The organism is Pseudoalteromonas rhizosphaerae, assembly GCF_028885455.1.
In the GTDB taxonomy this organism is placed as follows: domain Bacteria; phylum Pseudomonadota; class Gammaproteobacteria; order Enterobacterales; family Alteromonadaceae; genus Pseudoalteromonas; species Pseudoalteromonas rhizosphaerae.
Genome location: NZ_CP118496.1, coordinates 4,151,937 through 4,382,622, shown reverse-complemented (window position 1 = coordinate 4,382,622; position 230,686 = coordinate 4,151,937). Strand labels below are relative to the sequence as shown.

General features: G+C 39.8%; 186 protein-coding genes, 6 tRNA genes and 1 pseudogene (2 of these 193 only partly in view). 127 read left to right on the top strand and 66 right to left on the bottom strand.

What is annotated here, in order from left to right; genetic code table 11:
* Positions 1–390 carry the 5' portion of a YqhA family protein gene (locus PVK79_RS18895; RefSeq protein ID WP_145241820.1) on the bottom strand. The gene continues 84 nt to the left of window position 1, outside the view, so 390 of the gene's 474 nt are visible here — the first part of the coding sequence; it begins with the start codon at positions 388–390; the stop codon falls past the left edge of the window.
* A 270-nt stretch (positions 391–660) separates the two neighbouring features.
* Complete coding sequence (locus PVK79_RS18890) at positions 661–1,809, bottom strand: hypothetical protein (RefSeq protein WP_257323983.1); 1,149 nt, start codon at positions 1,807–1,809, stop codon at positions 661–663.
* A 186-nt stretch (positions 1,810–1,995) separates the two neighbouring features.
* Here PVK79_RS18890 and PVK79_RS18885 point away from each other — a divergent pair, with 186 nt between their 5' ends.
* Complete coding sequence (locus PVK79_RS18885; RefSeq protein WP_145241816.1) at positions 1,996–2,244, top strand: hypothetical protein; 249 nt, start codon at positions 1,996–1,998, stop codon at positions 2,242–2,244.
* A 59-nt stretch (positions 2,245–2,303) separates the two neighbouring features.
* On the opposite strand, the gene PVK79_RS18880 is transcribed toward PVK79_RS18885, so the two are convergent.
* Entirely contained in the window at positions 2,304–4,004 is a 1,701-nt protein-coding gene (locus PVK79_RS18880; RefSeq protein ID WP_257323982.1) for a sensor domain-containing diguanylate cyclase, read from the bottom strand.
* Between the two features lie 230 nt (positions 4,005–4,234).
* On the opposite strand from PVK79_RS18880, the gene PVK79_RS18875 reads away from it, so the two are divergent.
* The gene (locus PVK79_RS18875; RefSeq protein ID WP_182759528.1) at positions 4,235–5,101 is read left to right on the top strand and encodes a delta-class carbonic anhydrase; all 867 of its coding nucleotides are present in this window, start codon (positions 4,235–4,237) and stop codon (positions 5,099–5,101) included.
* Between the two features lie 38 nt (positions 5,102–5,139).
* On the opposite strand, the gene PVK79_RS18870 is transcribed toward PVK79_RS18875, so the two are convergent.
* The 3 genes from PVK79_RS18870 to PVK79_RS18860 form a co-directional block, all read right to left on the bottom strand.
* Positions 5,140–5,817, bottom strand: a complete 678-nt coding sequence (locus PVK79_RS18870) for a response regulator transcription factor (RefSeq protein WP_145241907.1) — start codon at positions 5,815–5,817, stop codon at positions 5,140–5,142.
* A complete protein-coding gene (locus PVK79_RS18865; RefSeq protein WP_257323981.1) occupies positions 5,817–7,373 on the bottom strand; it encodes a HAMP domain-containing sensor histidine kinase in 1,557 nt (518 codons plus the stop codon). The genes PVK79_RS18870 and PVK79_RS18865 overlap by 1 nt, the downstream gene beginning before the upstream one ends.
* A 180-nt stretch (positions 7,374–7,553) precedes the next feature.
* Positions 7,554–8,915: an MFS transporter gene (locus tag PVK79_RS18860; RefSeq protein ID WP_182731126.1), complete on the bottom strand. Its 1,362-nt coding sequence runs from the start codon at positions 8,913–8,915 to the stop codon at positions 7,554–7,556.
* 333 nt (positions 8,916–9,248) lie between these two features.
* Between PVK79_RS18860 and PVK79_RS18855 the strand changes: the two genes are divergently transcribed.
* The 13 genes from PVK79_RS18855 to PVK79_RS18800 all read left to right on the top strand — a co-directional run bounded on the left by PVK79_RS18855 (position 9,249) and on the right by PVK79_RS18800 (position 45,191).
* Complete coding sequence (locus PVK79_RS18855; RefSeq protein WP_257323980.1) at positions 9,249–9,548, top strand: membrane lipoprotein lipid attachment site-containing protein; 300 nt, start codon at positions 9,249–9,251, stop codon at positions 9,546–9,548.
* A 469-nt stretch (positions 9,549–10,017) separates the two neighbouring features.
* Positions 10,018–10,800, top strand: a complete 783-nt coding sequence (locus PVK79_RS18850) for an ISAs1 family transposase (protein ID WP_257326395.1) — start codon at positions 10,018–10,020, stop codon at positions 10,798–10,800.
* A gap of 26 nt (positions 10,801–10,826) precedes the next feature.
* Positions 10,827–11,099, top strand: coding sequence for an ISAs1 family transposase (locus PVK79_RS23605; RefSeq protein WP_425607897.1), 273 nt, complete (start codon positions 10,827–10,829; stop codon positions 11,097–11,099).
* A 958-nt stretch (positions 11,100–12,057) separates the two neighbouring features.
* Positions 12,058–13,359 carry a diaminobutyrate--2-oxoglutarate transaminase gene (gene ectB / locus PVK79_RS18845; protein ID WP_257323979.1) on the top strand — a complete coding sequence of 434 codons (1,302 nt, stop codon included), beginning with the start codon at positions 12,058–12,060 and terminating at the stop codon, positions 13,357–13,359.
* Between the two features lies 1 nt (position 13,360).
* Positions 13,361–14,293: a cupin-like domain-containing protein gene (locus tag PVK79_RS18840; protein ID WP_257323978.1), complete on the top strand. Its 933-nt coding sequence runs from the start codon at positions 13,361–13,363 to the stop codon at positions 14,291–14,293.
* A gap of 28 nt (positions 14,294–14,321) precedes the next feature.
* Positions 14,322–15,194, top strand: a complete 873-nt coding sequence (locus PVK79_RS18835; protein ID WP_257323977.1) for a cupin-like domain-containing protein — start codon at positions 14,322–14,324, stop codon at positions 15,192–15,194.
* Between the two features lie 87 nt (positions 15,195–15,281).
* Positions 15,282–16,556 (top strand): amino acid kinase family protein, encoded by a 1,275-nt coding sequence (locus PVK79_RS18830; protein WP_257323976.1) that lies wholly within the window; start codon positions 15,282–15,284, stop codon positions 16,554–16,556.
* Positions 16,557–16,636: 80 nt separating this feature from the next.
* On the top strand, positions 16,637–18,307 hold the full coding sequence (locus PVK79_RS18825) for a cyclic peptide export ABC transporter (RefSeq protein ID WP_257323975.1): 1,671 nt from the start codon (positions 16,637–16,639) through the stop codon (positions 18,305–18,307).
* A gap of 94 nt (positions 18,308–18,401) precedes the next feature.
* On the top strand, positions 18,402–27,971 hold the full coding sequence (locus PVK79_RS18820; RefSeq protein WP_257323974.1) for a non-ribosomal peptide synthetase: 9,570 nt from the start codon (positions 18,402–18,404) through the stop codon (positions 27,969–27,971).
* Positions 27,972–27,975: 4 nt separating this feature from the next.
* Positions 27,976–41,763: a non-ribosomal peptide synthetase gene (locus tag PVK79_RS18815; protein WP_257323973.1), complete on the top strand. Its 13,788-nt coding sequence runs from the start codon at positions 27,976–27,978 to the stop codon at positions 41,761–41,763.
* Positions 41,764–41,952: 189 nt separating this feature from the next.
* On the top strand, positions 41,953–42,360 hold the full coding sequence (locus PVK79_RS18810; protein ID WP_257323972.1) for a diacylglycerol kinase: 408 nt from the start codon (positions 41,953–41,955) through the stop codon (positions 42,358–42,360).
* 226 nt (positions 42,361–42,586) lie between these two features.
* Positions 42,587–43,300: a phosphatase PAP2 family protein gene (locus tag PVK79_RS18805; RefSeq protein ID WP_274803929.1), complete on the top strand. Its 714-nt coding sequence runs from the start codon at positions 42,587–42,589 to the stop codon at positions 43,298–43,300.
* Between the two features lie 253 nt (positions 43,301–43,553).
* Positions 43,554–45,191: a phosphoethanolamine transferase gene (locus PVK79_RS18800; protein WP_257323970.1), complete on the top strand. Its 1,638-nt coding sequence runs from the start codon at positions 43,554–43,556 to the stop codon at positions 45,189–45,191.
* A 210-nt stretch (positions 45,192–45,401) separates the two neighbouring features.
* On the opposite strand, the gene PVK79_RS18795 is transcribed toward PVK79_RS18800, so the two are convergent.
* Positions 45,402–47,144: a SulP family inorganic anion transporter gene (locus PVK79_RS18795; protein WP_257323969.1), complete on the bottom strand. Its 1,743-nt coding sequence runs from the start codon at positions 47,142–47,144 to the stop codon at positions 45,402–45,404.
* A 272-nt stretch (positions 47,145–47,416) separates the two neighbouring features.
* On the bottom strand, positions 47,417–47,782 hold the full coding sequence (locus tag PVK79_RS18790) for a DUF2237 family protein (RefSeq protein WP_145241802.1): 366 nt from the start codon (positions 47,780–47,782) through the stop codon (positions 47,417–47,419).
* Between the two features lie 455 nt (positions 47,783–48,237).
* On the opposite strand from PVK79_RS18790, the gene PVK79_RS18785 reads away from it, so the two are divergent.
* Entirely contained in the window at positions 48,238–49,905 is a 1,668-nt protein-coding gene (locus PVK79_RS18785; RefSeq protein WP_182731128.1) for a methyl-accepting chemotaxis protein, read from the top strand.
* Between the two features lie 122 nt (positions 49,906–50,027).
* On the opposite strand, the gene dps is transcribed toward PVK79_RS18785, so the two are convergent.
* Complete coding sequence (dps, locus tag PVK79_RS18780) at positions 50,028–50,552, bottom strand: DNA starvation/stationary phase protection protein Dps (protein WP_145241798.1); 525 nt, start codon at positions 50,550–50,552, stop codon at positions 50,028–50,030.
* Positions 50,553–50,889: 337 nt separating this feature from the next.
* Here dps and corA point away from each other — a divergent pair, with 337 nt between their 5' ends.
* Positions 50,890–51,846 carry a magnesium/cobalt transporter CorA gene (gene corA / locus PVK79_RS18775; protein WP_257323968.1) on the top strand — a complete coding sequence of 319 codons (957 nt, stop codon included), beginning with the start codon at positions 50,890–50,892 and terminating at the stop codon, positions 51,844–51,846.
* Between the two features lie 84 nt (positions 51,847–51,930).
* On the opposite strand, the gene PVK79_RS18770 is transcribed toward corA, so the two are convergent.
* The 3 genes from PVK79_RS18770 to PVK79_RS18760 all read right to left on the bottom strand — a co-directional run bounded on the left by PVK79_RS18770 (position 51,931) and on the right by PVK79_RS18760 (position 55,390).
* Positions 51,931–52,350 carry a CBS domain-containing protein gene (locus PVK79_RS18770; protein WP_145240773.1) on the bottom strand — a complete coding sequence of 140 codons (420 nt, stop codon included), beginning with the start codon at positions 52,348–52,350 and terminating at the stop codon, positions 51,931–51,933.
* Between the two features lie 237 nt (positions 52,351–52,587).
* Positions 52,588–54,576: an oleate hydratase gene (locus tag PVK79_RS18765; protein WP_257323967.1), complete on the bottom strand. Its 1,989-nt coding sequence runs from the start codon at positions 54,574–54,576 to the stop codon at positions 52,588–52,590.
* 220 nt (positions 54,577–54,796) lie between these two features.
* Entirely contained in the window at positions 54,797–55,390 is a 594-nt protein-coding gene (locus PVK79_RS18760; RefSeq protein ID WP_257323966.1) for a LysE family translocator, read from the bottom strand.
* Positions 55,391–55,490: 100 nt separating this feature from the next.
* Here PVK79_RS18760 and PVK79_RS18755 point away from each other — a divergent pair, with 100 nt between their 5' ends.
* Entirely contained in the window at positions 55,491–55,940 is a 450-nt protein-coding gene (locus PVK79_RS18755; RefSeq protein ID WP_149981764.1) for an Lrp/AsnC family transcriptional regulator, read from the top strand.
* A gap of 151 nt (positions 55,941–56,091) precedes the next feature.
* Here the strand turns inward: PVK79_RS18755 and gss are convergent, their stop codons facing one another.
* Positions 56,092–57,975, bottom strand: a complete 1,884-nt coding sequence (gss, locus tag PVK79_RS18750) for a bifunctional glutathionylspermidine amidase/synthase (protein WP_145240941.1) — start codon at positions 57,973–57,975, stop codon at positions 56,092–56,094.
* Between the two features lie 232 nt (positions 57,976–58,207).
* Here gss and PVK79_RS18745 point away from each other — a divergent pair, with 232 nt between their 5' ends.
* The 4 genes from PVK79_RS18745 to PVK79_RS18730 all read left to right on the top strand — a co-directional run bounded on the left by PVK79_RS18745 (position 58,208) and on the right by PVK79_RS18730 (position 63,292).
* Entirely contained in the window at positions 58,208–59,182 is a 975-nt protein-coding gene (locus PVK79_RS18745) for a hypothetical protein (protein ID WP_182735717.1), read from the top strand.
* A gap of 121 nt (positions 59,183–59,303) precedes the next feature.
* Positions 59,304–61,322, top strand: a complete 2,019-nt coding sequence (locus PVK79_RS18740; protein ID WP_182757962.1) for a TonB-dependent receptor plug domain-containing protein — start codon at positions 59,304–59,306, stop codon at positions 61,320–61,322.
* A 387-nt stretch (positions 61,323–61,709) separates the two neighbouring features.
* On the top strand, positions 61,710–62,756 hold the full coding sequence (locus PVK79_RS18735; RefSeq protein ID WP_257323965.1) for a catalase family peroxidase: 1,047 nt from the start codon (positions 61,710–61,712) through the stop codon (positions 62,754–62,756).
* Positions 62,756–63,292: a cytochrome b gene (locus PVK79_RS18730; protein ID WP_257323964.1), complete on the top strand. Its 537-nt coding sequence runs from the start codon at positions 62,756–62,758 to the stop codon at positions 63,290–63,292. Before PVK79_RS18735 ends, PVK79_RS18730 begins: the two co-directional genes overlap by 1 nt.
* A 71-nt stretch (positions 63,293–63,363) precedes the next feature.
* On the opposite strand, the gene PVK79_RS18725 is transcribed toward PVK79_RS18730, so the two are convergent.
* Positions 63,364–64,143 carry a DUF2189 domain-containing protein gene (locus tag PVK79_RS18725; RefSeq protein WP_145240784.1) on the bottom strand — a complete coding sequence of 260 codons (780 nt, stop codon included), beginning with the start codon at positions 64,141–64,143 and terminating at the stop codon, positions 63,364–63,366.
* A gap of 200 nt (positions 64,144–64,343) precedes the next feature.
* Here PVK79_RS18725 and PVK79_RS18720 point away from each other — a divergent pair, with 200 nt between their 5' ends.
* The 4 genes from PVK79_RS18720 (at position 64,344) to PVK79_RS18705 (ending at position 66,844) form a co-directional block, all read left to right on the top strand.
* A complete protein-coding gene (locus tag PVK79_RS18720; RefSeq protein ID WP_145240786.1) occupies positions 64,344–64,724 on the top strand; it encodes a BlaI/MecI/CopY family transcriptional regulator in 381 nt (126 codons plus the stop codon).
* A gap of 26 nt (positions 64,725–64,750) precedes the next feature.
* A complete protein-coding gene (locus tag PVK79_RS18715; RefSeq protein WP_257323963.1) occupies positions 64,751–65,470 on the top strand; it encodes a M56 family metallopeptidase in 720 nt (239 codons plus the stop codon).
* Entirely contained in the window at positions 65,446–66,294 is an 849-nt protein-coding gene (locus PVK79_RS18710; protein WP_257323962.1) for an ankyrin repeat domain-containing protein, read from the top strand. The genes PVK79_RS18715 and PVK79_RS18710 overlap by 25 nt, the downstream gene beginning before the upstream one ends.
* 223 nt (positions 66,295–66,517) lie before the next feature.
* The gene (locus PVK79_RS18705) at positions 66,518–66,844 is read left to right on the top strand and encodes a hypothetical protein (protein ID WP_257323961.1); all 327 of its coding nucleotides are present in this window, start codon (positions 66,518–66,520) and stop codon (positions 66,842–66,844) included.
* Here the strand turns inward: PVK79_RS18705 and PVK79_RS18700 are convergent.
* Together PVK79_RS18700 and PVK79_RS18695 are read right to left on the bottom strand one after the other, a co-directional pair.
* Complete coding sequence (locus PVK79_RS18700) at positions 66,810–67,694, bottom strand: IS4 family transposase (RefSeq protein WP_257323960.1); 885 nt, start codon at positions 67,692–67,694, stop codon at positions 66,810–66,812. The two genes, PVK79_RS18705 and PVK79_RS18700, sit on opposite strands and share 35 nt — an antisense overlap.
* A complete protein-coding gene (locus PVK79_RS18695) occupies positions 67,681–68,058 on the bottom strand; it encodes a hypothetical protein (RefSeq protein ID WP_257323944.1) in 378 nt (125 codons plus the stop codon). The genes PVK79_RS18700 and PVK79_RS18695 overlap by 14 nt, the downstream gene beginning before the upstream one ends.
* Before the next feature lie 549 nt (positions 68,059–68,607).
* On the opposite strand from PVK79_RS18695, the gene PVK79_RS18690 reads away from it, so the two are divergent.
* Positions 68,608–70,962: a TonB-dependent receptor gene (locus tag PVK79_RS18690; protein WP_257323959.1), complete on the top strand. Its 2,355-nt coding sequence runs from the start codon at positions 68,608–68,610 to the stop codon at positions 70,960–70,962.
* Between the two features lie 339 nt (positions 70,963–71,301).
* Positions 71,302–73,707, top strand: a complete 2,406-nt coding sequence (locus tag PVK79_RS18685; RefSeq protein WP_257323958.1) for a TonB-dependent receptor — start codon at positions 71,302–71,304, stop codon at positions 73,705–73,707.
* A gap of 79 nt (positions 73,708–73,786) precedes the next feature.
* Here the strand turns inward: PVK79_RS18685 and PVK79_RS18680 are convergent, their stop codons facing one another.
* The 5 genes from PVK79_RS18680 to PVK79_RS18660 form a co-directional block, all read right to left on the bottom strand.
* Positions 73,787–74,104, bottom strand: a complete 318-nt coding sequence (locus PVK79_RS18680) for a hypothetical protein (protein ID WP_010553716.1) — start codon at positions 74,102–74,104, stop codon at positions 73,787–73,789.
* A 105-nt stretch (positions 74,105–74,209) separates the two neighbouring features.
* The gene (locus PVK79_RS18675) at positions 74,210–75,064 is read right to left on the bottom strand and encodes a nuclear transport factor 2-like protein (RefSeq protein WP_257323957.1); all 855 of its coding nucleotides are present in this window, start codon (positions 75,062–75,064) and stop codon (positions 74,210–74,212) included.
* Positions 75,061–76,164 carry a nuclear transport factor 2 family protein gene (locus PVK79_RS18670; RefSeq protein ID WP_165725249.1) on the bottom strand — a complete coding sequence of 368 codons (1,104 nt, stop codon included), beginning with the start codon at positions 76,162–76,164 and terminating at the stop codon, positions 75,061–75,063. The genes PVK79_RS18675 and PVK79_RS18670 overlap by 4 nt, the downstream gene beginning before the upstream one ends.
* A gap of 9 nt (positions 76,165–76,173) precedes the next feature.
* On the bottom strand, positions 76,174–77,139 hold the full coding sequence (locus tag PVK79_RS18665) for a nuclear transport factor 2 family protein (RefSeq protein WP_257323956.1): 966 nt from the start codon (positions 77,137–77,139) through the stop codon (positions 76,174–76,176).
* A 10-nt stretch (positions 77,140–77,149) separates the two neighbouring features.
* A complete protein-coding gene (locus PVK79_RS18660; RefSeq protein ID WP_257323955.1) occupies positions 77,150–78,760 on the bottom strand; it encodes a sodium:solute symporter family transporter in 1,611 nt (536 codons plus the stop codon).
* 238 nt (positions 78,761–78,998) lie between these two features.
* Here PVK79_RS18660 and PVK79_RS18655 point away from each other — a divergent pair, with 238 nt between their 5' ends.
* A complete protein-coding gene (locus PVK79_RS18655; RefSeq protein WP_257323954.1) occupies positions 78,999–80,012 on the top strand; it encodes an ester cyclase in 1,014 nt (337 codons plus the stop codon).
* A 63-nt stretch (positions 80,013–80,075) separates the two neighbouring features.
* Here PVK79_RS18655 and PVK79_RS18650 read toward each other — a convergent pair whose 3' ends face one another.
* Genes PVK79_RS18650 through hisD form a run of 5 tightly spaced genes read right to left on the bottom strand, consistent with a single transcriptional unit; the run spans position 80,076 to position 84,864 of the window.
* Positions 80,076–81,098 carry an ester cyclase gene (locus PVK79_RS18650; RefSeq protein ID WP_257323953.1) on the bottom strand — a complete coding sequence of 341 codons (1,023 nt, stop codon included), beginning with the start codon at positions 81,096–81,098 and terminating at the stop codon, positions 80,076–80,078.
* On the bottom strand, positions 81,095–81,865 hold the full coding sequence (locus tag PVK79_RS18645; RefSeq protein ID WP_257323952.1) for an HpcH/HpaI aldolase family protein: 771 nt from the start codon (positions 81,863–81,865) through the stop codon (positions 81,095–81,097). Before PVK79_RS18645 ends, PVK79_RS18650 begins: the two co-directional genes overlap by 4 nt.
* Positions 81,862–82,563, bottom strand: coding sequence for an alpha/beta fold hydrolase (locus PVK79_RS18640; RefSeq protein WP_257323951.1), 702 nt, complete (start codon positions 82,561–82,563; stop codon positions 81,862–81,864). The genes PVK79_RS18645 and PVK79_RS18640 overlap by 4 nt, the downstream gene beginning before the upstream one ends.
* Before the next feature lie 14 nt (positions 82,564–82,577).
* Complete coding sequence (locus tag PVK79_RS18635; RefSeq protein ID WP_257323950.1) at positions 82,578–83,585, bottom strand: LacI family DNA-binding transcriptional regulator; 1,008 nt, start codon at positions 83,583–83,585, stop codon at positions 82,578–82,580.
* 4 nt (positions 83,586–83,589) lie between these two features.
* The gene (hisD, locus tag PVK79_RS18630) at positions 83,590–84,864 is read right to left on the bottom strand and encodes a histidinol dehydrogenase (RefSeq protein WP_257323949.1); all 1,275 of its coding nucleotides are present in this window, start codon (positions 84,862–84,864) and stop codon (positions 83,590–83,592) included.
* 129 nt (positions 84,865–84,993) lie between these two features.
* Between hisD and PVK79_RS18625 the strand changes: the two genes are divergently transcribed.
* Together PVK79_RS18625 and PVK79_RS18620 are read left to right on the top strand one after the other, a co-directional pair.
* Positions 84,994–85,734, top strand: coding sequence for an SDR family NAD(P)-dependent oxidoreductase (locus PVK79_RS18625; RefSeq protein WP_257323948.1), 741 nt, complete (start codon positions 84,994–84,996; stop codon positions 85,732–85,734).
* An 18-nt stretch (positions 85,735–85,752) separates the two neighbouring features.
* Positions 85,753–86,751 (top strand): cupin domain-containing protein, encoded by a 999-nt coding sequence (locus tag PVK79_RS18620; RefSeq protein ID WP_257323947.1) that lies wholly within the window; start codon positions 85,753–85,755, stop codon positions 86,749–86,751.
* A gap of 206 nt (positions 86,752–86,957) precedes the next feature.
* Here the strand turns inward: PVK79_RS18620 and PVK79_RS18615 are convergent, their stop codons facing one another.
* The 3 genes from PVK79_RS18615 to PVK79_RS18605 are packed head-to-tail and all read right to left on the bottom strand — an operon-like array spanning position 86,958 to position 88,781.
* Positions 86,958–87,488 carry an HD domain-containing protein gene (locus PVK79_RS18615; RefSeq protein WP_257323946.1) on the bottom strand — a complete coding sequence of 177 codons (531 nt, stop codon included), beginning with the start codon at positions 87,486–87,488 and terminating at the stop codon, positions 86,958–86,960.
* 44 nt (positions 87,489–87,532) lie between these two features.
* Positions 87,533–88,417 (bottom strand): IS4 family transposase, encoded by an 885-nt coding sequence (locus PVK79_RS18610; protein ID WP_257323945.1) that lies wholly within the window; start codon positions 88,415–88,417, stop codon positions 87,533–87,535.
* Complete coding sequence (locus PVK79_RS18605; protein WP_257323944.1) at positions 88,404–88,781, bottom strand: hypothetical protein; 378 nt, start codon at positions 88,779–88,781, stop codon at positions 88,404–88,406. The genes PVK79_RS18610 and PVK79_RS18605 overlap by 14 nt, the downstream gene beginning before the upstream one ends.
* A 95-nt stretch (positions 88,782–88,876) precedes the next feature.
* Here PVK79_RS18605 and PVK79_RS18600 point away from each other — a divergent pair, with 95 nt between their 5' ends.
* The 4 genes from PVK79_RS18600 to PVK79_RS18585 all read left to right on the top strand — a co-directional run bounded on the left by PVK79_RS18600 (position 88,877) and on the right by PVK79_RS18585 (position 93,859).
* Positions 88,877–90,016: an MBOAT family O-acyltransferase gene (locus tag PVK79_RS18600; RefSeq protein WP_257323943.1), complete on the top strand. Its 1,140-nt coding sequence runs from the start codon at positions 88,877–88,879 to the stop codon at positions 90,014–90,016.
* A 19-nt stretch (positions 90,017–90,035) separates the two neighbouring features.
* Complete coding sequence (locus PVK79_RS18595; RefSeq protein ID WP_257323942.1) at positions 90,036–91,211, top strand: hypothetical protein; 1,176 nt, start codon at positions 90,036–90,038, stop codon at positions 91,209–91,211.
* A gap of 222 nt (positions 91,212–91,433) precedes the next feature.
* Positions 91,434–92,339 carry an ABC transporter ATP-binding protein gene (locus tag PVK79_RS18590; RefSeq protein ID WP_145240794.1) on the top strand — a complete coding sequence of 302 codons (906 nt, stop codon included), beginning with the start codon at positions 91,434–91,436 and terminating at the stop codon, positions 92,337–92,339.
* Positions 92,339–93,859 (top strand): hypothetical protein, encoded by a 1,521-nt coding sequence (locus PVK79_RS18585; protein ID WP_257326353.1) that lies wholly within the window; start codon positions 92,339–92,341, stop codon positions 93,857–93,859. The genes PVK79_RS18590 and PVK79_RS18585 overlap by 1 nt, the downstream gene beginning before the upstream one ends.
* A 100-nt stretch (positions 93,860–93,959) precedes the next feature.
* Here the strand turns inward: PVK79_RS18585 and PVK79_RS18580 are convergent, their stop codons facing one another.
* The 4 genes from PVK79_RS18580 to PVK79_RS18565 are packed head-to-tail and all read right to left on the bottom strand — an operon-like array spanning position 93,960 to position 96,988.
* A complete protein-coding gene (locus tag PVK79_RS18580) occupies positions 93,960–96,110 on the bottom strand; it encodes an exonuclease domain-containing protein (RefSeq protein WP_257326352.1) in 2,151 nt (716 codons plus the stop codon).
* Positions 96,111–96,163: 53 nt separating this feature from the next.
* A complete protein-coding gene (locus tag PVK79_RS18575; RefSeq protein ID WP_182718001.1) occupies positions 96,164–96,532 on the bottom strand; it encodes a TM2 domain-containing protein in 369 nt (122 codons plus the stop codon).
* 14 nt (positions 96,533–96,546) lie between these two features.
* Positions 96,547–96,759, bottom strand: a complete 213-nt coding sequence (yidD, locus tag PVK79_RS18570; protein WP_220491300.1) for a membrane protein insertion efficiency factor YidD — start codon at positions 96,757–96,759, stop codon at positions 96,547–96,549.
* Between the two features lie 4 nt (positions 96,760–96,763).
* The gene (locus PVK79_RS18565) at positions 96,764–96,988 is read right to left on the bottom strand and encodes a DUF4177 domain-containing protein (RefSeq protein ID WP_145240804.1); all 225 of its coding nucleotides are present in this window, start codon (positions 96,986–96,988) and stop codon (positions 96,764–96,766) included.
* A 297-nt stretch (positions 96,989–97,285) separates the two neighbouring features.
* Here PVK79_RS18565 and betI point away from each other — a divergent pair, with 297 nt between their 5' ends.
* The 5 genes from betI to PVK79_RS18540 all read left to right on the top strand — a co-directional run bounded on the left by betI (position 97,286) and on the right by PVK79_RS18540 (position 103,104).
* Complete coding sequence (gene betI / locus PVK79_RS18560; RefSeq protein WP_145240806.1) at positions 97,286–97,876, top strand: transcriptional regulator BetI; 591 nt, start codon at positions 97,286–97,288, stop codon at positions 97,874–97,876.
* Between the two features lies 1 nt (position 97,877).
* Complete coding sequence (gene betB, locus PVK79_RS18555; RefSeq protein WP_145240808.1) at positions 97,878–99,341, top strand: betaine-aldehyde dehydrogenase; 1,464 nt, start codon at positions 97,878–97,880, stop codon at positions 99,339–99,341.
* On the top strand, positions 99,341–101,011 hold the full coding sequence (gene betA, locus PVK79_RS18550) for a choline dehydrogenase (protein WP_257326350.1): 1,671 nt from the start codon (positions 99,341–99,343) through the stop codon (positions 101,009–101,011). Before betB ends, betA begins: the two co-directional genes overlap by 1 nt.
* Before the next feature lie 135 nt (positions 101,012–101,146).
* Positions 101,147–102,364 (top strand): BCCT family transporter, encoded by a 1,218-nt coding sequence (locus PVK79_RS18545; RefSeq protein ID WP_145240812.1) that lies wholly within the window; start codon positions 101,147–101,149, stop codon positions 102,362–102,364.
* A gap of 32 nt (positions 102,365–102,396) precedes the next feature.
* Positions 102,397–103,104, top strand: coding sequence for a TorF family putative porin (locus PVK79_RS18540; RefSeq protein ID WP_145240814.1), 708 nt, complete (start codon positions 102,397–102,399; stop codon positions 103,102–103,104).
* Positions 103,105–103,304: 200 nt separating this feature from the next.
* Here the strand turns inward: PVK79_RS18540 and fldB are convergent, their stop codons facing one another.
* A complete protein-coding gene (fldB, locus tag PVK79_RS18535; RefSeq protein ID WP_149981789.1) occupies positions 103,305–103,826 on the bottom strand; it encodes a flavodoxin FldB in 522 nt (173 codons plus the stop codon).
* Positions 103,827–103,906: 80 nt separating this feature from the next.
* Between fldB and xerD the strand changes: the two genes are divergently transcribed.
* The 12 genes from xerD (at position 103,907) to PVK79_RS18475 (ending at position 113,240) form a co-directional block, all read left to right on the top strand.
* Positions 103,907–104,860, top strand: a complete 954-nt coding sequence (gene xerD, locus PVK79_RS18530) for a site-specific tyrosine recombinase XerD (RefSeq protein WP_220491296.1) — start codon at positions 103,907–103,909, stop codon at positions 104,858–104,860.
* Positions 104,861–104,924: 64 nt separating this feature from the next.
* Complete coding sequence (dsbC, locus tag PVK79_RS18525) at positions 104,925–105,653, top strand: bifunctional protein-disulfide isomerase/oxidoreductase DsbC (protein ID WP_145240834.1); 729 nt, start codon at positions 104,925–104,927, stop codon at positions 105,651–105,653.
* Between the two features lie 75 nt (positions 105,654–105,728).
* Positions 105,729–107,450 carry a single-stranded-DNA-specific exonuclease RecJ gene (gene recJ, locus PVK79_RS18520; RefSeq protein ID WP_257326343.1) on the top strand — a complete coding sequence of 574 codons (1,722 nt, stop codon included), beginning with the start codon at positions 105,729–105,731 and terminating at the stop codon, positions 107,448–107,450.
* A gap of 154 nt (positions 107,451–107,604) precedes the next feature.
* A protein-coding gene (gene prfB, locus PVK79_RS18515) for a peptide chain release factor 2 (protein WP_257326342.1) occupies positions 107,605–108,703 on the top strand; the annotation gives its coding sequence in 2 pieces (ribosomal slippage) (positions 107,605–107,679 and positions 107,681–108,703; 1,098 coding nt in all).
* 26 nt (positions 108,704–108,729) lie between these two features.
* Positions 108,730–110,265 (top strand): lysine--tRNA ligase, encoded by a 1,536-nt coding sequence (lysS, locus tag PVK79_RS18510; RefSeq protein ID WP_182718004.1) that lies wholly within the window; start codon positions 108,730–108,732, stop codon positions 110,263–110,265.
* A 274-nt stretch (positions 110,266–110,539) separates the two neighbouring features.
* On the top strand, positions 110,540–110,722 hold the full coding sequence (locus PVK79_RS18505; RefSeq protein ID WP_145240843.1) for a hypothetical protein: 183 nt from the start codon (positions 110,540–110,542) through the stop codon (positions 110,720–110,722).
* Between the two features lie 129 nt (positions 110,723–110,851).
* Positions 110,852–110,944: transfer RNA gene (locus PVK79_RS18500), tRNA-Ser, on the top strand.
* Between the two features lie 37 nt (positions 110,945–110,981).
* Positions 110,982–111,058: transfer RNA gene (locus PVK79_RS18495), tRNA-Arg, on the top strand.
* Between the two features lie 45 nt (positions 111,059–111,103).
* Positions 111,104–111,180: transfer RNA gene (locus PVK79_RS18490), tRNA-Arg, on the top strand.
* A gap of 80 nt (positions 111,181–111,260) precedes the next feature.
* Positions 111,261–111,337: transfer RNA gene (locus tag PVK79_RS18485), tRNA-Arg, on the top strand.
* A 134-nt stretch (positions 111,338–111,471) separates the two neighbouring features.
* Positions 111,472–111,548: transfer RNA gene (locus PVK79_RS18480), tRNA-Arg, on the top strand.
* Between the two features lie 324 nt (positions 111,549–111,872).
* Positions 111,873–113,240 (top strand): alkaline phosphatase PhoX, encoded by a 1,368-nt coding sequence (locus PVK79_RS18475; RefSeq protein WP_257326341.1) that lies wholly within the window; start codon positions 111,873–111,875, stop codon positions 113,238–113,240.
* Between the two features lie 158 nt (positions 113,241–113,398).
* Here PVK79_RS18475 and PVK79_RS18470 read toward each other — a convergent pair whose 3' ends face one another.
* Positions 113,399–115,414 carry a TonB-dependent receptor gene (locus tag PVK79_RS18470; protein WP_182777884.1) on the bottom strand — a complete coding sequence of 672 codons (2,016 nt, stop codon included), beginning with the start codon at positions 115,412–115,414 and terminating at the stop codon, positions 113,399–113,401.
* Positions 115,415–115,562: 148 nt separating this feature from the next.
* Between PVK79_RS18470 and PVK79_RS18465 the strand changes: the two genes are divergently transcribed.
* From PVK79_RS18465 to PVK79_RS18425, 9 genes are all read left to right on the top strand, one after another.
* Positions 115,563–116,900, top strand: a complete 1,338-nt coding sequence (locus tag PVK79_RS18465; RefSeq protein ID WP_257326340.1) for a hypothetical protein — start codon at positions 115,563–115,565, stop codon at positions 116,898–116,900.
* 53 nt (positions 116,901–116,953) lie between these two features.
* Positions 116,954–118,336, top strand: coding sequence for an NlpC/P60 family protein (locus tag PVK79_RS18460; protein WP_182759512.1), 1,383 nt, complete (start codon positions 116,954–116,956; stop codon positions 118,334–118,336).
* Positions 118,337–118,346: 10 nt separating this feature from the next.
* A complete protein-coding gene (locus PVK79_RS18455; protein ID WP_182759511.1) occupies positions 118,347–119,459 on the top strand; it encodes a dipeptide epimerase in 1,113 nt (370 codons plus the stop codon).
* Positions 119,456–120,220, top strand: a complete 765-nt coding sequence (locus PVK79_RS18450; protein ID WP_182759510.1) for a L,D-transpeptidase family protein — start codon at positions 119,456–119,458, stop codon at positions 120,218–120,220. Before PVK79_RS18455 ends, PVK79_RS18450 begins: the two co-directional genes overlap by 4 nt.
* Positions 120,221–120,336: 116 nt before the next feature.
* Positions 120,337–121,923: a sodium:solute symporter gene (locus PVK79_RS18445; protein WP_145240857.1), complete on the top strand. Its 1,587-nt coding sequence runs from the start codon at positions 120,337–120,339 to the stop codon at positions 121,921–121,923.
* Positions 121,924–121,925: 2 nt separating this feature from the next.
* On the top strand, positions 121,926–122,831 hold the full coding sequence (locus tag PVK79_RS18440; RefSeq protein ID WP_257326334.1) for a glucosamine kinase nucleotide-binding domain-containing protein: 906 nt from the start codon (positions 121,926–121,928) through the stop codon (positions 122,829–122,831).
* Positions 122,828–123,763, top strand: coding sequence for an N-acetylmuramic acid 6-phosphate etherase (gene murQ / locus PVK79_RS18435; protein ID WP_145240861.1), 936 nt, complete (start codon positions 122,828–122,830; stop codon positions 123,761–123,763). The genes PVK79_RS18440 and murQ overlap by 4 nt, the downstream gene beginning before the upstream one ends.
* On the top strand, positions 123,764–124,954 hold the full coding sequence (locus PVK79_RS18430) for an exo-beta-N-acetylmuramidase NamZ family protein (protein WP_257326333.1): 1,191 nt from the start codon (positions 123,764–123,766) through the stop codon (positions 124,952–124,954). It abuts the gene before it with no gap.
* Positions 124,955–125,062: 108 nt separating this feature from the next.
* A complete protein-coding gene (locus PVK79_RS18425) occupies positions 125,063–125,587 on the top strand; it encodes a hypothetical protein (protein ID WP_182735262.1) in 525 nt (174 codons plus the stop codon).
* A gap of 94 nt (positions 125,588–125,681) precedes the next feature.
* Here PVK79_RS18425 and PVK79_RS18420 read toward each other — a convergent pair whose 3' ends face one another.
* A complete protein-coding gene (locus PVK79_RS18420; protein ID WP_257326332.1) occupies positions 125,682–128,723 on the bottom strand; it encodes a TonB-dependent receptor in 3,042 nt (1,013 codons plus the stop codon).
* Between the two features lie 511 nt (positions 128,724–129,234).
* Positions 129,235–130,080: a MurR/RpiR family transcriptional regulator gene (locus PVK79_RS18415; RefSeq protein ID WP_145240869.1), complete on the bottom strand. Its 846-nt coding sequence runs from the start codon at positions 130,078–130,080 to the stop codon at positions 129,235–129,237.
* 480 nt (positions 130,081–130,560) lie between these two features.
* Here PVK79_RS18415 and pbp4b point away from each other — a divergent pair, with 480 nt between their 5' ends.
* Positions 130,561–133,008 carry a penicillin binding protein PBP4B gene (gene pbp4b, locus PVK79_RS18410; RefSeq protein WP_257326331.1) on the top strand — a complete coding sequence of 816 codons (2,448 nt, stop codon included), beginning with the start codon at positions 130,561–130,563 and terminating at the stop codon, positions 133,006–133,008.
* A gap of 150 nt (positions 133,009–133,158) precedes the next feature.
* The gene (locus PVK79_RS18405) at positions 133,159–134,535 is read left to right on the top strand and encodes a Na+/H+ antiporter NhaC family protein (RefSeq protein WP_182731162.1); all 1,377 of its coding nucleotides are present in this window, start codon (positions 133,159–133,161) and stop codon (positions 134,533–134,535) included.
* Positions 134,536–134,630: 95 nt separating this feature from the next.
* On the opposite strand, the gene PVK79_RS18400 is transcribed toward PVK79_RS18405, so the two are convergent.
* Positions 134,631–135,176: a helix-turn-helix domain-containing protein gene (locus PVK79_RS18400; protein WP_257326330.1), complete on the bottom strand. Its 546-nt coding sequence runs from the start codon at positions 135,174–135,176 to the stop codon at positions 134,631–134,633.
* Positions 135,177–135,347: 171 nt separating this feature from the next.
* Positions 135,348–135,797 carry a carboxymuconolactone decarboxylase family protein gene (locus PVK79_RS18395; RefSeq protein WP_257326328.1) on the bottom strand — a complete coding sequence of 150 codons (450 nt, stop codon included), beginning with the start codon at positions 135,795–135,797 and terminating at the stop codon, positions 135,348–135,350.
* A gap of 492 nt (positions 135,798–136,289) precedes the next feature.
* Here PVK79_RS18395 and PVK79_RS18390 point away from each other — a divergent pair, with 492 nt between their 5' ends.
* Both PVK79_RS18390 and PVK79_RS23630 read left to right on the top strand, forming a co-directional pair.
* A complete protein-coding gene (locus PVK79_RS18390) occupies positions 136,290–137,039 on the top strand; it encodes an RICIN domain-containing protein (RefSeq protein WP_257326327.1) in 750 nt (249 codons plus the stop codon).
* Positions 136,997–137,788 (top strand): annotated as a pseudogene (locus tag PVK79_RS23630) (pectate lyase family protein). The gene PVK79_RS18390 and the pseudogene PVK79_RS23630 overlap by 43 nt, the downstream one beginning before the upstream one ends.
* Before the next feature lie 482 nt (positions 137,789–138,270).
* Here the strand turns inward: PVK79_RS23630 and PVK79_RS18375 are convergent.
* From PVK79_RS18375 to PVK79_RS18360, 4 genes are all read right to left on the bottom strand, one after another.
* Entirely contained in the window at positions 138,271–138,624 is a 354-nt protein-coding gene (locus tag PVK79_RS18375) for a cupredoxin domain-containing protein (RefSeq protein ID WP_182731166.1), read from the bottom strand.
* 22 nt (positions 138,625–138,646) lie between these two features.
* Positions 138,647–140,890 (bottom strand): heavy metal translocating P-type ATPase, encoded by a 2,244-nt coding sequence (locus PVK79_RS18370; protein WP_257326323.1) that lies wholly within the window; start codon positions 140,888–140,890, stop codon positions 138,647–138,649.
* Positions 140,887–141,324: a MerR family transcriptional regulator gene (locus PVK79_RS18365; RefSeq protein ID WP_257326321.1), complete on the bottom strand. Its 438-nt coding sequence runs from the start codon at positions 141,322–141,324 to the stop codon at positions 140,887–140,889. The genes PVK79_RS18370 and PVK79_RS18365 overlap by 4 nt, the downstream gene beginning before the upstream one ends.
* A gap of 1,690 nt (positions 141,325–143,014) precedes the next feature.
* On the bottom strand, positions 143,015–144,286 hold the full coding sequence (locus PVK79_RS18360) for an IS4 family transposase (protein ID WP_182732681.1): 1,272 nt from the start codon (positions 144,284–144,286) through the stop codon (positions 143,015–143,017).
* A 339-nt stretch (positions 144,287–144,625) separates the two neighbouring features.
* On the opposite strand from PVK79_RS18360, the gene PVK79_RS18355 reads away from it, so the two are divergent.
* Positions 144,626–145,405, top strand: coding sequence for a hypothetical protein (locus tag PVK79_RS18355; protein ID WP_257326320.1), 780 nt, complete (start codon positions 144,626–144,628; stop codon positions 145,403–145,405).
* Between the two features lie 152 nt (positions 145,406–145,557).
* Here the strand turns inward: PVK79_RS18355 and PVK79_RS18350 are convergent, their stop codons facing one another.
* Genes PVK79_RS18350 through PVK79_RS18340 form a run of 3 tightly spaced genes read right to left on the bottom strand, consistent with a single transcriptional unit; the run spans position 145,558 to position 147,387 of the window.
* Positions 145,558–146,184, bottom strand: a complete 627-nt coding sequence (locus PVK79_RS18350) for a hypothetical protein (RefSeq protein ID WP_257326319.1) — start codon at positions 146,182–146,184, stop codon at positions 145,558–145,560.
* The gene (locus PVK79_RS18345; protein ID WP_149981704.1) at positions 146,171–146,722 is read right to left on the bottom strand and encodes an RNA polymerase sigma factor; all 552 of its coding nucleotides are present in this window, start codon (positions 146,720–146,722) and stop codon (positions 146,171–146,173) included. The genes PVK79_RS18350 and PVK79_RS18345 overlap by 14 nt, the downstream gene beginning before the upstream one ends.
* 26 nt (positions 146,723–146,748) lie before the next feature.
* A complete protein-coding gene (locus tag PVK79_RS18340) occupies positions 146,749–147,387 on the bottom strand; it encodes an energy transducer TonB (RefSeq protein WP_257326318.1) in 639 nt (212 codons plus the stop codon).
* A gap of 152 nt (positions 147,388–147,539) precedes the next feature.
* Here PVK79_RS18340 and PVK79_RS18335 point away from each other — a divergent pair, with 152 nt between their 5' ends.
* From PVK79_RS18335 to PVK79_RS18320, 4 genes are all read left to right on the top strand, one after another.
* On the top strand, positions 147,540–148,046 hold the full coding sequence (locus PVK79_RS18335) for a DUF3087 domain-containing protein (RefSeq protein WP_182718023.1): 507 nt from the start codon (positions 147,540–147,542) through the stop codon (positions 148,044–148,046).
* Positions 148,047–148,115: 69 nt separating this feature from the next.
* A complete protein-coding gene (locus tag PVK79_RS18330) occupies positions 148,116–148,634 on the top strand; it encodes a hypothetical protein (RefSeq protein ID WP_145240892.1) in 519 nt (172 codons plus the stop codon).
* A 306-nt stretch (positions 148,635–148,940) separates the two neighbouring features.
* Complete coding sequence (locus PVK79_RS18325; protein WP_145240894.1) at positions 148,941–149,156, top strand: TIGR02450 family Trp-rich protein; 216 nt, start codon at positions 148,941–148,943, stop codon at positions 149,154–149,156.
* Positions 149,157–149,228: 72 nt separating this feature from the next.
* The gene (locus PVK79_RS18320; protein ID WP_145240896.1) at positions 149,229–149,681 is read left to right on the top strand and encodes a low molecular weight protein-tyrosine-phosphatase; all 453 of its coding nucleotides are present in this window, start codon (positions 149,229–149,231) and stop codon (positions 149,679–149,681) included.
* 74 nt (positions 149,682–149,755) lie between these two features.
* Here the strand turns inward: PVK79_RS18320 and PVK79_RS18315 are convergent, their stop codons facing one another.
* Positions 149,756–150,838 carry an energy transducer TonB gene (locus PVK79_RS18315; RefSeq protein WP_257326316.1) on the bottom strand — a complete coding sequence of 361 codons (1,083 nt, stop codon included), beginning with the start codon at positions 150,836–150,838 and terminating at the stop codon, positions 149,756–149,758.
* 256 nt (positions 150,839–151,094) lie between these two features.
* On the opposite strand from PVK79_RS18315, the gene PVK79_RS18310 reads away from it, so the two are divergent.
* From PVK79_RS18310 to csrA, 5 genes are all read left to right on the top strand, one after another.
* Entirely contained in the window at positions 151,095–151,718 is a 624-nt protein-coding gene (locus PVK79_RS18310) for a GTP cyclohydrolase II (RefSeq protein WP_145240900.1), read from the top strand.
* A gap of 78 nt (positions 151,719–151,796) precedes the next feature.
* A complete protein-coding gene (locus PVK79_RS18305; RefSeq protein ID WP_145240902.1) occupies positions 151,797–152,585 on the top strand; it encodes a BPSS1780 family membrane protein in 789 nt (262 codons plus the stop codon).
* Between the two features lie 11 nt (positions 152,586–152,596).
* Entirely contained in the window at positions 152,597–153,049 is a 453-nt protein-coding gene (locus PVK79_RS18300) for a regulatory protein RecX (RefSeq protein ID WP_182718042.1), read from the top strand.
* Between the two features lie 19 nt (positions 153,050–153,068).
* Complete coding sequence (gene alaS, locus PVK79_RS18295) at positions 153,069–155,669, top strand: alanine--tRNA ligase (RefSeq protein ID WP_145240904.1); 2,601 nt, start codon at positions 153,069–153,071, stop codon at positions 155,667–155,669.
* A gap of 689 nt (positions 155,670–156,358) precedes the next feature.
* Positions 156,359–156,550 carry a carbon storage regulator CsrA gene (csrA, locus tag PVK79_RS18290; protein WP_004587515.1) on the top strand — a complete coding sequence of 64 codons (192 nt, stop codon included), beginning with the start codon at positions 156,359–156,361 and terminating at the stop codon, positions 156,548–156,550.
* A gap of 26 nt (positions 156,551–156,576) precedes the next feature.
* Here csrA and PVK79_RS18285 read toward each other — a convergent pair whose 3' ends face one another.
* The gene (locus PVK79_RS18285) at positions 156,577–157,044 is read right to left on the bottom strand and encodes a YcxB family protein (protein ID WP_257326313.1); all 468 of its coding nucleotides are present in this window, start codon (positions 157,042–157,044) and stop codon (positions 156,577–156,579) included.
* Between the two features lie 127 nt (positions 157,045–157,171).
* Here PVK79_RS18285 and PVK79_RS18280 point away from each other — a divergent pair, with 127 nt between their 5' ends.
* A complete protein-coding gene (locus PVK79_RS18280; protein ID WP_257326312.1) occupies positions 157,172–158,101 on the top strand; it encodes a hypothetical protein in 930 nt (309 codons plus the stop codon).
* Here the strand turns inward: PVK79_RS18280 and barA are convergent.
* Positions 158,098–160,863: a two-component sensor histidine kinase BarA gene (gene barA, locus PVK79_RS18275; protein WP_257326311.1), complete on the bottom strand. Its 2,766-nt coding sequence runs from the start codon at positions 160,861–160,863 to the stop codon at positions 158,098–158,100. The two genes, PVK79_RS18280 and barA, sit on opposite strands and share 4 nt — an antisense overlap.
* A 98-nt stretch (positions 160,864–160,961) precedes the next feature.
* Between barA and rlmD the strand changes: the two genes are divergently transcribed.
* The 7 genes from rlmD (at position 160,962) to PVK79_RS18240 (ending at position 170,314) form a co-directional block, all read left to right on the top strand.
* Positions 160,962–162,287 carry a 23S rRNA (uracil(1939)-C(5))-methyltransferase RlmD gene (gene rlmD / locus PVK79_RS18270; RefSeq protein WP_145240912.1) on the top strand — a complete coding sequence of 442 codons (1,326 nt, stop codon included), beginning with the start codon at positions 160,962–160,964 and terminating at the stop codon, positions 162,285–162,287.
* An 8-nt stretch (positions 162,288–162,295) separates the two neighbouring features.
* Positions 162,296–164,452, top strand: coding sequence for a GTP diphosphokinase (relA, locus tag PVK79_RS18265; RefSeq protein ID WP_182731179.1), 2,157 nt, complete (start codon positions 162,296–162,298; stop codon positions 164,450–164,452).
* Between the two features lie 8 nt (positions 164,453–164,460).
* Positions 164,461–165,273: a nucleoside triphosphate pyrophosphohydrolase gene (gene mazG, locus PVK79_RS18260; RefSeq protein ID WP_182735246.1), complete on the top strand. Its 813-nt coding sequence runs from the start codon at positions 164,461–164,463 to the stop codon at positions 165,271–165,273.
* Positions 165,274–165,411: 138 nt separating this feature from the next.
* On the top strand, positions 165,412–167,046 hold the full coding sequence (gene pyrG / locus PVK79_RS18255; RefSeq protein ID WP_145240916.1) for a CTP synthase: 1,635 nt from the start codon (positions 165,412–165,414) through the stop codon (positions 167,044–167,046).
* A gap of 111 nt (positions 167,047–167,157) precedes the next feature.
* A complete protein-coding gene (eno, locus tag PVK79_RS18250) occupies positions 167,158–168,456 on the top strand; it encodes a phosphopyruvate hydratase (protein ID WP_145240917.1) in 1,299 nt (432 codons plus the stop codon).
* 243 nt (positions 168,457–168,699) lie between these two features.
* Positions 168,700–169,374, top strand: a complete 675-nt coding sequence (locus tag PVK79_RS18245) for a hypothetical protein (protein ID WP_257326310.1) — start codon at positions 168,700–168,702, stop codon at positions 169,372–169,374.
* A gap of 55 nt (positions 169,375–169,429) precedes the next feature.
* Complete coding sequence (locus PVK79_RS18240; protein ID WP_257326309.1) at positions 169,430–170,314, top strand: hypothetical protein; 885 nt, start codon at positions 169,430–169,432, stop codon at positions 170,312–170,314.
* 4 nt (positions 170,315–170,318) lie between these two features.
* Here the strand turns inward: PVK79_RS18240 and mutH are convergent, their stop codons facing one another.
* Positions 170,319–170,990 (bottom strand): DNA mismatch repair endonuclease MutH, encoded by a 672-nt coding sequence (mutH, locus tag PVK79_RS18235; RefSeq protein ID WP_145240919.1) that lies wholly within the window; start codon positions 170,988–170,990, stop codon positions 170,319–170,321.
* Between the two features lie 427 nt (positions 170,991–171,417).
* Here mutH and rppH point away from each other — a divergent pair, with 427 nt between their 5' ends.
* The 20 genes from rppH to PVK79_RS18135 all read left to right on the top strand — a co-directional run bounded on the left by rppH (position 171,418) and on the right by PVK79_RS18135 (position 190,610).
* On the top strand, positions 171,418–171,939 hold the full coding sequence (rppH, locus tag PVK79_RS18230) for an RNA pyrophosphohydrolase (protein WP_145240920.1): 522 nt from the start codon (positions 171,418–171,420) through the stop codon (positions 171,937–171,939).
* A 17-nt stretch (positions 171,940–171,956) separates the two neighbouring features.
* Positions 171,957–174,230 (top strand): phosphoenolpyruvate--protein phosphotransferase, encoded by a 2,274-nt coding sequence (gene ptsP, locus PVK79_RS18225; RefSeq protein WP_145240921.1) that lies wholly within the window; start codon positions 171,957–171,959, stop codon positions 174,228–174,230.
* A gap of 81 nt (positions 174,231–174,311) precedes the next feature.
* On the top strand, positions 174,312–175,121 hold the full coding sequence (locus tag PVK79_RS18220; protein WP_257326308.1) for a sulfite exporter TauE/SafE family protein: 810 nt from the start codon (positions 174,312–174,314) through the stop codon (positions 175,119–175,121).
* A 12-nt stretch (positions 175,122–175,133) separates the two neighbouring features.
* Positions 175,134–175,937 carry a prolipoprotein diacylglyceryl transferase gene (lgt, locus tag PVK79_RS18215; protein ID WP_145240923.1) on the top strand — a complete coding sequence of 268 codons (804 nt, stop codon included), beginning with the start codon at positions 175,134–175,136 and terminating at the stop codon, positions 175,935–175,937.
* A 15-nt stretch (positions 175,938–175,952) separates the two neighbouring features.
* Positions 175,953–176,804: a thymidylate synthase gene (locus PVK79_RS18210; protein WP_257326306.1), complete on the top strand. Its 852-nt coding sequence runs from the start codon at positions 175,953–175,955 to the stop codon at positions 176,802–176,804.
* Positions 176,805–176,839: 35 nt separating this feature from the next.
* Positions 176,840–177,718, top strand: a complete 879-nt coding sequence (gene galU, locus PVK79_RS18205; RefSeq protein WP_257326305.1) for a UTP--glucose-1-phosphate uridylyltransferase GalU — start codon at positions 176,840–176,842, stop codon at positions 177,716–177,718.
* A 122-nt stretch (positions 177,719–177,840) separates the two neighbouring features.
* Entirely contained in the window at positions 177,841–178,473 is a 633-nt protein-coding gene (locus PVK79_RS18200) for an SPOR domain-containing protein (protein WP_257326304.1), read from the top strand.
* A 119-nt stretch (positions 178,474–178,592) separates the two neighbouring features.
* The gene (locus PVK79_RS18195) at positions 178,593–179,186 is read left to right on the top strand and encodes a DUF4402 domain-containing protein (protein WP_145240927.1); all 594 of its coding nucleotides are present in this window, start codon (positions 178,593–178,595) and stop codon (positions 179,184–179,186) included.
* Positions 179,187–179,196: 10 nt separating this feature from the next.
* A complete protein-coding gene (locus PVK79_RS18190; protein ID WP_182731181.1) occupies positions 179,197–179,667 on the top strand; it encodes a DUF4402 domain-containing protein in 471 nt (156 codons plus the stop codon).
* 8 nt (positions 179,668–179,675) lie between these two features.
* A complete protein-coding gene (locus PVK79_RS18185) occupies positions 179,676–180,470 on the top strand; it encodes a fimbrial biogenesis chaperone (protein WP_257326303.1) in 795 nt (264 codons plus the stop codon).
* Between the two features lie 25 nt (positions 180,471–180,495).
* Complete coding sequence (locus tag PVK79_RS18180) at positions 180,496–183,441, top strand: hypothetical protein (RefSeq protein ID WP_257326302.1); 2,946 nt, start codon at positions 180,496–180,498, stop codon at positions 183,439–183,441.
* 10 nt (positions 183,442–183,451) lie between these two features.
* Positions 183,452–184,117, top strand: coding sequence for an SPOR domain-containing protein (locus PVK79_RS18175; protein ID WP_257326301.1), 666 nt, complete (start codon positions 183,452–183,454; stop codon positions 184,115–184,117).
* Positions 184,118–184,168: 51 nt separating this feature from the next.
* The gene (locus PVK79_RS18170) at positions 184,169–184,762 is read left to right on the top strand and encodes a FlgO family outer membrane protein (protein WP_257326300.1); all 594 of its coding nucleotides are present in this window, start codon (positions 184,169–184,171) and stop codon (positions 184,760–184,762) included.
* A gap of 12 nt (positions 184,763–184,774) precedes the next feature.
* Positions 184,775–185,455, top strand: a complete 681-nt coding sequence (locus PVK79_RS18165) for a FlgO family outer membrane protein (RefSeq protein ID WP_182735240.1) — start codon at positions 184,775–184,777, stop codon at positions 185,453–185,455.
* Between the two features lie 8 nt (positions 185,456–185,463).
* Positions 185,464–186,123 (top strand): FlgO family outer membrane protein, encoded by a 660-nt coding sequence (locus PVK79_RS18160; protein WP_145240951.1) that lies wholly within the window; start codon positions 185,464–185,466, stop codon positions 186,121–186,123.
* Between the two features lie 126 nt (positions 186,124–186,249).
* Positions 186,250–186,324, top strand: a tRNA-Arg gene (locus PVK79_RS18155).
* Positions 186,325–186,601: 277 nt separating this feature from the next.
* On the top strand, positions 186,602–187,168 hold the full coding sequence (locus tag PVK79_RS18150) for an SLATT domain-containing protein (RefSeq protein ID WP_274804093.1): 567 nt from the start codon (positions 186,602–186,604) through the stop codon (positions 187,166–187,168).
* A gap of 10 nt (positions 187,169–187,178) precedes the next feature.
* A complete protein-coding gene (gene drt3a, locus PVK79_RS18145) occupies positions 187,179–188,426 on the top strand; it encodes an antiviral reverse transcriptase Drt3a (RefSeq protein ID WP_257326298.1) in 1,248 nt (415 codons plus the stop codon).
* A gap of 1 nt (position 188,427) precedes the next feature.
* Positions 188,428–190,389 carry an antiviral reverse transcriptase Drt3b gene (gene drt3b, locus PVK79_RS18140; RefSeq protein WP_257326297.1) on the top strand — a complete coding sequence of 654 codons (1,962 nt, stop codon included), beginning with the start codon at positions 188,428–188,430 and terminating at the stop codon, positions 190,387–190,389.
* Positions 190,390–190,439: 50 nt separating this feature from the next.
* On the top strand, positions 190,440–190,610 hold the full coding sequence (locus tag PVK79_RS18135) for a hypothetical protein (RefSeq protein WP_257326296.1): 171 nt from the start codon (positions 190,440–190,442) through the stop codon (positions 190,608–190,610).
* A gap of 307 nt (positions 190,611–190,917) precedes the next feature.
* Here PVK79_RS18135 and PVK79_RS18130 read toward each other — a convergent pair whose 3' ends face one another.
* Positions 190,918–192,246 (bottom strand): ATP-binding protein, encoded by a 1,329-nt coding sequence (locus PVK79_RS18130; RefSeq protein ID WP_257326295.1) that lies wholly within the window; start codon positions 192,244–192,246, stop codon positions 190,918–190,920.
* 210 nt (positions 192,247–192,456) lie between these two features.
* On the opposite strand from PVK79_RS18130, the gene PVK79_RS18125 reads away from it, so the two are divergent.
* A complete protein-coding gene (locus PVK79_RS18125; RefSeq protein ID WP_257326294.1) occupies positions 192,457–192,801 on the top strand; it encodes a cupin domain-containing protein in 345 nt (114 codons plus the stop codon).
* A 67-nt stretch (positions 192,802–192,868) separates the two neighbouring features.
* On the opposite strand, the gene PVK79_RS18120 is transcribed toward PVK79_RS18125, so the two are convergent.
* Together PVK79_RS18120 and PVK79_RS18115 are read right to left on the bottom strand one after the other, a co-directional pair.
* On the bottom strand, positions 192,869–194,317 hold the full coding sequence (locus PVK79_RS18120; RefSeq protein WP_257326293.1) for a dihydrolipoyl dehydrogenase: 1,449 nt from the start codon (positions 194,315–194,317) through the stop codon (positions 192,869–192,871).
* A 366-nt stretch (positions 194,318–194,683) separates the two neighbouring features.
* Positions 194,684–195,412, bottom strand: coding sequence for a glutathione peroxidase (locus PVK79_RS18115; RefSeq protein ID WP_145239576.1), 729 nt, complete (start codon positions 195,410–195,412; stop codon positions 194,684–194,686).
* A gap of 114 nt (positions 195,413–195,526) precedes the next feature.
* Here PVK79_RS18115 and PVK79_RS18110 point away from each other — a divergent pair, with 114 nt between their 5' ends.
* A complete protein-coding gene (locus PVK79_RS18110) occupies positions 195,527–196,429 on the top strand; it encodes a LysR substrate-binding domain-containing protein (RefSeq protein ID WP_257326289.1) in 903 nt (300 codons plus the stop codon).
* Here the strand turns inward: PVK79_RS18110 and PVK79_RS18105 are convergent.
* On the bottom strand, positions 196,413–197,606 hold the full coding sequence (locus tag PVK79_RS18105; protein ID WP_145239570.1) for a flagellar assembly protein FlgT: 1,194 nt from the start codon (positions 197,604–197,606) through the stop codon (positions 196,413–196,415). The two genes, PVK79_RS18110 and PVK79_RS18105, sit on opposite strands and share 17 nt — an antisense overlap.
* A gap of 162 nt (positions 197,607–197,768) precedes the next feature.
* Between PVK79_RS18105 and PVK79_RS18100 the strand changes: the two genes are divergently transcribed.
* Positions 197,769–198,227, top strand: a complete 459-nt coding sequence (locus PVK79_RS18100; protein WP_145239567.1) for an LPP20 family lipoprotein — start codon at positions 197,769–197,771, stop codon at positions 198,225–198,227.
* Positions 198,228–198,717: 490 nt separating this feature from the next.
* Here the strand turns inward: PVK79_RS18100 and flgN are convergent, their stop codons facing one another.
* From flgN to flgA, 3 genes are all read right to left on the bottom strand, one after another.
* On the bottom strand, positions 198,718–199,149 hold the full coding sequence (gene flgN / locus PVK79_RS18095; protein ID WP_145239564.1) for a flagellar protein FlgN: 432 nt from the start codon (positions 199,147–199,149) through the stop codon (positions 198,718–198,720).
* A complete protein-coding gene (flgM, locus tag PVK79_RS18090; RefSeq protein WP_145239561.1) occupies positions 199,142–199,456 on the bottom strand; it encodes a flagellar biosynthesis anti-sigma factor FlgM in 315 nt (104 codons plus the stop codon). The genes flgN and flgM overlap by 8 nt, the downstream gene beginning before the upstream one ends.
* Positions 199,457–199,534: 78 nt before the next feature.
* Positions 199,535–200,242 carry a flagellar basal body P-ring formation chaperone FlgA gene (flgA, locus tag PVK79_RS18085; protein ID WP_145239558.1) on the bottom strand — a complete coding sequence of 236 codons (708 nt, stop codon included), beginning with the start codon at positions 200,240–200,242 and terminating at the stop codon, positions 199,535–199,537.
* A gap of 141 nt (positions 200,243–200,383) precedes the next feature.
* Here flgA and PVK79_RS18080 point away from each other — a divergent pair, with 141 nt between their 5' ends.
* From PVK79_RS18080 to PVK79_RS17980, 21 genes are all read left to right on the top strand, one after another.
* Positions 200,384–201,316 carry a chemotaxis protein gene (locus tag PVK79_RS18080; protein ID WP_145239555.1) on the top strand — a complete coding sequence of 311 codons (933 nt, stop codon included), beginning with the start codon at positions 200,384–200,386 and terminating at the stop codon, positions 201,314–201,316.
* A 20-nt stretch (positions 201,317–201,336) separates the two neighbouring features.
* Complete coding sequence (locus PVK79_RS18075; protein ID WP_145239552.1) at positions 201,337–202,167, top strand: CheR family methyltransferase; 831 nt, start codon at positions 201,337–201,339, stop codon at positions 202,165–202,167.
* Positions 202,168–202,367: 200 nt separating this feature from the next.
* Positions 202,368–202,778: a flagellar basal body rod protein FlgB gene (gene flgB, locus PVK79_RS18070; RefSeq protein ID WP_145239549.1), complete on the top strand. Its 411-nt coding sequence runs from the start codon at positions 202,368–202,370 to the stop codon at positions 202,776–202,778.
* A gap of 2 nt (positions 202,779–202,780) precedes the next feature.
* Positions 202,781–203,212 carry a flagellar basal body rod protein FlgC gene (flgC, locus tag PVK79_RS18065; protein ID WP_145239546.1) on the top strand — a complete coding sequence of 144 codons (432 nt, stop codon included), beginning with the start codon at positions 202,781–202,783 and terminating at the stop codon, positions 203,210–203,212.
* Between the two features lie 13 nt (positions 203,213–203,225).
* The gene (locus PVK79_RS18060) at positions 203,226–203,906 is read left to right on the top strand and encodes a flagellar hook assembly protein FlgD (protein WP_145239543.1); all 681 of its coding nucleotides are present in this window, start codon (positions 203,226–203,228) and stop codon (positions 203,904–203,906) included.
* 55 nt (positions 203,907–203,961) lie between these two features.
* Positions 203,962–205,329 carry a flagellar hook protein FlgE gene (flgE, locus tag PVK79_RS18055; RefSeq protein ID WP_182732600.1) on the top strand — a complete coding sequence of 456 codons (1,368 nt, stop codon included), beginning with the start codon at positions 203,962–203,964 and terminating at the stop codon, positions 205,327–205,329.
* 159 nt (positions 205,330–205,488) lie between these two features.
* Positions 205,489–206,253 carry a flagellar basal body rod protein FlgF gene (locus tag PVK79_RS18050; RefSeq protein ID WP_145239537.1) on the top strand — a complete coding sequence of 255 codons (765 nt, stop codon included), beginning with the start codon at positions 205,489–205,491 and terminating at the stop codon, positions 206,251–206,253.
* 21 nt (positions 206,254–206,274) lie between these two features.
* Positions 206,275–207,063: a flagellar basal-body rod protein FlgG gene (gene flgG / locus PVK79_RS18045; protein WP_145239534.1), complete on the top strand. Its 789-nt coding sequence runs from the start codon at positions 206,275–206,277 to the stop codon at positions 207,061–207,063.
* Between the two features lie 18 nt (positions 207,064–207,081).
* A complete protein-coding gene (flgH, locus tag PVK79_RS18040; protein WP_145239531.1) occupies positions 207,082–207,765 on the top strand; it encodes a flagellar basal body L-ring protein FlgH in 684 nt (227 codons plus the stop codon).
* Positions 207,766–207,776: 11 nt separating this feature from the next.
* On the top strand, positions 207,777–208,871 hold the full coding sequence (locus PVK79_RS18035) for a flagellar basal body P-ring protein FlgI (protein ID WP_257326287.1): 1,095 nt from the start codon (positions 207,777–207,779) through the stop codon (positions 208,869–208,871).
* Between the two features lie 228 nt (positions 208,872–209,099).
* Positions 209,100–210,068, top strand: a complete 969-nt coding sequence (gene flgJ / locus PVK79_RS18030) for a flagellar assembly peptidoglycan hydrolase FlgJ (protein ID WP_182730994.1) — start codon at positions 209,100–209,102, stop codon at positions 210,066–210,068.
* Position 210,069: 1 nt separating this feature from the next.
* A complete protein-coding gene (flgK, locus tag PVK79_RS18025; RefSeq protein ID WP_145239522.1) occupies positions 210,070–212,076 on the top strand; it encodes a flagellar hook-associated protein FlgK in 2,007 nt (668 codons plus the stop codon).
* A 2-nt stretch (positions 212,077–212,078) separates the two neighbouring features.
* Entirely contained in the window at positions 212,079–213,311 is a 1,233-nt protein-coding gene (gene flgL, locus PVK79_RS18020; protein ID WP_182778326.1) for a flagellar hook-associated protein FlgL, read from the top strand.
* A gap of 337 nt (positions 213,312–213,648) precedes the next feature.
* Positions 213,649–214,611, top strand: coding sequence for a flagellin N-terminal helical domain-containing protein (locus PVK79_RS18015; RefSeq protein ID WP_182730995.1), 963 nt, complete (start codon positions 213,649–213,651; stop codon positions 214,609–214,611).
* A 417-nt stretch (positions 214,612–215,028) separates the two neighbouring features.
* The gene (locus PVK79_RS18010) at positions 215,029–215,997 is read left to right on the top strand and encodes a flagellin N-terminal helical domain-containing protein (RefSeq protein ID WP_182718208.1); all 969 of its coding nucleotides are present in this window, start codon (positions 215,029–215,031) and stop codon (positions 215,995–215,997) included.
* Positions 215,998–216,162: 165 nt separating this feature from the next.
* The gene (locus PVK79_RS18005) at positions 216,163–217,125 is read left to right on the top strand and encodes a flagellin N-terminal helical domain-containing protein (RefSeq protein ID WP_182778324.1); all 963 of its coding nucleotides are present in this window, start codon (positions 216,163–216,165) and stop codon (positions 217,123–217,125) included.
* A gap of 77 nt (positions 217,126–217,202) precedes the next feature.
* Positions 217,203–217,637, top strand: a complete 435-nt coding sequence (locus PVK79_RS18000) for a flagellar protein FlaG (protein ID WP_149981560.1) — start codon at positions 217,203–217,205, stop codon at positions 217,635–217,637.
* Between the two features lie 31 nt (positions 217,638–217,668).
* Positions 217,669–219,075: a flagellar filament capping protein FliD gene (gene fliD, locus PVK79_RS17995; protein ID WP_257326283.1), complete on the top strand. Its 1,407-nt coding sequence runs from the start codon at positions 217,669–217,671 to the stop codon at positions 219,073–219,075.
* A gap of 28 nt (positions 219,076–219,103) precedes the next feature.
* The gene (gene fliS / locus PVK79_RS17990) at positions 219,104–219,532 is read left to right on the top strand and encodes a flagellar export chaperone FliS (RefSeq protein ID WP_149981556.1); all 429 of its coding nucleotides are present in this window, start codon (positions 219,104–219,106) and stop codon (positions 219,530–219,532) included.
* Positions 219,522–219,821 (top strand): hypothetical protein, encoded by a 300-nt coding sequence (locus PVK79_RS17985; RefSeq protein WP_182730998.1) that lies wholly within the window; start codon positions 219,522–219,524, stop codon positions 219,819–219,821. Before fliS ends, PVK79_RS17985 begins: the two co-directional genes overlap by 11 nt.
* A 9-nt stretch (positions 219,822–219,830) precedes the next feature.
* Positions 219,831–221,948 carry a motility associated factor glycosyltransferase family protein gene (locus PVK79_RS17980; protein WP_182730999.1) on the top strand — a complete coding sequence of 706 codons (2,118 nt, stop codon included), beginning with the start codon at positions 219,831–219,833 and terminating at the stop codon, positions 221,946–221,948.
* A gap of 4 nt (positions 221,949–221,952) precedes the next feature.
* Here PVK79_RS17980 and PVK79_RS17975 read toward each other — a convergent pair whose 3' ends face one another.
* The 9 genes in view from PVK79_RS17975 to PVK79_RS17935 are tightly spaced (at most 3 nt apart) and all read right to left on the bottom strand, a layout consistent with a single transcriptional unit that may run on beyond the window.
* Complete coding sequence (locus tag PVK79_RS17975) at positions 221,953–222,651, bottom strand: nucleotidyltransferase family protein (protein WP_182731000.1); 699 nt, start codon at positions 222,649–222,651, stop codon at positions 221,953–221,955.
* Positions 222,648–224,096 (bottom strand): PfkB family carbohydrate kinase, encoded by a 1,449-nt coding sequence (locus PVK79_RS17970; RefSeq protein ID WP_182758299.1) that lies wholly within the window; start codon positions 224,094–224,096, stop codon positions 222,648–222,650. The genes PVK79_RS17975 and PVK79_RS17970 overlap by 4 nt, the downstream gene beginning before the upstream one ends.
* Positions 224,093–225,148 carry an alcohol dehydrogenase catalytic domain-containing protein gene (locus PVK79_RS17965; protein ID WP_145239471.1) on the bottom strand — a complete coding sequence of 352 codons (1,056 nt, stop codon included), beginning with the start codon at positions 225,146–225,148 and terminating at the stop codon, positions 224,093–224,095. The genes PVK79_RS17970 and PVK79_RS17965 overlap by 4 nt, the downstream gene beginning before the upstream one ends.
* Positions 225,149–225,151: 3 nt before the next feature.
* A complete protein-coding gene (locus PVK79_RS17960; RefSeq protein WP_145239468.1) occupies positions 225,152–226,000 on the bottom strand; it encodes an FkbM family methyltransferase in 849 nt (282 codons plus the stop codon).
* Positions 226,000–227,778 (bottom strand): thiamine pyrophosphate-binding protein, encoded by a 1,779-nt coding sequence (locus PVK79_RS17955; RefSeq protein ID WP_257326281.1) that lies wholly within the window; start codon positions 227,776–227,778, stop codon positions 226,000–226,002. The genes PVK79_RS17960 and PVK79_RS17955 overlap by 1 nt, the downstream gene beginning before the upstream one ends.
* Positions 227,779–228,549, bottom strand: a complete 771-nt coding sequence (locus PVK79_RS17950; RefSeq protein ID WP_145239465.1) for an SDR family oxidoreductase — start codon at positions 228,547–228,549, stop codon at positions 227,779–227,781.
* Positions 228,549–229,604, bottom strand: a complete 1,056-nt coding sequence (locus PVK79_RS17945; RefSeq protein WP_076923526.1) for an alpha-ketoacid dehydrogenase subunit beta — start codon at positions 229,602–229,604, stop codon at positions 228,549–228,551. Before PVK79_RS17945 ends, PVK79_RS17950 begins: the two co-directional genes overlap by 1 nt.
* Positions 229,594–230,550 (bottom strand): thiamine pyrophosphate-dependent dehydrogenase E1 component subunit alpha, encoded by a 957-nt coding sequence (locus PVK79_RS17940; RefSeq protein WP_169019240.1) that lies wholly within the window; start codon positions 230,548–230,550, stop codon positions 229,594–229,596. The genes PVK79_RS17945 and PVK79_RS17940 overlap by 11 nt, the downstream gene beginning before the upstream one ends.
* Positions 230,550–230,686: the end of a class I SAM-dependent methyltransferase gene (locus tag PVK79_RS17935; protein WP_257326280.1), read on the bottom strand. Its footprint extends 556 nt past the window's final position; 137 of the gene's 693 nt are visible here — the last part of the coding sequence; its start codon lies beyond the right edge, outside the window; its stop codon occupies positions 230,550–230,552. Before PVK79_RS17935 ends, PVK79_RS17940 begins: the two co-directional genes overlap by 1 nt.

Here is a 230,686-nt window from a genome sequence, read left to right as displayed (position 1 = left end):
GCCAAATTCCACAGCATGTTCTAAAAATAAAATCACTAATACAACTGAGGTAACTTGTACTAAAGTTATTTTTAAATCATGAAAATCTTCTATGTTAAATGCAGCTAAGAACTGGCTCTCATTAGGTTTTGTGGTCGAAATAAATAGACGATATAAACTAATAGCAATTACTTGTAGCGTGATGCCAATTAGCAGTAAGTCAAGAATTTTTAAAAGTTCCACTATTAATTCTTTGCCATCCTTTGCTGAATCAGGGAGGCTCATAATAGTGCTTTTTACTATATGAATAACGATGTTGATACATGAAACGTAAACAAGTAATGATGATATTGCTGCGGTGATGACGGCGATTATAACTAAAAACCGACTGTTTTGAAAAATACGTTCCATGCTACTCAACTTTTGATGATTGTATTATCTATACGAAGGATAGTTTAAATCAGTTTGTTTTTATAGGTATTTTCGCCTTTATAGGGAACAAACGAACATGGGGTGATATCATTGATTTGTTTAATTCAATGTGTAAAAGTGCTGCGGCTAAATGAAATAAGTAATTAGTTTAGAGTATTACCACTTGTAACAGGCGTGACATAGTCCACCCACTTCAGACTTCCCTCTTTAGAGGAGGAAGCCTGAAGTCATATCTTCTTATAAATTGGTTTATAAAGCCACTAAGCTTTGCTCTAACATTGCTTGAATTTGTTTGACTATTTTAGCTTCTGTTTCTGGTTCAAACTGCGCTATGCGCGGTGTATGGATATGCCCAGTAGGAATATCTGAATTGAATTGATCACGCAGGCGAATACTGCGGTACGAAATTTCGTTAGACAGGTAACCGCCACCGCCGCCTTTTACTGCAATCGCACCTTTTAGTTCAGCTAAAATTTTAGGCTCAAAGGCTTTTTCCAGTGTAACAACTTTGTGATTGTCATTTATCGGAAAGGGCCCTTTGGCTTGCTGCATTTGCGTAATGGGCAAACTAAACTGCACAAATTCGCTGCCAGGCAATGGACGATCGTTTAGGTTTGGAATAAGTGGCGCTTTTGCTGTGCCGCCATAGACAATATTTGCGTTGTCGGGGGCGGTTACGCTGCGTCGTTTACCTGGAAAGCGCTCAAGATCAAAGTCTTTACTACCCATGCTAACGGTAACTATCATATCTACGTTGTTCAGTGCGTAATAGGGGGCGAGTAATTCTTCAATAATACCTTGATCAAAGTCTTCATAGCGAACAGGCACCATTACAGTATTTATTTCAGCGCTGATGCCTTGATAAGTAATTACTTGGCCGTCGAGTAATAATGCGGCCACACCGGATGGATTACTTTGATTGATGTTACTATCCAACAAAAATGGGTCAAAGCCTGTTAGTAAAATCTTTTTGGTGGTGTTTTTAGAGTAGGCAAGGTCGGTGCGACCGCGACTGCCATTTTCTAGCATTGTTAACAATGTGCTTTGCTCGGCAGTTGTTAATGCAAATTCAGGTTTTGTTGTACGGATTATTTTACTTGAAAGTAGGCGAGCCCAGTAAAGTGCTCTGTCATCGTAGCTTTTAGTGACGGTAATGTGTTGTTTGGCGTTGAGCCAGAGTTGGGTTGAGTAATCATGTAGTAAGTCAGTTGCCTGTTTAAAGTTTCTTAGGCTTTTCCAGCTTTGTTCAAATAGCGCTATATCCTCAGAAAAGATATCTAAAACTTGTGGCATAGCGGTTGTGGCTTGCTTAATACGTAGCTCTTCAACTGTTGGGTTAGCACTAAAAACAGAGCCGGAAGAGAAGATTAAGCTCGCGGCTAAAAGTCGTTTGATCATGGTTTTCCTATATAAGCTGTTTTAATAGTTTGAATGCAAAGGCTACTATCTGATTTAGAGCGAGTAAGCGCAAATAAATACGTTGATTAGGGCTTTAACTCTCATCTTTAACTTTTAATCAGCCTCTAGAGCCTATTTTCATAAACTGCTATCCTTCACTTATTAAGTTGTAATTGAGTAAACAGCATGATTAATGATAACGATGTAATTGACACCCTCGCAGAGCTAGAGGCTTTTTTGTTATTGATTGATAACGGTGGATTGGGCTTAAAAAATGTAGCCGGTGTGGCACTGGCGACCAATAATACCAATGGTCGCCCGTTTGTAGCAGTACTTGATGATAACCACAAGTTGTTGTTAGGTCGCTGGGTAACACAAGATGTGTTTGAAAACGGTAAAGAGCTTGTTCGTAGTGGGCCTAAAAAGTTACATTAATCTTGCAAAGGCAATTGAAAATCAGCCGTAACCTTTTGTGGTAAAAGTTATTAATAGACTTACTCTTTAATGACAACAACACAATTTCGGCCTTGTTTTTTTGCTTTATAAAGAGCTTGATCGGCCAATGATATACTTTCTTTTATATTGTTAGCCGTTTGCGATACCTGATTGATACCAATACTGACAGTAAAGCGAACTTCTTGGTTATTTTCTGTTTTCACAATACACTTTTCAGCGGTACTGCGAATACGTTGTGCGATAATCTTGGCATTGTCAGCATCACAGTTCAGTAATAATATAAATTCTTCGCCACCAAATCGACATGCAATATCATCTACTTTTTGTTGCTTTGTTAAAATATTTGCAAACTCGATAATAACGCGATCGCCAATATCGTGGCCGTAAGTGTCATTTATGCCTTTAAAAAAGTCGAGATCGGCAATAACTATCGATAGCTCTTTTTTTGCAGTTTTGCTTTTTGCTAGCAATTGCGAACAGGCTTTGTCAAAGTAGCGGCGGTTATATAGTTTGGTTAAAGGGTCGGTATCTGCGAGGCGCTTTAATTCAGATTGTGCTGATTTTATTTTTTCTAATGTTCTGATCCGGTATGACAAAATAAATGCCATCATTAGCGCTTCAAGTACAATACCTATACCCACGCCATGACTATTAATTTGATTTGATTCGGTTATGCCTTTGTAATAAAGCACCGCCAACATATTAAAAATAATAAACATTACATGACCCAAAAAGAAGTACTTAGCGAGGGGGTCTCGCTTTCGCCATAAAGATATCGATACTCCTAAAGTCACAGTCATCATTAGTGCAGCTAAACTGCTCGCAGGTTTTAATGCGCTAACCAAGTCGAATAGACTATAAAAAAATTCGGCTACTAATATAGTTAAAATAATACACAGTGCAATATGCTCTTTGGGGTAGCGCTTTTTGGTTTCAAATATAAGCATCATAAATAGGATTAAAAAACTAGGCATGCTATACAAAGTCGAGTTAAATTGCAGAAGGTCGGCACTAAAAATCCCAAAAAAGTTAGCGCCTAAACCATAGGAAAGTGATACCCAAATGATGCCGGAAATTAAATAAAAGGCATAAACAATGTTTTCAATTTTTCTTGCCGATAAATATAAGAAAAAGTTATAAAGCATTAATGCCAGCATCATTCCCACAAGCAAAGCAATGTAGCTACTACTGCCAACTAATGCGCGTTTTGAGTACTCCTCATCGAAAAGAGCGAGGGCATACCACTGGTGAGAAAAAGTGACGCTTCTAACAAAAATTGTCTTATTTTCACCTGCTGCAAGATGAAATGAAAATATGGCACTACCGCCAAATATATTGGGATGTGGTCCTGGCTTATCTAATTGAATGTTGATTTGTTTTAATAGCTCTCCATTTTTTGTCTCATAAAAATCAACGTCTTGTAGGTGATACGCATCTGAGTTATGCAAAAATAGCCGCAGTTGTTGTGGGGACTCATTGTTAATGATTATTTTAGACCAGGTTATTTTTGCGTTTGGCCCTAAGGTTACTTCACTTTTACTTGGGGTGAATTGTTGCTGTTGTATTTGTTCGAAAGGCATTTCTAGACTTGTATCAATAAAGTAACCCATAGGAAATTGAGTTAAATTAACATTAGCGGTCTTGATATTAACATTAGGTGATTGAAGGCTCTCAGTCTTTGCGTATACACCGCATGAGATAAAAATAAGCAAAAAAAGGTATAAAACACGGTTTACCATACATAAAGTCCCTCTTATGAAAGACTTATTTTTAACTTTAATTGTTTGTTTGTCGAGCAATAAAATAAGCAGCTAGTATATATTTAAAGGGAAGGCTTTAGGCTCTTCAAATACATTGATTATTATTCGCTGGGTTTTAATCTTATTTTAATGTTCCAGTTAAGTCTTTTTTAGATACTTTCAATAACATGGCCTTATTAACTTTATAAAGGGCATAAATAAAAGTGAAAATGATTAAAGCAGCAGTTTTTGTAAAATGTGCATGTGTCATTGGTTTGTCTACATTGGCAGTTACTAGTGCGGTTGTGAGCGCAAAGAATGTTAGTGATAGTATTGTGGCCGAGCAACGTGAAGCACTTGATAAAAACACTCAGGGTAAAGGTTTTGGGCCACAATCACCTCGCGATATAGACCAAAATTATGGTACTAACTTACGTAGCTTTGGGATGGCGCCAAGCCGTAGTGAGCTTAATTTATGCAACATTCATTTTCATAAAAATGCGGAGCATAAAGGCGGGGAGTTTACCACTTATGCTGGCAATGGAGATGGCAAAGGTCATCATACAGGTTACCTTTCTGAGCGCAAATTATCAGCTGCTCAATTACAGCCTGTAAAAAGTAAAATTTGTGCGGCAAAAGGTGAGTCGTTAAAGGTGGGTGATACTCTAGAAGTACACTTTGTTTATTCATCAGCACAAGTTACACCTGGCCCGACATTGGGTGCTTGTTTAGCTCAAAGCACAATGAATCCAGCTCTTAGAGTTGAAGGACAAGTAATCGTGCTAGCCAATGACAAAGATGCTATTAATTTTGCACAGCTTGCAAATGTTGAGCAAGTTAATGGTTATTACCAAGCACCTAATATTCCTACTAATACCGGCATCCCTATTGAGTATTTAGGTTCAACAACGGGCCCTGCATATAATGAAAAAGCATCGCCATTACAAGTTAGTTGGAGTGTTAGACCACACGTTGCCGTAGTCGATATCAACAGCGTTGGTAAGTGGTGTGATGAGAATGTATTTAACGAAGATCATGCCCATGGGGTGCGTAATTTAGTGCAAAACCCTAAGTTGTTATCACCTATTTCTCAGTGATTTAATCCTGTATTTAAAGTGCGAGTAGTCAACTCGCACTATTTTAGATTCATCCTATAACCATTTCCGCGCAACGTTTGAATAGTTAAATTAGGCTCTGTTTCTATTTTTTTTCTTAATCGGCTGACATACACGTCAATAATATTAGTATTGGGTTCGCTGTAAGTTTGCCATACACGACTAAGTATCCGCTCACGAGACAGCACCTTGTCTTGATTTTCTACAAAGTACAGCAGTAACTCAAATTCAATTTTTGTCAGTGCTAATTCTTCACCATTTAGTAATGCAATACGTTGCTGAATGAGTAATGCTAATGAGCCAATATTAAGCGTTGTTTGGTCTTGCTGTTGCGGTGCCGTCATACGGCGTTTTAATGCTAATACACGGGCTAATAGTTCGTCAAAATCAAAAGGTTTGCATAGATAATCATCCGCTCCCATTTCCAATCCTTTGACGCGTTCAGGGACTTCGTCTAAGGCAGTTAGCATTAGCACCATAGGTGGGTTGGGAAGGGCTTTGACCGCTTCCAATATTGATAAACTATCTTGTGAACCAAATAATCTATCGAGTATCACTATTTGCGGTGAGTTTTTTTTAATAAACGGCAGGACTTCATGTAATTCATTGATGCTTGTACATTCATAGCCTTCACTGCGTAATCCCCGTGATAGAAAGTTTAACAGTGGTAGTTCGTCATCTGCGAGAAGAATATTCATCATTTGTGTCCTACCGGTAAAGAGATTGAAAATATAGATCCTTGCCCTTGGGTTGAGGTAACGCTAATACTGCCGTCATGAGCTTCGATAATGGCTTTTGCAATTGGCAACCCAAGCCCAAGCCCTTCACTGTGTTTACTAAAGCGCACAAAGCGCTCAAAAATATTATCGACTTCAGCTGCTGAGATCCCTTCGCCATAATCTTTTATAGCAATAGTGATCAATAAATCTGTTCTATGTAGGCTAATATCAATAGGTTGATCTGACTTTGAATATTTGATCGCGTTATCGCATAAAATAGCCAGTACTTGCTGGATCCGTCGTATATCTATGGTGACCAGTTGCTCATTTAGTTCTGTGCTGGCTTCGAAGGTTATAGCACGACTTGGATTGAGCTTTTGCCATTTAGCAACTTCTGATGCGATCAACGACATGATTTTGGTCGGTATAACTTCGAGATTTATTTGATTCATCTCTGCCCGTGTTAATAGTAATAAATCATCAACTAAGCGGCTTAGGCTTACAGCTTGCTCAAGTATTGATGTGAGGGTTTGGTTAAAGTCATCAACCGATACCGATTGCATTCTTAGTGTAACTTGCGCTTCACCTCTGATAATCGTCAGTGGTGTGCGCAGTTCATGTGATACATCAGCGATAAACTGGCGGCGCCGAGAGTCAGTTTTTGTGAGCAGCAGGTTGGCTTCAGTGAGCTCACTGGTGCGCTGTTTTACTTCAAGTTCTAATTGTTTTCTTGATTTTATTGCGTTTTTTTCGTGTTCTTGCAGGCGCAGTGCAAGCTGGTTTATCGATGTTGCAAGCTCTTCAAACTCATCATCTAGTTTTACTGAGATTGGCTTTTGATAGTGTCCTAACGCAATCGAGTTAGTTGCATTAGCGATTAATATCAGTGGTTGATAAAGTTGATTAAACAGCCAATAGCAGCCATATAATATTAGCGGAATTGAGAGTGCACCTAGGCCAATCGCAAACCATAAAATAGTGGTATTAAGCATCTCAATTTTTGCATTGATCGCCGCCACAACACGTGCCTGACGCGCTACTGCCGAGTTGATTGCCTCTCTAAATTGATCGTCTATGGTTACTTCAAGTAATCGTTTTAGCTGTGCTTGCTGATTTAAAGGCGCTTTGTTATCACTGCTTACTACGGCTCTAAATTCAACAGTTATTTCATTAATGAGCCTTACAAGTTCATCGGTGTCTTCAACGCTGCCTTTAGTGAAGGATAGGCCTAATGCATTGCGTTGCTCAATCTCCAGTTTTTTGATTTGGTTAATTGATTGCTGGATCAGGTTTTGTTTTTTTCGTACATAGGCTTGGTTGGCATTTTGACCAAAAATGATTTCATCGGTTAGCTGTTTAAAAAGTCGGTAAGAGATACTCGATAGCTTTTCATGCTCAACTAATAATGACTGAGCAATATTACTTTGTAGCAGGTTTTCGCGAGTTAAATGAGCGGAAATTGCGGTGCTCAGTAGTGCCAAAAATAAAATAAAAGCAGTTGTCAGGCCAAAATAAAAAAGTTTGCGCTTATACATAGTGGTTTACTGATTTGGGACGTTTGATAAGGGTACATGGAAGGTTTTTGCTACGCAATAGACTCGTAACTAAGTACCGAGTCTAAAGCTTACGTAGATGACGATAGCTGCTAAATAAAGCTAAATAAAAGCAGGTAAATAGAGGCTGTTACCTGCTTTTATTATATCGAAAATGAATCGCTATTTTTTTAGTTCTGCGGTTTCGTCTTGCGTTTGAAAGTCTTTAAACAGGTCTCCCTGCGGATCATCGGTATCAAAGACTGCATTGTTTTCTTCATATTCATCATCAATTTCATCGACCACCAACATTTGCTCGTGGGCAGTCGTTTCTTCTATTCGTGGATCCATGGTCGCAGCCAGAGGCGAGTTGGTAACGTCTGATGTGCCTACAACGTAATCACTCGGCTCCGGTTGTTCTACTTTTTGTTTCGAATTAATGTAAGTGAGTAATAAGTACATTATCACCGTTAATAATGCGATGGAGGCATAAAGGGCTTGGTGACCAAAATAGGTCATAACTTGTGCATTGGCAGTTGAACCAAGTGCTGCACCGGCTCCAAAAACAACTAATAACGCAGATGACACGCCAACGCGCTCTTCATCTTCAACGCGTGAATTAGCTAAGGCTGAGGATAATGGATATAAAGTAAAGGCGAACAACCCAAACATAAAAGTGAGTGCAAAGGCGAGTGTTTGCGTAATAGGTAGCAAAAATAAAGCCAAGCTAACTACACCAATCGCAACCGCATTGGTGCGGATCAACACGCTACGACGTATTTTATCCGACAATATCCCCATTGGCCATTGCGCGATCAGACCTGCAAAAATAGTGGCAGACATAAAAATGGCAATTTCTGACGAATTAAACCCAGATGACTTGGCAAATGTTGGTGCAAGGCCGTAAAAGCTGCCATTTATAATACCCGCAAAGTGAACAGCTGTAAGTGATTGCGGTACTTTTTTAAAGTAGTCAAACAGACTGACTTGAATTGGTTTTAATGGCTTGGGGTGAATCCTACGAGTGATTGAAATAGGAATAATGCCAATTGCCAGCGCCATGCACACTAAAAATAGTGGTGCATAGCCAAGCTCTGGGAATTCGGCTAATGCAAATTGACCTAAAATCATACCCAGATAAGAGGTGATCATATAAAACGAAAACACTCGCCCGCGAGACTCTGGTGCAGCTTGTTCGTTGAGCCAGCTTTCGAGCACCATGTAATTACACATCATACCAAGGCCTACAAATAGCCGCAGGGCTAACCATAAATAAATATTATCGCTAACGCCATGTGCTGCAACGCACGCTAAAACAGCGGCGGTACTGGCTGCAAAGGTTCTAATATGGCCGACCGATTTAATAAGGTGATAACCAAGCTTTGAGCCAAGCAACAAACCCATGTAATAACACGAGGTCATTAACCCAATCCAAAAGGTCGAGATGCCATTTTTCCCTAAATAGAGGGCTAAATAGGTGGTGAGTAAACCGGTGCCAATAATTAAAAATAGATTAGCAAAATATAGTGACGGAAATGATTTCATTTAAATGCAAATAATAAGCTTTGACCAATTGATACTAGAGTAACTAAATGTATTTTCCAAGTAGTAAATGGGTCGTAGGGTCGTTCTACTATTAACTATATTCTGATAAGTATTGAGTACTAAGCATTTATTACTTGGTTTTTTAGCGAATGTTACGGTGACGCTTGTAGTAAAATACACACGTTATGGTTGAGTGTGCAATAAAGTCACTCACCAATCTAATGGATACGCTATTATTATGATTTGTAACAGTTTATTGGTGGGGTGATAGTAAGCGTGAGGTGTTTATTGCTACACTGAATTACCTAATTTAGCGAAGTCTCAATAAAACTGATGAAAAAAATAGTTATCACTTTGTTTATTATGTTGGCACTGAGTGCTTGCAGTAAGCCAATACCCGCAAATAAGTTTGTTTATATAGGTTATTGGCAAGGTCCTGGTATGTATCTAGAAATACTCCCAGATGGAACTTTTGACTATCAACGAGATGGAACTTCTATTTCATCATCTGTTGATGATTTATTTGTTGTTGGTGGAGGTTATCAGCAACGTGGAAAAGTTACCCAAATATGGCACGGTATGACGTTACAAAAAATTGTTGGCAACGCGTTAACTCAGGAGAACGTGTACTAAGAAGTACGATGATATGTTATACATCCGCTTGCATCGAAACTGGTAAGATAGGAGGTGATATTTCATACGATCAAGGAAACACTTGCTAATCTAAAATATGAAGATGCCGGTTATTTTACATTAAGAGCGAATAATGATTGTTTTTTATTTGCAGGTTCTGAAGGCAAAGTAGCAGTTTTAACAATACCAGCAGAATAATGAGTAGGTTGATAGAAGGTGAGTGTTGCACATACTTTGTTGATTGGTTAGTTAATATCAATAATAACGATTTAGGAAAATACATTTTTTTTGGTTTACTTACTGTTATAAAAACAATCACACCTGACATGTGACCAGGGCAAGATCACGAACTTTATCTTGACTTAAAAGTATGATCTTATACTCCTTTTTAAGGTGCCCCCATGCCTGATATTCAACTATTCAACTATTCAACTATTCAACTATTTAACTATTTAAATATTTCGAATCAATTGACGACCCTCGCCAGCAGGGTAAAGTTGTCCATAAACTTTTTGATATCATATTCTTAGCTGTCAGCGCTGTCATATCTGGGTGCCAAGGCTGGGAAGATATTGAAGATTTTGGCCATGATAGATTAGATTGGCTCAGGAAGTACGTTCCTCTTGAGCAAGGTATCCCTCGCCATGACACAATCGCTCGTGTGATGAGTCGCATTGATATGACGCAGTTTCAAGATTCTTTTTCTTCTTGGATGAAAGACTGTTCTAAATTAACTCAGGGCGATGTAGTTGCGATTGATGGTAAGCGATTGAAAGGTTCATTTAATCAGTCAGATAGGCGCGATGTACTTTATATGGTCAGTGCATTTGCGTGCGAAAATGGTGTTGTTTTGGCGCAATGCCCTGTTGATAAAAAGTCGAATGAAATAACAGCGTTACCAGAGCTTCTTGAATTACTGGAGATAAAAGGCTGCTTAGTCACGATTGACGCGATGGGGTGTCAAAAATCAATTGCAGAGACAATAGTGGATAAACAAGCCGATTACCTACTTGCAGTAAAAGCGAACCATAAAGGACTGCTGTCACAAATAGAGAATGCTTTATTACCTGAGGTCACACGACAAGCGTCCGAAGGAGTTTTGTTTAATGAAGCCGATTATCATAAAAACAGAGAAGAATTTAGGTGTTGTGCTGTTAGTCATAACGTAAGTGATTTATCAGAAACGAGCAATTGGAAAGATGCCAAAACAGTGGGAGTTATTGTTTCTTATAGGAAAGAAAAAACAAAGTAAGCAATGAGTTATGCTATAGATACTACATCAGTTCAGCATATTTATCGGCGGAAGAACTCGCAAGATCCGCACGGCAACATTGGCAAATAGAGAATGGATTACATTGGCGTTTAGATGTCGGATTTAAAGAAGATGATTGCCGAATTAGGCGTGAAGGTGCAGCACCTGTATTTGCGGGGCTGAGACACATCGCATTTAATCAGCTAAAAGCAGAAACAAGCTTTAATAAAGGCATGCCCGCAAAACAGAAAAAAGCTATGCGCAGTACGGAATACCTTGAAAAGGTATTGAAATCATAGACTTTTTTCATGCTCTTGCCCTGGGCATGTGACCTGTAAAGATTAAGTATAACCGCCATTTTTTATTTTAAATATAATTGGTGAGGTACTTCTAAAATTCAATAGTAAGACGACTTAATTGCATCATGTTAGTTTTGAACTGGTATCGCGCATTTTTTCGATACCTCTTACTCTGCTAAATAATTTTTCTCGTATAACCTGTATCTGGAATATCTTTTTTGCCATAAATTTTAGCGCCAATTGATTATTATCAAAGTACTAAAATAAGAGGCTGCTTTCGCAATGAAATATTGCCTACATCTTATAAAGTATACTTTCGAGTGCTTTTTTATGTTCGGATTTATTATAAAGTCGACCACTTTAGTACATTACTTTTGATAAGAAGTAGGCACCTTATGACTCGCCTATCATTATAAATCTTGCCATAGTCTAAAGTTTTTTGCGAATTCAATTATACCATATCTTCATGCTGTTTGTTTTTCATATCACAAAGATTAACACGCCGTAGTCGAATGCATTTTTATTCTTTAATTTTTCTAATCGGTCATTTTAAAACGAAACGTCCTATCCATTCGGTTGAGTGAAAAGCCAACAGTCGAGTGCTGATATTTGTTCATTCATCATGTGTCATCTGAATAGATAAAACTATCTGTATATTAATATAAGTTACATAAATCTTGTGTAGTATTTTGTGTAATCTTATTTAGATTTGGGCTTGTTTTTAGATTTTTACAACGAATTAATTGTTGCAAAATGCACACTTATTTTTTGTTTTTTGTTACTTATGTATATGAGTTTTAAGTATATTGTTTTTTTGTTTACAATGCGGGTTGTTTTGTGTACCTTTTATCGGCATTGTGAGTTGGTGTGATTTTTAGTTGGTTTTGACTAGCAAGATTGGCCAGCATGTCTTTTAGAGTTATCAATCGATTAATAGTAAATAAGGATTATGGAAATTATGAAGAATGAAGATGTATTTAAGTCATATGAATCGCAAGCAAGAACATACTGTAGAAGCTTTCCAGCTTCTTACGATGTAGCTCAGGGGAGCTTTATTTATGACTCAGACGGCGTTGAGTATTTGGATATGTTGAGTGGGGCTGGGGCACTAAATTACGGACATAACCATACAGAAATTAAAAATACAGTAATTAATTATATGCAAAGAAATGGTGTTTTAATGAGCCTCGATTTGTATACAGAAGCAAAAAGAGATTTCATTGTTACATTCAACAAATGCATACTGGCACCTCGAAACTTATCATATAAAATTCAGTTTACTAGCCCTACAGGTACAAGTGTTGTTGAATCTGCGGTTAAACTAGCCAGAAAAGTGACAGGAAGACACAATGTTATTTGTTTTACAAATGGCTTTCATGGCATGTCAGGTACGTCTTTAAGCCTCACAGGTAATCGAAGTAAGCGCCAAGCTGTTTCTCCGGGTGGTGTAACAAGACTTCCGTACGATGGATATTTAGGTAAAGATTATGACTCTATCGCCTTTTATCGAAAGTTATTTATGGATAGTAGTTCCGGCGTGGATTTACCAGCGGCAATTATTTTAGAAACCGTTCAGGGGGAGGGCGGAGTGAATGTTGCCAGTATTGAATGGTTACAAGGTATTAGACAGCTAGCAAATGACTTTGGCATCAAACTCATTATTGATGATATTCAAGCTGGAGTAGGTCGAACAGGCACGTTTTTTAGCTTTGAACACGCAAATATTCAACCTGATTTAGTCTGCTTATCCAAATCTATCGGAGGAATTGGTTTTCCAATGGCTATTTTGTTGATTAAGCCAGAAATTGATGTTTGGTCACCGGGAGAAGATAACGGCACTTTTCGAGGCAACAACTTGGCATTTATTGCGTCTACAAAGATGCTTGAACTCTTTTGGCACGATAAAAAATTTGAGCAAGAGTTGTGTGATAAAGAAACAATTGTTCGCAGTGCGTTCGATAAAGTTCTAGTTAGCTGTGACGATTACATTAAAGAGTCTAGAGGGCGAGGGCTTTTTCAAGGGCTTGAGTTTTATGATGAAGTCATTTCGGTAGCTGTAGCGAGAAAGTGCTTTGAAAACAAAATAATCATCGAAACATGTGGTGAGCGAGATCAAGTTCTTAAGTTTATGCCAGCGCTAAATATCCCCTTTCACTTGTTAGAAGAATCGATGGAAAGAATTTGTAAAATCATCGTATCGGTTTGCAATGATTTCAAGTTATGTTCCGCTGACCATGCATTAATACCGGAGGAAGCATAAAATGGAACTTGATGTACTCGATGGGATTAGCGAAGAAGAGTTTGCATCTCAGTATATTAAGAAAAACCGCCCTGCGGTCATAAAGAATATTGATTTTGATTCAGCTAAGTGGGAGCCCAACTTCCTCAAAGGGCTCATTGGAGATTTACCTACTCAGGAATATGATTCACTGTTCGACTTACAGAATTTGTCAACGCTTAGCCACTATATCGACACGTACTTTGGTAAAAAAGGTCCTTTTGAAGCAAACGTCCCCTATGTTCGTTGGTATAACCAGTTGAAGGATGTTGATTACGCTTGGGGCGATAAGGCATTTTCGAGAGTTAGTCCATTTTGGAAAAAGCCAAATTTCTTAAGTGGTAAAAATTTACTAATTCCGGTTGCAAGTGAAGGTGATTACCCTGATCCGACCACTGATCAATTTCCATATCGTGGAATTCTAGTTGCTGCCCGCGGCGCGAGAACGCGACTACATACAGATCCATTTTGTAGCGATGCCGTTGTAAGCCAATTTTACGGTGTGAAAAGTGTCGCTATGTATCATCCAGATCGAGCTAAGGAGCTAAGTTTAATCAACAAGGCAGATAATTCGTTCGGAGGTTATGTAGATGTTCGTGGTGATAATTTAGATGAATTAAGTCATGAACCTGACTTCCATGGGACTCTTGGTCCGGGGGAGCTGCTTTATGTTCCACATGGATGGCTTCATGATGTCATCGTACTTGAAGACTCTGTGTCAATTACATGGAATTTCATTCATGAAAAGGGAGCGCTTGAATATATCGACTATTTAATGGATGACCCTAGTAATGATAGTGAATTTGAAGTTCTGAAGTACTTTTATATGAAAGGTGGAGACACGTTTGAAGATGCATCAGAGATCATCAGAAAATATAACAAGTATTTTAGTCAGATAGAACTGGCATGCGAGTAATAACAAGGCAGAAGTATAGGATTATTATATGTCTATTATGACGTTTCCCAGTTTTGATTCTTCAGAGTTCAGAAGTAAGTGCCTCAGTGCTAATACTGCATTATTTCAAGGTGGTGCAAAAAACTGGCCTGCGATTGAAAAATGGGACCTAAATTATTTTGAAAAAATTTGCCCTGATATACCTGTAGTAACAAAGGTTTTTAGTGAGTCAAAAATCGATGTGAAAAGTGTTTTGATGGGAGAGTACGTTAAAATAATTAAAGATTTCAAAGAGAAAGAAGGTGAAGATACCGATAAAGTTGCGCCATATTGTCATGATGTGCCAATATTTTTATTGGCAAAAGAGCTGCTAGAAGATATTGGTAACTTTCCAAAAGACGTAATGCCTGACTGGTATGCTCAAGATTGGTCTCGTTTTGCACAGTTTTTCATTTCCGCGAAAAATAGTGTTACGCCGTTGCATTTTGATACGTTGCTAACTCATAACTTATTTTTTCAGATAAAAGGAAAAAAAGTATTTACTATTATTCGACCAGAGGATGGAAAGTATTGCTATAGGAAAAAATGGAGATGGTTTGAAGTAGATCCAGAAAATCCAGACTATGAGAAGTTTCCTGACTTCAAAAATGTAAAAGTAGAGCAGGTGGAAGTTAATAGTGGTGATATCTTTTATATGCCCCCAGGAACAATACACCATGTTCGAAGCTTGGAAGATAGTATATCGTTCAATGTCGACTTTCATACGTTAGGTAGTGTTTTGAGAGCATTTTCTTCGGTTTTTAAAGGGATGCCAAAAGAAAATCATTACTATAATTATCAATCTTTTAAGGCGTTATTGTTAAAACCTAAAAATGATAGGTTGTTTAATAAGTATAAGCCTTATCTTAACTATATTTCATAATTTAAAGCTTCTTCATTTTAATTTTTGTTAAGAGGCCTAGTTTGTTGTTTTAATTTTAGTTTTAGCATTCATGTGTAAGGAAATATAATGAAATTAGCTTGTTTGTCAGGTATGAAAACTAGTGTTCATAAATTTGGTGGGTCTAGTTTAAAGGAGCCTGGATCATTTGTCCGTGTTGCTAATATAGTGATAGATAATGTTCGTTCTTATAAAAATAATCTAATAATTGTTTCTGCGGCCGGTAAAAGTACAAATCATCTCATTGAAATCGCAAATAAATCTCCCACAGCCCCATCGTCTGCAGGTATTACTTTAGAAAGTTTATTTAATTATCAAGAGTCATTAATAAATGCGGTTAGCAATAAAGTAAGAAAAGAAGAACTTCAAGTATCTCTGCTTGAAGATGTTAATAAGTTAAAGCATATGATTGAAAGTAGTTGTGATAATGCTTTTGAAATAGCTGATTGGGTGTGCTTTGGGGAGGTGTGGTCGGCACGCTTGCTGGCTGCCGTTTTGAACGATCTCAAAGTTCCGGCTCAGTTTGTAGACGCCAGAGACTTTCTTAGCTTGAACCATAATCAAGTTGATTTTGAACTTAGTATCAATAAATTACGAGATCTTAATCTGGGTAATGAAGTTATAAAAGTTGTCACAGGTTATATTGCTGCGGACGAAAATGGGAAAACGGCGACATTAGGTAGAAATGGAAGTGACTACTCGGCTAGTGTTTGTGCCCGTCTAACTTCAGCCTCCAAACTTGTATTTTGGAGTGATGTCTCTGGTGTATATAGCGCAGATCCGAACGTAATTAGTAGCGCATTCCCCCACTCTGTAATTAGCTGGGAAACAGCAAATCAACTTGCTCATTCAGGCAGTTCTGTGCTTCATCAACGAACATTGGAAGCTATTTATAATATGGACTGTGAGGTTCAGCTTAAAAATAGTATGAGTCCTAATTGCTTAGGGACAAAAATTGTTGCGCAGACCGAAAAGTATACGCCTCTAGTCTCTAGAATAAATAATTTAGGCCTACTCCCCAGTCGGCTATGTTCTGAAATTGATAGTGCTCATATTATCAATGAATTTGAGATCCTTGATGAGAAATACTTTCTAGTCAAATCTGAGTGTATTTCAAAATATGATGAATGTAAGAGTGTAAATCTTTTATTTATTCATGGTGTTAATGAAGAGATTGATAATTTGCTTCTTAATGAAGGTATATCTCCTTATTATATTTGGAAAGTAAAAAATGAAAGCCACTTTGTGATAAGCACCTCTCGTATTGAAGATGAGCAATATCAGTCTTTACATGAGTTTGTGTGTTTAGGGGGACAAAAAGCTGAATATTTATGCACATCGTAAGCTTTCTTTGTCGAAGTGGAAGCGGTTTAATACATTGCGCTTTACTTTTTTTCTAGTTTTAAATTATTTCGTGAGTTTTTATGCTTTTTAAACTTATTTCTGAATATAAAGGTTCTATACTTTTTTCTTCTTTCCTTAGTATGTTAAGTGCTTTGTCTGGCATAGCATTAATAGCGCATATTAATGATTACCTTTCTACTATAAATAATGGTGTTGAAAACTTTAAAGAAGGTCTTTCTTTTATGGTTTTCGGTGTTATTGCATTAGTATTTTTTGGTGTTTTATCTCAGTTTATATTAACAAAATTAAGCGCATCTATTGTTGAGAGACTTCGGGATATAATGGCAAAGCGAGTACTTGCCACCAGCTATGCTAATTTGGAGAAAATAGGGGGGCATAGAGTTTATGCAACAATTACAGGTGACGTTAGAACAATTTCTGATTCACTTTCTATACTCCCTTTGTTTGCGTATAACTTTACAGCTGTCGCCTTGTGTCTTGTCTACATGGGATATTCTTCATGGGAATTGTTTCTTGTTGTTTTTTTCATATTAACGTTTGCTGTACTAGTAGCAAAAATAATATTGAATAAAGGAATAAAGAGTTTTGAAGAGTTAAGGGAATGTGATGATGAACTCTTTTCTAACTTTAAAGCTTTGGTTGAAGGTGGTAAAGAATTAAATATTAATACCAATAGAAAGCGGTTTTTTTATCACAAGATATTGCTTCCAATAGCAGAAAAAATAAAGTTTGCAGATGTAAAAGCGAAAATGTTTTTTGTCTATATCACAAATTGGGCAAATGCAACTTTATTTATTTCAATGGGAGCGGTTGTTTTTGTCAGTCAGTATTTCTTCCCACACGTTACCGTTGAAATGATGGTTAGATTCGTCTTGATCATGATTTATTTAATGGGCCCTTTAAGCTTCTTGGTTGATAGCTTTGAAGAGATTAGTAATGGCATTGTAGCAAATAGGAAGATAGCGAGCCTTAACCTTTCAGAAGACATGGCTGAATTTGATGCAGAAAAAAGAGTCAAAGTGAATGACAATTGGTCTGAATTAACGCTTAAAAATATTACTTTTAAATATAAAAAAAGTGAGTCTTCTGGATTTGAATTTGAAGTTGGCCCCATAAACGCAAGCTTTAAAAGAGGTGAGGTTACATTTATAACGGGGGGAAATGGCAGTGGTAAATCTACCTTTGCTAAGCTGCTAACTGGTTTATATATTCCCGATAATGGAGAAATTACTATTGATGATTCTGTCATAGATTATGTCGATGGTGGTGAGTCATATCGTAAGAACTTTAGCACTATATTTTCTGACTTTTATGTCTTTAAGCAAGCCTTAAACCGTGATGGTGAGCTTGCAAGAGATGAAGAGGTACAATATTACTTAAAGCGTCTTAATTTGGAGGATAAAGTATCAGTTAAAGATGGATGCCTATCGACAACAGACTTATCTCACGGCCAGAAAAAGCGCTTAGCATTAGTTTTATCTTACATAGAAGATTCTCCAATATGTTTATTTGATGAATGGGCAGCCGATCAAGACCCCTATTTTAGACAGTTTTTCTATCAAGAGCTTTTGCCTGAACTAAAGCGTAAAGGAAAGTCCGTAATCGTAATTAGTCACGATGATAGGTATTTTTCATTAGCAGATAAACTCTACAAGTTTGAATCCGGTAAAGCAAAGTTGATTCATGTAAAAAACGAATCAACTGAATGCTTCGAAGAGGCTGTCGTTTAGGTAACGATTAGTATTTAGTTTTATCTATTTTTATCAAGGATAAGCTTGGTATTACTGAGCTTAGAATTTTGAATTAAAAGGCTTTAATATAGTTATGAATATTGATAACGTTTTTTCCCTATCGACCGCTCAAGAAAGTATTTACTTTGACCAAATAATAAAACCTAATAACCCATGTTATAATCTAGGTTGTGTTGTTCGTTTGAAGAAAGCTGATTTTTATCTATTACAGCAAGGATTAAATGAATTAGTAAGTAAGTTCGATATGCTTGGTGCGCGATTATTCTACCAAGAAAAAGAGTTAGTCCAAGGTTTTGGTTATTATGATAGTTTCCCGTTAGAGTTTCATGATTATTCTACTGTTGATAATGCCAAAGAAATAGTTGAGTCTCTCACAAAAGAACAGTTTGATCGGGTCTTTACGTTGGGAGAAGACCGACTAATTGAATCTTGTCTATATCGTATTAGTGAGGATGAACATGTGTGGTGTTTAAGAATGCACCACATCTTAGCAGATGCACTCGGTATTGCATTTTGGGTAGAAAATGTCAGAAAGTTAGCGCTTGGTCAGGAGATCGAAGCATTCAATACAATCGGTTCATTTCGAGATGTTATCGTCGCTGAGCAAACCTATTTAGAATCTGAGAAATATAATCAAGATGCACAGTATTGGCGAGAAAAGTTTCAGATATTACATGAGCCAATGCTCTTACCTAATTTTTCGGACCAAGAAAGAATAGGGACAACACTGAGTCACCGTGTGACTATTGAATTAGATGAATCACTTCGTAATGCTTTGATGACTAGAGCAAAACAGCTAGGTGGAGAGATTAATCAACTAGGCCTTGCTGCGTTGCTAATTTATTTCTCTAAAGTTGCACAACGCAATGACGTTGTTGTTTCTACTCCTATTCACCGCCGTCGTAGTAGAGAGCAACGTAATACGGTTGGTATGTTTACTACCGACCTCCCAGGTTGCTATGAACTAAACGCGAGTCAAACACCTGCTGAGCTTATTAAGGCTATAAGTAAAGAACAGCGTAAGAATATGAGGCATCAAGCCTTCCCGATGCATCATTTGGGGCGAATGTTGAATCTTGTAGCACATGGGCGAGATTTCTTAACTGAGGTTGTTTACAACTATGTCCCATTGGGTTTTGATATCGAAAGTATGTCAACGAATGCGGAGCGAGACCCTCTTCATATTCGCCTGACAGACTACGGTGCTAATTCTTCATTGACACTGGATGTGTATTGTCGAGACGAATATGTTAGTAAGGACGAAGCTTACCAAATAGGGAAGCGCTATATCCATGTTTTAGAGCAACTAGCTAAGCAAGAAGAATCACACTCATTGCAAGATATTGAAGTGATTACTCAGGCTGAACGAGACACGTTGCTTACGGATTTCAATGATACTAGCAGAGAAGAGCTGCTTGAACACAGTTGGCCTGAATTATTTGCAAAGCAAGTTGCAAACACGCCAGACGCTATTGCTGTGCAGCAAGATGGGGACTGTTTAAGTTATCGTGAGTTAGATAACACATCAAATCGTGTAGCCAATGCCTTAAGAATGAAAAATATAGGATCAGGAAATCTTGTTGGGGTACTAGAGCATAGGGGGCTTGATTTCTTAACTATGCTAGTTGGTATTATTAAGTCAGGCGCCGCGTGGATACCTTTTGATCCAAATCACCCTTCACAACGTTGGTTAGATGTTCTGGGTGAAAGTGAACCTGAGATGTTGTTGGTTGGTGACTCTATGATGTTAGAGCACCGAGTTATGAAGCGTAAATGGCGCAAGGAAAAGGTTAATACACTTGCTGAGCTAATACTAGAGTGTGAAAGTGAATCACCTATTGAAGTTTACCCCAGCTTACAAGATTTGGCCTATGTAATTTTTACTTCCGGCTCTACTGGTAAGCCTAAAGGTGTGATGATTGAGCATGCTGGTTTGATTAACAACATGCTAGCTAAATTTAAACCGCTATCATTAACTCATGATGATGTTATTGCACAAACCGCTTCCCAGTGCTTTGATATATCAATTTGGCAAAACTTAACCGCGCTATTATTAGGGGCGCGGGTAAATATCGTCCCAAATGATATTTGTCGTGATCCTAATGCCTTACTTGAATACTTAAACAAGTATGAGGTAACCATCTGGGAACCTGTCCCCTCAATGATAGACGCTGCGCTTGCGTATAAATTACCGCTAACTTCTTTGCGTTGGGTCTTACCTACCGGTGAAGCATTAACAGCACAATTAGTTGAGCGTTGGTTCCAGCGTTATGCTGAAATCCCGCTGATGAATGCTTATGGGCCTGCTGAGTGCGCTGACGATGTGGCTTTTCAGCCGATCCATAGTCCAGTTGAGCGTGTGTTAATTGGTAAGCCTGTTGCAAATGTTCGATTACATATTGTTGATAATCACCTCGCATTACTTCCGATTGGTGCCGTGGGTGAAATTGCTGTGTCAGGGCCTATCGTCGGACGTGGTTACTTGAATCTGCCAGAACAAACGGATGCTACTTTTGTGGCCAACCCTTTTGCTCAAGATGATTTAGATACTCGGCTATATTTGACAGGCGATCTCGCGCGTAGGTTATCCGATGGTAGTCTTGAATATATAGGGCGCAAAGATCATCAATTAAAAATTAGGGGCTATCGTATCGAACCTGGTGAGATTGAAAGTGTACTTCAAAGTCATGAGTCTGTACGTAAAGTTGTTGTTGATGCAAAGCCTGATAAGTTCCAGCAACTGTGTTTAGTGGCTTATATTGTTACTAATAGTGCAGTGGATCTACACAAAGTCAGAGAGTTCCTAAAAGGGAAATTGCCAAATTACATGATACCTCAGGCAATCGTCGAGATAGCACAGCTGCCATTAACTGCCAATGGTAAGGTTGACCGTTCCGCATTACCTGAGCCAATGTTTGAAGAAAAAGGTGAATTTATAGAGCCGAAAACGCAAACAGAAGAAAAATTGGCTCATATATGGATGGAGTTACTTAACCGTGAGCGTGTGAGTACCCATGCTAACTTTTTTGAACTGGGTGGGCATTCTTTATTAGCTTCTCGTTTGGTATCTGTAATTCGTGAGGCTTGGCAGGTTGAACTGTCGATAAAGACTGTGTTTGAAACAGACTCTTTAGCCGATTTAGCAATAACAATTGAACAGGCTAGCCAAAGTGAATTACCAAGAATAGGTAAAGCTCCACATGGTGAAAGTTTACCGCTTTCGTTTGCTCAGCAAAGGCTATGGTTTATTGATCAGGTCGAAGAAAGTGCGACTGAATATAATATGGCCGCAGCATTTCATATTGATGGAGTGTTAAATACAGCCGTACTATCTGATGCATTAAAGCACATAGTTATGCGCCATCATGTACTACATACCGTTTATCTAGAAACGGGTAATGTGATTGAGCAGGTACGTTTATCTGATGTTGATTTTGTGTTGGAACAGCAAGATCTTTCTCTACTTGATACTGAAGCGCAAGAAAATGATTATACAGCACAACTTCGGGCGCAAATCCTTAAGCCGTTTGATTTGAGCTGTGACTTAATGCTCAGAGCTAAACTGCTCAAATTGGCGGACACGCGTTATTACTTAATTCTTACTGTGCACCATATCGCCTCTGATGGATGGTCTAAGAAAGTGTTGATTGATGAGTTGTCAGCATTATATACAGCGTTTATCAAAGATCAAAATGATCCATTAACACAGTTAGAAATTCAATATTCGGACTATGCACATTGGCAACGAGCTTGGTTGGTAAGCGAACGCTTACAATCGGAGCTAAGTTTCTGGAAGAAAGAGCTACAAGGGCTTCCACCAGTGCATACTATACCTTTGGATAAACCTCGCCCAGCGGTACAGAGCCACAACGGTGAAATGCTATCTGCTACTTTGTCACCCGCTACAAGCTTAGCGGTGCAGCAATTTGCAAAAAACAATAACGTTACACTATTTATGTTGTTAAATGCGGCGCTGGCAAGCTTATTGAGTCGCTACAGCAACGAGGAAGATATTGTTGTTGGCACGCCCACAGCAAATCGTGATCAGACGCAAGTAGCGCCGTTGGTTGGCTTCTTTGTTAATACTGTACTGATGCGTTCAGATCTTTCTGGCGATCCTTCTTTTAGTGAGTTGCTAAGTCGTTCTAAAGAATGTGCACTGAATGCTTTTAGCCATAGTCAGCTCCCTTTTGACGCGATTGTAGAGGCGCTTCAACCAACACGTAGCTTGAGTTATAACCCACTATTCCAAGTGATGCTGGCATTGCAGAATAATGAGCAAAGTGAGATCAATCTACCTGAAGCCTGCTTAACTGAAATGCCTATTGATAACGTTCGGTCTCAATTTGATTTAAGCCTTGAAGCACAACAGAATGGCGATTACTTACAGTTCAATTGGACCTGGGCAACAGATCTTTTTGAAAAGCGCAGTATTGAAGCTATGTCGGTGCAATTTAATCGACTACTAGAAAGTGTTATTTCTGAACCAAATCTAAAGATAAGCGACATACCTTTAATCAACGAATGTGAACGCCAGACATTACTAGATAAATGGAATGGCAGCGTGCAAAGCTCTGTGAGCACACAGTGCATTCATGAACGCTTTGAAAGTCAGGCGAATGAGCGCCCTGACGCAATAGCGCTAACGATTGAAAGTGAAGCTATTAGTTATGAGCAACTAAATAAGCGGGCAAACCGACTGGCACATTATTTAATCTCACAAGGTGTGGGTGCAGATATGTTAGTTGGGCTTTGTGTTGAACGCTCAGCAGAAATGATTGTGGGTATACTTGCCATTTTAAAAGCAGGTGGAGCCTACTTACCGTTAGATCCAGCTTACCCTGAAAACCGACTTACTCATATGCTAGAGGATTCAGGTGTAAACATTATTTTGTGTCAGTCTCACTTAGAATCAAAGCTGCCTCTGGAGCAGCAGCTTATTTTACATATTGATGACCAGCAGCGGTTGTTAACTTATCCGGATACGAATCCACAAAATAGCACAACCTTAAATAATTTGGCTTATGTTATCTATACCTCCGGTTCGACAGGAAAACCCAAAGGTGTAATGGTTGAGCATCAGCAGATAAGTCGTTTATTTGAAACCAATGCTGCCGATTTTCGTTTTAATCATACTGATGTTTGGACGTTGTTTCACTCATATGCATTCGATTTTTCGGTATGGGAAATCTGGGGAGCATTGTCATTTGGTGGACGTTTGGTGATTGTGCCACATTGGGTTGCTCGTTCTACACCAGAATTTTATGACTTGTTAGATACAGAAAAAGTAACGGTATTGAACCAAACTCCTACCGCATTTGGTCATTTAATTAATGTCGATTTGGAGCAGTGTAAAGCACTGTCATTACGTTGTGTGATATTTGGAGGTGAAGCGCTCAATTTGAATGCATTAGTTCCTTGGATTGAGCGTCATGGTGATGGGAAACCAGAGTTGGTTAATATGTATGGCATTACAGAGACGACAGTGCATGTTACATATCGTCGTATTTATCGTAGTGATATAGCGTTGCGTGGGAATGCGAGTTTGATCGGCGCGCCTTTAAATGACCTATCAATATATCTTTTAACACCCTCCTTAGACTTAGTACCTGTCGGTGTCCCCGGAGAAATGTATGTTGGGGGGAAAGGTGTTACCCGTGGATATTTGAATCGAAAAACACTGACCAATGAACGTTTTATTGTAAACCCATTTAATGCCTGTGAGCGCTTATATCGCACCGGAGACCTTGCACGCTATCGCACAGATGGAGAATTAGAATATCTTGGGCGATGTGATCAGCAGGTAAAAATAAGAGGTTTCAGAATTGAATTGGGTGAAGTCGAATCATGTTTACTCGGCTTGCCAGAAGTGATTGAAGCGGTAGTGGTTGCTAGAAATGAGCCATTGCAATTAGCAGCATACTTCGTTATGTCCAAAGATGTTTCGTATGATGAGTCGTCGTCTATCATCTTTGTTCGTGATGCATTAAGTGCTCAATTGCCTGAGCATATGGTGCCATCAGCCTTCGTAAAGTTAGAGAAGCTACCAATAACAGCGAACGGTAAAGTTGATAAGAAAGCACTGCCAGAGCCATTTTTTATGGGCCACGATGAGAATAATTATGTTGCACCTAAGAGCGAAATTGAACGAGTTTTGTGTGATGTGTGGCAGGCTGGATTGCAGATTGAAAGTGTGGGTATAACGGATAACTTTTTCCATATTGGTGGGGATTCAATTCGTGCAATATCAATTGTTTCTGCAAGTAAAAAAGCGGGCCTTAACTACTCAATCAGAGACTTATTTGCATACCCAAATATTCATAGTTTGGCAAATGCGATTGAAGAGAAGCGAACTCAGGTGATTGATTCTCAAAGTGTTTCTCCATTCTCATTACTTAATGCAACTGAGAAAAACTGGCTTGATTCTCACCCACAGCGCGCGCGGCTAGTTGATGCGTATCCGCAGTCCACTTTACAACAGGGAATGATAGTACATAACTTGCTTGGTATGGAAACGGGGATGTATAGAGATGTATTTGGTTTTCACCTAAAAGCACGTTGGAACTTAACGTATTTTGAGCAAGCTGTTGCGGCGTTGGTTGCTGAGCACGAATCTTTCCGCACTGTATTTTGTAATACGACAGAGCGCCCTTTGTTACTTGTATTTGAAGAGTTAGCTATACCGTTTGAATATCGAGATTTACGCGAATTAAATCACCAGCAGCAGAAGGACGATATAGCGAGCTGGACCGAGCAAGACAATATTACAGGGTTCGATTTCGACTCTACGCTATGGCGGATTGTTGTGCATCATTTAAAAGATGATGAGTTTTATTATCAAATTATTTTCCATCACTCATTATGGGATGGTTGGAGTGTTGCTAATATTAATACAACGCTCTTTAATTATTACTCGACACTATGCAATGGCGGCTCACTGCCTGAGCCAAGCTCGGTGCTATCTTATAGTCACTTTATTGCCGCAGAGCAAAATGCAATTGAAAGTGCTGGATCAGAGCAATATTGGAAAGAAAAGTTACAAGATGCTCAGCTGCCTTGGTGGGCAACTGCAGAGCAGGAAGGGCAGCGCCTCTTAACTTACAAGTTCTCTTCAACTCATAATGAAAAAATCAAAGCGCTAGCGCACCAGCTAAATGTGCAAGAGAAGAGTGTTCTGTTAGCTGTTCATACAACATTGTTAGCTTTAATTAGTGGTAATTCAGATGTGACGACTTCTGTTGTGGCAAATGGACGCCCAGAAGTTGAAGGCAGTGAACGCGCACTAGGATTATTTTTAAACTCGTTACCTTTACGTGTTAAAGATTTCAAGTTGAGTTGGTGTGAGTTAATACGCCAGCTAAATGGCGAGCTGTTAGACTTGATGGAGCATCGCACATACCCACTTTCTGCTATACAGGATGCTGTAGGTATGGAGTTTTCGGCCTCCTTGTTCAATTACATTGATTTTCATGTTTATAAAAATATGGGAGATGAAATTCAAGTTGTAGCGGTTGATGATTTTGAGATGACAAACTATCTATTTGACGCCAATTATAGCAGAGATCCGCTAACGAACAGCCTAGAAGCCAGTATTAGCTTAGACAGTGGCTGTTTTGATGAGGGGTTTTCCGAGCGCATTCACAATTATATAGACAATATTGTATCGACGCTTGTTGAGCGACCAGAAAGCCAAGTTAATATGCTCGAATACCTAGGCGAGCAGGAGGTGGCGCATTCACTGGTTAATTGGAATAACACATCGGATCCATCTCTTATGTCTGTTAGCTGGCCTGAACTATTTGCAAGGCAGGTTGCAAAAACTCCTGATGCAATTGTTGCAACGTGTAAAGGCCAACACTTAACGTTTGCTGAGCTTAATGATGCTTCTGAAATCATTGCGAAGAACTTATGCCATCATGGTGTTCAAGTTGGCGATATTGTTGGGGTGTTAGACCACCGTGGGCTTGATTATTTAGTGATGATGGTTGCAGTGTTAAAATCAGGGGCAGCTTATCTGCCTTTAGATCCAGAACAGCCGTCCAATCGCTGGCTGCAAATCATAGGTGATAGTCACCCTGCGTTAATCCTGGTGGGTGATAAGCTTCCAAAAGAGGCAAGTTGGTTAAATAGTAACTGGAAAAGTGAGAACGTATATTCTTATTCACAACTAACTACTTCGCAATATGTTGACCAGATAACCTTAAGCTTCCCTAGTTTGAATGACTTAGCCTATATTTTATTTACCTCTGGTTCGACAGGTACACCAAAAGGGGTCATGGTAGAGCATCGTGGTATGGTAAATAATATGCTCTCTAAAGTAGCTCCTCTTTCGCTGACAAAAGCGAGTGTGATAGCACAAACCGCTTCTCAGTGCTTCGACATTTCTGTATGGCAATTCTTAACAGCACCAATAATTGGTGGAAAGCTCAGCATTGTACCAAATGAAATAACGCAGGATCCTCAAGCATTGTTGGATCATTTACGGATTAGCCAAATAACTCACTGGGAGCCAGTTCCCTCAGTGATGAAAGCTGCATTGCATTATAACGTTGAGTTGCCGAGCTTAAAGTGGGTATTGCCAACGGGTGAGGCTTTAACCCCTGTATTGGTGAAGCAGTGGTTTACACAGTACCCCGAAATCCCATTAATGAACGCTTATGGCCCTGCCGAATGTTCAGATGATGTTGCATTCCAACCAATTAGTGGACCTGTAGATCGTGTTCTTATTGGGAAGCCGATTGCTAATGCCCGCTTGCATGTTGTAACACCTGATTTAGCACTTGCACCAATAGGAGTGGTTGGTGAGTTGGCTGTTTCTGGACCTGTTGTAGGTCGAGGGTATATCGGTTTACATGACAAAACGAAGGAAGTTTTTATTGATAATCCATGGCCACAAGACGCTTTTGATTCGAAGATGTATTTGACAGGAGATCTTGTGAAGCGAGATATCGATGGCAGTTTGGAGTACCTTGGCCGAAAAGATTTCCAAATAAAAGTTCGTGGTTATCGAATTGAAACAGGCGAGATAGAGTCGGTGTTAACACGCCATGAATTGGTTAAAGATGCGGTTGTGGTGTCAGCATTGCGCGATGAAGATGATTATCAACTCGTTGCCTATGTCGTTATGGATACTCAGGAGGCACAGGCTGTAATTGGTGTTACCGAGTTAAAAGATTACTTGCGTCAGTATTTACCACATTACATGGTTCCAGCCATCATTATGCAGTTAGACAGCTTTCCTTTATCTACAAATGGCAAGTTAGATCGTAATGCGTTACCTGATCCTGATATAAATAATCAGAGTGAGTATGAAGCGCCGACCACAGACATAGAAAAAGGTCTGGCTGCTGTGTGGGAGCAGTTACTTAAGGGTCGAAAAGTTGGTCGTAATGATAACTTCTTTGATATCGGTGGACACTCTTTACTCGCGACAAGGATGATAAATGAGATTCGAGAGTTGTGGGCTGTAGAACTGCCTCTTAAATCTGTTTTTGAAGCCAGTTCAATCTCAGATATTGCCAGTATGATTGAAAATGCTAAAGAGTTAGAAACACTGAGTGATGATGTTGATTTGGATAATTTATCTGAAGAAGAGTTAGATCGCTATTTGGAAATGCTGTCTGAGCAAGGTGTGGAGGTATAATCATATGAAGACAAGTGAAAATAATTACAACGTAGAACAACGTTCTGCAATTGATGAGAAGCGCGCAAAACTAAAAGCATTAATGGCAGCGAAAAAGTTGAAAGAAAAATCTGCTGCTCCAAAAATGGTTAAATACCATAAGGAAGGTAGCATTATACCGTTGTCTTTCACTCAGCAACGATTATGGAACATTGACCAGATACAAGAAGGCAGCGTTGAGTACAACATGCCAATTGTTTTGCGATTAAAGGGTAACTTAAACCATGATGCATTGACGTGGTGTTTTAACACGATTGTTAATAGACATCATATTTTACGCACCACATACCATGCGCAAGATGGAAAGCCGTATCAAGTCCTTCAAACTGAATATGAGTTTGCTTTGCCCTGTAAAGATTTTTCTAACATGGAACGTGACTCTCAAAAAGATGCGTTAGAGAGCCAAGTTGAACAGGTATTAGGGTTACAGTTTGACCTCTCTGAGGATCTTATGATCCGAGGAGAGCTTATCAAGTTAGATGATGATGTATATGTTTTGATTCTTGTTATGCATCACATTGCATCTGATGGATGGTCGCAAGGGATTATGGTCAATGAGCTTATGGAGTTATACATAGCTTACACTCAAAATAAGGAAGATCCGCTGCCAAGTATCGAGTTGCAATATAGCGATTATGCTTGTTGGCAAAGAGAGTGGCTAACAGGGGAAGCGCTGAAACAGTTGAGCTCTTATTGGACAAACCTTTTGGCGGGTATACCGGCTCTGCATAGTTTACCAACTGATTTTCCTCGCCCTCCTCAGCAAAGCTATCGGGGGAAGCAACTTGATCGAACGCTACCGAAGCCAACATTAGCCGCTTTAAACCAGCTTGCCCGCAAGCATAATACGACTTTGTTTAGCGTGTTAAATGCTGCGTTAAGTTGCCTTATCGCACGTTATAGCGGCGAGACAGATATCGTTATTGGGACACCCGTTGCTAATCGAGATAACGTTGATGTGCAAGCGATGATTGGAAGTTTTATAAATAATATAGTGCTTCGCACCGATGTCTCTGAGCCTCAGTCTTTTGAGCAGTTATTGATACACACTAAGCAGCAATCGCTGGCATCATTTGCTCAACAACATATGCCATTTGATACGTTGGTGGAAAAGTTGCAGCCAGAGCGAAGCCTTAGTTTTCATCCAATATTTCAAATTATGCTAGTGTTGCAAAATAATGATATTGGAGAATTAGCGCTACCAGGCTTAGAGATTGAAGTCGACATGTTAGACGATAATTATGCTCGATTTGACATAACATTAGAAGCCAAAGAGTCGGATCAGGAGCTGACCTTTAATTGGGTATATGCAACTGATCTATTCACTGAAGAAAGTATTTGTCAGCTTGCAGATAGCTTTAATGTCATGTTACAAAGCATCGCTAACCTGCCAGAACAACAAATTCAAAGGTTACCTTTACTAGTGCCATCTGACGAAGAGCTTATTCTAAATCGGTTTAATCATCAGCAACAGCCATTTGAAGATGAGATCTGTATTCATCAGTTATTTGAGCGGCATGTATTACATAATGGTGACGCCATTGCAGTTACCTCGCAGCAGCAAGTATTGACATATAATGAGCTGAACCAAAAGGCGAATCAATTAGCGCATTGTTTAGTGGAGCAAGGCGTTAAGCCAGACACATTAGTAGGTTTATCTTTAAACCGCTCAATCGATATGCTAGTCGGTATTCTGGGTATATTAAAAGCGGGCGGAGCGTATGTCGCTATGGATGCTAAAAATCCCGATGAACGCCTGCAATATATGCTCGATAATAGTGGTGTAGACATCGTTGTTACACAGCAAGAGTTTGCTGCTCGCTTTGCATCACAGCACATCATTGCTATGGATGAAAGTCAAACATTGGCAAGATTAAACGGCTTTGCTGTAACGGCACCTAAGCTGGCGGTTCCCTTAACGTCAACTAATCTTGCGTATGTGATTTATACGTCAGGCTCAACAGGCACGCCTAAAGGGGTTATGTTAGCGCATGTGGGAGCAGTAAACTTAATTCAAAATCAAAAGCCTATGTTTTCTGTTGCCGCAGAAAGTCACGTTCTCCAGTTCGCCTCGCTGGGGTTTGATGCTGCAACATGGGAATGGATGATGGCGTTGTCAAACGGTGCTAGTTTGCATATATGTTCTGACAATATGCGTATAGATACAGAAGCGTTGGCGGATTTCCTATTACAGAAAAAAATTACACATGCGCTTTTGCCGCCCTCTTTACTTGCTCACCTAGATTTTGAACGAGACTATTGTTTTGATGCACTGATCGTCGGTGGAGAAGCCTGTGAACAATCACTTGCTTGGAAATGGGCTGAAAAGTTTCCTTTATACAATGCTTACGGGCCATCCGAAAGTACGGTTTGCGCTTCGATTTGTAAAGTATTACCAAATCAAACCGTAGCGATAGGGTACCCGTTAAATAACTTATCCTTATATGTATTGGATGCAGAAGGGCAAATCTTACCCGCTGGGGTCGTGGGCGAGTTGTACATTTGCGGTGTTGGGTTAGCTAGAGGTTACTTGAATCGAGAGGATTTAACCGCGGAAAACTTTTTCCAACAAGAGCTAGGCTATCAGCGCTCTGAACGAATGTATAAAACGGGTGATTTAGTGCGCTGGTTACCGGATGGCCGCTTAGTATTTATGGGACGGGTCGATGATCAGGTTAAGATCCGTGGTTTTAGAATCGAACTTGGTGAGATAGAAGCCACTTTGACAAAACACCGTGAGGTTAAAGATGCGGTAGTCCTTGCACATACCGAAGAGGGAGATACACAGTTAGTTGCTTGGGTTGTAGTGGATAGCAAAAAGTTAAACGGTAGTATGACTGTTAATGAACTGACTGCTCATGTGAAGCAATATCTACCACATTATATGGTACCAAGTGCATTTGCGTTGATGGATGCATTACCGTTGACGGCCAATGGTAAGGTGGACAAAAAAGCATTACCAAAGCCACAAATAATCGAGTCGAATGAGTTTGAGGTCGCTGAAACCAATACTGAACGTGCGTTAGCCGAGATTTGGTGTGATTTACTTAAAGTCGATTCTGTTGGCAAGCAAAGTAACTTTTTTGCTTTAGGTGGGCACTCATTAATGGCGACTAGGTTGCTCGCATCTTTAAAAGCAACTTGGTCAGTTGACCTTAATATTAAGCTTATTTTTGATGCTCAAACATTGCAAGAGCAAGCTAATAAAATTGATGAAGCACTCGGGGCATCAGAGACTTTAGCAATGCCACCCATTTTACGCGTGCCAGATAATGTTCTCGCACCGCTGTCATACTCTCAACAAAGGTTATGGTTTATAGACCAAATGCAATCTGGCGGCAGTGAATACAATATGCCCGCTGCGATAAGGCTTCAGGGAAGATTGGATGTTGAAGCGCTGGAAAGGGCATTGGTGAGGATCGTTGATCGACATGAAATATTAAAAACAGTCTACTTGGAGCTTGATAACTCAGAACGTGGAGAAGGCGACTTACAGCCGTTCCAAAGTTTATTGCCTAACACTGTTCAGTTTTCAATTGATAAAACGAATTTAATGGCTTTGAATGATGAACAGCAAGTACAGGCTATTTCGCACAAAGGTGCAGAGCAAGCGTCAAAATATTTTGATTTAAAACGCGACTTTATGATCCGTGCTGAATTGTTGATACTTTCTGAGCAAGAGCATGTATTGCTGTTGACTCTCCATCATATTGCTTCGGATGGTTGGTCTGTCGGGCTGCTTATTGATGAATTGTCAAAGCTTTACTGTGCGTTTACATCAGACTTGCCAGATCCACTTGCACAACAACCAATCCAATACCGTGACTATGCACACTGGCAGCGAAATTGGCTGCAAGGTGACGTGCTGCAAACGCATTTGGAATACTGGCGTACGCAGTTGGCTGGGTTACCTCAAGTTCACAGTTTGCCGCTTGACTATCAGCGACCAATGGAACAACGATTTCAAGGAGCTCAACTTAAACAGTTTATAGAGTCAGGCACTCTAGAGCGTTTGCAGGCTTTATCACAGCAAAATAATGCGACTTTATTTATGAGTCTACACGCACTGTTCTCTTACCTTTTAGGTTTGTATAGTGCAGAGCAAGATATCGTAGTGGGAGCACCTGTTGCCAACCGTGATCAATTAGAAACATCGAGCTTAATTGGGTTTTTTGTTAATACTGTTGTATTAAGGCTCGACCTATCTGATAACTCGAGCTTTGAGGTGTTGCTAAAACGTAGCAGGGAAACACTGTTATCTGCATGGGAGCATCAGCAAGTACCATTTGAAGCTCTTGTAGATGAATTACAACCCGAGCGCAGTCTCAGTCATAATCCGTTATTTCAGATAATGCTGTCACTAAATAACATTGAGTTAAAAGAGCTAAGCCTGAATGACGTAGTATTATCACAAGTAGAGATAGAGAGTCATACTGCGCAATTTGATCTTACGCTTGATGCGAGTGAGTCAGAAACCGGTTTAGAGTTGGTTTGGGAATATAATACTGAGTTATTTAAGCAAGAAACGATCACTGCAATGATGCAGTTATTCGCTCAGCTTGTCGACGTTGTAACGACAACACCAGCAATCCCACTGGCATCATTAGAGTTGCTGGCAGAAAGTGATGAGCACTGTCTGCAAAATTGGACTCATACTGAACAAGAAGGTGCGGTAGAGCAAACGCTGCTTGAGATGTTTAATGAGCAGGTGAACGACTGTGCTCATACTACGGCAGTGGTTTCTGGCGGTACGCGTTTAACGTATGCTGAGTTAAATGCCCAGGCGAATCAATTAGCAAATCTTTTAATACAAAGAGGAGTGGGTAACGGAGTATTGGTCGGCTTATGCTTGCCTAGAAATAGCAATCTCATTGTTGCTATTTTAGCGATTATTAAAGCTGGGGGGGCATACTTACCATTGGATCCCGCTTATCCCCCAGCGCGACTAGAACACATGGTGAATGATTCTGGTGTGTGTTTGGTTATCGCTGAGTCAGCGAACGTATCAAGTCTTGCTAATAAAGATCTTGAGTTTGTACTACTTGATGACAACATGATCGTTGAACAATTAGAGATGCAATCATCGACTTTAGCGACGTTGGCGACATCAGAAGCTGCACAAAACTATGTGATCTACACATCTGGCTCTACCGGGATGCCCAAAGGGGTTAGTGTCAGTCGTAAAGCGTCATCAAAGCACATCAGCTCTATTAATAAATACTATCAGGTACAATCCGACGATAAATGTTTATTGTCAGCCTCTGTTAATTTCGATGCAGCTTTTGAGCAAATTTTTGTTCCACTTACACATGGTGCTGAACTGCATGTTCTTGAATTACAAAATATGTCGGCTCAAGCATTCGGTCTTTATTTGCGTGAACATGAAATTACAATTGCTGATTTACCTCTGGCATATTTAAGCCAATACCTGAATTATTTACGCTCTTTAGAGAAGCCTATCAGTGGTAGTAAAAATACTGAAACTCGTGCCTTGAAACTCTTAATTGTTGGTGGAGAGGTTATTCCTAAGGCATTAGTCGAAGATTGCTATCACAGCAATATTTGTCAGCGTTTTATTAATGCCTATGGTCCGACAGAGGCATTAGTTACAAGTACAGTGTGTACAATAACTGAAAATGACTTAGCGGCTTTAACGACGCTTCCTATTGGTCAAGCGTGCGGTGACCGCAAACTGTATGTTGTTAGTACTGAACTAAAGCGTGTTCCAGTTGGTGTGGTTGGCGAGCTGTTAATAGGAGGTGGCTGCTTAGCTGATGGTTATTTAGGCCATGAGTCACTGACAAAAGCGCGTTTTTTTGCTGATCCCTTTAGTCCTGTTCTAGGTGATAAAGTATATAGAACGGGAGATCTGGTTCGATTCAGACGGGACGGTCAGTTAGAGTTTATTGGTCGTGTTGATGAGCAAGTTAAATTGCGAGGCTTCCGTATAGAACTTGGAGAAATTGAAACAGCACTCATTAGGCACCCACAAGTAAGTCAAGCTGTAGTAGTAATAAGAAAGAGTAACTCAGGGGTGGATCAACTTGTCGCTTATCTTGTTACTGAGTGTGAGACTGCGCTTAGCTCTGTCATGTTTAAATGGCTGAGCAATACGCTACCTGAGCATATGGTTCCGTCTATCTATGTTTCACTTGACGAATTACCGTTAACGGCGAGCGATAAAATTGATAGAAGAGCACTGCCAGAAGTTGATCTAGAACAGCTGGTGGAATTTATAGCACCTAATACAGAAACCGAGCAGCAACTATCTCTCATTTGGCAGTCGCTCCTATCGGTCACAGTGGTTGGCTGTGAGAGCAATTTCTTTGCGCTAGGAGGCCATTCGTTGTTGGCTGCAAGGTTAGCTTCTCAGATCCGTGACGTGTGGCAAATTGAGCTTGCAATAAAAACGATATTTGAAGCACAAACCTTAAGACAGCTTGCATTGCAAATTGACGCGATGTTAGCGATGGGTCGTAATAATGAAGCCGTGATGCCCTTGTTGGTAAGGCCGAAAGAGCATAACTTGCCGTTATCCTTTGCCCAACAACGCTTATGGTTTATTGATCAATTAGAAAGTGATAGTTGTGAATACAATATGCCCTCGGCGTTTGAACTTGTTGGTGAGCTAGAAGTTGATGCCCTGATACGTGCAATGAATATAATTATAGAGCGACACGAAGTGCTTCGCACTATTTATGTTGAGCAGGGACGAGATGTAGTTCAAGTTGTGTTAGAAGAAGTATCTCTTGAAATTGACGTTTTTGAGTTGAGTTCTTTGTCTGATAGTGCTCAGAAAAAGAAGGTTGCAGAATATATCAACCAAGAAACAGAGACTCCGTTTAATCTAAGTCAGGATCTCATGTTGCGTGCGAAGCTATTAAAGCTTACTGCGGATAATGGCATGCAACAGAAACATGTGTTACTGGTAACGCAGCATCACATTGCTTCAGATGGCTGGTCTGTAGAACTGATGATTACTGAGTTAAGTACCCTATATAACGCCCTTGTTAATGGTCATGCTAACCCGCTCTCACCACTTCTATATCAATATGGCGACTATACATATTCGCAACGCCGTTGGTTGAAGGATAATCAATTAACTGAGCAGGTAGACTATTGGGTTAACTATTTACACGATTTACCACCGGTGCACAGTTTGCCATTAGACAAGGCTAGGCCGTCAGAACAAAATTACCAAGGGGCACAATTCGATTGTCGATTGGAACGCGATTTATCATTGTCAGTCAAGCGCTTGGCACAAGAAAATAATGCAAGTTTGTTTATGCTGTTAAATGCCGCTTTTTCTGCTTTGTTGAATCGTTACAGTCGTGAGTCTGATATTGTTATCGGCTCCCCTGTCGCCAATCGTGAACAATCTGCGCTAGAGCCAATTATTGGCTTCTTTGTTAATACCTTAGTGATACGTACTGATGTTGATAGCAAACAAAGCTTTGTGTCGCTTTTGGCACAAAGCCGAAAAAATGTGATGAAAGCGTTGTCGCATCAACAGGCACCATTTGAAGCAATTGTTGAGCGATTACAGCCAAGTCGTAGCCTCAGTTATAATCCGTTGTTCCAAATTATGCTGTCGGTTGAAAACAACAGCCGTAATGAGGTCGAACTACAGGGGTTACAGGTAAGCATCTTAGAGCAGGATGAATGTTTATCTCAATTTGATCTCTCTTTAAATGTTGTTGAATCAGACGATGAAATTCAATTCAATTGGGAGTATGCGACAGCGCTGTTCGAGCATGAGAGTATTGTGCGTATGGCAAGGAACTTTACACAATTGCTTGCAGAAATCGTATCCAAGCCAGAAGCGCCACTGTGTGACCTGTCTATTTTGAGTAGTGAAGAGCGTACCCAAATACTGAATGAATTTAACGGCAAGTCAATTGATTATCAAGGCGAGATGTGTATTCATCATCGTTTCGAACAACAAGCTAGCCGTACGCCCAATGAAATTGCAGTAGTGGGAGATGATGATTGTCTTACGTATCTGGAGTTAAACATGAAGGCGAATAAACTTGCACATTACTTACGAGAGCAGGGAGTGTGTGCTGGTCAACTGGTCGGCATATATGCACGTCGGTCGCCTTCGTTTTTAGTCGCAATCATGGCCATTATGAAGGCCGGAGGCGGCTATGTACCGTTAGATACGGTGAATCCATTAGAGCGCATCCGTTACATGTTAAGTGATTCGAGTATCAATGTTCTATTAACGGAACAAACGCTGCTAAATGAACTTGAAGAAAGTGTTGATGGCAAGTTAACACAGCAGGTATGGCTGCTAGAGGGGGAACCGCATAAGTTGGATAATTATGATCATAATAACCCCACTTGGTGCAATACACCCGATGACTTGGCATATATGATTTACACTTCTGGTTCAACTGGGTTACCTAAGGGGGCTTTAGTGCATCATGCTGGTGCAATGAACCATATTCTAGCTGAATTTGACGTGCTCGGGTTTATGGATGAGCAGGGAGAGTTATTACCTCGAAACTTTTTACAAAGTGCGGCTTCTTCTTCTGATGTGTCTGTTTGGCAGTTTTTAGCGCCACTTATGTGTGGTGGTAAGACTGTTATTTTGGACGACATGACGAATACCGAGAAAATGCTTAAGTTGTTACAAAACCATCAAGTTCATCTTATGCAGGCAGCTCCTGTTGTACTGCAATTATTTGTGGATCACCTGAAAAAGTTAACGCCTTCGCAATCCGCGCTAACCCATTTACAGTGGATGATGATTATTGCTGAAGCTGCACCTGTACCTCTTATTAACCAGTGGTTTGATCTTTATCCAGCAATTGCGATAATGAATGGCTATGGTCCAAGTGAAGCGTCAGATGACATTACCGAGTATGTTATTCGTGAGCACTTACCAGCCTCGCTACCTAGTATCCCCATCGGTAAGCCTTTGCCGAATTTAACTATGTATGTTTTAGATAACAACCTCCAATTGCAACCAATGGGAGTGCCGGGTGAGTTATGTGTCTCTGGTGTTGGAGTTGGCCCTGGATATTGGAACAATGCACAACGTACAGCGCAAAGCTTCGTACAAAACCCCTATTTTGAATTAGAAGGCAGTGAAGTACATGGTAACAGGCTCTATCGCACTGGAGACCTTGGCCGGTGGTTACCCAATGGTAATTTAGAGTTTATGGGAAGGATCGATAACCAAGTTAAAGTACGTGGGTTCAGGGTTGAGCTTGGTGAGATTGAAGCTAACTTAGCCAAGCTAGAGCATGTCGGTGAGTGTGCGGTAATTATCCGCAAGGATAAGCTTGGCCAGAACACAATTGCAGCTTATTTAGTTGTAAAAGGAGAAAATACGCTTACAGCAGCTCAGTTACGTAATGCGTTGTCAAAGGTGCTGCCAGATTATATGTTGCCGTCAAGCTTTACTATTCTTGACAAAATGCCGCTAAACGCAGCTGATAAAATAGATCGAAAGGCATTACCAGAGCCTACTATTGCAGGTCAGAGTGAATATCGCGCACCTACCAGTAAAACAGAAATAATGTTGGCCACAATGTGGTCTGAGCTATTGCAGATTGAACAAGTAAGTGCCGATGCTAACTTTTTTGAGTTAGGAGGGCATTCACTGCTTGCAGCACGTCTAGTCTCTCAGATCCGGGAAGTTTGCAAGATTGATATTCCAGTCAGGGCGGTGTTTGAAGCGCAAACATTAATCGCACTTTCTCACACGATTGATCAAGCGACTACGGGGAATACGTCACGAATAGTAGTAACGCAAGAGGAAATAATACCGTTATCTTTTGCACAGCAAAGAATGTGGTTTATTCAGCAGGCTGATCCTGATGGGTGTGAATATAACATGCCTTCAGTTTATCAGCTCAGTGGGTCTGTGGATGTTGATACACTACGCCAAGCACTGTCTTGTATTGTTAGTCGTCACCATGTCTTGCACACATGCTTTGTGTTGCGAGATGGTGAGCCTACTATTGAGCGTAATCTCAATCATGAGTTTTCGTTACCGTTAATCGACCTTGCTGATTATCCTGAGGATGAACAATCAAAGGCTGTTAAAGAGTGGGTGGATAAAGAGTCAGAGACTGCGTTTGATCTGAGCTGTGACATTATGCTGCGTGGTGTGATATTACGTTTAAGCGAAACGCACCACATATTACTTATAACGATGCACCATATTGCCTCGGATGGATGGTCAGAAAATGTTTTACTGTCGGAACTTGCAGAATTATATACAGCAAGGATTGACGGCAAAGAGAGTCAATTAGATGAGCTTGAGATCCAGTATGGCGACTATGCATATTGGCAGAGAAGCTGGTTGCAAGATAATCTACAGCGCGATTTGGATTATTGGCTGGCTCATTTGGCGGACTTACCACAGATCCACAGCTTGCCGCTCGATCATGCGCGTCCAGAAGAGTCTAGTTATCGCGCCGCTCAGTTTACCAGTATATTAAATGTAGATCTCTGTTGTGATTTAAAATCCTTAGCACAGCAAAATAATGCTAGCTTATTCATGGCTCTTAATGCGGTGTTCTCTGCATTATTAAGCCGCTACAGTGGCGAGTCTGATATTGTAATTGGTGCGCCAATTGCAAATCGTGAGCAGTTTGAAGTTGCCCCATTAATTGGCTGTTTTATCAATACACTGGTGCTGCGCACGGATCTTTCTTCTGATCCATGTATGAATGAACTTTTGAGCCAGAGCCGTGAGCTTATTTTAGAAGCATTTGAACATCAGCAATTACCATTTGAAATGCTGGTAGACAAGTTGCAGCCTGCGAGAAGTATCAATTACAATCCGTTGTTCCAAGTTATGTTGTCGTTAGATAACAGCTCAGAAGATACTGTGGAATTACCCGGTTTAGACATTCAAGCACTAGAGCAGACATTCAAAACCGCACAGTTTGATCTCAGCTTAGATATCAGTGAAAGTAATGGTGAACTGACGTTGGTATGGGATTATGCCGTTGATCTGTTTAATGCAACTACAATTGAAAATATGGCAGGGCACTTTAACCAGCTACTTAGTGCACTAGTTAAAAATCCGAATAAGCCTTTAAGCAAAATCTCAATGCTAACGTTAGATGAGCAACGTAACATTCTAAATGAGTTCAATGGCAAGACGGTTAAGTATCTTGGGGAACCTTGCATTCATCAAAGGTTCGAACAGCAGGTAAATGCTCATGCTGATAATATGGCTGTTGTTGGAGATAATACGAGCCTTACTTATTTGGAGTTAAACAAAAAAGCAAACCAGTTGGCGCATTATTTACGCGAGTCTGGGGTTGAGAAAAATACGTTAGTCGGCATATATGCGAAACGCTCACCGGAGTTTCTCATCAGTATCTTGGCGATAATGAAGGCAGGAGGAGCCTACTTACCGCTTGATCCTGTTAACCCACAGGAACGGATTGAGTACATGTTGTTGGATTCGGAGCTAACTCTGTTGATTAGTTCGCAGGAACTCCTAAGCAAGCTTAGTTTGGACGATTCGATAAAGACCTTGGAAATGGATAATGGCTTTGCAGAGTTAGCTAAGTGGAGTGATGAAAACCCCGTATGGTGTAATAATGGTGATGACTTAGCCTATATGATATACACGTCGGGCTCTACTGGGCACCCTAAAGGAGCTTTAGTGCATCATGCTGGTGCATTGAATCACATTGATGCTGAATTTGATGTGCTTGACTTTATGGATGACAGCCAAAAACTGCTAGCAAAAAACTTTTTACAAAGCGCCGCTTCATCTTCGGATATATCAGTGTGGCAATTCCTCGCCCCGTTAATGTGTGGAGGCAAAACGGTTATTCTAGATGATATGAGTAATATGCCGAAGCTATTGAGGCTTTTACAGTCCAATGATGTACATTTGATGCAGGCAGCACCTGTAGTACTTCAATTATTTATTGATTATTTAGAGACCTTGCCTGAGTCTGAACGTGGTCTAAATGAGTTACAGTGGATGATGTCAATTGGTGAAGCCGCAGCGGTACCGTTAGTCAATCATTGGTTGACACTGTACCCAAAAATTCCAGTGATGAATGGTTATGGCCCCAGTGAAGCGTCGGACGATATTACAGAATACGTAATTCGCGAAACGTTGCCGCTATCGACTCCGAGTATACCGATAGGCAGACCTTTACCAAACTTAACCATGTATGTATTGGATAAAGGATTACAGCTTCAGCCGATAGGGGTGCCAGGGGAGTTATGTGTTTCTGGTGTTGGTGTTGGTAAAGGTTACTGGAAAAATCCAGAGCGAACTTCTCACAGCTTTGTGGCAAATCCTTATTCTGAGTATCAAGGTGTTGAAGTACATGGAAATACCCTATACAAGACTGGAGATTTAGGGCGTTGGTTACCAGATGGCACCATTGAGTATATTGGTAGAATAGATAGTCAGGTAAAGGTTAGAGGGTTTAGGGTTGAAATTGGTGAAATTGAAGCCGCGTTAGCTAAAGTGGAAGGGGTCTGTGAATGCGCTGTAATTATCAGACAAGATAAACACGGCAACAATTTTCTAGCTGCTTATATAGTAGACAAAAGTAAGCAGCTTGATGACATGTACTTACGTCACGAGTTAAGACAATCATTGCCAGAGTATATGATACCAGCTAGTTTTACTCTCATGGGTGAAATGCCATTGAACGGTGCGGATAAAATTGATCGTAAAGCTTTACCAGAGCCGACTTTTACATTCTGTGAAGATTTTGTACAGCCTTGCACTCCTACTGAGCGAAAACTTGCAGATATTTGGTGTAATATACTTGGCTTAGAGGAAGTGAGTCGGAATGCAAATTTCTTCAATTGTGGTGGTCACTCGATTATAACCGTAAAGTTACTGACAAAAATTACGCAACAATTTAATCGCAATTTAAGTGTTAGAGATATTTTTGAAGTAGATACACTGGCATCTTTAGCACTGTTAATCGATAGTGAAAATGAAGAAGAAACAGGTGTTAACTCTCTGCTATCTAGATTGCATCAAGGGGAAGCTGATTCGCCAACGGTTTACTTTATTCCTGCGGCGGGGGGGCTCGCTTTGGCATATATGGACATTGCTTCTGCAGCAAATAAAAGGTTTAGTGTTATGGCTTTTGATCATCGAGGAATTCTTTCAGACGCAGAGCCTCACCAATCAATTTCAGAAATGGTAACAGACTTTGTATCTGAGATACGAAAGCAGCAGGCTTCTGGTCCTTACTTTATTGCTGGTCATTCTTCAGGCGGGCAGGTGGCTTATGAGGTTGCTTTAGAGTTGCAAAAACAAGCAGAGAGTGCAGTTTCAATACTTATTGACAGTTATATTCGTCCGATAAATGAAGAAAGTTTGCCAGTCCAAAGTTCCTCTGAACCTACTCTTGAAGAAGAAGAGGAGGCCGCCGCGGAAATTGTCGAAATGTTTTTGAATAGAAGTAGCAAAACCAGTAACTCAGGAACAGAAACTGGCACGGAGCTTCTTGAACGTTTCTTTGAGGACAAGGCACTTACTCACCGTTTCATTGGGGTAAGTAAAATACATGAAACGTTATCTGAAGAGTATTGCCCGACGGGAAGCTCTCGCGATGATGTTATTTTACTATACGCTAATGAAGAAAATGGTGGAATAGAATGTGAGGATAGAGCGCTGTTAACCGCAGCAACGGTTTACTCACGTTCTGTTTCTGGGAACCATAACTCTATGCTGCTAAACCAAGGAGCAATTGATATCGCAAATCATATTACCCAATTTATCTCAGAGGTTGAGTCGTAGCTAATAAGTGATTTTGAGTGTCCAATATAGCATTAGCTAAATTGGGCACTTGATAGTCAAAATCCTTGTGTAAATTATGTGCTTAAAATGATTTTTAGGTAATCTACACATTTTAACAAATTAGGTCTGTTGTGGTGGTTCGTTATTAGTATAATGCCCAACAGAATAAATAGGGACAAGATAGGTCTTATGGACATAAAAATGAAGGCTACGCATACTAATAAACCAAACGGTACGGGTTTAGCGCGAATAATTAAAGCAACACGTTGCTCAGCACAAGGAATGCAAGCTGCTTACAAAGAAGAATCTGCATTTAGGCAAGAAACTTGGCTATTTTTTTTCAGTTTACCTTTATCAATCCTCATAGTTGAAAGTGTCGCACAGTGGGCATTATTGCTTAGTTGTATTCTTTTAGTGTTAGTTATTGAGCTTATCAACTCAGCAATTGAGGCTTTGACTGATAGGGTAGGTTTGGAGTACCACATGTTATCAGGACGTGCAAAAGACATGGCCTCGGCTGCTGTGACACTGACATTAGTGATTTGCTCATTAATATGGATCGCAGCTGCTATTGGATGGTACCAGCGTTTAAATTAAGTATTCATTTTAAGGTTCTTAAGAATAAGTCAAGTTTTTGAGCTAAGAAGTTAAATTAACTTTTGTACCTGAAAAGTCAGGGCACTTTATGTGGTTGTATACTTTTCATAGAAATAATATTTTTAATTATTAAGGATAATTTATGTGCGTAATTCTAAAATTTTTACTGAGGAAAGGTAAACAGATCTCAGCGCTGAGTTTGTTAATTCTTTGGTCAAGTTGTACTTTGGCATATGAAGTGTTGCCGTTTAAAGACAAAGTATTAGATGACTATAAAAACTTTTATCAATTTGATCGTTTTACTCGTATCGCGGGCGTTGGTGCGGTGGCTGGAATCGTAGCTAATAGCTCAATCGATCAGGAGGTTTATGACTGGTATCAAGAAGATATTCGTTCAGATAAAACTGATGACATTTCTAAAATAGTGAAGTATGCAGGGGAGGGGAAGTACCTTTTACCTTTATCATTTTTAGCTAGTCAAGCAATGAACTTTGATTCGGATTCAAAAGTGGGCGCTTGGGGAAGTGATGTTGCTAGAGCATATACTTTAGGGTTACCATTCGTTTGGTCTACCCAGTACCTTACTGGTGCATCTAGACCCATTGAGCTTGATGGATCTGATTGGCGACCTTTTGAAGATAATAATGGTGTGAGTGGTCATGCATTTGTAGGGGCAGTGCCCTTTCTTGCAATCGCAAGAAACACAGATAATGATTACATAAAATACTTTGCTTATTTTGCTTCAGGTCTTGCAGCGTGGTCTAGGGTTAATGATGGAGCTCATTATACATCTCAGTCTATTTTAGGATGGTATTTTGCTTATGAAGTAATGGATGCAGTGCAAAAAACCAACTCTATTGATAATGATAAGCTTAATTACTCTATTCAACCAATTATTGGTGGTGATATAGTCGGAGTGAGTGTTCAATTGACCTGGTAATAATTAGTTTTGTAACCAATAAAAAGAGTGTCTATATAAGTCAGATAAAAAGCAAAGAGTTGTTGATTTTTATCTAATTAAAACCCGTATGCTAATTGATCTGGATAAGGCTTTTTGAATGAAATACATACAGGTCTTTTTTTGGTTTTTAATTAAGTCGGGATGATATCTAAATAGACACTAAAAGGTTTTATTACTTTTTTATTGGTTACCGTATAATTACCTACCATTATGTATGCTACAGGAACTTGTTATGAATTTACCCACGACACTTAACTCTTTTAAGTCTTTGCCATCAAAGACGCTTATTTTAATCATTTCGCTTTATTTTACCCTTATCTTGAATTCGCACATGTTGCTCGAATACAGTCAAAAGATATTAGGTTCAGACGAGCCTGACTATTTTGTGCTTATTACGCTTCCATTTGTAATATTTTTTCTCATGGTTGTGATATTTAGCTTTCTCGTATCAAGATATGTTTCTGTAGTTATTCCTATATTAATTGTTTTTTCAGCAGTAGTTTTTTTCGCTACAAAAGAATATGGAATTGTATTTGATAGTACAATGTTTCAAAACTTCTATGAAACGGATGCATCGGAAGCATCAACATATTTTAATGTTAATTCATTTATATCTGTGATGATTCTAGGTGTAATACCTGCAGTATTATTTTTGTTAATTAAAGTTGAATATAAGCCTTTCTTAGTTGAGTTAAAGGAGCGTTTTTTTGTAATATTGGCTTCTTTGGTTGTTATATTATCTATTATTTTTTCTCTGTATCAAAACTATGCTTCTTTTGTAAGAAATAATGAACAATTTAAACGTTCTGTAATTCCAACATATTATGTCAGTAGTTTAATAAAATTTACAAATAATGAGTTTTTTAGTGAGCCATTAAAGTACATAAGTCTTGGTAATAATGCTGTAAAAAAACTACCTCTGGGTAAAGAAAAGCATAATCTAGTAGTATTTGTTTTGGGTGAAACCGCCAGAGCCGCGAATTTTCAATATAATGGATATGCTAGAAGTACCAATCCGTATTCTTCTCAATATGAAATTGTTCCGTTTCAAAATGTATCATCTTGTGGCACAACAACTGCGGTTTCTGTTCCTTGTATGTTTTCAAATATGGAACGAGAAAATTACTCTCGAAATCAAGCTAAAAATTCTGATAATGTTGTTGATATCTTAAAGAAAGTAGATGTTGATGTTACTTGGATTGAAAATAATTCAGGGTGTAAAGGTGTATGTGAACGGATCAAAACGATTGAAATACCGACAGGCTCAAAGAATGAACATTGTGATGGCTTCTACTGCTTCGATGTTGCGTTGTTGAAAGAGTTAAAAGCAGAACTTAGCATACCATTGCAAAGAGATAAGTTCATTGCGATGCATATGATCGGAAGTCATGGGCCAACTTACTATAGACGTTATCCTGATGAATTTAAGAAATTCACACCAGACTGTCCGAAGAGCGATATTCAAAACTGCAGCAATGAGGAATTAGTAAATACATATGATAATACTATATTGTATACAGATTATATTTTGAGTGAGACTATAAACACATTATTAGCCCTAGATGAACAGTATAATTTATCTATGATTTATGTTTCGGATCATGGGGAGTCTTTGGGAGAAAGTGGTGTTTACTTGCATGGGATACCGTATTCTTTTGCTCCAAGTGAACAAACGAAAGTTCCGATGTTATTTTGGATGAATCAGCGCTTTTCTGAGCAGAATTCATTAAACTTTGAATGCCTAATGGGTGAAGCAAAGGAGTTGACTTATTCACATGATAATATATTTCATAGCATACTTGGTTTGATGAATATTCAAACAAGTGAATATTCTGAAGAGTTAGATCTATTTAGTCGTTGTCGAAACTAGGGCTTGTTGACCAATATTTAGCCATTGATTTAATTGGTTTCTCTGGGCCGTGGCCTGATTTCTCTGAACAGGATAGTTACAGGCTATTTAGTCGTGCCAATATTGAAATGCTACCCATAAGCTATGGCTTATGGGTTGTCGATAGAGATACCTGTATACAAGCAATTGTTAGTAGGTTGAAGAACAGTAACAACAAGACTTAATATTTATTTAGGCTTGTTGTGTACTGGTATCTTTAACTTCTTTAGTTTCGAACAAGTTTACTTCGGCACTTGATTGGCTGACACTGTTTTTTTGTAAGGCAATATAGAGATCTGAATGCACGTAGATGCCTTCTTTACCGGATGTCATACCAGCAATTTCAAACCATGATAGTAATTGCCGCTTTCTGCCAGCAAGTTCTAATCGAATACCACGTTTTTTAAATATCACGTCTAAATCGGCGAGCATGGCCATGACACTTAAATCTAAATGGGTGAAGCAGGGGACTGCGTCGATAATAACGCATTGCGTGTCGTCTTTTTGCCGCGCATATTGTTCTAGCAAACGCCGTTTAAAGTAACCGGCATTAAAGTAAGTTAAAGGAGAATTAAAACGATAAATAAAGACTCCTTGTACTGACTTTGCTTTATCTGTGGCATCAAGGCTCCTAACAACGCCCTTAATATCAACACCTAATATATTGTCGGTAGGGCGCATTACGGTGCGAATAAACTGGAATAACCCCAATAGTACAGCGAGAGTGATGCCTGGTATTACGCCAATAAATAACACTGCGAATAAGGTGGCTAGCGCAAGGTAAAATGCTTGTTTGTCTTTACGCTTTAATAGCCAAATGGCTTTTAAGTCTAATAAATGGATTGAAGCAATAATAAGCACAACACCTAATGCTGCACTGGGAATAAATTCTAGGGGAGCGGTTAAAAATAGGGCGATAACAGCAATAATTCCCGCTGCGATAATCGACACTAATTGCGTTTTACCACCGGAATCATCGTTAACAGCTGTACGAGAGTCTGCACCACTGACAGCAAAACCTTGTGATAAAGCAGATCCAATGTTCGCAATACCTAACGCTCTAAACTCTTTGTCAGCATCTATGTCGTAACCATTTTTAGCTGCAAAACTGCGAGCGGTTAGCATCATACTGACAAAGCTGACTATTGCTAAGTTAAGTGCAGGCACGACAAGTTCACGAATAATACCAATATCATAAATAGGGGTGTTAAACACTGGAAGGCCACCGGTTACAGTGCCAATTGTGTTGATATCAAACTGCTTTAAATTAAAAACCCACACTAATATGGCACCAAATGCGATAGCAAACATAGATGCTGGCCAAGTCGGTTTTAGTCGCTTCATGGCAAAAAAAACACCGAGGGTAAACAGGGCCACTAATAGAGTAGGGATGTGGGTTTGTGATAAATAAGTAGGCACACCTCCTAATCGTTCAAGTAAATATCTGTCATCGAAGGTAAAACCGAATACTTTAGAAAATTGGCTGACAATAATCGTAATTGCAACACCGTTTAATAAGCCCATTAAAATAGGCTTAGATAAGAAGTCTGCTAATACCCCTAATTTAAATCGGCTAGCAATAAAGCACCAAAAGCCGGTCATCGCGGTCATAGTTACAACGAGTTGCCAGTGTTTAACACTGTCTCCAGCTGCAAGTGGTGTCACCACCGCAGCAATAACCGCACATGTTGCAGCATCGGGTCCGACAATCAATTGTTTGGAAGTACCAAACAAGGCATATAAAATCATGGGTAATATGCATGAATATAGCCCAACAGCGGCGTTAACCCCGGTAAGTTGTGCATACGCGATAGCAACAGGTAGAGCAACGGCGGCAACGGATAATGCAGCCCTCACATCATCAGCAAACCACTTTCGTTCATAATGAAGTAAAGTGTTTAAACCCGGCATAAAATCATACAAACGCGACAGCACTAAAGTTTCCTTATTTAATCGTAAGCACACTTGGATAGTAAATTTAATATATTAACAAGTATAGCTCAGGGGTGAGGATTTTTTTAATAAATAGCAGATACTTAGGCTTAGGACTGCTTTTGATTGAGTGTTAAGTCTGATGAAAAAGTTTAAGGTTGAGCGATATTAGCTGGTTGGTGTTATCACATTGCTAATATCATACTAGATGGTGAATAAGATAAAACCAGCGCAATGGCTTTATCTTAGAGTGTGTAAATGCCTATTGGAAACTTTTAACGTGCAGAGTATTGGTGAGCCTTTAATACTTCAAGAGAGACTACTTGTAACGATTTTTCATGGGTGGCCTCAAGTATAACCGGCGGAGCTACGTTTTCAGCAACCGCATGGTGCCAGCGCACGGCACATAAACACCATTTATCACCAGCCTTTAGGCCTGCAAAATCGTACATTGGATTAGGCGTTATCAAGTCATTGCCTTGTGCTTTTGAAAACTGTAAGAATTCTTCAGTCATGATGGCACATACACTGTGGTTACCAAAATCAGATGCAGGGACATAGCAAAACCCTTCTCGAGTGTAGCCTGTATTCCCGCAGCACAAATGCAAGCGCGTACCTAATACATTTAATTGATTGCTCATAAAACTACCTTGTTATAATTTGTATTGTTTTACATTCAGTCTGCTTCAGACTATGTGAAAACGTGGTGGATGAAAAGCTTATATTGATAGATAGCATGGAGATCACAAATAACATAGCCATTAAAAATATTAAACGTCAGTTCATCAAACTAATGGCGAGGCCAAAATCAGTTCAATATTCATTTATAGTTGCTTGCTGTGTAATTATTGTGCAATTGTGTTTTTGTTGGCTTGCAATTTTTACGTTTACTTTACTAGTAAAAATTTATTATGGTAACTTTGCGGCTACTATACGTTTGTCTTATATCCAGAATCTATATATATGTGAATATGGTATTTGAATAGCTTCTGATTTCAAATAAACACTTAATTGTAATTGGCAGTATAATTACAGTTTTTATAAGCTCTCGATGTATCAATACCATGGAGCTTTACATTGTTACACGTGAGGAAAAATGAGTAATCTAAGTCTGAAAAACAAGCTGTTGCTATTAGCTATTTTGCCGCTCACGCTGCTTTTAATTAGTTTAATGGCCAGCTCATATTATTTAGAGTATCAAAATCAGCAGCAAAATTTTGTATCGTTTAAAACAAAATTAATTGCTGACAAAGAAAGTTTATTAGCAACTGAGGTTGAGATAGGCCGCCAAATAATTAATTACGAACTAGCCAAGGGGACTAAAGAAGATGCAAAAAATGCATTGCGAGATCTCACTTTTGGCAAAGATGGTTACTTTTTTATCTATGATACAAAAGGCGTTAGTATTTTCCATGCTCTATTGGGTGATGCAATTGAAGGGCAAAATAAAATAGCCATGACCGATCCCAATGGTAAAAAAATAATTGTTGGATTACTTGAGCAAGCAAGACAAGGTGGCGGTGCTTTTTATTATGATTTTCAAAAGCCTAATACAACGGGGTTAGTTGAAAAAATGGGTTATGCAGCGATGGTTCCTGGTACAGATTGGATGCTAGGAACGGGCGCTTATATGGATGATATTGAAGCTGAGCTAACAAAGTACCAAGCAACAATACAAGCTCATATGAATGAAAAAGTAACGACCCTGTTATTAATTGCATTATTTTGGGTGATGTTGACGGTGTTTTTTGCCTTAATTGCGGCAAACAATATGGTAAAGCCTATCCAAAATATGGTGCAAAACTTAGATGATATAGCAAAAGGCGAAGGTGATCTGACTAAGCGCTTAGAAGTGCATAGTAATGATGAAATTGGTCAATTGGGTAATTCATTTAATGTGTTTGTTAGTAAACTACATAGCATTATCACCAATGTGGCAGATGTAACTCGTGATGTAAAAGATTCATCAAATGATATCAATACACAAACACAGTTAATTGAAAATCAGTTAGTAAACCATAATCATGAAACTGAGCTGGTAGCAACGGCGATCACCGAAATGTCAGCAACATCTCAGGAAGTCGCGCAAAATACCACACAAGTGGCGGTATCAACCCAGTCAGCCACGCAAGATGTTGCCAATGCTCAAAAATGTGTAGATGTTTCTTTAGAAGAAGTTTCAAATTTAATGAGTGAGATTAATCAAGCTGCTGAACAGGTTAATTCATTAAGTGAACAATCTAAAAAAATTAACAGTGTATTAAGTGTTATCGGTGGCATTGCTGAGCAAACTAACTTATTGGCCCTTAATGCGGCTATTGAAGCTGCAAGGGCTGGCGAGCAAGGCCGTGGTTTTGCGGTTGTAGCTGATGAAGTGAGAAGTTTAGCCAGTCGTACACAAGAGAGCACGTTAGAGATTAATGAAATGCTTAATGAGTTACATACGCTAGTCACAGCAGCGGTAAAGGCAATGTTGGCAAGCCAGCAAAGCTGCAATCGCTCAGTTGAGTCATCTCGCGCAATTTCTGAAAGTTTAGGGGCGGTAACCAGCTCGGTTACCACAATTAACGATATGAGCACGCAAATAGCTACAGCTGCCACAGAGCAAAGTAGTGTAACTGAGGAAATTAACCGTAACGTTTTTGCGATTCAAGAAATCGTTAATGAGCTAACACGTTCAATTAAAACAACCTCATCAGTTAGTCATCACTTAGCTGGTCGAGGGGAGAGTTTAGGCAATTTAGTAGGTCAGTTTAAGATCTAATATAAACAAAAAGTGGCGACATTATTGTTGATCAGTAATAAATAAAGATCAGGCTTTAAATAGCCCGATCTTTGACTTTAAATATAAATGAGTCAGTTTAAACTGAACACAAAACCGCTAGATTAGCTGCTGAGTTTGCCCGTTGACGACTCTAAGTGTGCACGCACAAACCATTGAAACTGTTCTAAATCGGCAAGTTGGCTAATTAGCATATCCTCAGATACCGGATCGAGCTCTGATAGCTTGCCAATCGCACTTCGGTGATCGCCATTAATCCCATTATATACTTTATCAAGCGCAACTAAGTGATCTTTTACCAAGCCCTTACCAATTGAGTAATCTTGCCATGAACGACGATCAACTATCGATTTTGGAGTACCAACTGGAACTCCGCCCAACGTAGCGATTCGCTCGGCGATGGTGTCGGTCATTGCTCTGATCACTTCAACCTGAGGGTCGAGCATTTCATGCACGCCAATAAAATTTGGGCCAACTACATTCCAATGAATATGTTTTAGAGTCAATTGTAAATCGATCAGTGCGACCATGCGGTTATCAAGTGTAGCAATGGTATTTTTTGCAGATTCTTCATTCATACCTGGGGCAGTAAATTCAGCGATTTTGTTTGTTTCGTTATTGTTACTCATTATTCCTCCTGATTTATAAGGAATGTTCACAGCGTCTAATAAAGTCTATGAACATGCGTTAGTTTATATAAAGCAATGGTTGTGCCGATAAAAATTATTTTTTAAGTTGCTGATATTTAATGTTTTGTATTTTTTTCAAAGGAGGGGGATGAAAGCTTTCTTTGATATGCCATGAAAAATATGCACTTTTTTGTAAAATCTGCAAAACAAAAGGTGCTGTTACGTGTTAGCGAATTGCTTACTATTAATAATAACTGAGATGCAGGAGTGTATTGTCATTGTTGATTAATCATCACTTACATATACTCAACTCATCTTGTTATTAAAGGAGAAGTGCATGTTGAGATTTTTTTCTATCGAGCAGGGGGTGATCAAAGAGTTAGAGCCTTCATCCGATACCTCTCTTGAAGTATCAATCAGAAATGCACACTGGATTGACACAATCAACCCAACGGAAGATGAGCGAAATACGCTCGCAAAAACGCTCAATATAACTTTTCCTGAGTCAGGGGATGTGCAAGAGATTGAAGCTTCATCGCGATGTTTTATCGACAATGAAGGCTTGCATGTGCATGCATTGTTTATGTCGCCCAATGAAGGACGTTTTAATACGGTAACAGTTGCCTGTTTACTACAGGATAACTGTTTGCTGACCATTCGCGATGACGAGCTGGCTGACTTTCGATTGTTACGCTTAAGAGCACGTAAAGGTCAAGTAATGTGTGATACGCCAAAACAGTTATTGGTTACATTATTCGATCAAAAAGTCGAAAACCATGCTGATATGCTCGAGGATATGCATCATCAGTTAGAGAAGCTCAGTGCATATGTACTAGAAGAAGATGACTCTGATCTAGAAGAAGCGGTTAGTCGTATCGCGCGTTTAGAGGATGCGAATGGGAAAGTGCGTTTGTGTTTAATGGATACGCGGCGCAATATTTCGTTTTTAATACGTCGTTTAGGTGTACAAAATGAGGATCGCGAATCACTACGAGAAATTGTACTTGATATAGATACGCTAATGTCTCACTGTACCTTTTTGTTTGATAAGGTGAACTTTTTGATGGATTCAACACAAGGTTTTATTAACATTGAACAAAATCAAATTATCAAAACCTTCTCTATTGCTTCGGTGGTTTTTTTACCACCTACCGTAGTCGCCAGTGTATATGGGATGAACTTTAATATAATGCCTGAGCTGCAATGGGAATGGGGTTACCCATTTGCAATTGGCATTATGTTGCTATCGGGCTTTGCCCCTTATTTATTTTTTAAACGCAAAGGCTGGCTGTAGTGTGTGCCAATGACTACTTGGCATACACTATTATACGAGTTTATATTCATTTTATACGGATAGCGGTCTTATTATCACCTTGCATTAAGATAATAAAGCGGCCGCTAGGCGCACAAAGTCGGACGAGGTAAGTATACCCACGAGTTTATTTTTTTCAGTGATCACAGGCATGCAACCATGGCGGTTATCAACAAAAAACCGAGCAACATCTTGCAGTGGTTGGGTTGCTAGTACAGTGGCAAAATCGGTTGCCATAATAGTGTGTATTTTCGTTTGTTTTTCCTTTCGTTCAAGTGCGCTAGGACTGTAATTAGCCATAATATTCATCACTTGGGCAATCATGATTTTTTGTGTCAACATACCCACTAGTTCGCCATTGTTATCAATTACCGGAATATGGCGGATATTTTTTTCCTTCATTAGATTATGTGCGTCGTGTAGGGTGTTTTCTGCACTTACGGCAAATGGATCTGATGTCATTAAATCTGCAACTGTTTGGCTCATTTTGGCTCCCGTGAAATCACTAACTAGAACTTTGGTTAAAAGGTTTACTAAAATAGCTACTGGAGATAGATGGATTATCCAGAGCTCATATTATTAATCATTCTAGCCTTATTTTTTCTTATTGCACTTTATCAAGATCAAGGCTTTGGTTTTTTGTATAGGAATAGTTTTTAGCTTGGTCATCAGCTGATTTAGATTAATAGCCACTGGAGATATATTTACTCTCCGAAGCTCAGATTATTTATCTTTATGCGAAAAATTATCCCTTAGTGTACCAACCCAGTTTGAAAATTTATGTATCGCCGAGTTGCCTTTGCCCAGTAGCTCATGCATTTCTGCTTCAAAATGGGTTTGTTCTTTACTACTTGGCTCTGGTAATGGCGGTAAAATATGAGCAAAGTAGGTTTTATCAAGCAGGCGGTGTAATAACCGCTCGCCAATAAAGGGCTTGCCGCTGTTGAGCGTTCTAGCTCCTTTAATTAGGTTACGAATATCATATTGGGTTGGGCTAATGTCGGGCACTTGTTTAGGGATATTAAGTAACTTATATACCCCAATACGTGCTGTACGAATAGAGGCCTCCATCGTGAATATAATATCGTTGTGGGTTTCAACAAATTGACCAATCAAACCTAAGTTTGTACAACCTTCAGGAACTGAGGTGGGTCTGTCACCAGCTGCACGAGTCATAAATTGAGCTGTGATATAAGGCATTAGCGCTGTACGTATCTTGGTATTGGCAATGATTTCATCAAGCTGCTGTTCAATGCCCAAATGGTAGCAAAGCTCCGTAATTATTTCTTCACCGCTACATTGTGGCATTGTTTTAACGATACGATTACCTTGTTTGTCCATTAATAAACCATAGACCCAAAGTACTAACGTATCATCGGGTTGATCTGGAAAATGAGGTTGGCGGTTACACGTTACACTCAATAGCCAGTTAGAGTCTGTAAAAGTAATAATGCCGCCAGTTACCGTGCGACCAGAGTAAGGATCGTTTACTGATAATGTTTTTAGCTTATCTATAAGTGGGGATGGCTTGCAAGTCAGTGTGGCTGACTCCCACATAGACTTATCAATATCGCCATAAAATTTTTCGGGTTTACCAAAAACAGCTGATTTCTTCGCGAGGTTTTTCCATAAATTCCACCCGCTATTTTCGCCGGGATCATGTTTTTCACAGTTCAGTTCGGGCACATTTTGCATGTCGCCATAAGCTGTATGCTCTGTCATTGAACCCGTTAGTGCATAAACTAAATCGTCTGAAGCAACGTTAATATGCTGTGCTTCACCTTTTACAGTGGCATGGATCCCCGTTACGGTTTTTTTATTACCAGTAAATGTTATATCCAGATCGTTTACACGGCTTGCAAATTGAAAATTTACGCCTTTGTCTCGTAATAAATTAGCAAGCGGTTTAATAAAGGTATCGTATTGATTATATTTAGGAAAAAGTAAAACAGACATGTCGGCAAAGCCATCAATAGAATCAAGAAAGCGATGCAAATACAGTTTAGTTTCTAACAAGCTATGACAATTTTTAAAGGCAAACATAGTACGAAATAAAAACCAAAAATTGCTTTGTAAAAAACCTTTGCTGAAATAGTCTTCAATGCTGAGATCGTCAAGCTCTTCTTTGCGCTTGAGCATTAAACGGATCAGCTCCCATTGCTGGGCTTTATTCAGGCCAAAGTCACTTGCATCGAGTATCTCACCGCATTTATTTATTAAACGGGCTTGTGAGTAATTAGCGTCGTTATCATTAATTAAACGGTACTCATCAAGCACAGAATAGCCTTCGGGCAGTTCAACAGCGGGAACGTCTTGAAACAGATCCCACAAGGTGTCGTAATTCCAGTTCATTTCACGGCCACCACGAATAATATAGCCGTCATCAGGGTTACCCGCGCCATCCATTGAACCGCCTTCAATATCCATTTCTTCCAAAATGGTAATATTTTCAGCGCTCATATGGCCATCACGAATAAGATAAAATGCCGCTGCTAGGCCACCAATACCTCCACCAATGATCCAAGCATTACGTTTTTCTATACCGGGTGTAGGCAGCGTTTTATGACGTGCATAAGGAGCAATAAAATCATGAGGGGGCAAGGTATTAAGTGGTTTATTGCTCCAAAAATCAGCCGTTGCGTCAGCTTCATGTTGGAAATTACTTGCTGCGGTTGCAGAAATATTAAACTTCGCTATTGCTTTATTCGTCATTAGCCATCCCTTTTCATGAATATAGATAAGTGTCAGTACTGTTTGCAAGTCTCTCCATAATTGCACGAGGCAAGCATAGTCAAGTTGCAGTAGATCAAAGTTTTAGTTCGCGAGGGGTTTATAAGTTAGCTGCTGGAAATTGATTTGTTATCCGAAATTGAGGTTAACAATGGCAACTTAACCAAGTTGCCATTGTTAAGGCGTTTATTTGTTTTATTACTCACAGCATACTAAAAAGTACCGAGGCGACTAACAATACAGCCATAATAATATTGAATGCTCGTAGGCGCTTGCGATCTTTTAGCCATACTTGTAGCCTTTGTCCGACTAACGTCCATGAGCAGACACAGGGTAAATTAACTATACCGAAAATAAGGCCTACAAGTACCACTGCGCCAATTCCTTTGGATGGGGCATAAACACTTACTGCACTTAATGCCATAGTCCAGGCTTTCGGGTTAACCCATTGAAATAAAGATGCTTGTACAAAAGAAAAAGGTCTAGTATCGCTATTTTTAGCACCGATAGGAGTTTTATTACTGGCAATTTTATAAGCAAGATAAAGCAAATAAGCCATGCAAAGCACTTTTAATAGCTGGTAACTCCATGGAAAAAAGTCAAACAATTGCATGACACCTAAACCAACCAATACGAGCATGATCACAAAGCCAATTGTTACGCCGAGTAAATGTGGCAATGAACGTTTAAAACCAAAGTTAGCGCCTGAGTTCATTAACATCAGGTTGTTAGGACCTGGGGTGATGGAAGATACAAGTGCAAATAATGCTAATGCTGATACCAATTCAATATTCATTTATAGTTGCTCAGTTGATAATGATTGTGCAATTATATTTTGTATGGCTCGCAATTTTTGCGCTTATTAATCTATTATAAATTTACTTTAGCAACTTAATATGAAAAAAGATCGAATTAACGACAGGATATTGCAAGAATTAAAGCGCAGTGGTCGAATTGCCAACGCTGAACTTGCTGATTTGGTTGGTTTATCCCCATCAGCATGCTTGCGCCGTGTACAAGAGTTAGAAAAAGCAGGTGTGATCAAAGGCTACCGAGCAGTTATTAATAATCAAGCGTTTGGACTTGGTTTTGTCGCGTATGTGGGGGTGGGTTTAAATGAGCACTCTACGAAATCACAACGAGCTTTTGAACAAGCACTTGAGTTTATTGATGAAGTTAAAGAGTGCCATAATGTCACAGGAGCATTTGAATATTTACTTAGAGTAGAAACCGCTGATATTAAGTCTTATAAAGCATTCCATGCTGATGTTTTAGGATCAATCCCACAGGTACGAACGATCACTTCGCATGTAGTGATGGACTCACCAAAAGATGAGCGGGCGTAAATGCTAGCGCCAACGGTGCGATGCCACTTTTAATTTTATGCTGAGTCCTTGCTTGGTGGTTTATGTCACTTTATTTACCCAACAAGTAGCAGTAAACAGGCTACTTGTTGGGTTTGATATGCGCTCAAAATTGAGGTTAAAGCACGTTTAATTAAAAGTAACTATCATCGCTGATACGCAGTGCCATACAATCGCTGTGGCCGTTTATAATCATGCTTTTATCAACGCGTACGCCAGCACCAGCGTATTTACCTGCTGCGGTAAAACTACATATTTGCACAAAGTAATCAGCTACTTTAGGAAGGGCAAATAACTGCTGGTATATTTGCTCTTGAGAGGCAAAATGACCCGTTGTTTTTTCTATTACGTGTTGTTGTTCATCAACGAGTTGAATATTTGCACCGCATCGACCAACAATCGGTTTAACGACATAGCCTGTTTGCAATAGTTCATCATTTAAATCAAATGCAGTATTGAGTAAAAACGGATGATTTGGAAATAAACTCCACAGTACTGGCAAAATTGCTTTATTACTGGGTATTAATGTCCACAGCGGCTCAAAAACCATCACATTTTTACGAAGTAATACATCGACCAAACGTGGGGTTTTACCAGATTGCCAGTGCGGCTCAAAATCATCGCTTTGGGATTGATCAGCCTCACACTCTAGTCTTATTTGATCAAGAGCGGTTTCCCATGACCATGTTTTCCAAACGTAACTGAGTTTTTCGCCATCAGCGTCAACAATATTACCCGCTGCGTCCCAGTGTAAATCAGTCAAACCAATGATTACTTTGCACTCAAAACCAGCGGCTTCAATAGCTTCTTTCATAAACAATGCATGGTAATGTTCTTCTGGCTCATCATCTTGCAATATATGGACAAGGCCGTTTACTTCACTTTTTCGCCATGCCCTTACTAAATCTTTAAATAAATCATGGCCGGCATCAATACCCGTTTTAACACCAAAGTGTTTGGCCCATTTACCTTGTACTTTGCCACTTTCCATATAGCACGATGCTGAATCGCAGTTGTATTCATAGACTTTCAAGCCTGCGGGAGTTAATGCAAAATCAAATCGACTGGTGATCAGTTGATTTAAGCGATTATCCCATGATTGGCGAATCTTATTGAGCACCGCATCGGGTAAATTAAACTTTTTTAATAGCTCAGGATGCTGCAGTACATAGTCTGTTGCATGCATAAACAAGCCATGTAATTCATTGGTAGCATGTTCAATAGTTTGTTGAGCGGTTTTTGAAATTGTAAAATAATGATGTTGATCAGCATTAACTGAAGTCAATTTATGCCCTTGCATCATTTCTACGTAGGCTGCTTCATCGTCATTGGCAATGTTAAGCCATGACTTAGTGGCTTGCCCATAATCAGTTGCATATTGGGCTTTTATGGCAAACAGATCAGTGTTTATTTCAGGCGTAGGTTCACTAAATTCGCTGTACTCAGTTTGTGTCATCCAGCCTAAAATAGTGGCGTCACTGTAAGAGCACTCAATCCAGTAGTCACCTTCTTTTGTGACTTTCGCTTTGAGTTCGCGACACCACTGTTGATCTTGCGGCCATAGCTGATGGGCCACGTTTTGTTCAGCAAGACGAATTTTATCCTGATGTACTTCAACCACCACCGCAACATGGCCAGTTTCTTCAAATTCACCGCCTTCTTCCCAAATGAGTAAACTTCCTACCACTGGGTGGTGTTTTGCACCATTACGAAATGCTTGTAAAGGCAACCTGGTTTGATTGTTTATGTCACGCACTGAGCGTAGCTCAAAAATATCGTAAGCCATTGCAACATCATCAAAAATATAGCCATGATTGAGATACATCCAGCGTCGCGCAAATTCAACACATTGCCATTTATAGCCCATGTAAATACCATCGAGGTAACTACGATAGGCGCTACGGTTAGGATAAATTGTTTCGTCAGCTGTATCGTAATCAGACGAATAAACAGCAACATTACCAGGCGCATAACCTAATAATTCACCAAACTGACTGACAGGAACGCGGGATTTAATAGACAAAGTAATTCAAAATTAAGGAGTGATAATTTGCAGACTATAGGAGTGAATAAGGCCGATAGCAAGATAATAAATATAATCTTTCAGGCATTTTATATGTTGCTGCTAGATGCATAGACCAACCGTTATTGCGTATTACAAAGAGCTCATTAATCACTTAATTATCATTTAGTTGATTTACGTCTTTATTGTCCCCATATTAACTAAAAACAGTCATTAAAGGGAAGTTATGCGTCATTATCCATTATATAAAATTGATGAAAAATGTTTACGTCGCTTAGGTCAGGGAGTTTTAAAAACTTATAATTTAAATAAAATTATAGGTTTAGATACTGAAAAAGCAATCGCTAAAGAGTGTGAAGACTTACTTGCGCTGAATGAAGATTGTAATGCAGAGCATTTTGCCGAGCTTCGTCAAAGGCGGGCAATTAGTGACAGCGTGCCAGATGATGATCTATACGCGCAAGTTGTAGAAGCTGATGATGGTAGCTTATTTATAGTCAGTGTTTGTCGTAATGATGATGACGAGACTATGTTTGAAGTGTTTAGTGAGCATCCGTTATCAGAACCATTACTTGCACAGCTGGTCCGCTATATTAGTAAGGTATTTTGCTGGTGTACGCCTAGATATATTTGTGTATGGCCAGCACCAGGATCAATACCAGCCAAACAACTGCTAAGTTTGGCCGGTAGCCGCGCTGTTGATTCATTGTTAGCAGCACAAGATCCTAAACTGACTGTTGATGAATTACTCTGTGCAGATATTGCATTGCAGCCGTTTGAACTTGATAAAGATTGGCCTTGGTATGAGCGTGACTATACTCAGTTTTTAATGCAGCATCCTGAAATGGCAACAATAGTACCAATTAGCGAAAAAGACGATATCAGCGAAGCTATTGCAGCCGGATTGTGCAGCGCGGCGTTTTATAGAGGCAAGCCACTGGGTATGATAATGGCTGAGTCGAGCGATGAGCTAGGGTTTAACGGTTTACTAATCAGTGATATTTTTATTACTGGGCAATTTAGAGGACAGGGCTTTGCATCCCCAATGCAGCGTTTATATTATCAACAGCATATGCAAGGTTTTGAATTTTTCTTTGGTTACATTCATGCTGATAATAAACCTTCGTATAACAATGCACTTAAACAAGGACGAGAGTTGCTGCGCCAAGAAGTGTACCTTCCTGCGCATTTATTTTTATAGTTGTTTTGCTATTAATTTCAAAAAAATTAATCAGCTAGAGTAAAAACTTGGTGTTGTCTTGTGGCAATATAGTGGTAATTAAGCTAGCCTTTTTATGGTTATTAGTTTTATTAAGTATGATATGAAGCCTAAACGTTTGACTCGTTATTTGCCGCTTAATTCATTAGTTATGTGCTTGGCAGCTTTGCCAAGTTTTTCATATAGTAATGAGCAAGATACTAACCTATTTGAGATCCCGCTTGAGAGCTTACTTAACATTGAAGTTGTGAGCCCTTCACAAACCGTAAAAAAGATAAGCCAAGCGCCGAATATTATTAGCTCAGTTAACGCCACTCAAATTGCAAGTATGGGCGCGCGAACGCTATCAGATATATTGAAAATGTTGCCTGGCGTACAAATACTATCGCGGCGAAATGGCCGAGACATGGTGTGGATCCGAGGCATTCCATCAGGTCGAAACAGCAAAGTAATGTTAACTATTGATGGCGTACCTCAGCGGGAAGGTTTAATTGGAGGCTGGTCTCCTGATGAACAGATACAAATAAATAATATTGAGCGAATAGAAGTTATCCGCGGACCAGGATCTGCGTTATATGGTGGTGATGCATATTCAGGTTTGATTTCTATTTTTACGAAAGCAAAAGCGCCTGAACGAACTCTCATCTCAGCAGGGGTTGCCAGTTACGATCGTAAATCAGCTACTATCAATACGGGGAAAGAGTTTGCGGGCGGAACATTTGTTTTGTCAGGGCGACTCTTAGATAGCAAAGGCTATCCTCAACAATATGACCGCAACGGTTTTGCATCAACGCATGATAATAATGTTGATGCTAAAAGTCTGGGAGTGTCTTTACGCAATGAGCAGTGGCAATTTGGTATAAATTATGATGATTACACGACAGAGTATCCTCATTATTCGTCAAATCAATATAAATCTCAACGCTATCAAACACTCAGTGCGCACATCCAAAATAAACTTAGCTTTGATAAATTATCGATAGAAAATCAATTGTATACCTACAAGGTGAAGCGCTACTTTGAACGTACGATTACCGATCTGCAGGGCAATATTGATTTTTATTCTGACTCAGACTTGGATTCCACATCAAATGGTGTGCGCAGTCAGTGGAGTTACGCGTTTAATCCAAATCACCATGCTATTGTGGGGCTGACCTTTCAACAACGTCAAGTTGGTGAATATCATGAGACGATAAAAAAACAAAACGCGGTAGAAGTTAATGAGTATGAATCAAGGGTGATTCGAGATGGTGACTTAACACCATCAAGCCATAATCGGGCTATTTACTTTCAACAAGAATCACTATTTTTTGAGCAACGCTTAGGATTGACGGTTGGTGTGCGGGTTGATGACTACCCTGAGTTCAGCTCAGAAACTTCTCCGCGGATTGCTGTGACTTATCAAGGTAATGAACAGTGGTCTGGTAAATTGATATGGGGAACGGCTTTTCGAGCGCCTACTTTTTTACAGCAATATGAAGTGCGCAGTGACAATAATATATCAGGAAATCCAAATCTAAATCCTGAACAAATAGAGACATTTGAAGGTGAGTGGGTTTATCATTTTTCAGCTAATAATAATATTACTCTGCGCGGGTTTAGCAGTTATTTGAGTGAGTTTATTCAGTCTGTAAATGGTAAGCCTTACGAAAATAGCAGTGAGCAATTACACGTTCCTGGATATGAAGTTGAGTGGAATAATCAATATTATGCAGATTGGTCTCACTTTAACCGCATTAGTACTTCATTTAATTATACCCGAGTTAATTCAGAGCAAGCGTCATTGGCAAAAGATACATTAAATTGGCTGCTGTTTATGGAGGATGAGCAATTTTCATTTTATGCGGGAATTAATTACCTTAGTCGGCGTAACCAAAGCCTAAGCTATCATACCAGTGTAAAAGTGCCAGAAATTGCACAACGAGATAATAAAGGTAGCTACTGGACTTTGGATGCTCACTTGAGTTATCGCCCTAGTAAGCAAAGTGCGTGGCAATGGACTATTGGTGTAAAAAATATGTTTGATAAACAGCATTATAACCCTACCTATGCGCCAGATAGCTACTATGACGTAAGGAAAGAGCCACAAAGTTATGAAATGAGTGTGGCATTGTCATTTTAATAGGATGACCTGCTAGGTTATTTAAAACAGTTAATGCAAAGCGGGTTATCAAGGTGCTTTTTAAATTCAATGTTTGCTGATAGCCATGTTGAAGGCTAACTTGCTTGTATGGTCCTGGGCAACACTTGTCCTGCGCATAGATATAAATATTGACTTCATCCAATATAGAATATTGCAATATCTCTCCTGATTTTTATCTAAATATGCACAGCTTTAGGTCTAAAAATAAATCCTAACAGAGGTAATAGTTAACTTTAGAGCGAAGTTTTTTAATTTGTTGAAATAGTTTTCCTCTTTCGTCGGTCTTTGCATGTGGGCACTAATAATCAATAATCATTTCAAGAGGTCGTGAGTAGGATGACTAAAGTTAAACGCAGTAGGTTGGGTATGCCAGCGATACTTTATCGAGGTAGCTTATTACTAGGGTCGATGGCTGTTTTTGCAATGGCGACACTTTATTTTGCAGGCGCATTTAATCGTGATGCAGTAACAGCACAAAAATTTGTTGATTTGCAGCAAGGTGACACACTACATGCCGGTTTTCGTCGTGCGCATGCTAAGGGTATATGTATAACGGGTAATTTTGAATCAACAGGGGCACTATCTTCTTACTCGGTCGCAGAGGTGTTTAAAAAGGGCAGTACGCCATTTTATGGGCGTTTCTCAATTGCAGGTAATAATCCAACCGCGCCAGATTTAAAAGCACCGGTGCGCAGTCTAGCATTTGCAGTAAACAGTGGCACAGTCGATGAATGGCGTGTTGCTATGAATACGCCTCCTGTAATGGCAGTTGCTACACCTGAGGCATTTTTTCAGCAATTGCAGGCATTATCACCGGATCCTATAACAAAACAACGAGACCCAGAAAAAATAACAGCGTTCTTTAAAGCACATCCAGAAAGTAAAGCATTTAATGATTGGAAAGCTGACTATGTGCCTGCCAATAGTTTTGCCGCTGAACGTTATCACAGTATCAATGCGTTTTATTTACATAATGAGCTAGGTGATAAACAAGCTGTGCGTTGGGTTGCGCGTCCGCACAAAGCGACAAATAATGCTGCGATGCTCGATACGTCATCGGCCAACGCACTTCAACAAGAGTTGGCATCACGTTTAGATCAAAACGCTGTTAAATTTGATTTAATTTTTACCTTAGCGGCGTCTAATGATGATGAGAATAATCCAACCATACCGTGGCCCTCAGATAGACAGACGATAAATGCTGGCACATTATCAATCGTTTCTTGGCACAACCAAGAAAACGCAGCCTGTGGCGACGCAAACTTTGATCCGTTGGTGTTACCGCAGGGCATGAGTGCGACAGCCGATCCGATTTTACGTGCGCGTGGCGCCGCGTATGCGCAGTCATATCGTCGTCGTGCAAAAGAAACATTGTTAGGTGCTAAAGTTAGCGCAACAAACGGAGGTGAATAATGTCAGCAAATAAGGGCTACTCAGCAGGCAGTCGGTTATTACATTGGGTGATGGCGCTGATGTTAATATCGATGCTATTTTTAGGGTTATCAATGGTACAAAGCTTGGCCGTTTGGCAGGTTGAGGCTGTCACCTTACATAAATCTACCGGTATTTTAGCGCTCATTTTAGTTGTGCTGAGATTAATAAATAAAGTGTACAGCTGCACGCCTACTTTACCCACTGAGTTACCTAGGTTGCAGCGGTTTGCAGCTCATATCACTCACTTTGGGCTTTATTGCGCGATGATACTGATGCCGCTATCTGGCTGGTTAATGCAAAATGCGGACGGGCGTGTGGTGCAGTTTTTTGGGTTATTTCAGTTACCTAATTTGTTTGACGCTGATATTAAATACTTTGCATTTTTCCGAGAAATGCATGGCATTGTAGCTTGGTTGTTTTTAGCAATGATTTTTATGCACATCAGTGCCGCGCTTTATCATGGTTTAATCAAACGTGATGGCGTTATGAGCGCAATGCTGACAGGCAAAAAGTAGCTGTAATAAAGCTCACTTAGGTATTCATTCCAAGAAAAAGGCCAGTTTTACTGGCCTTTATGCATTTTAGTTTATTCATAGCTGCGGGCTTTTTTGGTTTTAATTACGGCAATATAGCCGTGCCAGCTGGCATAGCTAAGTAGTGGCATAATAACTATAAAACCAGTAGCACCAGTGACAAAACCAAGGGCTACGAGTATAAAAATACATGCAGACCAAACAATCATCGCTGAAAAGTTGGTTTTAACGGCATTCATTGATGACATAACCGCGGTCATTATATCGACCCGTCTTTCCATCATAATTTGTGGAGTAAATGCTGAAATAGCAAATACAGTAACCAGCAAAATTCCGCCGATAATGGTACCTAAAGTTAAAAAAGCGGAGAGTTCTTCAAATGTAGGATTAGCATGACTGGGGTAAAGTGCATGAACTATCGCTGCCAGACGCATCCATATAATCATTATTACCATCAGTAAAATTGCAAATCCCCATTCACCGACCGGATTTCTGAACATTGATTTTAGAGAATGGCTAAGTGTCGGTGTGTGGCCTTTTTCTAGCTCCCAAGCAACATCATAGAGACCGACCGCAAATACCGGGCCGATCAGAGCAAATGCGACACTGGCTGGTAAAACAACTAAGTAGCTGTCAGTGAACACCGCGAAATAGACAATTGCCAGCGGGATCAGAGTGAAAACAATCCCATAAATCAAGCTTAAAATAGGGGCTCTGGCCATATCTTTAAAGGCCAGTGCCAGCCAATGAAATGCTGCAAAAGTGCTGACCTTATTGCACTCTAAACAGCGCGCAAATTCGGAGTGTTTATCTATTGTGTTTGTTGACGGCATAAGGAGCTTCCTCTAAAGGCTACTCTTAAGGTTTAGAACATGTAGCCATTATTTACAAATTTTAAAGAACTTTTTAGCCTGGATTACGAGTACTAATTACTAAATTATTAAAAACTAATTAATTAGTTGATAGATTGAGTTGGGCACGCTATAGTATTTAAAACTAATTAATTAGTAGAACTTTAAAAAGGTTAAATACGATGGCTAGAAATAAATCAAATCAGCTTACCGATGGTGAGCAAAGTATTATGGAAGTGCTTTGGGAAAGTGGTGAGGCGTCTGTGCGCGATATAACAGATGAACTATCAAAGGAAAAAAAAACCGCTTATACCACAGTACAAACGTTATGTAAGATCCTTGCTGAAAAAGGCTACGCCGACTTTAGAAAAGAAGGAAAAGCGTTTATTTACACACCAAAGATTACTCAAAAAGAAGCGCGGCAAAGTGCATTAACTTCGATGCTGAATAAGTTTTTTGGTGGCTCACCTAAGGTATTGGCACAGCATTTAATGCAAGAGACTGACATTGATCTTGATGATTTAGAAGCATTACAGCGTAAAGTTGACCAAAGTAAAGATTAACAAACCTAGAAAAGGACGTCAGGACAATGATGATTGAATATACCTTATTAACAACGTTAGCATTTCATCACCTTGTTATTGGTTTTATACTTTTATTGGGACTTACGTTGATTAATAAATGTGTTCCATCGGGGGCTGAGTTGAAAAGCTGGTTGTGGATGACGACGTTAATTACCGCAACAGTCATCCCTTTTACCTTGATCACAACCGGGAATGAAAACGAAAATACAGAGATCAATACAACAGCGCAAACCATTGCTTCTCAACAAGATCCTAATGTGTTGAACACAGCTAGTACGGGTATTATTAATGAGCCGAATAACAGCTGGCACTTGCCTAGTGAAATCGTATTTAATTTTTCATTTTTGCTAAGTATAGCCGTATTAATCTGGCTTGCAGGCAGCGTTTGGCGAGTATTTACAGTATTGTCATCATATATTCAAACACGCTATTTGATAAGCTCAACAATTGAAAAAGCGCCACATTTATCTGCCCATATTGATACACAGGTTTATACTTCAACTAAAGTATCCTCTCCTTTAGTTGTAGGGTTTAAACAACCTAAAATTATTCTTCCAAAAAGCCTTACCGAGCAACTCAAGCATGAGCAATTACTGGCGATAGTGCTTCATGAAAACGCGCATATTAAACGCAAAGATAACTGGTTTGGTTTATTTCAAGAAGTCATCGCGATTCTATTTTGGTGGAGCCCGGTGATACCATGCTTAACAAGCAAATTCATGTAGAACGCGAAATAGCCTGTGACTTACGTGCAGTAAATGAAATTAAAAATACTCAACAATATGCGCAATCACTGATTGATTGTGCAAAATTAATGGTAATGCAGCAAAGGAGTGTTCTGGCAATGGGGCTTTTTAGTAAGAAAAAAGAGCTAAATTATCGCATTGGTGCAGTGTTAGAAAATAAGCAATTTAAAAAGCCAAGTATCGCTGTAATTGCTTTGGTGTGTGCAGTGCTCGCTGCTACAACGATTCAAGCAACGCAGGCATTTTCACCCAAAATTAGTATTAAACATACCGTAGCAGATGCCCGACATTATTCACTGTTACCACAATTCGAGAGCACTTTATTAATTAATGCGGTCACGCGTAATGATATTGATGCGATACGTGTGCTGCGAAATGATGGGGTTGATATTAATGTACCAGTGATTGGTGATGGCACTGCGTTAATGATTGCCGTGAAAAAAAATAACAAAATAATGACTCAGGCATTAATTGACTTAGGCGCGGATGTAAATCAGTCATCAAGTGGTGATGGTAACCCGCTGATAGTTGCTGCGATGAATAATAACATTGAATTGGCTACGCTTTTACTTGATAACGGCGCTGATATAAATGCAATTGTACCGCGTGATGAAACGGCCCTTATAAATGCTGCATATTTTGGTTTTTACGATATGAGCCAATTATTAATATCACGGGGCGCTGATGTAAACTTAGCGGTTACTACAGGAGCATCTGATGGTTACCAGCGACGTACCCCCCTTAATCGTGCTCGCACAGAGTCAATTAAAGCGTTACTAATAGCTAATGGAGCACGCCAATGAATCACATATTACTTCACTCGCCCCCCTGAATGCGTTGATCTAACTTGGCTGATGAGCGAATGCAAGTCAGCCTGCGTCAAATTTATTTAAATTACTTCAATTAATTATTGATTGGGTTTCCCCCTACTTTTAGTGGGTCAACCAAACTCGCTCTGAATAAAGGAAAACAGTATGTTTACTCGTTACCAAAGAACAATTATTGAACAAAATATAAGGGGGCAACATGATATTTAATACCCCCATATTCTTTTGGTTTTTTGCCATTTTTATTTTGTTTTACGGTTTTGTTTTTTTAAAACAAAAACCCAAAGTGTATTTGATTTTAGTCGGCAGCTTAGTTTTTTATGGCGCGTGGAATTATAGTTTTATTCCCTTGCTGGTGGGCAGTGGGGTAGCCGATTACTTTATTGCTCAAGCTATATATAAAGCATCAACGCAGCAACGTAAAAAGCAATGGGTTACGTTATCTGTGGTGCTTAATTTAGGGTTATTAGCGGTGTTTCATAGCTTAGTTCTTAAGGAACACAGATCGTGTGACTCCCTATTTTAAAACGGCACATATCATTATTTTTTTCAATGGATTGACGCTTACAATTTACCGCTAGTAGCTCAAGTACACGGTTTATCTTGTGGCTGCACCGTGTTTGCTCTATGCAATCCAAAATATCATCCAACCAAAGATAACTGCACTTGCTCGCTCTAAATGTCGAGAGCGCACACTTAAACATCGTCGCTGCACTATGGCAGATAAAACGCTTGATAAGTGTTTGCAGTATGCTCAGCCAAACCAGTGATTCGGCAATGTGTGGATCTCGTGTGATAAACCCTTTAAGGTTATTCCATGACTTTAGCTCTTTGAAAAGTAACTCAATTTGCCAACGAGTCGCGTATATATCGAGTAACTCATCAAAGTTAAACTGTGTTTCTTTTAAATTGGTAACAAGGAAAACAGGGCGCTTTTCATCGGGTAGATAAATAAGCCTGTACTCGGGTCCATTTTTCTTCCAGCGTACTGTTAACTCAAGTGGCTGACTAGCACGCTTTTTGAGCAAGGTTTTGAGTTTAATATGCTTTTCTTTAAGCTCTACGCCCGCGCAATAAGCAGATGTGACGGTTGGGTTGATGTTTTTATTCGCTCTAACCAAAAAGTAGCCGCCATCTTGGGATACTTGCTCAAAGTAATCTAAGTCAAAATACCCTGCATCAGCAAGTAATAACGTATCTTCAAGTGTGTGACTACCCGGTAAAAAGGCTCGCTCAGTTTCAACATCAGGACGGATATCTATTTCGCAAGGCTGTTCGTTAAATAGGTCATAGGTAACATGCAACTCGATTGCGGCAGGGCTTACAGCAGTAAAGCGACCTGCAAAAACCGGCGCTAATTCATCATGTAGAGCCATCTTGCAATAGCACACGCTGTATTCCTCGTTGGGTAAAAAAGGTTTTATCCAGCGTGTTTACAGTCAATTTAGACATTGCTTGAATAACGAGCTCACGGACTAGCTCCGTCAAGGCTGGTTTTCGGATTTGATTATGAAAAGGTTTATAACTGATTGTGCAATCAGTCTGCGTTGTAAGGTTTTGATGGATATCTGACAAGTTAGCGTCTTGCAAGCAAGATAAGCTTTTGAATACAGCTTTGAGTAAAGAAACAATCGACAAACATCGATGACGGACTTGAAACCCAGAGGTTTTTGCAAGCGCGATTAGGTGCTTTTCTGAGATGAGGGCTTTTAATTGATTTGAAACTTGGTTAATCTGCATGTGAACTCTGTTTTTAGTCATTTTTTTATTGGCGTAACTATTTGATCATTAACAGAGTTCAACTTCAAGTTTTCTTAAGATCCAACCTATGAGCGTCAATTAACTTGGGTTTAAGTTTATAACGCATCACCTTAAACTTAATCGTAATTTGGTTTAGTGTAGTTGCCTGAATAACTTCTCATGCAACAGATGGACTTCGAAGTCTAAATGTTTGGTTTTATACGTATTTGTAATACTTCCTTTCTTTGACCACCTCACCTGGATAGGTCAAACCAGTTTTCAAATTTAAATTTAAATTTATAACCCTATGATTAATAGTTGTTTAAGTTGCTGTTGGTTTTTGTTTTTACATTGAGTGTTATTTAGATGTAAATAGTGTAATAACTTTCATTGCATTCGAATGCAAAAGGCGGTAGTTTTTATAAGTCGAAAAAATAGTCATTTAAATATCGCATTTTTAATAATTATAAATAATAAAAATTCGGTGGTGGGGAATAGCGCCCACAAATACTTAATAAAATTCATTTCAACAGGTGGAGAATTTATCTCATGGCGACGAATGTTTTATGTAAAACACTTATTTTTGCTGCTGTAAATACGGCGTTATTAGGCTCAGCATCTGTATTTTCACAAGAAGCAAAGTTAAACCCTAATAAAGAGTTGGAGGTTATTTCTGTTACCTCTACTAAGCGGGTGAAAAGTATTCAGTCGGTGCCTTTAGCAGTTACTGCGGTGTCGGCTAAAGATTTATTAGAAAATGGCATAACTGATATTTTAAGCCTTGATAGCCTAGCGCCAGGTTTAAAGTCGGGTGTGTCGGGTAGCGATGCTCGCCCCGCCATGCGCGGTGCCAGAACAGAACAAGTAGAGGCAAACGATGTTGCTATTGCGTTTTATTCTAATGGCGTTTATCGCCCTCGCCATGGGCAAGCACTTGCTGGTTTTGTAGATTTAGAGCGGGTAGAGGTTCTGCGTGGGCCGCAAGGTACGTTGTTTGGTCGTAACTCATTTGGTGGAGCAATTGATGTAATAGCTAAAAAACCAGAGCTTGATATTACCGAAGGTGGTATGGCTACAACATTTGGTAATTATGGTCATTTAAGGGGGGAAGGCTTTTTTAATGCCGCTTTAACCGATGATACCGCAGTACGCTTTACTGGGGTGCGAGAAATACGCGACCCATACGTAGAGAATTCATTTAATGAATCAGCAGGCTTAAAAGATGCTGATATGTATTTTTTACGTGGCCAAGTATTTACTGAATTTAACGACGATGTAAATTTAAATGTAAAAGTAGAAACGTGGCAGGACGAGTCAAATGGCGGCGGTGCTTTTGGTTACCATATTTTAGGTGTGCCTATAAACCCTGCGACAGGTAAAACAAGCTTATCGGCACCACTAACTCAGCGCATTGGTCGAGATGATGTGTGTGGCAGTAATTGTGGTCGTTTTGGTGCAGGCCTAGATAATGCAGCAACGCCTGGGCTTGATACTGCCCAAGGTGTATCGTCAGACCCATTTACTCAGCAGTTTGATTATAAGCCATCACGCAATGTGAGCGATGTAAGTATTAGCGCCGAGTTAAACTGGTCTCTTGAGTCGGTTGATTTAAAAGTAATTGCAGCCTCAATGGATTACGAAGAAACACGCCTTACCGATGGTGATTTTTCGACTTATGCAACCACAGTAGATGGTAACGCAATTGAATCTAAAACTAACTCGTTAGAAGTACAAGTTAGCTCTACCTACGAAAGTGATTTTGAATGGGTGGCTGGTATTTACTTATTTTCAGAGGACCTAGATAACGCTTTTTTAAATGCGAGCTACGGAGCTGTGGTTGATAATGTACCCGATACAACGCAGCCTCAAGCACTTCAATATGCACCATGGTTAAACCAAATTCAGTTAGAAACGCGATCAGCGGCGGCTTACTTTCAAGGTAACTACACATTTAGTGATGATACACGCGGTATAGCAGGTATAAGGTACACAAATGATAAACGTGAGTGGGATATCTACGGTCAAAATACCAATAATTTAAGCACGATCGATTTTTCAGAGTCAGAGGTAAAAGATGCAGATGGCGATTGGAGTAAAGTAACGTGGAAAGTTGGTATTGAACACGACTTAACAAACGATCAGCTACTATACGCTACAGTATCTACAGGCTTTTTAGCGGGTAATGCACAGGGCGCTTTTAACGGTGAAAACAGTTACGATGAGCAAACAGTAACGGCTTACGAAGTAGGCTTTAAAAGCATGCTGCTTGATAATTCATTAAGATTTAACGCCTCTTTATATTACAACCAATACGAAGATTTACTTTCTACGCGTTTTCAAAATGTAGGCGGTACGGCGGTATCATTTTTTGGTAATGCGGGCGAAATTGATGCTGCTGGTCTTGAGCTTGAAATTGATTGGCAAGCGAGTGATGCATTGCGCCTAGGTGCACGTGCCGCGTTTACAGATTCTACTTATGGTGACTTTGTTACGCCAAATGTGTTTGAAGAAGGCGGAGAGACTATAAATGGCGTAGATAACTTACTGCAACTTGACGGTAACGAAGTGCAGTTAAGTCCCAAATATAACATTACCCTTTTAGCGAGTTACGAGTTTGATTTAGGTGATAAAGGCCGCATTGTGCCTGCTACCAGTATTCAGTTATCGGATTCGTATACGACCAACGATCTACCGTTTTCGTTTGGTACGCAAGGTAGCTATCAAAAATACGATGCCAGCATTGCATGGTATTCGGCCGATAATGAATGGGCTGTACGCGCATATGTTCAAAATGCAGGTGATGAGCTTATCTTGCTTAGAACTGTGCGCTTTGGTGGTAATGTTGCGGCTGCTGACTACGCTAATCCTCGCACTTATGGTGTAAGGATAGGTTATAACTTTTAAGCCAGTTATCGCTTTTAACTGCTTTATACTCGGTTAGGGTTTAGCTAAAGTTAAATTATTAATAAAATTGGATATTATTTAAAAGGCCAGCAATATTGTATTGCTGGCCTTTTTATTTTATAGATTTCGAAATCATGATTATTTTGATTTTAAATCATTGTTATTTATGTTTTTTAAAAGTTAAGGTTAATTATTTGGCAGAAAGTTGTTGATCTTTTTGACTTCGAAGTCTATTTTGTATCAATGCATTTTCAATTGATACAATTTGTTTACTGTAATAATTGAAAATGTAGAGTTGGGGAGAAGTAGACACGTTTTAAACTCGGGAGAATAATTATAATGAAAGCTAAATTTACACGGACTCTCGTTCATTTTGCTGTAACAACTGCTATTACAGCAACCACAATGAATGCTCACAGCGCCGAAGAAGCAACATCAACACAAACTCAGCAGCAAATTAAAAAACCAGCCATTGAACGCATAGCCGTTACTGCAAACCGTCGCTCACAAGATCTACAGGAAGTATCATCATCAATCACTGCACTAGGGGAGGCTGATATAGCCCGTGCAGGTATTATTGATGTTACGGGTCTTGAGCAGGTTGTACCGGGTTTACGTATGGGGTCATCCGGTGGTGAGGTTCGCCCTGCAATGCGCGGCGCACGCACTAATGAGGTGGGTGTAGCAGGCACCGGTATTGCTGAGCAAATAGTCGGTATATTTCAAGATGGTATTTACGTACCGACTACCTCATCTGGTTTAGGAGCATTGGTGGATGTGCAGCGCATAGAAGTGCTGCGTGGCCCACAAGGTACTCTATACGGACGTAACACCTTTGCTGGCAGTATTAATATAATTACTAATCAACCTGTTTTTGACGATTTACTGGGGAGTATAAAAGTTGAAACAGGGAGTTATAACCGCAGTGCTTACGAGGGTATTATAAATATACCTGTAAGCGATACGCTCGCGACCCGTTTTGTAGTGGCCTCTGATCGTCACGATGGCTATATCAATAACTTAGTGATTCCAGGGCCTTCGGATGATTTACGCGAAAAAAATCAGTTTTATATGCGTAATGTCACTAAGTGGCAACCAAACGATAAGTTTAACGCAACGGTACGTTTTGACTACTCGCGTAAAAACTCAAACTCAGAAGCTATTTGGGGCTATCAGCAAATTGCGGGTTACCAAATAAGCGAAACGTCACCTGGCTCCGGCATATTTGATCCTAACGCTACAATTACAGCTGGGCATATTTATCAGCCAAGTGATACGCAACATGACGACCTTGGTCCATATGATGTTTATCGCAATAGCTTTTCGCTTGATAAACAAGAAAGCTTTTCGACCACAGTAGCACTTGAGTGGTATACCGACTTTGCTGATATTAAGTGGACGACTAACTATTCAACCCTTAACGGCAAGCAATACTACGACAACGACTATAGCGATGGCGGTATTGATTTTGTAGGTGGTTTTGGGCGAGTGGACGACCAAAAAACATTATCGTCTGAGTTACAGTTTGCATCAAATAATAACGACTCTGATTTTTCGTGGATTGGTGGACTTTACTACTTTGATCAAGAAGCAGATTGGAGCTGGTTATCGCATGCAGATACAACAGGTGATGGTGTATCAGACTCTGTCGTTGTGCCTTCGTGGGGGAATCCAGATTATGACCCGCATACAGCTAAATCTATCGCAGCGTATGGGCAGTTACGTTATCAAATTAGTGAAGACTTACGTGTTGTAGGTGGCTTGCGTGTTAACCAAGACGATAAAGCGTTTACTGGTGATGTCATTCCCGATTGGGATGATTCTGCAATGTTATATAAAGCGGCTGCAGAGTACGACATAAACAAAGACATAATGGTGTATGCAAGTGTAGCCACTGGTTACAGAACGGGTGGTGCAAACGATTCGCGCGTGGTAGCACGTGGAGCAGACCCACTTTATGATAACGAAGATGTTATTTCGTACGAAATAGGTATGAAAAGCTACTTGCTAGATGGGGCAATGCGCTTAAATGTGTCGGTATTTATGAATAAGTACGAAGACGTAAAAGCACAGTTGTTTGCAACGTCATGTAACGATACAACAACGGGTGATACTGTTTTAGAATGTGTGTCTGCAGGTACAGCCACAACATTTGAGTATTACGAAAATGGCGGTGACGTAGAGACTAAAGGCCTTGAAGCCGACCTTCAATGGATACCAATTGATAACTTAACGCTTACGGGTACGTTATCGTTATTGGATAGCGAATTTGCTGATGGTTACGCTGTGGGTAACGAGCAACTTCGTCCGTTACTAGCACTTGGTAACCAAGATGGCCGCCAAGATATAAATGATAATTCTAGCCAATTTAGTTTTGAAGGCTGGCGACCTGCAATGGCTCCAGAGTACAGCATGGGGCTTTCGGCGCGTTATGAGTTTAGTTTAGGGGGCGACTCGTACTTAGTGCCGTACATTCAAATGAACTACTTAGACGATTACTACGCGTTTGATACAAACATTCCAGAGGTAAGAGTAGATGCGCATTTAATGGCTGATGCGCGTTTAACCTGGTTTATAAACGACAGCGTACAGGTTGAAGCATACGTTAAGAATATTGGTAACAAAGCCATATTAACGCGTGGTGTGGTGCATTCACAAATTGTTGATGGTTTGCCAGCTAACTCAGTACAAGCAAACTGGAGCAACCCGCGTACGTGGGGCGCGAGCTTAAAATATCAGTTTTAACGTTTCTTAAAATGGCCAAATCGCCATAACTTTCAGCCAGCTAATAAATTTATTAGCTGGCTTTTTTATTTAAAAAAAGCTATCGAATTAGTTCGCACTGAGCATTAGTATCATATTTGGCGAGTATTTTTTTGCATTCATCCAAGGCTCTTGTATTTGCTTTAGATTGTGAGCTGTAACCCTCTGAAAAACCATAAAACTCGCCACCATTTTCGGTTTTCCCTAGTGCGAATGCTTTTCTGCCAGCTCTTGACTCGAATGTGGTTAATGCATTTACCGTCGCTACATTATAAGTACTTGAGTCACACAAAAGCGCGTTGGGTTCTACTTCACATAATGTAGGCGTAGATTGGCAGCCAGTTAAAAGTAAGACGATACCGATACTGAGATACTTCATTTATTGTCCTTAATTATTATAATTTAAGGTTTAATGTACCTAAAAAAGTTAAAATTATAAACAAAAAAAGCGCTCAGTGAGCGCTTGAAGGGAAGTAATAAGTGTTTACAGTGCGAATTGCTGATTTAACGCGAGGGTGTCAAATTGCATTACTTCGCTTGATATTAGAGTGTTAGTAATTGTAATAACGGTGAGTATTTGTTGGCGAACGCGTACGTTTTTAGCATTAAAAGTCCCATCGAGTGTCCAGCAAATTGTTGCTTGGTTTAAGGCACTGTCAAACTGTACGGTTTCTAATTGGGCGTAGCATCTGCTTAGGGTTTGTGAAAGCGCTAAATGGCAATTTAACAGCGCATCTTTTGATTGTGTATCGTTACTGCCAGCAAGAATAACGTCTGCATTTTTAGCATAAACACTTTCAAAATTCGCTAAGTTATTAAGCTGCCAAATTTGCCACCAATTATTTAATGTTTCGGCAGTTTGCGTTGGTAATTCACAAATATCACTGGGCGTTGCATGAAAGGTCGTAGGGTGCAGCTGGTTATCTAAATCGCAAACCATAATAGGGTCGCTTTCAGGTAACTTAGGGATCACCAGCGTATTATTACTTGCCTCACCTGTAAATTCGTTGTTAGCCAATAATAGCGTATCAACAACACATTTTACTGATTTTATGAAGGTATTATTGTGCTTAATTACAAACGAGAGTCTTACTGGTTTTAGTAATTTTTTAGGTTGTAATATCAGCTGTAAAGTCTCAAGTTCCTGGCCTTTACTGTGCGTTTTAGATATTAATTCTGATACGCCATATTGCGCCAAAAAATCAAGCCATAGCGGTTGTGCTTGCAATGACCCCATCGCGGTAAAGTGATGTTGTTGCCAACGGCTACTACGCAACAATTTACCTGAAATAGTTTTAATATCTGCTTTGGTGTATAAATCGATAATTGCGTTGATCATGCATTTACCTCCAATTCTGTTTGGCTATTTAATGCGTGTGACCTAAATAGGTTTGCGAGTAGCGCAACTTCGTCAAAAACGGTGACTTCTTCAATAATCTTTTGATTTTTGATGCGTAAATGTGAGGCGCCCAACACAAAATAAGGAAGATTTTTTAGCTCACTTAATTCACAGCTTTGTGGATTGAAATGCCCCGCAAGTGACCAGCGAATTGCTACATCTGTAGTGCTTTCATCAAAGGGTGTAATTGCTAAGTGGTCGAGGGTTAGTTTGGCATTAGGGCAATTAGCAAAAAATTGTATAAATACGCCATTTATTTGTGCAAGGCCGGTTGCCATTCTGCCACTTGGCCATTGTTGTGTGGCTGTTAGGCTATAAAACTCGTGTATTTTGGCAAATTGCTTTTGGTTAAATAACGTATCTAGCCAGTTATGCGCAAATGCGGCCAGTTCACCGTCTAAAATTGGAGTGCTTGGCGTGCGGTGATCAATTGCTTGTACCCGGGTAAACTCTTCATCAAGCCATTGTATGTGTTTTTCTTTACTTGGTACTTTGGCCATGTGTTTGGCTACATTGATAATATTAAGACCAAGTTGTTTAACTAAAAAGCCGTTGTCGCGTACTAGCCATTCTTTTACTATTTTATTTTCAAAACAAACGCAGTCGGCAATGGTGGTTACTCGGCCTGTTTTATTTGTAGCTGGGCCAAATTCTGAGTTACCGGTATTACTCATCACACTGCTAATTAAGTGTGATGAGTAATAATGCTCGTTGCCATCTTCTGAAAAAATAACATTTTCGCCAATTAGGCTTCTATCTGGGAATGCGGCAATGGTTTTAAGTGTGCCTTGAATAACATCTTCAATATTTTCGCCGTAAGCACCCAGTGTAAAAACAGGACATACATCAGCGTAATAGCGATAACATAAACCAATGTTTTTTTGCTCCCAAATGCGGTGCGTAATACGTAAAATGTAATCAACAATATCAACAAACTCTTCGTCAAACCCGACAAGCGTTTGCTGTTTTTTACTTTGCGGATTTAATACGCTTGATAAAGGCAGCCAGTAAGGTTGGGTAATTGTGTTTTGTGTGCTCATAAATATCTCTTAGTTTGCTGCTGCTATTTTATTTTGCATTTTCTCGAATATATCAATACCCATTCCTTCTAATAAGTGAGGAATATCGATAGCGACCCAGTTCTCTTTTAAAATACCGTTTTCGCAGCGCCAAAAATCCATAACACGCGGAAACAGCTTATTACCCGATGCAGGTAAACCTAGCCAGTCATCCCCAGTATGAGTACCGTACATATGCGGGCAGCCGCCCGTTGCTACAAAATTGTCGTGGCTTACTAAACAGAGTGTTTTATTGATCCCACGATCAGGGAACCCTTTTAAAAATGGAGCTTGGTGGTGTTCTCTAAAACCACTAATGCCTCGGGTTGTTCCTATACCTGCAGGGCCATACCAAATAAAATCTGGGTGCCAGTATTTTTCTAAATTAATGCTGTACAGGTCTTTACCATCGTAGCGGCCAAGCTCTGTAAGCATATCGATTACGAGCTGTTCGTTGGTTTTACTTAGTTCGTCGTTTTTAGCTGTAGCAGGCACACCATCAAGTGTAGTGGGGGGCATTATTAAACCCGGATAACCTAAGCTTGGACGCAATGGATTTACGCCCACTTGGTTCATTACATCGATTAAATCTAAAAAGGTATAAACGTTAATTACTTTATTGTTTTCTATTTGAGCCATTTCGCTATAGCGAATAAAAATACTTTTACCGCTGGCTGGAATACCTAATAACGGTTTTGTAAATGTGCCAGTAAAGTAACCTGTTGCGCATATCCATTGCTCACCTTTGTAGTCGCCCTCAATAGAAATAAAGGGTTTACGCTCTATATCGGGTAATGAGTTTTTAAGCACTCCAAAGTAATTATTAATTACATTTTGTTTAGATGTAATTGGTACAAAAGGGTGGCTTACCTGCCATTGAACGGTATCAGCAAGCAATGCTTGGTTTGGTAATTCTGCAGCGCTGAAGTTTTCAAAAAGTTGTTCTAAAATATTCATTTATTTCACCTTATACAAAATGTTCAAATAACATGAGAAACGCGAAGCTCACTACAAAAAAGCCGAGTAACCAGTAGTTTATTGAGTCAAATTTACCTGGAACTAAATACCAACCATTTTCTTTTTCTGGACGATTTTGCTCTTTAAATACTTTTAGTTGGCCTTTAATGGTGTATTCGTTGTATTCCTCTTGAAAACCATCAAAAGCGATACTTAATGTAATACTAAATACAACACACGTCATGGCACCGATGGCACAATACCAAGGCCATGCTATATCGGTGTAAAGGGCGCATATTGCAACGGTTACAAACGATACTAATGTGCCAATAAGTAGGCCTTTTTCAGTGGTGTGTTTAGAGAAAAATCCTAGTGCAAACATACCTAGCTGAGCACCTACAAAGTATGAGCCTACCTTGGTGAGTATTTCTAAAATGGAGCCTTCACTGTAAAGGTGATACATAATGGCGGGTACAATGATGATGATTGCCCAGCCAAGGGTAAATAAACGTGTTGCAGCTAAATAATGTGCGTCGTTTTTTTCAGGTGCATAATACTTTTTGTAAAAGTCGATAGTGCTAATTGTTGAAAGCGAGTTAAGTGCTGAATCAAGGCTCGACATAGAAGCAGCCATTACTGCTGCCGCTATTATTCCCATTAATCCTGGTAGGCCATAATCGGCTGCAAACTGTAAAATAATTAAGTTGTCGTTTTCAAATGTACGGCCGCCGTAGTAGCTGTAAAACAACACGCCCATAAATATAAAAAACAGATAAATAAAGAATGCAATAAAGCCCATTAGTAAGTACGACTTTTTAGCATCACCAATATTTTTAGCTGCTAGAGTACGTTGCACCATCATTTGGTTAGTACCATAAACGGTGATGTGGTAGAGCGACATAGCCAGCACGCCAGACCAAACGGTGGTGACTTTAGTGAAGTCGAATGAGAAATTAAGAGGATCTAACTTACCTTGTGCTTTTAACTCAGTAAGTGTTGAGCTAAACGAGCCATCCATCGAGGTAATAAGTGCATACATAATAATACCTGCACCAATAAATAAGATCCCTGACTGAATAACATCGGTCCATATTACGGCTGTTATACCTCCAAGCATAGTATATATAAGCGCAATAATAGTGACTAAAAATATGGCGGTAATAACGTTTATATCAACTATAAAGGCAAGTACCAAAGAGGTTGCATAAAGTACGGCGGCTGATCCCATTGTTTGTGAAATAAGCCAAATTGTAGAGATTAAAATCCGCGCTTTTTTACCAAAACGACGCTCTTGGTATTCGTATATTGAGGCGACACCTGCATTGTAAAAAAACGGAAAAAACAAACACACAACAGCCACAATAACGAGTGGGTAGTTTAAGTGTATGGCAATAACAGATAAACCCTCTTTGTAAGACCACGCTGGCGCACCTAAAAATGTAAGCGCACTAATATAGGTTGCCACTACCGATATACCAATAGCCCACCAAGGTGTATTTTTTCGGCCAATATAAAAATCATTAGCAGTACTCACTTTTTTACTTATTACAAACCCAAGTATGAGGTTCGCAATAATGTACCCGACGAGAATACTCCAATTCAATAATCCAAAATCATTCATAATTAATCCTGTTAGATTAGGTATTACGGGCTAATTAGCCTATTTATACTTTTTATTTTGAATCATCATGAATCACTTTGACTTCGAAGTCAATTGTCATTAGTATTATTTTAAATCGATTTACAACTTAATATTTACAGGCTTTTAATTACTCTTTAAATAGAATACATTTTAGCAAGACGTATTTATTTGCGGTTTGAGAGTGTTAATTTGATTGCGTAAACAACAAGGGAACATCATGACAGAAATAATTAATAATAAGCAGTTGGTTCGTCAGTTTCATGCTGCATTAGAAAAAACACAAGGTAATGATTTAAATGCTGTATTTAAAGAATACTTGGCAGATAATTACAGCTTTAAAGGTGTGCATCCGTTTAATGAATTAAATAATGTCAATGATGTAATTGAACATGTGTGGCAGCCTTTATTTCATTCTTTTAAAGCACTTCAACGCCGTGAAGATATTTTTATTGCAGGACAAAGCGAAGCCGATGGCGGCGAGTGGGTAATGAGTATGGGGCACTTTATGGGCCTCTTTGATCGTGACTGGTTAGGTATTGCACCTTCTCATAAATTGGCGACAATTCGCTACGCTGAATTTAACTGTGTTAAAGCCGGTAAAATTATTCAAACTGGTTTTTTTGTCGATATTATTGGGGTGATGCTACAAGTCGGTTTAAACCCATTACCACTCTCTACCGGGCAATATTTTACTTACCCTGGGCCACGTACCCACGATGGAGTTCGTTTAGGTGAAGGGAGCGATGAGCAAAGTACGCGCACAATGAACTTGGTTAATCAGATGATTGATAACCTAACCGCGCTTAATCAAAGCGGTATAAATACCTGCCCACCCGAAGTGTTAGCTAAAACGTGGGATGAGAACATGGTTTGGTATGGCCCTGCGGGTATTGGTGCTACATATACAATTGAGCGTTATCAGCAACAACATATGTATCCGTTTAGAGAAGGGTTAACGGGTAAAGTATTTAATGGCCATATTTGCCGGTTTGCTGAGGATGAATATGCATGCTTTTTTGGTTGGCCAAACTTAACGAATACCGCCATTGGTGGCTTTTTAGGTTTACCTGGAGCGAATACTCCTGCCGATATGCGCGTGGTTGATGTATATCATCGTGAAGGTGATAAGCTAGTTGAAAACTGGGTAATTATTGACTTACCGTATTGGTTAAAACAACAAGGCTTAGATATTTTAAAACGCACACAAAGTATTGCTAATCCGAGGGCGTAGCCTGTTTAAGCTGTAAAAAAGCTCTGTATTACAGAGCTTTTCTTTTATAACGGTTATAAGAGGCTAAGGCGCAAAGTTTAAATAGCGCGCTTTAGTTAGTTCTTTCATACGAGCTAATACATCAACTCCAATTTGATTGTAAACATCAAGCATATCTATCAGCACCCAGTTTTCGCGAATTAAGTTATTTTCGGCTCGCCAAAAGTCGAGACTACGCATGGTTATTTGTTGATTTGCGGGCGCAATACCTAACCAACCATCGTTACTAATAGCCATGCTCATACCAGGCCATGCAGTAAACCCTACGTAGTTTTCATCGGCAAATAAATAGCCTTTACTTGCATCGCCAACCCGGTTGGGTAGGGCATTTAAAAAGGGGATTTGATGCCAATTTCTAAAGCCTTTTATACCGCGTGCAGTGCCTATTGTGCTTGGCCCATACCAGCTACAATGCGGATGCCAAAACTGCTCTAGTTTCATGGCTTCAATGCCACCTTTAGCATAAAATCCAAGGTGCTCACACATATCGCCCACAAGCTTTAAACTTTGCGCAGCTTGTTCGCTATTATAAGGATGGGTGCTTAACCCATCTTGTGTGGCAGGCCCTGGCACATGCCACTCTTTACCTAAGCTCGGAGAAAGTGGCCATACGTTTGCTTGCATCATTACTTCTGGAATATCCCAAATAGTTTGTAATTCCACCACTTTGCTATTTTTTATACGATAAAACTCATGAAAGCGCATACTTACTTGATGCCCTGTGGGTGGAATGCCTAGCCATGGCTTTTCGAATGAGCCGGTATAGTATCCGCAGCAGCCAATCCAATCAGAGTCGTTTATAGAGCTACCTGCCATTACAATAGTATCGCGACGTTCAAGGCCAACAAATGCATTGCTAAGGGGTTTATAAACATCTTCAATGAGTGCATTAGGGTTTGCGAGTGTTTCAAACGGGTAGCAAAGTTGTATTAATGCGTCATTAGTAAATAAGTTTGTAACTTCCTTTTTGAGCAAATTTATATTGAAGTTATAAAGTGCGTTTCTGAAGCTTTTAATTAACTCTTTATTTTTATTATGAATACTCATATTTTTGATTCACTTGTAGCTGATTCAAAGTCTGCACGTAATTGCTTAGCACCACTGAGTAAAAAGCTATGATCAGAGCCTAATAAATAAAAACTTACGCCTAGCGATTGCCAGTGACTTAGCTCACTTAAATTACCAACAAACATGCCACAGCATTTATTATATTTTGCTGCTGCGTTAGCTATTTTAGTAACGGCATCAATAACAGCAGGAGCACTTGGATTGGTTTCACCAAGGGAAATAGTTAAATCCATTCGGCCTATAAAAATACAGTCAATCTCGTCCATTTGGCACAATTCATCGATGTTCTCAAGCGCGTCTGCATCCTCTATTTGGGCAATAATACAGGTAGATGACTTGTTGGTTGCTAAGTTATCGGTTAATGCATGTGTGGTATAGCCTGCAAAGCGGCTTGAACCTGCATAACCTCTACCGTTGTTGCCATAAAAACAGTTTTTAATAATCGATTTTGCTTGCTCTGGCGTTTTAATGTGAGGTAGTACTAGGCCGTTAGCACCGATATCTAAACTGCTAAGTATAGTGGCGTGATCGGTACTACTTACGCGAATCAGGGTCGGCATATTTTTAGTGCGTGCAGCCATAATACAACTGTCTAAATCACCTCGATCAAACGGGGCATGCTCTGCGTCTAAACACAAGACATCGAGATTAGTGTGAGAAAGTACTTCGGTATTATGATAATGGGTACTTTTTATAAATGTGCCTAATAGCAATTGTTGAGCATTTAACTTTTGTTTTAAATTCATTTAATAGACTCCAGCCAATCTAAGAGTAGTGCGTTTAGGGTGTTACTTCTTTCAAGCGGTACGAAATGCCCACAATTACCTAATAAAATAAGATCGCTATTAGGGCAGGCGTTATGCATTGTTTTTTGAATAGTACTAGGACATAAAACGTCATGCTCACCACCAACAAATAGTAATTTTTTATTGGTTTTTTCAATAACGTTTAAGGTATCTTCGCGCGTTGAAAGAGCATTTAATTGTGCACTAAAAGCGTTAAAGCCAAGCTCATTTGCCATTTTTAATACAAGCTTGTTGTGCTCTAAGTTTGGCTGGTGGAAATAATGCGGCATAAAGTCGTGCTTTAGCACATCAGTAGTACTAGTTGCTTGTGCCTGCTTGATTTGCTTTTGCCTAATAAGTGGACGCTCTGGTTTATCTGCCAAACTATTGCTGGAAATTAAACACAGCGACTGTATAAGCTCAGGGTTTGATTTTAAAAGCGCAAGGGCAACAATGCCACCCATTGAAAAACCAATAAAAGGAGCAGACTCTAGGGCTATGGTTTTAGTAAGCTCAGCCATTTGTGCAATGCTTGTTTGCTCTGTAAAGGGAATAACGTGAGGGGTATAACCCGCATTTTGAAGGACAATTATTTGTGCTTCAAACATACGGTGGTTACACATAGTACCAGGTAAAATATAAACAGGATTTTTGGCCACAAAAATTCCTTAATTTAGCGTGTTTTAATAGAGTTCCCTGTAATTAATGAACCGGTAAAAACTCGTGCTTCAGCAGCGGCTTGAGGGTTTTCAATACGTTCCATGAGTATATCTACAGCGGCTTTAGTTAGCTGTTTCATAGGTTGTTGTATTGTGGTTATTTGATAGTTGTACCAAGACGCAGCACTAATACCATCAAACCCTACCACCGACACATCGTCGGGTACGCTTAAGTTTAAGTTTTGTTTGATTTCATCAATTACGCCAATGGCCATTACATCGTTACTGCAAATAATAGCATCGGGTAGGGGGTTTGTTTTTAACCAATCTTCTAATGCACTTCGTGCTGATTTATAACCATAATCACCATAAATAACAGGCGTATTTTGGATACCTAAAATGTGTAAATAATTTTGAGCTATTTCACGACGCTCGTTGGCTACATCAGAGTCATCTGGACCAGCAATAATTAAATACGACTTATGGTTAGATTGGTGTAATAAATCAATTAGCTGTTTAATACCTTTATCGTGATTACAGCAAACTGTGTTTGCATTCGATTCAGGCACATTACGGTTATAAAGCACAATGGGTGTGCTGTGTTTAGCAAATAAATCTAGGCTTTTACTATCAAAGTGAGCCGCTAGAGCAATTACGCCATCAACCTGAAAGGTCCAAATGTTTTCGAGTAATTCATCTAGTTCGTCTGCGTCATCAAGAGTAAAGAGCAGCACTCGTTTATTGTTAAGTGCCAACTCTTTGTTAAGCTCAGAGAGTACCTCAGGGTAATTCAAGTTTGCTCGCGATGATAAAATAACCGCAACCATACCAGACTGTTTAGTGATCAACATGCGAGCAATGGCATTAGGTCTGTAGCCCATTTCATTGGCTGTTGTGATCACCTTTTCTCGCGTTTTTTTAGACACGCTAAATCCGGGTCTAAATACACGTGATACCGCCGATTGTGATACACCCGCTTCGCGGGCTACATCATATGAGGTGACTCGTTTTTGCTTTGACAATGATTTATTTCCTATATCGTCTTACTCGTATGTCTGCTTGTTCTTTGTGGCCAGCGAACCCTTCTGCAGCACATAAGCGTGAACAATACTCACCAACAACAACCGAAGCTTCTTCTGTTACTTGTTGGAAAGTACAAGTTTTTATGAATTTTCCTACCCATAGTCCACCAGTATAACGCGCTGCTTTACCTGTGGGTAGTGTATGGTTCGTGCCAATGCATTTATCACCATAAGAAACGTTAGTTTGTGGTCCTAAAAATAATGCCCCAAAGTTTTGCATGTTGTCTTTAAAGTACTCGATATTATTTGTCATGATTTGCACATGCTCGAATGCAAGGTCGTTAGCCACTTCTATCATTTCTTCATAGGTGTCGCATACAATAACTTCACCATGATCTTTCCATGCTACACCCGCAATATCTGCAGTAGGTAAAATGGTAAGCTGTCTCTCTACTTCAGCCATAGTATCAACTGCTAATTGCTCAGAGTTAGTAAGTAAGATAGCAGGTGAGGTAGGGCCGTGCTCAGCTTGACCTAGTAAATCGGCAGCACACAGTTCGCCATCAACACTGTCATCAGCAATGACTAGAGTCTCGGTAGGGCCTGCAAATAAATCAATACCAACTCGGCCAAATAACTGGCGTTTAGCTTCGGCTACAAAGGCATTACCTGGGCCTACAATCATATCTACGGGGGCAATAGTTTGTGTACCAATTGCCATTGCGGCTACAGCTTGTACACCACCCAGGCAGTAAATTTCATCAGCACCAGCCATGTCCATTGCAACCACTATTTCTGGTGATGGCTTGCCATTAAAAGGCGGAGCCATGGCGATAACACGTTTAACACCGGCTACTTTAGCCGTTAATACACTCATGTGTGCAGAGGCTAGTAGTGGATATTTCCCACCTGGTACGTAACAACCTACGCTGTCCATTGCTATATGTTTATGACCAAGCGTAACGCCAGGTAGCGTTTCTACTTCAACGTCTTTCATTGAGTCGCGTTGAATTTGAGCAAAATTACGGACTTGGCTTTGTGCCCATTTAATATCTTCTATTAATTGATCATCAAGCTGTGCATAGCATGCTTGAATTTCGTCACCAGAAAGCTTGAAAGACTCCGGAGTCCACTTGTCGAATTTTTCAGAATACTCACGAATAGCAGTATCACCTTCGGATTCAACGCGCGCTAAAATGTTTTCTACAATATCTCTTACTGATTGATTTTGTTTTTGTTTTGAGTCAGCAGGCTGACCTTTCTTTAAATGCTTTATCATTGTTTATATCCTTAGTGACTAGTTGTTTTATACACTGTTGATGAGACGTTCTGGTTAAATAATGTCTTGCATCTAGGGTTACTCTAATTAATAATGACTTCGAATGCAATATAGGTTTTAGGTGAACAAATGGGATTTGATAAAACTCTTTTACTTGGTAAAACCATTTTGATAACGGGTGCGGGTAAAGGCATTGGTAAATCGTGCGTACAAAAGTGTGTAGATGCGGGGGCAAATATAATTGCTGTGGCGCGTACAAAACACGATTTGGAGCAGCTCAAGCAATATGCTCCTTCGCAAATAGAAATCTGGCCGCTTGATATAAACAGTGATGCTTTTTATGAGCGTTTACGCGGGCTTGTTAAATTAGACGGTTTACTTAACAACGCAGGTATTAACCGTGTAGCGCCAATGCTTGAGCAAACTGATGAGAATATTGACGATGTTATTTCAATGAATATTCGCAGTGTTTATCGAATAAGCCAAGCGGCATTACCAGCCTTAATTAACTCTGGTGCCGGTGCTGTGGTTAATATGTCATCTCAAATGGGGTTTGTGGGGTCGCCTAATCGTACTTTGTACTGCATGAGTAAACATGCAGTGGAAGGCCTAACAAAGGCGTTAGCTGTTGAACTAGCAACACAAAATGTACGTGTTAATACGGTTGCTCCTACGTTTGTTGAAACCCCAATGACTAGGCCAATGCTTGAAAATCCTGATTTCAAAAAATTTGTTTATGACATGATCCCAATGAAAAAAATTGCCCAAACGGATGATGTAGCAAATGCCTGTGTATTTTTGCTGAGTGAGCTGTCTGCAATGATCACAGGAACGAGTATAAAAATTGATGGCGGCTGGACCGCCCAGTAATTAATTTAGGAGAGAGTAATGAGTTTATTTGAAGATCGCTTAGTAAGATACGATGATTTAATTCCGTGTAAGAACGCCTTTATTGATACGCGATCGCCTGGTAGCGATCAAAAAGAAAACTTCACGATTATAGGTCCTGGTGTTGCAGAGAATCCTAATCAGCATGTGCATATTTCTATACCTCATGGGTTTAATATTGGTGGTGCTCGCCAACCTGCTGGGTGCTTAAACTCGCAGCATAGCCATTTAACAGAAGAAATTTTTGTAGTTCACAGTGGCACATGGGCATTTTATACCGGTGTAGACGGTAAAGATGCTAAGGTAATTTTAAATGAAGGCGATATTATTTCGATACCTTTAGATATTTTTAGAGGGTTTGAAAACGTAGGCAATGGTATTGGCTACTTATATGCTGTGCTTGGCAGTGACGATCCAGGTAGAGTGTTATGGGCTCCTCAAGTTTTTGATATGGCAAAAGAGTTTGGTCTTATTTTGCTAGAAAATGGCAGTTTAGTAGATACAACGCTCAATGAAAAAGCCCCTGATGGGGTTAGCCCAATGGCTGTTACAAGCAACGAACAAATAGCACAGCATCGGATAATAACAGATGAAGAACTTGCGAAAACGGTGGTTAAAGCAAGTGATTTTTATTGGAACAAGCACTCTTACCTAAGCCAATTCGAAGGTGTTTATGAAGCACCGCTAGTTGGTAATTTAAATGCCGATACGCCTATTCAAACACAACTAAATTGGCCACATGGATTTAATATATCAGCGTTAAAACTACAACCAAATGCAAATATAGCAAAGCACGTTCGTTTTGAAGAAGAGGTTATTTTTGTTCATCAAGGTAGCTTAACCATTGATTTAGGCGATGAAGTATTAACGCTTACTCCAGGTGACACTTTTTCAGTACCTATTGAGCATAGCAGAGCTTTTAGTAATCAAGCGCAAGGTGATTGCCTTGTATATGTAACTCGCCGAAATGACTCACCAAAAAACCCGGAGTTTATTTAACTATTTACTCTTTAAATAAATAGTCAGTTATAGTTCAAACTTACGTTAACAAGCTAGCACTAAAGCTGGATTAAATGTTAGCCAAAGTTTGAGCTAATTATTATGTGCTTTATATTTTTAATTCGTAGATTCATTTAAAGAATATTGTTACTCAATTAATGTTAATAGAGCCCGCTATGTTTCTAACAAAATAATATTTTAAAACGTTAACTCATTCTTTTAAGAACTTTATCGCCAACTTTACAAAAATGGTAATAATCAGGAAGCTCTTGAAATTTAGCATGTATAAAAGCTGATTCAGAAGAGCATCGGTCAGCTTGTTGCACAATATGCTCAATTGCATATCTCGCTTTATAGCCAGATGGCTTGGCAGCTAATAAACTGCTTAATAACTCCAGCAATTGCCTATTACGACTGCCTAGCTTCGCTAAAGGTTCAGCTAAGATAGCAAAGTTATAACCTTCGTGTGGTCCTGGTATATAGCGATCGTTGGCTTGATGTAGCATGACAAATATTTTACCAATATCGTGAAATAAGCCAGCTACTAATGCAGCTTGGCATTCAATACTGGAATGATTTAAGTGTTTAGCATTATTAAATGCAATTTCAGCTACCTCTATACTGTGCTCAAACAATCCATGAGTATAAGAGTGATGGTGGTTTAGGCTAGCCGGTGCTTGTATGAATTTTTGTAAAATGCTTTGTTTAGTTAAAATAAAATCAATAAAAGGCTGCAACTCACTGCATGTGACAAAGCTAAGCAGCTTACATAGCTTAGTTCTTAAGGAACATTGATCGCATAACTTCCTATTTTAAAACGGAAAATGTCACTCTCTTTTTCAATGGATTGCCGCTTACAATTTACCGCTAGCAGCTCAAGTACACGGTTTATCTTGTGGCTGCACCGTGTTTGCTCTATGCAATCCAAAATATCATCCAACCAAAGATAACTGCACTTGCTCGCTCTAAATGTCGAGAGCGCACACTTAAACATCGTCGCTGCACTATGGCAGATAAAACGCTTGATAAGTGTTTGCAGTATGCTCAGCCAAACCAGTGATTCGGCAATGTGTGGATCTCGTGTGATAAACCCTTTAAGGTTATTCCATGACTTTAGCTCTTTGAAAAGTAACTCAATTTGCCAACGAGTCGCGTATATATCGAGTAACTCATCAAAGTTAAACTGTGTTTCTTTTAAATTGGTAACAAGGAAAACAGGGCGCTTTTCATCGGGTAGATAAATAAGCCTGTACTCGGGTCCATTTTTCTTCCAGCGTACTGTTAACTCAAGTGGCTGACTAGCACGCTTTTTGAGCAAGGTTTTGAGTTTAATATGCTTTTCTTTAAGCTCTACGCCCGCGCAATAAGCAGATGTGACGGTTGGGTTGATGTTTTTATTCGCTCTAACCAAAAAGTAGCCGCCATCTTGGGATACTTGCTCAAAGTAATCTAAGTCAAAATACCCTGCATCAGCAAGTAATAACGTATCTTCAAGTGTGTGACTACCCGGTAAAAAGGCTCGCTCAGTTTCAACATCAGGACGGATATCTATTTCGCAAGGCTGTTCGTTAAATAGGTCATAGGTAACATGCAACTCGATTGCGGCAGGGCTTACAGCAGTAAAGCGACCTGCAAAAACCGGCGCTAATTCATCATGTAGAGCCATCTTGCAATAGCACACGCTGTATTCCTCGTTGGGTAAAAAAGGTTTTATCCAGCGTGTTTACAGTCAATTTAGACATTGCTTGAATAACGAGCTCACGGACTAGCTCCGTCAAGGCTGGTTTTCGGATTTGATTATGAAAAGGTTTATAACTGATTGTGCAATCAGTCTGCGTTGTAAGGTTTTGATGGATATCTGACAAGTTAGCGTCTTGCAAGCAAGATAAGCTTTTGAATACAGCTTTGAGTAAAGAAACAATCGACAAACATCGATGACGGACTTGAAACCCAGAGGTTTTTGCAAGCGCGATTAGGTGCTTTTCTGAGATGAGGGCTTTTAATTGATTTGAAACTTGGTTAATCTGCATGTGAACTCTGTTTTTAGTCATTTTTTTATTGGCGTAACTATTTGATCATTAACAGAGTTCAACTTCAAGTTTTCTTAAGATCCAACCTATGAGCGGTGTTTAAATATGCTGACTTTGTACTCAATTCTGTGTCTGAGCTGTTATCTACGCTTGGTTACAATGCCTCCATTGAGACATTAGGGTGGGTACTGCCTGTTGGTATTTCTTTTTATACTTTTCAAAGTTTAAGTTACACCATTGATGTTTACCGTGGCGATATGAAACCACGTAAAGGCTTAGTTGAATTTGTTGCTGCTTTATCGTTTTTCCCACAACTGGTTGCAGGCCCAATTCTTCGTGCAAGTCATATTTTGCCACAAATGCACGCCATCGCCTTGCCTAAGTACACTGCTGTAAAACATGGTTTTTTGCTGATCACTGTGGGGCTGATTAAAAAAACTGGTGCAGATATATTGGCTATCCCTGCACAACATGCTTTTGAGGCAAAAGGCCCCATAAGCACACTGGAGCTTTGGACTGGCGTATTGGCATTTGCAGGGCAGATATACGGTGACTTTTCGGGTTATACCGATATGGCAATTGGTATTGCGCTGATACTCGGTTTTAGTATTCCACTTAATTTTAGAGTGCCTTACTTCGCACTTTCTCCGGTTGATTTTTGGCGTCGTTGGCATATTTCACTCTCGACTTGGTTACGAGATTATTTATATATTTCATTAGGCGGGAACAGAAATAATAACCGCACCCGTAATGTGTTTTTAACTATGTTACTGGGTGGTTTATGGCATGGCGCAGCGTGGACTTTTGTTGCTTGGGGCGCATTTCATGGCGCTATTATCACTGCTACGCACTATTTAGCAGGGCTGAAAATATTTGCACGTTTTAATCAATCCAATGCACTGTTTGTAACTTTTATTAAGTGGGCCATCACGTTTTATTTAGTCCTTATAGGTTGGGTGTTTTTTGCAGCCAACGACTTAACTTCTGCCATAGATATTATTACTAATTTACATGTATTTAATTCAACAATAGCAGCTGGAAGCAACGCAATGACTATTTTTGTAATGACCAGTGTGTGGGTATTACTTGTACATATTATGGATTTTTACGTAATAAAGGGCGCTGACAAGCTGGAAAATAAACCCTGGTTATTTTGGCTGTTAATGATGTTAGGGCAAGGGGTATGTTTATTTATCGGGGAGCCAAGCAATGAGTTTATCTATTTCCAATTCTAATCATCAAGGTAGAGTAGCAATGACATCACAAAAATTATATGGAAAGTCGATTCTTGTTATTGGCTTATGCATGGCTTTCGCACTTGTCGGTATTCATCTTATTTTGCATGGGATGGGAGCAAATACTCAAGGCGCAATAGCAAGGGTTACTGAGTCACGTGTAGCTTTGCCACAAATAGTGAAAGAACCAAACGATGTTGTGATGTTTTTTGGCTCATCAATGACGCGTGCCGGATTTTCGCCACGAAAATTTGATGCTGATTTAGCGCAGCGGGGTAAGCAAGTTAAATCATTTAACTTTGGCTTTGGTGGGCTAAACCCGTACTTTCAAGATTTTTTATCACGACGTATTGCGGATGAATTTGTCAAAGAAGATCGCAAAATAAAGCTAACCATGATTGAGTTTAATCCTTTTCAAACCACGCAAACGCGCTGGAGCAGAGCGACCCCAGTTTTAGACTCATTTTTAACTTTACTCGCTAATGATCAGGAGTTAATGGTAATTGCAAAAAATGATCTTACTCGTGGCGTACGATTATTCAATATAAAATATTTGCGCGGCAATATTTCAGCTGAAATGATCACCAGTTTTTTGGGTCGAGAGATGTTTCCACCTAAATCGCATCAAACGTTTAAAGATGATGATGAAACTATTGCGCAGCGTCGCCGCTTAGGACGTTTACTCGGTGAAAAATTTGTAGAAGAATATCCTAATTATAAGGACGCAGAATGGAGCTATGAATGGCAAGGGGGCGGTACAATCCCACAAGAGCGATCAGCAGAAACGTTAGCTATATTTAACGACTATTACCACGTTACGCAAACTGATAACGAAATGAAAAACGATCGCCTTAGTCGTATTCGCAGTGCAGATATAGAGCAGCTTCATTTTCAACCATTATTGGTTACGCATTTTATTAATATTGTAAAAAACTTTCAACGTGTATCTGAGAACGTTGAAGTGATCATGCTGCCAAAAAACAGTAAGTGGATAAAAACAACACCAGAGGCTGAAAAACGTTTAGCAGAAGTAATAGCGCAAATAGAGCAAGCCACTGGTATTAAAATGAAAAACCATCAAAATATACCGCAAATAACCCCGCAAATGTACCGTGATACCACGCATTTATCGCGTTATCGTGGCGATATTGCTTACACAGATTATCTAATAGAGCAGTATCAAAGTTTGTTTTAGTTTTTACTGCGGTTAGACTGAATAAGTTAAATGCATCAGCGGGTGAGAAAAATGACTACACGTTAACTTATCACGTTGATGTTTTTCGCCATTATTTGGTAAGAGTTGTTATTCAATATTGTTTATTTAAAAAGTTTAAAACTTAAGTTGTTGATTATTAATTGTTATTTACATGGCTTAATATTTGCTGAATGAGTGTAACTTAATTAGGAATAGACACTCATGCTATTAGATATTCAATCATTACGTCATCAATATAATAAAAGCAAAGATGCAAAATGCGCAATTAATACATTATCTTTGCAAGTTGAACCTGGGATTTTAGCCTTGTTAGGCCCTAATGGAGCTGGAAAATCTAGTTTGATGAGAATTCTGGCTACCATTACTAAGCCAACACAAGGTGTTATTTTATGGCAAGGCCAAGATATTGTTAAATCACCACAATTGTTACGCAAAGAGCTGGGCTATTTACCTCAATATTTTGGCGTGTATGAACAACTGTCGGGGTTTGAATTTTTGCAATATATGGCAGGGCTTAAAGGGCTTGAAAATGCACATGCCAATAGTGTTATTGATGATTTGCTGAATAAGCTTAATTTAACCCACGCAGCACATCAGCCGCTAAAAGGTTACTCTGGAGGCATGAAACAACGCATTGGCATTGCGCAGGCGTTATTAAATGATCCTAAATTATTGATCATTGACGAGCCGACGGTTGGTCTTGATCCGCATGAACGAGCCAACTTTAGGCAGTTATTGACTGAGCTTGCGGCGGATCGTTGCATTATATTCTCCACGCATATAGTGTCAGATGTTGAATCGATTGCGGACCGCATTGCCATTGTGCGCGGTGGCACACTTATTCAATCAGTAACAGCGAATGTATTACAGCAAAAAGTGGCTGAAAAATGTTGGACATTAACGATTGAACCATCGGATCTGAAACAGATCCAGCATGAGTATATTGTTAGCCACAGCATTCGAAAAGAAGGAAAGCTTGAATTAAACCTTGTTGCGGATCATTGCCCTGATTCTAAAGCCACGGTACGGGCGGCATCACTCGAAGATGCTTACTTGTATTTTACTAGCGAGCAACCAGCACCTCGCAGCGCAGCGAGGATCGGTTAATGAAACAGATTTGGCAATGTATGGTCGCTGACTTTAAACAACGTACACGACAACAAAGTTATATTGTGACCTTGTTGGCTATGTCTGTATTAACGTTATTGTATTTTCCGTCCCCTGATGCGCAGTACCAAACACTAGTGATTAATGGCTACCGCGGCATTTATAACAGCGCGTGGATTGGTGTATGTTTAGCTATGCTAAATGTTATGTTCTTACCAATTATTTGCTTTTACTTGGTTAAAAATGCACTTGAGTTAGACAGGCAATCAAAAACGTGTGAGCTTATTGCAGCAACGTCGATTAGCAAACAGGCTTTTCTATTCGCTAAGTGGTGGGTAAATATACTGATTTTATTTTCAATTGTATTGGCGATGTTGCTCAGTAGTGTGTTGATACAGCTTTATTATGGCGAAAGCTATCAGGTTGATGTGTGGGCACTCGTTTGGCCGCAATTAGTGTTTGTTTTACCTTTGTTATTAGCAATTGCATCAATCGCTATTTTATTTGAGTCGATAACGTGGCTCAAAGGGGGGTTAGGTAATGTGGTATATTTTTTCTTGTGGGTTGGCTCGATAACGCAAAGTATTGAAGGAGTATCAGGCATTGGTGCAGTGCTTGAAAGTTTAGATATAGAGGTTGCTGCGCGTTTTCCAACAGAGCAGGGTGGTACCAATGTTGGCATAACAGCTAGTGAATCTGTAAAAACATTTGTTTGGCATGGGTTTGAGCCAAGTGCTGTGCACTTCCAAGGAATGTTGCCTTTATTGATAGTCAGCTCAATAGCTCTAAGCTTAGCATTTTTATTTTTTGATCGTTTTAGTAATGGCTCAATGAACGAGATTAAAAAGCAATGGCGAATAGTTAGCGTAATTGAAAAAGTCACAGGAATACTCGATAGAATATTTGTTGGCGCAACTAAGTCATTCGCTGTTACACGCTTATTACGATTAGAGTTTAAGTTAATGCTTAAAGGGCAAACAAATCTGTGGCTCATCGGATTGGTCATTTTGAATGTGTGCCAAGTTTTTGTTGATCAGAACCTGTTGCTGAGTCTTTTTTTACCTATGTCATTGTTGTGGTGTGTATTGGTTATATCGCCGTTAGGGCAGCTAGAGAGGCAAACAAATACTATTGAAATTATGGCTTATAGCAAGCAATCACCGCTATTACAAAGTATGGCTAGTTTCAGTGCTGGTTGGGGATTGTTAGCCTTTGCCTGTATAGGCAGTATTGCGCGGTTTGTAGTCATAGCTGAGTGGTTGTTGCTGGTGCAATTGTTTGTGGCTATTTCGTTTATGGTTTCGTTGGCCTATTTTTGCGGTACATTTACGCAGTCAAAACGAATGTTTGAAGTTGTGTTTCTAGTCATTTGGTACATAGGGCCTCTGCAAGGTGGACTATATTTAGACTTTTTAGGGGTGAACAGTCAAGCGAGTTGGGAGGCAGGAATGCCTTATTACTTTTTGGGTATTGCAGTTGGGTTATTAATGCTAACGGTAAGTATTAGACAGACGCGTTGACTTCTATAGCGAGGTACTGGGAGGGTTGCAATCAATACCTTGCTTTTATTTAGCAAAAGCTGGCTTTGGGTCATTTGCGCTAAAAGCTTAAGTTATTAATTTAGTTAAATTTTTTTATAAGCAAAAGTAACTCAGCGGTTGCGCTGGCATCAGCGAGTGCTCGGTGATGGCTTGTCAGGTTTAAGTCAAAATGCGCACTGAGGTTACCTAAAGAGTATGATTTTAAACCAGGAAACGCTTTGCGAGATTCAACCACAGTACATAATTTGGGCATTTTAAAGTGGATACCTGCCATTTCACATTCTTTACGAATAAAGCCGTAATCAAAGTTTACATTGTGAGCCACAAAAATAGTGCCTTTTAGTTTATTAAGTAAAGTCTCAGCTATTTCAGTAAAGCGTGGTGCAGTTGCTACCATTGCGTCATTAATACCGGTTAAAGACACTATAAATTTAGGAATGCGCATTTGCGGGTTGATAAGTGTTGACCAAGTATCAATTACTTTGCCGTGTTGCATTTTAACTATGCCAATTTCGGTGATCCGATTGCCGCCTTTTAAACTACCAGTGGTTTCAATGTCGACCACGCTGTAAATACGATTGGGATCATTAACCCATTTTACGGCCGCAATGTGTACATTGAATCCATTATTTTTGAGGCAATCAATCGTTGTTAGCTGATTACGTCTTAATTTATCACCTGGGGCTTTTACTTCTTCAAAATGGAGTTTATTACCATTTAGCACCATCAAATCAGGGTAACCATCTTTAAGCTGCATAAAGCGCATGGTCATATTCTTTAAGTGACTTTTTAGCGCTGCTAATGAGCTATTTAAAATCAGCACTTCTAATGGTCGTAATAGCTCGCTATGCCAGCGAAACAGCCCATTAGCTTGCTCAAAATAACGGGCGGCACTTTTACAAACGTGTTTTAGTAAATCATCCGGTGTTTGCCAGTTTGCTAGTAGTGCTTCAATTTGTTGGTGTTGGGTATGATAAAAGCAGTCGGTTCTCAATGATTGTGGAAACATATCAAACTCATTGCAAGGTGGGGTGGGAGTATCTATATAAAGCTCGCGCCAAAAAACTAAACCAAAAAGGCTCTGCCAAAGCGTATTTTCGGTATAAAAAACAGTTAACCCTTGTTGAGTGTAGTGTTCTGTAACACCTTGCTCTACATCGTTTCGATAAACTTCGTCAATTTCAATAACACATTGCGTATCGGCGAGCATTGCACTTAAGCGAGAGCGAGTTTGCTTGTTAAATTTACGCATTAAAAAGTCATCAGCAAAATACAGTAAATCATCAGTGAGCGGATCTTCGATGATGGTTTCAAGCTGGATTTTTACCCACTCTTTATTACCTTGGCGGTATTGCTCGCGTATTTGTAATTCAGTTGCTTCAGCGCTATTTTCACAGGCATTTAAAAGTGTAAAACACAGCTCAATATTATATTTTTTTAGTTGTTGGTGAAGTCGTAAAAGGAGCTTGTTTTTAAGGTTGACTGCTAATGTACCTTCGGCCGGTTGATTAATAAGCTCAATAGCTAAAGCTTGATATTCGTCATCACTTTGCGCGCTTTTAAATGCCATGCGATAACGATTTAGCGCGTAGTTAGATTGCGCCTCTTCACGTGTATCAAAGCGAGCTAAACTTACTGTATGGTTTTCTCGTGTGGTTCTTAGGCCCAAATCACGCAGTACAAAGCTATTTTGATGGTTAATATCACCAGTGCTTAAGCGGCCTATGTATAGAAATTCAAAGTATTCATACACAGCAAAGCGGTTATTAATAACAAACTGGTTATAAAGGCAGGTTAAATGTTCCGGCTTAGTAGCAAAAAAATCGCAAGTCTGTGCTACCAGTTGTGCTTTAGTGACGCTTTTTTTAATACTAGGTTGGATATCGAAAGGCGCGAGTAGTGCTAGCAATGCGGGTTTAGTTAGATGTGCGAGTACGTGTTGATAGTCGGTGTAATTTGGATGACTAATGAGCTGTGCTGTTTTTAGCTCTTCGAGTGCCAGTGCAGGGCTGTCTATTTCATTATAATTAAGTGTGGTGATTGCTACGAGTAAAGGTTTACGAGAATAAATGCGTGCCAGCATGCACTGGCCTTGCTCAGTAAGTCGGTTTGCTTTATTAATGAAATCGACGTGTTTTTGCTCTAATAAGTGTCTGCATTGAGTGTCGATAAATGTTATTAGCTCTTTAAAGTGGGCTAAATAATATTTTTCGGGTAATTCTTTTTTCATAACACACACCGTAACTGTATAAAAAAACAGTATCTAGCATTTGCTTTAAGTAATCAAGAGTCGGTTAGTTGTTTTAGAATATCAGCCATAACTTGATTGTTATATTGATGGACGATGCGTTGACTCTTAAAAAGCTGTGGTAATTCAATTAACAAAACGACGATGATTAAAAATACGCCAAAGCTATAAATAGTGAGTATGCCAATTAGCATCAGCGTTAAATTCACCGCACCACGTTGAAATCTACCTAAGTAAAAGTGGTGTAAACCTGCGGCAAAAAACCAATTCAGTACCGCATAAGTATCAGGGTCTTTAACGAGACGCTTTTCTTGCTGGTAAAATAGTTTACGCTGTTCAGGGGACAATGCATTTACTTCTGAACGAAGCTGCTCTTCTTGAGCATTTAGTTGTTCTGATGTCATGGCATTAATAAGCCTCAAGGAAGTGGATCGGATTTTACGGTTACACAGTCGGGGTTATTGCAACGCCGTATTCTTTTTACGCCAATAAACAGACCTTTCACTAGCCCATATTTAGTAATTGCTTGATGAGTAAACTCTGAGCAGGAAGGACTGAAATTACAACTAATATTAAAATGTGCCTTAGCGCCGCCATTTTTTTGATAGCGGCGAATTGCACTAAGCGTCATTGCTTTAAGCACGGTTTCTGCCTAACGTTAAGATCACAGCTTCGCGTGACCAAAATAGCAAAAAACGTTTGCTTTCGATAACCTGAAATACCAGTTGCCAGCCATTTTGTGCTTCATCATTAAGTGTTGCTTCTAGCCTTTTAAGTGGTAACCCGCTCGAACCTAGCAGCAATGTGCCACAGCCACCCTCAACAACATGCAATACTTTATATTCATTAAAATTAGACATCGAGTTTCCTGTAGTTTGTTTTTTTGATAGATAATTCTGTGATTTTAAAAGTGAACCTGAGACTAACCAGATATGATTTTCAACCTAATATAGCTGATTTTTTTCGCATTTACTTAAAAAGCAGCTGTTTTTCGATTTTTTTCGCAACTTTTTTCTAAGCCGATTTATCAACGTTAGGACAGTTACTTAGGGTCACTTAGCTCTCTTCATTTTAGCCTATTCACAGTTTGTCAACCTTGAATTATCAGTTCCATTACTTTAACCTTTATTTTTATTGAACGTTCAATTAATAAAAATATGCCTAAAGTTGGAATGGAACCTGTCCGTCGTCAGCAGTTAATTGACGCTACTATTAGTTCGGTTGCTGAATTTGGCTTACAAGCAACAACCATTAATAGTATCAGTAAAAAAGCAGGATTATCGTCGGGCATTATTAGTCATTATTTTGGTGGTAAGCAGGGCTTGATAGAAGCCACTGTGCGTTATTTATTAACCAATCTAAAACACGAGCTGATCAAACAAGTAACGCCAACAACGACCCCTGAGCAAAGGTTAATGCTGATAATAGAAGCTAACTTTGCCAGATTACAACAGCGCAGCGATACCACTAAAACTTGGTTAAGCTTTTGGGCGCAATCGATGCACGATGTTCAGTTGCATCGCTTACAGAACGTAAATAGCCGACGACTTCTTAGTAATTTAGTCAGCTCATTTAAACAATTGATGGGTGATGATGAAGCCAAACTTGCAGCGCAATTATGTGCGGCAATGATCGATGGCTTATGGTTAAGAGCGGTACTAAGTAAGTCTGATCAAGATCAATTTGCACATTGTGAACAGCTAGCAAAAAACTTTGTATGTTCACTTATCAAACAGTATGGAGCTTAATGTGACAACACCTGTTTATCAAAACTTTATCAATGGTCACTTTTTAAAAAATCAAAGTGGCGAAACATTTGCAGTTAAAAACCCAGCAACAGATGACGTAATTTATTATGTAGAAGTGGCAGATGCGTTTATTCAAAATGCGGCTATTCAAAGTGCTAAACAAGGATTTGCTGCATGGTCAACTATGAGTCCGATTGAACGTAGTCGTATCTTACTAAAAGCGGTTGCATTATTGCGCGAGCGTAATGATTTACTTGCAAAAATAGAAGTGCTAGATACCGGTAAACCATGGCAAGAAGCCGAGTGTGTTGATGTGCAAACTGGCGCTGATGTAATCGAGTATTTTGCAGGGCTAGCACCTGCCCAAGTTGGCCAGCAGCAAATGGTTGGCGAAGATTTTTATTATACCCGTAAAGAGCCGTTAGGGATTTGTGCCGGAATTGGTGCGTGGAACTACCCGCTGCAAATCGCTTGTTGGAAATCCGGCCCAGCTTTGGCTGCCGGAAATGCATTTATTTTTAAACCTTCTGAAGAAACGCCACTTGGCGCAATTAAGCTTGCCGAAATATTCATCGAAGCGGGTGTACCAGCGGGTGTGTTTAACGTGGTGCAAGGTGCAGCAGAAGTCGGCCAGTGGTTAACACAATCAGCTGACATTGAGAAAGTATCGTTTACCGGCGAAGTAGGCACAGGTAAAAAAGTAGTTGCTAGTGCTGCTGGTTCATTAAAAGATGTCACCATGGAACTTGGCGGTAAATCACCACTGCTAGTATTTGATGATGCCGATATTTCACAGGCAGTAAGTGCTGCAATGTTAGGTAATTTTTATACGCAAGGTGAAATTTGCACTAACTGCACCCGTATTTATGTACACAAAAATGTTTATCAGCAATTTATTGATGAGCTTAAAACACGCACTGAAGAAAATATTATAGCGGGCGATCCACTCGATCCTAACGTTAACTTTGGCGCATTAATTTCCAAAAAGCATCAACAATTAGTGATGAGCTATATCGATAAAGGCATCAGCGAAGGTGCAACGTTATTAACAGGTGGTAAAACGCTTAGCCCAGCCTCTGCACCAAACGGTTACTTTGTTGCACCAACGGTATTTATTGATTGCACTGATGATATGACGATCGTCAAAGAAGAAATCTTTGGTCCCGTAATGAGCGTATTAACGTTTGATGACGAAGATGATGTAATTCACCGTGCTAACGATACTCACTTAGGCCTTGCTGCAGGCGTGTTTACCAAAGATATTAAGCGCGCACACCGTGTTATTCATCAGCTGCAAGCAGGCATTTGTTGGATCAACAGCTACGGCAATTCGCCAGCAGAAATGCCTGTGGGCGGTTATAAGCAGTCAGGTATCGGTCGTGAAAATGGTATTGAAACACTTGATCATTACACCCAAACTAAATCGATTTATGTCGGTATGACTAATATAGAGAGCCCATTTTAATGACTGCACTAACGTATGATTACATCATAGTGGGTGCAGGGTCGGCGGGCTGTGTACTGGCTAATCGTTTATCCGAAGATAGCCGCAACCGCGTTTTATTATTAGAGACTGGCGGCAGCGATAAAAGCATTTTTATTAAAATGCCTACCGCGCTATCAATTCCGATGAATTCAGATAAATACGCGTGGCAGTTTCATAGTGAAGCTGAACCGTATCTAGATGATCGTCAAATGCACTGCCCGCGTGGCAAAGTGTTAGGTGGCTCATCATCTATCAATGGCATGGTGTATGTACGTGGCCATGCTAAAGACTTTGATGAATGGCAACAACATGGTGCACAAGGGTGGGATTATCAATCCTGTTTACCGTATTTTCAAAAAGCAGAATCATTCTATTTAGGTAAAAACGACTATCGTGGTGATAGCGGCCCTTTGGGTGTGAACAACGGTAATGAAATGGCGAACCCGCTTTATAAAGCCTTTATCAAAGCGGGCCAGCAAGCCGGATATGCAGCTACTGACGATTATAACGCAGCGCAGCAAGAGGGTTTTGGTCCAATGCACATGACCGTTAAAGACGGTGTGCGCAGCTCTGCAAGTCGTGAATATTTAGACCCAGTGAAGTCACGTAAAAACTTAGTTATTGTTACTGGTGCGTTGGCTGAAAAGGTGTTGCTTGAAGGCAAAAAAGCCGTTGGTGTGCAGTACAAAGTTAATGGCGATATTGTTAAAGCAAAGGCCAGTAAAGACGTTATTTTAAGTGCCGGTCCGATTGGTTCACCGCATTTATTGCAACTTTCGGGTATTGGCGACAGCGAAATACTTAAAGCAGTTGGTATCGAGGTTAAGCACCATTTACCCGGAGTTGGGCAAAACCTGCAAGATCACTTGGAGTTTTATTTCCAGTATAAGTGTAAGCAGCCAATTACCTTAAACGGCAAGCTTGGCCTTATTTCAAAGGGCCTTATTGGCGCGCGTTGGTTATTAAACCGCAGTGGCCTTGGGGCGACTAATCATTTTGAATCTTGTGCATTTATTCGCTCAAAACCGGGGGTTGAGTGGCCTGATATTCAATATCACTTTTTACCTGCGGCAATTCGTTATGACGGTAAAAGTGCTTTTGATGGCCATGGTTTTCAAGTCCATGTAGGGCATAACAAGCCTAAAAGCCGCGGTGCAGTAACGATTAAATCGGCTGATCCAACGGTTGCACCTAAGATCCAATTTAACTATTTACAGCATCAAGATGATATTGAAGGGTTTAGAGCCTGTGTGCGTTTAACGCGTGAAATCATTGAGCAAAGTGCGTTTGATGATTACCGCGATGGCGAAATCCAACCAGGTAAAGAGATCCAAACCGATGAACAAATAGATGCTTTTGTACGTCAGGCAGTTGAGAGTGCTTACCATCCTTCATGTTCATGCAAAATGGGTGAAGATGAACTGGCAGTAGTAAACTCAAACACTCAAGTACATGGCATTGAGGGACTGCATGTGGTGGATTCATCAATCTTCCCAACGGTTCCTAACGGAAATTTAAATGCGCCAACCATTATGGTGGCAGAAAAAGCGGCTGATCTAATTTTAGGTAGGCCACCACTTAGTAAATCGCAAGCAAAGGTTGCTGTTGAATCTCAATGGCAAACTGTGCAGCGTAGTTCGGAGATCTAATAAAGTCACCTGCAGCATACTTTGTGCTGTGGGGCTTGCAGTGGCGCGCATCATAAGTTGTTTGTGGTGCGTTAATGCGAGACTAAAAACACGGAGACATAATGATGTATTTTCATTTATTTTGGGGAGGGAATTATGACCTTATGGCTTAGTGCAGGCATTATTTTCACCCTACTAGCAATTGTTGCAATTTTAGTAAAATGGGGCAATGTAAAGTGTGTTGGCGTCACACCGGTAAGAACATTTACCTTTATCGCCATCTTATTTACATCAGGCTTAGATGTTGGCTTGATCATGTTTCCACTCACTGAGTTTGCAGGTTATGCAGACATAAAAGCAAGCCCAGAGTACGCGTTTGCCAATCCACTAGCTATCGAGTTTGGTTATTGGGGCTTTCTGATCTGGGGATTCTATTTCCTTACGTGCTTTTATTTCTGTGTAATAGAACCTAAAGTGAAATTTTTCGAAATTCCTTGGGTTAAATTAATCAATAACGTAGTTATTATTGGTACTTGTGCCTTCACCGCTTTCTTATTGCTCTCTAACCTACCTTGGTATTTACCTAGTCTTGGTGATGGTGAGTCGATTATTCCGTCATTTTATTTAATTGTATTCGCAGCTATTTGCTTTGCGGTGTATTCAAGCACCGATATTAAATATGTACGTTTTCTAAGTATTTCAACTACCTGGTTATTTATAGCGCTAATTGGTTTTATGTGGTTTGGCGCATTTATGGGCGAAAATGGCCAAGTGTCAGATTTTACAAATAATTTAACGTTAATTGGTAGTTACTTTGGCAATATTAATCAGTTTGTACTGCCACTCAATGATTACCATGAGTTTTATTTATTTTGGTGGTTTGCGTGGAGTATTATGATCGGTCAATTCACATCGCGTTTTGTCGGTGGATTAAAAACCTATCAAGTATTGGGGGCAATGTTAATTTTCCCTTCAATCCCAATCGCAATTTGGTTTGGCGTGCTTTATCAGTATCACGAAGCAGGCATTGATACACAAGGGATCAAAAATATAGCAATGGTATTTGTTGGCGTAGTGTTTGTGATCAACTCGCTTGATTCACTGATCCGTTTATACACCGACAATATGGGTATGACGGTTAAACGTTTAGGTAAATTTAAATATATTGCGCTAAATGTTGTCGCTCTTTCATTATTAACCCTATTATTTAAGCAGAACTTTCTACAAATCCAGTGGGTCGGAGTGTTAGTGATTGGTTTGTTCTTTGCGTGTGCAGCCTATATTGCCTATAGCAAAGTTAAAACTGTGAGTAACATTGATAGTTCGCCGAAAGACAACAAAATTGACTACACAAAAATTGAATCAGCTAGCTAGATATTAGCTTATACAGTAGCGAAGGAATTAACATGACAACACAAAAAACATTATTAGCAGTCGCATTACCGTTTGCACTTTTTTCAACCTCAGTATTGGCTGATTGGTCAGCAACCGTAACCGGCGCATCAGATTATACCTTTAATGGTGTGAGCCAAACGCAAAACGACCCAGCGCTACAAGGTAGCCTTGATTATTCATTTGGCGAGTCAGGCATGTATGCTGGCACGTGGGCGTCAAACGTTGACTTTGGTGACGACACAAATATTGAATGGGATGCTTACTTCGGTCGCTATGCGCAGTTAAATGAAGCGCTCAGTATTGATTACGGCCTTGCGTATTACAGTTACCATGGGCAAAGCAACTCAAGCGATGGTAACTACTTTGAAGCTTACACTAAATTTGGTTACGCAAGTGAGTTAGGGCAAACAGAGCTTAACTTCTGGTATAGCTGGGATTATTTTGGTACCGGCGCAGGTCATGTGATTTCTATGGTTGCACACACCATTGAACTTGCACCTAATCACGCACTGCGTGCCAGCTTTGATATTTCAAATTCACTCGATGGCGATAAGTTCGCATGGGATACCGATGGTAAATCGTATAACCACTATCGTCTTGCTTATCAAACAAGTTTAGCGGGTTTTGATATTGAGGTAGCGGGCGAGAACACCAGCCTAGATATTGATACTGCAGATGAGCGTATTGTATTGTCGATAGGCCGTACATTCTCACTATAATTACAGTGCTAGGCACTACTTTTTACATGCGCGGCATAAAGCCGCGCATTATATCTATAAGTCATAGATGATTCGTTATCATTTGTTACATAGAAAATAAACCATGTATTGATTGATTAATCGGTGAAACATATAAGGCCATTGTTAAACCGTAAATTTAGCTATTCGTTGTTGCGCTTATCAGTGTTACGCAGCGAGATTTATAATGTCTCGCTGTACTCAGTCATGATCTGTTCAACCCAGTTAGCGATACGCTCATCACTGTGTTCGTATTGGCTGTCTTCATCAAGGGCTAAACCAACGAAGTGTTTGCCATCTTCGGTGAGTGCCTTAGAGGCTTCAAACTCATACGTGCTGTCGTTCGGCCACAATCCTAATAAAGTATATTGTTGGCTACTTATTTCATCATGTAACATACCAAGTGCATCTTGAAACCATTGACCATAACCTTGTTGATCGCCCATACCAAATAAAGCGATGGTTTTGCCATTGAGATCAACATCTTTAATGTCGTCCCAAATCGACTCCCAATCTTCTTGTAACTCGCCAAAATCCCATGTGGAGATACCAAAGATGATAAAGTCGTAATTTTCTGCATTTTTTAATGGTTCATCTTTGATGTTATGCAGGCTGACAATGTCTTGACCGATAATATCGCGAATTTTTTCTGCTGCTATTTCTGTATAGCATGTGGTAGAACCATAAAATAAACCAATTTGCATCGTATTTATCACTGTGTATTTGCCTGATATGATAGGCTGAAGTTTACCGTAAGGTATTATTAATTGATACCTTGATAACTATGAGAATAACTGTGACCACGTTACCTGATCATGAGTCATTAGACTCAGCCATTACAGATCACGACGAACTACTCGGTAATAGTGATTATCTTGAATCTTTTTTAGATAACCTCTATTTAGAACAACACGTAAGCGATAACACTTTATCTGCGTATCGCAGCGACTTGGATAAATTTTGCCACTTTTTAAAAGGTCAAGATTTGCTCACCGTGAGTGGCCAAGATATTGAAAGCTATTTAGCGCATCGTGTTGATTTAGGTTTAAAGCCTCGCAGTACGGCGCGCAGTATTAGCGCGTTAAAGCGCTTTTACCAATACTTTGTGCGTGAAAAACACATTACTGATTCGCCAATGGTAAATATTGCTCAGCCTAAAGCGGGCCTATCATTGCCGAAAACGTTGTCAGAAAATGAAGTAGAAGCACTTTTGGCGGCGCCTAATGTTGAAGAGCCGATGGGCTTGCGCGACAAAGCTATGTTAGAGCTATTATATGCAACGGGTTTACGGGTTAGCGAGTTAGTTGGGTTGCGTATTGAACAAATTAATTTGCGCCAAGCGGTGGTGTTTGTTAAAGGTAAAGGTAATAAAGAGCGTTTGGTGCCGCTTGGCGAAGAGGCTATGTATTGGCTCGAGCAATTTTTAAAAGTGGGGCGCGCGCAAATGATCAAACATGCCACCGATTTTGTGTTTCCGTCAAAGCGTGGAGTCGGTATGACTCGACAAACTTTTTGGCATCGTATTAAACACTATGCTATTTTGGCAGCAGTTGAATCGCCTTTATCGCCCCATACGTTGCGCCATGCGTTCGCAACACACTTACTAAATCATGGTGCTGACCTAAGGGTTGTACAGATGATGTTAGGGCATAGTGATTTATCAACCACACAAATTTATACCCATGTAGCTAATGAACGGTTAAAATTGGTACATCAGCAACATCATCCGCGCGCTTAGTGAGAATTTTTTCGTACTTCGGCGGTCTGAGTAGTTAAGAATTATCAGGATATAAGAGAACATTATGAAAAAGTTAGTATTAGCCGGTGCGATATTAGGCACCAGTATAAGTGCGTTTGCCAATGGCGTTGCAGCCATTCCTGATGCCAACGATCCAATCGTGACTAAGTTTGCAGAGCTAGGTGTTACTGTTAAGCAAATTAGCCCAAGCCCAGTGGCCGGTTTAAAAGAGTTGATCACTGATAAAGGCGTGCTGTATGCAAGCGCAGATGGTCAATACTTAATGCAAGGCACCTTGATTGATTTAAATAACCGTAACAATCTAACCGAGCAAGCGCTTAATGGCGTTCGTAAAGAAGGCCTAGCGCAATACGAAGACTCAATGATTGTTTACAAAGCTAAAAATGAGAAACATAGCATAACTGTGTTTACTGATATTAGCTGTGGTTATTGCCGTAAGTTACACCGCGAGCTTGATGATTTACTTGAAGCGGGTATTACCGTTAAGTATTTAGCGTTTCCACGTGGTGGTTTACAAGGCTCAGGCTATGCAGATCTAATGAATGTTTGGTGTGCTAAAGATCAACAAGAAGCAATGACAGCAGCAAAATCGGGCGCTGATACAAAAGTAATGGCCGGTTGTCATGCCCCAGTTGCAGAACATTATCAGCTTGGCCAAAGTTTTGGCATTAGCGGTACACCAGCAATTATTTTAGAAGATGGTACGATGATCCCAGGTTATCAGCCTGCGGCCGCATTAGCTGCTGCGTTAGACGCTAATAAATCGTCATAGTATTATGCTTTTTATAAAAAGGCCGTTAAGGCCTTTTTTTGTCTTTATTCCTTAATCTAAAAGTACCGCGCCTGCATGAAAAAATTAATTGTTGCTCGTGATCATCATGATGATTCACACCTGCCAAGCCATTTGCACCCTGTTATTAAACAAATTTATGCCAGCCGCCAAGTTAATCATGCCGATGAGCTAAATAATAGCGCAGCCACTTTACATGACTTCAAATTATTTAAAGACATAGATAAAGCCAGCGCTTTACTTCAACATGCTCTGCGAGCGCAAAGTAAAGTGCTGATTGTGGGTGATTTTGATGCCGATGGCGCAACCAGCACTGCTACCTTAATGCAAGGCTTAGCGATGTTTGGTTTTGCTCATTTAGACTATTTAGTGCCAGACAGATTCAGCTTAGGCTATGGTTTAAGTCCCGCGTTGGCCGAGCAAATAGTCACTATGGCACCAGATCTAGTGATCACTGTTGATAATGGTATTTCCTGTATTGCTGGCATCGCAATTGTAAAAGCCGCGGGCATTAAAGTGCTGGTTACCGATCATCACTTGCAAGGCGAACAACTACCCAATGCTGACGCTATCGTTAACCCTAATCGCCATGATTGTGAGTTTCCATCAAAATCAATCGCAGGAGTCGGGGTTGCATTTTATTTATTGATTGCGCTTAGAAGTGCATTGCGTGATGTTGGTCATTTTGCGCAGCAACCACCGCCTAACTTAGCCGATCTGCTTGATATTGTAGCGCTAGGTACGGTTGCTGATGTGGTGGCACTGGATGCCAATAATCGCACCTTAGTTTACCAAGGTTTAGCGCGAATTCGTAGCGGCAAAACACGCCCAGGTATTACAGCGCTGATTGAGGTCGCTAATCGTAACGCAGCGCGTTTAAGCGCCAGTGATTTTGGTTTTTCGCTTGCGCCACGCTTAAATGCCGCAGGACGTTTAGATGATATGAGTTTAGGCATAGCTTGCTTACTAGCTACTGATATCAATCAAGCGCGACGCATAGCCGCTGAGCTGGATAGTTTAAACCATGAGCGTCGAGAGATAGAGCAGGGCATGCAACTTGAAGCACAAGCCGTGCTAGATAAGCTCGCTTTTAGCGATGAGCAAACACCTGATGCTATCTGTTTATATCAAGAAGACTGGCATCAAGGTGTGATCGGTATTTTAGCGGGACGTTTAAAAGAGAAATACCACCGCCCAACAGTAATTTTTGCTGGTGGCGACAACGGTGAAATAAAGGGCTCTTGCCGCTCGATTGAAGGCTTGCACATGCGTGACTTGCTTGAGCGCTTAAATACCTTGCATCCACATTTGATCAGTAAATTTGGTGGTCATGCTATGGCGGCCGGTCTGAGCATTAATGAGCAGCACTTTAGTGAGTTTAAACGTGAGTTTGAGCAGGCGGTAAGTGGGCAGTTAAGTGAAGAGCATAAACGCTGTATTATCTTAACCGATGGCGAGCTTGCTGATGACTGCTTTAGCATGGAGTTTGCAAATGTACTCAAACAAGCAGGGCCATGGGGGCAGCAATTTCCAGAACCCGTGTTTGAACACACTTTTGAACTCGTACAGCAGCGCATTGTTGGTGAAAAGCACTTAAAGCTGGTATTAAAACACCGTTCAGGGCGTTTGGTTGATGCTATTGCCTTCGGTATTGATGTGCGCGAGTGGCCTGATACTGAAGCGCGCTTGGTGAAATTGGCCTATCAGCTCGATATCAATGAGTTTAGAGGTAAATTTTCATTACAGTTAATTGTCCGTGAGCTGCAAAAAGTAGCTTAAAAAATATCTATTATCGATGCATAAAGTACTAATAAAACGCACGGTTTTTTGTTAAAATCGGGCGTTCTATTATTTAAAGCGAAATTTAAATAATTATTAGCATAATTTTACCTGGCGATTAGCCGCGTAAACCAGCCATTTTGGAGTAATGTACATGTTTGAAGTGAATCCTGTGATTAATCAAATCAAGGAAATTCGCGAACGTACTGAACTGCTTCGGGGGTACCTTTGACTACGCTCTTAAACAAGAACGTTTAGAAGAAGTTAACGCCGAACTTGAAGATTCAGCCGTATGGAATGAGCCCGAGCGAGCACAAGCACTAGGTCGTGAAAAGTCAGCATTAGAAGCGGTTGTTGAAACTATCGATAATCTAGTAATTGGTACTGACGATGTTGAAGGGTTGCTTGAACTTGCAGTTGAAGCAGAAGATGAAGAGACCTTCAATGAAGCACAAAGCGAACTGACAGATCTAAACGAACAGCTTGAAGGTTTAGAATTTCGTCGCATGTTCTCTGGCGCACATGACGCAAATGATGCTTACCTTGATTTACAATCAGGCTCAGGCGGTACAGAAGCTCAAGACTGGTGTAACATGTTATTACGCATGTATTTACGCTGGGGTGAAGCCAAAGGCTTTAAAGTTGAACTGGTAGAGGCCACTGACGGTGATGTTGCCGGTATTAAAGGCGCAACCGTGCGCTTTGTTGGTGAATACGCGTATGGCTGGTTACGTACAGAAACTGGGGTTCATCGTTTAGTACGTAAAAGCCCATTTGATTCAAGTGGCCGTCGTCATACCTCGTTTGCTTCTGCATTTGTTTATCCAGAAGTTGACGATAATATTGAGATTGATATTAATCCGGCTGATTTACGTATCGACGTATACCGTGCATCAGGCGCGGGTGGTCAGCACGTAAATACCACAGAATCTGCGGTACGTATTACCCACGTACCGACAAATACGGTAGTGCAGTGTCAGAACGAACGCTCTCAACATAAAAATAAAGCACAAGCGATGAAGCAGTTAAAAGCGAAGTTATTTGAGCTTGAGCTACAGCAGCAAAATGCTGAAAAGCAAACCCAAGAAGATGCCAAATCTGACATCGGCTGGGGCAGTCAAATACGTTCATACGTACTTGATGATGCGCGCATTAAAGATTTACGTACCGGCGTTGAAAACCGTAATACCCAATCGGTACTTGACGGCAATTTAGATAAATTTATTGAAGCCAGCTTAAAATCTGGCCTATAACCACCAAGCTAAAAAAGAGCTAAAAAATGACTGATCAAATCCAAGACGAAAATAAGTTAATCGCTGAGCGTCGTGGCAAATTAGACGCTATTCGCGCCAATTGCCCTGCTAACGGTCATCCAAATCAATTCCGTCGTGAGCATTACACGGCAGACTTACAGGCCGAGTTTGGTGATAAGAGTAAAGAAGAATTAGTAGAGCTTAACCACGTTGTGTCTATCGCGGGTCGTATCCTAGCTAAACGCGGACCATTCTTTGTAATTCAAGACATGAAAGGTCGTGTGCAAGCGTATGCATCAAAAGATGTCCAAAAAGATCTGAAAGAAAAATACGGTCAATTAGACACTGGCGATATCATTGGTGTTAAAGGCGCGCTTAATAAATCAGGTAAAGGCGATTTATACGTAGAAATGACAGAGTATCAATTACTGACTAAGTCACTACGTCCACTTCCTGAAAAATTCCATGGCTTATCTGATCAAGAAACTAAATATCGCCAACGTTATGTTGATTTGATCACTAATGAAGCAACCCGTGAAACGTTCCGTATTCGTTCACAAGTAGTTGAAGGTATTCGTCGCTTCTTAGCAGATCGTGACTTTATGGAAGTTGAAACGCCAATGCTACAGGTTATCCCTGGTGGTGCATCTGCGCGTCCATTCGTGACTCATCACAATGCCCTTGATATCGATATGTACTTACGTATTGCACCAGAGCTTTACTTAAAACGTTTAGTGGTAGGTGGTTTTGACCGCGTATTTGAAATTAACCGTAACTTCCGTAACGAAGGGTTATCAACGCGTCACAACCCAGAATTCACTATGATCGAATTCTACCAAGCCTACGCTGATTACATCGACCTGATGAACATCACCGAAGACATGTTGCGTACTGTTGCAACTAACGTATTGGGCAGCCCAATCGTTGTTAATACGACTAAAAACGAGAACGGCGAAGTGGTTGACTCAGTAGAGTATGACTTTGGCCAACCGTTTACCCGTTTAAGTATGGCGGATGCGATTTTAAAATATAATCCTGAGTTTGATGCTGCAGTATTCAATGATCCAGAAAATCACTTTGACGAATTAAAAGCGTACGCAAAGCAAGTGCACGTTAAAATTCCTGAAAATTGTGTTTGGGGCCCAGGTAAGTTCTTATGTGAAATCTTTGAAGAAACAGCAGAGCACATGCTTATTCAACCGACTTTCATCACCGGTTACCCGTGGGAAGTATCACCACTTGCTCGTCGTAACGATGAAAACCCATTTGTTACTGACCGTTTTGAATTCTTTGTTGGTGGCCGTGAGCTTGCAAATGGTTTCTCTGAGCTTAATGATGCACAAGATCAAGCTGAGCGCTTTACTCGCCAAGTGGAAGAAAAAGACGCCGGCGATGATGAAGCAATGCACTACGACGAAGATTACATTCGCGCGCTAGAGTATGGCCTTCCGCCTACGGCAGGTGAGGGGATTGGTATCGACCGTTTAGTGATGCTATTTACTGACTCATCAACAATTAAAGATGTTATCTTGTTCCCGCATATGCGCCCACAAGCTGACTAATGCTATGTTAGATTAAGTTGATATTATAAACGCCGCTTTAATAGCGGCGTTTTTGTGTCTGTAGCGGGTCCCGTCAATGGAAATTATACTGACAATAATAAAATTTTAATTTTAACGTATTGAATTATGTGAAAATAAAAATTAATTATATAAAATCATCAAAATGAACGAGCATTATTTCTAAATTTAGCTAAACTATTGACTGAAAAAACAGCATAAAGCATGGTTTTTTAAACTCACGTCAATCTAAAGGACTTATATAAACGGATTTTATATGAAAGATAATAAACCTGATTCACCCTCTGAAGTACTCAGTATTGAATTACAACGAGAAACCTATTATCGAGCATGTATTGCTGAATTTCAGCAATTAGGCTACCAAGATCAATATCTCGAACAATTAACTGACGAATTAGTGCCTGTTCTCGGTGTATCCGCTGATATTAAAACCTCTTAATTTGATTAACGATTAAACAAAGTTGACTCTTTTTTGGCTGTTATGGGTGTTCTCTAACCATACAGTTACTTTAAACAAGAAAAGTGTTTGACATATTTTCTGAAATCTTTATTATACGCCCCACAAGACGGAGAGGTGGCCGAGTGGCCGAAGGCGCTCCCCTGCTAAGGGAGTATAGGGTTTGTAGCTCTATCGAGGGTTCGAATCCCTCCTTCTCCGCCATTTATTTTATAAATGGTTATCTTGTAAAGTAAAGAATGGGCGCATAGCTCAGCTGGATAGAGTACTCGGCTACGAACCGAGCGGTCGGAGGTTCGAATCCTCCTGCGCCCACCATCCTTTACTTATTAGTAAGAAACTCGAATTAGAGTATAAAAAAGTGGGCGCATAGCTCAGCTGGATAGAGTACTCGGCTACGAACCGAGCGGTCGGAGGTTCGAATCCTCCTGCGCCCACCACTTTTTATTTACTACTGAGAGTTATATTAGTTATTGCATACTAATATGTCAGAGAAGACATTAAAATCAAAATAGAATGTGGGCGCATAGCTCAGCTGGATAGAGTACTCGGCTACGAACCGAGCGGTCGGAGGTTCGAATCCTCCTGCGCCCACCACTTTCTATTAGTGTTAATTTATAAAGAGCCCGACACATGGTCGGTTTTTTTATTTTTAAAATTCGTAATAAGCTTTGTTATTAATTAGCTTAATGCGTCAGTCAAAGTAAGACTTTAAAATCAAAATAGAATGTGGGCGCATAGCTCAGCTGGATAGAGTACTCGGCTACGAACCGAGCGGTCGGAGGTTCGAATCCTCCTGCGCCCACCACTTTCTATTTAAAGGTAACCGACGAGAGTCGGTTTTTTTATGCCTGAAATTTGCCTCATACTTAAAAGTATAAAACCACTAACCGAGTGGTCGAAGGTTCACTCTTTGAAGATACGTCCTGCACCCACCACTTTCTATTACTATTAAAGTTAATAGAAGATAACCGACGAGAGTCGGTTTTTTATGCCTGAAATTTAATATAGCAAGTGTCAATGAGGTTTGCTTAGAGATATGACAATTGTATGAACTTTTTATGGAGGCCGTTTTTATAGGATAATTTCATTTATTATATGCCTGTTATTTTATCTCATTATGAGTTTTACGATGATCTCTAGAAGACAATTTATTATTAGTGCCGGTACACTCGCTTTTATGGGGCTTTCTCGTAGTACTTTTGGCAAAGTACCATTTCTTGACGTGAGTGAGCATTTAAGTGCCTATGGTCCGTTAGTGACTGATCCTAACAAGTTACTCGATTTACCAGCAGGGTTTAGCTATCAAGTTATATCAAAACTGGGTGATAAAATGGATGATGGCTTTACAGTGCCAGATAAAGCCGATGGTATGGGCTGTATTGCCCTTGATGATGAGCGGGTTGCATTAGTCAGAAACCATGAATTAAAACCAACTGATTTAGCAAAAGCAGATGTTAGCTTACAAACGCATAAAACGTCATTTGCTTATGACATTACTGCGCAAGGTGTTGCTTTGCCAGGAGGCACAAGTCATATTATTTATAATTTAAAAACCGGTAAAAAAGAGCAAGAATATTTGTCACTCACTGGCACGATCCGCAATTGTGCAGGTGGTATTACCCCATGGGGTAGTTGGCTTACTTGCGAAGAGACTGTTCTGACTAAAGCGGATGGCTTTAATAAAGATCACGGCTATATTTTTGAGATACCAGCCAACGCTAAAGGACTAGTAAACCCTGAGCCTCTCAAGGCAATGGGGCGGTTTAATCACGAAGCAGCTGCTGTTGATCCAACAACCGGTATTGTTTATCTGACAGAAGATAAAGGCGATAGTTTATTTTATCGTTTTATTCCTAATGAATACGGTAAGTTGAGTAAAGGCGGTAAACTTCAAGCTATGATGATTAAAGCACAGCCACAGTTTGATACTCGTAATTGGGTTACAGGGGTAATGCCTTTACAACACAATATGGCCGTTGAATGGGTTGATTTGGCGCAACCTGAAAGTCCAAAAGACGATTTAAGAATACGCGGCCACAAACAAGGCGCTGCACTTTTCGCTCGTGGTGAAGGGATACATTGGGGTGAAAAAGAACTTTATTTTTGTTGCACTAATGGTGGTCAAAAGCAGCTTGGTCAAGTGATGAAGTATCAACCATCAGCATTTGAAGGAACAGATAAAGAGCATCTAGCTCCAGGACACGTTCAACTATTTGTAGAAAGCACAGATAAGTCGTTATTTAACTTTGGTGATAATCTCACTGTTGCACCTAACGGGCACTTGATCGTTTGTGAAGATCAGTATACCGACGTGGTTGATAACCATTTACGTGGCGTAACACCTAGTGGTGATGTATATAATTTTGCCCGCTTAACAGCGCAAACCGAGTTGGCGGGAGCTTGTTTTTCTGCTGATGGCAACACCTTATTTGTTAATGTGTATTCACCAACAAAAACATTAGCGATCACAGGACCATGGCAGAGTTTTAAAGGCTAACTGGTGATTATTTAATGCTTATATACAAGTGCACTATGGCTATTTAGTAGTGCTAAGTGAGTTAATTTAAAATGCAGCCTTGCTGATCCGCTTCATACCTTAAAGTATAAACCGGATCAGCAAAGTGTTTAGCTCAATTATTAGTAACAATAACCAAACTAAAATAACAGGCTGAAGTTTAGGCGCAGGGTACGCGGCTCAATCGGGTGGAAGTGATGATCTTCAACGCCTTCAATAGGTTCGCCAGCTAAGCGTGACGTGTAAAAGTAGTCAATATCGTGATCCGTACTATCAAATATATTTAATAGCTCAAGGCCCACTTTCCAATGCGTTTGTTGATAACTTACTAAACCATTTACGACTGTAAGCGGCTCTGAGCGTTTATCGCCATCACTGCTGAGTATCCGTTTGCCAATGTGGCGTACGCGCAGTGAAGACTGCCACTGCTGGGTAATATGCCAATTAATGCCAGTACTGGCAACCACAGGCACTGCGCCTTCAATTCGATCGTCATTTGAATCGATATCTAAGCGTGAATGTGTAAATGAGGCCTCGGCGTCTAAACTCAAGGCATCATTAAGCCAATAATACGCACTGAGCTCTAAACCGTAACGTTTTGATGCATCACTGGCTTCAGTGTTACCCGCATCACCCACAAATAATAATTCAGAATCTAAGCTTAGCCACCATAATGCCGCTGATAAATTAAACCGTTGTTGATCAAAGTAGCGTAAACCCAGCTCTGCGCCATTGCTTTGCACCAGTAAATCAACCTTATCAGCAGACTCAAGTGTCACAGGATCTTGTTTAATGGTCGCTCCACGCGCATCATTTGAATGATACGACTGCCCCCAGTTGGCATAACCGGCTAGGTTGTCATTAAACAGGTAATTTAAGCTGGCTTTAAAGCTAACCAAATCATCATCTGCACTGCCTGAATTAATACTGTTATTGCTATCAACATCTGCGTCAAAGTAATCATAACGCACGCCAAATGTTGCTTCGAGTGCTTGGCTTAAATTTACTTGTGATTGCCAATAGGCTGAGTAGCTGGCTTCGTCTACAGCATCTTCACGCACAGTACTTAAGCGTTGGCGCTGCTTGGTATTGTATAAACCAACTTGATCAATATCATCGCGGCGATATTCCACACCAGCTGTATGCTGGATTAGCATATCTGCAAGAGTATCAGCAAATTGATAACTCAGTGCGCCACCACTAATTGTCCGGCTATCGACTTGTTGGAACTGATCGCCATGAATAGGATCATTTAAAAAGTAAGAGAAGTTAGAAAACAAGTCCATGTCGTAGTTGATCACATAGGCATTGGCTTTAATGTGCTGGTCTTGCCAGTTTGCCGATAAACTATAGCGACTAGAGCTGCCGCCTACGGTAGTATCGAGTGAACCTAGCGCACTGATAATACCTTGGTCTACAGCCCGTTGTGGAATTTGATCTGCGGAATTCCAGCTGTTGTCATAAGCCATTGCCGTGACAGATAAATCGCCATCCCATGCTTTACCTACATAGCGTACTAGGGCATTTTTTTTATCTACATCTTCATTGATATCTTGCCAAGGGCCATCATAACCTTGCCACTCACTGGCAATAATTATTTTCCCGTTAGCAATTCCAATCGAGCCTAATGCCATCACGCGTTGGTAATTGTCTTTGCCAATTGTAAAGTCAAGTTGTTGATGTTTTGGATTATCAGCTAGATTAAATTCAGCACTGCCAGCGGTCGAAAAGTCACCTTGAGCGGCGCCATACGCACCTTTTTGATAATCTATAGTCGAAATTGTTTCAGGAATAATAAAGTTAAGGTCGGTGTAGCCTTGACCATGCCCATGGCTGCGCATATTAATTGGCATACCATCAATGCTGGTGGCAAAGTCAGTACCATGATCGAGATTAAAACCGCGAATAAAATATTGATTAGCTTTACCTGAGCCGCTGTGCTGTGTGACGGCCATACCTGGGATAAGTTCTAGCATTTCTGCGCTACGTAACATTGGACGGTTTTCTATTTCACCTTGGCCAATTACGCCACTTGATGCACTAATAGCCTCACCAATAAGTCCCGTGCGGTGTCCGTATATGGTAATTTCTTCAATGTTTGCAAGTACATTGGTAGAGCAAAACAAGCTACCAGATAGAATTAAAAAAGTGCGCATTATCATTTCCTTATAAATAGGTCGAAATGTTTATATTTAATACAATTACGTTTTACGATGTTAATCGGATGCAAATATTTGCTTGCTGTGGAAAATATGTTATTTTCAATAAAATATTCCAAAAATAAAAATCATAAGGAATTTAATTTTGATTGTAATGAAACTGAAAAAAGCGGGGCTGAATGTTTTCAGTGTGAGCTTAGTAACTGGGCTTTTTGGCTGTCAGAGTCAGCCACAGCAAGAGATTGTTGCATCGTTACAAGAGCAACATGAGAAGTTCTATCAACAGGTGATGTTGGCTGCGCCTGTCTTACCGGCTGATTTAACAAATATTCCTATGCAGGCGCATTTAGTTGGTAATCGTGTTGCGCAATCGCACTATAAAACGGCGGCGCAGGTTAATTACAGTCAGTTAGGATGGCAGCAACGCGTGGCAGCAGATTGGCACTATTTTGATATTCCGACATCGCAGGGTAAGTTGTTAGTAATTGATTACCAACAGCAAGGTAACCACCTGGCGTATCGTTATTTAGCAAATGGTACCCAGAATGATTTATATGAGCCATGGAGTTCATCTAAAATTCAAGCTTTTAGCGGTGCAATTGCAAAAGTACGGCAAATAAACCCAGAGCTTGGTGCAGATGCGCTAATAGGTGATAGCAATGTTGCTGATTTGATCACTAGTATTAATAGCTACGAGCATTTTGGCAGCGCTGATGGAAACTCTAATGCAATAGCGAGCTACTTTATTAATGTTGCTGGGCGTGATTATTTAAGTAATTTATTTGCAGATAATTGGCTAAAGCTTAATGATTCTCGCATTATGTTTAAAGGTGCTTATGCTACAGAGATTTTTACTCCTAGCACGATTCGTTGGCAAAGTACTGATAGTGATGTTATTGCTAGCAATATCGCTTATTTTACTGTTAATACCGATGATCCTGCTTATTTAGACTACCGGTGTGATGGCTGTGGTTTAACTGGTAATAAAGCCATGACAACTTTGGCTCAAGCTGAGTGGTTAAAACGTTTAGCAAGCCACACTCGAGAGCCCTTAACTCAGCAGCCTTTACTACAAGCACAAGACATTGATGTGCTATTTAATGGCACCGGCAATACGGATAAAACCGCTAAAGTGGGTGGTATGATGCAAGGGCTCAGTCAAATGATCACTGACTCTTTAGCGCAAGCGCTTGCACCAGACGATACTCGCCCAGCAAAACAAATTTTAGACGAGTTAACGCAGGGGCAATGGCGAGTTTGGCAAAAAATAGGTTGGGGTCCAAGCGAAACACGCTCAACCACAGAAACTGTCATGTTGGCTCATGTTTACTTACCGTTTATTCAAGGTGGACGCGAATTTACCTTAGCGGCACAAAATAGTGTGCCAGGTGCAAGTGAAAAAAACTTAGCCGTGGTTGGCTTAAAAATGCAGGCTAATTTTACGCATGCATTTAAACAGCTACTGATACCGCAAAAGCAATAATAAGTAGCACACAGCACGACTTACCAAGCAAATTGATAATAGGGAACCCACGAATGCGACATACATTTATCGCCCTGAGTATTTCATTAGCAAGTATTATTACCATGGCACCCGTCATTGCGGCGGATAACACGTGGCAATCAGATGTCATCGGGGTCACTCAATCTCAATTAACCCCGCAGCACTGGTTAAGCCAAGTGACAGATAAAACTCTGATGAGTGCAGCGCAAATCGCGGCATTTAATAAACAATTGATTGCTGACAATGAACATATTGTCGATCCACTCGATTTTGCCTCTCAGCTAACTCGTGAGCAGTTAAAGGCATATATACTCAGTATTAGTGTGGTACCAAAAAGCCCGCGTTTTTACCCTAATGGCGTGGCATTAAGTAATAAGCATTTTGCAAAATATCTAGCCAATTTGAATTTAGACGCTGTGACAGATAATAATCAAGTTAGTTATGCCATGGTGGTAAAGCGCTCAGTCCTGCGTACTTTTCCAACGTCGGACCGAGTATTAAATAGTGGCTTAGATAATGACTTAGATCGTTTTCAAGAAAGCGGATTATTCCCTGGTGACACAGTGGCTATATTGCATGAAAGTGCCGATAAGAAATGGTTACTTGTGCGCGCTTATAACTATCTAGCATGGGCGCCCAAAGCTGATATTGCGATATCGAATAAAAGCACACTTCGTGAATTTAAAAATAACGATGACTTTTTATTGATAACTGGCGCAAAAGTAAATACCGCTTACGTGCCTAATGATACCACTACATCGCAAGTGCAATTGGACATGGGCGTTCGTCTGCCTTTAATGCCGGCAGATAAAACCCCTCATTTATTAAATGGCCAAAACACCTACGCTAATTATGTTGTGCAACTGCCAACCCGCGGGGAACAAGGTCAGTTAGTTATTAAGCCTGCCTTGATCAGTCGCAGCAGTGATGTGCATTTAGGGTATTTACCTTACACCCAACAGCATTTAATAAAACAAGGGTTTAAATTTTTAGGCGAACGCTACGGTTGGGGACACGACTATAATGGCCGTGACTGCACTGGTTTTGTTGGCGAAATATATAAATCATTTGGTCTATTAATGCCGCGTAATTCAGGTCAGCAGGGGAAGGGAGAGTATGGAACAAATCACCGTTTTGATAAAACCAGCAATGAAAGCGATAAATTAGCGGTAGTTAATAACATGCAAGTGGGCGATTTAATTTATATACCAGGCCATGTAATGATGTACTTAGGTGAACAAGACGGTCAACCGTATGTGATCCATGATGTTAAAGGGTTGGGTTATAACAAGGCTGATGGTAGTTTTTATTCAAGTTCACTTAATGGGGTATCGGTAACGCCTTTATTGCCACTGCGTTTATCGCAAACTCAGAGCTATTTAGACCGTACTTATAATATTAAGCGTATTCGCTAGGAGTTAAAAAATGAAGATTACGGCGATACGTTTTGCCAAACTTAAAGTGCCATTAGTTACGCCGTTCAAAACAGCGCTGCGTGAAGTGAGCTATATTGAAGACTTAGTGGTGTTAATTGAAACCGATAAAGGCGAAATTGGCTATGGTGCTGCGGCGTCTACGCCAGTAATAACTGGCGATACTCACCAAAGTATCCTTAGCGTTATTAAACAATTTATAGCGCCAAAACTAATTGGTATGGAAATCGAAAACCTCAATCAAATTTGCCAAGTGATCCAATCAAGTGTGGTGGCAAATTACAGCGCTAAAGCCGCACTCGAGCTGGCTGTTTATGACTTGTGGGGTAAATTATATCAAGCGCCGCTGTATAAATTGCTCGGCGGTGGTAGTCAAACATTACGAACTGATATCACTATTAGCGTTGATAATATTGATAAAATGCTCAGTGATTGTGCTGTGGCTGTAGCGCAAGGTTTTGATATTTTAAAAGTAAAAATTGGCAATGATTTACAGCAAGATATCGAACGAGTGAAGGCGATTTATCAAGGTTTTGGCCAGCAAACGCAAATTCGTTTGGATGTAAATCAGGGCTGGAATGCTAAACAAACGGTGTTTGCTTTACGGCAATTAGAAAGCCACAATGTTGAATTAGAACTTGTTGAACAGCCAGTGAAAAGTGATGATTTTAAAGGTTTAAAGTATATTACTGAGCGGGTAAATACGCCGATCATGGCTGACGAAAGTGCCTTTTCGCCCAAGCAAGTAATTCAATTATTAGAGCAAAATGCTGTTGATATTATCAATATCAAAGTCATGAAAACGGGTGGCTTAAGTCGTGCTATTGAAATTGCCAATATTACTGAACAGTATCAAGCTGATTGTATGATCGGTTGCATGTTAGAAGGCAGTATTGCCGTTGCAGGTGCGGCGCATTTAGCGTCTGCAAAAGCCCAGCAGATCAGTAAAATAGACTTAGACGGTCCAGCGCTTGGCCAATATGATCCGGTGCAAGGCGGTGTGGAATTTAATGGCCCAGCGATCACGTTAAGTGATGGTCCTGGCTTGGGGATTAAAAGTATCGACACATTACAACCGATAAACGATGGAATTTGGCCGTTATGAAAAAAATAATAATAACATTAATCACCACAGCAGCCCTCAGCGGCTGTGCAAATAGTGCAAGTACATCAGCAGCTGCAATTGCTGCAGTTATCCCACAGCAAAGCCAACAGTTAGTGGTGGTGGTTGCAGATGATTGGCAAGCCATTGCCGCACAATTGTATCGATTTGAGCGTGTTGCAGGACAATGGCAACAACAAGGCCAAGGTCACAGTGTGGTACTTGGGCGCACCGGTCTTGCGTGGGGTATTGGTTTACACCCAGCTCAAGCGGGCGAACAAAAACAAGAAGGCGATGGTAAAGCTCCCGCTGGTATTTTTGAACTCGGCACCGCGTTTGGTTATTTAGATTCATTAAAAACCAATATGACCTACCAAGGCATGACTGCTGACGACTATTGTGTTGATGTCAAAGGTTCGCCATTTTATAACCAGCTAGTTAATAAGTCAGTGGTAGGAGAGGCTGCTGTCAAAGACTCGTCAGAGTGGATGCGCCGTGATATTTACAGCCAAGATAACCTTTACAAAAAAGGCTTAGTGGTTAAGCACAATAGTCAAAATGTTGATGGTGCAGGCAGTTGTATCTTTATGCATTTATGGCGCGCAGAAAATAAACCAACTGCCGGTTGTACTGCAATGACTGAGCAGAATATGGATACCTTGTTAGCTTGGTTAGATGAACAGAAAAAACCATTGTTAGTGAGCTTACCTAGCGAACAATATCAACAAAAAAAATTGCTTTGGAAGTTACCAGCGATTAAATAATACGTGTACAGCCACGCGATCGCGTGGCTTTACAAAGTAAATAATAAAATTGTTTTCTTTTTATTAATTTAATGGAATAATATATTCCATTGATTGGTTTGAAATTGGGATAATAAATGAGTGCACAATACACCTTGCTAGATTGGCTCGTATTCGCAAGCTACGGAGCAATTTTATTACTCAGTGGTTGGTGGTTTAACCGTAAGCGCGCCAACTCAAGTAAAGACTTCTTTTTAGGCGGTAATAGTATGCCGACCTGGATGGTGGCTATTTCGGTATTAGCTACTTCACAGTCTGCTGCCACTTTTATTGGTGGACCTGATCAGGGTTATCAAGGTGATTTATCGTATTTAGCGACGAACATTGGCGCATTCATAGCTGCATTTATTGTTTCTATTTTTCTGATCCCTAAGTTTTATCAACAAAAAGTGTACACAGTTTATGAACTGCTTGAAAAGCGCATAGGGCCAAAAGCTAAACGCCGCAGCGGCTTAATGTATTTATTTGGCCGAGTGTTTGCCAGTGGCGCACGTCTATATATGGCCGCGATTGCAGTAGCGATGATTTTATACGGTAATATAGCCGCAGAAAGTGTGATTATAGCGACTTTGCTATTAGCACTTGTGGGTTTGTTGTATACCGTATTTGGTGGTATTCGCAGTGTAATTTATTCTGATGTGCTGCAAAGTGTCGTATATGTCAGTGCTGCGATTGCCGTTATCTGGTGTTTGTTGGTACTGATCCCCGCTGATTTTTCAACTATTTTAGCAACCTTAAATGAGCCAACCCCCGGTGCTGATTCAAAGCTGGCAATTTTCAAATTTGATTTAGATTTTGGCCCAAGTGGAGTGTTCAATATGGCGTCGGTATTAACCGGCTTTGTGTTACTTAACATTGCCGCCTTTGGTCTTGATCAAGATATGACACAGCGTCTACTGACGTGTAAGAGTGACAAAGAAGGCAGTAAAGCATTACTACTTTCTATCGTGATGGTTATTCCCGTGATGTTGGTATTTATCTTTATTGGTTTATTACTTTATATCGTTTATCAGCAGCCAGCATTAATGAACAGTGACGGTGCGCAAGTCGTACAAGAATTTAATGGTGAAAAAATCACTATTTTTATGTACTACGTACTTAATGAGGCCCCTGCTGGTGTTAAAGGTTTAGTTAGCGTCGGTATCATTGCCGCGGCCATTTCAACATTAAACTCCGGTTTAAGCTCGATGTCGTCGGTCATTGTACAAGATTTATATCGACCTTATTTAGCAGCTAAAAATAAGCAAGTTGCCGATAACCATTTTGTTAAAGCTGGGCGTATTGGCATGGCGGTTGTGAGCCTATCATTAGCATTAATGGCCATAGTTTGTTATTTCTGGCAGCAATACAGTGATATGCCGCTTCTTAAGTTTGCGCTGAGTGTCATGGTGTTTTCGTACAGTGGTTTACTGGGCGTGTATTTTACAACACTATTTACTAAACGTGGCAGTGAAGGCTCAGTATTGGCGGCGTTAATTGTCGGCTTTATGATCACTTTATTCATGCAACCATACATCATTGATTGGTTATTGCCGGCAGCAGATCGCTTCTATTTAGGCTTTACTTGGCAGTTATGTATTGGTACTGCGTTGTCGACTTTAGTGTGTTGTTTAGGTAAACCTCAACTTGCCCAGCGCGGCCAGTCAGCTGTAGGAGCCCAATAGGCATGAACATTGACTATATACTGGCTATTGATGGCGGGGGCACCAAAACGCTGGCGAAATTAGTGAATTTATATAGCGCTGAAGAATTTACTGCGCAGGCTGGTGCAGCCTCAGTTTATAACGATCTTAATACGGCGCTTACTAGTTTACAGCAAGTGATCACTAGCGTATGTGCACAAAGTGGCGCTAAGCATAGCCAAATTTTGGCGGTAATGGGACTTGCGGGCGGCTCGTCTAAAGTGTTGGCTGAGCGAGTAACTGCAAGCTTACAGCTAGACTGTGATATTAAATTTGCGCAATTGAGTATTGTAAGTGATGCAATCACCTCATTATATGGTGCAAATCTAGGCCAGCCAGTTGCAATGTTAGCGTTAGGAACGGGCGCTGTAGCAGCAAGATTATCCGCTGATGGAGAAACAAAATTAATTGGCGGCTGGGGTTTTTCGGTTGATGATTTTGGCGGTGGTGCGCGCTTAGGGTTAAGTGCTGTGCAATGCTTGTTAGATGAAATAGACCGCTTTGAGCAACCTAAAAGCCTGCTAACGCAACAGCTGAGTGAACAAGTTGGCCGTGAGCGAGAACAAATATCAAGTTGGTTAATGAAGGCCAAAGCGTTAGATTATGCGCGTTTTAGTCCTTTAATCTTTAGTTTAAAAACACAGTGTATAATAGCCGATACGGTGCTTAGTGAGCATGTTCGACAAGTCGAGAGATTGATTGAAAAATGTCGTGGTCAGAGCCAGTTACCAGTCATAATTATTGGCGGTTTAGCGGACGTAACCATTGCATTATTAAATGAAAATACACAACTGAATTTATCTCCCCGTCAAGGGGATTCGTTAGCCGGTGCGGTGATTTTAGCCAGCGACCGCATTAAACAAATTGAATACACAAGGATTACACAATGAGCCCTGAGTCTAATTTTAATCAGCAGCGTGCACTTTTAGAAGAGCTGAACGGGATTGTGTCAGAAGGACAAAACTTAGATACGTTGGATATAGATTTACTCGATAGTCGCGAAATTTTAACCAAAATAAATTTGGAAGATCAAAAAGTTGCCGCTGCTGTAAAGTTAGTGATCCCAGAGATAGCCAAAGCGGTCGATCATATTGTAACGGCATTTAAGCAAGGCGGTCGTTTAATTTATATTGGTGCCGGCACCAGTGGTCGCTTAGGTATTTTAGATGCTGTGGAATGCGCGCCAACTTACAGTGTCAGCGATCAACAAGTAATGGGAATAATTGCGGGTGGCGAAACGGCTTTTAAAAAAGCAGTTGAAGGTGCCGAAGATAGCTTAAAATTAGGCGTAGAAGATCTTAAAGCCGTTAATCTACAGGCTAAAGATGTCGTGGTAGGGATTGCCGCTAGTGGCCGTACACCTTATGTGCGAGCAGCCATTGAGTATGCAAAATCAATAGGATGTATCACCGTTGGAGTAACCTGTAATCCTAACTCCGCGGTAATGAAACTACCTGATATTGGCATTTGCCCGGTAGTTGGCGCTGAAGCGGTAACTGGTTCAACACGTATGAAATCGGGTACTGCACAAAAGTTAGTATTAAATATGCTCAGCACAGCCAGTATGATCCGCACCGGTAAAGTCTATAAAAACTTGATGGTTGATGTGAATGCCAGCAATGAAAAGCTGCATGCTCGTGCGATCCGCATCGTAATGCAAGCAACCGATTGCACTCATCAGCAAGGAGTCGATGCGCTTGCCCAAGCAAAACAAAGTGCTAAATTGGCTATTTTAATCATCTTAACAGGCAAAGATGCCGCCCAAGCTGAGCAAATGTTAACCCAAGCGGATGGTTTTTTACGAAAAGCGGTGGAACTATAAATGTTAATTAGATTATTGGTTATATTACAATGCCTAATTTTGAGCGCATGCGCCCACAACAGCACTGACGATGCAATCTTAACTGATACACCGCAAGTAAGTTTAAGTGTTGGCGCTTTACAATATCAGCAGTACCTACCACAACTTGAGGGCAAACGAGTTGGCTTAGTCGTTAATCAAACTTCACAAGTTAATGACACCCATATAGTCGACTTACTGCGTGATAAAGGCGTGAATGTTACTAAAATATTTGCCCCTGAACATGGTTTTCGTGGCGACCACGATGCCGGCGCGCATGTAAAAAGTACGGTGGATGCAAAGACCGGTATTGATGTGGTGTCTATTTACGGCAGTAATAAAAAGCCAGATACCGCTGTATTAAGCGAATTAGACGTGATTATTTTTGATATTCAAGATGTTGGTGTGCGTTTTTACACTTATATCAGCTCAATGCATTACATGATGGAAGCTGCTGCTGAGAATAACATTGATTTTATTGTACTTGATAGGCCAAACCCGAATATTGCTTATGTTGATGGGCCAGTTTTAGATTTAAAATTTCAGTCTTTCGTTGGCATGCATGAAATTCCTGTATTACATGGTATGACAGTGGGTGAGCTGGCAAAAATGATCAAAGGTGAAGGGTGGATAAATAAAGCTTCGTCACTAAACTTGACGGTTGTGCCTGTGGCGCATTATCGCCGCGATATGACGTATAGTTTACCTGTTCAGCCAAGCCCTAATTTACCAAATGATCAGTCAATTGCGTTGTATCCATCATTATGCTTTTTTGAAGCAACACCAATTACAATTGGCCGTGGTACAGACTTTCCATTTCAAGTGATAGGTTATTCACCGATTGCGTTAGGGGAGTTTAGTTTTACTCCGCGCGCTATTGAGGGAGCATCAATGAACCCTAAATTTAAAGGGATAGAGGTGCAAGGTCTTGATTTACGCGGCAGTACAATCAAAGGACTAGATTTAAGTTTATTTATTACAGCCTACAAAACTTTTACGCAAAACGAGCAAACGTTCTTTGAACGTGCTGGCTTTATGGATAAACTTGCAGGCACTGATAAGCTGCGCTTAGCTATCGAAGCCGGCCAAACAGAGCTGCAAATCAAACAAAGCTGGCAACAAGATCTAGCTCGCTTTAAACAGCAACGCGCAGCATATTTGTTATATCAATAAGACTATTTTCATTTATAAACCTTTAAAACGCAGCTTAGGCTGCGTTTTTTTATTGCGCTTAGAAAAGTTCAACTGTATGTTCTATAAATAAAATTTAAAGGAATAATAATGAAAAAAGACATTTGGTATAAAAAGCCGGAAATGATAGTTGCTTTTTCAGCGTTATTGATAAGCGTTGTTACAACAATAATAGGTATTTACTCAACGATGATTGATCGCTCTTATGCAAGGGCTTCGGTTTGGCCGAGAGTTGAGTTGTATAGGAGTTTTTCACCTAAGGATGAGCTATTTAGTTACGGTATAATGAATAACGGCACAGGTCCGGCAATTATTAAATATGTCAAAGTAATCTATAATGAGAAGCCCATTAAGAAATGGTCTGATTTTATAGCTGCAACGAACTTAGTTCAATCACATATCGGTACACGTATTCTACCAAGTCAAGCGAATTTTAGTGCGGTTTCCATAAAAGATAAGGCTTATTTAACAGAAATTCTTAAAATGGATGAACAGATTGCAATCGAGCTGTGCTATTGCTCTATTTATGACGAATGTTGGCTGGTTGATAGAAGTAATCAACCAATAGAAATAGCACAATGTGAAATTAGCGACGAACAGCGATTTATGCAGTAATACACGTATTTTTGCAATAAAAAAGGCCACAATTGTGGCCTTACCATGGATGGGGAAATAAGCGCCCATTGAGCGCTTACTTTAATCCATAAGATTAAAACTTAAAGTTAACTGATAACTGCAAGCTACGTGGATTGTAGTAGCTACGCGATTCACCAAACTTCTCTTCAAGTACATACGGGTTTTTGTTATAACCTGTTTGGCGATTAAATACATTGAAGAGATCAGCACGAAATTGTAGTTCCATATCACCAGAGAACTTAAAGTTTTGCGTATAGTTTAAGTCAAGTTGCCAATGGCTAGCAGTGCGACGACTACCAGCAGACTCTGCATAGCGGCTAATATGGCTTGTAGGGTAGCCGTATGTTGTTCCATCCCATGCTTCCCATGCTTTACCTGATTGGAATACGAAGTACGCCCCTAAGTTAGCTTCCCAAGGAAGAGTATAGTAACCGTATACTTTCAGTAAGTGCGGCTTATCACCAGAAAGCGTGCCATAACGGTTATCCCATGAATAACGACCACGGCCATCACCATAGTAAGATGAACCAATAAAGTTATTCGCATCATTGCTTGTTGTGGTGTTATCTTGGTCAAAGTTGCCATAGTAGTGACTCCATACATATGAAGCGTTTACGTAGCTATTCTCACCCAAGTATTCGGCTTCAATACTTGCTTCCCAGTATTTGGTTTCGCCGCCATCAACCTCTGCAATTACATAAGACGAACCACCAATTTCGTCACGAATATCAGCTAAGTTAGCTACATATAAGCCTTTATCTGCAATGTGTTGCGGTACACCTTCGGCATCAACACCTGAGTAATCAGTTAGGCGCGCATTGTTTGGCATATCCTCCCAAAAGTGCATGCCTTTACGGTGACGAACATGAGCTCGTAATACTAAGTCAGAACCAACATACTTAGTGGTTCCGATAGTAAATTCGTTAATACGACGTGGTTTCATATCATCTTGGAATACTTTACCAGATGAACCATTTCTAGGTGAAGATGATAAAATATTACCAGCTTCATCTAGTAATAACTCAATTTCGGCACGAGTGTTTCGATCCCATGATGCTGCGCGAGATAATGAACTCGCTTCAGGATTATAAATCGCAAAGTTTGCAAATACGGAATCTTCGTCAGAATAAGTCCATGTTGCACCTAAACGAGGTTGCAGCATATCTTTCCAGTTGGTTTGGTACATTTGGTACTTGTGACCAGGAGCAACTTCATAGCCAGAAATAGTACCAGATTTAGCTTTTAAGCCTTGACCATACCAAGTGTCTTGGCTGACCAATAATCCTAAGTTATAAGTCCAATCACCCAATTCTATAGTATCGTTAATTTCAAAGTTTAGGCTGCGTGTTTCAGAGTTAATGCCTGATACAGGTGAGCCATCTGCAGTTGCTAAACTCATTTGTTGGACTCGAGCACGGTAGATAGCATTTGCAGGGTCAAAACCATCAGTGTTTGCATCAGCATCAACTAAGCCACCAATGTATGCAATTGAACCCCAACCGTTAGAGAGTCTGGTTAGTTGCTCTTCGCCTTCTTCCCATTTTGCACCAAAATGGAGTATGTGGTATGCATCCCCCCAGCTAAGTTCATGTTCTAAACTAACTTCAAAGGAATCACGATAAAAGTTTTGATTGTCATAAGTTGCGTATGCACCAACACCACCACCGCCTTTCATCACTGCGTCTTCAAGATAGCCATAGGTATTAATTAATGCATTTGCGCCAGCATTATATGCGGCGATTTGTGCTTCGCTAAATCCTTCATCTGGGTCATAACTTCTTAAGCTTGGGACAGAGAAATAACCCATTTGAGCTAAGTCATCAATACCAAGTTGGCTTGATAAAGAAGGGATTACACTCAATGGTGTATCAGGTTGTGAGCCTGTTTCTAATTCAAACTTACTATATTGGAACGAAAGTGTGGTTGCTGATCCTAAGATCCATGAACCATCTAAAGTAAAGATATCTTGATCAGCTTTACTGCCGACAGATACAGTGTCCATCTCGTAAGCACCAATCGAATCGCCTTTAACTTCTTTATCTGAGGTACGTTGTGAGATATTTATCAAAATATCATCAGTTGGTGCCCAGGTTAATTTACCAAAGTATTCGTCGCGGATACTCTCATAATCTTTTACTTCGCCATAGGCTGTGTTTTTGTTTGCTTTGGTCTCTTCAGGACGGTAATAAGAGGTATAAAAATATAATGTATCTTCAATCAGTGGACCGCTTAAACTTGCGGTTAACCAGTTTTTATCAAGCTCAAAGCTCTCTTCACCTACTGGCGTTGCAACAAAGGTTTTTGGTTGTATTTTGTATTCTATATTACCGTGAAACTCATCCGTACCAGATTTTGATACTGTGTCAATTGAAAAGCCACCAGAACGGTTAAAGCCAACCGCTTTTGCACCACCTCTGTCCATAGTAACAAAGGCAACATCGTGTGTTGATGGCTCTGAAGCTAAGTTGCCATACATCGGCAATGACACATTAACACCATCGAAGCCATATGAGTTATCAACACCTGATCCACCAGCTGATGGGCCCAACGTTGAATTTGCCGAAAGTTCTATACCAGGGACAAGCTTTAAAAGGTCTCGGTAATCTTGACCTACAGGGACATTATTAATTCCCTCTTCACCTAATGAGTTTGTGAGTGCTGATTTACCTTGTCGAAATAGTTTACTGCCTGTCACTGTAATTACTTCAACATTATCTTTTTTACCGCCAAGAACAACATTAGCACTTGAGGTTTGCTCTAGCAGTACATCAACAGTTATTGTTTGTGTAACGCCGCTGCTGTCTTCAAAGGTCAGCTCATAAGTGCCTGGTTTTAGTTGCGGGAGATCATAACTGCCATCTTCACGGGTTACCACCGTACGCGCTTTTGGCATGACGTTACTACGTGCAATAATGGTAATACCCGCTAGTGGTTGGTTTGCTTGCTCGGTTTTTACCTTACCTTTAATGCTACCGTTTAAATTCGCGAATGCAGGAGCACTTGCTAGCGAGGCAGCTATTATAGCGGTGGTTATTGCAGTTTTTGGCACTCGCAGAGCGCGATGTGTGGCCTGCGCTAACGAGCTTATAGTGAAGGTTGGTACATGTTTTTTCATTGTTTTCCCCGTCCTTATTATAATTAACTTATAGCTCTGAACTTTGTTGATTCCCCAAACAGAGTTATAAACTTTGATCAATTGTTGCTATTCCATTAAACATGCGTTGCTATTAATGGTCAAGAATAAACTCTTCCTTATTTGTGTTGTATCTATAAATAAAATATATAAAAACTGGTTTCGTTATATTTTTTGTCAATATAAGCGTAAGGCTGGGGGAGTGTTTTCGCGATTTTTAGCGCAGTTAATCATATTTAATATATTGAAATGACATGTTTTTGTATTTTTCATTCTAAAGAAGGAGGATTTTTTATTGAGTTGGAACAATACTGTTGGAGTTACAATAATAATTATTGTTTATGAACTAAAAAATTTTGGTTGGCATGGAATAAAGAAATAATTTATAAATTAGCAAACGAGAGATAGGTTATTATTGCACGGCTGTTGTTAAAGTGGTTTTTATAATAAGAAAGGCCACAATAGTGGCCTTAATTCTTTAGGATGTCGTTGGTTAGTGATTTCTAAATTCACCAACAACGTCATTTGAATGCTCTAGTAATTTACGACCTTGACGACTCGATTGCGTTAAAGCGATAAATAGAATATCAATAACAAAGTCTTGCGCAGTACGGGCAAGTATCGATGATAAACGGACTGACTCTTCTTCTGCCACAGAGTAAAGCCTAACATTGGCTTGATCAGCAACAGGGTTACTACCAAATTTAGTGACAGAGATCACGTAACTGTCGTTTTTCTTAGCCTGCTTTACCACTTCAGCAATTTCTCTGGTGACACCCGATTCACTGATCGCAATAACTAAGTCGCCTTTTGCAAAGGTTGATACATAGGCGAGCTGCGCATGACCATCAGGTTCAGCTATTGCTGGCATACCTAACTTTTGCAGCTTATAAGAGAAGTCTTTAGCCACCAGGGCAGAGCCCCCTAAACCACAAATTAAAATTCGTTTAGCTGATTTTAACAAGCTAACAGCTTGTTCAATGGCTAGCGCTTCATTGAGGTTTTTTGTTTCAGTAAGCACAGCAAGTTTACTACTGAGTAGCTTTTCTGCTATTTGCTCTAGTGAATCACTTAAGGTGATTTTACCATGCAGTTTTGGTTCTGATGTTTCATCATTGAGTGCATCAATGACAGCCAGCTTAAATGCTGGAAAGCCTTTGTAGCCCAGTTTTTGCGAAAATTTTACAACGCTTGACTGGCTCACGCCGACAACTTTAGCCAGCTCTACAGACGAAAGATTACGAATAGCATTAGCTGAGTTCAATGTGAAGTCGGCTAGCTTAGCTTCGCTGCTCGATAGGGACTGACGTAAGGCTTTAATTTTTACAAATGTAGACATACTACCCGCTTATTTTTATATTTGGCGTATTTATAGCATTAATCGAAATAAATTTGTACTTATTCTAGGTTCAAATGTAACCATCTTTGTTTTTACTCTTGTTCCTAGGCGTACAAAAAATAAATTATTCCCAATAGCCGCAATTAAGTTTTGGAATATTGTTTAAGAATAATTGGAATAATATAGTTTTAATTATCTAATTTTACAACACCAATAGCACGAACTAACAGATTTATTTGCTAGTCGCTTGGGCACTGTTTTTATGGTGGGATAAAATATCTTTATTTGATTTGCTTGTTGAAATAAATTATTTACAAATCATTTTACTGTGATAGGGTTTGGTTTATACAACTCAAATCGAGTTGTCCAAACTACAATAACAATATGAGAACTGGGTTTATTTAATGTATTGTTTACTAAATACCGCTAATCGTGGTTTTGGGATTGCGCTTATTTACTTTGATCAGCAATGAGAAGGCTATGACGTTTTTATCTTGGTTTAAAAAACTTTGTTTAGTTACAACTACCGCACTTTTGACTAGTTGTGCTTCAACACCTTACGAGTTTACACAATCTGCCAATTACAGTCATCGTGTTAAGTTTTTAGTCATGCATTACACCGCTATTGATTATGAAAAATCGATACGTGCTTTAGTCGATGAAGGTGGTTTAAGTGCTCATTATTTATTACCAGAGTTAAATGATCCTAGCTACCCTGAGGATGAATTAAAAGTAATTCAACTAGTTGATGAACATGATAGGGCGTGGCATGCCGGGACAAGCTTTTGGCAAGGCCGTGAAGATTTAAATGATCAATCAATTGGTATCGAAATTGTTAACGTACCAAGCTGTCACTATCCCGAAGTTAAACCTGATGAGCAAATGGAAAATGACGCCTCAAAACTGTGTATTTTCCCCGATTTTGACGCTAAACAAATAGCGTTATTGATTGAGCTCAGTAAAGGTATTTTAGCCCGTAACCCTGATATTGGCCCAACTCAAGTTGTAGGGCACTCCGATATAGCGCCTACACGAAAAAACGATCCAGGTCCGCGCTTTCCATGGTATCAATTGTACCAAGCTGGTATTGGTGCATGGTATGACAGTGACACGGTTGATAAATATTGGCAGCAATTTAATTTAGTTAAACCATCAATTAGTTTAATGCAAAAAGCGTTACGTGGTTATGGTTATGATGTACACGTGACTAATCAACTTGATCCACAAACCCTTGATACATTAAGTGCCTTTCAAATGCACTTTTTACCTTGGCATGTAAGCGGTAATGCAGATGCGCGCAGCGCTGCGGTATTGTTTGCTTTGATGGAGAAGTACTTTCCGAAAAAAGCAGCTAAGTTAATGTTGCAATATCAACAACAGCAACTTGCCCCAGAACCGATTATTAAGCCTTTAGCAAATGCGCAGGTTGTGTTGCAGGTACCAAATCCTAATCCAAGTTCTCGGGCACTGGTTAATGACCGTGGTACATTTAAAGCTTATAAAGGCCGAGGCGAAATTATCATTGAAAATAACACCGCAACGAGCGCGGATATTTTTATCAATGGTGAAAAAATAAATATTGCTCAGCCACTTATGGCAAATAATAGCTACAAATACAGCTTATCTAAACGGACTCACAACGGCACAAATACGTTCAAGGTTGAAAATGTGCAGCCTGAAGGGGCAAGTTTAACATTACGTTTTCCTTACCCAACATTAGTAACTAAGCCTGTAAAGTCAGTGCAGTTTAATAACGTGGATAAATTGATCAATGAAGAAGTCGCGGCAGGATTTCCCGGTGCCGTACTGGCAGTGATCAAAGATGGTAAGTTAATTAAATTAAGCCACTATGGCGATGCTAAAAAATACCTTGCTGATGGCTCATTATTAGAGCAGCCACAGCAGATGAAAAGCGATACATTATTTGATATTGCCTCTAATTCAAAAATGTTTGCCACAAATTTAGCGTTAATGAAATTAGCCAGTGAAGGTAAAGTTGATGTAGAAAAACCGCTATTTTATTACTTACCTGAGTTTCGTGGTGCGGGCCGTGAGCAGCGGTTAGTCAAAGATTTACTGACCCACAGTGCAGGTTATCCCGCGGTAGTTGATTTTCATCGTAAAGATAATAAGTTTGGTGAGCGATTCTTTTCACAAAATAGCTTACGTACTAAAAACTTATTACTGACAGGCGTGCCATTTGTTGCGGGTCGTAGCGTTAAACATTTATATTCAGATATTGATTACATGTTACTCGGTGTATTAGTGGAGCGACTTTCAGGGCAGTCGCTGGATAATTATGTTGAAGGGCAAATTTTTCAACCGCTTGGTTTAACCCACACCGTTTATAATCCATTGCAAAAGGGCTTTATAAAAAACCAAATAGCTGCCACTGAGTTAATGGGAAACACTCGTGACGGGCGGATCAGCTTTGATAATGTTCGTACCGACGTTTTACAAGGGCAAGTACATGACGAAAAAGCATTTTATGCCTTAGGTGGGGTCGCAGGTCACGCAGGACTTTTTAGTACAGGTCAAGACTTAGCTGTGCTTGCGCAGTTATTGCTGAATCGCGGTGGCTATGGTGATAAGCAAATATTTACCCCGCAAGTATTAGAGCAATTCATTGCCCCGCAAGCCAGCGATGAAAGTTATGGTTTAGGTTGGCGTCGTGCCGGTAACGGTGCTTTACAATGGCATTTTGGCCCGTACGCGAGCCCACAAGCGTATGGTCACACTGGCTGGACGGGCACGGTTACTGTGATTGATCCCGCTTATGACTTGGCGATAATTTTGCTTACCAATGCTCGCCATACCCCGATTGAAGGGAATGAAACAGATTATGAATTTATGGGGAGAAAGTTTGAAACCGGTAAATATGGCTCAATTGTTTCGCTAATTTATGAAGCAATATTAAATAAGCATTGATCTAAATGGCAGTGTTCAGCTTATCGCTAATCGATTTAAGTTGTGTTTATTGACGAACAGATTAAGCTAATGAGTTTGTTCCAGCCTTTATAACAAAGGCCTGATAATAATTAGAGTGAGTCATAGACTCACCACAAAAAAGGTTACAGTATGTCTTGGTATTCAATTTTACCGCCACTAATTGCGATTTTGATCGTATTTTGGCGCAAAGAAGTCATTATGGCGCTACTTGTCGCTGTTGCTTCTTCAGAGTTTTTGCTGGCCTTGCAAGGTAACGGTAATACACTTTTTAATACATTTATAAATACCATAGAGCGCGTGGTGAGCGTAGCAAGTTCGCCAGGTAATAGTCGTATCCTAATTTTTAGTATCTTAATCGGTGCATTACTTGCTTACATACGCGAATCGGGCGGTGTGGCTGCAACAGTAAATGTGTTGATGAACAAAGGTGTGGCAAAGAGCAAACGCCAAGTGGGTTATTTAACCATGTTTTCAGGTATTGCGGTGTTTATAGAATCTAACTTAAGTGTACTGACTGCGGGTATTTTATCGCGGGGTTTATTCGATAAATTTAAAATGAGCCGTGCTCGCTTAGCATACATTATTGATAGTACCAGTGCTCCTGTGTGTATTTTGATTTTACTTAATGGTTGGGGGGCATACATACTTGGCTTGCTTGGTAATTATGAACTGTCAGAGTCGGCAGTCTCGGTGTTATGGGGCAGCATAGGCTATAACTTTTACGCCATCATCACCTTACTCATTGTGTTTTACACAATCTCGTTTGATAAAGTACACGGCCCGCTTAAAAAGGCTGAAGAGCAATTAGAGCACCAAAAAACAGAGCTGCAAGAAGAAGTAACAGGCACTAAAGCACGTTATATGCTGGTTCCTTTACTTACTTTAATAGGTAGCATGGTCGGCTTTATGTATTGGTCAGGTAATGGTGATATTGCCAGCGGCAGTGGCTCTAAGTCGGTATTGTATGCAACTATTTTAGCTTGCGTTGTCGCCTACTTATTAATGGTAAGCTCTCGTCAATTTACTCACCATAAACTGGTTGATATTGGCTTTAAAGGCATGGGTGAGTTATTACCCTTAGTCGCGATTGTATTACTATCATTGACTCTCGGCGCCAGTTTAAAAGATTTAGGTACTGGCACTTTTGTTGCGGGCTTAGTGGGTGATTACTTACCTATTTACTTAGTCGTACCAGTGTTGTTTGTAACCGGTGCGGTGATCTCTTTCACAACAGGCACCTCATGGGGTACATTTGCAATACTTATCCCGATTGGTGTGCCATTAATTCAAGCGCTTGGTTTACCGCCGTCATTAGTGATTGCGGCAATTTTAGGGGGCGGCGTATTTGGCGATCATTGCTCGCCAATATCAGATACCAGTGCGGTGTCGGCAATTGCCTCAGGCTGTGACTTACTTACTCACGTTAAAACGCAAATGCCGTATGCATTATTCGCGGGTGGCTTAACGTTTGTTGCTTACCTAGTTACGAGCATTATTGTGTTGTAAAGAGTTAGCGAGCTTGCGAGAGTAAAGTTAGCTAGTCAGCGAAAAGCCTGCAAATTTGCAGGCTTTTTAGTTATAGTGCAGCAATAAAACAGCAGCTATTGATGGATTAACTTTTTATATTTGGCAGGGGGTATTTGTAAAATAGCGTTGAACTCATTGTTTAGGTGAGATTGATCGGAAAACCCGCACTCAAGGGCGAGTTGTGCCAAGCTTAGCTGTGGGTTTGCTTTTATAAGTTGTCTGACTTGCCTGACTCTGTAATTACGTGCTAGGTGTTTGGCAGTGATGCCACAGGTGTTTTTAACGTAGCGCTCTAATTGCCGCTTACCTTTAGGGGTGTGCTCGTAAGCAGTACTTAGTGGGGTAAGATTGATTATTTTATGGATCAGTTTTTGTGTGTGCTCAATAGCCTGATGGTGTATTTTTGGTGCATTGAGGTGCGCCGACAACAAATCAATAAACGAATCTAAGTTAGCATATTGGTCAAGCGCCTGTGCTAAACCTGCTAAGGTTGCAGGCGCCACAAGCGAATGATTTACCTTTTGTAAATGGGCAAGTCCAGCGGGTTTAAACCGGATCCCACAAAAGACGGAGCCAGCAGTAAACGTTACTTTTTCTGACTGTGTTGATATGGTTTGCATGAAATAGGGGGAATTTAATGGTTTTCCAGCTAAATTAAGACGCCCAGATAGCAAAAATATAACGCCTTTTGCGCCATCGCAGGAGAGCCAACTCTCCCCTGAAGATTGGGCGTTTGCAAACCAAACTGCTTGTACATAATCAGCGATATCGCCCGTTGGGCTGTAAATAGTTTATCGTTCATTAAACTCGACTGTCGATTTAAACATTTTGACTATACGATTCCAACTATTTATAGCATTAATTGCTACGGTGAGGGTAACTAAACTTGGTTGATCAAATAATGCTGAAAGTGTTTGGTAAAAGTCATCATCAATGTTCTGTGACAAAGTCAACTTCTCGCAAAGCGCTAATGCAGCACGTTCTTTATCGTTATAAAGTGGCGCGTCTTGCCACGCATTGAGGGCAATAATGCGGTTAATGCTCTCGCCATACTCCAGTGCTTGTTTGCTATGCATGGCTAAACAATACGCGCATTGGTTTAACTGTGACGCTCTTAGTTTTAGCAGCTCCCAAATTGTCACTCCAAAGGTAGCCTCGACTTTCTGTTTGATCAGTGCTTCTTGATCAATCAAGTAGGTCATTAACTCGGGTTCGATATTAACGTAATTCGCTCTTTTCATAATAGTTCCAAATCGATAAATAACTGCTAGCTAGTTTATTGACGGATAAATAAAAAGAATTGTAAAAAAGCGACTTTGTGATTTGTTTTTAGTGTAGTCGTACTGCGCTAAATACTTGTCATACTATTACACAATAAGAAAGCTGTATAAGTGGCTGATATATTAATTTCACCCTAAAATTAGCGAATTTCAATACTAATTTAGTTCTCAAGCTATAAAAAAGCTCACATCGAATTATGCTGGTTTACTTTAATTTAACAATCGACTTCATTTGTAGTATAAATAGTCCTAATATAAGTGCGCAAACGATAATTGTTAACCGTTTGTACCTAAGTGCAGGATTTGCATTTTACACAACACCATTCAAGGAATGGCATAAATTGGAGCAAAAGAATGAGCGTTATGACAACACTGATACAACGGCACAAGAGTCTATTGTTACTTCTTTTATCTACTTGTAGCTTTGCTACATTGGCATAAAATTGTACAACCATGCCCACCTCTGGTGGGGTTTACTCTTTAATTAACCGTGGCTCTGGCTTGGCATTAGTTGTAAATACGTCTGATACTAGTGGCGCACCGGATGTAATTAGCTATCAATATTGGGGTGGTGCAAACCAGAAGTTTGCTTTCACTAAGGGCAGTGATGGTTACAGGGCTATTCGTTTGCAGCATAATAACCAAGTACTTGATGTACTCAATTCGTCACAGTCTAATGGCGCTAATATTGTGGTGTATGACGATTGGCAAGGGGATAATCAACGCTGGCAGCTGAAGGTGTCTTCATCGGGTGGTTTTAATATTGTAAATAAACTTACGCAAAAGTCATTAACTGTGGCGGGTTCGCAAAACGGTGCCAATGTGTATCAAAAAGATGATGCGGGTGGCAGTTCACAGCGCTGGTATATCAACCCTGTTTCAGGTAGTTGTGGTAGCAGTAGTGGTGGCGGTCAAACAACAGCTGGTTTAATTGGTTTTGCAGCACAACCGGGTAATGATGGCCTTGCAACTACCACCGGCGGCGGTAATGTATCTCCTACTATTGTTACTAGCTGTAGTGCGTTAACAGCCGCATTAAACTCAACATCAACTGCGGTTATTCAAGTTCCTAACAATACAACGATTAACTGCCATACGACAAATAGAACTGTTGCAGCGTGTCCTCTTGATTGTGGCACATGGGGCGATTACGGTAAAACCTGGTATCGCTACCGGTTGGTAACCAAAGTTGTAGTGAATTAGGTAGCAGCTCCAACAACACGGTTAACGTTACACGTAATGACTCTCGTCTTCGTGTTCGCTCAAATAAAACCCTTGAAGGATTGGGGAAAAACTCAAAAATTATCGGCGCAAGCTTAGTGATCAGTAATGATCGTAATATCATCATACGTAATATTTTACTTGAAGATATTAACCCTGCATTAGTTGAAGCGGGGGATGCTATTTCTGTTGATGACAGTAGCCACGTCTGGATTGATCATATGGCGTTTAATAAAATTAGTGACGGTTATATTGATATTGGCAATAGCCAAAATGTCACTTTAAGCTGGAACCGTTTTTATGGTTATAATACGTAAGTGTGTGCTAACAAATATTGGTACACTCATTTATTCAAAAACTCTCAAATAACGGCACATCATAACTTTTGGGATACAGCGGCAGGGCGCAACCCTAAAGTAGACGGCTACAATTCACGCGTTCATATGTTTAATAACTATTGGAAAAACATTACTTATTTTGCAATTAGTGCAGGTAATGGCGCTGAAGTATTAGTAGAAAATAATTACTTTGAAAACAGTGCAAAACCACATTGGAACCAAGGCTCAGGCTACTTTAGCGCGTCAGGAAATGTGTATACTGGCGTATCAGCAACTGATCAGTATCGCGACAATAGCGCTAACATCTGTAACGATATCCAGTTATACCCATACAGTTTAGACAATGCCAATAGCTTAGGCAGTCAAGTTGATGGCGGTACAGGGCCGCAGTAATACACCCAAACCACCTAAAAATACAATAAGCCCTCAATTTAGAGGGCTTATTGTATACTGTTTTAGTTATGAAACATTTAAATTGGGCTTTTAGGTATGCATCAATTCCGAGGTATAAATCGCCGTTTGGGTGGGTGGAAATCCTATGTCCTCTGCCAGCACCATCAAAGAGTTTGCTATGGCTGAATTGTTATCTTCATTCAGTAAAGTGCGACTATTTGCGTGAAATACAATAAACGTAGACAAAGTTGAGGTTAGATCAATTTGATGTAGTGTTTTTTCATAAAAACGTAGGAGCTGCCTTTAGCGGCAAAAGCCTTACTATAATGATAATTGCTATGATCTGTAGGTCGGACTTCAGTCTGAAAAAGCATTATATAATTCAGTTGTGAAGGCATTAAATTATTCAATTTTGAATAAAGTAATGCCTAGATTAGAAAACTCACGTGATGAAGCAAGGTCTCTTTGAGTTTTCTTATACCTCAAGATACCAATAACGTGCCTTTATACATTTGCATTTGGCAATGAAAAGCATATTCACCCACTTTAAGTGCTGGCAGCTCAACAGTGTTATTCTCACCCATAGCGAGCGTTTTACTGATATCGAGTGAAGGAAACACCACCGTTTCGGCGCATGGGGCACTGTCTTGTCGATTAAACGTCAGCGTTACTTTTTTACCAGCAGCCACTTTAATATGGGCAGGGGAATAAACCCCGTTATTAACCACTATGGTTATTTTGTTGTTATTACTTTGCACTTGCTTAGGTTTGTATAGCCAAAACCAGTAAATAATAACCGCAATTAACAACGCGCCGAGTATATTGATCATCAACATAATGCTACTCCTATTTATAAAATTACGATTTACTAGGTTTAAAAAAGCGCAGGCGATTGGCGTTTGTGACCACAGTCAGCGATGACAATGCCATAGCAGCACCTGCAACAACCGGGTTTAGTAATATGCCAAAAAATGGATATAACAGCCCGGCAGCAATTGGAATACCTGCCACATTGTAAATAAATGCACCAAATAAATTTTGCTTAATATTGACTATAGTGGCGCTACTAACCGCAATGGCATCACCAAGACTCTGTAATGAGCCACGCATTAAGGTGATATCAGCGCTCTCAATCGCCACATCTGTGCCAGTGCCAATAGCAAACCCAACATCGGCTTGTGCCAGTGCCGGCGCATCGTTTATACCATCACCCGTCATACCGACTATTTCACCTTTAGCTTGGCGTTTAGTTACTTCACTGGCTTTGTCATCAGGCATTACTTGGGCAATAAAGTCCTTAATACCGACTTTGTTAGCGACGGCTTTGGCGGTAGCTTGATTATCGCCGGTCAGCATAACAACATGGATACCTTTATTTTGTAGACGTTTAATGGCCTCTGCTGAATCGTCCTTTATCGGATCGGCTACCGCTATAATGGCTTGTAGTTGGGTATCAATGGCAAAATACATTGGCGTTTTAGCGGCGCTGGCTAATTGCTCTGCTTGCTCTTTTGCCTCTGCAATACTGATATTGTGTTGGCTCATAAGCGCTTCATTGCCAAACAATAAAGTTTGTCCATCAAATGTGCCTGTCACACCTTGCCCCGTGACGGCGTTAAAATCACTGACTTTTTCAACCGTGATATCTTCATTTTCAGCATAACTTACAATAGCTTGCGCTAAAGGATGCTCAGAGCCGCTTTCAAGACTAGCAGCAAGCTTAAGGATGTGTACTTTATCGCTGTCATTAAAATTAATGATATCGGTAACGGTGGGTTTACCTTCGGTGATCGTGCCAGTCTTATCTAAAATCATGGTGGTTATTTTAGAGGTGGTTTGCAGCGCTTCTCCATTACGGATAAGTATTCCCGATTCAGCGGCTTTACCTATCCCAACCATAATTGACATAGGGGTTGCTAAACCCAGCGCACACGGACAGGCAATGATAAGCACCGTAGTCACAGCCACTACCGCATAAGCAATGCTCGGCTCGGGGCCAAAATTAAGCCAAGCAAGGCCTGCGAGCACCGCAATAATCATTACGATAGGAACAAATACGCCGGATATTACATCGGCTAAACGCCCTATGGAGGGTTTAGAATTTTGTGCACGTTTAACCATATTAATAATAGTGGCAAGTGTGGTTTCACTGCCAATATGGGTGGCTTTAAATAGCAACGTGCCACTTTTATTAATGCTGCCTGCAACAACGGTATCGCTCTCACTTTTGTTGACTGGCATTGGCTCACCCGTGAGCATTGACTCATCCACTGAGCTGCTACCTTCAATGACTTCACCATCCACGGGGATTTTTTCACCGGGGCGCACACGCACAGTCTCGTTTTTTAGTACCTCACTAATAGCTACATCTTGCTCTTTGTTATCACGCACTACACGAGCTGTTTTTGGCTGCAAACCGATTAAGCGTTTTATCGCTTCAGATGTACGGCCACGGGCTTTTACTTCAAAGGCAAGGCCTAGGCTAATTAAACCGATGATCATCGCCGAGGCTTCAAAATAAACATGCCTGGCCACCTCGGGTAATACGCTTGGCGCAATTACTACCACCATAGAATACAACCACGCGGTACCTGTGCCCAACGCAATCAGTGTATCCATATTGGCGGTGTGGTTTTTAAATGACTGCCATGCGCCGTTGTAAAATTGTTTACCCGCAATAGCCATAACCACTAAAGTGACTATACCAACAATAAACCAGCCAATGCGCTGTGTATTGGTGGTGACACTCATATCAAAAATAAGCCCATACAGCATAAGCGGAGCGCCAACGCCTAGTGCCAATACCATATTACGCATTAGCTTTTTATAGTGCGCGTTATCGGCTTTGGCTTTTTCATCTAGCGCGTCTTGCTCCGACTCGCTATTCATTGGCTTAGCCTTGTAGCCAATATTTTCGACTGCTTCAATCAGCTCTGCTGATGGTGCATTGCCTTCAACCTGCACACTGCGATCAGCAAAGTTCATTTCAACACGCTGCGCACCAGATACACTTTTTAGCGCTTTTTCTATTTTTGCAACGCAGCTCCCACAGCTAGCGCCTTCAATCATAAAATTTTGCACTGTGTCTTTGCTATTACTCATTGTGCTTCCTCAGAATTAACTTGCTCGTTAAGGGGATCTACAAAGGTTTCAATTAAACTACATATATCGGCACTTACAGCACCATCGTTTAAGTTTTGCCACTGTTTTACTGCAGCTTGCATACGCGTTCTTAGTTTGAGAGTTTCTTGAAAATGTTGCTCTGTTTCTGCGAGCCGTTTAGTTATTAATTTTCGTGTCAGTGGGCAAGGGCAATTCCCTAGCTCCGACTGAGCAACTATTTGCTGAATATCTTTAATAGAAAAACCGAGTTGTCGCGCACTAATAATAAATTTTAAGCGTTGTTGATCGTCAGCGGTATACACCTGATAGCCATTGCTTTCGCTGCGAATGGGGTTAAGCAACTTTATACGAGTGTAATGGCGCACTGTATCTTGGGTCACCCCCATAGTTTTAGCTAACTGTTTAACATACATAACTTGACTCCATCGTTATTCAATAATGGCATGATAAACGTATGTGCAACACACAGGTCAACCGCTATTTTAAAACTAGGCTGTTTGTTGTTTTGATTTACATATAAAAGTTTTAACGCTTATCAATAGAAGTACTTGAAGGATGCAACAGTAACTATATGGTTAATGTTGAAATATGCATGAGCCAGATATTTCGTAGCTGATTAAATTCACTATAGTTTAGTTTGCCTCACTACGCGACTTTTAAGTACGACACTGTATTTCGCTGCGCGTTGTACTAATGGCTGTTAAAGCACTTTCTAGGGTTGCTGTAATGGCGACGCGCAAGCGCTTATAAGGTGGCTAAACTTTGTGTAGGGGCTGGCTTTAGCCACGAAGGGTTTAACACCAGTGATAGAGTTAACTATCGTAGCAGCTAAGCTTGCTGGCGCGCGTGGTTTGGTTGGCTAAAGTGCAACGATAAAACCAATGGGGGCGTTTAAATTTTAGGTCGTCCTTTAGGGCGAAAAAGTGAATATCACCACCGAGAGCACAGAGGCGCTTCGCTACACAGAGGTTAAATATTGGAAGTAGGAGCTGGCTTTAGCCACGAAGGGTTTAACACCAGTGATAAGTTCACCACCGTAGGCGCTAAGCTTGCTGGCGCGCGTGGTTTGGTTGGCTAAAGTGCAACGATAAAACCAATGGGGGCGTTTAAATTTTAGGTCGTCCTTTAGGGCGAAAAAGTGAATATCACCACCGAGAGCACAGAGGCGCTTCGCTACACAGAGGTTAAATATTGGAAGTAGGAGCTGGCTTTAGCCACCAAGGGTTTAACACCAGTGATAAGTTCATCACCGTAGGCGCTAAGCTTGCTGGCGCGCGTGGTTTGGTTGGCTAAAGTGCAACGATAAAACCAATGGGGGCGTTTAAATTTTAGGTCGCCCTTTAGGGCGAAAAAGTGAATATCACCACCGAGAGCACAGAGGCGCTTCGCTACACAGAGGTTAAATATTGGAAGTAGGAGCTGGCTAAAGTGCAACGATAAAACCAATGGGGGCGTTTAAATTGTAGGTCGCCCTTTAGGGCGAAAAAGTGAATATCACCACCGAGAGCACAGAGGGGCTTCGCTACACAGAGGTTAAATATTGGAAGTAGGAGCTGGCTTTAGCCACGAAGGGTTTAACACCAGTGATAGAGTTAACTATCGTAGCAGCTAAGCTTGCTGGCGCGCGTGGTTTGGTTGGCTAAAGTGCAACGATAAAACCAATGGGGACGTTTAAATTGTAGGTCGCCCTTTAGGGCGAAAAAGTGAATATCACCACCGAGGGCACAGAGGCGCTTTGCTACACAGAGGTTAAATATTGGAAGTAGGAGCTGGCTTTAGCCACGAAGGGTTTAACACCAATGTAAGGGCTAACCACCGTAGGCGCTAAGCTTGCTGGCAGCAACCAAGGGGCGGCTGCCGCCGGTCGCCCCTTGGAACCCCACGGCGCCCCGAGCATCACGCTTAATCCTTCAACGCATAATTGATGTGAACGTAAACGGCGAAGATAGGCCAACTTTCACATCCATGTACGCTCCCCAGTTCGGCCATTCATGGCCTCTCGTTCAAAGCTACGCTTTTCACCCATGGCCTAGTTTCGCGTTATCGGGCATTGCCTACATGGATGTCATAGGTAGGTACTTAAGAAAAATATTAAGTACAGCCTTAAAAATTTGGCTCTACCCCATACTGAAATACTCCTGTTTTTCGATCGCGTTTGGGGTGCGCCCTAGCTGCATTTTTCCTCAGAAAGTCAAATGCTCCATTAACTGCATTTAACAATCCTTTCCTATGCTTCCTAATAATCGCTGTTAATATGCCAATCCACCAACCCCCCGTTGTTTTTGCTACTGTCATTGTAGACATTTCAGTTTTGAATATCTTTTCAATACAGCCAGTTAAAAACCTTTTAAGCGTGGTTACTATTAAACTTACATAAATTAGCGCCTCTTGTAAGGTTGCGTTTGATGTTTGAAAGCCGCGTAAATTATTATAAGACTTACACTCCTTAAAAAGTAATTCAACCTGCCAGCGTAACCTATATAATTTGCCTATTTCAGTCGCTGTAAATTCATCAATAGATAAATTAGTGACTAAAAATGTATATTGTTTTTCTTTTTTTGACCAATACCCAACGACTCTTGTTAGCTTGTTTTTTATGCTAACATTCATATCAATAAGATCATTTTTAGGTAATTCGGGGAGCAACTCACATAACTTTGGGGAATGACTTCCTGTTAATTCCTGTCCATTTTGCTTAAAAGCATTATGTACTCTGACTGCTTTTAATCCCTTCGCTCTTAATACGTAAAATCCTCCTGCTTTATCTAATTCATGAATATAGCTACCTGAATAATATCCTCTATCAGCAAGTAACAACTGTCCTTTCAACTCTTTAAATTTTGGAAGTTCTTCACGTTCAGAGTAACTGTCTGGTGTTATACCTGCTTTTTCAAAGCAACCTTGCGTTAAATTTAAAGTAGCATGCAATTCAATAGCTGCTGGACACGTATTTGAAAATCGCCCAGGAAAAACATCTTTTAAAGAACGATGAAGCATAATAGAGCTACCGTCCTGAATTAAAATATTCTCAAACTTGAACAAATCTTTTTTCGTGTACTTAAGCGCATCATTTATCCAACAATTAAAAACTCTATTTGTTACCTCTCGCATTAGTTCAGCTAGTTCAGGTTTAACTAACTGGTTATGAAAAGGCTTATACTTAATAGACTGCCCTGTTAGCTGATTATAAACTCTTAATATTTCGGATAAATAGATCGTTTTTTTATCCCCAAGCGCAGCAACAAGACTAACAACCATATGAAATGCCGTAATATTTCTTTCTCTTTTAGTAAATGCTACTTGTTTACCAAGTCGGTTCAGTTTTTTTTCACTTAGGATACTTTTTAACTTATTAATAAAAATGTTAGCATTCATTTGAAGCTCTTTTCTTGATTCTGTGGTTTGTGTGGTAACAACCATTTGATCATGAATTGAGCTTCAACTCAATTTCTTAAGATCTTACCTATGACATGGATGTAGGTACTTCGGATTTGTCGGGAACAAAATCCTGCCATGCGCGATATTACTCATCAATTACTTATTTTCAGGGCGTGATGACGGGGGAAGGGTGTTAAACGTGAGATCGCTTTTCGGTCTTGGCAAGATGCAAAGTGCTGCCGCATTGGTTCCCTTTAATCTAGGGATTGAGTTGGGTTTGACCGCGAGAAGCGCCTTAGGTAGGCTATTGATATAAAATCAATTTGAATTGTTAAGATGAAAGATAATAGAAATATAAAAATTATAGATTTAGCTTCTAAAAACTGGGGGGGTGTAACTACGATTACCTTCTTTGTTTACAGTGTTTTTTGTTATTTTTGGACAATTACTTACTTTAATAGTTGGGATGTTTTTGCTTTTGATTATTTATCAAATACTGATATATATAACTTTACTATAGTATCTAGCGGTCTTCCTTTTTCATTAATACTCATTCTGTTGACACTATTAATGTTTAAAGCGACAAAAGATATTTCTTATGTACTAAAAAGAAAGGTGCGTGCCGAGGGTATTATCTATAGTGACAGGCAAAATGAGTGTGAAGAAGAACCCAATCTACTTTTTGTCAATGCTCTATCTATTATGATTTTAGTGTTAGCGGCATACGCTACTTACAATTATCACGTAAAATCTATTTCATCTAAAATTGAGTTAGCTAAATACAAGATTACAATTAAAAATCGACATGATGTTATGTGTGGCCATATTATCAGTAATGTTGGTGAGAATTTAGTTGTATGGGATTTTAGCTCTGATAATATTGTAGCTGTAAGCAAGAGCGCAGTTGAAAGTTATAGTGAGTTGAAATTGGCTTCTCCTCCGTTTGAATACAAATTGGTATACCCCGATGGTACTTTAACACCTCGTAAACATGGCTGGACTTCACCACCCCCAAGAAATATAAGAATAGAAACTGAAGATAGTAAGAAAGCGTTTCAAGAATGGAAAAATAGTTTCCTAAAGCAATGCTCTAGCTCAGGCAGAACAAATAAATAAGACACCTTTTCTTGTTTTATTCTTTGCTGTTCAACCCAGTATAAAAATAGAGTCAAATATCTTGCTACATAATTCTATTTAGCTGAGCATGTACCCTCAGTATTATAGTCATTAATACTGAGAACTTTTACAAAGTATTATGAAGCAAGTGATTATCCCCTGCACATCTTTACCCCATCCCCTGCATGTTTAAGCGCTATGATCTGGCCTTGGCTGTTGTGGGCCATGGCGAGCATGTCGCCTTTCATTATATTGCTCTCTACGGCGTGTTTGGTTTTTAAGTTATTCAATAGCGAATCTTTTATTTGAATGAGTACTTCGCTGTGGCAGCTGGCGATGTACCAGTCGTTATCTACTTTAACTAATTGCCCGTATTCAATATAGCGCTGTTGGTGTAGGCGCAGGTCGGCGGCGAGTTTATCGTCGAGTTGTTGTTTTTGGCTGGTGATCTCACTTGAATAACTGCCCGCATTATCTACTTGGTGTACTTCTATAAAGTGGTAACTGCTTTGCTGTACGGCAAAGGTGTTGTTAAGTGTGTGTTGTTGTTCTATGTTGTTATCTGTGGTGTTAAACATGGTAAAGCCCAGTACTACTAAAGCGCAGGCGAGGCCGGTCATTTGCAGGGGTAATAAAAATCGAGTCGGCTTTTTATTAGCTTTTTGATTCGGCATTTGCGTAAACAATGCCTGTTGTTCTGGCGTCAGTGTGTGGCGTTTTTTACGCTCACTAAAATGCTGGTTAAGTTGCTGCTCAAACTGTTCGTTATGCTTGTTCATGGTAGCCTCCTAATAATGTTTTTAAGTTTTGTTTTGCATAACGTAGCCGCGTTTTTACGGTTTCATGATTGCTTTGGGTGATCTGTTGTATGTCTTCAAGCGAAAAGCCTTCTTGCTGTAAGCTGAGCGCTTCGCGTTGTACAAAGCTTAGTTGCATTAAAGCGTGGTTAAAGGCTTCGTAATCAAAGCTTTGCTGAGTATTAGGTGCTGCAATTGCAGTATCGTCTTCTAATTCTACAAAACGCTGTTGTTTGCGAAACTCATCGATTAACGCATTACGGGCAAGGCGGAACAACCAGGCTTTCGGGTTGTCTTGCGGTTGATAATAATGGCGTTTTTCCATCACTTTTAACCATGTTTGTTGGCTTATATCAAAGGCGAGTTGCTCATTACTTTGCGTGACTAAGTAATGATACAAATCGTTGCCAAACAAGGTAACGAGTTTAGTTAAGTGGCGATTGTCGCCACTTTTTGCGTAGTCAGCCAAGTAGTCGTTACTGGGCTGACTGATAAACCATGACTTTAAGCTTGTAAGCATAGGCAACCTTATCCGTTAATGAGCTTTTATTGCGTTTGGTCTAACTTAAAATCAAGTTGTACGCTTTGCCCCGTTTGCATTTGTGCTACGCCATCAATCACTTTTGGGCGGTATTTCCAGCGTTTTATTGCCCGTAGTGCTTCACGGTCGAAAATGCGTTTTGGTTCTGCGTCAGTAACTTGTGCATCTATTACTTCACCGGTTTGAGATACATTAAAGCTTAATTGTACCCAGCCTTCAATGCCTTCTCGTGCGGCAATGGGCGGGTATTTAGGATTTATACGTACTATGGGGGTCGCATCACCGGTTGGTCGCTGTAAGTTAGCTTTTATATCGCCACCTATTTTATCAATACTTATATCTGGCGTTATTGCGGTTGTTACTATATTAGTATTAGTACTTGGCGGTGTACGCGGCGGCACTTTAGGCGGCGTTTGCATTTTAGGTGGCGGCGGCAAGGTTTGCTTGTGCTGCACTTTAGAATCTTCAGGTGCTTGGAATATTTCTACAATGATGCTGTCATCAATAAAGCTTGGCGCGCGTTGCTCGCCACTAATTAAGTACTGCATAAATGCAAATGCCGCAAAGGTCATGGCTGCACCACCAACAATGGCCGTTGATGTTTTTAAAGCATGATTAGTGTGTGGTAAAGCTACTGTTTGCATAAGCAAATCCTCGATAAGTTAAGTGGTATTCATCACTAAAACGTGCGCTAGATTAAAAAGGGGTGAAATATTTTTAAAAAGTTTCGTGTTTGCTTATGGGCATTGGTTACAATGGCGGCTGTGAATTTTGGTTTTTATTTTATTAGGCAGTTATGCAACTTATTCAAATTGATAAAGCTCGTTATCGTAAGCATTTAAACCGCGTTATTATCGGCTGCGGCTTGGCGTTGGCTATTGGCAGTTTAGCAATCTCACAACTACTAATCGCGTTATTCCCTGATGAAAGTGGCAGTCATTTTCATTGGAATTTAATAGGTGTAGTTATTACTAGCCTAACAATTGGCTGGGCGCTGAATAAATACCGCACGCATGATTATATGACCGAAGTGGTGTATGTGTGGGATCTCAAACAAGCATTGAATAAAATCACCCGTAAAATGGCAAAATTAAAAGCGGCGGGGCGAGAGGGGAATCCTCAAGCATTGTTAGCAATTCATTATAGTTATGCGGGCTCGCGGTTATTATGGCAACTAGACGATAACACTATCACCATGGATGAATTAGCTATTAAGCAAGCTGAGCTTGATAATGTGGCGGCTAAGTTTAATGTGACGTTAAACGTTGATGATTATGATGATGTTATTTTAAAGCAATTTTAGTTGCTTTTTTGTTTCTAGAATGTGTAAAGTAGCATTCGCTTTATAATAAAAAACTTAAAAGGAACTTCAATGACATTAAACAAGCTTTGCCTAGGTGCTTTGCTAACGATTTGTACTTTTTCATCTAATGCAAACGATGTTAATTTTTCAATCGGTGGCGGCTACCCTTACTTTGTTATACCAGAGGTATCATTATCAGCAGCACAAGGTACACAGCGCTGGTATGCTAACTATAAAATAGGCTTAGATGATGGTTTTTCTGTCGGGTTTGAACATGCGCTAACGAGCGATAAAAAGCATGCTTTAGGCTTAGTTGTTGGCGCCATTGGTGCACAAGATGATGGTCGTGAGTGTCCGGATACTGATGATAAAGACATTGGTGAGACATTTGGTAATATTTTTGGCTGTGCGCTATCAGGTATGTTTGATACAGAAACGACCAACGGTGTAGGCGTGAGTTATAGTTACCTTTTTAGTGGTTTAAATGAAGGCGGTTGGCGCGTTCGTTTTGAATTAGGCTACGGTGAAGGCAGCAACAGTAATGAAAAACGCGCTGATGGTGGCGTGAGTATTAGTTACGAATTTTAATAATTGCATTAGCTTATATAGGCTTTAGTGATAAATTAAAGCCTACCTCTACCTTGTAATACATAGTGAGTCATCTGATGTAACTGGTTATTTAATTCCTCTTACTAGCACCGCAAATTCCAACCCTACTTGGTAAATACTACCTGAAAATAGACAACCCACTTGATGGTCGAGCCAGACTTATACCTCTATGCAGCTGTGATTAGTTAGCTGTAAAATCACATTTTATTCAGTTAAATGTAAACGCAGTGGGTGGTGTTTACGTATCACGATGATCAATACGTAATGATGTTAGATAGGAATCATATGAATAAAATTAACCACAGAAAACTATTAAACAGTAAATGGACGGCAGTTTCCCCCGTCAATAAAGAAAAGCATTTTATGATTACGGAAATGGAGTTTGACGAAGAGGGCGTTGTTATCAGCTGTGTTATTGAAGCGGTGATGTCAAAGCGTTCGATGGAAATAAATTGGCATGATTTAAAAGATCAACAGCGCTGGTTACAAGGTTGGAAGTAACCTAGGTATGCAGGTTTTAATTTTATTGGTATCTTATGAATGCATGTTGATGCTAGTGGATGAAATTTAATCATGAAAAAAATACTGATCGTTTGTTTAGGTAATATTTGCCGCTCACCGACTGCGGAGGCGGTGTTAAAGGCTAAAGCATTACAACGTGGATCACAGTTTGAAATTGACTCAGCGGGTACCGCAGGCTACCACATTGGTAATCCTCCCGATAAACGCTCGCAAGCGGCGGCACTTAAACGTGGCTATAGCTTTGAGGGGATACGTTCACGACAAGTCAACGCTCATGACTTTGAGTACTTTGATTTGATCCTCGCTGCAGATAAAGCCAATTTAGCTGATCTAACTGCACTTTGTCCGGCGCATTTGCAGTATAAGCTGTCGTTATTTTTAGCTTATGGAACCTGCGTTGATGAGATCCCCGACCCTTATTATGGTGGCGAAAATGGTTTTGAACAGGTACTTGATTTAATCGAGGATGCCAGTGACAAAATACTCGATACCTTACAAAAATAGCCCAGTCATGCTGGGCTTAAAACGTGTTTATAAACAGTATTACAAACACTGATGTTATTAGTAATTACGTGTATTTATCTGCCAATTTTAAAGTCTAGCTGCACTTGAGCTTTTGCAACCACTGCTTTTCCATCTTCAAACTTAGGGGCATAACGCCACTTTTCCATTGCTTTAATGGCTTCTTGTTCAAATGCTTCACCACCTTCAGATTTAATGATAGTGATATTTTTTACAAAGCCAGCGGTGTTAACGTCAAATTCCATTTGCACTGAACCATCTTGCCTAAACCTTGCTTTACTATCTGGGTAGTTAGGTTCTTGACGATAGAGTGGAGTTTGTTGCTGGTTTTCTTGCCACGGCACCATTTTAGCTATAGCTAAACAATGTTTGGTCGCTTCGTCACTTTTACCTGTTTTTTCATAAAGGTGAACTAATTTAGAGTGAGCACTAAGCTCTGTTTCATGATCGAAGCTAAGCGCATCATCAAATACACTTACAACTCGATTTAAACGCTCAATCGCTTTAGAATATTGTCTTTTACCTTCTGCAAAAGCGGCAACTAAAAAGTCAGCTTTGATCCGCTCTACTGAGTTCTCAGGTAAGTTTTGGCTGTAAAACTCGTCTGCCTCAAGTAGGTAACGTTTGGCTTGGTTGTATTTCTTCCCTTGAAAGCCATACGCTAATCCTTGTGCAGCAGCCAGTTTCATATCTGCTACTAATTTTGGAACTTTTTGGACCGCAGCGATTTCAATAACTTGTTTGTATAAGGCGTCGGCTCTATTTACCGAATCAGTATTGGTTGCCATACCAAGCAATGCATCGATGAGTTCAATGCTACTTGCTGGATGATTAGCCGCTAAAATAGTGTAAGCCTGCTCAAACAAGGTAAAACGTTTTTGTTTGTTTTCTGCAGGGTATTGATGAAGCTCATTAGCATAGTTTATGGCTAAATTTGCAGTGTTATCTGATTTATCTCCATAGATTTGCTTACCTAGCAAATAGGCTTGTTCAGCTTTATCTTCTGCGCCTTTGCCTTGTTGCTGTGCATTAAGGTATTGCTGGTAAACTATTTTAAATTGACTATGTATAGATTCATCGGCGTGACTATAACCAGAATAGGTGATGGCAAGACAAAGTAGTAAAGAGGAGGCTTTCATAATGTTCCTTATTATTATGTTTAATTAAATTATACCAAATAGGTACAACTATGTCATTGATTTAGAGTATCGGGTAAGAATTTTGTTTTTTGGTGGGGTGGAATTGTCGATTTAGCGCAGGGCAATGCTTGAATTGCGAGTAACTGCCTCAATATAGTTATTACTCATTGCGGTGTTGTATTATTTTCAATGCAGTTTGTTTTTGTGATATTATCACGTTTGCATTATCGCATTACTTTTTAATTTTGGATTTGTCGTGGCGCAAGTAAGAGCTAGAGTCCAGCTAAATGTTGGCAAAAACAGTGATATACCCGCAGAAATCGTGTCATTTAGCGATTTAAAAGATGGCCAAGAGCATGTTGCTTTGGTGTTTAATCGTGCTGATAGCGAGCAGTCTGTGCCGCTTATTCGTATGCATTCTGAATGTTTAACCGGTGATGTATTTCATTCATCACGGTGTGATTGTGGTGAACAACTCAACGAATGTATTGAAATGATGCATCAACAAGGTGGTATTTTACTTTATTTACGCCAAGAAGGGCGTGGTATTGGTTTATACAATAAAATTGACGCCTATGTATTGCAATCACAAGGTATGAATACCTATGAAGCAAATAATCATTTGGGCTTTGCTGATGACTTACGTGACTTTTCTGACGCGGTATTAATGCTAGAAGCGATGGGGTTGGCTCATGTAAAGCTGATGACCAATAATCCTAAAAAGCTTAATGCCTTGAAAGATGCAGGTATTGAAGTTGAATCAGTGGTTGGCACGCATGCACACATTAAAGCTGGTTTAGCGGGCAATAAAGCATACTTAGAGACGAAAATTAAGCATGGTGCGCATATGTTAGATATAAAGAAGATTAAAAAACCGTAATTTTAAGCTGTCGTCTATGTAATCCCATCCAACGCCGAGTTATACTCGGCGTGTTTTGTTGTTAATTTAAGAGCAAGTATGTCAATTGAATTACGAGTATTTAAGGCCGATGCAGGGCTGAAATGGTTTAAAGCAGGCTGGCTTATTTTTAAAACTCAGCCTTTTACCTTTATTTTTATGCACTTATTTATAGGTATTATTGGTTTACTATCGCTATTTTTACCTTTCTTACAAATTATAGCAGCCATCGCCACGCCGTTTTTAACTGCGGGGTTTTATCAAGCGGTGATCACCAAACAGCAAGGCGGCAAAATTATGTTGGCCGATATCCTAAAACCGTTTACCGCCAAGGGTAATCGCATGGGGCTGCTACGTTTAGCGCTCTATCAAATGGCGGCCGGTGTATTGATGGCTTTGCTAGCTGGGGGTTTATTTTCCGAAGCGATTGCGATTATGAGTAATCCGAATGTCGATCCTAACATTGCCTTGCAGCAAGTAATTGATAGCATCTCGATGGCAAATGTTGCGCTGTTTTTAATTGCGTTATCGGTGTATTTAACGGCTTTTTCTTATGCGGTGCCGTTGGTTTATTTTAATCAACAAAAACGTATTTTTGAGGTGCTAAAAAGTTCATTTATGGTGTTTTACCACAACATGGCACCATTGAGTGTATATGGGGCAATTATTGCAGGCTTGATGATGCTTTCAATGTTTTTATCATTCTTGCCGCTGTTGGTTTTAATGCCAATTTGCTACATTAGCTTTTTTGTTTCTTATCAAGCTATTTTTATGCCGATCGTACCGCCTGCAGAGGCAGAGCCTGTTGCGCCGCAGCATAATGATCAAAGCGGTCGTTTTGACGCATAATGGCTGAAGAAATGGATGAAGCATTACAAAAGAAGTTAAAAAATTATGTACTTTGGTTACTCGGGCGCCAAGAATATTCGCGTCGAGAGTTAACCCAAAAATTACAGCAAAAAGAGGCGACGCCTGAATTTATCGAAGCTTTATTAGATTGGTGTGAAGAGCACAATTTTATAAATGAGCAGCGTTATGTTGAAGGTTTTGTACGTCGTCACATTGCTAAAAAACATGGCTTAAAACGTATTCAAAGCGAAGCCATGGGCAAAAGGATTGACCGAGCACTGTTAGAAAGTGTGATTGAATCATTCGAAATTGATTGGTTTGGGTTAGCGCAGGATGCGTATTTAAAGAAGTATTCAAATTCACAGGACGACTTCGATCACAAAGAAAAAGCTAAGCGCGTGCGCTACTTAATGTATCGAGGGTTCAGTTACGAACAAATAGATTTTGCAATGCAAGCACAGTAAAAATGGGTGAGACGTTCACATGCAGCACATGACTACCGCACAGATCAGGCAACAGTTTTTAGATTTTTTTGCCTCTAAACAACACCAAATTGTTCCATCAAGCTCGCTTATTCCGGGTAACGATGCGACGTTATTATTTAATAACGCCGGCATGGTGCAATTTAAAGATGTATTTTTAGGCGCCGAAAGCCGCCCTTATAACCGCGCAACTAGCTCACAACGTTGTGTGCGTGCCGGTGGTAAGCATAACGATTTAGAAAATGTAGGCTACACAGCACGCCACCATACATTTTTCGAAATGTTAGGTAACTTCAGCTTTGGTGATTACTTTAAGCAAGACGCGATTAAGTTTGCGTGGGAGTTTTTGACTGACGTTGTAAAACTGCCGAAAGAAAAACTGCTCGTTACTATCTACCATGATGATGAAGAAGCATTTGGTTATTGGGCTAACGAAATTGGTTTGCCTGAAGATCGCATTATTCGTATTGCTACTTCAGATAACTTCTGGTCAATGGGTGATACTGGCCCGTGTGGTCCATGTTCTGAAATTTTTTATGATCATGGCGAACAGATTTGGGGCGGACCTCCTGGCTCACCTGAAGAAGATGGCGACCGTTTCATTGAAATTTGGAATCTGGTATTTATGCAGTATAACCGTCAAAGTGACGGTACGATGGAGCCGCTTCCTAAGCAGTCTGTTGATACAGGTATGGGTCTTGAGCGCATTGCTGCAATTTTACAAGGCGTGCATTCAAACTACGAAATCGATTTATTCCAAGGCTTAATTAAAGCTGCTGCAGAAGTTACCAATGCACAAGATATGGATGATAAATCACTGCGCGTAGTGGCGGATCATATTCGTTCATGTGCGTTTTTAATTTCTGATGGGGTTATGCCATCAAACGAAGGCCGTGGTTATGTACTGCGTCGTATCATTCGTCGTGCAGTTCGCCATGGTAACAAGCTTGGCGCACAAGGTTCGTTCTTCTATAAGTTAGTTGCTGCGCTAATCGAACAAATGGGTCAAGCGTATCCAGAGCTTGCAAAACAGCAAGAAATCATCGAAAAAGTACTGCGCATTGAAGAAGAGCAGTTTGGCAAAACTCTTGAGCGTGGTTTAGCTATTTTAGAAGAAAGCCTGACTGATTTAACTGGCGATGTGATTCCAGGTGAATTGGTATTCAAATTATATGACACCTATGGTTTCCCTGCCGATTTAACCGCAGATGTAGCGCGTGAGCGCTTTATGACGATTGATGAGCAAGGCTTCCAAGAGTGCATGGCTGTACAGCGTAAAACTGCACAACAAGCTGGTAAATTTGGTGCTGACTATAACCAGCAATTAAAGTCTGACAAACACACTGACTTTAAAGGCTATGACGCAACGCACTATAGTGGCACTGTGATTGAAATGTTCGCGCAAGGTGAAGCTGTATCAGTACTTGAAGATGGCCAACAAGGCATTGTGGTACTAGATCGCACACCATTTTACGCTGAATCTGGTGGCCAAGTTGGCGACACCGGCACATTAACGGTAGCTGGCGGTGAGTTTACAGTAACTAATACTACTAAACTTGGTAATGCATTCGCGCATCACGGAACAGTGATGGGCCGTATTGGTGTGAATGATAAAGTTGACGCTAACATTGATGATAAGCGCCGTGATCGTGTTAAAAAGAATCATACAGCGACGCATATTTTACACGAAGCACTACGTCAGTTATTGGGCGATCATGTGTCGCAAAAAGGTTCACTCGTAGACCCTGAACGTTTACGTTTTGACTTCTCGCATTTTGAAGCAGTCACGAAAGCTGAACTACGTGAAATTGAGCGAGTTGTGAATGACGAGATCCGTCGTAACTTTGCACTAAATACTGAGCTGATGGCAATCGATGCCGCCAAAGAAAAAGGCGCAATGGCGTTATTTGGTGAGAAGTACGATGATGAAGTTCGCGTAGTGACTATTGGTGATTACTCTATAGAACTGTGTGGCGGTACTCACGTAAATCGTGCTGGTGATATCGGTTTATTCAAAATAGTTTCTGAGAGCGGTATTGCTGCCGGTGTGCGTCGTATTGAAGCGGTAACGGGTGCTGATGCAATTGCTTATGTAAGTGAGCAAGAGCAGCACCTAAACGACGTAGCGGCTCTTGTTAAAGGCGACAGCGCATCAGTACTTGAAAAAGTAACAGCCTTGCTTGAAAAGTCAAAAGGGCTTGAAAAACAAATAGCACAGCTAAGCGACAAGCTAGCCAGTGCTGCGGGTGCATCATTAATTGATTCAATTGTTGAAATTAACGGTGTTAAATTACTTGTGGCAAACGTTGAAGGCACTGAATCAAAAGCCTTACGCGGCATGGTTGATGACCTTAAAAACAAGATTGGCTCAGGTGTTATTGCACTTGGTGTTGCTGATGGCGACAAAGTAAGCTTAATTGCTGGTGTGACTAAAGACTTAACTGGCAAAGTGAAAGCCGGTGAGCTGGTAAATCACATGGCATCACAAGTTGGTGGTAAAGGCGGCGGTCGTCCTGATATGGCGCAAGCTGGTGGCTCTGAGCCGCAAAACTTAACTGCAGCACTTGATAGCGTAACAGCTTGGTTAACTGAGCGTACTTAAGAGCGTAGTACGTAAAGTTGATTTAACACTTTAGGAGGCTCAATTGAGTCTCTTAAGGTGTTTACTCTAAATCTGCTTTAACAGCTAAGCCACGTCCTAAATTTATAGCTAAAACGGCATACCTTACTAAATACACACTACCGCATTTTTTATTGCCACTGGATTTACCTTAATTACGAAAAAACTCGGAACCATCCCCATAAACTCTCCACAGCGATGATAAAACTAATTTTTATTGAAACTTTTTCTCGATAACTGCGTCCAAATAGTTAAGATTAATCATAACTTTGAAAAAATAGGCTATGCTTATATCGACTACCGTTATAGTGCACAGAAAAGATTTTAGTAACTACTTGAAGTATTAAATGACAACCACCATTATATTAACAGTAAAGAAATTTCTGTTGGTTGCTCAGTTGCTAAAGTCGCCATTGAGGCAGTGAGTATGAAATCATATCCTAGTGTAGTAAGTTTGTTTTTATAGATTAACGTAAACACGTATCAAGATCTGATATTAAAATATTAGTTTGAATAGATGAAACATACTTAGAATTGGCAATAGGCGCATTATAAAGAGTTTTTTTAACAGAAAATGAATCGATTTAGAGTTTTTACTTACTATTAAGGCTTATTTTCTTTAATATACAGACGCGGAATCTTTTAATTTATTGGAATACGGGAGCAAGAGAATGCTAATACTAACTCGTCGAGTAGGTGAAACCCTAATGATTGGTGACGAAGTAACTGTCACTGTACTAGGTGTTAAAGGAAATCAAGTACGTATTGGTGTTAATGCACCTAAAGACGTTTCGGTACACCGTGAAGAAATTTACATGCGTATTCAAGCTGAAAAGTCTAACCCGAATCCGGGCAATGCTTAATCAATTTAATTGATATGAAAGAGCCACTATTTAGTGGCTCTTTTTTTTATGTATTCAATAATCTCATCACTCAGTACGCTGTTTGAAATATACTGCATACCGCGACGGCTTTTCAAAATAATACCGCGAACAGTAAAAATTACTTCATCGATATCTTGCCATGCTAGCTGATAGCTTTTATGTGGGTTTTCGCTTTTAAAACCGCTTTCATCAATAGTTAACGTTGCCTCAGAGCCTGATGCTCGACTAAGCATTTGCCGCGTTACCCACCAAGGCCTGCGATAATAAAAAGCAACACATTCAAGTACTGCGGCCATGATCAAGAAATTTCCTAAATAGTGTTTTTCTAACCAATAAATAGCTGTAAGTCCTAAACTAACCAATAATACTAAAAAAACATATTTCGGCTTTGCTTGTGCGCTGTAAGGCAGAGACTCATCAAAACATTCGTAAAAGTAGGGTTTATCTAATGTATAAGTGGTGCTAAATGACATGATTAACAAATTCAGGATTACTGTGCGGTTATTTTAGCAAGCTTAGTCGCAAAAAGCCGTTCTTTTAACTGTTCATTTTTTTGTTACTATGAGAGCTTAAGATCTATTTGCATGATAGGGGATGGTGATGTTTAGTTTAATTGGTTTGACTTGGGCGCTGTCCAGTAATGCGTTTTTGGTGATGGGGGATATGCCATATACTCCAATTGATGAAATGAATTTAGCGCCAACAGGGGCTTTGGGTAAAAAAATAAAAACGACTGAGCATGCTTTTTTGATCCATGTTGGCGATATGAAATCCGGTTCTGAGCCTTGCAAAAATGAGTTGCTTGAGAAGCATAAACAGTTACTTACCTCTTTAACTACGCAGCCATTTATTTACACCCCCGGTGACAATGAATGGACTGATTGCGACCGAAAAAATTTAATTCCTCGTTATGATGAATTAGAGCGCCTGGTATATTTAAAAACCTTGATGTTTGATGATAAATATCTTGAAAAAGCCAATACCTTAGTTGATTTTCAGCAACAGCCTAGCATGCACGAAAATGCGCGTTGGCGCCTTGCTGATGTAGAGTTTATCACGCTGCATATTGCAGGTACCCACAATGGCCGTCGAGAGGTGTTAAAAAGTGATAAACAACTTGCTTATCAACAAGCTGACACAAGAGACGCCAACAACCTTAACTGGTTAGCGCAAGCAAATCCAACAGCCAAAGGTTATGTGGTTGCTTTTCAAGCAGATATTTACACCCATCAAACAGCACAACCGGCATGCAGTAAAACTCAGCCAGAACAGTGTGATGGTTTTAAAGTGTATCGCGATGCTTTGGCGGAATTTGCAAACACAGTAAAAAAGCCGGTATTAGTGATCCACGGTGATACTGGCCCTTATTGTCAGCAACCATTATCCGAAAATTTAACGCGACTTAATGTACCCGGTGATTTTATGTTTAGTGACATTGCCAAAGTAAGTCTGGTGCAACAAAATACAGATGTAACTTGGCAGATCAGTAGCTTAAAAAGTGGTAAACCACTTAAGCGGATCTGCCGTTAATGTTCGGCTAAGCCGGCATCGGTCATCAGGTTTTCAAGTTCGTCTTGCAGCTCAAAAAGCTCAGGCTCAATATAACTTAAATCACAATCGCCTTTTAACGCGGTTTCCAGTGCTTCAGCGAGTGCTTTGAGCTTGGGTACGCCAGTGTAACAACAAGCACCGTGAAATTTATGAATAATACTTAGCACATGTTCGCAATCTTGGCTGGCGGTTGCTTCTTCAAGTAGTCGCAGGGTTTCTGGCACACTGAGTAACAACATATTAAGCATTTCAAGCGCCAGTTCGTTTTTACCGCCGGCACGTTGCAGTGCTAATGGCCAATCTAGTGATGAGCTAACAAAAGGAGGCTCACTAGCAATCAGGTCATTACGGCTTTTGTCACGTCGCAGCGGTGATTGCGGGCTATGATCACTAATAATCTGTTTCAACATATCTTCATCAATAGGTTTAGTTAAATAGCCTTTAAAACCATCGGTAATAAGTTGCTCTTTTTCGCCCGCTAAGGCATGCGCTGTGACAGCAATAATAGGAGTATCTTCGTTTAAGGATGATTCTAGGATCAGTTTACAGGCGGTAATACCGTCCATAATTGGCATTTGAATATCCATAAAAATAATGTCGTATTTATGGCTTTTGCTCAAACTATAGGCTTGTGAGCCATTATGAGCGGTATCAATAGTTTCAATTTGCTCTTCTAGTAAAGTACAAATTAACTTTAAATTGGCATCATTATCATCAACGACTAATACTTTTAGTGGTAATAATTTCTCGTCATTTTCTTCAATATTATGCACGGGATGATCGAGTCGATAAGGTGCTGCAAGCACTTCACAGAGCTTGCGATGGTTGAGCGGTTTACTTAAACACGCATCTGCACCACAGCCAATATAAGCTTCGCGCATATTGTGCGATACCGAATTAAGCATTAAATACAGATAGTCAGTCGATTCACGGACTGCTTTGATATAGCTTTTTAAGCGTTGCATTTCGTCAACTGCGGCAACATGGCCGATAATACAAATATCGTAATTAAACTCTTTATTTAACTCTTGTAAAAAAGTTTCTTGATCAAAGCACGCTGTGACCTTTGTTTGCCACTCGGTGAGTAAAGATAGCACTGCATGATGGGTATGTTCATGGGGTTCTAGGTATAAAATACGTTTATTTGCGAGAGATTTACTTGGCAAGTCGCTATTATAAATATGGCTTGGTAGTCTAAATACGCCATTAAAAGTAAAGCAGGTACCATTACCCGGCGCTGAGTTTAAAGTAATACGGCCACCCATGGTTTCAACTATGTGCTTGGTAATAATTAAGCCAAGGCCTGTGCCACCAAATTTACGGGTAATGCTTGAATCAGCTTGGCCAAAAGGAGTGAACAAAGCATCTTGTTTATCCATTGGAATGCCAACGCCAGTATCGGTTACTGACACTAACACTGAGGTACGTTCTTCATCAAGTAAACGATGGCCAACATCAATTTTAATTGAGCCTTTTTCAGTAAACTTAATTGCATTACTAATCAAGTTGATCAGGACTTGCTTAAACCTGGTTGGATCACCTGTTATGTTGTCAGGCACTAGTGAGTTGATATAAATCGATAGCTCTAATTGTTTTTCATGCGCACTAGGTGCCAGTAGTGTAAGTACTTCGTTTATTGTGTCTCGTAGTTGAAATTGAATGGACTCAAGTTCCATAGCGCCCGCTTCAAGCTTTGAAAAATCTAAAATATCGCTGATGATAGTCATTAAACTATTGGCTGATAGTTCGATGGTATCGAGGTAATCTTTTTGGTGTTTATTAAGCGGTGTTTTATGTAATTGACGAGTAAAGCCAATGACACCATTGAGTGGTGTGCGTAATTCGTGACTCATTTTCGCTAAAAAGTCCGATTTTACGCGGTTGGCGTCTTGGGCGTCGGTTTTAGCAATACTGAGCTGAATATTCTGTGTTTCGTATAATTCTAACGACTCGCGCAAGTCACTGGTTGCCTGATCGATGTGCTTCTGCATTTCATCTTTTTGCATCACCATAGTATCAGAAATGGTGTTTAGCCCTTGGCGTAATAACTCAAACTCGCCCATCATCGGAGCGGTTAGGCCGGTTTCTCTTTTCCCTTCGATTAATTTGTCAGTAGCCAGTACTAACTTATTTAATGGGGTCATAAACATATGGCTAAGCCTGATGGCTAAAATAGCCGCTAACACTAAGGCTAAAATAATCACGATACCGCTGACTAATAATGCTTGTTGCTGACCAATAATCGCTTGGTCTTTGTTGAGCTGAATCACCACAGTGCCAAGAGATGTTTGAAACGCTGCATTATTCCATTGAGCGTCTGGCGTTGAGTGATTGATGATCGGCGTAAAAAATGTAATTAGGTGATCGCTGGGCAGTACCTTGGTGTTTTTTCCTGCTTGCAAGTATTCATTGTGCAGTAGATCATCAAAGTCACGGTGATAGTTACTGGTTAATACCAGTTCATTATGCTCGTCAAAAATTGCGATGGTTTTAATTGCTGGAGAGTGTTTATTATGCGCATGGCTGATCAAACGGTTTAGTAGCTGTTTATTTTTTGCTAATAATGGCTGCTCAATGGCAATCGACAGTGGCTCTGAGATAGTCGCACCTTGCTGATATAAAATTTCATCAAGCTCAATGTAACGATTTATTGTAAAATAGCCGCCAAGTAGTAATCCGATAATCACTGTGGGAATAAGTGTTAGCGTTAAAACTGAGTCGCGCAAACCAAGTTTAGTCATAAGTGAACGTTGTTATCATTATTAGTTAGTTAAAGAGTATATACTTATAAGCTAGTAATCAATCACCCTCGTAGAATCAATATTTAAGGTGTTGCCCGATGGCGCAGTTTTTCCAAGCAAAAAAGAAAACCCTTTCTGGGCAGTCGTTAACTTTAGCCATTTCAGGAATGGATCATCAAGGTCGGGGGATTGCCAAGCATAATAATAAAGTGTGCTTTGTTAGCGGTGCACTGACAGGTGAAACGGTTAAGGCCAAACTAACCGAAGATAAAGCTCGTTATAGCGCGGCTAAAACGATAAAAGTTGAGCAGGCCAGTGAAGCACGGGTTAAACCGTTTTGCGAACATTATCAACAATGTGGTGGTTGCCAATTACAGCATTTGCGACTTGATCAACAATTAGTTGAAAAGCAAGTGGCGGTGAGCCAGCTGTTTTCAAAGTTTGCCAAGCTTGATGCAATGAACTGGCAAGCCCCGTTATTGAGCGAGCCGACGCACTACCGTCGCAGTGCGCGGTTAGCGGTGATGTTTGATAAAACCGCAAAAAAAATGCGGGTTGGTTATCGCGCGCAAGGTTCTAAACAAATTGTCAGTGTGCAGCAGTGTGCAGTACTGAGTGACGATTTTGCCGCAATTTTTACTGTTTTTGATCAGTTATTAAACCAATATGGCGAACTTCGCAGTGTTAGCCATATACAATTATGCCAAGCAGATGAGCAAAATTTTGTGGTGATCCGCCACACTAAAAGCATCAGTGATAAGCTAAAAGCAACTGTTGAGCAGCAGGGGCTTGACCATCAGTGGCAAATAATATGGCAAGGAGATACTCAGCAAATTAATCACAGCCATTTACCTATGCCGTTTTATAGCTTACCTGAACTTGGACTAAAATTTACGTTTGGGCTGGAAAACTTTATTCAAGTCAATGCGCAGGTAAATCAAGCTATGCTTTCTCAAGCGGTTGACTGGCTGAATTTAAAAGGGGACGAACAGGTACTAGACCTATTTTGTGGGATTGGTAACTTCGCTTTAGCGCTGGCAAACAACGCAAAAAGTGTAATTGGTGTTGAAGGAGTGGCTTCTGCGGTTGCAATGGCGGCGCAAAATGCGCAAACTAACCATATAGCCAATGCTCATTTTCATTGTTTTGATTTAACACAAACAATGCAGCAAGCTCCGTGGTTTAGTAAAGAGTTGAATGTATTAGTACTGGACCCTTCACGTACCGGTGCCTTAGCTATTTTAGAGCAACTGCCTCTGAAGCAATTTAAAACGATTTTATATGTATCTTGCGACCCTGTTACTTTAGCCCGTGACAGCGCAATTATTACGCAAGCTGCATTTTCACTTGAAAAAATAGGGCTAATGAATATGTTTCCACACACGGGGCATATCGAAACGATGGCGTTATTTCAACGGAGGTAGAGCGCATTATGGTAGCTACTCGGCAATCACACCAACACGACAAACCGGGTGATTTTAGCACACGACTTGGTTTACTTAACTTAACGCAAGAAAAGCGCGAACTATTAAGTAAAGCGAATACCCTTTGCGCTGAACTGCATAATCATCAGCAACAAAATATTGCCATGGAAATGGTCGAAATTTTGGTGGAAATGAATCTCGATGCAGACACCCTCGCTACCGCATATATTACGCCGAGTTTTTTGGCTAATCTAATCGACATCGATACAGTAAGCGATGTGATGGGGAGCCATGTGGCAACTCTGCTAACGGGTGTTGCACAAATGGCTACTATTAGCACTTTGGCTCATCAAGGTACTGGCACCGTTCAAGTTGATAATATACGCCGTATGTTATTGGCGATGGTTGAAGATGTGCGCGCTGTGGTTATTAAACTTGCTGAGCAGGTATGTCATTTACGAGAGGTTAAAAACGCCAACGAAGAAGAGCGGGTGATTGCTGCAAAAGAAACCGCTGATATCTTTGCGCCACTTGCTAACCGGTTAGGGATTGGGCAATTAAAGTGGGAGCTGGAAGATCTATCGTTTCGCTATTTGCACCCTGATGTGTATAAAAATATTGCCAAGCAATTGGATGATAAGCGCCTAGGTCGCGAAGCTTATATGGTAGATATGGTTGAGCAAGTTAAAACTAAACTGGCTCAAGCAGGTATTAAAGGCGAGGTATATGGTCGGCCAAAACATATCTACAGTATTTACAAAAAAATGGCGCAAAAGAATTACGAGTTTGACCAGTTATTTGATATTCGCGCCATGCGTATTGTGGTGGATGAATTGCAAGATTGTTACGGTGCGCTGGGGATCGTACACACCAATTGGCGCCATCTAAATAAAGAATTTGATGATTATATTGCCACCCCTAAACAAAATGGTTATCAATCTATTCATACCGTAGTATTTGGCCCAGAAGGCAAAACGGTTGAAATCCAAATTCGTACCCACGCGATGCACCAAGATGCTGAGCTCGGAGTCGCTGCGCACTGGATGTATAAAGAAGGGGCGTTACCTGGGCGTGGTTCTGGGTATGAGCAAAAAATTAGCTGGTTGCGTAAATTATTGCAATGGCAAGAAGAAGTGGTTGATGGCAGCGATTTAGCCGAAGAGCTAAAAAATCAAGTGGTCGAAGATCGGGTGTATATTTTTACCCCCCGTGGCGATATTTTTGATTTACCGCTGGGCGCAACACCATTGGATTTTGCTTATTATATTCACTCAAATGTCGGCCATCGTTGTATTGGTGCAAAAGTATTTGGCAAAATTGTGCCTTTTACCCATCAATTACACACTGGCGATCAGGTTGAAATTTTAACCCAAAAACAACCGAATCCTAGCCGCGATTGGTTAAATCCATCACTGGGATATATTAAATCATCCCGCGCGAGAGCGAAAATACACCACTGGTTTAAACAACTCGATCGCGATAAAAATCTCAGTGCTGGTAAAGAAATTCTAGATAACGAATTGCAAAAGCTCGATTTGACCTACAAAAACTTAGAGCCGGCTATTATTCGCTATAACTTTAAAGAGTTAGATGACTTAATGGTTGCGATTGGCGCCGGCGATGTGCGTTTAAATCAGTTGCTGAATTTTATCACGGATCGCTCTGATGACGAGCCCGTCATCCGCTTTAAGAACCCGACTAAAATCAGCGGTGATAAAAATGGTATCGTGGTTGATGGGGTTGGTAGTTTAATGAGCCATGTGGCTAAATGTTGCCGCCCAGTTCCTGGTGAGTCAATAATCGGTTATATCACGCAAGGGCGTGGCATAGGTGTGCATAGGACTGATTGTGATTCTTTTAATAATCTAAGAACACAACATCCTGAGCGTGTTATTGCGGTTAGTTGGTCAGACGAAATTAACGGCTCTTATGCTCTGTGTATTAAAATTGAAGCAAGTGACAGAGCTGGGCTTATACGTGATATTAGTTCGGTACTGGCCAATGAAAAAGTTAATGTGCTGAATATGAATATGGAAACCGTAGACGACCGCCAATTAGCGTTGTTTACCATGCAAGTGGAAGTACATGATTTATCAAGTACCAATCGATTACTATCAAAATTAGATCAAATCGAAGGCGTGCATGAAGCAAAACGTAGTCATTAGGAATGTAAATGAACCAGACAACTAATACCTCGACGAATACCTTAACTGAGTTATTAGCCATTATGGCTAAATTACGTGATCCAGCAACAGGCTGCCCGTGGGATTTAAAGCAAGACTTTACATCCATCGTACCGCATACCTTAGAAGAAGCATACGAGGTAGCCGATTGCATTGAAAAAGGTGATTTCGATGAGCTTAAAAATGAACTGGGTGATTTACTCTTTCAAGTGATTTTTTATGCGCAATTGGCACAAGAGCAAGGGTTATTTGATTTTAATGATGTAATGGCTGGGCTAAATAATAAGTTAGTGCGTCGCCATCCACATGTATTTGCCGATCAGCAAGGGCTGACTGAACAACAACTCAGTGAGCAGTGGCAAACTATAAAAGCACAGGAGCGGGCAGCAAAAGCTGAACCGCAGAGCAACACATTATGGCAAGATATACCTGCAAATCTGCCTAGTTTGAGTAAAGCCAAAAAAATTCAGCAGCGGGTTGCAGGATTAGGCTTTGATTGGCCTAGTTATCATGGTGCATTAGATAAAGTGGCTGAAGAAGTTGATGAAGTAAAAGAAGCGTTAGCCGTTGATCCATTTTCAGCACACAGCGCAGAAGAAATCGGCGATTTATTGTTTGCTACAGTTAATGTAGCACGGCATATTAAACGTGACCCAGAGCAATTATTACGTAGTGCCAACGATAAGTTTTCAGCGCGATTTGAAAAAGTACAAGCCTATTTATGTGAGCGTGGGCAATCGCTTGATACAGCAACCCTTGCTGAAATGGATGCCGCATGGGATGCGATAAAAAAGCAGCAGTAAATAATGCGAAACGCTGAGTGCGTTTTTTGTGCAGAGAATTACTAACTTTCGCTGGATTGATGGCAGTGCCTTTGCTATAATTTCGCCCCGTCTTGATTCTATATTTTTCCTTTTAATTCCTGATATTCTAGGGTTCGCATGAGTACAAAATTTATCTTCGTTACCGGCGGGGTTGTTTCCTCGTTGGGTAAAGGTATTGCAGCAGCATCGTTGGCAGCTATTTTAGAGGCCCGTGGTTTAAATGTTACCATTTTAAAGCTGGATCCTTATATCAACGTTGACCCAGGCACAATGAGCCCAATTCAACATGGTGAAGTATTTGTCACCGAAGACGGCGCTGAAACCGATCTTGATTTAGGTCACTATGAACGTTTCATCCGTACCAAAATGACAAGCCGTAACAACTTCACACAAGGTCGTGTATATGAAGATGTGCTGCGTCGTGAGCGTCGTGGTGAGTACCTTGGTGCAACAATTCAGGTTATTCCACATATTACCAACGATATTAAGCAACGTGTTTATGACGGTGCTGAAGGCCATGATGTGGCACTCGTTGAAATTGGTGGAACGGTTGGTGATATTGAGTCACAACCATTCTTAGAAGCAATTCGTCAGCTTGGCACAGAGATTGGCCGTGAGCGCGCATTGTTTATTCACTTAACGTTAGTGCCATTCTTAGGCCCTGCGGGTGAAGTGAAAACCAAACCAACACAGCATTCTGTTAAAGAGTTACGCTCGATTGGTATTCAACCAGATATTCTTATCTGTCGTTCAGATCGTAAATTACCAAATAACGAACGTGCAAAGATTGCTCTTTTCACTAACGTTGAAGAAAAAGCGGTTATTTCATTACCAGATGTAGACAGCATTTATAAAATTCCTGCGCTATTAAAATCGCAAGAGCTTGATAACTTTGTATGTCGTCGCTTCCATCTTGATTGCCCTGAAGCTGATTTAGTTGAGTGGGAACAAGTGTTATACCAAGAGTCAAACCCAACGGGTGAAGTGACTATCGGTATGGTTGGTAAATACATTGAACTACCTGATGCCTATAAATCTGTAAACGAAGCACTTAAACATGCAGGTCTTAAAAATCGTTTAACAGTAAACATTCAATATGTTGATTCACAAGATGTTGAAAGTAAAGGTACTGAGTTACTAGCTAACCTTGATGCTATTTTAGTTCCTGGTGGTTTTGGTGGTCGCGGTGTTGAAGGTAAAATTTTAGCGGCAAAATATGCCCGTGAAAATAAAGTACCTTACCTTGGTATCTGTTTAGGTATGCAAGTTGCGCTAATTGAGTATGCACGTAATGTTGCAGGCTTATTAGATGCAAACTCAACCGAGTTTAATGCTAACTCGTCAAGCCCTGTGGTTGGTTTGATCACTGAATGGTTAGATGCGGAAGGCAACATTGAAACACGTAGCGAAAAATCTGATTTAGGTGGCACTATGCGTTTAGGCGCACAAAAATGTCATTTAACACCAGGCTCAAAAGTACGTGAAGTATATGGTAGTGATGAGATTGTTGAACGTCATCGTCATCGTTACGAAGTAAACAATAATTTTGTTGAACAGCTTGAAAAAGCTGGCTTGAGTTTCACTGGTTTATCGGAAGATAAGAAGCTAGTTGAAATCATCGAGAATAAAGATCACCCGTGGTTTATTGCGGCTCAATTCCACCCGGAATTCACCTCAACACCGCGTGATGGTCATCCGCTATTTGAAGGGTTTGTTGCCGCTGCGCATATTCATCAAAAAGCGTCATCGTAATGTGAATAAGCCGTGCACTATGCACGGCTTATTTGTTTTTAAAGCCGACGGCATTAAGGAAAATTAATAAAGTCGGAGTAGACTCACCATTTTGGGAAAAGAGGAATCAAGATGTCAAATATCGTAAAAGTGATCGGTCGCGAAATTATGGATTCGCGTGGTAACCCAACTGTAGAAGCTGATGTTCATTTAGCTGACGGTTCATGGGGCCGCGCTGCTGCACCATCAGGTGCATCAACAGGTACTCGCGAAGCACTAGAATTACGTGATGGTGATAAAGCACGTTACTTAGGTAAAGGTGTATTAAAAGCGGTTGGTTTTATTAATAATGAAATCGCGACAGCCTTAGCTGGCCAAAATGCACTAGAGCAAAGCACTGTTGACCAAGTAATGCTAGATTTAGATGGTACCGAAAATAAAGAAAAACTAGGTGCAAATGCAATCTTAGCAGTGTCATTAGCAACTGCAAAAGCTGCTGCACAATCTAAAAAAGTAGAGCTTTATGAGCACATTGCTGACTTAAACGGTACACCAGGTGTTTATTCTATGCCGTTACCAATGATGAACATCATCAATGGTGGTGAGCATGCTGATAACTCAGTTGATATTCAAGAATTCATGATCCAGCCAGTTGGCGCTGCCAACTTCCGTGAAGCGCTTCGCATGGGTGCAGAAATATTCCACAGCCTTGCCAAAGTACTTAAAGCTGATGGTCATTCAACCGCAGTGGGTGATGAAGGTGGTTTTGCACCAAACCTTGCCTCTAACGAAGCGGCACTTGCAGCAATTAAAGTTGCTGTTGCTAATGCAGGCTACGAGTTAGGCAAAGACATTACTCTAGCACTTGATTGTGCTGCGTCTGAGTTTTACGACAAAGAAGCAAATATCTACGACCTTAAAGGCGAAGGTAAAAAATTCACGTCAGAAGAGTTTAACTACTTCTTAAAAGATCTAACTGAACAGTACCCAATCGTGTCTATCGAAGATGGCCTTGATGAGTCTGATTGGGACGGCTTTGCACACCAAACAAAATTACTTGGCGATAAGATCCAATTAGTTGGTGACGATTTATTCGTTACAAACACTAAGATCTTAAAGCGTGGTATCGACAACGGTATTGCTAACTCAATCTTAATCAAGTTTAACCAAATTGGTTCACTAACTGAAACGTTAGCTGCAATCAAAATGGCTAAAGACGCTGGTTTCACTGCTGTTATTTCTCATCGCTCAGGCGAAACTGAAGATTCAACGATTGCTGATTTAGCAGTGGGTACTGCAGCTGGTCAAATCAAAACAGGTTCATTGAGCCGTTCTGATCGTGTAGCTAAGTACAACCAATTGCTACGTATTGAAGAGCAATTAGGCGCTAAAGCACCTTTTAATGGTCTTAAAGAAGTTAAAGGTCAGTAATTCTTTTATAAGAAGCTGATTTAAACTTTTGAAAAATCCTCGCAAATGCGGGGATTTTTTGTAGTTATAGCTTAGTTAAAAACGATGTAACTCCTCCCAGTATTTTATCTTATACAGTTGCTTATTTAGGTAATTAATCATTGTAATGCCTGTAATTTTTATGTAAATTGCATAAGTTAAATGAACTTCTGCTGAACAATGTCGGCAGCTAAATAAAAATTTCCAGTTGTAAGGAATAATGGAATGAAAAGAATAATAATTATGGTTTTAACCGTCATTTTAGTTGGCTGTGGCACAACTCCTCAACCTACTGTTCAATTAGAAGACAATCACTTTATTAATCAAGAAAGAAAAGTTGGTCTTTACTTTATACGTGGTGATAAAGCGACTACACATATTTACGGCGCAAATTGTTTACTTTGCTATGGCGTTGCCTCGTCTTTGACCAGCTCATTAGATAATCATTTAGAGAGCCTATCGACTGACGATATTGACTCTTTAAAAGGGCTTATTGAAGATGAGTTCAAGCAACGCACAAATTATGTACTTGCTATTGATGATGAAAAGTTGATTGATAAACTACCAAAATTTAAAGGTGAGTTAGGCTTTGCAAAGCAAGATTTTCGTGGTTTAAAAGATAAGTACGATATTGATATTTTGGTGGTGGCTAACATCCAACGCTTTGGTGCATATCGCAGCTTTAGTAGTTATGTACCAAATGGTGATCCGCAAGGTTACATTCAAGGATTGGTTTACACAGTTGATTTAAATACAAACCAATATATCCAGTACAAAAGTGTAGATGAGAAAGTTCAACCTGAAGGTGTGTGGGATGAGCCCGCTGAATTCCCTGGTGTCACTACGGCATATTATCAAGCAATAGAAAACGTTAAGGTATTGATCCGAAAATCAATTTAAATTCTATGAAGCCGTGGTTTATAGATCACGGCTATGCATTTTATAGGGAATGAATATGAGGATATTACTGTTATTAGCGATCAGTTTATTTTTAACTGCATGTAATTCAACTCCAAAGCGTGATGATTATACACAACATGTTAATCGTCAAACTGATGCTATTTCGCAAGATAACTTTACGTTTACTTTTGAAACTAAAGAAAATTTTGATATTCGTGGAGTATATAGTCAAGACTCCACTATCGATGACAAGCCAATAATGTATTCAGGGGCAGCTGGGGTAGCGGGAATGGTGGCACAAATTGCTGCACATGCTGCAACTTCATCTGCTTTTCAAAATAGCAAACTGGCACAACAGCAATTAGAAGCAAATAACGCTGTTGCTGAATTTATAAAGTTAACCGAGGACTTTAAAAATGAAGATTTTATCGATAACTATAAACAGTTTTATGTAAGTACGCCTGAAGCTACAACTGTTTTTATTAAGCCTATTTATTTTGTAAATGAAAAAATGAATCAAGTCACGGTAAAAGCCAAAGTTTGGATAGTCGATAAAAAGAGCAAGAGCCGGAAGCCTGTTTACATTTATAAAAACTTAGTTAGTGTTACTTCTAAAGTTATAACAAATGAACAAAGACAGGTTATATTTTCAGGTGGTTCTGAGCAATTACGAAAGCACTTCTCAGGTTTACTTGGCAATTTAATTGAATTGGCTCAGTCTGAGCTCGCTTTTTCTTTTAAAAATAGCAATGCCAAAGAAGCGTCGCATATCGTTCTCGTTAACGGTAAAAACAAGCTTATTAGAGGGAAAGTTGTAGCCCAAGATTGTCAATATACTACAATTCAAAATACGCGTAAGTGGCTCTTACGTTATGCTAATGAATTACTTAATAATTGGCAGTCATGTGAGCAGAGTGTTCAGAATAGTGTCGCTATCTGAGTAGTTACAGCTGAAATTGCTGCTTCAAAATCTGCCCTGTAAAGCTGGTTTTTAAATAAAAACCACGGGGTAGGGTTTTAATAATTTGCCCGTTTGGACCGATTGCATCGGTGACTATTCTGCTGTTAGCTGCTTTTGGGCGAATTTGCATCGCATCCCCTAAATGCCCTGAGATCTCATCAATACGTCCCAGTGCAATCAACTCCATTTGCTCTTCCCAGTCTCGCTGTAACTGCGCATCTTGCTCAGCGGAGGGTTGCCATAAAAAGCCACTGCCAATGGTCCTATCAAATGGCACAATGTCTCGCTCGCCTAGAATGGGTAGCCACAAGACATGATTGAGTTTTTTACGCACATTACTTTGCTGCCATGTCATACCTGTGACATTTAATAACGGTGTCACAGACACAAAAGTGGTCTCTAATGGTTTGCCTTTATATGAGATTGGTAACGTTTTAAGTTCAATCCCGAGCTCTTCAAAATCAGGGGTTGGTTTGGAACCTGCCGTTGCACCTAATGCATATTCAATCAATTGTCCCGTCCAGCCTTTTTCCTTTAATAAATGCTCAGGTGTTTTAAACTGATAATGACTTGCTAATTGGCCTAATGTCAGCCCTGAAATGTTGCTAACACGTTGCATTAATTCATTGATTGAATGTGGTTTTATCGGTTTCATAGCGAGTTATTTGGTTGTATAAATTCACTACTCATGATAGCAAAAGAGTTTAACCGTGGATATCTTTGCGTTTGGGTGTTTTTTGTTCAGTGATGGTTTGCTGTGTTTTTAGGCAAGGTGAAACTTGCTGACTTTAAGCTTAATGTATTGAATTTAATGGTTTTTAACTGTTAAATTTGCAAAGCCTTTAAGCTGTGTTGAAAACTTGTTGGGATAAATACATAACTATGAACAATGTTATCCACAGAAACTGTGGAAAAGGCAAGTTATTGGATCTGTTATTGTGGATTTGTTTGCAAAATGAGCTGTATAAACTAAAGTTATGCACAAGCTGTGAGTAAGATGCGTAAAACTCTGAATATTGTTTGCCGTATTGCAGGTAATGTGGAACAATCATTAAAAATCGACTTACAAATGAGGCACTAAGGTGATTGATGCCGAAGGTTTTCGTGCCAATGTCGGAATTGTAATTTGCAATAATCAGGGACAGGTCTTTTGGGCCAGACGTTATGGTCAGCATTCTTGGCAGTTTCCTCAAGGTGGTGTTGATAGTGGCGAAACAGCAGAGCAGACCATGTTTCGTGAATTACACGAAGAAGTCGGCTTGCGTCCTGAAGATGTAGAAATTGTCGCAAGTTCAAAACATTGGTTACGTTATAAATTGCCCAAGCGTTTGATCCGCCGAGACTCCAGTCCGGTGTGTATTGGGCAAAAGCAAAAATGGTTTTTATTGAAACTGCGTTGTAAAGACGAAGACGTCAACTTACTAAAAACACATCATCCGGAATTTGATGATTGGCGGTGGGTAAGTTATTGGTATCCGGTAAGGCAAGTTGTATCGTTTAAACGCGATGTTTATCGCCGTGTTATGAAAGAATTCGCACCCTTTGCGATGCCTTTTAATAAACGTGAACAGTCCAAAGATACTTGGCGCCATAAAGGTAAATAATATAAAGGAGCAGTATTATGCTGGCTACACTCAGAGCTATTGCCGAGTCCGTTTCGCAACAAGCGAGTTTGGATAGTGCGCTAGCATGTTTTGTTGAAATGGTGAAAGATGCCATGAAAACTGAGTGCTGCTCCATTTATTTTGCTGATTACAGTCAAGATAATTTTGTATTAATGGCAACCAGAGGGCTTAATCCCGCAGCCGTGGGTAAGTTTAGAATCGGTTTTACCGAAGGTTTAGTTGGCTTAGTAGCACAACGAGAAGAACCTATTAATATTGCCTTTGCCAAGTCTCACCCCCGTTTTAAACTCTCTCCTGAAGTGGACGAAGAAGGCTTCAACGCATTTTTGTCTGTGCCTGTAGTTCATCAAAAAAAAGTACTGGGCGTTATTGTTGTACAACAGAAAATTGCCCGTGTATTTAGTCAAGATGAAGAGTCTTTTTTAATTACGTTATCTGCGCAACTAGCGTCGCAATTAGCCCATGCAGAAATCAAAGAAGTTCTTCGCCAAGATGAGTTTTCTCATCAGACCTCGGTGCTAAAAGGGGTTTCTAGCGCGCCAGGAATTGCGATAGGGCAGGCGTTTGTTATTCTGCCGAAACTTGACTTTAAATCGATAGAATTAAAAAAAGACGATAACTGTATTGAGCAACGCCGCTTATTTACTCAAGCTGTTGCTGCAACCCGCAAAGAATTTAACACCTTGTCGATGACTCTTAGCGATTCCATCCCTAAAGAAGCGTTGGCAGTATTTGAGGTGTATCAGCAACTACTGGATGCAAAAAGTTTAGGGCAGAATGTTGAAGCACAGCTGCAAGAGGGCTGGTGTGCAAAAAGTGCATTGAAAATAGTGATCGAACGATTGATCTCCCAATTCAATGCCATGCAGGATCCTTATATCAAAGAGCGTGCTGTTGATGTTAAAGATATCGGCCTGCGCGTACTGCATCACCTCGTAAATACTGAACACGCAGTAAAAAGTTATCCTAAAGATACAGTACTGATCGCTAATACTTTAACCCCAGCCATGCTTGCAGAAGTGCCTAAAGGCCATTTAGTTGGCGTGGTGAGTGTTAACGGTGCGGCAAATAGTCATGCGTCAATTTTAACCCGTGCCATGGGGATCCCTGCAATTTGGGGTATTGAAGATTTACCGTTATTGCAGTTTGATGGTAAACCAATGATTTTAGATGCATACGCAGGGCGATTATATATTTCGCCTTCGCAAATGCTACAAGATGAGTATTTACAATTACAGCACCAAGAAAGTCTATTAAACGACAAGTTTGTGGCTGAGCAAGAATGCGATGCAGTGACATTAGATGGCGAGCATATTAGCTTGTTGCTCAATGCTGGTTTGGAACTCAATACTGAAAAAGCTAACACCAAAGTCTGTGATGGCGTTGGCTTATACCGAACTGAAGCCTGGTTTATGCAAAAAGGCCAGTTTCCATCACAAATAGAACAAGAGAATTGGTATCGCGAAGTATTAGCCAGTTATCATCCAGAACCTGTAGTGATGCGTACGCTTGATATTGGTGGTGATAAAGCACTTGATTACTTTGATATTACTGAAGAAAACCCATTTTTAGGCTGGCGGGGTATTCGTGTCACATTGGACCACCCAGAGATCTTTTTAGATCAGCTCAAAGCCATGGTTAGAGCAAATATTGGTTTAGGTAATTTAAAAATTATGCTGCCAATGATAAGCGGTACCGAAGAGGTTGATGAATCTTTAGCGTTGTTAGAGCAAGCCTATTTTGAACTGGAAGAAAAATACCCAGAGCAAGCCATTGAACGCCCAGAGATTGGCGTAATGTTAGAAGTCCCTTCAAGTGTATTTATGCTCCCTGAATGGTCTAAAAAAGTAGATTTTTGTTCTGTGGGTAGTAACGATTTGACGCAATACTTACTTGCCGTCGATCGTTCTAATGCGCGTGTTGCTGATTTATTTAATCCCTATCATCCTGCGGTATTAAGAGTACTGCAAAAAGTTGCAAAAGAGTGTCAGCAATATGAAATGTCCTTTAGTTTATGTGGTGAATTAGGTGGCGATCCTGAAGGTGCAATACTGCTGATTGCGATGGGTTATCGACGCTTGAGTATGAACTACTCATCATTAAGTAAAGTTAAATGGGTATTAAGACGTTTAAAAGCCAGCGATATGGAAGCATTACTGGCGGAGTGTTTAGCACAATCTACTGCAAAACAAGTGCTTAGGTTAACGCGTAATTTTATGATTGAGCATCAACTTGGTGAATTATTTTATACCCCAAACCAGGCTTCTTAGTAGCCTAAACGAGTGCTGTAAAGATTCGATATAATCGATTAGTATATGCATATAATAAATTCAATTTTATAAGAGTGTACGATGCATGATTTAGTTATCCTGATTATCAGCTGCGCGCTATTAGGTTGTGTGGTTGGTTTTTTAGCTGGGTTATTAGGCATTGGCGGCGGATTAATTATTGTGCCAGTACTGAGTTCATTATTAGTGCATTTTAATGTTGTTGCGGTTGATCATGTACTGGTTATTGCTATTGCTACCTCGCTTGCCTCTATTTTATTCACTTCAACGTCATCTGCATTAGCGCACCATAAGAATCAAAATGTGCCATGGGAAATTGCGCCTTGGGTTATGTCTGGCGTTGGACTTGGTGCTCTGATCAGTGGTTTTGCCGCGAGTTTAATTCCAGAACAGTTATTACGCATCGTTTTTGCTGTTAGTGTGGTGTTTATTGCTGCTCGTATGGTGTTGTCTGCTCGTAATAAACCTGTCGCGGTCAAACCTATGCCAAGAGGCCCAATTATTGGCGCTATTAGTGCAGTGATGGGCGGATTATCAGGTTTGATTGGTATTGGTGGCGGCGCATTGATTGTGCCGCTACTACATTATTTTTCAGTTGATATTAAAAAAGCCATAGGCTGCGCGGCAGCATGTGGCATTGTGATTGCGTTATTTGGCTCTGTGGGGTATGTCAGCGCTGGTTGGCAAGTAACCGATTTACAACATGGCTTTGCAGGTTTTGTGTATTTACCAGCATTATTAGGTATAGTGATAACTTCGTGGTTTATGGCACCAATTGGAGCCAAAGCAACGCATTATTTACCTGTTTCAACGATAAAAAAAGTGTTCGCGGTGTTACTGGTTATTATCGCGCTTCAAATGGTTTTTAGTTAAGGTTTAATTTTTATGGCTCTTGAATTTCCAGACATCAATCCGATTATTTTCTCTGTCGGTCCTCTCAGCGTACGTTGGTACGGTTTAATGTATTTAATTGGTTTTGCTTTTGCGATGTGGTGGGCAAATAGGCAAGCGGCTAAACCTAACTCGGGGTGGACAAAAGAAGAGGTCAGTGATTTACTGTTCTACGGTATGTTGGGAGTCATTCTGGGTGGTCGGATTGGCTATGTACTGTTTTATCAATTTAGTTATTTTTTAGAAAATCCACTGTATTTATTTAGAATCGATCAAGGTGGTATGTCTTTCCACGGTGGCACTTTAGGGGTGATAACCGCTATTTGTGTGTTTGCCTGGACACGTAAAAAACAGTTACTTGCAGTGGGGGATTTTGTTGCTCCGCTAGTGCCGGTTGGCCTTTTAGCAGGGCGTATTGGTAACTTTATTAACGGCGAATTATGGGGCAGAACTACCGATGTACCATGGGCTATGGTATTCCCAACTGGTGGTCCACTGGCGCGTCACCCATCACAGTTGTATGAGGCATTTTTAGAAGGCCTAGTGCTGTTTATTATTCTGTATGTGTTTACAAAAAAGCCACGTCCAGCGGGCAGCGTAGGCGGATTATTTTTACTAGGCTACGGGGTATTTAGATTTTGCGTTGAGTACGTACGTGAACCCGATGCGCATTTAGGTTTATTTGGCGGCTTTATTTCAATGGGGCAAATATTGTCATTGCCGATGGTCATCGCAGGCCTAGGTTTGATAATATGGGCGTATAAAAAGCCACAGCCAGCTGTTGCCAGCAAAGCTTAATAAAAGAAGTTAACAATGAAACAATATTTAGAATTATGTCAGCGCATCGTTGATGAAGGCGTGTGGGTTGAAAATAAACGTACAGGAACTCGTTGCTTAACGGTTATCAATGCCGAGCTTGAGTATGATGTGGCAAATAATAAGTTCCCAATGATCACTACCCGTAAAAGTTACTGCAAGGCGGCGATAGCTGAATTGTTAGGTTATTTACGTGGTTATAGTAGCGCTGCGCAATTTCGTGACATAGGTTGCATGACTTGGGATGCTAATGCCAATGAAAACCAAGCATGGTTAAATAATCCGAACCGCCAAGGTGAGGATGACATGGGCCGAGTATATGGCGTACAAGCTCGTGATTGGCAACGCCCTGATGGCACTGCGTTAGATCAGTTGAAAAAAGTCATTGATAATTTAAAAAATGGTGTGGATGACAGAGGCGAGATCATCACTTTTTATAATCCGGGTGAATTTGAGTTAGGGTGTTTGCGCCCATGTATGCACACGCATACTTTTTCGCTTCTTGGCGATACGCTTTATTTAACCTCGTATCAGCGTAGTTGTGATGTGCCACTTGGTTTGAACTTCAATCAAATCCAATGTTTTGTATTGCTTGCACTGGTCGCGCAGATCACTGGCCACAAAGCAGGTAAGGCCTACCATAAAATCGTTAATGCCCATATTTATGAGAACCAACTGGAATTAATGCGCGATGTGCAGTTACAGCGTGAGCCATTTGCATCACCTACGTTGACGATTAATCCAAATATTAAATCACTCGAAGATATCGAAACGTGGGTCACCCGTGATGACTTTGAGGTAAATGGCTATCAATGCCACGATGCAATTAAATACCCGTTTTCAGTGTAACAATTAATAAGCATCATAGTTTTAAGGAGAGAATAATGAAAGCAGTGATCCCAGTTGCAGGACTTGGCACCCGTATGTTGCCAGCTACTAAAGCTATTCCAAAAGAGATGTTACCGATTGTAGATAAACCCTTGATTCAATATGTAGTTAATGAAGCGGTTGCTGCGGGTATTAAAGAAATTGTATTAGTGACTCACTCTAGTAAAAACTCTATTGAAAACCATTTTGATACCAGCTTTGAGTTAGAAGCAACGCTAGAGAAGCGGGTTAAGCGTCAGTTACTTGCTGAAGTACATGCTATTTGTCCAAAAGATGTGACAATTATTCACGTTCGCCAAGGTGAAGCAAAAGGGTTAGGGCACGCAATAAACTGCGCTGCGCCGATTATTGGTAACGAACCGTTTGTGGTTATTTTACCAGACGTAATTATTGATGACGTTGAAAGCGATCTTCAAAAAGATAATTTAGCTGAAATGATTACTCGCTTTAATGCAAACGGCGAAAGCCAAATAATGGTTGAGCCTGTGCCTATGCAGGATGTTGATAAGTTTGGTGTGGTCGATTTAGGCGACGTAAAGCTTGAACAAGGGCAAAGCGCAGCGATCCTTAATATGGTTGAAAAACCTCCTGTGCATAGCGCACCATCAAATTTGGCTGTGGTAGGTCGTTATGTGCTAAGTAAAAATATTTGGCCATTACTTGCAAAAACTCCCGCAGGCGCCGGCGACGAAATTCAGTTAACAGACGCAATTGCTATGTTGATGGAAAAAGAATCTGTTGCTGCTTATGCGATAAAAGGGCGTAGTCATGATTGTGGTAGTAAGTTGGGCTATTTAAAAGCTACTATTGAATTTGCACTGCGTCGTGATGAATTTAAAGATGAACTAAGTGATTTTATTAAAACCTTAGTTTAAGCTCATTTATTGAGCCTAACTTATAAAAGTGCCTTAGTGGCACTTTTTTATTGCTTAAAAATCCTGAAACTGGCACTGACTTTGCTTATAATATGGCATTATTTATTTTGTGATGCTAACAGATGATGTGTTTTAAAAAGCAAGCTTGGTATACCACAGTGTTGGTTACAGCAACTGTCTGGCTTAGTGGGTGCAGTAGTATTAATGCTAACCCGGTGGAACAGCAGCCTGCATTAATTTCTGATCAACAAGTCAAAGAGTATGTTCAGCAATGGCACTCGCAACAAGAGAGTATTACTCGTTTAGCTGCGATGGAGGAAGACTTGCAACTATTAATAATGGCACTTTCCTCTCAAACTGATATTGCAGAAAACCCAGCGGTGCTTCGCGAAGATAATGTTACGGTGGCTCATTATGCTGAAAAAATACAGACCCCTGATACTGCTAACTCCTCAAAAACTATCGAAAACCGCCCCCAGCCACTGTATAACAATTCACTGCCAGGCGCGCAACTTGGGCTGTATTTAAAACCGCAAAGAGTGAGAACGCAAATAACAAAGTTACAGCAGCAATATCCACAGGCATTTAGCCAATTAGATTTTGTAATGACTGAGCGTCAAAATAAAGGTGTTACCATGTATGGGTTACGAGTTGGGCCATTTCAAAATTATACTGAGGCCAATCTATTTTGTTCTTTAGCGCAAAGTTTAGGCCAAAAATGCCTGAGTGCTCCGTTTGTTGGTGAGCCACTTTAACTAAGCCAGTTATTTATCTGATTTTTATGTAATTAATCTTAAAGTAATTGTTCTAATTGCCGATAAATCTTATGATAGGGGCTCTTTATGGTAATGCCCCATTTTTATAAGGATTTAATATGAAACGATCTCTTGCTATTATTAGCGCTTTTTCTTTAATTCACTCTTTTCCTACATTAGCGACAAGCGCTGACTTTTCTGCAACAGTTAAAGTACAAAACACTGTTGTTTTAAGTAAGGGGGAAGATCTTAGTTTTGGTACTATACGTGCTGTAGCACAAGCTGATGGCGTCAAATTTGCGACACTGACAATTAACCCCAACCCTAATGCAGCAATTAAAACCACTAAAAATGATGACGGAGATGCTTTAATTTCAGTCATTGAAGAAGGTTCACCTGCTACTTTTACAGTGTCAGATGTAGTACCTAATGCGGCACTTACTATTACTAAACCAGGCACAGGAAGGCTTGAATCTGCATCAAAAGGAGCGGGTGAGCCGCAATTCTCAATTGATGGTTGGAAGTTCTTTATTACTAGTGGACCAAACATAAACACGGCTTATGACGAGACAACGCCAAACTTAATCGCCAGTGAAAAAGGTGAAGTTGAATTTGCTATTGGTGCCACATTGTCTACAGATAACTTAGTAACAACAGTACCTTACAAAGATGTTGAATACACAGGTACTTTCCAAATCGAAGTCGCTTATTAAATCGCTTCTAGTGCGACTTTTACCTTATGCAGTGGCTGTAAGTATTTTAATTTACAGCCCTAACCATTTCGCAAATACCATAGAGCAACAGTCGCTTGATTTTGGCACGTTAGTCATACCAAGTAACAGTAATGTTAGTTCCGTGATAATCAAAGCGAACGGTGACATAAATACTATGGGTAAAATTTATGTACTAGAGAAAGGACGACCTGCTGAGCTATTACTAACCGATTTCCCTGCACATACAGAATTAACTATGCAATTAGTTAATTCTGTAACCTTACAGCACAACGCACAGGGTAGCAGCAGCGCCGATTTTGAAGTACGTCTTAATGGCTTTCCAAAATCTACCATCACTGATGATTTAGGTGAGGCGAAAGTGTTTATAGGCGGCACATTAATAACAAAACCTAGTAGTAAAAGCTATTCCGATGGCGACTACTCCTCAACTACTAACCTAGAAATTTCGATTGACTACTAAGGACTGAGATGTTCAATAAATTAACAGTGATGTGTGTGCTACTAACAGCATTTTTTAGCCAAATGGCCTTGGCAAACTTATTGATTTCACCTACCCGTGTTACTTTTGATGAACGCCAGCGTAGTGCTAAAGTCACGGTGATCAATAATTCTGATGAACAACGTACGTACCGAGTAGTCTGGAGTGAAAAACAAGCTTTACCAGGTGGGGGTTATAATAATTTAGCGCAAGTAACAGCAAACAGTTTATCGCCAATGACACGTCTGTCACCAAAACAAGTGACCTTAGCAGCAGGTGAAAAACAAACCGTTAAAATTGCTATTCGAAAGCCAAAAGGTTTGCAGCAAGGCGAATACCGCTCGCACTTATTATTTCAAGCTCTACCTAACGAAAATAAAGAGCAAAAATCAGGAATACAGATCAACATGATTATGAGCTTTAGTATTCCCGTTGTTTATCGTGAGCAGCCAGAACAACCTAATGTTACGATCACTCAGGCAAAGATTATAAAAAATAGCAATCAAAGCAAGCCACAAATTCAAGTTCAACTGCAACGACATAACAACTTTAGTAGTTATGGAAAACTCAGCGCTTATATAAAAACAGCATCAGGCGAGAATGAGAAAGTAGCTGAAATTAGCAATTTAAGCCTGTATCCAGAAGTTGATACTACCATTGCAACACTGAGCCTATTTAAAGATAAACAGCTGCCAACACAGGGCAGTATTTTCCTCGATTATCAAGGTGCTGAAGAATATAAAGGGGTTGATTTTGCTTCATACACACTCGCTATTGGGAAATAATCTTAAGCGTTATTAAGCGAATAAAGTGATCCGTATATTTACTCTTGGGCTTTTATTTTTAAGCTCAATGAGTTTTGCTAGTGCTGTGCAAACTGCTGATGTGTTGCGCACACTTAAAGCTATTCAAACTAAATTAAATCAACCGCACCCGAAAGTGAGTGCACAGCAGCCCGTTATAGACGAACACAGGCAACCTGCAGCACAGCGCATTGCCGCCGGTGAATTTTTACTCTTTTCGCTGCACTTAAACGGTGAATATCTTGGTGAAGCATTTGCGATAAAAAGCGAACAAGGTGTGTTATTGGGGTTATCGGGTTTAGTCGAAATATTACAACTGGCTATTAATGTTGATATTGCAAATGGCACCGCTTCAGGTTGGTTTATCAATGAAGCAAACTTATTTACACTAAATGCTACTGAACCTAAACAATTAATTTTTAATAATCAGTTTGTTACGCTATCTTCGCAGCAACTACTAATTGATGATGATATTTATATTGATGCAGCCGTTTTACAGCGCGCCTTCTCAGTTGCTATTATTCCTGATTATGCGAATTTGACGCTAGAGCTTACAACGGAGCAATTGTTTCCTGTTGCTGCGCAACAACAAAGGCAAAAGCGTTTGTTTAACAACCAGCGTAAAGGGGATAACCAACCTACACAACCTTGGAAGGCTAGTCCCTATCAGGCGGTTTCAATGCCAGTGGCAGATTTACAGCTAAACTATCGTCGTGATAATGACAGCAGCCGTACAAGTTATTCATTATTAGGCGCTCAAGATTTTGCGTACCTTTCAGCAGAATATTTCTTAGCAGGACGTGAACAAGATTTATTGACTGACTCTCGGCTGACATTCTCTAAACAAGATGTTAATAACAGCTTACTCGGTGTTTTTGCAGCCAGCGAGTTGGAGTTTGGTGATATCACTGCAACGCAAGTAGGTAGTCGTTATAACGGTCAATATGGCCGTGGTTTTAAGTTTTCAAATTATCAGTTAGATCGCAAAATAGATAACAATCGGATTAATCTCACAGGCGCTATCCAGCCTGGTTGGGATGTTGAGCTTTATCGTAATGGCATTTTAATTGAACAACAGTTAAGCCTTGCAGATGGCCGTTATATATTCGATAGTATTGATTTACTGTATGGTGAAAATAACTTTGAGTTGATCTTTTATGGTCCTCAAGGGCAAGTTGAACGCAAAACAGAATATTACTTTATTGACGGTAATCAATTGGCGCAAGGAGAAGCTGCATACGAAATATCAGTATCAGAGCAAGGTAAACAATTACTAGGAAGTGAAAGTAATTCACAACAAAGTGGCTGGTTAGCGGCAGGGCGATACGAACGTGGTTTGACTGATAATATCGCGATTTACACCGGGGCTATGGCGCAAAAGCGTGAGGACGATGAATTTTATCAATTTGCTTTTGGCACTAATATCAACTTGTTTGAAAGACTGTTGATTAATTTAGACTACGAGCAAAATAACCAACAACAAAATGAATTAGAACTCACAGCAAGAACCCAACTGGCCGATCAATCACTGCTGTTTACCGTTACAGATCGCTCGGATCAACAGCAAGACTTGCAAAGTTATCAATTCGATATGTCGGGTGAGTTGATGCAAAATCGTTATGGTCGTCTTAATTATCAAAACAACTTTTTATTGCAGCATTCAAGCTCAGGTCGCGACCTACAACAAGCTTATAATCGTTTTAATTATAGTTACTCAGGCTTCTCTGTGAACAACCTATTGCAATGGCAAAATGTAAATGAGCAAAGCAAAGTATATGGGGCAACCCGTGTGCAAGGACGAATAGGGCGTTTATATAGCCGTTTTGGTTTTGATTATTTATTATCGCCAGACAGTGATATTTTAAGTTACCAAGCTGAATTTAATCGCAGTATTACTGCAAAGTTACAAGCCGAGCTCACACTTAAAAATACCCTAAATGAGAATATCCAATCAGCGGACTTGGGCCTTAATTGGCAAAATGATGATTTTAATTTAAGCAGCACCATTAACTACGACAGTAATGATAATTGGCTTTTTAGTTTATATAGCCGTTTTAGTTTTGGTTATGACGCTGAAAATAACCGCGCCTTTATGTCAAACCGCAGTCTAACCAGTACCGGTAGTCTACTGGTTAAAGTATTTTTAGATCAAAATAACAACGGCATTATGGATCCTGACGAGCAAGGTGTTGCTGGTATAAAAGTAAAAGGGCTGCAAAATTATCGCCAAGCAATAACTGATGAAAATGGCATTGCATTGTTAACCTCAATGCCAGCTAATCGCACCACAGATATTGTGCTCGATAGAGACAGCTTCCCCGATCCGTTTTTTGTGCCTGCCAATGAGGGCTTTTCAATCACGCCAAGATCAGGATTTATTGAATACATGGATTACCCGCTAAATAACGCCAGCGAAATTGAAGGGGTGGTGTATCAGCAGCAAGGGGAGCACACTTATGTGCAGCCTTATGCAAAAATAACCCTATTAGATCAAAACGATAAAGAAGTTGCCAACACCCAAGCGGCTTATGATGGCTATTATTTGTTTACCGACCTACGGCCAGGGCAGTATCGGGCTGTGGTTGACGATAGCTTTAAAGAACGTAAAGCATTAAAAAACACCCAGCAAGTAACAGTTGATTTATCAGCAAAAGGGGATGTGTTGGTTGGGGTTGATTTTACTTTAAAATCACTCGAAGAAGTGTCGGGGACTATTGTTAATGCGGGGAATTTTTCATCGTTAATGATGTTAAAGGCATACTTACGTTTGATAAGCCCGCGCTTAAAATTACAACAGCAAGACGTGTTTTATATTCATGACCAAGAGCAAAGTAAGTACATACTCGCCTTAGCATACGCTAAGCAAGTACAGCCTGAATTTACGGATCTTTGTCAGTCATTAATAAAACAAAGATTGAAGTGTGATATTGAACAACGAACAATACTTCATTAAAGGAATAGCAATGAATATCAAACAATCGTTTAGTGTAATTCAATCAGCCGTATTAATAATGAGTTTAATTATATTATCTGGCTGTACCAGCACGACGGATAGCGCGCAAAAAAGTACCAGCAGCACAGCTGAAACTAATCATGAAACCTATGTGCAGATCACGCAACAAGAGCTACAACAGTTACAAACTAGCTCTACACAGTGGCAAGCAATTAAACCCGATCTTGAACGGTTATTACTGATTGAAAGTGATTTGAATTTATTGATAGCACAGTTAACCGCGATAGCAAATGATGACGAGAACACAGGTAATAAGAGCCATTCATCTGCTGCCTTGGCATCACAGCAAGTACCGTTAGATAGGCCTGCGCAATCTATAGCAACACAGTCAAACATAACTAACAACGCGCTTTTTGCGCTGCAAATTATTGCGGTCACTCAACAATCGCAATTAGCTCCAAGCTGGCAAACAATTCAACAAAAAGTACCAAGTTTATTGTCAGATAAATTTACCACCAATGTCGAAACTGCTCAGGTAAAAGGCATGACTTATTACCGCTTAAAAATCGGGGCATACCAATATCAAAAAAACGCCCAAGCTGATTGTGATAAATTAAAGCTACAACAGCTCAACTGCATGGTGACTCACTACACCGATAACCCAATAAAATTATAAATAGGCATAATACTTGCTTTGTTATTGCCATGTTTAGTGAGGATGGCAATTATGCGCCTTTTGTTATGTTTATTATTGCTGAGTCTAACTGCGTGTAGTTTAACGCAAGAAAAACCGCCAGCACCAAGTACCAATGCCCCAAAAGCAACAATGGCACCTTATACTGTGCATCAGTATGTGAGCGACTTGAGTAGTCAATTGAGCCATGTGCAAGGGCCATTTAAAAGCTCTGCACGGATTGCCGTTACTAGCTTTTACTTAGCCAACGCGCTAGATAGTGAGCTGGCACAAGGGCAGGGCGCTGGGCTGAGTCAGCAAATTCAAGAAAGCTTAATTACTCAGTTTACCCAACTTGGCTATAACACTATTGAATATCGCCTTGAAAAACACCTTAATTTAGCCAGCAACGCAGATGGTATATTAAGTCGCGACATTAGCAAATTACGCCAACGTCAGAATATTGACTTTGTTATCACGGGTACCTTAACACGGCAACAACATGCCTATATAGTTAACGCCCGTATGGTAAATACGCAAGATAGCCGCGTTGTATCTGCCGCCAGTACAGAGATCCCCATAAATGTGATGTGGGGCGATGAAAAAATACAACAGCGCGACGGTTATATTTACCGCAGCGAATACTAATTAGGAGCTCTCATGAAACGCTTAATATTAACTTTATGTTTGCCACTGGGTTTTGGTTGCGCGCAAATGATGGAACCGGGCAAAACAGCACAAACTGATAACTCTGCGCAGTTAGAGGGTGATCAAAGAATGGTTGCTGCTCCTGGGCAAAATAATACATTTTATCAAAACAATATTCCAGTGATGAACGATAGCAGCCAAGTCACAGTCCCAACACGTAAAAATATTAATCATTATGTACGTGGCATAATGCAAGATATGGCTGAAAATTTACAATACGTAAATACCAAAACGCCGCTGGCCGTATCAAGCTTTATTTTTTTAGATGATGATTATAACGACGGCACATTGTTAGGTAATCAAATCGCCGAAAGTTTTATGCACGAGCTACACAGTTTTGGTGTACCGGTGATCGACTTTAAAACCACCGACTACATGCGTGTTACTCCCTCTGGCGACTTTGTATTTAGTCGCGATTATTTAGAGCTAAGTAAAGATCAAAACTTCAACTACGTACTGGCGGGCACTATGGTAAATCACCAAGGTGGTGTATTAGTCAATGCCCGAATTATTGGTTTAACAAGTAAGGCAGTGGTTGGCTCTGCACAAGGGTTTATTCCGCAATCCGTTGTTGATGCACTGGACAGCAGCTATCGCACTGATGGCGTAATGCTAAAACAAGCGAGTAAGTGAGGCCAATGATGAGTAAGCTAATCCACAGCGCTAAATTATTAACCGTAGGGGGTGTGATCAGCATTCTCAGCGCATGCAGTATGACTAATAATACGGCTGAGCCTGTACAAAGTACGACTAGCCGATATGACCTTACTCAAATGCTAAAACAAGTACAAATGAATAGTGCCGAGCCACTTGATAACTCAGCGCAGTTTAGTCCTAACAAACACCATAAAACACTGGTTAATTATGTAGAGCAAATGGCGTTAGACTTAGTCGACACAATGCAAACAGAGCTTGATACCTCGATTGCCGTTACTTCATTTGTAGATTTAGATGCCAGCCTTAATAACAGCAGCCAATTAGGCAACCAGTTATCAGAGAGTTTTATTCATCAACTGCAAAAATTTGGTTATGGTATTGTTGACTTTAAAACCACCGACCAAATAACTATGAACCCACGCGGTGACTTTGTATTTTCACGCGATATAGAGCAGTTAGCGGATCAACGCATCGCCAGTCATGTGTTATCAGGCACCTTGATCTACCGCAGCAACGGTGTTGAAGTAAACGCCCGTATTATTGATATCACCAGCAAACGCGTAGTTGCCAGTAGCAACAAAATACTGCCTTATTACGTACTCAACAACGCCGATATTCACCTACAACGCGCGAGTATTAACTAGCATCGTTATAAAATCCATTTAACTGCTTGATTGTAAATAGGATAAACCGTAATAATTTTGCTATCAGCTATCAGCTATCAGCTATCAGCTATCAGCTATCAGCTATCAGCTATCAGCTATCAGAGTGGCCTCTTAGTTAAATGGATATAACGGCCCCCTCCTAAGGGGCAGTTACAGGTTCGATTCCTGTAGGGGCTACCAATTAAATCAATGGGTTAAAGTTGTTGCTATTTTCTGACGTTTTCTTTTATAGCATATTTTTAGCAGCTCGTTACTTGTTAATTCTATTTAAAATTTTTTAAAAATATCTCTAAATTGATAGTTCTTCCATTTTTATCTATATCTTCAATAAAAACACTTAAACTAAAATTAAAAGTATGTCTTAATGTAGTGATGTTACTGTTACTTACTATATAAAATTTGGGGGAATGTTTTGATTCAGAGGCTTTTTGAAAGTTTTAAGAAAGATACAAAAATAGTGGCTTACGCTAGGTTTAATCAGAGTAAACGACTATCTAGAAAATCTTGGTGGTCATTATTTTCGATATCAGCCATATCTTTTTCCCTTATTTTGATATCAATAGGTGAGAAAATTTTTATGCTTGAAGAGATATCACCATTATTATTTTTTAATGTAACTATGCCAAACTGGGTATTTTCTGTCTTTTGCTCAATTGCAATTTTGGCGTTATCTATTGCAATTTCATCTTCGAAAGTTGAAGTGAAGTATGAAAAAATAACTACGTCTGCAATCAAAATAAACAAAATATCAAGAGAACTTGAGCTTGAGCTTGAGCTTGGCGGCACTGATGTGGCTAGGTATAAATCACTACTCTATGAGTACAATACTAGTTTGATGTCAGATCAGACAAATCATGATGATATTGACTATACAATTGCAAGGCTCTCGTTAAATAAACAAAAATTCATCAAATACTATTATAATTTTTATATAAAACAATATCTTGAGATTTTTCCTTACGCACTTATAACATTTATATCCTTAGGGGCGATTTTTTCAGTGTTAAAGAAAATAATACTGTAAGGCTTTATTTATGTTAAGACAGGATTTTAGTGAGAAGTCTCTACTTAGAGTAACATCGAAGAATGAAATAATTAAGTTTGAACTAGGTCGAGACAAAAAAGAATATCTAGATAATCTAAAGCAGTGTTCAGTAGTTATAAATACCCCCTCATTTACTTTGAAAGATATACACAGGAAGAAAATCAATAATAAAGAAATATTTTATGCTGAAAGTATAGAGGAACATTATTGCATAAAGAAAATATCTTCGGATATGAAACGACTGTATCGAGTTGTTACGCTTAATAGGGACGATATTTCTGAACAAGTGTTGAGAATTTTAGAGACAGGTTCAGCCTTTGGGGTGATTAAAGCAGATGTTAAATCATTCTATGAGTCTATTTCATATAAAAAAATGTTAGATAAGTTAAAACACGATAAATTACTTAGTTCTAAGTCTATTAAATTCTTAAGTGACTTGAATTCAGTAACTAATTATGGTTTGCCGAGAGGTTTAGCTATCAGTCCTGTAATGTCAGAGCTTTATATGAGGGATATTGATTCGAAAATACGAGAGGTTCAGGGTGTATATTACTATGTTAGATATGTTGATGATATTTTCATCTTTACTACTATTGAGTGTGAAAGGGTTTTTCATGAATTGAAATCAATTTTTGAGGGCTATGATTTAACTTTAAATAAAAAAACAGTTAAGTTTAATGTTCCAGTGATTTCTGATTTTCGAATGTTCTTACGTTCGTTTGATTATTTAGGTTATAAATATAGAATAACGGATATTCCTTATATTGGTAAAAGATCAATTTCTGTTTCATTATCAGATGATAAAGTGAGAAAAATAAAAACTAGAATTGTGCACTCAATAATTAGTAGGGGGAAATGTCATAGCAAACTTCTAAATGCTCATCAAAGTAAGCTGCTCTATAATAGAATTAATGTATTGTCTGGGAATTATCCAATATCTGGAAGTAAAAGTAGAAGTGGGGTTTTGAAAGGAGGCATTTATTATAGTAATCGCCTAGTTAATAAAGTTGGCGTTTTCGAAGAGTTTAATGAGTTTTTGAGGAAGTCACTCTATTCAAAATCTAATAACTTCTTTGGTAAGTGTGTATCAAGTATTTCAAATGAAGAAAAGAAAGAGTTGTTAGGTTTATGTTTTAAAAAAGGCTTTGTTGATAGAAAGTATATACATATGACTAATAAAGAAATGAGTGATATAAAAAGGTGTTGGAAACATCAAAATCATAAGAAAAAGAAATAATATGAAGATACCTTTAGAGAAAAGAGATTTTTACAGGGTTATATTGACAGATGTATTGCCATATGAAGTGCCTTTTATACTGACAAATGAAGGTTTTTATAAGAAGTTGAGAGGTGGTGGCTTACAAAAAAATAGATTTATAAAAAGCATATTTTTTAGTGATAATGATGTAACCACAAAGCCTCTTGTATATAGAATTACAAAAGACTCTGAATCTGAAAGAAGTTTGTACCTAATTCACCCTGGTGTTCAAATAAAAGTTTGTTCATTATACAAAGACTATAATCAACTTATTACTCATTTATGTAGTCGCAGTACATTTTCGCTAAGATACCCAGACAAGATAGCCTTTTCTTACTATTGTAAAGAAAAGAAAAGTGACGAAGATCCAGAGGAAAAATTCAAAGATGAAGGGGTTGGTATCGATGGCGAAAAAGAACCTGTATATGCTAGTACCTTTTATGAGTATAAAGATGTAAGTTTCCTTTATAAATTCTATGACTCTTATCAATTTCATAGGATTGAAAAAAAGTTTGATAATTTGTTTAAGTTTGACATTGCAAAATGTTTTGCTTCTATCTCAACTTTTCAATTATCTAGATCTATAAGAGATTTAGAGAGTTATCATAAATCAAAGGGGTATCATAGTTTTGAATTGCGGTTTGAAGAGTTGATGAATATAGCAAACTTTGGGGACTCACATGGAATTGTAGTTGGCCCAGAGTTCGCTAGAATATTTGCAGAAATCTTACTTCAGTCGATTGATGTAAAAATAAAGAAAAGGTTAAAAAAACTAATACCAAGTATTGTTGAAGGTAGTGATTATGTTATTAAAAGGTATGTAGATGATTACTTTCTTTTTTATAATGATGAAGGAACTAGAAAGATTATCTATGATATTGTGTTAGATGAACTTGCTGAGTACAAGTTATTTTGTAATGAATCAAAAAATAAGAAGTCTTCAGTTCCATTTATAACAGGTGTGTCAATAGCAAAGCAGGAATATAAAAAGCAAATTGAGCAATTTTTTAATAAGTTTGATTATATAGATGAAGATAATCAGGTTAAGGGGGTTGTATCCCCAATGAATAGATATAATCGGTTGGCTAATCAAATTATAACAGATATAAAATGTATTGTTTATAATAACGATATTTCTTATTCTAGTATTACTGGTTACTATTTTACATTGGCGAGAATAAAAATTTCTGAAATTGACGAACACATTTCTGATTTTAAGTATAATTTAGAGCAATGTGAGAAAGTGACAAATTTTTTACTTGTCATTATTGAATTGTCTTTTTTTATTCATTCTATGGACTTTAGGGTTAGAAGTACTTATTTGATTTCTCAGATAATAATAATCATAAATCGTATTTCTGAAGTTTTGGGTGAGTCAAATTCTGAGCTGATTAAAAAGAAAATTTACGATGAATCATATCTTGCAATTAAGTCTTCTATAAAGAAAAAAACAATGAAGGATATAGAATGTTTAAACCTCCTAATTGCCATACGTGATATTGATGTCAATTATCGACTGTCTAGAGTTGATTTAGAGGATGTTATAGGTTTAAAAGGTGATGATTTTAATTCTAATTATTTTAGCTTAATGACATGTCTTTTTTATACAGAAAATAAAGTCGAATACCGTCAAACTAGAAATAAAGTTGTGGCTTGTATAATTAAAAAGTTTGAAGACCATTACTTAAATATTGTTAATGATTCGGAGTGTGCACATTTACTTTTCGATTCATTAAAGTGTCCATATCTAACATTAAAAATGAAAAAGGAAATTGCTCAAAAAGCACTTAATTGTTTTGATAATGTTACTGAATCTGAATTAGAAGATTTTATTACAATTGTATCTGAGTCAAATTGGTTTATTGATTGGAGTAAATCGACATCAGAGTCAATAGAAAGGCTTTTGAAGAAAAAAGAGTTGAAATCACCGTATGGGCACTGATATATTTCTTCTGCGCGTACTGTATATACCCCATATTGAGCTTAGGCTCTATGATGGATGTTTTCACACACGATATAACGACAGTACGCGCCCTTTTTTCTTATCCTGTAATTATCAGTACAGTTATTTACAGAACTCCAAGTAAAACCTTTTTTGCGATTCTGGCAAGTGGTGAGCTAAAGGTGATTTTTGGCTTTGTGCTGGTGTTTGATATGGGCTAAAGCTTAGTGAAGAGCTTTAGCTATTTTAAATGTTATATTTAACTGCAATTTTATTTAAGAGTGATAACTTTAGCTCTTGCTAGATAGTGAGGAGCTTTAGCTAATACGTTATAGCTTTAGGTTATGCTTTTTTCTACCTTCCATGAATAGTGCCTAGTGCTAGTACCTTGTAAAAAAAAACGGCTTTACCTGCGAACCACAATCCTTTTACTTTAAGTATGAGTTCACCATCATAATAGCTTTGTAAGCACTCGCCAGTTTCCTCAACGATGTTTGTTGGTGTGTAATTTGATAGGTCTATCTTTTATCAATGCATCAGCCTCAGGTGTTTGCTTACTACATATTCACTGTAGTAGAGCGGGAGGACAATATATTCCTTTTCCAGTGATGATGAGCCTTGCGTGCCTGTGAGTTTAATTGTTTTGATGGGCTGGCATTTATTTATGTACGATTGCAGTGATTTTGCTTTGGTGCGTTTACCACTTTTTACTTCGATAGGCAGTATGTTGCCTTCGTCATCAGAGGTCACAAATTCGATCTCCGCTCTTGCATCACCCCATGAATATGTTGGGTCAATGCCTTGTGCAGCAAGTTCCTGTTGTACAAAGTTTTCGGCCACAAAGCCTTTGTATTCATAGCCTTGTTGTTTTATTTCTTTATACCCAATGTTTAGTATATGATTTAATAAGCCCACATCAAAAAGAAATAGTTTAACGATATTATCTTTTTTATATGCTGCTAGTGGGCTTTTAGGTGTACCATCAATAGGGTGGTTTTTCAGTATCAAGCGGCACTTATTTAACCAAGAAATAGCGCTTTCAAAATCACCATAGCGAGATTTTTTATCGTGCATCCCTTTAAATTTAAAGCGATTAACAGACTCATCCATCACTGACGATAACTGTGCTGGAACATTGTTAAATACAGCCTCAATTAATCCTGCATCTACTTTTCCTGAGTATTTGCCGAAGTCTCGTTGATATCCCAGTACTAAATTTTTATGAATATCTGTTACAGCTTGAACGCGGTCAATGATACTGTGATCAGATAAATCAAACCATGTATTTACAGCTTCAGGCATACCGCCAGTAAAGTAATAATCAGTGAGTTTTGAGAATAATTTGCTATGTGCTGCACTTGAGTTTGTTTGTGCTGCAAATGCCTTAATTAGAGCTGTTTCTTTCGAGGCGATCAGAAATTCGCGAAATGTGAGGGGGCGTAGATTATGTTGTTCCACCTTACCAACCGGAAAGGAGTTTAATAAACCGATATTAGAACCACTGGCAGCAATGTGCATATGCGGTGCTTGTTCAGCAAAGTATTTGAGAGATGTGACTGCTTTAGGGCATTCGCCTATTTCATCAAGGATCAGTAGATCAGTACTAGGGTCAAACGTTTTTCCTGTAAGTAGCTCAATATTAGATAGTACGTCATCGGGTGATAACGAATCAGCAAATGCTTCGCTCATTTGTGGGGATTCTAAAAAATCGATTCGAATCACGTTTGCAAAGGTACTGCCTAATAGAGTTTGTAATAAATAAGTTTTACCTGTTTGGCGAGCGCCATCAATTAATAATGGTTTTCGTGCTGGTTTAGATTTCCAATCTAATAACTTTTCTAAAATTAATCGTTGCATGGCAGGTCTCACATTACTCATTAGATGATTAATTACACTTTATTGCGCGAATAAATGCAAGTTTTTACACTTTTACGCGCGAATAAATGCGATTTTCCACACTTTTATGCGCGAATAAGTGTAGTTGTGTTGTATGAATTAAATTTACTACCAATTTAAACGGTGATGTTTTACCTTGTTGTGTAGTAGCTTTTAAGGGATAGCGAAGATATGGCAATGCCTATTTCAGTCGATAGCGCTGAACATTATAACTGGGGTGATGACTGTGATGGCTGGCATTTAGTGAAAAGTGCAGCATTGAGTGTGATCCAAGAGCGAGTGCCGCCGGGCTGTTGTGAGCAGTCGCATAAGCATGAGTTTGCAGAGCAGTTCTTTTTTGTACTTAATGGGCAGGCGACTTTGGTAGTCGACTCTGTTACCCATATATTAAACCCGCAACAAGGCTTACATGTGCCATCGGGGTGTGTTCATCAATTATGTAATTATGGTGAGGACGATTTGGTTTTTATTGTTACCTCAACGCCGCCAAGTCATGGTGATAGAGTTAACCAATAACCCAGGTGGCCTAGACCTCCTGGATTATTGGTTATATTTTTATCCTAGCAAACTAGCAAACTAGCTTCTAATTCCCTGGGCCACATTCCATACATTGATTAATGATGTCTGGGCCAAATTTAAGCTTGGCGTTTAAATCACGCAGTGCGGTACGTAGGCCTTCTTCTATCACAGGGTGATAAAATGGCATGTCGAGCATTTGTGGTACAGTCATTTTGTTTTGTACAGCCCATGCCAGTAAGTGGGCGATATGCTCAGCCTGTGGGCCAATAAACTCAGCACCTAAAAATAAGCCTGTGCCTTGCTCTGCGTATAAACGCATATGACCTTTATTTTTCAGCATTACGCGGCTGCGGCCTTGGTTTTCAAAGCTGACTTCACCAACTTCAAAACAACCACACTCACCATAACGAGCCGTTATTTGTTTGTACGTTTCACCGACCATAGCAATTTGTGGATCGCTGAAAACGGCTGCAATTGGCGCTCGGCGCAGGCCAATACGTACATCAGGAAAACGGCCTGCATTTTGCCCTGCTATTGTTCCTTGGTCGCTCGCTTCGTGCAGCAGTGGGATCATGTTACTGGCGTCTCCGGCGATAAATATATTGGAGTCGCCACATTGCATTGTGTGTTTATCAGCGATTGGTACGCCACGTTCATCAAGCTCAATGCCGGTGTTTTCAAGACCGAGTTTGTCGGTGTTTGGTACGCGGCCCGTCGCGGCAAGTACGTAATCAAATTGCTCGGTTTGTTTGTTGCCGTTTTTGTCTACATAGGTAAGCTGCGCTTTATCGCCTACTTGTTTCATATCGGATACGTTTGAATCGGTATCTACAAAAAACTCTTCAGCAAATACGGTATTAGCGTAGTCTTTTATAACTGGGTCGGTAATTGGGCCAATCGCGCCACCCACACCAAATAGTTTTACCTTAACACCTAAGCGATGCAACGCTTGGCCAATTTCGAGGCCAATAACACCAGGGCCAAATACAGCAACTGACTCTGGCAAGTCTTGCCAATCGAAAACGTCATCGTTAATGATCAGTCTGTCGCCAAAGTTATTAAATACCCCAGGATAAGCAGGGCGAGAGCCGGTGGCAATTACAAAGCGCTTAGCGGTAATAATTGTATGGTCGTCAATCTGTACGCGATTGGCATCTAAAAATTTTGCGTAGCCTACTATTTTATCATCAGTGGGTAGCTCATCTACGGCTTCTACTACAAAGCCTACGAAGCGGTCACGCTCATTGCGCACACGTGCCATTACTTCAACACCGTTTATGGTTGGTTTTGAGCTGTGTACACCAAAGGCTGGCGCGGCTTCAATTGCATGGGCGGCTTCTGCGGCGGCAATAAGTAATTTACTTGGCATACAACCAACACGCGCACAGGTTGTACCGTATGGGCCTGCTTCAATCATTAATACGTTAGACGTGTGTTGTTTTGCATTGCGGTAAGCGCTTAAACCTGCGGTGCCAGCACCTATTACAACAACGTCTGTGTTTAGTTCTTTCATGGTGATGTCCTCATACCAATTTTATTAAAAAACTGGTTTTAAATTAGTTAATAAAATAGGTATATGCATACCCAAACTACCTCAAGATACAGAATTCAGCGTGTCACAGGGGCTTGTATTAAAACGTTAATTTGCAAAAATGAGTAAGTAACAACTATGAGAGTAAGTTCCTGTGACACGCCCGTTGGGTTGGTTTAAAAGCGATTTATACTGCGTTATTGATTTTAACAATAGAACCACTATTACTCGTAATCAATGCCTTGCCTAAATCGCTTTTAATTCCACCTGATGTTCGCATCTTGAAATAGTTTGGGTATGGATAGGGGCATTACTGCCCCTTATTATTTACTTAAGGTATTTACTTAATTAAGCAAAGTATTTTTCTAAATCGTCAGAGCCACCAATGTGCTTACCGCCGATAAATACTTGTGGCACGGTCTCACGGCCTGAAATAGCTTTTAGGCTAGTCAGTGATGCGCCAGCACCCATAGTGATTTCTTCGTATACTAGGCCTTTCTCTGTTAATAATGCTTTCGCTTTTTTACAGAAAGGGCAGCCAGGTTTAGTGAAAATGCTCACCGGCTCTGGTTTAACTTGTTTCGGGTTGATGTAATCAAGCATAGTGTCTGCATCTGATACTTCAAACGGGTCGCCAGGTAAATCTGGTTCGATGAACATTTTTTCAATTACGCCATCTTTAACCAGCATAGAGTATCTCCAGCTGCGTTTGCCAAAACCTAAATCGTTTTTATCAACTAACATGCCCATGCCGTCAGTGAATTCGCCGTTACCGTCTGGTAATAAGGTAATGTTTTGTGCTTCTTGATGCTCAGCCCATGCATTCATTACAAAGGTATCGTTTACTGATAAACACACAATGTCGTCAACGCCGTTTTGTTTAAGTACACCAGCTAATTCGTTGTAGCGTGGTAAGTGAGTTGATGAACAGGTTGGTGTAAATGCACCGGGTAGTGAAAACACAACCACTGTTTTACCTTTAAAAATGTCATCGGTAGTTACTGATTTCCATTCGTCATTTTGACGTGTTGCAAATGTAACCTGTGGAATTGTTTGACCTTCAATATTCTTTAACATGTTTTTTAGTTCCTCTTGATTTGTTGATAGCCATTATGTCGTGAAAGTTATAATAGCTCCAATCGTTTGTTTATATTAGTATGATAGGTATTACCGATTAATTGTGAGTTTGCAGTGAATTTAAAAGATCTTGAATACGTAAAAGCGATTGCGCACTTTAAGCATTTTCGTAAAGCCGCCGATGCATGTTTTGTCAGTCAACCCACTCTCAGTGGACAGGTTAAAAAACTTGAACAAGAGCTTGGTGTTACTTTATTTGACCGCTCTACTAAGCATGTTACTTTAACGGCTCAAGGTGAACGTTTGTTGACACAGATCAAAGTGATCTTAGAGCAAACCCAAATATTAAAAGAGCTAGCAGCAACGTCATCGTCGCCACTACAAGGTAAAGTAAGAATAGGTATTATTCCAACGATTGCACCGTATTTATTACCCACCTTACTCACCTCGATGAAAGAAGCGTTTGCTGATAGCCAATTTGCTTTTGTTGAGATGCAAACCGCGACTATATTAAGCGCACTGGATAACGGTGAGTTAGATATAGCTATATTAGCAGATGTGCCTGAACTTAAACTTTATCATACAGTTAAATTGTATAAAGAAGACTTTTTGGTCGCTATGTCAGCGCAAAATAGTTTAGCAAAACGCAGTAAAATAGCGTTAGATGAGCTACAAGAGTGCAGTTTATTGATGCTCAGCGATGGTCATTGTTTTAAAGATCAAGCCCAGCAATTTTGTTTTGCCGCTGGGGTTGATGTGTCCAATGAGTACCGAGGTAATAGCTTAGAAACCTTATTAGCATTGGTGGCTATGGATGATGGGGTAACCTTTGTGCCTAAGCTTGCGTGCACAGAGCGTGCAGGTATTAGCTACTTGCCAATCTTCCCAACTCAACAGCGAAGTGTGGTGTTGGCCTGTCGTAAACATTACCCGCATTTAGCGGGCATTGAATTACTTGCTAATTGGCTTATTGAGCACCCAAGCTTACACCAACAATTGACTAAGGCTCTAAATTAGTCAGTTCTACTACATCATTTATTTGAATATTAGGCAGTGGTTGTTGGTCAATACTGACGGCAACCGCACTTTGTTGATATACCTGCTCAACTTGTATTTGATTGAGCGTGGTGATCAGGTGTGGCATTTTATTTCCCGCAGCATCCGTTAAATAGTTATGATGTGCAATATTTAAACGTTGGCCTTTTTCAATACCATGGGCTTTGCCTAAATTAATAATTAGCTTATTGTTTTCTATATGTAGTATTTTACCTTGGGTTTCAAGGCAAGCCATTGCGGCTTGTAAGTCGTAACTAACGGTTTGGTTTATGTCAGCTATATTTTGGCCGTAATCTGAATTCCAAAATTTATCACTAAACACGTCAATAATTGCAGTTTTTTCAAATGGCCAGATAGCTTGACTGCGATAACTTTTTTGCCACATTCGCTCGTAAGTGGTGCCATCAAATAAGGCAAAATCTATTTTATATGAACGTTGGTAGGTTTCGTCCTGCCAAAAAGCATAACTGTTATTGAGTTTATCGCCATTTGAGATATCAACAATTTGACTTAACAATACATACTGAGAATTACTGCGGCTCGATATTTCTTCTAATAGGGCATTACTGTAATCGTATTGTTGATTAAAAAATTCGCCAACGCGGATCGGAAAGTTAAAATAGGCAGTTGGTTTAGCATTCATAGCTGATTGATTTAACGTTTTGTAGAGTGCTTCGCTGGTGGCTTTGTTAATGTCAAATATTTGACCCATCTTCGCTTGTTCGCGATTATTTAATTGTGTTTGGGTGATCGCAACAAATTTAGTAAATTGGTTCGCAGGGCAGTGTTCTTGTTGAGGGAAGATATCTAAGCGCAAAGTAATTGCAAATTGATCGGCTTTACGATCTTCGCTGATCATCTCTATTTTTTGAATTTCGCCATGGCTGTTTATTTTTAGCTGATCTTGAGTTAACACCCCATCTACTAAGGTTTGCATTGAGCTAACGCGTGCCCCTGAGAACACTAAAGCTTGGGTGATAGCATCTTTTATTGCCGCCGATTTTGCCGCACTTATGTCATCATTTTTAATGCTTGCATGGCCGGTTGATTCATACCATTGAGCAACTGTATGGGAGGAAAATAGGCTAATACTCAGCCAACTGCTGGCGATTACTACCATTGATAAAATTCGCTTCATTACCCTGACCCCATGAATATACATTTGCTATTAACAGTGACAGAGCAAGGACTGTACCAATTGTTTTGTAAGGTTGCTTTAAAACCGTCATGGCAGTTAATTATGGCATTGATCGTGCATTGAGTTAGTTATTAATGTCTCTTTTAAAGCGTGAGAAAAGCCATGCGTATTGTGATTTCAATTTGTATATTAGCAAGCTTAGGTCTAGCTGGCTGTAGCAGTATTTTTGATAAACATGTGGAATATAAGTATATTGAGCCAGATAACTACCCAATTCTAAAAGCCGTGGGTTATGCGCCGATCAGTGCGCAACCGGGTGATAACCAATCACAACGCTCATTAATGGCGATTAAAGCATCAAAACTAGAAGCGTATCGTGAGCTTGCAGAGCAAGTATATGGGCAAAAAATTACCGCAGGTACCACAGTGCAAGGCAGTATTGCACAAAACGATCACTTGCAAGGGCAAGTACAAGGGATTATTAAAGGCGCACAAGTAATTAAAACCTATGCCGTAGGTGATACCTATGCCACTGAGTTACAACTTGATATGAAGCGGGTGCATGATTTATACATAGGTGAAATTAAACCACGCGAAGTTAAAAAAGTAACTTATTACTAAAACGCTTGATCTAATAAATTCGTTGTTATTTACGTTAGTAACTAACAAAATACACGCTAAAATATCTCACAGTGAATACTTCAGTGCTATGCTTTATTTAATGTTTTTTATTGAATAAAGCTTGTGGCACGTAAAAAAATAACTCGGTTTTTATTAATATACTTATGGTCGCGTCAGTGAGCGTTTTACACTTTGGCTGCGTGCTTTTGCGAAAGTTTAGTAACTGCCCGTTACTGCATTTTGCGCTATTGTTTATATTAGTTACCAGTGTGGTTTTTGCCGATCGTCTCCCCATCCAGTTTAATGTCTTTTTAGAAAAAATGAACCTGCAATTTGGACCAACGCGCGTAGCGATAGCACGTAATTGGCAAACGATGTTGGTTTAGTCACAGAATCAAACTGGCAATAAAAGTATCTAGCGAAAGGTAGTTATAAATGCAGGGTAGATCAATTAATCAGAAGTAGGCACAGGTGAGGCTCAAAGAAGGGGTTATGCTTTTAAGTTATGGACGATTTTACTGTTACCGTGAACAACACTACCACCTTGGTCATATGTTGTAGAGGTTGGCACACCAATTAAAATGTCTTTTAATTGTTTGACGGTTAATTGTGCATGGTGGGCTGCATGAGCATTAACATCATTTTTCTTTTTACATGACTCTAATAATTTACGCACATCACTAATTAAGTTTGTCACTTCGTCAGATTCAACGTCATTATTTGCAAGTAAGGTTTTGAGCTCTTTGTCTAAAGTTTGAATTTGACTCAAAAAGGCGAGTTTTTGTTTCGCGACATCTTTTAGACCCTCACCACGACGGGAAGCTATAGCGGTTAATTCATCTTCTAAGATATCAGCAAGGGATGTTAAGCAATTTAGCTGCATAACAAGTTTAGAACTGATCAGACTGTTGTGATCAGCCATACACATCAAACTCAAATGCAGCGATATTTTTTGCTAACTTTTCAGCATCAATCTGATATTTACCTTCAGTAATTGCTTTTTTTAGCTCAGCCACTTTGTTGCTATCAAAACCAGAAGACTGCTGTGCTTTGTCTTGCAAAGATTTTAACTGTTGCGCTTGTGGTGTTAAGCTTACTGAATCAGCAGTCGCTTTTGGCGTAGTTGCTTGCGCAGTATTAGCATTATTGTTTTGTAAATCAACTTTTTGCTGTTTTGCATTGGTCAACACATTAGCCTGTTGCTGACCTTTATTTACTTGGCTTACCATGATTTCAACCTATACATTATCCAACACATGCCTTGTTATCGGCAACCATGCTAGAAACTTTAGCATAAATACGAAAGTTTAAATAATTACCTGCACAGACTCAACACCGTCAACACGGGCATTTAAAACTTTCCCTGATTTTGCATTTTTAACTTTTACTTGCTCCCCTAAAGTACCATCTTCTAGGGCTAAACCGGAAGTTTTTATTTTCAATCCTCGAATTATTGCGAAAATAGTGACATTATCCCCTTTGCAGACCATACAGATTTGATTTAAAGCAACAGGGTAACCACTGCGGATATTGCGTTTGCTGCGGCTACCAATCAACAGTTCTTCATCTTGTAAGTACTGTGCTCTTACGAAATGTTTTGGTTTCATAATCAAACGTAAATGATGGGGTTCGATAACTTCACCCCGACTTAAATTTTCAGTGGCTATAATCACAGGGGATAGTTCAATCATACGTACATGAACATATTGACTCCAACCATTTAGGTCATCACATTTTATTTGTACGGTTATTTGGCGATTAAATGGCGGCTCAGTAGGAATATTAAATGCAAGGTCGCTGTTACAGCCACGATCTGGGATCCGGCTATCCAATGTTAAGGCGTTGAGTTCCTTATCATCGGCAGTATTAGGGTCTAGTTGATCATAGACATGAGATACAGCAAGTTCTTGCAATTGTTCTTTGCTATATGTTTGCGCATACAGTGGAGTTACTAGGCATAAGCTAGCAAGAAAATAAAAAACACTGTATCTTCGGCTTTTTTTTAACAAACTCATAATGTTTCGACTATGCTTATGGTTGAAAACAGGGTATAAATATTTAGCGTCAATAAACAGACGCTCCCGTGTAGTTATGTAGCTTTACAGAAAGAAAGCAATTATTGTTCCGTTCTTATTCGCTTTCTTCAGGAGATTGAAATGGCAGGCATTTTAGACTCAGTTAACCAACGCACTCAATTGGTTGGGCAAAACCGTCTTGAATTATTATTATTCAAGCTAAGAGGGCGGCAGCGCTTTGGCATCAATGTGTTTAAAGTGAGAGAAGTACTGCAATGCCCTCCTTTGACAAACATGCCAAAGTCAAATGCGTATATAAGAGGTGTCGCACATATACGCGGGCAAACTATTTCTGTTATCGATTTATCGATGGCCGTGGGTGGTCCTGCGATCGAAAATATTAAAGATAGTTTTATAATCATTGCTGAATATAACCGTTCCGTACAAGGGTTTTTGGTTGGTGGCGTTGAGCGAATTGTTAATATGAATTGGGAAAAAATAATGCCGCCACCGTCAGGGGCTGGCAGATATTCATATTTAACTGCAGTGACAGAAATTGAAAACGAGTTAGTCGAAATTCTTGATGTAGAAAAAATATTAAACGAAATTTGCCCGGTGAATACCGAAGTCAGTGCTGCAATAGCTAATGATGGTGAAATTCAAAAAGACTTAGGTGAGCGCATTGTGTTTATTGCCGATGACTCTGCCGTTGCTCGTAATCAAGTCAAACGTGCATTAGAGCCGTTAGGCGTGCAAACAGAGCTGGCTAAAAATGGTAAAGAAGCATTAATACGCCTTCGTGAGATTGCTGCACTTGATTGTAAGCATGATATTACCGAGCGAGTAGGATTGTTGATTTCTGATGTTGAAATGCCAGAAATGGATGGTTATACCCTAACCGCTGAAATAAAAGCAGATCCAAAGTTAGCCCCCTTACATGTTATTTTACATACATCGCTCAGTGGTGTATTCAATCAAGCGATGATTGAAAAAGTGGGTGCTGATGACTTTATAGCTAAGTTCAATCCGGATGAGTTAGCTACAGCAGTGAAAAAATGGGTTCATTGTGACTAATTTGAAAAGGCGGTGTTACTTTGGAAAATAAGCATTTACAGCAAAGCGAGTACGATCAGTTTCGCTCTTTTTTAGAGCAACAATGTGGCATTGTTCTGGGAGATAATAAGCTTTATTTAGTCAAAAGCAGGCTTGCTCCGCTAATGGTTCGTTTTAATGTTGAATCATTGTCACAATTGGTTAGTAAAACACTGAGTCCGCATGAGCGGCAGTTACGTGCCGCAGTCGTTGATGCTATGACGACCAATGAAACTTTATGGTTTCGGGATCAATACCCGTTTGAACTATTGCAAAGTAAGTTATTTCCGGAACATAAAGAGTTACGTCGTCCGTTGAAAATTTGGTCTGCGGCAAGTTCATCGGGACAAGAGCCATATTCTATTGCTATGTCGGTTGCTGAGTTTCAAGCTAAACAGCCGGGTGTATTAAAAATGGGCGCGCAGATAATCGGCACTGATATTTCTAATACTATGTTAGATATGTGTAAGCATGCAGAATATGACTCCCTTGCTCTAGCTAGAGGGCTGTCGGTAGAGCGCAGGAAAAAGTTCTTTAAAGATAGTGGCAACGGCATGGCGCAAGTAAACGACTCAATAAAAAAATTAGTGAGTTTTAGACATCTTAACTTATTAGATTCATACGCGCTAATGGGCAAGTTTGATATTATTTTTTGCCGCAACGTGCTGATTTATTTCGCACCAGAGGTTAAAGCCAAAATTATTGCTCAGTTTGCTCAAGCACTAAATCCTAAAGGGTATTTATTTTTAGGCGCATCAGAGTCTATGTCAGGGTTAAGTGACGAATTTGACATGGTACGCTGTAATCCAGGTATTATTTATCAAAAGAAATAGCTTACCAGCGTATTTAACGCGCTAAAACACAAGTTACTCAAATCTCATCGGTAGTAAAACCGAATCTTGAATACTATAAAACGATGTGGCTCCACATCGTTTTTCTTTTTAAATCAAATGATTAAACGAACCATAAAACATCAACCTAATTGGCTCAACTTTTGCATTAATCATCTTAAGTCAATTTTTTGGAGATGGTTATGGCTATCAGTTTTGATAAAGCATTTGGGGTTCATCCTCATGCAATGTTGATCCGTTCGCAACGTGCTGAGTTATTAGCAACCAATATCGCTAATGCTGATACGCCGGGCTATAAAGCGAAAGACATCGACTTTGCCTCAGCATTGAAAGCGGCAAAAAGCCACCAACAAGGCGGCAATAACATGGTAACAACTAACCCAAACCACATTGCCGGTGGCAGTCGTTATGTTGGTAATAGTGAAATGTTTCGCTCGCCAAATCAAGCAGATACAGGTGATGGCAACTCGGTTGATATACAAGTGGAACGAAACTTGTATACAAAGAACTCATTAGAGTATCAGGCAAGCCTGCAATTTATGAGTAGTAAAATTAAAGGCCTTAAAAAAGCCCTCGGTAGTCAAGGAGCCTAAGCATGAGTTTATATAACGTTTTTGATATTTCAGGTAGTGGTATGAGTGCGCAAAATGTGCGTTTGAACACAACCGCGAGTAATATTTCAAATGCTAATAGCATTAGCTCAAGCCAAGACAAAACTTACCGGGCGCGCCACCCTGTTTTTGCAGCTGAACTGATGAAAGCATCAGAATCAAGCGGTAATGTTCAGGGGTCGTCTGTTGGCGTTAAAGTGTTAGGTATTGTAGAGAGTAATAAACCATTACAAATTGAATATAACCCTAATCATCCTAGTGCGGATGAAAACGGTTATATCTACAAACCTAACGTTAATGTCGTTGAAGAAATGGCTAATATGATTTCTGCCTCACGCTCTTATCAAACCAATGTGCAAGTTGCTGATGCAGCGAAGCAAATGTTAAGTAAAACACTGTTGCTTGGGCAGCGGTAATTGAGGAAAGATTATGAGTAACGATATCAGCAGCACATCGTCAACTTATTTAGATTCGATTAAGTGGCAAGATAAACAGGTTAGCAGTGATAAGAAAAGTGATGCGTTAACCCAAGAAGATTTCTTCTCATTGTTAACACAGCAACTGTCGTTTCAAGATCCCAGCAAACCAGCTGACAATGATCAAATGATCGCGCAGATGACAAGTTTCACCATGGCTGAAGGTATCTCAAACCTTAATAGTAATTTTCAGTCATTAGCCGCATCGATGACATCTAACTCAGCACTACAAGCATCGACTTTAGTGGGTAAACAAGCATTACTAGAGTCTAATACATTAGACCTAAACGATGTTGGTAGCGCTAAAGGAACCGTGGTTGCAGAAGAGCCTGTAGAAAACTTATTTCTACGAATTGAAGATTCATCTGGTCAGTTGGTGCGTAGTATTGATTTAGGTGCGCAATCAGCGGGCGCTGTCCGTTTCGAGTGGGACGGCATGAATGATAATAAAGAACGTTTACCACCAGGTGAATATAAAATTAAAGCTGAAGGGCAGTTAAATGGTGAGTACACGGCTTTACCTATAGCTACTTTTAAGAATATCGAGAGTGTTAATATTAATGGTGCAAACGGCATTATTATAAACACTAAAGAAGGTGCGGTTAGGCTAGCTGACGTTGCAGAAATCGCGTAAAAATTTTAATTATTAGTTAGCCACAGGCTAAACATTGACAGATTAGAGGTGAATTATGAGCTTCAATATTGCATTAACTGGCATTGCTGCCGCACAAAAAGACTTAGATGTAACAGCAAATAATATTGCTAACGTAAATACGGTAGGCTTTAAAGAGTCACGTGCTGAATTTGCTGATGTATACGCATCTTCGGTATTTAGTTCAGGCAAGACAAAAAATGGTGATGGTGTACAGACAACTATGGTGGCACAACAGTTTCACCAAGGTTCACTAAAGTTCACTCAAAACTCATTAGATTTAGCTATCACAGGTGAAGGTTACTTTGCCATGAGCCAAGATTTAGGGGCACAAGATTTTACTTATTCGCGTGCAGGCGCATTTAAACTTAATAAAGATAACTTTATTGTTGATGCTAAAGGCAATTACTTGCAGGGTTTTCCTGTTGATGAAGCTACAGGTGATACAACATCGGTAAGTTTAAGCACGTCATCAGCGTTACAGATCCCTGATTCATCAGGATCACCGCGAGCTACGACGAATGTTTACTCGTCGTTTAACTTAGACTCGCGTGCAACCTCGCCGTCAATAACTACTTTTGATCCTACAACGAGCGCATCATATAATAGCTCAACATCAACAACAGTATACGACTCGTTAGGTGAGCCGCATGTTTTACAGTTTTTCTTTGTTAAAACAAATTCTACAGTAACGGGTAATGATAATGAGTGGCAAACTTATGCGACCTTAGATGAAAAGCCATTTAGCCCTGCAGGTGTTGAAGAGACTGCTCCTCCTTACACACCATTATCAACCTTTCAGTTTGATTCTAGTGGTAAGCCATTAAACACAGATGGTGTCGCGAATACAGATAACACATTCAATCCATTAGCAATTCCAAGCGGTGCTGGTGCGGCAGTAGGGCTATCTGATTTATTAACAAATGGTGCCAGCTTCCCTGAAAATGTTACTGTTAATTGGCGCGATGAAGCGGCCACTGATAATAAAGTCCCGACTCAATATGCTAGTCGTTTTGAAGTTAAAGCACTTGAGCAAGATGGTGCTACTGTTGGACGTTTAGCCGGTATTGATATTGGTAGTGATGGTAAGATTGTCGCTTCATACAGTAATGGAGATACCTCATTCTTAGGGCAAGTAGCGATGGTGCGCTTTTCTAACTCACAAGGCTTACAACAAGCTGGTGATACAGGTTGGAAAAAAAGTTTGACGTCTGGTGAGCCAATCGCTGGCGAACCAGGTTCTGGTACTTTAGGTTCCATTAACTCTACAGCGCTTGAGCAATCAAACGTGAATTTAACGAATGAACTCGTAGATTTGATCAGTGCACAGCGTAACTTCCAAGCAAACTCACGTGCGCTTGAAGTGAATTCAACACTACAGCAAGCTATTTTGCAGATCCGCTAATCTCGTTCTAATATTTTTTATAATCCGACACCTAGGCTGCTATTTATTAGCAGCCTTTTTTATTTGCGATTGATTATTTTTTGTAACTTATCACGTCAGTTTATTGTGGCACTTATCTTGCATTTGTCATGTTATAGATTTTTAACGTGAGTCGATGTTATGGACAAGATGGTCTACATTGCAGCGTCTGGAGCTAAGCAAAGTTTGCGGGGCCTAGAGCTTAAAGCAAATAATTTAGCAAATGCCAATACCACAGGTTTTAAAGCTGACTTCGCACAAGCGCGTTCGATGCAAGCTTTTGGCGAAGGCCTGCCGACACGTGTATTTACCATGCAAGAGCGGCCTGGTTCCAATATGACTTCCGGCGGTATTGTTGAGACTGGACGTGATCTAGATATTGCTATGAGCGATAAAGGATGGCTTACGGTGCAAGATGCTTCAGGTAATGAGGCATATACAAAAGTCGGTACGTTGAATATCACTCCTGACGGCGCTTTGATCACCAGTCACGGGCGTCAAGTTATTGGCGAAGGTGGACCAATTATTTTGCCATTGCCAGTGGAGAAAATTGAATTTAGTGAAGATGGCTCTATCCAAGTTCGCCCGCAAGGAGCTCCAGCTAACTTTTTAGAAGTTGTTGATCGTTTGAAGGTGATCAAGGCAAATAATTCAGAGCTTGAAAAAGGTAATGATGGCTTATTTCGGCCAAAGCCTGAATTACTGGATAATGATATATGTGGATTTTGTGACATCTCTAATGATGTGAAAGTGATGAGTGGCACTTTGGAAATGTCAAATGTGAATCCGGTACACGAGATGGTAGATATGATAAACCATCAGCGCCAATTTGAATTACAAGTTAAGTTAATGAAAACGGCTGAAGAAATTGACGAACGTCAAACTCAATTGCTGCGTATTGTTTAACTTTATTGAGAGGATATTAATATGAATCCTGCATTGTGGATAAGTAAAACGGGGCTTGATGCCCAACAAACTGACATTTCGGTTATCTCAAATAATTTAGCCAATGCCAGTACCGTTGGTTATAAGAAAAGCCGTGCTGTGTTTGAAGATTTACTTTATCAAAATATTAATCAGCCGGGTGGACGTTCATCACAAGATACTGAAATGCCCTCAGGTTTAATGCTTGGTGCTGGTACCAAAGTGGTTGCTAATCAGAAAAACTTTTCTCAAGGCAATATGCTAACCACAGAAAATTCATTGGATTGGATGATATCAGGGCCCGGTTTTTTTGAAGTTTTACAGCCTGATGGCAATATCGCTTACTCTCGAAATGGTCAATTTACCACGGATGAAGACGGCCGTATTGTTACTGCCGGCGCTGGTTTTCCCGTACAGCCAGAAATGAATGTACCTGATGACGCACAGTCCATTACTGTATCGCAAGATGGAGAGGTATCAGTACGTATCTCAGGGCAGCCAGAGAATGTGGTAATAGGTCAGTTAACGATCAGTGATTTTATCAATCCATCAGGTCTAGAGCCGGTAGGTCAAAACTTATATACCGAAACGGCAGTCAGTGGCGCACCTGTGCAAGGTAACCCTGGTCTAGAAGGATTAGGCACTGTTGTGCAAGGTGCACTTGAAACCTCTAACGTAAATGTAACTGAAGAATTAGTTAACCTGATTGAAACTCAACGGATCTATGAAATGAATTCAAAAGTGATTTCAGCGGTTGATGAAATGATGAGTTATATCAGTCAGCAACTTTAATTAATTCGGAGCAAAGTTATGCGTAATTTATCTATAGTCTTAACGGGTGCATTTATATTGAGTGGTTGTATGACAACTCAAAACCACAGCGTGGTTCAAGATGATCCATACTATGCTCCCATGTATCCAGAGCCTGCCGCAGAGCAAATCGTGCCGACAGGCTCATTGTTTGATAGTAATTTATCAAATGATTTATATTCAGATAAAAAAGCCTTACGTACTGGAGATATTATTACAGTTAAGCTGCAAGAATCGACGCAATCATCAAAAGCAGCTAAAACTGAAACGGATAAACAAAGTGACGCCAGCTTAGACCCTGTCATTGGGTTAGGCGGACTACCGGTTAATATTGGTGGTGATAGTATTCAGTTTGGTGTGGGCAGCGGTGCAAAATTCAAAGGTGATACTAAGTCAAACCAATCTAATAGTTTATTTGGTGATATTTCCGTGAATGTTATGCGTGTATTACCTAATGGTAATTTAGTGATCCGTGGTGAAAAATGGCTGACTTTAAACACCGGCGAAGAATTTATTCGTCTGGAAGGACTTGTGCGCCCACAAGATGTTACTGCAGATAATACTGTGACCTCTAATAGAATCGCGAATGCTCGGATTCAATATTCTGGTAAAGGGCAAATGCAAGAGACTCAAACGGCAGGGTGGTTAACTCGATTCTTCACCAGCTCTCTGTTCCCTTTTTAAAGGATGTTGATATGAATAGCTTGAAAGCGTTGCTGTGTATATGTTTATTAAGTTGGCACTTTAGTGCAAGCGCTGAACGTATTAAAGATGTCTCAATGGTTGAAGGCGTTCGCTCAAACCAGCTGGTTGGTTATGGTCTCGTGGTTGGTTTACCTGGCACCGGTGAGCAAAGTCGTTTTACTGAACAAAGCTTTAAAGCCATGCTAAATAGTTTTGGTATTACCATGGCATCGAATTTAAAACCCAAAATCAAAAATGTAGCTGCGGTTGCTGTGCATGCTGAGTTACCTGCATTTAGGAAGCCAGGGCAGACAATCGATATTACTGTATCGTCAATAGGTAGTGCGGGTAGCTTACGTGGCGGAACATTACTACAAACCTTTCTAAAAGGGATTGATGGGAATACTTATGCTATCGCACAAGGTAGCTTAATTGTTGGTGGATTAGGTGTTGAAGGAGCCGATGGTAGTAAGATCGTAATGAACACGCCTACGGTAGGGCGTATTCCTAATGGCGCAACGGTTGAACGGGCAATTAAAAGTCCTTTTATGCAAGGTGATTACATAACCTTTAATTTAAATCGTCCAGATTTCACTACCGCTAAACGTTTAGAGCAAACTATTAATGAACTTATCGGCCCAGACAGTGCACATGCACTTGATGCCGCTTCAATACGTGTTATTGCACCGCGTGATGCGTCGCAGCGTGTTGCTTATTTATCTACGCTTGAAAATTTAGAGTTTAAACCAGCGGATACTTCGGCAAAAATTATCGTTAATTCACGTACTGGTACCATAGTGATCGGTAAAAATGTAAAGTTACAAGCGGCGGCAATTACCCATGGTGGCTTGACTGTTACGATTGCGGAACAGCAAAATGTATCTCAGCCTAACGCATTAAGTGAAGGGGAAACGGTCGTTACTAATCAAAGTATTATTGATGTTAACGAAGATGATTCTCGAGCCTTTGTGTTCAACCCAGGTGTTAGTCTTGACGATTTAGTACGGGCAATTAACGAAGTCGGCGCAGCGCCCGGTGACTTAATGGCAATACTAGAAGCATTAAAAGAAGCGGGGGCCATCAGCGGTCAACTCGTGGTTATTTAACCATATTGACCCCCTAAGTTTGCGTTAACTCGCATTTAGGGGGGGCTTGACTTGCATAATTAATCAACGCTTTTATACTTTCGCAAACTCGCAAACTCGCAAACTCGCAAACTCGCAAACTCGCAAACTCGCAAACTCGCAAACTCGCAAACTCGCAAACTCGCAAACTCGCATTGGCTCAATTATTGCATTGTTAATAATATTATTAATCACTGTGTCAAATTGCTGATGGATACTAATCATCTCGATAAACAAAACTTCTTTGATTTAGGCAATCTTAATACGTTACGTCAAGATGCCTTAAAAAGTGGTGCCTCGCCTGAAGCATCGAAAGAAGCGCTAAAAAAAGCAGCGGCACAATTTGAATCTATTTTTACGCAGATGCTTCTTAAAAGTATGCGTAAAGCAAATGAAGCGTTTGAAGACGAAGACAGTCCTTTTAATTCCAGTGGTGTAAAGTTTTTTGAAGAAATGCATGATCAACAGTTATCAGTTGATTTATCTTCAAAAGGGTCATTGGGTTTAGCCGATCTCATAGTGCAACAACTTTCTCCTGATGGAAAAAACTTTACCCCTAGTTCAGTGCTGCGTACTGTTGATGATTTTACCAGTGATCAACGTGCAACAGGTACGAATACTGAAAACACGGCTGACACCAAGGCTGTTAATAGCAGCCCATCAACAGCGCAAAAACCTCAGTTTGAAAATGCAGAAGATTTTATTAGTAGTGTTTGGGAGCATGCAAAAACAGCAGCTGAAAAAATTGGTTTGAACCCTGCTGTGATGGTTGCACAAGCAGCTCTTGAGACTGGTTGGGGTAAGCATATTATTAATAAAAGTGATGGCAACAGCAGCTTTAACTTATTCAATATCAAATCAGATAGAAGCTGGCAGGGTGAGAAAGCCAATAAAATGACACTCGAATTTGAGCAAGGTACACCAGTAAAAAGACAAGCCAGCTTTAGAGCATATGATTCGATTAAAGACAGCGTGAATGACTTTGTGCAGTTTTTAACGGAAAACCCACGCTACCAAGAAGCATTACAAAATACCGCAAAACCGGCCGCTTTTTTAGACTCTTTACAAAAAGCCGGTTATGCCACAGACCCCAATTATGCCGAAAAAATTAAGCAAGTACTTAATCGTACAGAACTTAAAACACTGGCGACAACATTGGTTCGCCAAGGAGTAAATTAAGATGTCGTTTAATTTATTAGACATTGCAAATTCAGGCGTTCGCGCTAATTCAGAATTGCTACAAACGACCAGTAAAAACATTGCCAATATAAATACAGTTGGTTATGTACGTGAGCGTACAGAGCATATGACCATGATCGACAATCAAGTTGGTCGTGGTGAAACATATCGATTATTGAATGAATTTGCTCAAAAGCAGCTCAATCGCGATACTTCAAATAAAACCTTTTTTGATCAATTTGTTACAGAAGCAGGCCGGGTTGATAGCTTGTTTTCTCAAGAATCCAATAGCTTATCGAGCAGTATGAATTCGTTATTCAACAATGTGCAGGAAAGCTTAAATCAGCCATCATCAACAGTTGCACGTTCGTTGGTTATGACAGATGCAGAAAATTTGATTGATCAAATGGATCGTTTGTCAGGCATTGTATTTGATCAAAAAAACATCGTGAATGAGCAGTTAGAAATTTTTTCTGATGAAGCGAATACATTGATTCAAAATATTAGCAGTTTGAATAAGCAAATAGCTACGGTAAATGGTACGCGCAATGAGGCAAACTCAAGCACCATGTATAACGAGCGAGACCTTGCTATTCGTAAGTTATCGGAATTAATAGATGTAGAGACTCTTGATGGCCCCAACGGTGAAAAGCTGGTATTTATGGGCACCGGTGAATCACTCGTAATGCAAGACGGCGCATTTAATTTGTTTTCGATGGCGGGTGATCCGGATCCTAATTTTAAAGAATTACGTTTAGATATAAATGGCGGCAAAGCTGTGCCGCTTGATGTTGATGTAAGTAAACTTAAAGGTAAGATTGGTGGGTTACTAGCATTTCGTGATGATATTTTAGTGCCAGCACAAAACCAGCTTGGCCAAATGGGGCTTGCAATTGCTGATGCTTTTAACCAACAAAACCGTTTAGGGATGGACGGCAACGGTGAACTTGGTGGGGACATTTTTACAATTCCAACGGTTGGCGGTTACGCCTATCAAGCTAATACAGGTAACTCAAGCATGACGGCTACCCTAGAGCCTGGTAAAGGCAGTGAAATTCCTGCTAGTGACTTTATTGTTACTTATACCAGTGGTACAACGGTAGAAATACAACCTGTCGATAATAAAGGTGAACCATTAGGCTCTCCCTCAACCGCCAATATAGTTGCTGGCGTTATTGATTCATCGACTATGACCGGTGGGGAATCTTTTGGTTTACAATTAAATGTTACAGGAACCGGTAATGTTGGCGATCAATTTGCTGTAAAACTTAATGCAGAGGCTGCATCGAGTTTAACACTTGCCACCGATAGGCCTGAATCGTTAGCGCTTGCTTCACCAATCCGTACGGCTGATAACATAAACAACACTGGCAATGCCAATATTTCAGTCGGTAGTGTAAGTAGTGTGACTTCAGGTGGTTTTACAACTACGACACCTCCGGATCTTGCTAATGGCGATATCACGATAGTGAAAACTGCTAACCCAGATGAATACACAATATCAGATGGGGTCAATACAAGTACTTTTACAGTCACTCCGCCTGCTGAAAATATGCTTTCACAAGCTGGGAATGGTTTCGAATTATATGGCTTTGACTTTAATATTGAAGGCATACCAGCAACAGGCGATAGTTTTACACTGGAGTTTAATGAAGGTGGTTTTGATGATAACCGCAATGGCTTAATGTTGGCTGGGTTACAAAGTGGTGAGTTAGTTCGACAAAATGTGACCACAACTTCAACTGCAGATAATCATAAAACATTTAATCAAGCCTATGCAGGGTTAGTTACTGATATTGGTGTTGTAACCAATCAAGCGAAGACTAATGGCGCTGCTTTTGAGGCATTAGCTCAACAGTCTGAAGCCTGGTATGAGTCACTCTCGGGAGTAAACCTTGATGAAGAAGCAGCCAATTTATTACGTTTTCAACAATCTTATGCGGCGTCTGCACAAGTGCTATCAACAGCCCGCACAATTTTTGATACTTTACTTAATGCTGCGAGGTAATTATGCGTTTATCTAATAATTTGATGTACCAAAACAGTGTTAATTCGATTTTGAATAATCAGCAAAATGTCAATAAAGCACAAGAGCAAGTTAATACCCAAAAGCGAGTGCTTACAGCTTCAGATGATCCATCGGCAACAGCACGGGCGTTACTGTATACCGATCGTATACAAGCGAATGAGCAATACAGTAAAAATATTACTATGCTGACGAGTCGTTTAAATACCCAAGAAAGTGTACTTGAGAATATTAAAGGTTCGCTTGAAAAAGCACATACATTAGCAATTCAAGCTGGTAATGGTGTTTATACAGATATAGATCGTGAAGGTATTGCTGAAGAGATTAAATCGATACAAAGTAGTGTGCTTGATTTAATGAATGCTAAAACTGAAGATGGGAAGTATATATTTTCAGGCTATCAAGATAATACCCAAACCTATTCGCTTGATTCTTCAACTGGCAAATATGTTTATGGTGGCGACCAAGGCCAGCATAAAATTAAAGTAGCAGAAGGAGTTGAAATTAAATCCAGTGATAATGGGGTTGATACGTTTGAAAAGGTCAATGCACGTTTAGACGTCGCCTCGAATGATGGTGTTGCATCAGGAGGGATCACTAGTGCAAAAGTGTATGTGCGTGAACAAGCTCAGTTTGACTCTTTTCATAAAGCAAATTATAACGCTGATCCTGCTGCCGCAGTCGGAGCAAATACGTTTAATATTATAACGACAGCAGGTACACCTAATACTTATCAGGTTGAACAAGGTGGAAGTGTGATCAGCTCTGGCAGCTTTGAGGGATCACAAATTAAATTTGCAGGGTTGGAAATCGACATTAGCCCCGTGGCAAATGGGCAGGTAGACTTTACTTTAGAAGCACCGCAAAAAGAAAATATTTTAAACACCTTAAGTAATTTGATCGCAGGACTGACTGATCCAACAATTAGCCAAGAAGATTATGAGCAAGTATTGGCAGCGGCCATGATCCAGATCGACAATAGTAAAAATCAGGTCTCTTTAACGCAGGCTGGTTTAGGTGGGCGGTTAAATACAGCTGAAAAAATCACGCAATCTAATAGTGACCTTGATGTAAATAACAAATCTTCTCGTGCAGATTTAATTGAACTCGATATGGCTGAGGCCATTACTGAACTCACGAAGCAAGAAACTGCACTACAAGCCTCGCAGGCAACTTTTGGCCGCTTGGCTAAATTATCACTGTTCGATTACTTATAAGTAAGTAAAGGAGTAAGGCAATATATTGCCTTACTCTCGTATTTCTCCAGCCTTTTAAGATCATCTCCTTACTATTTAACAGCTTAATAATTTCCTGAAGAAAAAGACCTGTACAATAATCTTTTATTCGTTTAATGGAATTCATTAATTAAACAATTTAAAAATTCATTAAATTACAAGAGCTTAAAAAATAAAGTTAAAAAAATTAAAAAAAAGCTAAAGGATTTTTTTGCTAGACCGATAACTTAATTAACCAAGCAAAGCGTTGTAAATAACAACCACTGCTTAATCTAGTAAGTTTGAGAGTAAATGATAAGTTTACTTCTGGAGAGATATCATGGCTTTATATGTAAATACAAATGTTAGCGCGTTAAACGCACAAAGACAATTAAATAATTCTGGTAATGCACTGGATACATCATTCCAACGTTTATCATCAGGTTTTCGTATTAACAGTGCGAAAGATGATGCGGCAGGTTTACAAATTTCTGACCGTTTAACATCACAAATTAACGGTTTGAACCAAGGTAACCGTAACGCGAACGATGGTATTTCACTAGCACAAACAGCTGAGGGTGCATTAGACGAAGTAACATCAATGTTCCAACGTATCAGAACATTATCACAGCAAGCAGCTAACGGCTCAAATACTGATGAAGACCGTTTAGCGGTGCAAGAAGAGATTCGCTCTCTTTCATCAGAAGTGAATCGTGTTGCTGCAGATACAACGTTTGGTGGTCAAAACCTATTAGATGGTTCTTTCTCGGCTAACTTTCAAGTAGGTGCAGATGCCGTTCAGAATATCAGCTTTAGTATGGCATCGGTTGGTGGTACTGCTAACTCTATCGCAGCTAATGGTGGTTTCACCATGTCAGGTATTGCAGGTGTTGCCAGTGCGGTAACCGGCGCTAGTTTAAGTGCGACAGCTGGAACAATCAGCTCGCAAGTAGGTGCATCAGCAGACCAAACAGCATTTTCATCAGTATTTACTGCTGGTGGTATCAGTGTATCTTCACAGGCTAATGCGCAAGCTGTAATGGCTGGTATGGATTCGCTTATAGCGGTTGTTGATAAAAAACGAGCTGAGCTGGGTGCGGTACAAAATCGTTTTCAGTCAACGATTCGTAACCAATCAAATATCTCAGAGAATCTAAGTGCTGCAAAATCACGTATTAAAGATACTGACTTTGCTCAAGAAACTGCAAACTTAACAAAAATGCAGATTCTACAACAGGCTAGCCAAACAATTCTTAGCCAGGCTAATCAACGTCCACAGGCTGCATTAAGTCTTCTAGGATAATTGGTTGGAAATAGTCAATTAATTGACTAAGAATGTAGCGCCTTTGTTTAATGGGGTATTAACAAAGGCGCTGAAACGGATTGATAAAGCGGAGGCGCTTAAAAATCCTGTATTGTTCTAACATTTGTAAGAACATAAATTATTAAGCATAAAATATGCCAATAATTAAAACCTACTCTCAAACTTATCTTCAAAGGGCCTTATAGGCCCTTTTCTCTTTTTTTCTAATTCAATGCAACTCTATCTATAAAGTTGGCCTAAAGATTGCTCAACACTTATTAAGTTTTTAAATTAACCTGCAAAGTGGCAGTTTATTGCCCCGGGCCAATCTTACTTGGCTGCTGTAACTAGTCACTTTGTCAAAACTCCACTCATTTTAGAGTGGCTTTAATTTGACAGATAAGAAGAGAGTTTATTATGGCTTTATTTGTAAATACGAATGTTAGTGCGCTTAATGCGCAAAGACAGCTTGAAAGAACTGGAAACGACTTAGATACTTCCTTTAAACGTTTATCATCTGGTCTGCGTATTAACAGCGCGGCGGATGATGCTGCTGGTTTACAAATATCGGATCGTTTGCAATCGCAAATCTTGGGTTTAAACCAAGGCAACCGTAATGCGAATGACGGTATCTCGCTGGCACAAACGGCTGAAGGTGCGCTTGATGAAATTACTTCTACATTTCAACGTATCCGAACACTTGCTCAGCAATCAGCAAATGGCTCTAATACAGATGAAGATAGGCTCGCTATCCAAGAAGAGATTAGACAGTTATCTGATGAGGTTAACCGAATTGCCACGGACACGACATTCGGTGGTCAAAATTTATTGGATGGCTCTTATTCTGCAAGCTTTCAGGTTGGTGCTGATGCTGTACAGACTATTGGTTTTAGTATGCAGTCTGTTGGCGATACAGCTAATTCTCTTGCTGCTAATGGTGGTTTTACTATATCAGGTGTTGCCGGTGTTGCTTCAGCCGTGGGTGGTAAAGCTCTTTCAACGCTCGCAGCTAATGTAAGCTCAGTTGATGGCGCAACGGCATCAACAACATTAGATTTTTCTTCTGTATTTACAGCTGCAGGTATTAGTGTGTCATCACAAGTAAATGCACAGGCTGTGTTTGCGGGTATGGATTCTCTAATAGCGGTGGTTGATAAAAAACGCGCTGAATTAGGTGCGGTACAAAACCGTTTTCAGTCGACAATACGAAATCAAGCTAATATTTCTGAAAATTTAGCCTCTGCTAAATCAAGAATTAAAGATGCTGATTTTGCAATGGAGACAGCTAACTTAACTAAAAACCAAATTTTACAACAAGCGAGCCAAACAATATTAGGCCAAGCAAATCAAAGGCCTCAGGCTGCATTAAGCTTGTTACAGGGTTAAAATAGTATAACGTTGTTAAAAATTTATAAATAAAGCTAAAGTTTCCGTTTTATCTGACGATAACTGACTTAGAGAACTAAAAATCTAGGACTCTCAGTCTGGAGTAATAACAGGGTAGGGGTATCCCGTTGTTATTCTATTTAAAATGATAAAGCGGAGGCTATTATGGCTTTATATGTAAATACTAATGTGAGTTCATTGAACGCACAGCGCCAGTTGATGAAATCTGGTAACCAGCTCGATACATCATTTCAACGTCTATCATCAGGTTTTCGCATTAATAGTGCAAAAGATGATGCTGCAGGCATGCAAATATCTAACCGTTTAACTAGTCAAATAAATGGTTTGAATCAAGGTAACCGAAATGCTAATGATGGGATCTCACTTGCGCAGACTGCTGAAGGCGCACTTGATGAGACTACGTCAATGTTCCAGCGTATTCGTACTCTTGCTCAACAAGCTTCAAACGGTTCAAATACAGATGAAGATCGTTTAGCAGTACAAGAAGAAATTCGTTCATTATCAGAAGAAGTAAATCGTGTTGCTGCAGATACAACATTTGGTGGTCAAAATCTACTAGATGGTACATTCTCAGCTAACTTCCAAGTTGGTGCTGATGCTGTACAGAATATTAGCTTTAGTATGAAAGATATTGGTGGCACAGCTAACTCTGTTGTAGCTGCCGGCGGCTTTACTATGTCAGGCATTGCCAGTGTTGCTAGTGCTGTAACGGGTGCAAGCTTAAGTGCTACAGCGGGAACAATTAGTTCACAGGTTGGTGCTTCAGCTGATAACACTGCTTTCTCATCAGTGTTTTCAGCGACTGGGATCAGTGTATCTTCTCAGGCAAATGCACAAGCTGTAATGGCAGGTATGGATGCAATGATTGCAGTAGTTGATAAAAAACGTGCCGAACTCGGTGCTGTACAAAATCGTTTTCAATCAACTATTCGTAACCAATCTAACATTTCAGAAAATTTGAGTGCTGCTAAGTCACGTATTAAAGATACTGATTTCGCTGCCGAAACAGCTAATTTGACTAAATCTCAAATATTACAACAAGCAAGCCAATCTATTTTGAGCCAAGCAAACCAGCGTCCACAAGTAGCATTATCGTTACTAGGCTAGACGGTTAATTAGGTCATTATTGAGATATTGTCTCGATAATGACTTATACTTTGTTTGTATTTTGAAGGAGAGCTACTATGGCTGACTTAGGTGGAATAATTAAATCGAGTGAAAACTTCACCGCTAATTCATCTTTTACAAATAAAAATGAGTTAAACGAAGCAAGTAAAAAAGCAACCGTTGAAAAAGCTGGTACAAAAATTGCTGGTAGAGAGCCCGCACTTGTTGATAATAGTCAGCAACTTGATTCTGAGAGTGAAAGAAAAGCACTGATCGACGAAGTGAAAGAAAACTTAGAGAAATTAAATAAATATATTCCTGTGACGGCTACAAATTTAAAATTTGAATTTGATGAGCAGGGTGATCCACCAATAATTAAAGTGTTTGATAAAACAAGCGAAGAAGTTATTCGTGAAATTCCAACTGAAGAGTTTAGAGAAGTTGCTAAAGCTTTAGATGAATTTGCCGATAAACTTACTAATAAAGGTTTGTTACTAAATCAAACCGTATGATATTTTTTGGAACAGATAGTAGGAGAGAAGTATGCCACTTATAACATCCGCAGGTATTGGATCTGGGCTGGATCTCGAAAGTATCATTACAGCATCTGTTGATGCCGAAAATGTTCCAAAAATGAATGCCTTTGCAAAAAAGGACAAGTCGTTAGAAGTTGAATTATCTTCAATCGGAGAGATCAAGTCTGCGTTATCCAAGCTACAAGACACAATAAAAAAGCTAGCAGATCCTGATAGTTTTAATAAACGTATTGCTAATATCACTCAACCAACAAGTGATGACGGTGATCTCGTTTCAGTTACCCCAACAAAAGATATCACTCCAGGCAACTTTAAAATCGAAGTATTAGAAGTTGCTCAAGGCAGTCGCGCGACATCAAAGACAGGTTTTACGGCAACGGATGATGTGGTTACTGCTTCTGGAGGCACCTTGTCATTTGCTGCTGGAGACAAAAGCTTTGACCTAACTCTCGATGCGGGTGCGACATTAGCTGACTTACGTAACGCAATTAATGACTCGGATGATAATTTTGGTGTAACAGCAAATATAATAAATACTGGTACTGAGTCAAAGTTGGTTCTTACTTCGAGTGTGAGTGGCGCTGGTAATGACTTGGTAATTACCAATGACAATGCTGAGCTAGACAATGTATCTACTGATGCTAATGGTGGACCTCCTGATAGCGGTGGTATTGGTATAACAGCTGGAAATGGAGCAAAAAGTGCAGTTATAAAAGTAGATGGCATAACAATAACAAATGACACCAATACCTTTAAAGATGCTGTGCAAGATATGACGATCACTGCTAAACGACAAAGCGTTGATGGAGAGACGGCAAAGTTGGCTGTTAGCTATGACCGTGAGAGCGTTACAACATTAATTGATGAATTTATTGCTAATTATAACAATGCTATAGGGCAGTTAGGTCTGCAATCGAGAGTTGGTAAACCTTTAAATAGCGATGCAACCATTCGTACTTTGAGCTCGCAAATGGTCAATATGCTTTCTACAAATTTAACGGATGCAGGGCCTTTCACAAGTATTTTCGATATTGGCTTGGGTGTTGACAAGAAAGGTTATCTAGAAAAATCAACTTTAGTCCGCAGTTTAAATACGGCAATGGATGAAAATTTTGATGATATCGGAAAGGCTTTTGCTGGTGAAAATGGTGTTGCTAAACAGTTCGAATCTTTTTTAGATAATTACGTAAGTTCAAAAGGCATTTTAAAGCAAAGAGAAGATAATTTAAATACGCAGGTCACTGATTTAGAAGATGATGTACTAAAGCATGAATTTAGAATGACCGAATTAGAAAGTAGGCTTAGAAAGCAATATGCGGGTTTAGATGTGTTACTGGCGCAAATGCAATCAACACAACAGTACTTAGGAGCGCAGCTTGCGAGCTTACCTGGATTTACAAGAAACAAATCATAAATGAATTTTGATTTAAAAGGGTTTTAATATGTATAACGCCAAAGTAAAAAATTATCAGAAAGAAGCACTCAAGACCCGTGTTGCCGGTGCTGATCGCTATGAAATAATTCAAATGTTAATGGCGGGTGCAATTGAAAAAATGGTGATGTCTAAAGTTGCTATTGAAAGAAAACATATGGAAGCGAAGGCCGAACATTTATCTAAAGCGACTGCTATTATTGAAGCCTTAAGGGGCTGTTTAGATTTTAAAGTTGGTGGTGAAGTGACTGATAATTTATATGCACTTTATTCTTATATGATAGATCGCTTAGTTGATGCAACAATAAAAAATGATCCTGCAATTGTTGAAGAAGTATCTAATTTATTAAAAGAAATAAAGTCTGCTTGGGATGCTATTCCTCATGATGTTCGAGAAAAAACACTTAGTGAAAATGGTATAGATGCTAATGTCGGCTAGTTTATTGTCTCAGTTAGTCCCCGATTTGTCTGTAATTAATCAATATTTAGCTGAAGGTGATATAGAGTCAGCTCAAAGCAAGTTACTATTAATTGATAGAACATTGAAAGCACTCTTTGCCTCACCTGAGAACCTCAGCGAAAACGATGTGTTATTTTTATCGGATTTTTCAATCAAATTGAATACTACGGTATTAGAGATAAGCCTCAAAAAACAGCAGGCTGCAAAAGAACTTGGTGTTCATATTAATACGCAAAAAAAAATAAATGTGTATAAAAATATCAAGTAGGTAACCGACATGATAAAGAATATAGATATTAATAACGAGCTTGAGCACATCTCAGAAAAACTTGAAAAAACTATTAAACATCAAGAAAGAGAGGCTATTTTTGCTACAGAAGCAAATGAGCGATTTGAAAAGAATTGGCAATGTTTCACTCATTATTACCCTGAGATTGTAGCAGCTTTATCTAAGCTGCAACTCCGCGATGATTTTTGTATTCATGTCACGCAAAGTGGTCATGGAAATATTATACCTAAAAATGCATTAGCTCCCCTTTATTCTCAAAACCCTCTCGAGCAGAGCCAGGAGCAGGTTAGGCGTCAGATTGAACATCCTGTTTTTAGCTTAACAGATTATACAGGCTACCCAGATAGCAGTTCTGATAAACGTCTTCATACAGAGTATATGGTTAAGCTTGGTCAGTTTATGCGTAAATTGCGCAAGTATGACGAGAAAAAAATAGCCCAATTACCTTGTCACTTCCCATCGGGAATTATTTTTGGAGTGGGATTAGGCTATCACATACCTGAATTATTAAATCATACTGAGTTTGATTATTTATTTATTATTGAGCCAGATATCGAGCAGTTTTATGCAAGCTTATTTTGTATTGATTGGTTTGATGTTATTAAAAAAATTGATGACCAAGGAAACTGCCTTTTCTTTAATCTGGGAGCAGATAAAAACACGTTTATTCAAGATTTAGAAAATGTAGTTGAAGATATAGGAGCATTTTCCGCTGTAAGAAGCTTTTGTTATCAGCATACACCTGGACGTGAAATTAATGAGTTAATAGCCAACTGGGCTGCGGATTATTTTCGTTTTCAAATGGGGCACGGCTTTTTCAATGATGCAATAACTGGGTTTGCACACTCGATAGCTCATATTGAAAGTAATCAGTCTTTTCTTACAAATAAAGCGAGTTTACCTGCTTCGTTATTAGATATACCTGTATTTATAATTGGCAATGGCCCATCTTTAGATGAAGCTGTTGAATATTTGAAAAATAATCAGAATAAAGGGATTGTTGTAGCTGCAGGATCTGCCATTGTTTCTTTAGAGCGATTGGGGATCCAGGCGGACTTTCATGTACTAGTAGAGAGACCTTATGCAAACTACAAAATAGTCGCTGACTCCTTACCGATCGAAGCGTATAAACGAGTTAATTTACTAGCCGTTAATATGGTCCATCCTAAGACAACCGAGCTATATAAGTGGTCAGGGTTAGCATTAAAAGGGAATGAAGGTGGTACTGATTTCATTAATTTTTTATCATTAAAAAATCGCTCTAAAACACTGCCATTAATTCCATATAGTAATCCACTTGTATCTAATACTGCACTCTCGTTATTTTTAAATTTTGGTTTTAAAAATGTGTATTTATTTGGTGTTGATAATGGAAGCTTACCCACAGGTAAACATCATAGTGATCACAGTTTTTATAAAAAAGATAAAGATGATGAAAAAGGAATCAGTTGTGCACCTGTCACGGAAAAAACTTTACCTGGTAATTTAAGTGATAGCTTTGTTTACACTAATGATTTATACAAAGTATCGCATAGCCAAATAGAAAAGCTGTTGGAAATATTTCCTGCAGTTGATGTATTCAATATTGGTAACGGGGCTAAAATTAAAGGCGCTATTTCATTAGCTGCTGATATATTAATTGATCCAGAAAACAGCTTAGATAAGCCTCCTTTGCTGGAGTTAATCAAGACGCGATATTTTGAAAACCTGAATTTGGATAAATTAAACGATGAAGATTACGAAATACAGCGCTTTATTGATATGTGTGACCATCTGTTAGTTATTAGTAACGAGCCTTATACAACAATCAAAGAAGCTGCAGATTTGCTTAAAAGACAGCAACGGTATGTGTATTCATTTAAAAATTCACCATTAGGTCATATTTATCATATGATGAAAGGGTCATTATTATATTATCACTGCCCACTAATTACATTGCTTTATAGTTATGAAAATGAAACGTTTACATTAGAACAATTTGATGAGCTTTTTTTACTTTGGCAAAATTATATTGTTGATATGAGAGACTACTTTGAAGATAACTACAAAAAGCCCTGTGATTTTCTTAATGATGAACAGCTTAAAATTATGAACCAAGGCTCGTAATCTTTTATACCAGTTTTTGGGCACGCTGATAACTCTCGGGCGTGCCTATATCCATATATTCATTATCTACGATCCACCCTTGCATTTTTCCAATCATGTTAGGCACTATGTCTTTGCTTAAATCATAAAATTTATCTTCTTTTAATTCTTTAAAATACCGCTCATAAACAGAATTAGAAAAAACAAAGAGTGCTCCGCTTGCGATATTTCCGGGAGGGTTAGCTACTTTCTCATGAAATTCATGGATGACATTATTGGTGTCCATAACTACAATACCGCATTGACTCGGTTGACATGAAGTAAACAGTAGTAGTGACACATCTACATTGCCCGGTTTAGTGTTATGAACGTGAATTAAGCCTTTTAAATCACTGAGGCAGAAATTATCAGCATGGATCACAATCACTTGTTCATCTTTCCAAAAGTGAGCATTTTTAATTAATGTGCCGCCAGTACCAAGTAATGTACTTTCTTTAACAATGGTTATTTTATTTCTATAGGGCGATTGGCTGATGTAGCTTTCGACCTGCTCAGCTAGATAATGGACGTTAATTAGTATTTCAGATACACCTAAATTATCTAGCTTCTCTAACCAGTAAGATAGAAGAGGGCGTCCGGAGATTGGCACTAAACATTTTGGAATTGTATTAGTCAAAGGTTTTAACCGAGTGCCTAATCCTGCTGCTAGCAATATCGCTTTCATATATTTTTGAATGACTCCAGTACTCGTTGCTGGAGCGTGTTAAAAGACAGTGGCTGATTTCCTAGTGTATCTACTTGGCAAGCGGCTGCAATACTTGCAATATAAAATGCCTGCCACGGTGTCGCACCTGAGCACAAAGCAAGGCTACTGGCAGCTAAGAAGCAATCACCAGCTCCCGCAGGATCAACCGCATTACGGTTAATCGCAGGAAGCATATCATTTTCCCATTGGCCATTTTGATCTGGTAGATGGATAAAAATACCTTCTCCCGCAAGGGTAATAACCAACGACATCGGATTAGCTTTTTCACACAGTTTTTGCGCTAAAATAGGTAGACCATCATCAATGTTATTCAGAGCAACACGGACTTCTTTTTCTGTTGGTGTTATTAGCATCATATCTTTATAACGGGCAATGTCACCAACTTGAGAAGAGGTTTGGCTGTCTGCGACAACACGTACATTGTTTTCTTTGCATAAAGCAATGACTTTATCGACCAGAGTTTGAGGTAATAATCCATAATTAAAATCAGAAAATACCAGTAAATCGAAGTTGTTAATACTACTTTCAAGTTGCATGTATAAATCGGTTTGAATTTCTTTAGAAATTTTATGCTGTCGAACTTGATTGACCCTTAGAAGTGTTTTATTCCCAGCTCTATATCGTGATTTTAATGGTGTAGGGCGACTGCCATCATCGAAAAGTATAGTATCAATATTGTATGCGTTAATATGATTTTTTACGTAATCAGCTTTATCATCTTTGCCAAGTACCGAGAAAAGCGTAACTTGATTAGCTCCTAGCCCTTTTATATGACCTGCTGTAATTGCTGCTCCGCCTAAAAATGTATCCGTTCTATCTGGTGTCATCACTATGGTAGGATCCTCCTGAGATAAGCCTACCGCAGTACCTTGGATATATTCATCGACGATTATTTCGCCAATTACAGCAACACGGTTTTCACTAAATTGAGAAAATACCGTGTTGATTGATTGATAATCAAACTGATGCCTTGTTGCATAACTTTGGCATTTTTTGTAATCAAAGTTATGACCATGGCTTATTGTTCTTGTAATATATTGTTCGGAATTAGATTCGAACTCACCAGAGCCAAAAATAAGCTTTCCTCCGTACATTTCAACAAGAGCATGCTCAGGATTGTGCCTACTTTCAAACTCTTTACCTTTCACGACAATATGAGGCTTGAGGCTCTTTACGGTTTCTGCTGGAGTTAAATCTGATAAAAATGCTTCATTCACACATTCGAGGGATTGAACCATCTCTAGGCGATGTTGTTCGTTTACCCGACTCTTTAACCCCATAGATTTGTCGCTGTTAACAGCAACAATTAGTTTATCACCACACTCTTTTGCAAAACGAAGTAAGCGAATGTGGCCAGGGTGTAAAATGTCAAAGTTTCCTTGAACAAGGACTTGCTTATTCATACTTCAATATTCTCAAAAGTAATGATGGCTCTGGTAATTTCTCTTCGTTCGAGCGCCGATATTGCTTCATTGATTTGATTCAAAGAATAGCGATGGCTTATCAAAGAATTAATAGATATTTCAAGTTTTTGAATAATATCTGCAATCGATTTTAAATCTTTGTCTGGATTACAATTACCTCCCCAAGTTCCAAAAATTTGCTTTCCACAAATTAGTTGATGAGGATCTAACTTTATAAAATCGCCAGTTTTTGGATGTGAGGCAAAATAGCATTTACCGCTGTTATGTATATTATTAAAAGCGAATTCTATGGTTTCACATAGTCCAGCACTCTCAATAGCATAATCAAAGCCGTTAGGGTGTTGCTCTTTGAGTAAAGCTAGGCTTGCTTCTTCATATAAATAAGCTTCATCGGCGCCTAGTTGTAGTGCTAAGTCACATTTAGATTGTTCAATATCTACAACTATGATTTTTTTTGGTCTGAAATGTTTAAGCATTAATAGTGCACTTATGCCTATACCACCTAGTCCGATTAATATCACATTACTATTAGAGTGTGGTTGTATCTGGTTTAGAACCATACCGGCTCCTGTGGGGAGGGCGCAACCGAGTAAAACAGCTAACTCATTTGAAATACCTTCAGGGCAAATGGTTACTCTATTCTCAGATATAACAGAGTACTCTGAAAAAGTCGTAACTGGACCTGCATTGATAATTTGACCCTCTTTGCTAATTAGATGTGTCCCACCGGAATCGATTCCACTGCCTTTTAGCCAACCAAGAACGACACGATTTCCTTGTTTAACCTTGGTAACACTATTGCCAACTGCTATTACTTCACCTACACCTTCATGACCCATTAAGTGGGGCAAATACTTGTCTTCTCCTCTAAGGCCTTTACTCTCCATCAGCTGGCTTCTACACAAGCCAGCCATATGCATTTTCACCAGAACTTGATTATCTTTCAAATACGGTATTTTTAAATCGAGTAGTTGAAGGGGCTGCTCTATATCTATTAATACACCTGCTTTAAAATAAGTTGGAATATTCATATTTTACCAAGGCATCTTATTTTTACTAGAAAGGAAAACACTACCTTCTCTATGACTTAGGGGTAATTCGGCAAGAGAGTTCACTTTTTTCCAATCATTTTTTTGAAGAAAAATATTTAAGCCGACTTGTAAACTGTAGTCGAAAATAGTTTTTGCATTTTTTTCGCCATTAATTTCCATCATAAAATCAATTTTTAAAGCGTCCTCCGAAGAAATTGAAGTTAATACATCTGCTTCTTGACCTTCAATATCAATTTTAATTAAGTCAAATTCTTTAGCTATATTACCTATGTTATTAACTTTAACTTCAAATTTATCTAGCTCTCCATAGGGATTACTTTTTGCGCCGCTCAAATGACTTCCAGTTAAGTTTCCACATACTCGTGTAAATTCAGCTTTGCCATCAAAACTTGCCGCGGCTTCATTTATTGGCTTAATCTTTTTACAATTATTTAATTCTAGGTTTTGTTTTAAAACGCGGAATGTTTCAGGGTCAGCTTCAAAACATGTAACTTGATAATCTAATAAGCTCAGCACTATTGAATGCAGACCGATATTAGCGCCAAGATCTAACACATTCTTATAGTTATTTTTATTTTTCAAGTAAAAGCTTAAAATGATTAGCTCATCAATACCAAACAAATGAGTCGTATTAATATTGCCCATATCGTAATAAGGAAGAGAAAATGTAATATTATCCGTTAATAAAAATGTTGGTGTTGATGTCGTGTTATAAGCGCTGGCAATTACTTTTGATAGTTTTTTGTTAAGAAGCTGGTAATCACTGCTTGATTGTACGTGTGATTGTGTATTCCTAGCTAGCATAACCAGCTCTTGGTGTAAGTTTATCATTATAGATTTTCCTTCAAACTGGGTATAAGCATAGCTTTTTTTTGTTTTATGTAAGCAAGTTCAGGGCTCATATTCTCTAATGGATTGCCATACTTGATAATCGGTTCATATCTAAAGTTTGGGTTAATTACTAATTCGATAAGCTTTGGCCCTTCTTGATCCATGCGAAGGTGTAAACGTTCTACTAATAATTTTAATTGCTCATTATTTTCAACTTTTTCAGAGTCGATCCCATAAGCTTTAGCAACTTCAGAAAAATTTATGTGAGGCAAGCCATTATTACAATCAGCAGAAAAATAATTTGAGTCTAGCCAATCATCTTGGGTTTGTTTTATCATACAATGACCACTATTGTTAAATACAATAATAATGACTGGAAGTTTCAAGTGATTTAACGTTGAAAGTTCTTGGATATTCATTTGCAAACCACCATCGCCAACTATACAAAATACTTCTTTTTCTTTTGCTAGGGCAACACCAATCGATGCAGGTAAAGCATAGCCCATGGGGGTATTATTATATGAAGAAATATACTGCTGGCCTTTTTTCTCTTTACCGTAGACAAGAGTTAAAGGTAAGCAAGTACCTGTATCCACACATATATTTTGGTCATCACAGAAAGCACCACTAAACAACTCAACAGCTAAATATGGGTTTACACCACCGTAATTATATTCAGGTATGTAGTTAAACTCTTGTGTGACATCCGTAATATAATTTAGCCACACATCGTTATTTTTAAATATTTCAATTAAATCTTCACAATGCAGTGAAAAAGCATCTAAAAAAACTTGAACAGATACAGGAAATTGATAGTTGATTACTTTGCCTAATTGGGCAAATTTCTCTATTTCATTATGGTCAATATCCACCATTGCGATTTTAGCTTCACGTGCAAAAGTATCTAATTTTGCTGTGGCTTTTGAATCTAGTCTGCACCCAATAGAAATTATAAAATCACAATTTTGTAAAACGATATTATTCCCACGTAAAGAATGAGTTCCAAAATTCCCTAGATTTAGCTCGTCATCATGATTTGCAATCCCTTTGAGCGGCCAAGTCGATAGAAAGGGGATTTTTAGTTTTGTTGCAAGTGAAATTAACCGTTCTGCTGAGTTATGGCACCCAGCACCAAGAATAAATAAAGGTTTTTTCGCTTGTTTTAATGACACTATGAAGTTATTAAATATGTTTTCTTGAATTACTTTATGGTTTACAGTTGATTGATTAAAAGCTTCAAATGGTATTTTTCTTATATCTAATATCTCTCGCTGAAAGTCATCAGGAATATCTATTAACACAGGCCCTGGCCGGCCACTTAATGCTGCTTTTATAGCTTCAGGTAATACAGTGATAATGTCATTAGGTCTTTTTAATTGTATTGCGTACTTTGTTATTGGCTTTGCCATAGAAACAATATCGGTTTCTTGGAAACCATATTGTCGAACCCCTAATTTATGCGATTGCCTAAATGAAGCTACATTTCCAGTTATATGTAAAGTAGCTACAGAGTCAAAGTAGGAGCTTGCGATACCTGTTAATAAGTTTGTAGCGCCTGGGCCTGATGTGGCTATAGTCACGCCTAGTACATGGTGTGTTTTTGCATAACTATCAGCAGCCATCGCACATGATTGCTCATGTTGCATTGCAATAGCTGAAAGCGAAGGGTGTTTTTCAATTGAGTCAATTAAATGTAAAGCAGCACCGCCTTGCAGAACAAATACATGCTTGATATCTAATTGAGCAAGGTAAGATGCAATATAATCCGTTAGTTTCATTTATGTATGCTCTTTATTGAGTCTACGCAATTTGTAGATATTTGGGTTTTCAAGAGACTCCAAAAAATCCTCATGAAAAATTTCTTTGGATGCAATGCTATAGTTTCGTCCACTAAACTTACTATTTGCATTATCAAGAAGAAAAATTAAGGAGTCGATGACCAGTTGCATAGACACAAAGTCATTTTCCTCATATCTTCTGGCTGTTTCCTTATATGCTTCCGGCACTATTTCTTTTGCGTGGAGTGTTTGTTGGTGAATAGGTGTATCTACCCAGCCAGGACCAACATTTAGAAAGATTAAATCGGGATATTCAGCAGCTAAAACTTCAGTCATTTTTATTAATGCTACTTTCGCATTTATATAAGAGTTGAACTTCGTCGGGGCGCTATTGACGCCTCCGCCAGCAAAGGTCAGGATTTTGCAGTTTGATTTCATTTTTAGAACTGCTGAACTTAACACTTGCACTATAGATAAGTAATTAATTCTATATGCATTTTCCCAATCGTCATAAGAGCAATCTGATAGAGAACCGATTGGCTCGAGTGTGCCATGAACAAAAATTATACTATCATATATTGAAAAGTTCGTTTTATGGCACCAATCGTCAACGTTTTTTTGTGAGCTAAAATCAACTTTTGTTAGTTCAGCAAAATCTAAGTTTGATTTTCGCCCTCGATAAGTACCGTGAATAATCGTATTTTGGCTTAAGCGCTCAGCAAGTGCTTGCCCAATACCACTATTTATTCCTGTAATTAATACTCGATTCATTAAAACGGGCCTTTAAACCAGTTACCAGGAACATCGTGAGGAAATTCTACATCTTCGGTCATAAATATTTCCCTATCAAGGAGTTCAGATACAGCTTTAGTAATCTCAGTTCTGGTTTTGTAGTATTTTTTTGTTAATCCAAAGCTCGTAGGTTCAGGGTAAGAGGGGAGTGCTATTCGTTTTATTGGTTTTTTTAAGGAAGTAAAGCATGCTTCATATATTTTTGCTGAAATTTCACTAGAGACAGAAAATGAGTTATGTCCTATATCAGTGCATATGCAGGTTTGAGTCTTATTGACCGAGTTATAAATAGTTTGCCAATCAATATTTGTCGGTTCAGATACCTCAATTACCTCGCAGTTAACACCTTGTTTTTTTAGGAAGTTGTGGCAGTGTATGGCTTCTAGGAGCATATAGCTATTAGCGATGATAGTGACATCTTCACCTTCTTTGATGACTCTCGTTGTTTGCATGTTTGAGTTGTAATCGACGCACGTTTCTTTGTCGATGTTTTGGTTATGCAGCCATCGATGTTCAAGGAAAATAGTTGGATTATTATCCATTATACTTTGATAAAGTAGCTGTCCTACATTATCAGTTAAGCTTGGAGTAACAACTTTAAGTCCAGGGATATGTGCAAACCATGATTGCAAGCTTTGTTGATGAGTGGGTCCTTGACCCCAACCCCTACCTATGATTAAACGTATTGTTAAAGGTACAGTCATTTGCCCATTAAACATGTAGTGCCACTTAGCGGCATTATTTACAAGTTGGTCCATGGCAAGCAAGAAAAAATCGACTCGTTGATGGGTCATTAATACACGTGTGCCAGTAATAGCTGCGCCAATCCCCACACCCGTCATTGCATTTTCAGATGTTGGCATATCAAAGACACGGTCTGAGCCAAACTTTGATTGTAAGCCTGTAGTTGTACCAAAAATAGCTTTTGGATCATTAATACCTAATCCCATACAAATCATGCTATCGTCTTCAGCCATGGCACAGTGCTGTGCTTGGTTTATTTCTTCAGCGAATGTTGTTGTTTTATTTTGCATAAAGAAACTCTTCGTTTAACTGTGGATTTGGAAAAGGGCTATTTTCAGCAAAAAGAAAAGCATCTTCTATTTCATTTTTTATTTTGATAATCATTTCGTTATGAGTTTTCTCGAAATGTTGATCTGCTGATAGTTCCGCGAATAATAATTTTAACGGATCTTTTTCAAGCCATGTTTTGACTTCACCTGCGGCTCTGTAGTTTAAGTCATCATCAAAATTAGGACCGCAATGCTCTCTGTGACGATATGTATCAAGCTCTAAGAGTGCTGGGGCATTATTCTTTCTAATATATTCAATAGCACTCTCAACGGCATGGGTTAGTGGTATTAAAAGATTTCCATCAGCGTGAAAGCTTTCAACTCCAATTGATTGCGATAAATCCGTAATGCTTCTATTAACTGGCTGGCGAACTTCTAATGGGCTATACACTGAATAGCGGTTATTCTCACATATGAATAATATAGGAAGAGATTTAACTGCTGCAAAATTTAACGACTCGTAAAAAGCGCCTTCTTCCGTTGCACCGTCACCAAAATAACTTACGGTCAAAAAATTGCTATTTTGTAGTTTTTGACTTAGCGCACTGCCAACCGCCAGTGGTATACTATTACCCACAATTGCAGTGCTAGCTATAAAACCGCAATCCAAGTCTGTTAAGTGCATAGAGCCACCTCTGCCACCTGTGCAGCCTGTCGCCTTGCCATATAATTCAGCTATCATTTTCTTTAATGATCCGCCTTTGGCTAGATAGTGGGCATGTGCTCTATGTGAACTGAAAGCCTTATCATCTTTAGATAAAAAATTAGAAACAACAACAGGTACTAGCTCTTGACCTATTGACAGATGTGTCGGGCATCTCATTTCTTGCTCAGGGTAGCGTAAGGCTATCATTTCTTCTATTTTTCGAATTCTTAATGATTCGAAATATGCATCAAGTTTTTTCATTAGGGTATAAACCAATAAAAATCGCCAGTGTAGCCTGTATCTTTGAAAAACTCTTTCCACTGATCAACATGCATCATTGTTTTGGCTGTTAGATTCCAGGCTTCCATGCGTTCTTTTTCTTGTTCATTTCTATATG

Coding starts and splice junctions, on each gene's coding strand:
- PVK79_RS18890 (WP_257323983.1), bottom strand. CDS start 1,809: ATGATCAAACGACTTTTAGCCGCGAGCTTAATCTTCTCTTCCGGCTCT.
- PVK79_RS18885 (WP_145241816.1), top strand. CDS start 1,996: ATGATTAATGATAACGATGTAATTGACACCCTCGCAGAGCTAGAGGCT.
- PVK79_RS18880 (WP_257323982.1), bottom strand. CDS start 4,004: ATGGTAAACCGTGTTTTATACCTTTTTTTGCTTATTTTTATCTCATGC.
- PVK79_RS18875 (WP_182759528.1), top strand. CDS start 4,235: ATGATTAAAGCAGCAGTTTTTGTAAAATGTGCATGTGTCATTGGTTTG.
- PVK79_RS18870 (WP_145241907.1), bottom strand. CDS start 5,817: ATGAATATTCTTCTCGCAGATGACGAACTACCACTGTTAAACTTTCTA.
- PVK79_RS18865 (WP_257323981.1), bottom strand. CDS start 7,373: ATGTATAAGCGCAAACTTTTTTATTTTGGCCTGACAACTGCTTTTATT.
- PVK79_RS18860 (WP_182731126.1), bottom strand. CDS start 8,915: ATGAAATCATTTCCGTCACTATATTTTGCTAATCTATTTTTAATTATT.
- PVK79_RS18855 (WP_257323980.1), top strand. CDS start 9,249: ATGAAAAAAATAGTTATCACTTTGTTTATTATGTTGGCACTGAGTGCT.
- ectB (WP_257323979.1), top strand. CDS start 12,058: ATGAAGAATGAAGATGTATTTAAGTCATATGAATCGCAAGCAAGAACA.
- PVK79_RS18840 (WP_257323978.1), top strand. CDS start 13,361: ATGGAACTTGATGTACTCGATGGGATTAGCGAAGAAGAGTTTGCATCT.
- PVK79_RS18835 (WP_257323977.1), top strand. CDS start 14,322: ATGTCTATTATGACGTTTCCCAGTTTTGATTCTTCAGAGTTCAGAAGT.
- PVK79_RS18830 (WP_257323976.1), top strand. CDS start 15,282: ATGAAATTAGCTTGTTTGTCAGGTATGAAAACTAGTGTTCATAAATTT.
- PVK79_RS18825 (WP_257323975.1), top strand. CDS start 16,637: ATGCTTTTTAAACTTATTTCTGAATATAAAGGTTCTATACTTTTTTCT.
- PVK79_RS18820 (WP_257323974.1), top strand. CDS start 18,402: ATGAATATTGATAACGTTTTTTCCCTATCGACCGCTCAAGAAAGTATT.
- PVK79_RS18815 (WP_257323973.1), top strand. CDS start 27,976: ATGAAGACAAGTGAAAATAATTACAACGTAGAACAACGTTCTGCAATT.
- PVK79_RS18810 (WP_257323972.1), top strand. CDS start 41,953: ATGGACATAAAAATGAAGGCTACGCATACTAATAAACCAAACGGTACG.
- PVK79_RS18800 (WP_257323970.1), top strand. CDS start 43,554: ATGAATTTACCCACGACACTTAACTCTTTTAAGTCTTTGCCATCAAAG.
- PVK79_RS18790 (WP_145241802.1), bottom strand. CDS start 47,782: ATGAGCAATCAATTAAATGTATTAGGTACGCGCTTGCATTTGTGCTGC.
- PVK79_RS18785 (WP_182731128.1), top strand. CDS start 48,238: ATGAGTAATCTAAGTCTGAAAAACAAGCTGTTGCTATTAGCTATTTTG.
- dps (WP_145241798.1), bottom strand. CDS start 50,552: ATGAGTAACAATAACGAAACAAACAAAATCGCTGAATTTACTGCCCCA.
- corA (WP_257323968.1), top strand. CDS start 50,890: ATGTTGAGATTTTTTTCTATCGAGCAGGGGGTGATCAAAGAGTTAGAG.
- PVK79_RS18770 (WP_145240773.1), bottom strand. CDS start 52,350: ATGAGCCAAACAGTTGCAGATTTAATGACATCAGATCCATTTGCCGTA.
- PVK79_RS18765 (WP_257323967.1), bottom strand. CDS start 54,576: ATGACGAATAAAGCAATAGCGAAGTTTAATATTTCTGCAACCGCAGCA.
- PVK79_RS18760 (WP_257323966.1), bottom strand. CDS start 55,390: ATGAATATTGAATTGGTATCAGCATTAGCATTATTTGCACTTGTATCT.
- PVK79_RS18755 (WP_149981764.1), top strand. CDS start 55,491: ATGAAAAAAGATCGAATTAACGACAGGATATTGCAAGAATTAAAGCGC.
- PVK79_RS18745 (WP_182735717.1), top strand. CDS start 58,208: ATGCGTCATTATCCATTATATAAAATTGATGAAAAATGTTTACGTCGC.
- PVK79_RS18740 (WP_182757962.1), top strand. CDS start 59,304: ATGAAGCCTAAACGTTTGACTCGTTATTTGCCGCTTAATTCATTAGTT.
- PVK79_RS18735 (WP_257323965.1), top strand. CDS start 61,710: ATGCCAGCGATACTTTATCGAGGTAGCTTATTACTAGGGTCGATGGCT.
- PVK79_RS18730 (WP_257323964.1), top strand. CDS start 62,756: ATGTCAGCAAATAAGGGCTACTCAGCAGGCAGTCGGTTATTACATTGG.
- PVK79_RS18725 (WP_145240784.1), bottom strand. CDS start 64,143: ATGCCGTCAACAAACACAATAGATAAACACTCCGAATTTGCGCGCTGT.
- PVK79_RS18720 (WP_145240786.1), top strand. CDS start 64,344: ATGGCTAGAAATAAATCAAATCAGCTTACCGATGGTGAGCAAAGTATT.
- PVK79_RS18715 (WP_257323963.1), top strand. CDS start 64,751: ATGATGATTGAATATACCTTATTAACAACGTTAGCATTTCATCACCTT.
- PVK79_RS18710 (WP_257323962.1), top strand. CDS start 65,446: ATGCTTAACAAGCAAATTCATGTAGAACGCGAAATAGCCTGTGACTTA.
- PVK79_RS18705 (WP_257323961.1), top strand. CDS start 66,518: ATGATATTTAATACCCCCATATTCTTTTGGTTTTTTGCCATTTTTATT.
- PVK79_RS18700 (WP_257323960.1), bottom strand. CDS start 67,694: ATGGCTCTACATGATGAATTAGCGCCGGTTTTTGCAGGTCGCTTTACT.
- PVK79_RS18695 (WP_257323944.1), bottom strand. CDS start 68,058: ATGCAGATTAACCAAGTTTCAAATCAATTAAAAGCCCTCATCTCAGAA.
- PVK79_RS18690 (WP_257323959.1), top strand. CDS start 68,608: ATGGCGACGAATGTTTTATGTAAAACACTTATTTTTGCTGCTGTAAAT.
- PVK79_RS18685 (WP_257323958.1), top strand. CDS start 71,302: ATGAAAGCTAAATTTACACGGACTCTCGTTCATTTTGCTGTAACAACT.
- PVK79_RS18680 (WP_010553716.1), bottom strand. CDS start 74,104: ATGAAGTATCTCAGTATCGGTATCGTCTTACTTTTAACTGGCTGCCAA.
- PVK79_RS18675 (WP_257323957.1), bottom strand. CDS start 75,064: ATGATCAACGCAATTATCGATTTATACACCAAAGCAGATATTAAAACT.
- PVK79_RS18670 (WP_165725249.1), bottom strand. CDS start 76,164: ATGAGCACACAAAACACAATTACCCAACCTTACTGGCTGCCTTTATCA.
- PVK79_RS18665 (WP_257323956.1), bottom strand. CDS start 77,139: ATGAATATTTTAGAACAACTTTTTGAAAACTTCAGCGCTGCAGAATTA.
- PVK79_RS18660 (WP_257323955.1), bottom strand. CDS start 78,760: ATGAATGATTTTGGATTATTGAATTGGAGTATTCTCGTCGGGTACATT.
- PVK79_RS18655 (WP_257323954.1), top strand. CDS start 78,999: ATGACAGAAATAATTAATAATAAGCAGTTGGTTCGTCAGTTTCATGCT.
- PVK79_RS18650 (WP_257323953.1), bottom strand. CDS start 81,098: ATGAGTATTCATAATAAAAATAAAGAGTTAATTAAAAGCTTCAGAAAC.
- PVK79_RS18645 (WP_257323952.1), bottom strand. CDS start 81,865: ATGAATTTAAAACAAAAGTTAAATGCTCAACAATTGCTATTAGGCACA.
- hisD (WP_257323949.1), bottom strand. CDS start 84,864: ATGATAAAGCATTTAAAGAAAGGTCAGCCTGCTGACTCAAAACAAAAA.
- PVK79_RS18625 (WP_257323948.1), top strand. CDS start 84,994: ATGGGATTTGATAAAACTCTTTTACTTGGTAAAACCATTTTGATAACG.
- PVK79_RS18620 (WP_257323947.1), top strand. CDS start 85,753: ATGAGTTTATTTGAAGATCGCTTAGTAAGATACGATGATTTAATTCCG.
- PVK79_RS18610 (WP_257323945.1), bottom strand. CDS start 88,417: ATGGCTCTACATGATGAATTAGCGCCGGTTTTTGCAGGTCGCTTTACT.
- PVK79_RS18605 (WP_257323944.1), bottom strand. CDS start 88,781: ATGCAGATTAACCAAGTTTCAAATCAATTAAAAGCCCTCATCTCAGAA.
- PVK79_RS18595 (WP_257323942.1), top strand. CDS start 90,036: ATGACATCACAAAAATTATATGGAAAGTCGATTCTTGTTATTGGCTTA.
- PVK79_RS18590 (WP_145240794.1), top strand. CDS start 91,434: ATGCTATTAGATATTCAATCATTACGTCATCAATATAATAAAAGCAAA.
- PVK79_RS18585 (WP_257326353.1), top strand. CDS start 92,339: ATGAAACAGATTTGGCAATGTATGGTCGCTGACTTTAAACAACGTACA.
- PVK79_RS18580 (WP_257326352.1), bottom strand. CDS start 96,110: ATGAAAAAAGAATTACCCGAAAAATATTATTTAGCCCACTTTAAAGAG.
- PVK79_RS18575 (WP_182718001.1), bottom strand. CDS start 96,532: ATGACATCAGAACAACTAAATGCTCAAGAAGAGCAGCTTCGTTCAGAA.
- yidD (WP_220491300.1), bottom strand. CDS start 96,759: ATGACGCTTAGTGCAATTCGCCGCTATCAAAAAAATGGCGGCGCTAAG.
- PVK79_RS18565 (WP_145240804.1), bottom strand. CDS start 96,988: ATGTCTAATTTTAATGAATATAAAGTATTGCATGTTGTTGAGGGTGGC.
- betI (WP_145240806.1), top strand. CDS start 97,286: ATGCCTAAAGTTGGAATGGAACCTGTCCGTCGTCAGCAGTTAATTGAC.
- betA (WP_257326350.1), top strand. CDS start 99,341: ATGACTGCACTAACGTATGATTACATCATAGTGGGTGCAGGGTCGGCG.
- PVK79_RS18545 (WP_145240812.1), top strand. CDS start 101,147: ATGACCTTATGGCTTAGTGCAGGCATTATTTTCACCCTACTAGCAATT.
- PVK79_RS18540 (WP_145240814.1), top strand. CDS start 102,397: ATGACAACACAAAAAACATTATTAGCAGTCGCATTACCGTTTGCACTT.
- fldB (WP_149981789.1), bottom strand. CDS start 103,826: ATGCAAATTGGTTTATTTTATGGTTCTACCACATGCTATACAGAAATA.
- xerD (WP_220491296.1), top strand. CDS start 103,907: ATGAGAATAACTGTGACCACGTTACCTGATCATGAGTCATTAGACTCA.
- dsbC (WP_145240834.1), top strand. CDS start 104,925: ATGAAAAAGTTAGTATTAGCCGGTGCGATATTAGGCACCAGTATAAGT.
- recJ (WP_257326343.1), top strand. CDS start 105,729: ATGAAAAAATTAATTGTTGCTCGTGATCATCATGATGATTCACACCTG.
- lysS (WP_182718004.1), top strand. CDS start 108,730: ATGACTGATCAAATCCAAGACGAAAATAAGTTAATCGCTGAGCGTCGT.
- PVK79_RS18505 (WP_145240843.1), top strand. CDS start 110,540: ATGAAAGATAATAAACCTGATTCACCCTCTGAAGTACTCAGTATTGAA.
- PVK79_RS18475 (WP_257326341.1), top strand. CDS start 111,873: ATGATCTCTAGAAGACAATTTATTATTAGTGCCGGTACACTCGCTTTT.
- PVK79_RS18470 (WP_182777884.1), bottom strand. CDS start 115,414: ATGCGCACTTTTTTAATTCTATCTGGTAGCTTGTTTTGCTCTACCAAT.
- PVK79_RS18460 (WP_182759512.1), top strand. CDS start 116,954: ATGCGACATACATTTATCGCCCTGAGTATTTCATTAGCAAGTATTATT.
- PVK79_RS18455 (WP_182759511.1), top strand. CDS start 118,347: ATGAAGATTACGGCGATACGTTTTGCCAAACTTAAAGTGCCATTAGTT.
- PVK79_RS18450 (WP_182759510.1), top strand. CDS start 119,456: ATGAAAAAAATAATAATAACATTAATCACCACAGCAGCCCTCAGCGGC.
- PVK79_RS18445 (WP_145240857.1), top strand. CDS start 120,337: ATGAGTGCACAATACACCTTGCTAGATTGGCTCGTATTCGCAAGCTAC.
- PVK79_RS18440 (WP_257326334.1), top strand. CDS start 121,926: ATGAACATTGACTATATACTGGCTATTGATGGCGGGGGCACCAAAACG.
- murQ (WP_145240861.1), top strand. CDS start 122,828: ATGAGCCCTGAGTCTAATTTTAATCAGCAGCGTGCACTTTTAGAAGAG.
- PVK79_RS18430 (WP_257326333.1), top strand. CDS start 123,764: ATGTTAATTAGATTATTGGTTATATTACAATGCCTAATTTTGAGCGCA.
- PVK79_RS18425 (WP_182735262.1), top strand. CDS start 125,063: ATGAAAAAAGACATTTGGTATAAAAAGCCGGAAATGATAGTTGCTTTT.
- PVK79_RS18420 (WP_257326332.1), bottom strand. CDS start 128,723: ATGAAAAAACATGTACCAACCTTCACTATAAGCTCGTTAGCGCAGGCC.
- PVK79_RS18415 (WP_145240869.1), bottom strand. CDS start 130,080: ATGTCTACATTTGTAAAAATTAAAGCCTTACGTCAGTCCCTATCGAGC.
- pbp4b (WP_257326331.1), top strand. CDS start 130,561: ATGACGTTTTTATCTTGGTTTAAAAAACTTTGTTTAGTTACAACTACC.
- PVK79_RS18405 (WP_182731162.1), top strand. CDS start 133,159: ATGTCTTGGTATTCAATTTTACCGCCACTAATTGCGATTTTGATCGTA.
- PVK79_RS18400 (WP_257326330.1), bottom strand. CDS start 135,176: ATGCAAACCATATCAACACAGTCAGAAAAAGTAACGTTTACTGCTGGC.
- PVK79_RS18395 (WP_257326328.1), bottom strand. CDS start 135,797: ATGAAAAGAGCGAATTACGTTAATATCGAACCCGAGTTAATGACCTAC.
- PVK79_RS18390 (WP_257326327.1), top strand. CDS start 136,290: ATGCCCACCTCTGGTGGGGTTTACTCTTTAATTAACCGTGGCTCTGGC.
- PVK79_RS18375 (WP_182731166.1), bottom strand. CDS start 138,624: ATGTTGATGATCAATATACTCGGCGCGTTGTTAATTGCGGTTATTATT.
- PVK79_RS18370 (WP_257326323.1), bottom strand. CDS start 140,890: ATGAGTAATAGCAAAGACACAGTGCAAAATTTTATGATTGAAGGCGCT.
- PVK79_RS18365 (WP_257326321.1), bottom strand. CDS start 141,324: ATGTATGTTAAACAGTTAGCTAAAACTATGGGGGTGACCCAAGATACA.
- PVK79_RS18360 (WP_182732681.1), bottom strand. CDS start 144,286: ATGAATGCTAACATTTTTATTAATAAGTTAAAAAGTATCCTAAGTGAA.
- PVK79_RS18355 (WP_257326320.1), top strand. CDS start 144,626: ATGAAAGATAATAGAAATATAAAAATTATAGATTTAGCTTCTAAAAAC.
- PVK79_RS18350 (WP_257326319.1), bottom strand. CDS start 146,184: ATGAACAAGCATAACGAACAGTTTGAGCAGCAACTTAACCAGCATTTT.
- PVK79_RS18345 (WP_149981704.1), bottom strand. CDS start 146,722: ATGCTTACAAGCTTAAAGTCATGGTTTATCAGTCAGCCCAGTAACGAC.
- PVK79_RS18340 (WP_257326318.1), bottom strand. CDS start 147,387: ATGCAAACAGTAGCTTTACCACACACTAATCATGCTTTAAAAACATCA.
- PVK79_RS18335 (WP_182718023.1), top strand. CDS start 147,540: ATGCAACTTATTCAAATTGATAAAGCTCGTTATCGTAAGCATTTAAAC.
- PVK79_RS18330 (WP_145240892.1), top strand. CDS start 148,116: ATGACATTAAACAAGCTTTGCCTAGGTGCTTTGCTAACGATTTGTACT.
- PVK79_RS18325 (WP_145240894.1), top strand. CDS start 148,941: ATGAATAAAATTAACCACAGAAAACTATTAAACAGTAAATGGACGGCA.
- PVK79_RS18320 (WP_145240896.1), top strand. CDS start 149,229: ATGAAAAAAATACTGATCGTTTGTTTAGGTAATATTTGCCGCTCACCG.
- PVK79_RS18315 (WP_257326316.1), bottom strand. CDS start 150,838: ATGAAAGCCTCCTCTTTACTACTTTGTCTTGCCATCACCTATTCTGGT.
- PVK79_RS18305 (WP_145240902.1), top strand. CDS start 151,797: ATGTCAATTGAATTACGAGTATTTAAGGCCGATGCAGGGCTGAAATGG.
- PVK79_RS18300 (WP_182718042.1), top strand. CDS start 152,597: ATGGATGAAGCATTACAAAAGAAGTTAAAAAATTATGTACTTTGGTTA.
- alaS (WP_145240904.1), top strand. CDS start 153,069: ATGCAGCACATGACTACCGCACAGATCAGGCAACAGTTTTTAGATTTT.
- csrA (WP_004587515.1), top strand. CDS start 156,359: ATGCTAATACTAACTCGTCGAGTAGGTGAAACCCTAATGATTGGTGAC.
- PVK79_RS18285 (WP_257326313.1), bottom strand. CDS start 157,044: ATGTCATTTAGCACCACTTATACATTAGATAAACCCTACTTTTACGAA.
- PVK79_RS18280 (WP_257326312.1), top strand. CDS start 157,172: ATGTTTAGTTTAATTGGTTTGACTTGGGCGCTGTCCAGTAATGCGTTT.
- barA (WP_257326311.1), bottom strand. CDS start 160,863: ATGACTAAACTTGGTTTGCGCGACTCAGTTTTAACGCTAACACTTATT.
- rlmD (WP_145240912.1), top strand. CDS start 160,962: ATGGCGCAGTTTTTCCAAGCAAAAAAGAAAACCCTTTCTGGGCAGTCG.
- relA (WP_182731179.1), top strand. CDS start 162,296: ATGGTAGCTACTCGGCAATCACACCAACACGACAAACCGGGTGATTTT.
- mazG (WP_182735246.1), top strand. CDS start 164,461: ATGAACCAGACAACTAATACCTCGACGAATACCTTAACTGAGTTATTA.
- pyrG (WP_145240916.1), top strand. CDS start 165,412: ATGAGTACAAAATTTATCTTCGTTACCGGCGGGGTTGTTTCCTCGTTG.
- eno (WP_145240917.1), top strand. CDS start 167,158: ATGTCAAATATCGTAAAAGTGATCGGTCGCGAAATTATGGATTCGCGT.
- PVK79_RS18245 (WP_257326310.1), top strand. CDS start 168,700: ATGAAAAGAATAATAATTATGGTTTTAACCGTCATTTTAGTTGGCTGT.
- PVK79_RS18240 (WP_257326309.1), top strand. CDS start 169,430: ATGAGGATATTACTGTTATTAGCGATCAGTTTATTTTTAACTGCATGT.
- mutH (WP_145240919.1), bottom strand. CDS start 170,990: ATGAAACCGATAAAACCACATTCAATCAATGAATTAATGCAACGTGTT.
- ptsP (WP_145240921.1), top strand. CDS start 171,957: ATGCTGGCTACACTCAGAGCTATTGCCGAGTCCGTTTCGCAACAAGCG.
- PVK79_RS18220 (WP_257326308.1), top strand. CDS start 174,312: ATGCATGATTTAGTTATCCTGATTATCAGCTGCGCGCTATTAGGTTGT.
- lgt (WP_145240923.1), top strand. CDS start 175,134: ATGGCTCTTGAATTTCCAGACATCAATCCGATTATTTTCTCTGTCGGT.
- PVK79_RS18210 (WP_257326306.1), top strand. CDS start 175,953: ATGAAACAATATTTAGAATTATGTCAGCGCATCGTTGATGAAGGCGTG.
- galU (WP_257326305.1), top strand. CDS start 176,840: ATGAAAGCAGTGATCCCAGTTGCAGGACTTGGCACCCGTATGTTGCCA.
- PVK79_RS18200 (WP_257326304.1), top strand. CDS start 177,841: ATGATGTGTTTTAAAAAGCAAGCTTGGTATACCACAGTGTTGGTTACA.
- PVK79_RS18195 (WP_145240927.1), top strand. CDS start 178,593: ATGAAACGATCTCTTGCTATTATTAGCGCTTTTTCTTTAATTCACTCT.
- PVK79_RS18185 (WP_257326303.1), top strand. CDS start 179,676: ATGTTCAATAAATTAACAGTGATGTGTGTGCTACTAACAGCATTTTTT.
- PVK79_RS18175 (WP_257326301.1), top strand. CDS start 183,452: ATGAATATCAAACAATCGTTTAGTGTAATTCAATCAGCCGTATTAATA.
- PVK79_RS18170 (WP_257326300.1), top strand. CDS start 184,169: ATGCGCCTTTTGTTATGTTTATTATTGCTGAGTCTAACTGCGTGTAGT.
- PVK79_RS18165 (WP_182735240.1), top strand. CDS start 184,775: ATGAAACGCTTAATATTAACTTTATGTTTGCCACTGGGTTTTGGTTGC.
- PVK79_RS18160 (WP_145240951.1), top strand. CDS start 185,464: ATGAGTAAGCTAATCCACAGCGCTAAATTATTAACCGTAGGGGGTGTG.
- drt3a (WP_257326298.1), top strand. CDS start 187,179: ATGTTAAGACAGGATTTTAGTGAGAAGTCTCTACTTAGAGTAACATCG.
- drt3b (WP_257326297.1), top strand. CDS start 188,428: ATGAAGATACCTTTAGAGAAAAGAGATTTTTACAGGGTTATATTGACA.
- PVK79_RS18135 (WP_257326296.1), top strand. CDS start 190,440: ATGATGGATGTTTTCACACACGATATAACGACAGTACGCGCCCTTTTT.
- PVK79_RS18130 (WP_257326295.1), bottom strand. CDS start 192,246: ATGCAACGATTAATTTTAGAAAAGTTATTAGATTGGAAATCTAAACCA.
- PVK79_RS18125 (WP_257326294.1), top strand. CDS start 192,457: ATGGCAATGCCTATTTCAGTCGATAGCGCTGAACATTATAACTGGGGT.
- PVK79_RS18120 (WP_257326293.1), bottom strand. CDS start 194,317: ATGAAAGAACTAAACACAGACGTTGTTGTAATAGGTGCTGGCACCGCA.
- PVK79_RS18115 (WP_145239576.1), bottom strand. CDS start 195,412: ATGTTAAAGAATATTGAAGGTCAAACAATTCCACAGGTTACATTTGCA.
- PVK79_RS18105 (WP_145239570.1), bottom strand. CDS start 197,606: ATGAAGCGAATTTTATCAATGGTAGTAATCGCCAGCAGTTGGCTGAGT.
- PVK79_RS18100 (WP_145239567.1), top strand. CDS start 197,769: ATGCGTATTGTGATTTCAATTTGTATATTAGCAAGCTTAGGTCTAGCT.
- flgN (WP_145239564.1), bottom strand. CDS start 199,149: ATGGCTGATCACAACAGTCTGATCAGTTCTAAACTTGTTATGCAGCTA.
- flgM (WP_145239561.1), bottom strand. CDS start 199,456: ATGGTAAGCCAAGTAAATAAAGGTCAGCAACAGGCTAATGTGTTGACC.
- flgA (WP_145239558.1), bottom strand. CDS start 200,242: ATGAGTTTGTTAAAAAAAAGCCGAAGATACAGTGTTTTTTATTTTCTT.
- PVK79_RS18080 (WP_145239555.1), top strand. CDS start 200,384: ATGGCAGGCATTTTAGACTCAGTTAACCAACGCACTCAATTGGTTGGG.
- flgB (WP_145239549.1), top strand. CDS start 202,368: ATGGCTATCAGTTTTGATAAAGCATTTGGGGTTCATCCTCATGCAATG.
- flgC (WP_145239546.1), top strand. CDS start 202,781: ATGAGTTTATATAACGTTTTTGATATTTCAGGTAGTGGTATGAGTGCG.
- PVK79_RS18060 (WP_145239543.1), top strand. CDS start 203,226: ATGAGTAACGATATCAGCAGCACATCGTCAACTTATTTAGATTCGATT.
- flgE (WP_182732600.1), top strand. CDS start 203,962: ATGAGCTTCAATATTGCATTAACTGGCATTGCTGCCGCACAAAAAGAC.
- PVK79_RS18050 (WP_145239537.1), top strand. CDS start 205,489: ATGGACAAGATGGTCTACATTGCAGCGTCTGGAGCTAAGCAAAGTTTG.
- flgG (WP_145239534.1), top strand. CDS start 206,275: ATGAATCCTGCATTGTGGATAAGTAAAACGGGGCTTGATGCCCAACAA.
- flgH (WP_145239531.1), top strand. CDS start 207,082: ATGCGTAATTTATCTATAGTCTTAACGGGTGCATTTATATTGAGTGGT.
- PVK79_RS18035 (WP_257326287.1), top strand. CDS start 207,777: ATGAATAGCTTGAAAGCGTTGCTGTGTATATGTTTATTAAGTTGGCAC.
- flgJ (WP_182730994.1), top strand. CDS start 209,100: ATGGATACTAATCATCTCGATAAACAAAACTTCTTTGATTTAGGCAAT.
- flgK (WP_145239522.1), top strand. CDS start 210,070: ATGTCGTTTAATTTATTAGACATTGCAAATTCAGGCGTTCGCGCTAAT.
- flgL (WP_182778326.1), top strand. CDS start 212,079: ATGCGTTTATCTAATAATTTGATGTACCAAAACAGTGTTAATTCGATT.
- PVK79_RS18015 (WP_182730995.1), top strand. CDS start 213,649: ATGGCTTTATATGTAAATACAAATGTTAGCGCGTTAAACGCACAAAGA.
- PVK79_RS18010 (WP_182718208.1), top strand. CDS start 215,029: ATGGCTTTATTTGTAAATACGAATGTTAGTGCGCTTAATGCGCAAAGA.
- PVK79_RS18005 (WP_182778324.1), top strand. CDS start 216,163: ATGGCTTTATATGTAAATACTAATGTGAGTTCATTGAACGCACAGCGC.
- PVK79_RS18000 (WP_149981560.1), top strand. CDS start 217,203: ATGGCTGACTTAGGTGGAATAATTAAATCGAGTGAAAACTTCACCGCT.
- fliD (WP_257326283.1), top strand. CDS start 217,669: ATGCCACTTATAACATCCGCAGGTATTGGATCTGGGCTGGATCTCGAA.
- fliS (WP_149981556.1), top strand. CDS start 219,104: ATGTATAACGCCAAAGTAAAAAATTATCAGAAAGAAGCACTCAAGACC.
- PVK79_RS17985 (WP_182730998.1), top strand. CDS start 219,522: ATGTCGGCTAGTTTATTGTCTCAGTTAGTCCCCGATTTGTCTGTAATT.
- PVK79_RS17980 (WP_182730999.1), top strand. CDS start 219,831: ATGATAAAGAATATAGATATTAATAACGAGCTTGAGCACATCTCAGAA.
- PVK79_RS17975 (WP_182731000.1), bottom strand. CDS start 222,651: ATGAAAGCGATATTGCTAGCAGCAGGATTAGGCACTCGGTTAAAACCT.
- PVK79_RS17970 (WP_182758299.1), bottom strand. CDS start 224,096: ATGAATAAGCAAGTCCTTGTTCAAGGAAACTTTGACATTTTACACCCT.
- PVK79_RS17965 (WP_145239471.1), bottom strand. CDS start 225,148: ATGAATATTCCAACTTATTTTAAAGCAGGTGTATTAATAGATATAGAG.
- PVK79_RS17960 (WP_145239468.1), bottom strand. CDS start 226,000: ATGATAAACTTACACCAAGAGCTGGTTATGCTAGCTAGGAATACACAA.
- PVK79_RS17955 (WP_257326281.1), bottom strand. CDS start 227,778: ATGAAACTAACGGATTATATTGCATCTTACCTTGCTCAATTAGATATC.
- PVK79_RS17950 (WP_145239465.1), bottom strand. CDS start 228,549: ATGAATCGAGTATTAATTACAGGAATAAATAGTGGTATTGGGCAAGCA.
- PVK79_RS17945 (WP_076923526.1), bottom strand. CDS start 229,604: ATGCAAAATAAAACAACAACATTCGCTGAAGAAATAAACCAAGCACAG.
- PVK79_RS17940 (WP_169019240.1), bottom strand. CDS start 230,550: ATGAAAAAACTTGATGCATATTTCGAATCATTAAGAATTCGAAAAATA.